Annotated in this window: 221 protein-coding genes and 3 pseudogenes (2 of these 224 running past the window's edge); 100 read left to right on the plus strand and 124 right to left on the minus strand. The window is 67.6% G+C overall.

What is annotated here, in order from left to right:
• On the minus strand, positions 1-186 hold the 5' portion of the coding sequence (locus ACLJOO_RS26095; protein WP_410790024.1) for a hypothetical protein. The gene continues 24 nt to the left of window position 1, outside the view; only the first 186 of its 210 coding nucleotides appear in the window; it begins with the start codon at positions 184-186; the stop codon falls past the left edge of the window.
• A gap of 189 nt (positions 187-375) precedes the next feature.
• Between ACLJOO_RS26095 and ACLJOO_RS26100 the strand changes: the two genes are divergently transcribed.
• Positions 376-1,269: an arginase family protein gene (locus ACLJOO_RS26100; protein WP_410790025.1), complete on the plus strand. Its 894-nt coding sequence runs from the start codon at positions 376-378 to the stop codon at positions 1,267-1,269.
• Between the two features lie 165 nt (positions 1,270-1,434).
• The gene (locus ACLJOO_RS26105) at positions 1,435-1,908 is read left to right on the plus strand and encodes a pyridoxamine 5'-phosphate oxidase family protein (protein ID WP_410790026.1); all 474 of its coding nucleotides are present in this window, start codon (positions 1,435-1,437) and stop codon (positions 1,906-1,908) included.
• Between the two features lie 328 nt (positions 1,909-2,236).
• Here the strand turns inward: ACLJOO_RS26105 and ACLJOO_RS26110 are convergent, their stop codons facing one another.
• Positions 2,237-2,518 carry a TetR/AcrR family transcriptional regulator gene (locus ACLJOO_RS26110; RefSeq protein WP_410790027.1) on the minus strand — a complete coding sequence of 94 codons (282 nt, stop codon included), beginning with the start codon at positions 2,516-2,518 and terminating at the stop codon, positions 2,237-2,239.
• A gap of 200 nt (positions 2,519-2,718) precedes the next feature.
• Between ACLJOO_RS26110 and ACLJOO_RS26115 the strand changes: the two genes are divergently transcribed.
• Positions 2,719-3,120 (plus strand): lipopolysaccharide assembly LapA domain-containing protein, encoded by a 402-nt coding sequence (locus tag ACLJOO_RS26115; RefSeq protein WP_410790028.1) that lies wholly within the window; start codon positions 2,719-2,721, stop codon positions 3,118-3,120.
• 377 nt (positions 3,121-3,497) lie between these two features.
• Positions 3,498-3,953, plus strand: coding sequence for an Hsp20/alpha crystallin family protein (locus ACLJOO_RS26120; protein WP_410790029.1), 456 nt, complete (start codon positions 3,498-3,500; stop codon positions 3,951-3,953).
• Positions 3,954-4,199: 246 nt separating this feature from the next.
• Here the strand turns inward: ACLJOO_RS26120 and ACLJOO_RS26125 are convergent, their stop codons facing one another.
• From ACLJOO_RS26125 to hpnC, 13 genes are all read right to left on the minus strand, one after another.
• Positions 4,200-4,451 carry an ANTAR domain-containing protein gene (locus tag ACLJOO_RS26125; protein ID WP_410790030.1) on the minus strand — a complete coding sequence of 84 codons (252 nt, stop codon included), beginning with the start codon at positions 4,449-4,451 and terminating at the stop codon, positions 4,200-4,202.
• A gap of 137 nt (positions 4,452-4,588) precedes the next feature.
• Positions 4,589-5,632 carry a fatty acid desaturase family protein gene (locus ACLJOO_RS26130; protein ID WP_410790031.1) on the minus strand — a complete coding sequence of 348 codons (1,044 nt, stop codon included), beginning with the start codon at positions 5,630-5,632 and terminating at the stop codon, positions 4,589-4,591.
• Positions 5,633-5,800: 168 nt separating this feature from the next.
• Positions 5,801-6,475, minus strand: a complete 675-nt coding sequence (locus ACLJOO_RS26135; protein ID WP_410790032.1) for a hypothetical protein — start codon at positions 6,473-6,475, stop codon at positions 5,801-5,803.
• Positions 6,476-6,701: 226 nt separating this feature from the next.
• Complete coding sequence (locus ACLJOO_RS26140) at positions 6,702-7,634, minus strand: YihY/virulence factor BrkB family protein (protein WP_410790033.1); 933 nt, start codon at positions 7,632-7,634, stop codon at positions 6,702-6,704.
• Positions 7,635-7,792: 158 nt separating this feature from the next.
• Positions 7,793-8,041 carry a hypothetical protein gene (locus ACLJOO_RS26145; RefSeq protein WP_410790034.1) on the minus strand — a complete coding sequence of 83 codons (249 nt, stop codon included), beginning with the start codon at positions 8,039-8,041 and terminating at the stop codon, positions 7,793-7,795.
• Positions 8,042-8,075: 34 nt separating this feature from the next.
• Complete coding sequence (locus tag ACLJOO_RS26150; RefSeq protein WP_410790035.1) at positions 8,076-9,902, minus strand: 1-deoxy-D-xylulose-5-phosphate synthase; 1,827 nt, start codon at positions 9,900-9,902, stop codon at positions 8,076-8,078.
• Entirely contained in the window at positions 9,899-10,897 is a 999-nt protein-coding gene (hpnH, locus tag ACLJOO_RS26155; protein WP_410790919.1) for an adenosyl-hopene transferase HpnH, read from the minus strand. The genes ACLJOO_RS26150 and hpnH overlap by 4 nt, the downstream gene beginning before the upstream one ends.
• Before the next feature lie 8 nt (positions 10,898-10,905).
• A complete protein-coding gene (gene ispH, locus ACLJOO_RS26160; RefSeq protein ID WP_410790036.1) occupies positions 10,906-12,378 on the minus strand; it encodes a 4-hydroxy-3-methylbut-2-enyl diphosphate reductase in 1,473 nt (490 codons plus the stop codon).
• Positions 12,375-14,282, minus strand: coding sequence for a squalene--hopene cyclase (gene shc, locus ACLJOO_RS26165; RefSeq protein WP_410790037.1), 1,908 nt, complete (start codon positions 14,280-14,282; stop codon positions 12,375-12,377). Before shc ends, ispH begins: the two co-directional genes overlap by 4 nt.
• Positions 14,279-15,292 (minus strand): polyprenyl synthetase family protein, encoded by a 1,014-nt coding sequence (locus ACLJOO_RS26170; protein WP_410790038.1) that lies wholly within the window; start codon positions 15,290-15,292, stop codon positions 14,279-14,281. Before ACLJOO_RS26170 ends, shc begins: the two co-directional genes overlap by 4 nt.
• Positions 15,289-16,629 (minus strand): hydroxysqualene dehydroxylase HpnE, encoded by a 1,341-nt coding sequence (hpnE, locus tag ACLJOO_RS26175; protein WP_410790039.1) that lies wholly within the window; start codon positions 16,627-16,629, stop codon positions 15,289-15,291. Before hpnE ends, ACLJOO_RS26170 begins: the two co-directional genes overlap by 4 nt.
• Positions 16,626-17,489, minus strand: coding sequence for a presqualene diphosphate synthase HpnD (gene hpnD, locus ACLJOO_RS26180; protein ID WP_410790040.1), 864 nt, complete (start codon positions 17,487-17,489; stop codon positions 16,626-16,628). The genes hpnE and hpnD overlap by 4 nt, the downstream gene beginning before the upstream one ends.
• Positions 17,486-18,361, minus strand: a complete 876-nt coding sequence (hpnC, locus tag ACLJOO_RS26185) for a squalene synthase HpnC (protein ID WP_410790041.1) — start codon at positions 18,359-18,361, stop codon at positions 17,486-17,488. The genes hpnD and hpnC overlap by 4 nt, the downstream gene beginning before the upstream one ends.
• Positions 18,362-18,529: 168 nt before the next feature.
• On the opposite strand from hpnC, the gene ACLJOO_RS26190 reads away from it, so the two are divergent.
• Entirely contained in the window at positions 18,530-19,714 is a 1,185-nt protein-coding gene (locus ACLJOO_RS26190) for a PucR family transcriptional regulator (RefSeq protein WP_410790042.1), read from the plus strand.
• Here the strand turns inward: ACLJOO_RS26190 and ACLJOO_RS26195 are convergent.
• Entirely contained in the window at positions 19,670-20,920 is a 1,251-nt protein-coding gene (locus ACLJOO_RS26195) for a wax ester/triacylglycerol synthase domain-containing protein (protein WP_410790043.1), read from the minus strand. The genes ACLJOO_RS26190 and ACLJOO_RS26195 overlap by 45 nt on opposite strands.
• Positions 20,921-20,959: 39 nt before the next feature.
• Positions 20,960-21,712: an SDR family NAD(P)-dependent oxidoreductase gene (locus ACLJOO_RS26200; RefSeq protein WP_410790044.1), complete on the minus strand. Its 753-nt coding sequence runs from the start codon at positions 21,710-21,712 to the stop codon at positions 20,960-20,962.
• Positions 21,713-21,941: 229 nt separating this feature from the next.
• Between ACLJOO_RS26200 and ACLJOO_RS26205 the strand changes: the two genes are divergently transcribed.
• A complete protein-coding gene (locus ACLJOO_RS26205; RefSeq protein WP_410790045.1) occupies positions 21,942-22,283 on the plus strand; it encodes a hypothetical protein in 342 nt (113 codons plus the stop codon).
• Between the two features lie 71 nt (positions 22,284-22,354).
• Here ACLJOO_RS26205 and ACLJOO_RS26210 read toward each other — a convergent pair whose 3' ends face one another.
• Positions 22,355-22,630 carry a hypothetical protein gene (locus ACLJOO_RS26210; protein ID WP_410790046.1) on the minus strand — a complete coding sequence of 92 codons (276 nt, stop codon included), beginning with the start codon at positions 22,628-22,630 and terminating at the stop codon, positions 22,355-22,357.
• 276 nt (positions 22,631-22,906) lie between these two features.
• On the opposite strand from ACLJOO_RS26210, the gene ACLJOO_RS26215 reads away from it, so the two are divergent.
• From ACLJOO_RS26215 to ACLJOO_RS26230, 4 genes are all read left to right on the plus strand, one after another.
• Positions 22,907-23,248 (plus strand): VOC family protein, encoded by a 342-nt coding sequence (locus tag ACLJOO_RS26215; RefSeq protein ID WP_410790047.1) that lies wholly within the window; start codon positions 22,907-22,909, stop codon positions 23,246-23,248.
• 371 nt (positions 23,249-23,619) lie between these two features.
• Complete coding sequence (locus ACLJOO_RS26220; RefSeq protein ID WP_410790921.1) at positions 23,620-24,171, plus strand: AAA family ATPase; 552 nt, start codon at positions 23,620-23,622, stop codon at positions 24,169-24,171.
• A gap of 376 nt (positions 24,172-24,547) precedes the next feature.
• Entirely contained in the window at positions 24,548-24,973 is a 426-nt protein-coding gene (locus tag ACLJOO_RS26225; protein WP_410790048.1) for an ester cyclase, read from the plus strand.
• Positions 24,970-25,416 (plus strand): hypothetical protein, encoded by a 447-nt coding sequence (locus tag ACLJOO_RS26230; protein ID WP_410790049.1) that lies wholly within the window; start codon positions 24,970-24,972, stop codon positions 25,414-25,416. Before ACLJOO_RS26225 ends, ACLJOO_RS26230 begins: the two co-directional genes overlap by 4 nt.
• Before the next feature lie 198 nt (positions 25,417-25,614).
• Here the strand turns inward: ACLJOO_RS26230 and ACLJOO_RS26235 are convergent, their stop codons facing one another.
• From ACLJOO_RS26235 to ACLJOO_RS26260, 6 genes are read right to left on the minus strand one after another with little or no spacing between them, the layout of a single operon-like run.
• Positions 25,615-27,138 carry an ATP-binding cassette domain-containing protein gene (locus ACLJOO_RS26235; protein ID WP_410790050.1) on the minus strand — a complete coding sequence of 508 codons (1,524 nt, stop codon included), beginning with the start codon at positions 27,136-27,138 and terminating at the stop codon, positions 25,615-25,617.
• On the minus strand, positions 27,135-28,835 hold the full coding sequence (locus ACLJOO_RS26240; protein ID WP_410790051.1) for an ABC transporter ATP-binding protein/permease: 1,701 nt from the start codon (positions 28,833-28,835) through the stop codon (positions 27,135-27,137). Before ACLJOO_RS26240 ends, ACLJOO_RS26235 begins: the two co-directional genes overlap by 4 nt.
• Positions 28,825-29,058: a hypothetical protein gene (locus ACLJOO_RS26245; protein WP_410790052.1), complete on the minus strand. Its 234-nt coding sequence runs from the start codon at positions 29,056-29,058 to the stop codon at positions 28,825-28,827. Before ACLJOO_RS26245 ends, ACLJOO_RS26240 begins: the two co-directional genes overlap by 11 nt.
• On the minus strand, positions 29,055-30,065 hold the full coding sequence (locus ACLJOO_RS26250; RefSeq protein ID WP_410790053.1) for a cytochrome d ubiquinol oxidase subunit II: 1,011 nt from the start codon (positions 30,063-30,065) through the stop codon (positions 29,055-29,057). The genes ACLJOO_RS26245 and ACLJOO_RS26250 overlap by 4 nt, the downstream gene beginning before the upstream one ends.
• Positions 30,065-31,441 carry a cytochrome ubiquinol oxidase subunit I gene (locus ACLJOO_RS26255; RefSeq protein WP_410790054.1) on the minus strand — a complete coding sequence of 459 codons (1,377 nt, stop codon included), beginning with the start codon at positions 31,439-31,441 and terminating at the stop codon, positions 30,065-30,067. The genes ACLJOO_RS26250 and ACLJOO_RS26255 overlap by 1 nt, the downstream gene beginning before the upstream one ends.
• A gap of 13 nt (positions 31,442-31,454) precedes the next feature.
• Positions 31,455-32,915 (minus strand): MFS transporter, encoded by a 1,461-nt coding sequence (locus tag ACLJOO_RS26260; RefSeq protein ID WP_410790055.1) that lies wholly within the window; start codon positions 32,913-32,915, stop codon positions 31,455-31,457.
• Between the two features lie 91 nt (positions 32,916-33,006).
• On the opposite strand from ACLJOO_RS26260, the gene ACLJOO_RS26265 reads away from it, so the two are divergent.
• From ACLJOO_RS26265 to ACLJOO_RS26305, 9 genes are all read left to right on the plus strand, one after another.
• Positions 33,007-33,519 carry a MarR family winged helix-turn-helix transcriptional regulator gene (locus ACLJOO_RS26265; RefSeq protein WP_410790056.1) on the plus strand — a complete coding sequence of 171 codons (513 nt, stop codon included), beginning with the start codon at positions 33,007-33,009 and terminating at the stop codon, positions 33,517-33,519.
• 502 nt (positions 33,520-34,021) lie between these two features.
• The gene (locus ACLJOO_RS26270; protein WP_410790057.1) at positions 34,022-34,375 is read left to right on the plus strand and encodes a YciI family protein; all 354 of its coding nucleotides are present in this window, start codon (positions 34,022-34,024) and stop codon (positions 34,373-34,375) included.
• Positions 34,376-34,390: 15 nt separating this feature from the next.
• Positions 34,391-35,494, plus strand: coding sequence for an RNA polymerase sigma factor (locus tag ACLJOO_RS26275; protein ID WP_410790058.1), 1,104 nt, complete (start codon positions 34,391-34,393; stop codon positions 35,492-35,494).
• Positions 35,495-35,638: 144 nt separating this feature from the next.
• A complete protein-coding gene (locus ACLJOO_RS26280; protein WP_410790059.1) occupies positions 35,639-36,490 on the plus strand; it encodes an alkaline phosphatase family protein in 852 nt (283 codons plus the stop codon).
• A 65-nt stretch (positions 36,491-36,555) separates the two neighbouring features.
• The gene (locus tag ACLJOO_RS26285) at positions 36,556-37,842 is read left to right on the plus strand and encodes an MFS transporter (protein WP_410790060.1); all 1,287 of its coding nucleotides are present in this window, start codon (positions 36,556-36,558) and stop codon (positions 37,840-37,842) included.
• Complete coding sequence (locus ACLJOO_RS26290) at positions 37,839-38,819, plus strand: hypothetical protein (protein ID WP_410790061.1); 981 nt, start codon at positions 37,839-37,841, stop codon at positions 38,817-38,819. The genes ACLJOO_RS26285 and ACLJOO_RS26290 overlap by 4 nt, the downstream gene beginning before the upstream one ends.
• Positions 38,820-38,874: 55 nt before the next feature.
• The gene (locus ACLJOO_RS26295) at positions 38,875-39,291 is read left to right on the plus strand and encodes a nitroreductase family deazaflavin-dependent oxidoreductase (RefSeq protein WP_410790062.1); all 417 of its coding nucleotides are present in this window, start codon (positions 38,875-38,877) and stop codon (positions 39,289-39,291) included.
• Positions 39,292-39,474: 183 nt separating this feature from the next.
• The gene (locus ACLJOO_RS26300) at positions 39,475-39,855 is read left to right on the plus strand and encodes a VOC family protein (RefSeq protein ID WP_410790063.1); all 381 of its coding nucleotides are present in this window, start codon (positions 39,475-39,477) and stop codon (positions 39,853-39,855) included.
• Between the two features lie 14 nt (positions 39,856-39,869).
• Entirely contained in the window at positions 39,870-40,664 is a 795-nt protein-coding gene (locus ACLJOO_RS26305) for a phosphotransferase (protein WP_410790064.1), read from the plus strand.
• Positions 40,665-40,950: 286 nt separating this feature from the next.
• On the opposite strand, the gene ACLJOO_RS26310 is transcribed toward ACLJOO_RS26305, so the two are convergent.
• From ACLJOO_RS26310 to ACLJOO_RS26355, 10 genes are all read right to left on the minus strand, one after another.
• On the minus strand, positions 40,951-41,616 hold the full coding sequence (locus tag ACLJOO_RS26310) for an HAD family hydrolase (protein WP_410790065.1): 666 nt from the start codon (positions 41,614-41,616) through the stop codon (positions 40,951-40,953).
• Positions 41,613-42,665, minus strand: coding sequence for an ABC transporter ATP-binding protein (locus ACLJOO_RS26315; protein WP_410790066.1), 1,053 nt, complete (start codon positions 42,663-42,665; stop codon positions 41,613-41,615). Before ACLJOO_RS26315 ends, ACLJOO_RS26310 begins: the two co-directional genes overlap by 4 nt.
• Entirely contained in the window at positions 42,662-43,492 is an 831-nt protein-coding gene (locus tag ACLJOO_RS26320) for a carbohydrate ABC transporter permease (protein ID WP_410790067.1), read from the minus strand. Before ACLJOO_RS26320 ends, ACLJOO_RS26315 begins: the two co-directional genes overlap by 4 nt.
• Positions 43,485-44,360 (minus strand): carbohydrate ABC transporter permease, encoded by an 876-nt coding sequence (locus ACLJOO_RS26325; RefSeq protein ID WP_410790068.1) that lies wholly within the window; start codon positions 44,358-44,360, stop codon positions 43,485-43,487. Before ACLJOO_RS26325 ends, ACLJOO_RS26320 begins: the two co-directional genes overlap by 8 nt.
• The gene (locus ACLJOO_RS26330; RefSeq protein ID WP_410790069.1) at positions 44,357-45,667 is read right to left on the minus strand and encodes an extracellular solute-binding protein; all 1,311 of its coding nucleotides are present in this window, start codon (positions 45,665-45,667) and stop codon (positions 44,357-44,359) included. Before ACLJOO_RS26330 ends, ACLJOO_RS26325 begins: the two co-directional genes overlap by 4 nt.
• A complete protein-coding gene (locus ACLJOO_RS26335; RefSeq protein WP_410790070.1) occupies positions 45,664-46,497 on the minus strand; it encodes an MBL fold metallo-hydrolase in 834 nt (277 codons plus the stop codon). Before ACLJOO_RS26335 ends, ACLJOO_RS26330 begins: the two co-directional genes overlap by 4 nt.
• A gap of 118 nt (positions 46,498-46,615) precedes the next feature.
• On the minus strand, positions 46,616-47,515 hold the full coding sequence (locus ACLJOO_RS26340; protein WP_410790071.1) for a LysR family transcriptional regulator: 900 nt from the start codon (positions 47,513-47,515) through the stop codon (positions 46,616-46,618).
• A gap of 86 nt (positions 47,516-47,601) precedes the next feature.
• A complete protein-coding gene (locus tag ACLJOO_RS26345) occupies positions 47,602-48,249 on the minus strand; it encodes an NAD(P)-dependent oxidoreductase (protein WP_410790072.1) in 648 nt (215 codons plus the stop codon).
• A gap of 11 nt (positions 48,250-48,260) precedes the next feature.
• Entirely contained in the window at positions 48,261-48,854 is a 594-nt protein-coding gene (locus ACLJOO_RS26350; RefSeq protein ID WP_410790073.1) for a CGNR zinc finger domain-containing protein, read from the minus strand.
• Between the two features lie 37 nt (positions 48,855-48,891).
• Entirely contained in the window at positions 48,892-49,479 is a 588-nt protein-coding gene (locus ACLJOO_RS26355; protein ID WP_410790074.1) for a TetR/AcrR family transcriptional regulator, read from the minus strand.
• 75 nt (positions 49,480-49,554) lie between these two features.
• Here ACLJOO_RS26355 and ACLJOO_RS26360 point away from each other — a divergent pair, with 75 nt between their 5' ends.
• Both ACLJOO_RS26360 and ACLJOO_RS26365 read left to right on the plus strand, forming a co-directional pair.
• Positions 49,555-50,172 carry a DUF2867 domain-containing protein gene (locus ACLJOO_RS26360; RefSeq protein ID WP_410790075.1) on the plus strand — a complete coding sequence of 206 codons (618 nt, stop codon included), beginning with the start codon at positions 49,555-49,557 and terminating at the stop codon, positions 50,170-50,172.
• Positions 50,169-50,624: a DUF6463 family protein gene (locus tag ACLJOO_RS26365; RefSeq protein ID WP_410790076.1), complete on the plus strand. Its 456-nt coding sequence runs from the start codon at positions 50,169-50,171 to the stop codon at positions 50,622-50,624. The genes ACLJOO_RS26360 and ACLJOO_RS26365 overlap by 4 nt, the downstream gene beginning before the upstream one ends.
• A 141-nt stretch (positions 50,625-50,765) precedes the next feature.
• Here the strand turns inward: ACLJOO_RS26365 and ACLJOO_RS26370 are convergent, their stop codons facing one another.
• The 3 genes from ACLJOO_RS26370 to ACLJOO_RS26380 all read right to left on the minus strand — a co-directional run bounded on the left by ACLJOO_RS26370 (position 50,766) and on the right by ACLJOO_RS26380 (position 52,884).
• Positions 50,766-51,332: a hypothetical protein gene (locus tag ACLJOO_RS26370; RefSeq protein ID WP_410790077.1), complete on the minus strand. Its 567-nt coding sequence runs from the start codon at positions 51,330-51,332 to the stop codon at positions 50,766-50,768.
• A 58-nt stretch (positions 51,333-51,390) separates the two neighbouring features.
• Positions 51,391-51,861: a hypothetical protein gene (locus tag ACLJOO_RS26375; protein WP_410790078.1), complete on the minus strand. Its 471-nt coding sequence runs from the start codon at positions 51,859-51,861 to the stop codon at positions 51,391-51,393.
• A gap of 183 nt (positions 51,862-52,044) precedes the next feature.
• On the minus strand, positions 52,045-52,884 hold the full coding sequence (locus ACLJOO_RS26380; protein WP_410790079.1) for a hypothetical protein: 840 nt from the start codon (positions 52,882-52,884) through the stop codon (positions 52,045-52,047).
• A gap of 89 nt (positions 52,885-52,973) precedes the next feature.
• Here ACLJOO_RS26380 and ACLJOO_RS26385 point away from each other — a divergent pair, with 89 nt between their 5' ends.
• Positions 52,974-53,204: a hypothetical protein gene (locus ACLJOO_RS26385; RefSeq protein ID WP_410790080.1), complete on the plus strand. Its 231-nt coding sequence runs from the start codon at positions 52,974-52,976 to the stop codon at positions 53,202-53,204.
• 8 nt (positions 53,205-53,212) lie between these two features.
• On the opposite strand, the pseudogene ACLJOO_RS26390 reads toward ACLJOO_RS26385, so the two are convergent.
• The 10 genes and pseudogenes from ACLJOO_RS26390 to ACLJOO_RS26435 form a co-directional block, all read right to left on the minus strand.
• A pseudogene (locus ACLJOO_RS26390) lies at positions 53,213-53,407 on the minus strand (RHS repeat-associated core domain-containing protein); the annotation flags it as partial.
• A gap of 378 nt (positions 53,408-53,785) precedes the next feature.
• Positions 53,786-53,926 carry a hypothetical protein gene (locus tag ACLJOO_RS26395; protein WP_410790081.1) on the minus strand — a complete coding sequence of 47 codons (141 nt, stop codon included), beginning with the start codon at positions 53,924-53,926 and terminating at the stop codon, positions 53,786-53,788.
• A gap of 483 nt (positions 53,927-54,409) precedes the next feature.
• A complete protein-coding gene (locus ACLJOO_RS26400) occupies positions 54,410-54,499 on the minus strand; it encodes a hypothetical protein (RefSeq protein WP_410790082.1) in 90 nt (29 codons plus the stop codon).
• 10 nt (positions 54,500-54,509) lie between these two features.
• Positions 54,510-55,217, minus strand: a complete 708-nt coding sequence (locus tag ACLJOO_RS26405) for a Hint domain-containing protein (RefSeq protein ID WP_410790083.1) — start codon at positions 55,215-55,217, stop codon at positions 54,510-54,512.
• 461 nt (positions 55,218-55,678) lie between these two features.
• A pseudogene (locus tag ACLJOO_RS26410) lies at positions 55,679-55,780 on the minus strand (hypothetical protein); the annotation flags it as partial.
• A 387-nt stretch (positions 55,781-56,167) separates the two neighbouring features.
• Positions 56,168-56,434 carry a hypothetical protein gene (locus ACLJOO_RS26415; RefSeq protein WP_410790084.1) on the minus strand — a complete coding sequence of 89 codons (267 nt, stop codon included), beginning with the start codon at positions 56,432-56,434 and terminating at the stop codon, positions 56,168-56,170.
• Between the two features lie 174 nt (positions 56,435-56,608).
• Entirely contained in the window at positions 56,609-57,127 is a 519-nt protein-coding gene (locus tag ACLJOO_RS26420; protein WP_410790085.1) for a hypothetical protein, read from the minus strand.
• 12 nt (positions 57,128-57,139) lie between these two features.
• The gene (locus ACLJOO_RS26425) at positions 57,140-59,149 is read right to left on the minus strand and encodes an RHS repeat-associated core domain-containing protein (protein WP_410790922.1); all 2,010 of its coding nucleotides are present in this window, start codon (positions 59,147-59,149) and stop codon (positions 57,140-57,142) included.
• Positions 59,150-59,878: 729 nt separating this feature from the next.
• Positions 59,879-60,412, minus strand: a complete 534-nt coding sequence (locus tag ACLJOO_RS26430; RefSeq protein ID WP_410790086.1) for a hypothetical protein — start codon at positions 60,410-60,412, stop codon at positions 59,879-59,881.
• On the minus strand, positions 60,364-69,417 hold the full coding sequence (locus tag ACLJOO_RS26435; RefSeq protein ID WP_410790087.1) for a DNRLRE domain-containing protein: 9,054 nt from the start codon (positions 69,415-69,417) through the stop codon (positions 60,364-60,366). The genes ACLJOO_RS26430 and ACLJOO_RS26435 overlap by 49 nt, the downstream gene beginning before the upstream one ends.
• 368 nt (positions 69,418-69,785) lie before the next feature.
• Between ACLJOO_RS26435 and ACLJOO_RS26440 the strand changes: the two genes are divergently transcribed.
• Entirely contained in the window at positions 69,786-72,053 is a 2,268-nt protein-coding gene (locus ACLJOO_RS26440; protein WP_410790088.1) for a N,N-dimethylformamidase beta subunit family domain-containing protein, read from the plus strand.
• Between the two features lie 2 nt (positions 72,054-72,055).
• On the opposite strand, the gene ACLJOO_RS26445 is transcribed toward ACLJOO_RS26440, so the two are convergent.
• The 3 genes from ACLJOO_RS26445 to ACLJOO_RS26455 form a co-directional block, all read right to left on the minus strand.
• A complete protein-coding gene (locus ACLJOO_RS26445) occupies positions 72,056-72,766 on the minus strand; it encodes a DUF6069 family protein (RefSeq protein ID WP_410790089.1) in 711 nt (236 codons plus the stop codon).
• A 4-nt stretch (positions 72,767-72,770) separates the two neighbouring features.
• Positions 72,771-73,769 (minus strand): RNA polymerase subunit sigma-70, encoded by a 999-nt coding sequence (locus ACLJOO_RS26450; RefSeq protein WP_410790090.1) that lies wholly within the window; start codon positions 73,767-73,769, stop codon positions 72,771-72,773.
• Positions 73,770-73,888: 119 nt separating this feature from the next.
• On the minus strand, positions 73,889-74,221 hold the full coding sequence (locus tag ACLJOO_RS26455) for a chorismate mutase (protein WP_410790091.1): 333 nt from the start codon (positions 74,219-74,221) through the stop codon (positions 73,889-73,891).
• Positions 74,222-74,404: 183 nt separating this feature from the next.
• Between ACLJOO_RS26455 and ACLJOO_RS26460 the strand changes: the two genes are divergently transcribed.
• Positions 74,405-75,358 carry a TIGR03557 family F420-dependent LLM class oxidoreductase gene (locus ACLJOO_RS26460; RefSeq protein ID WP_410790092.1) on the plus strand — a complete coding sequence of 318 codons (954 nt, stop codon included), beginning with the start codon at positions 74,405-74,407 and terminating at the stop codon, positions 75,356-75,358.
• A gap of 14 nt (positions 75,359-75,372) precedes the next feature.
• Here ACLJOO_RS26460 and ACLJOO_RS26465 read toward each other — a convergent pair whose 3' ends face one another.
• On the minus strand, positions 75,373-75,582 hold the full coding sequence (locus ACLJOO_RS26465; protein ID WP_410790093.1) for an ANTAR domain-containing protein: 210 nt from the start codon (positions 75,580-75,582) through the stop codon (positions 75,373-75,375).
• 229 nt (positions 75,583-75,811) lie between these two features.
• Here ACLJOO_RS26465 and ACLJOO_RS26470 point away from each other — a divergent pair, with 229 nt between their 5' ends.
• From ACLJOO_RS26470 to ACLJOO_RS26480, 3 genes are all read left to right on the plus strand, one after another.
• Positions 75,812-76,567 (plus strand): GAF and ANTAR domain-containing protein, encoded by a 756-nt coding sequence (locus ACLJOO_RS26470; protein ID WP_410790094.1) that lies wholly within the window; start codon positions 75,812-75,814, stop codon positions 76,565-76,567.
• A 63-nt stretch (positions 76,568-76,630) separates the two neighbouring features.
• Positions 76,631-77,188, plus strand: a complete 558-nt coding sequence (locus ACLJOO_RS26475) for a hemerythrin domain-containing protein (protein WP_410790095.1) — start codon at positions 76,631-76,633, stop codon at positions 77,186-77,188.
• Positions 77,189-77,297: 109 nt separating this feature from the next.
• On the plus strand, positions 77,298-77,471 hold the full coding sequence (locus ACLJOO_RS26480; RefSeq protein WP_410790096.1) for a hypothetical protein: 174 nt from the start codon (positions 77,298-77,300) through the stop codon (positions 77,469-77,471).
• A 43-nt stretch (positions 77,472-77,514) separates the two neighbouring features.
• Here the strand turns inward: ACLJOO_RS26480 and ACLJOO_RS26485 are convergent, their stop codons facing one another.
• The 5 genes from ACLJOO_RS26485 to ACLJOO_RS26505 form a co-directional block, all read right to left on the minus strand.
• Complete coding sequence (locus ACLJOO_RS26485; RefSeq protein WP_410790097.1) at positions 77,515-77,688, minus strand: CsbD family protein; 174 nt, start codon at positions 77,686-77,688, stop codon at positions 77,515-77,517.
• Between the two features lie 219 nt (positions 77,689-77,907).
• Positions 77,908-78,765, minus strand: a complete 858-nt coding sequence (locus ACLJOO_RS26490; RefSeq protein ID WP_410790098.1) for a metal ABC transporter permease — start codon at positions 78,763-78,765, stop codon at positions 77,908-77,910.
• Complete coding sequence (locus tag ACLJOO_RS26495; protein ID WP_410790099.1) at positions 78,762-79,565, minus strand: metal ABC transporter ATP-binding protein; 804 nt, start codon at positions 79,563-79,565, stop codon at positions 78,762-78,764. The genes ACLJOO_RS26490 and ACLJOO_RS26495 overlap by 4 nt, the downstream gene beginning before the upstream one ends.
• The gene (locus tag ACLJOO_RS26500; protein WP_410790100.1) at positions 79,562-80,497 is read right to left on the minus strand and encodes a metal ABC transporter solute-binding protein, Zn/Mn family; all 936 of its coding nucleotides are present in this window, start codon (positions 80,495-80,497) and stop codon (positions 79,562-79,564) included. The genes ACLJOO_RS26495 and ACLJOO_RS26500 overlap by 4 nt, the downstream gene beginning before the upstream one ends.
• Before the next feature lie 77 nt (positions 80,498-80,574).
• On the minus strand, positions 80,575-81,318 hold the full coding sequence (locus ACLJOO_RS26505) for a hypothetical protein (RefSeq protein ID WP_410790101.1): 744 nt from the start codon (positions 81,316-81,318) through the stop codon (positions 80,575-80,577).
• Positions 81,319-81,404: 86 nt separating this feature from the next.
• On the opposite strand from ACLJOO_RS26505, the gene ACLJOO_RS26510 reads away from it, so the two are divergent.
• On the plus strand, positions 81,405-82,175 hold the full coding sequence (locus tag ACLJOO_RS26510; protein ID WP_410790102.1) for a maleylpyruvate isomerase family mycothiol-dependent enzyme: 771 nt from the start codon (positions 81,405-81,407) through the stop codon (positions 82,173-82,175).
• A gap of 7 nt (positions 82,176-82,182) precedes the next feature.
• On the opposite strand, the gene ACLJOO_RS26515 is transcribed toward ACLJOO_RS26510, so the two are convergent.
• A complete protein-coding gene (locus tag ACLJOO_RS26515; protein WP_410790103.1) occupies positions 82,183-83,127 on the minus strand; it encodes a quinone oxidoreductase family protein in 945 nt (314 codons plus the stop codon).
• A gap of 57 nt (positions 83,128-83,184) precedes the next feature.
• On the opposite strand from ACLJOO_RS26515, the gene ACLJOO_RS26520 reads away from it, so the two are divergent.
• The 4 genes from ACLJOO_RS26520 to ACLJOO_RS26535 all read left to right on the plus strand — a co-directional run bounded on the left by ACLJOO_RS26520 (position 83,185) and on the right by ACLJOO_RS26535 (position 86,593).
• Positions 83,185-83,790: a TetR/AcrR family transcriptional regulator C-terminal domain-containing protein gene (locus ACLJOO_RS26520; RefSeq protein ID WP_410790104.1), complete on the plus strand. Its 606-nt coding sequence runs from the start codon at positions 83,185-83,187 to the stop codon at positions 83,788-83,790.
• A gap of 213 nt (positions 83,791-84,003) precedes the next feature.
• The gene (locus ACLJOO_RS26525) at positions 84,004-84,813 is read left to right on the plus strand and encodes a hypothetical protein (protein ID WP_410790105.1); all 810 of its coding nucleotides are present in this window, start codon (positions 84,004-84,006) and stop codon (positions 84,811-84,813) included.
• Between the two features lie 8 nt (positions 84,814-84,821).
• Positions 84,822-85,652 (plus strand): hypothetical protein, encoded by an 831-nt coding sequence (locus ACLJOO_RS26530; RefSeq protein WP_410790106.1) that lies wholly within the window; start codon positions 84,822-84,824, stop codon positions 85,650-85,652.
• Between the two features lie 2 nt (positions 85,653-85,654).
• Positions 85,655-86,593: a hypothetical protein gene (locus tag ACLJOO_RS26535; RefSeq protein WP_410790107.1), complete on the plus strand. Its 939-nt coding sequence runs from the start codon at positions 85,655-85,657 to the stop codon at positions 86,591-86,593.
• Between the two features lie 7 nt (positions 86,594-86,600).
• Here ACLJOO_RS26535 and ACLJOO_RS26540 read toward each other — a convergent pair whose 3' ends face one another.
• Positions 86,601-87,242 (minus strand): DAPG hydrolase family protein, encoded by a 642-nt coding sequence (locus ACLJOO_RS26540; protein WP_410790108.1) that lies wholly within the window; start codon positions 87,240-87,242, stop codon positions 86,601-86,603.
• Between the two features lie 61 nt (positions 87,243-87,303).
• On the minus strand, positions 87,304-88,002 hold the full coding sequence (locus ACLJOO_RS26545) for a GAF and ANTAR domain-containing protein (protein WP_410790923.1): 699 nt from the start codon (positions 88,000-88,002) through the stop codon (positions 87,304-87,306).
• Positions 88,003-88,272: 270 nt separating this feature from the next.
• Here ACLJOO_RS26545 and ACLJOO_RS26550 point away from each other — a divergent pair, with 270 nt between their 5' ends.
• The gene (locus tag ACLJOO_RS26550) at positions 88,273-88,734 is read left to right on the plus strand and encodes an SRPBCC domain-containing protein (protein ID WP_410790109.1); all 462 of its coding nucleotides are present in this window, start codon (positions 88,273-88,275) and stop codon (positions 88,732-88,734) included.
• 217 nt (positions 88,735-88,951) lie between these two features.
• Here ACLJOO_RS26550 and ACLJOO_RS26555 read toward each other — a convergent pair whose 3' ends face one another.
• Entirely contained in the window at positions 88,952-89,038 is an 87-nt protein-coding gene (locus tag ACLJOO_RS26555) for a hypothetical protein (RefSeq protein ID WP_410790925.1), read from the minus strand.
• A 142-nt stretch (positions 89,039-89,180) separates the two neighbouring features.
• On the opposite strand from ACLJOO_RS26555, the gene ACLJOO_RS26560 reads away from it, so the two are divergent.
• Positions 89,181-90,167: an SDR family oxidoreductase gene (locus ACLJOO_RS26560; protein ID WP_410790110.1), complete on the plus strand. Its 987-nt coding sequence runs from the start codon at positions 89,181-89,183 to the stop codon at positions 90,165-90,167.
• A gap of 5 nt (positions 90,168-90,172) precedes the next feature.
• Here ACLJOO_RS26560 and ACLJOO_RS26565 read toward each other — a convergent pair whose 3' ends face one another.
• Positions 90,173-90,868 (minus strand): N-acetylmannosamine-6-phosphate 2-epimerase, encoded by a 696-nt coding sequence (locus tag ACLJOO_RS26565; protein ID WP_410790111.1) that lies wholly within the window; start codon positions 90,866-90,868, stop codon positions 90,173-90,175.
• 109 nt (positions 90,869-90,977) lie between these two features.
• Between ACLJOO_RS26565 and ACLJOO_RS26570 the strand changes: the two genes are divergently transcribed.
• From ACLJOO_RS26570 to ACLJOO_RS26585, 4 genes are all read left to right on the plus strand, one after another.
• The gene (locus ACLJOO_RS26570; RefSeq protein WP_410790112.1) at positions 90,978-91,736 is read left to right on the plus strand and encodes an SDR family NAD(P)-dependent oxidoreductase; all 759 of its coding nucleotides are present in this window, start codon (positions 90,978-90,980) and stop codon (positions 91,734-91,736) included.
• Positions 91,736-92,746 (plus strand): Gfo/Idh/MocA family protein, encoded by a 1,011-nt coding sequence (locus ACLJOO_RS26575; RefSeq protein ID WP_410790113.1) that lies wholly within the window; start codon positions 91,736-91,738, stop codon positions 92,744-92,746. Before ACLJOO_RS26570 ends, ACLJOO_RS26575 begins: the two co-directional genes overlap by 1 nt.
• Before the next feature lie 25 nt (positions 92,747-92,771).
• Positions 92,772-93,263 carry an AAA family ATPase gene (locus tag ACLJOO_RS26580; RefSeq protein WP_410790114.1) on the plus strand — a complete coding sequence of 164 codons (492 nt, stop codon included), beginning with the start codon at positions 92,772-92,774 and terminating at the stop codon, positions 93,261-93,263.
• Between the two features lie 89 nt (positions 93,264-93,352).
• The gene (locus ACLJOO_RS26585; protein WP_410790115.1) at positions 93,353-94,204 is read left to right on the plus strand and encodes an ABC transporter substrate-binding protein; all 852 of its coding nucleotides are present in this window, start codon (positions 93,353-93,355) and stop codon (positions 94,202-94,204) included.
• Between the two features lie 42 nt (positions 94,205-94,246).
• Here ACLJOO_RS26585 and ACLJOO_RS26590 read toward each other — a convergent pair whose 3' ends face one another.
• From ACLJOO_RS26590 to ACLJOO_RS26610, 5 genes are all read right to left on the minus strand, one after another.
• Complete coding sequence (locus ACLJOO_RS26590; RefSeq protein ID WP_410790116.1) at positions 94,247-95,692, minus strand: alpha-L-fucosidase; 1,446 nt, start codon at positions 95,690-95,692, stop codon at positions 94,247-94,249.
• A 61-nt stretch (positions 95,693-95,753) separates the two neighbouring features.
• Entirely contained in the window at positions 95,754-97,448 is a 1,695-nt protein-coding gene (locus ACLJOO_RS26595) for an ABC transporter substrate-binding protein (protein WP_410790117.1), read from the minus strand.
• Between the two features lie 45 nt (positions 97,449-97,493).
• Positions 97,494-98,444, minus strand: coding sequence for a carbohydrate ABC transporter permease (locus ACLJOO_RS26600; protein WP_410790118.1), 951 nt, complete (start codon positions 98,442-98,444; stop codon positions 97,494-97,496).
• Positions 98,441-99,433, minus strand: a complete 993-nt coding sequence (locus tag ACLJOO_RS26605) for an ABC transporter permease (RefSeq protein WP_410790119.1) — start codon at positions 99,431-99,433, stop codon at positions 98,441-98,443. Before ACLJOO_RS26605 ends, ACLJOO_RS26600 begins: the two co-directional genes overlap by 4 nt.
• Before the next feature lie 25 nt (positions 99,434-99,458).
• Positions 99,459-101,828: a glycosyl hydrolase family 95 catalytic domain-containing protein gene (locus ACLJOO_RS26610; protein WP_410790120.1), complete on the minus strand. Its 2,370-nt coding sequence runs from the start codon at positions 101,826-101,828 to the stop codon at positions 99,459-99,461.
• A gap of 138 nt (positions 101,829-101,966) precedes the next feature.
• Here ACLJOO_RS26610 and ACLJOO_RS26615 point away from each other — a divergent pair, with 138 nt between their 5' ends.
• From ACLJOO_RS26615 to ACLJOO_RS26630, 4 genes are read left to right on the plus strand one after another with little or no spacing between them, the layout of a single operon-like run.
• The gene (locus ACLJOO_RS26615) at positions 101,967-103,283 is read left to right on the plus strand and encodes an L-fuconate dehydratase (RefSeq protein WP_410790121.1); all 1,317 of its coding nucleotides are present in this window, start codon (positions 101,967-101,969) and stop codon (positions 103,281-103,283) included.
• Positions 103,280-104,020 (plus strand): FadR/GntR family transcriptional regulator, encoded by a 741-nt coding sequence (locus ACLJOO_RS26620; RefSeq protein WP_410790122.1) that lies wholly within the window; start codon positions 103,280-103,282, stop codon positions 104,018-104,020. The genes ACLJOO_RS26615 and ACLJOO_RS26620 overlap by 4 nt, the downstream gene beginning before the upstream one ends.
• 6 nt (positions 104,021-104,026) lie before the next feature.
• A complete protein-coding gene (locus ACLJOO_RS26625) occupies positions 104,027-106,051 on the plus strand; it encodes a glycoside hydrolase family 36 protein (RefSeq protein WP_410790123.1) in 2,025 nt (674 codons plus the stop codon).
• The gene (locus ACLJOO_RS26630; RefSeq protein WP_410790124.1) at positions 106,048-106,998 is read left to right on the plus strand and encodes a glycoside hydrolase family 43 protein; all 951 of its coding nucleotides are present in this window, start codon (positions 106,048-106,050) and stop codon (positions 106,996-106,998) included. The genes ACLJOO_RS26625 and ACLJOO_RS26630 overlap by 4 nt, the downstream gene beginning before the upstream one ends.
• An 11-nt stretch (positions 106,999-107,009) precedes the next feature.
• Here ACLJOO_RS26630 and ACLJOO_RS26635 read toward each other — a convergent pair whose 3' ends face one another.
• Positions 107,010-107,333, minus strand: a complete 324-nt coding sequence (locus ACLJOO_RS26635) for a plasmid stabilization protein (protein WP_410790125.1) — start codon at positions 107,331-107,333, stop codon at positions 107,010-107,012.
• Between the two features lie 186 nt (positions 107,334-107,519).
• Positions 107,520-110,909, minus strand: coding sequence for a beta-N-acetylglucosaminidase domain-containing protein (locus tag ACLJOO_RS26640; protein ID WP_410790126.1), 3,390 nt, complete (start codon positions 110,907-110,909; stop codon positions 107,520-107,522).
• Positions 110,910-111,116: 207 nt separating this feature from the next.
• On the opposite strand from ACLJOO_RS26640, the gene ACLJOO_RS26645 reads away from it, so the two are divergent.
• The 3 genes from ACLJOO_RS26645 to ACLJOO_RS26655 all read left to right on the plus strand — a co-directional run bounded on the left by ACLJOO_RS26645 (position 111,117) and on the right by ACLJOO_RS26655 (position 114,689).
• On the plus strand, positions 111,117-112,265 hold the full coding sequence (locus ACLJOO_RS26645; RefSeq protein WP_410790127.1) for an ROK family protein: 1,149 nt from the start codon (positions 111,117-111,119) through the stop codon (positions 112,263-112,265).
• A 120-nt stretch (positions 112,266-112,385) separates the two neighbouring features.
• Complete coding sequence (locus ACLJOO_RS26650; RefSeq protein ID WP_410790128.1) at positions 112,386-114,182, plus strand: bifunctional metallophosphatase/5'-nucleotidase; 1,797 nt, start codon at positions 112,386-112,388, stop codon at positions 114,180-114,182.
• Positions 114,183-114,230: 48 nt separating this feature from the next.
• Positions 114,231-114,689, plus strand: coding sequence for a MarR family winged helix-turn-helix transcriptional regulator (locus ACLJOO_RS26655; protein ID WP_410790129.1), 459 nt, complete (start codon positions 114,231-114,233; stop codon positions 114,687-114,689).
• Between the two features lie 6 nt (positions 114,690-114,695).
• Here the strand turns inward: ACLJOO_RS26655 and ACLJOO_RS26660 are convergent, their stop codons facing one another.
• Positions 114,696-115,523 (minus strand): NAD(P)H-binding protein, encoded by an 828-nt coding sequence (locus tag ACLJOO_RS26660; RefSeq protein ID WP_410790130.1) that lies wholly within the window; start codon positions 115,521-115,523, stop codon positions 114,696-114,698.
• Positions 115,524-115,759: 236 nt separating this feature from the next.
• On the opposite strand from ACLJOO_RS26660, the gene ACLJOO_RS26665 reads away from it, so the two are divergent.
• Entirely contained in the window at positions 115,760-116,722 is a 963-nt protein-coding gene (locus ACLJOO_RS26665; protein ID WP_410790131.1) for a glycoside hydrolase family 6 protein, read from the plus strand.
• Between the two features lie 15 nt (positions 116,723-116,737).
• On the opposite strand, the gene ACLJOO_RS26670 is transcribed toward ACLJOO_RS26665, so the two are convergent.
• On the minus strand, positions 116,738-117,286 hold the full coding sequence (locus ACLJOO_RS26670; protein WP_410790132.1) for a hypothetical protein: 549 nt from the start codon (positions 117,284-117,286) through the stop codon (positions 116,738-116,740).
• Positions 117,287-117,431: 145 nt separating this feature from the next.
• Between ACLJOO_RS26670 and ACLJOO_RS26675 the strand changes: the two genes are divergently transcribed.
• From ACLJOO_RS26675 to ACLJOO_RS26690, 4 genes are all read left to right on the plus strand, one after another.
• Positions 117,432-118,361, plus strand: coding sequence for a pyridoxal-phosphate dependent enzyme (locus ACLJOO_RS26675; RefSeq protein WP_410790133.1), 930 nt, complete (start codon positions 117,432-117,434; stop codon positions 118,359-118,361).
• 63 nt (positions 118,362-118,424) lie between these two features.
• On the plus strand, positions 118,425-119,774 hold the full coding sequence (gene phnA / locus ACLJOO_RS26680; protein WP_410790134.1) for a phosphonoacetate hydrolase: 1,350 nt from the start codon (positions 118,425-118,427) through the stop codon (positions 119,772-119,774).
• Positions 119,771-121,234 carry an aldehyde dehydrogenase family protein gene (locus ACLJOO_RS26685; protein ID WP_410790135.1) on the plus strand — a complete coding sequence of 488 codons (1,464 nt, stop codon included), beginning with the start codon at positions 119,771-119,773 and terminating at the stop codon, positions 121,232-121,234. Before phnA ends, ACLJOO_RS26685 begins: the two co-directional genes overlap by 4 nt.
• 36 nt (positions 121,235-121,270) lie before the next feature.
• A complete protein-coding gene (locus ACLJOO_RS26690; protein WP_410790136.1) occupies positions 121,271-122,194 on the plus strand; it encodes a LysR substrate-binding domain-containing protein in 924 nt (307 codons plus the stop codon).
• A gap of 11 nt (positions 122,195-122,205) precedes the next feature.
• Here ACLJOO_RS26690 and groL read toward each other — a convergent pair whose 3' ends face one another.
• From groL to ACLJOO_RS26735, 9 genes are all read right to left on the minus strand, one after another.
• Entirely contained in the window at positions 122,206-123,897 is a 1,692-nt protein-coding gene (groL, locus tag ACLJOO_RS26695; protein WP_410790137.1) for a chaperonin GroEL, read from the minus strand.
• A 23-nt stretch (positions 123,898-123,920) separates the two neighbouring features.
• Positions 123,921-124,946 (minus strand): NAD(P)-dependent alcohol dehydrogenase, encoded by a 1,026-nt coding sequence (locus tag ACLJOO_RS26700; protein WP_410790138.1) that lies wholly within the window; start codon positions 124,944-124,946, stop codon positions 123,921-123,923.
• On the minus strand, positions 124,943-125,644 hold the full coding sequence (locus tag ACLJOO_RS26705; RefSeq protein WP_410790139.1) for an iron-sulfur cluster assembly protein: 702 nt from the start codon (positions 125,642-125,644) through the stop codon (positions 124,943-124,945). The genes ACLJOO_RS26700 and ACLJOO_RS26705 overlap by 4 nt, the downstream gene beginning before the upstream one ends.
• Positions 125,645-125,655: 11 nt before the next feature.
• On the minus strand, positions 125,656-126,699 hold the full coding sequence (locus ACLJOO_RS26710) for an amidohydrolase family protein (RefSeq protein ID WP_410790140.1): 1,044 nt from the start codon (positions 126,697-126,699) through the stop codon (positions 125,656-125,658).
• A 12-nt stretch (positions 126,700-126,711) separates the two neighbouring features.
• Positions 126,712-127,086: a propane 2-monooxygenase effector subunit MimD gene (gene mimD, locus ACLJOO_RS26715; RefSeq protein WP_410790141.1), complete on the minus strand. Its 375-nt coding sequence runs from the start codon at positions 127,084-127,086 to the stop codon at positions 126,712-126,714.
• On the minus strand, positions 127,083-128,270 hold the full coding sequence (locus tag ACLJOO_RS26720; protein WP_410790142.1) for a hypothetical protein: 1,188 nt from the start codon (positions 128,268-128,270) through the stop codon (positions 127,083-127,085). The genes mimD and ACLJOO_RS26720 overlap by 4 nt, the downstream gene beginning before the upstream one ends.
• Positions 128,267-129,409, minus strand: coding sequence for an NADH:ubiquinone reductase (Na(+)-transporting) subunit F (locus tag ACLJOO_RS26725; RefSeq protein ID WP_410790143.1), 1,143 nt, complete (start codon positions 129,407-129,409; stop codon positions 128,267-128,269). The genes ACLJOO_RS26720 and ACLJOO_RS26725 overlap by 4 nt, the downstream gene beginning before the upstream one ends.
• Positions 129,333-130,985: a hypothetical protein gene (locus ACLJOO_RS26730; RefSeq protein WP_410790144.1), complete on the minus strand. Its 1,653-nt coding sequence runs from the start codon at positions 130,983-130,985 to the stop codon at positions 129,333-129,335. Before ACLJOO_RS26730 ends, ACLJOO_RS26725 begins: the two co-directional genes overlap by 77 nt.
• Before the next feature lie 85 nt (positions 130,986-131,070).
• Complete coding sequence (locus ACLJOO_RS26735; RefSeq protein ID WP_410790145.1) at positions 131,071-131,313, minus strand: hypothetical protein; 243 nt, start codon at positions 131,311-131,313, stop codon at positions 131,071-131,073.
• Positions 131,314-131,463: 150 nt separating this feature from the next.
• Here ACLJOO_RS26735 and ACLJOO_RS26740 point away from each other — a divergent pair, with 150 nt between their 5' ends.
• From ACLJOO_RS26740 to ACLJOO_RS26790, 11 genes are all read left to right on the plus strand, one after another.
• On the plus strand, positions 131,464-133,260 hold the full coding sequence (locus ACLJOO_RS26740) for a sigma-54-dependent Fis family transcriptional regulator (RefSeq protein WP_410790146.1): 1,797 nt from the start codon (positions 131,464-131,466) through the stop codon (positions 133,258-133,260).
• Positions 133,261-133,353: 93 nt separating this feature from the next.
• Entirely contained in the window at positions 133,354-134,562 is a 1,209-nt protein-coding gene (locus ACLJOO_RS26745; protein WP_410790147.1) for an MFS transporter, read from the plus strand.
• Positions 134,559-135,743, plus strand: coding sequence for an MFS transporter (locus ACLJOO_RS26750; RefSeq protein WP_410790148.1), 1,185 nt, complete (start codon positions 134,559-134,561; stop codon positions 135,741-135,743). The genes ACLJOO_RS26745 and ACLJOO_RS26750 overlap by 4 nt, the downstream gene beginning before the upstream one ends.
• Before the next feature lie 9 nt (positions 135,744-135,752).
• Positions 135,753-136,751, plus strand: a complete 999-nt coding sequence (locus tag ACLJOO_RS26755) for a hydroxyacid dehydrogenase (RefSeq protein WP_410790149.1) — start codon at positions 135,753-135,755, stop codon at positions 136,749-136,751.
• A 187-nt stretch (positions 136,752-136,938) separates the two neighbouring features.
• A complete protein-coding gene (locus ACLJOO_RS26760) occupies positions 136,939-138,453 on the plus strand; it encodes a molybdopterin-dependent oxidoreductase (protein ID WP_410790150.1) in 1,515 nt (504 codons plus the stop codon).
• Between the two features lie 69 nt (positions 138,454-138,522).
• Complete coding sequence (locus tag ACLJOO_RS26765) at positions 138,523-139,182, plus strand: fasciclin domain-containing protein (protein ID WP_410790151.1); 660 nt, start codon at positions 138,523-138,525, stop codon at positions 139,180-139,182.
• A 2-nt stretch (positions 139,183-139,184) separates the two neighbouring features.
• A complete protein-coding gene (gene sigK, locus ACLJOO_RS26770) occupies positions 139,185-139,796 on the plus strand; it encodes an ECF RNA polymerase sigma factor SigK (protein ID WP_410790152.1) in 612 nt (203 codons plus the stop codon).
• Positions 139,793-140,506 carry an anti-sigma factor domain-containing protein gene (locus ACLJOO_RS26775; protein WP_410790153.1) on the plus strand — a complete coding sequence of 238 codons (714 nt, stop codon included), beginning with the start codon at positions 139,793-139,795 and terminating at the stop codon, positions 140,504-140,506. Before sigK ends, ACLJOO_RS26775 begins: the two co-directional genes overlap by 4 nt.
• 162 nt (positions 140,507-140,668) lie before the next feature.
• Complete coding sequence (locus tag ACLJOO_RS26780) at positions 140,669-142,024, plus strand: DHA2 family efflux MFS transporter permease subunit (RefSeq protein WP_410790154.1); 1,356 nt, start codon at positions 140,669-140,671, stop codon at positions 142,022-142,024.
• Positions 142,021-142,971, plus strand: a complete 951-nt coding sequence (locus tag ACLJOO_RS26785) for a sigma-70 family RNA polymerase sigma factor (RefSeq protein ID WP_410790155.1) — start codon at positions 142,021-142,023, stop codon at positions 142,969-142,971. Before ACLJOO_RS26780 ends, ACLJOO_RS26785 begins: the two co-directional genes overlap by 4 nt.
• The gene (locus tag ACLJOO_RS26790) at positions 142,971-143,726 is read left to right on the plus strand and encodes an isocitrate lyase/phosphoenolpyruvate mutase family protein (RefSeq protein ID WP_410790156.1); all 756 of its coding nucleotides are present in this window, start codon (positions 142,971-142,973) and stop codon (positions 143,724-143,726) included. Before ACLJOO_RS26785 ends, ACLJOO_RS26790 begins: the two co-directional genes overlap by 1 nt.
• Before the next feature lies 1 nt (position 143,727).
• Here ACLJOO_RS26790 and ACLJOO_RS26795 read toward each other — a convergent pair whose 3' ends face one another.
• Together ACLJOO_RS26795 and ACLJOO_RS26800 are read right to left on the minus strand one after the other, a co-directional pair.
• Entirely contained in the window at positions 143,728-145,311 is a 1,584-nt protein-coding gene (locus ACLJOO_RS26795) for an amidase (RefSeq protein WP_410790157.1), read from the minus strand.
• Positions 145,311-145,589 carry a hypothetical protein gene (locus tag ACLJOO_RS26800; RefSeq protein WP_130381696.1) on the minus strand — a complete coding sequence of 93 codons (279 nt, stop codon included), beginning with the start codon at positions 145,587-145,589 and terminating at the stop codon, positions 145,311-145,313. The genes ACLJOO_RS26795 and ACLJOO_RS26800 overlap by 1 nt, the downstream gene beginning before the upstream one ends.
• 176 nt (positions 145,590-145,765) lie before the next feature.
• Between ACLJOO_RS26800 and ACLJOO_RS26805 the strand changes: the two genes are divergently transcribed.
• The gene (locus tag ACLJOO_RS26805; RefSeq protein ID WP_410790158.1) at positions 145,766-145,981 is read left to right on the plus strand and encodes an antitoxin; all 216 of its coding nucleotides are present in this window, start codon (positions 145,766-145,768) and stop codon (positions 145,979-145,981) included.
• 282 nt (positions 145,982-146,263) lie between these two features.
• Positions 146,264-147,028: an SDR family NAD(P)-dependent oxidoreductase gene (locus ACLJOO_RS26810; protein ID WP_410790159.1), complete on the plus strand. Its 765-nt coding sequence runs from the start codon at positions 146,264-146,266 to the stop codon at positions 147,026-147,028.
• Here the strand turns inward: ACLJOO_RS26810 and ACLJOO_RS26815 are convergent.
• The 3 genes from ACLJOO_RS26815 to ACLJOO_RS26825 form a co-directional block, all read right to left on the minus strand.
• Complete coding sequence (locus ACLJOO_RS26815) at positions 147,025-148,488, minus strand: FGGY-family carbohydrate kinase (RefSeq protein WP_410790160.1); 1,464 nt, start codon at positions 148,486-148,488, stop codon at positions 147,025-147,027. The genes ACLJOO_RS26810 and ACLJOO_RS26815 overlap by 4 nt on opposite strands.
• Positions 148,485-150,818: a glycosyl hydrolase family 95 catalytic domain-containing protein gene (locus tag ACLJOO_RS26820; RefSeq protein WP_410790161.1), complete on the minus strand. Its 2,334-nt coding sequence runs from the start codon at positions 150,816-150,818 to the stop codon at positions 148,485-148,487. The genes ACLJOO_RS26815 and ACLJOO_RS26820 overlap by 4 nt, the downstream gene beginning before the upstream one ends.
• A 62-nt stretch (positions 150,819-150,880) precedes the next feature.
• Positions 150,881-152,722 carry an ABC transporter ATP-binding protein gene (locus ACLJOO_RS26825; RefSeq protein ID WP_410790162.1) on the minus strand — a complete coding sequence of 614 codons (1,842 nt, stop codon included), beginning with the start codon at positions 152,720-152,722 and terminating at the stop codon, positions 150,881-150,883.
• A gap of 166 nt (positions 152,723-152,888) precedes the next feature.
• Between ACLJOO_RS26825 and ACLJOO_RS26830 the strand changes: the two genes are divergently transcribed.
• Positions 152,889-153,314: a MarR family winged helix-turn-helix transcriptional regulator gene (locus ACLJOO_RS26830; RefSeq protein ID WP_410790163.1), complete on the plus strand. Its 426-nt coding sequence runs from the start codon at positions 152,889-152,891 to the stop codon at positions 153,312-153,314.
• A gap of 120 nt (positions 153,315-153,434) precedes the next feature.
• Here ACLJOO_RS26830 and ACLJOO_RS26835 read toward each other — a convergent pair whose 3' ends face one another.
• On the minus strand, positions 153,435-154,418 hold the full coding sequence (locus ACLJOO_RS26835; RefSeq protein ID WP_410790164.1) for an alpha/beta hydrolase: 984 nt from the start codon (positions 154,416-154,418) through the stop codon (positions 153,435-153,437).
• Between the two features lie 100 nt (positions 154,419-154,518).
• On the opposite strand from ACLJOO_RS26835, the gene ACLJOO_RS26840 reads away from it, so the two are divergent.
• Positions 154,519-155,226 carry a hypothetical protein gene (locus ACLJOO_RS26840; RefSeq protein ID WP_410790165.1) on the plus strand — a complete coding sequence of 236 codons (708 nt, stop codon included), beginning with the start codon at positions 154,519-154,521 and terminating at the stop codon, positions 155,224-155,226.
• A gap of 21 nt (positions 155,227-155,247) precedes the next feature.
• Here the strand turns inward: ACLJOO_RS26840 and ACLJOO_RS26845 are convergent, their stop codons facing one another.
• A complete protein-coding gene (locus ACLJOO_RS26845) occupies positions 155,248-156,162 on the minus strand; it encodes a 2-dehydropantoate 2-reductase (RefSeq protein WP_410790166.1) in 915 nt (304 codons plus the stop codon).
• Between the two features lie 56 nt (positions 156,163-156,218).
• Here ACLJOO_RS26845 and ACLJOO_RS26850 point away from each other — a divergent pair, with 56 nt between their 5' ends.
• The 3 genes from ACLJOO_RS26850 to ACLJOO_RS26860 are packed head-to-tail and all read left to right on the plus strand — an operon-like array spanning position 156,219 to position 158,190.
• Positions 156,219-156,737: a CGNR zinc finger domain-containing protein gene (locus ACLJOO_RS26850; protein WP_410790167.1), complete on the plus strand. Its 519-nt coding sequence runs from the start codon at positions 156,219-156,221 to the stop codon at positions 156,735-156,737.
• A 53-nt stretch (positions 156,738-156,790) separates the two neighbouring features.
• Positions 156,791-157,318, plus strand: a complete 528-nt coding sequence (locus ACLJOO_RS26855; RefSeq protein WP_410790168.1) for a hypothetical protein — start codon at positions 156,791-156,793, stop codon at positions 157,316-157,318.
• Positions 157,315-158,190, plus strand: coding sequence for an alpha/beta hydrolase (locus ACLJOO_RS26860; RefSeq protein ID WP_410790169.1), 876 nt, complete (start codon positions 157,315-157,317; stop codon positions 158,188-158,190). Before ACLJOO_RS26855 ends, ACLJOO_RS26860 begins: the two co-directional genes overlap by 4 nt.
• Here the strand turns inward: ACLJOO_RS26860 and ACLJOO_RS26865 are convergent.
• Positions 158,187-158,906 (minus strand): hypothetical protein, encoded by a 720-nt coding sequence (locus tag ACLJOO_RS26865; protein ID WP_410790170.1) that lies wholly within the window; start codon positions 158,904-158,906, stop codon positions 158,187-158,189. The genes ACLJOO_RS26860 and ACLJOO_RS26865 overlap by 4 nt on opposite strands.
• Positions 158,907-159,066: 160 nt before the next feature.
• On the opposite strand from ACLJOO_RS26865, the gene ACLJOO_RS26870 reads away from it, so the two are divergent.
• From ACLJOO_RS26870 to ACLJOO_RS26895, 6 genes are read left to right on the plus strand one after another with little or no spacing between them, the layout of a single operon-like run.
• A complete protein-coding gene (locus ACLJOO_RS26870; RefSeq protein WP_410790171.1) occupies positions 159,067-160,080 on the plus strand; it encodes a LacI family DNA-binding transcriptional regulator in 1,014 nt (337 codons plus the stop codon).
• 40 nt (positions 160,081-160,120) lie between these two features.
• Complete coding sequence (locus ACLJOO_RS26875) at positions 160,121-161,083, plus strand: Gfo/Idh/MocA family protein (RefSeq protein WP_410790172.1); 963 nt, start codon at positions 160,121-160,123, stop codon at positions 161,081-161,083.
• A gap of 11 nt (positions 161,084-161,094) precedes the next feature.
• Positions 161,095-162,105, plus strand: coding sequence for a Gfo/Idh/MocA family protein (locus ACLJOO_RS26880; RefSeq protein WP_410790173.1), 1,011 nt, complete (start codon positions 161,095-161,097; stop codon positions 162,103-162,105).
• The gene (locus ACLJOO_RS26885; RefSeq protein WP_410790174.1) at positions 162,105-162,956 is read left to right on the plus strand and encodes a Gfo/Idh/MocA family protein; all 852 of its coding nucleotides are present in this window, start codon (positions 162,105-162,107) and stop codon (positions 162,954-162,956) included. The genes ACLJOO_RS26880 and ACLJOO_RS26885 overlap by 1 nt, the downstream gene beginning before the upstream one ends.
• On the plus strand, positions 162,953-163,663 hold the full coding sequence (locus tag ACLJOO_RS26890) for a 2OG-Fe(II) oxygenase (protein WP_410790175.1): 711 nt from the start codon (positions 162,953-162,955) through the stop codon (positions 163,661-163,663). The genes ACLJOO_RS26885 and ACLJOO_RS26890 overlap by 4 nt, the downstream gene beginning before the upstream one ends.
• A 42-nt stretch (positions 163,664-163,705) precedes the next feature.
• Positions 163,706-165,340, plus strand: coding sequence for a DUF222 domain-containing protein (locus ACLJOO_RS26895; RefSeq protein ID WP_410790176.1), 1,635 nt, complete (start codon positions 163,706-163,708; stop codon positions 165,338-165,340).
• 51 nt (positions 165,341-165,391) lie between these two features.
• On the opposite strand, the gene ACLJOO_RS26900 is transcribed toward ACLJOO_RS26895, so the two are convergent.
• Positions 165,392-166,030 carry an SGNH/GDSL hydrolase family protein gene (locus ACLJOO_RS26900; protein ID WP_410790177.1) on the minus strand — a complete coding sequence of 213 codons (639 nt, stop codon included), beginning with the start codon at positions 166,028-166,030 and terminating at the stop codon, positions 165,392-165,394.
• A 62-nt stretch (positions 166,031-166,092) separates the two neighbouring features.
• Here ACLJOO_RS26900 and ACLJOO_RS26905 point away from each other — a divergent pair, with 62 nt between their 5' ends.
• From ACLJOO_RS26905 to ACLJOO_RS26915, 3 genes are read left to right on the plus strand one after another with little or no spacing between them, the layout of a single operon-like run.
• A complete protein-coding gene (locus tag ACLJOO_RS26905; RefSeq protein WP_410790178.1) occupies positions 166,093-166,530 on the plus strand; it encodes a GNAT family N-acetyltransferase in 438 nt (145 codons plus the stop codon).
• A gap of 2 nt (positions 166,531-166,532) precedes the next feature.
• Entirely contained in the window at positions 166,533-167,402 is an 870-nt protein-coding gene (locus tag ACLJOO_RS26910) for an LLM class flavin-dependent oxidoreductase (RefSeq protein WP_410790179.1), read from the plus strand.
• 22 nt (positions 167,403-167,424) lie between these two features.
• Entirely contained in the window at positions 167,425-168,357 is a 933-nt protein-coding gene (locus tag ACLJOO_RS26915) for a formylglycine-generating enzyme family protein (protein WP_410790180.1), read from the plus strand.
• On the opposite strand, the gene ACLJOO_RS26920 is transcribed toward ACLJOO_RS26915, so the two are convergent.
• Genes ACLJOO_RS26920 through ACLJOO_RS26930 form a run of 3 tightly spaced genes read right to left on the minus strand, consistent with a single transcriptional unit; the run spans position 168,347 to position 171,253 of the window.
• Positions 168,347-169,573 (minus strand): MFS transporter, encoded by a 1,227-nt coding sequence (locus tag ACLJOO_RS26920; RefSeq protein ID WP_410790181.1) that lies wholly within the window; start codon positions 169,571-169,573, stop codon positions 168,347-168,349. The two genes, ACLJOO_RS26915 and ACLJOO_RS26920, sit on opposite strands and share 11 nt — an antisense overlap.
• The gene (locus ACLJOO_RS26925; RefSeq protein ID WP_410790182.1) at positions 169,570-170,037 is read right to left on the minus strand and encodes a MarR family winged helix-turn-helix transcriptional regulator; all 468 of its coding nucleotides are present in this window, start codon (positions 170,035-170,037) and stop codon (positions 169,570-169,572) included. The genes ACLJOO_RS26920 and ACLJOO_RS26925 overlap by 4 nt, the downstream gene beginning before the upstream one ends.
• Before the next feature lie 19 nt (positions 170,038-170,056).
• Positions 170,057-171,253, minus strand: coding sequence for an MFS transporter (locus tag ACLJOO_RS26930; protein ID WP_410790183.1), 1,197 nt, complete (start codon positions 171,251-171,253; stop codon positions 170,057-170,059).
• A gap of 119 nt (positions 171,254-171,372) precedes the next feature.
• Here ACLJOO_RS26930 and ACLJOO_RS26935 point away from each other — a divergent pair, with 119 nt between their 5' ends.
• Positions 171,373-171,939 (plus strand): TetR/AcrR family transcriptional regulator, encoded by a 567-nt coding sequence (locus ACLJOO_RS26935; protein WP_410790184.1) that lies wholly within the window; start codon positions 171,373-171,375, stop codon positions 171,937-171,939.
• Positions 171,936-172,445 (plus strand): SRPBCC family protein, encoded by a 510-nt coding sequence (locus ACLJOO_RS26940; RefSeq protein ID WP_410790185.1) that lies wholly within the window; start codon positions 171,936-171,938, stop codon positions 172,443-172,445. The genes ACLJOO_RS26935 and ACLJOO_RS26940 overlap by 4 nt, the downstream gene beginning before the upstream one ends.
• Here ACLJOO_RS26940 and ACLJOO_RS26945 read toward each other — a convergent pair.
• From ACLJOO_RS26945 to ACLJOO_RS26955, 3 genes are read right to left on the minus strand one after another with little or no spacing between them, the layout of a single operon-like run.
• Positions 172,434-173,414 carry a TolB family protein gene (locus tag ACLJOO_RS26945; protein ID WP_410790186.1) on the minus strand — a complete coding sequence of 327 codons (981 nt, stop codon included), beginning with the start codon at positions 173,412-173,414 and terminating at the stop codon, positions 172,434-172,436. The two genes, ACLJOO_RS26940 and ACLJOO_RS26945, sit on opposite strands and share 12 nt — an antisense overlap.
• A complete protein-coding gene (locus ACLJOO_RS26950) occupies positions 173,411-174,616 on the minus strand; it encodes an MFS transporter (protein ID WP_410790187.1) in 1,206 nt (401 codons plus the stop codon). The genes ACLJOO_RS26945 and ACLJOO_RS26950 overlap by 4 nt, the downstream gene beginning before the upstream one ends.
• Entirely contained in the window at positions 174,616-176,202 is a 1,587-nt protein-coding gene (locus ACLJOO_RS26955; RefSeq protein WP_410790188.1) for a discoidin domain-containing protein, read from the minus strand. Before ACLJOO_RS26955 ends, ACLJOO_RS26950 begins: the two co-directional genes overlap by 1 nt.
• Positions 176,203-176,388: 186 nt before the next feature.
• On the opposite strand from ACLJOO_RS26955, the gene ACLJOO_RS26960 reads away from it, so the two are divergent.
• Positions 176,389-177,336 (plus strand): aldo/keto reductase, encoded by a 948-nt coding sequence (locus ACLJOO_RS26960; protein WP_410790189.1) that lies wholly within the window; start codon positions 176,389-176,391, stop codon positions 177,334-177,336.
• An 84-nt stretch (positions 177,337-177,420) separates the two neighbouring features.
• Here the strand turns inward: ACLJOO_RS26960 and ACLJOO_RS26965 are convergent, their stop codons facing one another.
• Positions 177,421-178,443, minus strand: coding sequence for a LacI family DNA-binding transcriptional regulator (locus ACLJOO_RS26965; RefSeq protein WP_410790190.1), 1,023 nt, complete (start codon positions 178,441-178,443; stop codon positions 177,421-177,423).
• A gap of 31 nt (positions 178,444-178,474) precedes the next feature.
• Between ACLJOO_RS26965 and ACLJOO_RS26970 the strand changes: the two genes are divergently transcribed.
• The gene (locus ACLJOO_RS26970; protein ID WP_410790191.1) at positions 178,475-179,986 is read left to right on the plus strand and encodes an alpha-N-arabinofuranosidase; all 1,512 of its coding nucleotides are present in this window, start codon (positions 178,475-178,477) and stop codon (positions 179,984-179,986) included.
• Here ACLJOO_RS26970 and ACLJOO_RS26975 read toward each other — a convergent pair.
• The 5 genes from ACLJOO_RS26975 to ACLJOO_RS26995 all read right to left on the minus strand — a co-directional run bounded on the left by ACLJOO_RS26975 (position 179,970) and on the right by ACLJOO_RS26995 (position 184,164).
• Complete coding sequence (locus ACLJOO_RS26975; protein WP_410790192.1) at positions 179,970-180,785, minus strand: MerR family transcriptional regulator; 816 nt, start codon at positions 180,783-180,785, stop codon at positions 179,970-179,972. The two genes, ACLJOO_RS26970 and ACLJOO_RS26975, sit on opposite strands and share 17 nt — an antisense overlap.
• Positions 180,786-180,894: 109 nt before the next feature.
• Positions 180,895-181,158: a hypothetical protein gene (locus tag ACLJOO_RS26980; RefSeq protein WP_410790193.1), complete on the minus strand. Its 264-nt coding sequence runs from the start codon at positions 181,156-181,158 to the stop codon at positions 180,895-180,897.
• A gap of 306 nt (positions 181,159-181,464) precedes the next feature.
• Positions 181,465-182,469, minus strand: coding sequence for a zinc-dependent alcohol dehydrogenase family protein (locus tag ACLJOO_RS26985; protein WP_410790194.1), 1,005 nt, complete (start codon positions 182,467-182,469; stop codon positions 181,465-181,467).
• 7 nt (positions 182,470-182,476) lie between these two features.
• Positions 182,477-183,301, minus strand: coding sequence for an ABC transporter permease (locus tag ACLJOO_RS26990; protein ID WP_410790195.1), 825 nt, complete (start codon positions 183,299-183,301; stop codon positions 182,477-182,479).
• A 14-nt stretch (positions 183,302-183,315) separates the two neighbouring features.
• Entirely contained in the window at positions 183,316-184,164 is an 849-nt protein-coding gene (locus tag ACLJOO_RS26995; protein WP_410790196.1) for an ABC transporter ATP-binding protein, read from the minus strand.
• Between the two features lie 154 nt (positions 184,165-184,318).
• On the opposite strand from ACLJOO_RS26995, the gene ACLJOO_RS27000 reads away from it, so the two are divergent.
• Positions 184,319-185,209 (plus strand): MarR family transcriptional regulator, encoded by an 891-nt coding sequence (locus tag ACLJOO_RS27000; RefSeq protein WP_410790197.1) that lies wholly within the window; start codon positions 184,319-184,321, stop codon positions 185,207-185,209.
• Here ACLJOO_RS27000 and ACLJOO_RS27005 read toward each other — a convergent pair.
• A complete protein-coding gene (locus ACLJOO_RS27005; RefSeq protein WP_410790198.1) occupies positions 185,153-186,259 on the minus strand; it encodes an NAD(P)/FAD-dependent oxidoreductase in 1,107 nt (368 codons plus the stop codon). The genes ACLJOO_RS27000 and ACLJOO_RS27005 overlap by 57 nt on opposite strands.
• 123 nt (positions 186,260-186,382) lie before the next feature.
• On the opposite strand from ACLJOO_RS27005, the gene ACLJOO_RS27010 reads away from it, so the two are divergent.
• Positions 186,383-187,834 carry an alpha/beta hydrolase gene (locus tag ACLJOO_RS27010; protein WP_410790199.1) on the plus strand — a complete coding sequence of 484 codons (1,452 nt, stop codon included), beginning with the start codon at positions 186,383-186,385 and terminating at the stop codon, positions 187,832-187,834.
• A 101-nt stretch (positions 187,835-187,935) separates the two neighbouring features.
• On the opposite strand, the gene ACLJOO_RS27015 is transcribed toward ACLJOO_RS27010, so the two are convergent.
• Positions 187,936-188,706, minus strand: a complete 771-nt coding sequence (locus ACLJOO_RS27015) for a hypothetical protein (protein ID WP_410790200.1) — start codon at positions 188,704-188,706, stop codon at positions 187,936-187,938.
• A gap of 183 nt (positions 188,707-188,889) precedes the next feature.
• Here ACLJOO_RS27015 and ACLJOO_RS27020 point away from each other — a divergent pair, with 183 nt between their 5' ends.
• Positions 188,890-189,246 carry a DUF4440 domain-containing protein gene (locus ACLJOO_RS27020; protein ID WP_410790201.1) on the plus strand — a complete coding sequence of 119 codons (357 nt, stop codon included), beginning with the start codon at positions 188,890-188,892 and terminating at the stop codon, positions 189,244-189,246.
• Here the strand turns inward: ACLJOO_RS27020 and ACLJOO_RS27025 are convergent.
• Positions 189,243-190,064 (minus strand): SigB/SigF/SigG family RNA polymerase sigma factor, encoded by an 822-nt coding sequence (locus ACLJOO_RS27025; RefSeq protein WP_410790202.1) that lies wholly within the window; start codon positions 190,062-190,064, stop codon positions 189,243-189,245. The genes ACLJOO_RS27020 and ACLJOO_RS27025 overlap by 4 nt on opposite strands.
• A 271-nt stretch (positions 190,065-190,335) precedes the next feature.
• Between ACLJOO_RS27025 and ACLJOO_RS27030 the strand changes: the two genes are divergently transcribed.
• Positions 190,336-190,569: a DUF397 domain-containing protein gene (locus ACLJOO_RS27030; protein WP_131459723.1), complete on the plus strand. Its 234-nt coding sequence runs from the start codon at positions 190,336-190,338 to the stop codon at positions 190,567-190,569.
• Positions 190,570-190,797: 228 nt separating this feature from the next.
• On the opposite strand, the gene ACLJOO_RS27035 is transcribed toward ACLJOO_RS27030, so the two are convergent.
• Complete coding sequence (locus ACLJOO_RS27035) at positions 190,798-191,016, minus strand: hypothetical protein (RefSeq protein ID WP_238151293.1); 219 nt, start codon at positions 191,014-191,016, stop codon at positions 190,798-190,800.
• Positions 191,013-191,207 carry a hypothetical protein gene (locus ACLJOO_RS27040; RefSeq protein ID WP_130381785.1) on the minus strand — a complete coding sequence of 65 codons (195 nt, stop codon included), beginning with the start codon at positions 191,205-191,207 and terminating at the stop codon, positions 191,013-191,015. Before ACLJOO_RS27040 ends, ACLJOO_RS27035 begins: the two co-directional genes overlap by 4 nt.
• A gap of 516 nt (positions 191,208-191,723) precedes the next feature.
• Between ACLJOO_RS27040 and ACLJOO_RS27045 the strand changes: the two are divergent.
• Positions 191,724-192,071, plus strand: a pseudogene (locus ACLJOO_RS27045) (Scr1 family TA system antitoxin-like transcriptional regulator); the annotation flags it as partial.
• Positions 192,072-192,099: 28 nt separating this feature from the next.
• Positions 192,100-192,603, plus strand: a complete 504-nt coding sequence (locus ACLJOO_RS27050; protein WP_410790203.1) for a DUF5753 domain-containing protein — start codon at positions 192,100-192,102, stop codon at positions 192,601-192,603.
• Positions 192,604-192,622: 19 nt separating this feature from the next.
• Here the strand turns inward: ACLJOO_RS27050 and ACLJOO_RS27055 are convergent, their stop codons facing one another.
• Positions 192,623-193,249, minus strand: a complete 627-nt coding sequence (locus tag ACLJOO_RS27055) for a DUF2461 domain-containing protein (protein ID WP_410790204.1) — start codon at positions 193,247-193,249, stop codon at positions 192,623-192,625.
• Between the two features lie 41 nt (positions 193,250-193,290).
• Here ACLJOO_RS27055 and ACLJOO_RS27060 point away from each other — a divergent pair, with 41 nt between their 5' ends.
• Positions 193,291-194,238: a quinone oxidoreductase family protein gene (locus tag ACLJOO_RS27060; RefSeq protein WP_410790205.1), complete on the plus strand. Its 948-nt coding sequence runs from the start codon at positions 193,291-193,293 to the stop codon at positions 194,236-194,238.
• On the opposite strand, the gene ACLJOO_RS27065 is transcribed toward ACLJOO_RS27060, so the two are convergent.
• From ACLJOO_RS27065 to ACLJOO_RS27075, 3 genes are all read right to left on the minus strand, one after another.
• Positions 194,228-195,364, minus strand: a complete 1,137-nt coding sequence (locus ACLJOO_RS27065; protein WP_410790206.1) for an epoxide hydrolase family protein — start codon at positions 195,362-195,364, stop codon at positions 194,228-194,230. The two genes, ACLJOO_RS27060 and ACLJOO_RS27065, sit on opposite strands and share 11 nt — an antisense overlap.
• A gap of 28 nt (positions 195,365-195,392) precedes the next feature.
• A complete protein-coding gene (locus tag ACLJOO_RS27070) occupies positions 195,393-195,695 on the minus strand; it encodes a hypothetical protein (RefSeq protein ID WP_410790207.1) in 303 nt (100 codons plus the stop codon).
• 194 nt (positions 195,696-195,889) lie between these two features.
• Complete coding sequence (locus ACLJOO_RS27075) at positions 195,890-196,165, minus strand: DUF1905 domain-containing protein (protein ID WP_410790208.1); 276 nt, start codon at positions 196,163-196,165, stop codon at positions 195,890-195,892.
• 84 nt (positions 196,166-196,249) lie between these two features.
• Between ACLJOO_RS27075 and ACLJOO_RS27080 the strand changes: the two genes are divergently transcribed.
• Positions 196,250-196,762, plus strand: a complete 513-nt coding sequence (locus ACLJOO_RS27080) for a GNAT family N-acetyltransferase (protein ID WP_410790927.1) — start codon at positions 196,250-196,252, stop codon at positions 196,760-196,762.
• Here the strand turns inward: ACLJOO_RS27080 and ACLJOO_RS27085 are convergent.
• The 9 genes from ACLJOO_RS27085 to ACLJOO_RS27125 form a co-directional block, all read right to left on the minus strand.
• Positions 196,716-197,723 carry a cation diffusion facilitator family transporter gene (locus tag ACLJOO_RS27085; RefSeq protein ID WP_410790209.1) on the minus strand — a complete coding sequence of 336 codons (1,008 nt, stop codon included), beginning with the start codon at positions 197,721-197,723 and terminating at the stop codon, positions 196,716-196,718. The two genes, ACLJOO_RS27080 and ACLJOO_RS27085, sit on opposite strands and share 47 nt — an antisense overlap.
• The gene (locus ACLJOO_RS27090) at positions 197,720-198,121 is read right to left on the minus strand and encodes an ArsR/SmtB family transcription factor (RefSeq protein WP_410790210.1); all 402 of its coding nucleotides are present in this window, start codon (positions 198,119-198,121) and stop codon (positions 197,720-197,722) included. The genes ACLJOO_RS27085 and ACLJOO_RS27090 overlap by 4 nt, the downstream gene beginning before the upstream one ends.
• 37 nt (positions 198,122-198,158) lie before the next feature.
• Positions 198,159-199,109 (minus strand): acetylxylan esterase, encoded by a 951-nt coding sequence (locus tag ACLJOO_RS27095; protein WP_410790211.1) that lies wholly within the window; start codon positions 199,107-199,109, stop codon positions 198,159-198,161.
• 14 nt (positions 199,110-199,123) lie between these two features.
• A complete protein-coding gene (locus ACLJOO_RS27100) occupies positions 199,124-200,005 on the minus strand; it encodes an NAD-dependent epimerase/dehydratase family protein (protein ID WP_410790212.1) in 882 nt (293 codons plus the stop codon).
• A gap of 11 nt (positions 200,006-200,016) precedes the next feature.
• Complete coding sequence (locus ACLJOO_RS27105; RefSeq protein WP_410790213.1) at positions 200,017-200,895, minus strand: carbohydrate ABC transporter permease; 879 nt, start codon at positions 200,893-200,895, stop codon at positions 200,017-200,019.
• Positions 200,892-201,779, minus strand: a complete 888-nt coding sequence (locus tag ACLJOO_RS27110) for a carbohydrate ABC transporter permease (RefSeq protein ID WP_410790214.1) — start codon at positions 201,777-201,779, stop codon at positions 200,892-200,894. Before ACLJOO_RS27110 ends, ACLJOO_RS27105 begins: the two co-directional genes overlap by 4 nt.
• The gene (locus ACLJOO_RS27115; protein ID WP_410790215.1) at positions 201,776-203,149 is read right to left on the minus strand and encodes an ABC transporter substrate-binding protein; all 1,374 of its coding nucleotides are present in this window, start codon (positions 203,147-203,149) and stop codon (positions 201,776-201,778) included. Before ACLJOO_RS27115 ends, ACLJOO_RS27110 begins: the two co-directional genes overlap by 4 nt.
• Positions 203,150-203,158: 9 nt before the next feature.
• Entirely contained in the window at positions 203,159-206,314 is a 3,156-nt protein-coding gene (locus ACLJOO_RS27120) for a sugar-binding protein (RefSeq protein WP_410790216.1), read from the minus strand.
• A gap of 147 nt (positions 206,315-206,461) precedes the next feature.
• Entirely contained in the window at positions 206,462-207,253 is a 792-nt protein-coding gene (locus ACLJOO_RS27125; RefSeq protein WP_410790217.1) for an IclR family transcriptional regulator, read from the minus strand.
• Between the two features lie 92 nt (positions 207,254-207,345).
• Between ACLJOO_RS27125 and ACLJOO_RS27130 the strand changes: the two genes are divergently transcribed.
• Positions 207,346-207,876: a DinB family protein gene (locus ACLJOO_RS27130; protein ID WP_410790218.1), complete on the plus strand. Its 531-nt coding sequence runs from the start codon at positions 207,346-207,348 to the stop codon at positions 207,874-207,876.
• A 159-nt stretch (positions 207,877-208,035) separates the two neighbouring features.
• Here ACLJOO_RS27130 and ACLJOO_RS27135 read toward each other — a convergent pair whose 3' ends face one another.
• The 3 genes from ACLJOO_RS27135 to ACLJOO_RS27145 form a co-directional block, all read right to left on the minus strand.
• Complete coding sequence (locus ACLJOO_RS27135) at positions 208,036-209,646, minus strand: ABC-F family ATP-binding cassette domain-containing protein (protein WP_410790219.1); 1,611 nt, start codon at positions 209,644-209,646, stop codon at positions 208,036-208,038.
• A gap of 116 nt (positions 209,647-209,762) precedes the next feature.
• Complete coding sequence (locus ACLJOO_RS27140; RefSeq protein ID WP_410790220.1) at positions 209,763-211,172, minus strand: ATP-binding protein; 1,410 nt, start codon at positions 211,170-211,172, stop codon at positions 209,763-209,765.
• 2 nt (positions 211,173-211,174) lie between these two features.
• On the minus strand, positions 211,175-211,858 hold the full coding sequence (locus tag ACLJOO_RS27145) for a response regulator (protein ID WP_410790221.1): 684 nt from the start codon (positions 211,856-211,858) through the stop codon (positions 211,175-211,177).
• Between the two features lie 166 nt (positions 211,859-212,024).
• Here ACLJOO_RS27145 and ACLJOO_RS27150 point away from each other — a divergent pair, with 166 nt between their 5' ends.
• From ACLJOO_RS27150 to ACLJOO_RS27180, 7 genes are all read left to right on the plus strand, one after another.
• Positions 212,025-213,818 carry an ABC transporter substrate-binding protein gene (locus tag ACLJOO_RS27150; protein ID WP_410790222.1) on the plus strand — a complete coding sequence of 598 codons (1,794 nt, stop codon included), beginning with the start codon at positions 212,025-212,027 and terminating at the stop codon, positions 213,816-213,818.
• A 124-nt stretch (positions 213,819-213,942) separates the two neighbouring features.
• The gene (locus ACLJOO_RS27155; RefSeq protein ID WP_410790223.1) at positions 213,943-214,920 is read left to right on the plus strand and encodes an ABC transporter ATP-binding protein; all 978 of its coding nucleotides are present in this window, start codon (positions 213,943-213,945) and stop codon (positions 214,918-214,920) included.
• Positions 214,917-215,930, plus strand: coding sequence for an ABC transporter ATP-binding protein (locus tag ACLJOO_RS27160; RefSeq protein ID WP_410790224.1), 1,014 nt, complete (start codon positions 214,917-214,919; stop codon positions 215,928-215,930). Before ACLJOO_RS27155 ends, ACLJOO_RS27160 begins: the two co-directional genes overlap by 4 nt.
• Complete coding sequence (locus tag ACLJOO_RS27165; protein WP_410790225.1) at positions 215,927-216,853, plus strand: ABC transporter permease; 927 nt, start codon at positions 215,927-215,929, stop codon at positions 216,851-216,853. Before ACLJOO_RS27160 ends, ACLJOO_RS27165 begins: the two co-directional genes overlap by 4 nt.
• A 2-nt stretch (positions 216,854-216,855) precedes the next feature.
• Positions 216,856-217,815, plus strand: coding sequence for an ABC transporter permease (locus tag ACLJOO_RS27170; RefSeq protein ID WP_410790226.1), 960 nt, complete (start codon positions 216,856-216,858; stop codon positions 217,813-217,815).
• Positions 217,816-217,993: 178 nt separating this feature from the next.
• Positions 217,994-218,980, plus strand: a complete 987-nt coding sequence (locus ACLJOO_RS27175; RefSeq protein ID WP_410790227.1) for a 2-dehydropantoate 2-reductase — start codon at positions 217,994-217,996, stop codon at positions 218,978-218,980.
• Between the two features lie 33 nt (positions 218,981-219,013).
• A complete protein-coding gene (locus ACLJOO_RS27180; protein WP_410790228.1) occupies positions 219,014-219,883 on the plus strand; it encodes an NAD(P)/FAD-dependent oxidoreductase in 870 nt (289 codons plus the stop codon).
• On the opposite strand, the gene idi is transcribed toward ACLJOO_RS27180, so the two are convergent.
• Positions 219,854-220,417, minus strand: coding sequence for an isopentenyl-diphosphate Delta-isomerase (gene idi / locus ACLJOO_RS27185; protein ID WP_410790229.1), 564 nt, complete (start codon positions 220,415-220,417; stop codon positions 219,854-219,856). The two genes, ACLJOO_RS27180 and idi, sit on opposite strands and share 30 nt — an antisense overlap.
• A 222-nt stretch (positions 220,418-220,639) precedes the next feature.
• On the opposite strand from idi, the gene tyrS reads away from it, so the two are divergent.
• The 3 genes from tyrS to ACLJOO_RS27200 are packed head-to-tail and all read left to right on the plus strand — an operon-like array spanning position 220,640 to position 223,871.
• A complete protein-coding gene (gene tyrS / locus ACLJOO_RS27190; protein ID WP_410790230.1) occupies positions 220,640-221,824 on the plus strand; it encodes a tyrosine--tRNA ligase in 1,185 nt (394 codons plus the stop codon).
• Between the two features lie 4 nt (positions 221,825-221,828).
• Complete coding sequence (locus tag ACLJOO_RS27195; RefSeq protein ID WP_410790231.1) at positions 221,829-223,010, plus strand: aminoglycoside phosphotransferase family protein; 1,182 nt, start codon at positions 221,829-221,831, stop codon at positions 223,008-223,010.
• A gap of 39 nt (positions 223,011-223,049) precedes the next feature.
• The gene (locus ACLJOO_RS27200; RefSeq protein ID WP_410790232.1) at positions 223,050-223,871 is read left to right on the plus strand and encodes an NAD(P)H-binding protein; all 822 of its coding nucleotides are present in this window, start codon (positions 223,050-223,052) and stop codon (positions 223,869-223,871) included.
• 422 nt (positions 223,872-224,293) lie between these two features.
• Here ACLJOO_RS27200 and ACLJOO_RS27205 read toward each other — a convergent pair whose 3' ends face one another.
• Complete coding sequence (locus ACLJOO_RS27205) at positions 224,294-224,818, minus strand: isochorismatase family protein (protein ID WP_410790233.1); 525 nt, start codon at positions 224,816-224,818, stop codon at positions 224,294-224,296.
• Positions 224,815-225,315, minus strand: the 3' end of a protein-coding gene (locus ACLJOO_RS27210; protein ID WP_410790234.1) for a DUF2961 domain-containing protein. The gene runs 2,649 nt beyond the window's last position; 501 of the gene's 3,150 nt are visible here — the last part of the coding sequence; the start codon falls outside the window, past its right edge; the stop codon is at positions 224,815-224,817. Before ACLJOO_RS27210 ends, ACLJOO_RS27205 begins: the two co-directional genes overlap by 4 nt.

Here is a 225,315-nt window from a genome sequence, read left to right on the forward strand (position 1 = left end):
CTCGGCTCGGAGCATGCTGCCGTACTCGTAAGCGAGGCGGAGGCGAGCGATGGCGTCCGCCTCGAACTCCCTCAGTTCCGTACCTTCGTCGGAGTACATCTCGAATACTCGGAAGTCGAGCCTGAACACGGCATCGAGCACCGCCGTGTGGTCCTCGTCGACGGCGTAGAAGTCAAGGTTGGGCACGCGCTAACTCTGCCCACCCTGAGGTCGGTCGGCCAACCACCTCTCGTCGGCATGACAGCGCGGATCGCGGCAATTGCGCGCGGTAAGCAGTGGCTCCGGGTATGGACGGTCCGGGGAGGCGCCGACACCGGCACGTTGTCGGTGCGCCGGCGTACGCTGTCGACGGGCATCCAACCGAGGAGGAGGCGCATGGTGGCGCTATCGGTGATCGGCGCGCCGACGAGCGCCGGTGCCTTCGGCCCCGGCCAGGAGCGCGCACCCTCGGCGTTTCGCGCGCATGGTCTCCTCGACGCGCTGCGAGCCCGCGGCCTCGATGTGGTCGACCGAGGCGACGGACGTCGGGCCGAGTGGCGGACCGACCAGCGCAGTCCGGAAGCACGCAACGTCAACACCGTCGCCGCCGTGGCGAGAGAGCTCGCCGACACGGTCGCCGCTGCGTTCGCCGACGGCCACGACATCCTCGTTCTAGGTGGCGATTGCACCATCGAGCTCGGCACGGTCGCCGGCGCGATCCGAGACGGCGCACGCGTCGGCCTGGCGTATGTCGACCTCGACGCCGATCTCAACGTCCCAGGGACCGGCGAGGGTGCGCTCGACTGGATGGGCGTCGCCCACCTGCTGGATGTCGCCGGAGCAGACGAGACGCTGACATCGCTGGGCGGGCGTCGGCCGATGCTCGGTGTCGAGGCGGTGCGGCTGTTCGCCGTCCAGAACATCACGACGTTCGAGCGGTCCGTGATCGACCGCCTCCGGCTTCAGGTGGAGCCGCTGGCCGACGTCGTCAACGATCCCGGCGCCGTCGCGGAACGGACCCGCGCCTGGGCGGAGTCATACGACCGGATCCTGGTGCACGTCGACATCGACGTCCTCGACTACACGAAGTTTCCGATAGCCCACGAGATCCGTGACTCGCCCGGATTAGAGTTGCCGCAGCTCGCCCGCTTGGTCCGTGACCTTCACGGGCTGCCAAACTGGAGCACTCTGACATTGACCGAGGTCAACCCGGACCACGCCCCCGACGAGCGGAATAGCTTCGGCCAGCTGATCGAGATGCTCGGCGACGTGCTCGGCGACGCAAACTAGGACCGAGGTCGACTCGGCGGCCACCGGCCCGGGGCGCGCGGTCCAACTCCACACAGCCCTCGGCGACATCACCCTCGGCGAGACCCACGCCGGCATCCAAGGCACCCCCGCCCACCCCACCGGCAACCCCTGCGTCACCCACTGACCATCAGCTAGCTTTCCACCATGAGACCCGACGCGCTGGCCAAGCACTTGATCGACAGCAATCGATACATGGTTCTCGGGACCGTAGACCCGGACGGTCGCCCCCGGGTGTCACCGGTGTACTTCGCGCCGGACGGCTACTCGGTCGTCTACTGGGTATCGTCGCTCGAGTCACACCACTCGCGGAACATTGCCGAGCGACCCGAGGTCAGCATGGTGATATTCGACTCGGCCGCGGAGATCGGCAGTGGGCAGGCGGTCTACTTGATCGCCCGGGCAGAGGTGGTCCCGGACGACGAGTTGGAGGGATGTCTCGACACCGTGATCTGGACACGGTTCCCGGGACTCAGGCAGTTCGCCGCGGCGGAACTGCGGGATCCAGAGGTGCGGCGGCTGTATCGTGCGCGGATCAGCGAGCACTCCATCCACATCCCCGGCCGGCACCCGGAGTACGGCACGGGGACTGACCGACGGATGACGGTAGACCTCGGCTGAAGCCCGCCAGCGCACCAGCCCACACGAATCGCCGGACCGGCACGGATCAGTTCAACCCTCTTGCGGGGGCGTTCGGGAAGGTGCAGTTGAGCTCGTCGGCTCACGGCAGAACTTGTCGCGTCCGGACCGGTGATCCGCAATGCTGACATCACCGTCCGCAGCATGCCGGTGGCGAGGAACTCCCGGGTTTCGGTCGGTGATGCGCCGGTGAGTTCGCGGACCAGGCAGTAGATCCCGCCGAGGCGTTCGCGGATGGCATCACCGATGGCCGGCTCGGCGCTGGCCGAGAATCCGTGCAGGAGAACCAGAACCATCTCGCGTTCGACCATCAGCCTCTCGTACGCCGTGGCCAGGCTGCCGGCTCGACCGTGTCGCACACCGCCTCTACGGCGGCCAGGAAGAGCTGCTGCTTGGTCCCGAACAGCCTGATCACGTAGGGCTGCGAGACACCGGCCAGCCGGGCGATCTCATCCGTCTTGGTGCCCGCATACCCGGACCTGCCGAACGCCTGGATCGCCGCCCCCAGCACCTCCTCGCCCCGCTCAGCCGCAGTCAGCCGCATCTTCGTGACCCATGCTTGTTCGATCGCCCAAATCCCGACACCAGACATGTTATCAGTCGATGCATACTTTCGGACGATCGGTTTACCACGGCGAACGCCGCCCGTGACGCTTGCATTCGCGCGCCATCTGCGCCCACCCGCTCCTCGGGCGCCTTGTTCTCTGAACCAGAGTAAAATGGGGGCGTCCGGAACGACGACACTCCATTCCTGAGGTGCCAGCCACACCGGCTCCCCGCAAGGAAGACGCCATGTCCGTCTTGCATCGCACCCGGAAATCACAGAAGACCTCGGCGGATCCTGCTGACACGGCCGCCGCGGATCCGGCACTCGAGACGATTCCTGCGCCCGAAGCGTCGACCGAGCCAGTAGCGGCACCGGCGCACTCAGGGGATGCGGTGCCGCGCACCCGCGCGGGTGCCACCTGGGTCGGGGTCTGCGCAGCCGCGCTCACGCTCGTGGTGCTGATCGTGTTCATGCTGCAGAACACCCGACGCGTCGAGGTCAACTTCCTGTGGATGAACGGGTCCGTTCCGCTCGCGCTGGCCTTGCTGATCGCCGGCGTCGGTGTCGGCATCGTCGCCATGGTGATCGGCACCGCACGCGTAACTCAGCTGCGCCGGATCATCCACAGCCGCCAGCGGCGTCACTGAGCAGATTCATGATCGTTGGGCCAGCCAACGGTGCGGGCTGACCGCCAAGGCGCACGCTATTCGCGACGGCCGCCGCGGACCACAAGTCCTCATCACCTACTGCGGACGCATGGTTTGGATCACCGCCGACCGTGTCCGCAGAACGCGACACCCCTCACCACAAAACCATGACCTTCCCGATCGGCCGAAGGCCCGGGCCGGTCTCGCGTCCGGAACGGACGCCTCCGGATACCAGCCGAAGAGGTGACATCACCATGGAGCGACCACTCCACCCAATCCGACCCGACAGTGGCCAGGACAGCCAACAGGACCGGCTGGGTCCCAGGCGCTGGCGGCCGAGCGAACCGTTCGCCAACCTCGAAGCCCTCTACCGTCGGATGAACCAGCTGATGCACAACCTGGCCGACGACGTCGACCTGCGCTCGTGGCGATCCCCGGTCGACGTCGAGGAGACCGACGACGCCTACTTGGTCGAGATCGACCTACCCGGCGTGCCCCGCGACACCCTCACCCTCAAGTGGAACGACCGCCAACTCACCCTGCACGGCGAGGTCAAAGACCGGGAACGGATCGGCACCGTTCACCAGCAGGCCCGCCGTACCGGCCCGTTCGACCACACCATCACCCTGCCCGGCGCCGTCGACGGCGACGCGATCGAAGCCACATTGACCAACGGCGTCCTCACCATCCACGCGCCCAAGGCCAAAGCCGCCGAAGGCCGCCGCATCGACATCAGGGATTCGATCAGCGACACGCCACCACCACCGTCATCGACAGACACCACCAAGCCATCGGGAGGGGACCAACCCACCGACCCACCCAGCGCCGTGTGAGCGGGAGCAGCATCGATACGAGGAGCGGTAGCCATGATTGTGCTGGGCTCATCATTGTTGCCGTCGCGCTCGGGTTCGGCGTGGCAGCATCGTCCGCCGGAAGGTCCGCGAGCCGTCGTCATCATTGCCGGGCCCCAGCCGACCTGGGGACGCACCAGCGAGAAGTCCTCCCAACAGCGGCATTACGGGAGCTCGCCGGCGAACGCCGCGTCCACACCACATCGCCAACCGACGTCAACCCACCGATCAGCTGATCGCCGGAGATCCGGTGCCAGCTGGTGATCTGGTGGAAAGCCGACGGGTGCTGATCAACTCGTCGGCCACTGTCCGGAGCTTGACGTTGTTGTCGTGCGAAGAGCGACGGAGTAGTGCGAAAGCCTGGTCGGCGTCGATCGCGAAGCGTTCCGTCAACAGTCCCTGAGCCTGGCCAATGAGCGTGCGAGCCGCCATCGCCTGGGCCAGTGTCGCCAACTGCGCTAACCCGGCAGCGACCACCACCGGAGTACTTGACGTAGGGCAGTAGCCGTCGGCTGCAAGGGGCTGATGATCCGCAGCCTGTATCTGAGACCTGGGCCCGACTCCCTGCAATGGCACTCCGCCGCCAGACGTCCGGGCGTCGCGAATCCGGCCGTTCTTCATCCGCCGGCGGCCGTTCGCGCTCGGCGCAACTCGGCCCCCACATCACGCAGGTGACGCAGGACCGCGCCGTACGACGCGAACGCGGACGACTCGACGTAGGACACCTGGTGTTCCGCGCAGAAGCGCCGTACGACGGGTTGGGCCAACCGGAGGTTGGGTCGCGGCATGCTCGGGAACAGGTGGTGCTCGATCTGGTAGTTGAGGCCGCCCAGCACGAAGTCGACGACGGGACCGCCCCGGACGTTCCGGGAAGTGAGTACCTGCCGCAGTAACGGGTCGGCGGCCTGCTCGGCGGTGAGGATCGGCATCCCTTTGTGGTTCGGGGCGAACGAGCAGCCGAGATAGACACCGAGCAGTCCTTGATGAATGACGAGGAACACCGCCGCCTGGAGCCACGTCATGGTGACGATCAGCAAACCGGCGTACCCGCCGAAATGGACGCCGAGCAGCGCGAGCTCCGTGGTTCTGGCCCGGATTCCCGGCTTCAGCAGGGCGCGGATGCTGGAGACATGCAGGTTGAGGGCCTCGAGCAACAGCAGAGGAAAGAACAGCCAGGCCTGGTGACGCGTCAGCCACGCGGCCGCGCCCCTCCTCGCGGCGGCCTGTGTCGCGTCGAACACGAGGACGCCCGGCAGCACGTCCGGATCGGCCTCGAGGTCGTTCGGGTGGGCGTGGTGGGCGTTGTGCTTGTCGATCCACCAGCCGTAGCTGAGTCCGTTCAGCAGGTTGGCGTTCAGCAGGCCGAGCAGCGTGGTCGGCACGCGCTTGCGCGCGATCTGATGGTGGCCGGCGTCGTGGCCGAAGAATCCGATCTGCGCGGACACGATCGCCAGAGCGACCGCGAGAAACATCAGCCACCAGGAGTCGCGCAGGAACGCCATCGCAGTAACGACCCCACCGAGCGCGACCAGATTGACGATCTGCAGGGCGGTGTAGAACCCCGGACGGCGATGCTGCAGGCCCAGACGACGGATCTCCCGGGCCAGCTCCACGTAACCGCTGGTCGCCGGGTCATTGGTACTTCGCACGCTGACAGACATCCCCGGACTCCGTTGGTTCGTGTCCTCGCCACTGGGTCCAGAGCAGCCTTCACCTCAGCATACGCCGGATCAACGCAGGCGAAGGCTGCCACCGGGCACCCGGCCACCGCAGCTGGGTGGGATCCGATCCGGGTCCAGCACCGAGCATGACCCGGTGAGTACGCGCGCTCAGAACAGGATGTCGTGCACGTCGCCAGCGGTCAGCAGAGCGTTGATCCGTTCGACGACCCGGTCGTACGCCGCGGTCTGGTCGTCGGTCAACTCCAGGTCGACGTCGGGATTTGCTTGCCGGACGGCGAGCAGCACGGTGGTGTCGTCATCGCCGGGCCAGGCGAGAAGGGCGACAAGCCGGGCGAGCGGCTGAAGCAGTTCTTTGCGGTCGAGCGGGCGACGCGCTCCGGTCCAGAGTTCCGTGTCCGGGTCGAATTCGTCCAGGAGTTCGGCCAGTGCATCCAGCAACCGGCGTTGCGCCGGGTCGTCCACAGCTGCGCGGTCGAGCGGCGTCAGTGCAATGTTCAGGGCTCGCAGGGCTGCCGCGAGAGTCTCGGTGTCAGCCTCCGAAATCCACACCACGCGCAGCGGCATCCGCTCCCGACCCTCCGCGAACAGGCGGGGCCGGATGCTGCGACCCGGCTCGGCCGGCGGTACGCCGAACGCGTCGACGGCGTCCCGCAGTACCGCTCCTGTCCGTAGCAATGCACTCAGCGCATTGCCTTGGGTCAGTACCGCGGGCAACACCCGCTCGCCCGCGCGCTCGGCGCGCGACAGGCCCTGAAGCAGATCCTCGGCACGCCGGTACAGCACCGCGAGTGTCCCGTTGTCGGGTACCAACCGCCAGTTCATCCCCCGACCTCCAACTCGATCAGGTGCCTACGGACGACGGCCCCGGCGCCAAGCACGGTAGCGGGCGATGATCAGCATCTCGTTCATGCGTGTCTCGATCGACATGCCGTCTCGGGGCGGCACTGAGTCGGGCGGCGTCGGCGTGGTGACGGCTGGGTGCCGGTCGAGACGCCTGAAGTGTCGACGGTGCATGGCCAGTCCCTTCCTCGGGCCGAAGGGCTCAGTGTCAGTGTGCGCCGTGATCCGGTGGGACGCCACGTCCGCGACGATGCTGGGACCTGGTTTGGGCATTCGCCTCGGCACCGAGCAGGACAGCGAGCGCCGTGAGGTAGAAGAACAACAGCGCGGCGATCGGGGCGCTGATCGGACCGTAGATGTTGACGGTGTCGAAGGCGTAGCGCAGGTAGACCCGGACAGCCCGGGCGCCGGCGAGCCAGATGATCGTGGCGATGGCTGCGCCGGGCAAGTGCTCGCGCCATCTGGAGCGGAGCGGTACGGCGAAGTGGTAGAAGGTGACCAGAGCGAGCACGGACAAGAGCAGCAGGCTGGGCCAGTAAGTGAGCCGGAGAACTGTCTGAGCCAGGTCGTGTCCGGTGGGCGACATGAGCCGGAGCAGGGCTTGCGGACCCACGATCAGCAACGGCAGCAGGATCACTCCGATGAGTACGCCGGCCAAGTACATGCCGAGGGCGAGTATCCGGCTGTGCGCGGCGCCGCGGTCACTGCGCTGCCCATAGGCGATGGCGACGGCGTTCACGTAGCTCGCCGTCGCGGTCGAACCGGCCCAGAGCGCGAGGAGGAAGCCGAGCGATGCGACGTCAGCGCGGCCTTCGGTGAGGACGTCGTCGACCAGAGGCCGGACGAGACTGGTCACGGTCGTCGGGGTCAGAGCTTGGGATGCGATCTGGATGAGTCGCGGTTCGATCTCCGTACCGAGATCCGCGCCGAAAGCAGTTCCCAGGTAACCGACCAGACCTAGCATGCACAGGGCCAGCGGGGGAAGCGACAGGAGCATCCAGAACGCGATCTCCGCAGCCATCCCGAGCACCCGATGCTGCCAGGCGCTCTGTATCGTCGCAACGATCCCCCCACCGGCTCGTGCCGGGAAGTCGGTCAATCGTTTCCGCCATCGCGTGCTCTCGCGGTTGTCAGCTGCCACCGGACCGCCCTCCGAACCGCTCCGCTGCGAACGCGATCCGGGCAGGCGGCCGTGGTGCGCGCCTATGTGCTGAGCTCGTGGGATCGCGGCAGAACTCGCCGGAGCCGGCGGGCTCGCGAGCAGCGTGGCAGCGGTGGGTGTGCCCCATGGCTCCAGTATCAGATGGTGCCGCAGATAAAGGACGGTTTCGCGTGCGATGCCGCCAGCGGCAGCGCAACCAGCGCTCCGGCGATTCCCTGCAGGTGCCTACCGAGCCAGAGAGCCGTCCACACATCGTGAGCGAGTCCGGACCGGCTGTCGCTCACCTGAACGTCGGCAGCCTCGACGGCGTGTACGTCGTACTCGTCCCAAGGGATGGTGCGCTCGTCGCCGGCCAGCCGGTGTCGGTGACCGTGGCGCGCCGACAAACCATCGACACCGGCGGCGCACTGCCCGTTGCGATTACGGTGCCCGCGCTTCTTGCCGGCGCCCTGGTGATCCGGCGCGCCCGAAAGAGGCTGCTACGGCGCGGGTGATGCCTTCCGCGTCGAGGGCATGAGCGTGGAGGAGGTCGGTGCGGTTGCCGGCTGGGATGAAGTCGCCGGGGAGGCCGAGCGTGAGCAGTTCGGGGTGTGACGCCGTACGCCGGAATGCCCGGGCGAGCGCGTCGCCGAAGCCACCCGGTAGTGCGTTGTCCTCGATCGTCACCACTAATCGGTGCTCGCCGGCGAACCGAACGAGTTCAGGATCGATCGGGTTGATCCATCGCGGATCGGCGACGGTTGCCCGGATTCCCAGCTCGCGGAGGCGACCGCACGCCTCCACCGCAGCCGCAGCCAGCGGCCCGACCGACAGGAGCAGGACCTCAGACGGTCCGTCTGTCAGCAACTCCGCACTGCCGACGCTTCCGCGCGCGCGGATGGCGGCCCCGTCGCGCCCACGGGGAAAACGAAGCATGGTGGGCCCACGCTCGTGAGCGACGCATGCGCGCAACAGGACCCGGAGTTGGTGAGCATCTCGCGGCGCCGCGATCCGCAGACCCGGAACCAGCCCGAACAGAGACAGATCCCACATCCCGTGGTGGGACGGCCCGTCCGGACCGGTGATGCCGGCCCGGTCGAGGACGAAGGTGATGGGTGCTCGGTGAAGTGCGGCGTCCATCAGTACCTGGTCGAAGGCGCGGTTGAGGAACGTCGAGTAGATCGCGACGACTGGATGCAGTCCTGCCGTGGCCAGCCCGACGGCCGAGGTCACTGCGTGCTGTTCGGCGATCCCGACGTCGAATACCCGCGCGGGATACCGGCAGGCCAGGGGAAACAGCCCGGTCGGCCGCACCATCGCCGCGGTCACGGCGACCACATCCGCCCGCTCGTTCGCGATCGCCACCAATTCCTGGCCGAACACATCCGTCCAGTTGGGTCCGGGAACCTGCTGCGCTGCAACATCGGAGCGCGCCGGGTTGACGGTGTGGTGGTGGTCGGCGTCGTCGAGCTCCGAGGGAGCGTGGCCGGCGCCCTTGCGAGTGAGGCAATGCACGACCACCGGGTGCTGGAGGAGGACTGCAGTGCGCAGCGCCGCCTCCAAGGCCACGATGTCGTGACCGTCTACCGGGCCGAGGTACGCGAAACCAAGCTGCTCGAAGACGTTGCCCCGTGCCCTCCCGGTCCGCAACGCCCGCAACTGGGCGGCCAGAGATCCGACGGTCGGTTCGTAGGATCGCCCGTTGTCGTTGAGCACGACCACGACCGGCCGGTCCGGGGCCGCCGCGATGTTGTTCAGCGCCTCCCAGCACATCCCACCGGTCATCGCACCGTCCCCCACGATCGCGACGACCCGTCGCTCGAGAGAACCGGTGAGCTGAAAGCCCTTCGCCAGGCCGTCGGCGTACGACAGCGCGGTGGAGGCGTGCGAGTTCTCGACGACGTCGTGCTCGCTCTCGGACCGGCTCGGGTAGCCCGACAGCCCGCCCGCCTGTCGCAAGGTGTCAAAACGGTCGAGCCGGCCAGTGAGCATCTTGTGCACGTACGTCTGGTGCCCGGTGTCCCAGACGAACAAGTCCCGCGGCGAGGTGAAGACCCGATGGAGCGCGATCGTCAACTCGACGACACCGAGATTCGGACCGAGATGCCCGCCCGTATGGGTGACCTGGCGGACCAGTTGCGCCCGGATCTCGTCGGCAAGTCCGCGCAGTTCGGCCGCCGGGAGCCGCTGGAGATCGGCTGATGAACCCAGTGTGTCCAGGAGTCGCGTTTTCGCTGCGCGACGCTCGTCGACGTCCGACGTGCTCATGATCCGACCGCTGCACGGATGGTTTGTCGCAGCGACCCCATGGTCGCCACGACGGCTGTCGGCTCGTACCCGCAATGCGCCATGCAGTTCGCACACCGGGGATCCTTGCCCCGGCCGTACGCGGCCCAATCCGTTTCCTGGAGCAGTTCCTTGTATGTCGCGACGTACCCGTCCTCCATCAGGTAGCACGGCCGTTGCCAGCCCTTCAGCGAGTACGACGGGATCGCCCACGCCGTGCAGGAGAAGTCGACCCTGCCCTCGAGGAAGTCGAGGTACAGCGGCGAATGGTTCAGCCGCCACTTCTTCCGGCGCCCACCGGCGAACGCCTTGGCGAACAGCTGCCGGGTCTCCGCGGGACCGAGCCAGTGCTCCTGGTCCGGCGCCTTCTCGTACGCGAACCCGGGCGAGATCTGCATGTTGTCGACCCCGAGCTCGTCGTTCAAATAGTCCAGTACGTCGATGACGTCCTGCGGCGTGTCCGTGTCGAAGAAGGTCGTGTTGGTCATCACCCGGAACCCGGCCGCCTGGGCCTGCTTGATCGCGGCGACCGCCTGGTCGAACACACCGTCTTTGCAGACCGAGGCGTCGTGGCGCTCGCGTAACCCGTCGATGTGGACCATCCAGGCGAAGTTGCGGTGCGGCGTGAACTTGTGCAGGTGCTTGGGCAGCAGCAACGCGTTGGTGCACAGGAAGACGATCTTCCGCCGGGCCAGCAACTGCCGGACGATCTCGTCGACCTCCTTGTGCATCAACGGCTCGCCGCCGGCGATGGAGACCATCGGGGCACCGCTCTCCTCGATCGCGCGGACCGCCTGCTCGACCGGCATCCGCTGTTTGAGGACCGAGGCGGGATGCTGGATCTTGCCGCAACCGGCGCAGGCGAGATTGCACGCGAACAACGGCTCGAGCTCGACCAGCAGCGCGAACTTCTCCCGTCGCAGCAGCTTCTGCTTGAGCAGATAACCACCGAGGCGGATCGACTGACGCAGTGGCATCGCCACGGTCAGGTCACCTCCCTGGGCAGGGTGAATCGAATGTCCTCGTCGACCACGTTGGTCTCGGTGACCGCGACCCGGCCGAGGCCGGACAGGCAGCGGATCAGATCGTCGACGAGCTGGGGTGGTGCGGATGCTCCGGCTGTGACGCCGATACGACGTGCGCCGCGCAGCCAGCGCAGATCGACGGCGCTCGCATCGTCGACCAGATAGGCCCGGCTGCCCTCGGCCGCAGCGACCTCTACGAGCCGATGAGAGTTGGAAGAGTTCGCGGATCCCAGCACGAGGACAAGATCGGCGGTCCGCGCGACGGCACGCACGGCGAGCTGCCGGTTCGTGGTTGCGTAGCAGATGTCATCGCTCCGCGGTCCGGTCAGTGCGGGGAACCGCTCGCGGAGAATGGCCGCTGTCTGCTCAGCCTCGTCGACGGCGAGGGTAGTCTGCATGACGTACGAGACTCGCTGCGGGTCGGCGACGCTCACCTGCCCGGCCTCGTCGGGACCGGACACGACGACCACCTGACCGGGTGCCTCACCCCGGGTACCGACGACCTCTTCGTGGTCACTGTGGCCGATCAGGAGAACTGTGTTGCCGCGAGCAACAAAGCGCCGTACTTCGCTGTGTACCTTGGCGACCAGGGGGCAGGTGGCGTCAATGACCCGGAGGCTGCGTGCGGCCGCGTCGGTGCGGACCTGCGGCGCGACGCCATGGGCCGCGAGCACGGTGACGCTGCCCGCGGGGATCTCCGACACCTCCGCTACGAAGATCGCGCCGCGCCGCTCCAGGTCGCGGACGACATGGACGTTGTGCACGATCTGACGGCGTACATAGACCGGCGGCCCGTACTTCGCGAGTGCCCGTTCCACGATCTCGACAGCACGCTCGACCCCCGCGCAGAAGGACCTCGGACTCGCCAGGAGGACTTCGCGATCGCAGGTCGCGGCGACCCAGTCGTCGATGACCGGTGCGGCGCGATGCAAGGCCCACATGGCTTTCGGCCCGCGAATCAGCGTCCCCGGACGAAGGAGCCGGTGCTCCGGCGTGTCGACTACAGCGCGTATCACCGCCGCCTGTCCCGATGGTGCGGTCGCGGCCACCAAGGCCGACTCGGTGTCGACCACGAGAGCACCGGTCGCTGCGAGCGCGCGGCGGTCATCCGGTGCGTCGACGATCCGCGGGGTCGTCACGATCGGCCCGTGGTGTACCCGCAGACCGGCTCGTTGCAACGCACCAAAGAGGAACGGGGATGCGTAGCTGGGGATCGGCTCCGCATCCCCACGAATCTCGTCGGCAACGACCAAGTCGCCGGGCAGCAACTGGTTGCCGAGAGCACCGGCCAGCCCGGCGATCAGTACCGGCCGCTCGTCGGTGCGCTCGAGTCCGCCGTCCGACGAACGTCCGGTGTGGACGACGTCGGCCGCCATCCGGCCGCGGAGGGCCAGCCATTCCGACCGCAACGGCGTAGTGACGATTCCGGTCATCGGGCGCTCCGCGCGACATAGCGGCCGAGAGCCCAGATCGGGAAGACGAGCCGGTAGATCTCGTAGTTGATGTAGAAGTCGCCCGGGAAGCCGGTGCCGGTATAGAGGTCCTCGTCCCAGCCACCGTCCGCGCGCTGGGTGCTCACCAGATAGTCGATGCCACGGTCGACCGCGGCCGAGTCCTCCCTGGCGGCAAGCAGAGCGAGGAGCGCCCAGGCCGTCTGCGAGGCGGTCGAGTCTCCGTGGCCGATCCAGGCCGGATCATCGTAGGAGCGCAAGTCCTCGCCCCAGCCACCGTCGTCGTTCTGGTGATCCTCCAGCCAGCGTACGGCGGCCTGTATCGCCGGCGCATCGGACGTTGTCCCCGCCGCAAGCAGCGCCGGGACAACGGCACCGGTGCCGTAGACGTGATTGGCGCCCCAACGACCGAACCACGACCCGTCAGCCTCCTGCGCATCGAGCAGCCACCGCACGCCGCGCCGGCATGGCTCCTCGTCCGTACGACCCTCGGCAGCAAGCATCTCGACCACATGGGCGGTGACGTCTGCCGACGGTGGATCGATGACGGCACCGAAGTCGCAGAACGGCAGCGCGTTCGCCAGCGTGTGGGTGTTGTCGGCGTCGAACGCACCCCAACCTCCGTCGCGCGACTGCATCCCGGTCGTCCAGAGCACCGAACGATCGATGACCTCCTGCAACCGTCCTGGATCCGGATGATCCACGCGACGCAAGGCGAGCACGATCTCGGCCGTGTCGTCGGTGTCGGGGTAGTTGTCGTTGGCAAATTCGAAGGCCCATCCGCCCGGCGGCAGGTCAGGCCGGCGTACCTGCCAATCGCCGCCGGCCAGGATCTGCTCGTCCAGCAACCAGTCGGTCGCCTTGAGGACGGCCGGATCGTCTGCCGGAACGCCGGCGTCGAGCAATGCCGCGAGAGCCAGCCCGGTGTCCCACACCGGCGACTGGCACGCCTCCAGCCGGCGCACAGGTCCCTCGGCCGTGGAGGCATGGACAGTGAAACCGTCGAGCCCCTTGATCCCGGCCGCCATCGCAGGATGGTCGAGCGAATACCCCATCTGGTGCAGCGCGATGAGCGAATACACCCATGGCGGCTGGATGCCGCCCCATCCGCCATCGGCCTCCTGACGTGCCAGGATCCACTCGACCGCGAGGCGCATCGCCTTCTGCCGAAGGCGTTTGAGCGGCCGACGCCCGTAACCGTGCAGCACAGTGTCGAGCCGCTGGAAGAACCCAGGGATCCTGTACGCCGGTTGTCGTGGCGGCGGGGGTGCCCCGGTCTTCAGCTCGGCAACGCCGAACTCCACCGGATGCACGGGCTCGATGGCGCTGACGATGGTGAGCGGCACGATGGTCTGACGAGCCCAACAGCCCCAGTTGTAGATGTTGAGCGGCGCCCACGCCGGCAGGTACATGATCTCCGGCGGCAGCGCGGGACAGTCGTCCCAGCTCCACAGCCCGAACAGGGCAAGCCAGACATGGGTGAACACCCGAGCCCGCTCCACTCCGCCCTCGTGCTTCACGAACTCGGCGGCCTGCTGCAGGTGCCGGTCCTCGGGATGATCGCCGGCGAACCGCAACGCGACCCACGCCTCGACAGTGGTCGACAGGTCGCCGGGACCGCCGTGGAAGGTCGCCCACGAACCGTCGATCCGTTGCTGGGAACGAATCCAGCGAGCGGTCTCCTCGTTCGTCCGTGGCGTGGCGATGCCGAGGAACGTCCGGAGCATCAGGTCTTCGGCATCCATCGTCACGTTGGTGGCGAGCAGACCCTTCCACCAGCCGTCCTCGTGCTGCCGCCCACGAAGGTGATCCACGGCTGCATCGAGAGCAGTCCGTGCGTCGGCCGTCGTACCGACCACTCGACCGACGTGCTCCCCTGCTGTCATGACTGCCTCTCGATCACGAAGTGGGCGAGGTCGCCGAGCCGATTCCGGGCGAGATCGTCGAGCCCTGCCTCGTGAAGCGCCTGCTCGGCCAGGCCGACGCGGCGCCGCGCTTCCTGAGCCGCCCACTCCCTGCCACCGGCCCGCTCGATCAAGCGGGCGGCGTGCTGAAGCTCGTCCTCCGTCGGAGAGCTCTCCCGACGCAGCCAGGCGGCCAGCTCCCGTCCAGGCTTGCCACCATGATCGAGCGACCAGGTGACGGGCAACGTCTTCTTACGGGCGATCAGATCGGAGAACACCGGCTTGCCCGTGACAGCGGGCGAGCCCCAGATCCCGAGCAGGTCGTCGATGAGCTGGAACGCCATCCCCAGCTCGGCACCGAACCTGGACAGGCACGACACGACCTGCTGCGGCGCGCCCGCCAGGATCGCGCCGATCGCCGCACTGACCCCGAGGAGGGCGCCGGTCTTGCCGGCCGCCATGTCGAGACACTCGTCCAGCCCCACGTCGTTCCGTTCCTCGAAGGCGAGATCGAGCACTTGCCCGCGAATCAGCTCTCGAGTGGCGATCGCCACCGCCTGCCCGGCCGCTTGCCCGTACGGCGAATCCGCGTCGGTCAGAACCTCGTGGGCAAGGGACAGGAGTGCGTCACCGGCCAGTACGGCGGTCGCGTCGCCCCAGACAGCCCACACCGTCCGGCGGTGGCGGCGCTCGGTGTCGCGATCCATCAGATCGTCGTGCAGCAGGGAGAAGTTGTGAACAAGCTCGACCGCGACTGCGCCCGGCAGCCCCGGATCGGGTCTGCCGGTGACAGCCTCCGCCGCGAGCAGAGCAAGCGCAGGCCGCAGGGTCTTGCCCGGGTTCGCCACGGTCGGCACACCCTGCTCGTCGGACCAACCGAGGTGGTACGAGACGACCAGCCGGGTGAACGGATCGAGGCGCTCGACGGCCAGGCGCAAGGCCGGTGCGACCAGCCCTCGGCTGCGGTCGAGGGTTTCCGCGGTGATCGTCATACCACTGCCTCCCGACGTTCAGCCGGGCGCCGTCGGAGCAGCGCGGCCACCGCGGCCTCTCCGCTGCGAACGGCGCCCTCCATAGTTGCCGGCCACCCCGTATCGGTCCACGCACCGGCCAGGTAGAGCCCCGGGAGCGCCGTACGAGCCGACGGACGCAGGCCGGCCGTGCCCGGCCGCTGCCGGAAGGTGGCCTGCCGCTCCCGGGTGACGAAGAACTCCAGGAGGTGTGCGTCGGCGTTGATCCGCAGCAGCCGCTCCAGGTGCGGTAGCAAGCGGTCACGCAACTCCGGGACCGGTGTGTCGACGATGTCATCCGCCGCCGACAGCGACACCGCGATGTACTGCCCCTGCTCGAGTCCGGCCTGACGGGTGCGGTCGAACACCCACTGAAGCGGGCTGTCGACGGCCGCGAAGAACGGCTCGTCGAGCACGACCCGGTCGTAGATCGCATGGAGGTTGACGATCGGCGTGCTACCCAGTTCGTTCGCCCATCCCGGCTCCAGTCCGATCGCGCCCGCCGGTGCGAGCCGGTCGGCGGCCGTCGGCGGAACCGCCAGTACGACGTCGTCGAAGGCGGCATCGTCCACGGTCCAGCCGCCGCCGGCCGGTACGACCTCACGGACCTTGGATCGGGTTCGCACGCTCACTCCCGCCGCGGTCAATGCGCGCAGTGCCGCATCGCCGTGCAACTCCTGCAGCGGCACGAGAGACCAGCCGATGTCGGCCGCCGCGGCGTGCTCCAGGAGACCGAGCTGGAAGACCGTTGCAGCCAGCGCCAGCGACGCTCGCTCGGCCGGTGCATTCAGCGTCGCGATGCCGATCAGATCCCAGACGGTCTCGACGGCCCGCCGATCCTGACCGTGCGCGGTGAGCCAGTCGCCGAAGGACAGACGATCGACCTCGGGATCGGTGCGATCCACCCGACCGAGCGCCAACGCCGCACGCACCACCCGCGCCCGAGCAGTGGGGCTCAACCACCGATAACGCGCCAATGTTGCCCCCAGATGGAGCGGTGCCGGCAATGCCGTACGACGAAGTCGCCCGTCTCGCCTGTCCAATTCGCTGCGAACCGGTACGTCGAGCCGGTCCTGCACGGTCACCTGGTCAGCGACACCCAGACGCTCCAGGAAACCCTGGTACGCCGTGCAGCAGCGCAGGAACACGTGCTGGCCATTGTCGATCCAGAGACCATCGCGCTGGAACGAGTGCGTGAGACCACCCAGCCGGGGCCGCGCCTCGAACAACGTGACCTCAAAGCCTTCGTCGGCGCATCGTAGTGCCGCGCTGAGGCCGGCCAGGCCGCCTCCGACCACTCCGACGCGCCGGGTGGTCATCGTCGTCCTCCACCGGCCAAGGCAGTCACGGCGACGCGCGCCTTCTGCGCAACACTGAGCGACAACCGCTGGTCGTAGACGAGAACCGGATCATCGGCGATGCGCCCCAGCAGATGGTGGTAGATGCCGGCCATCGCTCGGCAGCACGCCGCGCTGCGCCGGTCCAGGTGGGGGACCAGTCGCAGCCCGAGCGAATACCAGTCGCCCGCGCGATCGGCGGCGTACCGGATGTAGGCGGCGAGCCGGCCGGTGGGGTCCTCCAGCGTGCCGAAGTCGTCGAGGCGCAGTTCCACGCCGTACCGATCGAGCTCGTCCTTCGGGAGGTAGACGCGCCCGTTGCCGAGGTCTTCGCGGATATCGCGCAAGATGTTGGTCTGCTGCAGCGCGATCCCCAGCTGGTCGGCGTACAGGGATGTCCTCGGGTCTGTGGTGTTGCTGCCGAAGATCGACAGGCACAGGCGGCCGACCGACCCGGCGACGTGACGGCAGTACGTGACGAGCTCGTCGAAGTCGGCGATCCGGACGTTCCCCAGATCCAGCTGGACACCGTCGATCAGCTCCTCGAACGCCGTCAGCGGCACCGGGAACCGGCGCGCGGCGTCATTCACCGCGGCCAGCACCGGGTCGCTGCTGTCGCCCAGCCTGCCCAGGTCCTTGCGGACCCCAGCGAGCGCCGTCTCCTTGTCCGCGGTCGCGTCGTCGCCGTCCCCGATGTCGTCGATCCGGCGCGCGAGTGCGTAGATCGCACAGAGCGCGGATCGTTTGGACGGCGGCAGCAGGCGGATGCCGTAATAGAAGTTGCCTGCCTCCGTACGGGTGATCTGCTCGCAGGCGACGTACGCCTCCTCGATCGTGCTCATCGCACCGGCCGCCGGACTGCCAGCAGGCCGAGGATCCGGAACGCAGTGGCTACTCGGGACGGCCGGGCCGACTGGCCCAGTACGTCGCCGTCGGTGTGCCTCAACGCCGACACGGTGGCCTGTCCCCCGGCGATGAAGCCGGCCACGCTGATTCGACCCCAGCCCTGCAGTTGCCGCACGATCGCCATCCCTTCACCGAGCATCCCGGCGGCCCGCTCGATCTCGAACCGCATCAAGGCACGAAGCTGCGGGCTCGCACTCCCCCGATCCAGCTCGTGCTCACCGACGCCGTACTGCCGCAGATCCTCCTGCGGCAGGTACACGCGACCGGCCCGCCGATCCTCACCGACGTCCTGCCAATGCTCGAGCAGTTGCAACGCGGTGCAGACCTGGTCGGACCGGGCGACCGTCTCCGCGGTCGCCTGTCCGAAGACCTCCAGCACCATCCGGCCGACGGGGTCGGCGGACAGGGTGCAGTACCGGCGGAGGTCCTCGAAGGTCTCGTACCGCGACACCACCTGGTCCTGCAGATTCGCCTCGATCAGGCGCTCGAACGGCTCGGCCGACATCGCCCGGTCGTGCACCGTCCGGGCCAGCCTCCGCAGCACAGCGTTCGACGGCTGATCGCCCGACCAGATCGTGCCGAGGTCCGCCGCCAGCGCGTGGAGCCGTGCTGTCCGGTCACCGCTGAACGCGTCACCGATCTCGTCGACCATCCGGGCATAGCCGTAGATGGCGTGCAGGTGGTCGCGATACCGACGCGGCAGGACCAGCAGCGCGACCGGGAAGTTCTCCGCGTTCTCACGGGTGCGGAACGCTTCCTCGCCGGTCGGCGAGGAAGGTCCGGGCGGCCGGTGCCGTGAGCTGGCCATATCAGCCATCTTCGGCCGTTCCGATCGCCAGGTCTGCCGCTGCCGGAGTGATTCCTGGACCTCAAAATTGTCACGACCGTACAATTTGGAACGCGGCGGGGCCTCCGGAGCGGTGGTAGAAGTGGCCAGGGAGCGATATCGGCGCAGGGAGCACAGCGAGATAGGACGATGACTACAGAAGGGGCGCAGGGCCGGGCGCAGCTGGAGCTTGCCCTCGACAGCCATCTGCCGGAGCTGATCGCCGAGGTACGGGATCTGCTGGCCGACGGCTGGCCGGAGTACGCCGCCTTCCTCGACCAGAATCCGGACGGGATGCAGCAAGCCGCCGAACTGTTCGTCCACCGGCTCCTCGACATGGCCGAGCACGGCCGGTCGGAGTCCCGGATCGACCGTCTCGAAGGCGCACAGACGATCCAGATCGTCTTCGAGCAGATCGGCCGCCGCCAGTGGCAGGCCGGCGCCGACCTCACCCGTCTGCTCACCGCCTACCAGCTCGGCGCGCGCACGGCCTGGCGGCACGTCTCCGCCACAGCGCTTACGCTCGAGGTCCGGCCGGATGTCCTGGCGGCCCTCGCAGAGGCCGTGTTCGACTTCATCAACCAGCTCTCCTCGGCCTCCGCGCGCGGCTACGTCCTGGAACAGAGCGAGGACGTTTCGGCCCGGGAACGCAACCGCGAGGAGCTGGCCGCCCTGCTGCTGTCCGATCGGTCGGGCATGAGCGTGATCCGCGAGGCAGCCGCCCGGGCCAACTGGCCGCTCCCCGCCACCGGGGCCGTCGTGCTCGTGGACGCGAACACCGATGTCGCCCGGCGGGTACTGTCACACGTGGACGCGGGATCCCTGCCGATACGGCACGAGCAACTGTCCGGCGCCATCGTTCCTGATCTCGGCTTGTCCGGCCGCCGAGACCAACTCCGACGCGCACTTCGGGGAGCCAACGCGGTGATCGGCCACACCGTGCCGCTCGAGCACCTGCCGCGCAGCCTCGCGATCGCGCAGATCGCCGTACGGCTGAAGCAGACGGGCATCCTCGCCGACGATCCGGTGTTCGCCGACGAGCATCTGGACACGATCATCGTCCATCGCGACGAAGGGCTGATCGGCTTCCTGCGCGACCAGATCCTCGCGCCGCTCGACGATCTCCCGGCCGGAGCCCGGGCGAGGCTGATCGAAACACTGACTGCCTGGCTGCGGCACATGGGCGACCGTACGGCGATCGCCGAGGAGCTGCACATCCACCCGCAGACCGTGCGCTACCGGGTCGCCCAGTTGCGCGAACGATTCGGCGATCAACTGGACTCGCCGCGGTCACGCGCGCGACTCTTCCTCGCTCTCGTCTGGCCCGTCCGCTGAGACGAGTTGCTCGATCCGTACTGCAAGCACGTCTGCGTCGAAGGTCGCCGGATCGGTGGCGACACCGATCCCGAGTGAGCCGGTCCAGCTCAGGGCACCAAGTGCGAGCGGGGATCCGGGCGCCAGCGGCAGGATCGGGTACACAGTCGCGATCGTGACTCCGTCCATCGACAGCGATTGCGTCGGGCCGGGCATGTTCGACACGATCGCGTGGAAGAAGCGACGCCCGTAGACGGCCCGTGCGAACCAACCGGCCGCGGGCCCCGGCAAAGCGCGCAGGCCAGTCGTCATCACGAACCGCGAGGCGACTGCCCGGCTCGGCGTCCGAAGGCGCGTGGTCCGCCGGCTGATCTCGGTGACGAGTTCGTCGAACGGGCGGCCGTCGAGTGGTACGTCGACCATCACGGCCGCGGTCGCGTTGGTCTCCGCCGCCACCGCGGTGTCGCGCAGCATCAACGGCACCGTGACCCGCATCCGGCCACGCAGCCGGGTGGCGACCTCTGGATGCGTACTGACGACCGCCTCGGCGACCAGCCCGAGCAACAGATCCGTCACCCGGACGCCCCGGCTGGAGGCGGCCCGCCGTACGGCGGCCAACTCGAGATCGGCCGTGGCGAACTCCCGCCGCGCCGACATCGGCTCGAGACGTCCACCCGCTCCGCCGTCGGTGGCCAGTTGCGCCAAGCCAGCGATGGTTGCTCCAATCAACTGTGCGCGACCGGGGGCGGTACGGCGGACGCCGGGCAGCTCGACGCGCGGCCGGAACAGATTCAGCGCCTGGATCATCGTGCCGATGCCGTCCGCAACGGCATGATGCAGGAGCAGAATCATCGCCGACACCCCGGGCTCCAGGTCGCGGACCATTACAATTCGCCACATCGGGCGATCCCGAGCCATCGGGATCGCGGCCAACTCGGCGACGATCCGGCGTACGCCTGCCCAACCGTCCGTCGAGCGGCGTTCGCTGATGTGCCACGACCAATCGATCTCGGCAACGTCGGTCCACCGCTGGCGACGCCAGCGCGAGGACGGCTCCAACCGCTGGCGGAACCGGGGCAGTCTGCCGAGCTCGCCCTTCACCAGTTCGGTCACGCGCTCGACCGACAACGCCCGGTCATCGCTCGGTTCGAACACGACCAGCCCACCGACATGCTGCGGCGCCTCGGCGGTCTCGACATGCAGGAAGAACGCGTCACTCGAAGGCATGACCACGGCCATCCACTTGTCATAGCACAAAGGGTGGATTCAGCCCGATCTGACCGACTCCCCGAAACGGCCGGCGAGCCGCCGGTAAACGCCAGGAATTACCGCCCGTACGACGCCTGCGAGCCTGATCCAGCGCGGTACCCAGGTCTCGGCCCGATCCTGCTCGATCGCTCGGACAATCGCGCGCGCGACTGTGTCCGGACCGACAGGCCGAGGCAAGCGCCGCTCGTACGCGCGACCCCGTGCGGAGAAGAAGCCGGTGTCGACCGCCGCCGGAACGACGACGCCGACCTGGACGCCCGTACCGGACAGCTCCAGCCGCAGACTCTCCGCGAACGCATCCAGGCCCGCCTTGGCCGCCGCGTACACCGCCTCCCCCGCGACGCCGGTCCGTCCCGCGACGGACGTCACGAGGATCAGACATCCCGTCCGCCGCTCGACCATGCCCGGCAGCAGCAACCGAGCCAGCCGCATCGTCGCGACGAGATCCACCGCGACCAACTCGGCGATCTCGTGGTCGCTCATCTCGACGAACGGTCCCGACCACCCCCGACCGGCGTTCGCGATCAGCACATCCACCCGACCATGCACCGCCAGCGCCTGCCCGGCCAGAGACCCCACAGCGTCGTAATCACGCAAGTCAGCCCGCACCGCAACGCCGTTGACCTGATGCGCGACGTCCTGCGTTCGCCGCGCATCGCGTCCATGCACCAAGACCACAGCCCGCGCAGCCGCGAGCTCCAGGCACACGGCACGCCCGATGCCGGCCGACCCGCCGGTCACCAACACCACCGCGCCATCCAGCTCCAAGACCGGCCCTCCAGTGCTCCCCCACCACCGTTCACCATATCCAGTGGGTATCGGTGCCGACCGCAAACAGTCACCGTTCGAGGCCGACCTGCACGATATCCGTGCATGTCTGCAGAACGTCCTGTGCGTCCGGGTCGCCGACCGCTAGCCTCCGAAGCGGAGGACCTCGCCCAATCCCCCCACAACCCCTGAACGCCGAAGGAACTGTTCGATGGCCAGCTTGGCGAGCTACACGACGCTGTACGTGACGGCGATCGGGTTGGACGGAGAACCCGACCTGAAGCACATAGTCGCCGTACGGTGGGATCCCGGCAGCCTGGATCCTGAGGAGTCGTCGATCGCCGACTTCGTTCGCTGGCTGGACCAAGGCGCGGGCCGTGCCTTCGTACGACGTACCGACGGAACACGTGGATCTCTGGTTCGCGTCAATTCAGACGGAACGCGACGATACCTCAGGAGTCACACCGACGACGTGTCGAAGCAAGACGAGCTACTCCTCCTGCCGACCTGGCAGCTCACCAGGTCGTCCAGAAGACATTCCAGATCCCACTAGCCGCCGCCCTCGCTGCTCATAACCGATGCCGACAAGACCTCGACGTGTGCTTGCGCAGCGGGTCGGACTGGTCACAATGGGTACCGAAGGTTGGTCATCTCGTTCAACTGCTCGAAGCTGTCGTCGGCCGCCTCAGCTGCAAAACCTGACATCAAGCGGTAGGTGTTCGCCCCCATCAGGGTCGTGTACTCGCGTTCCGGCGACTCGTCGATCCATGCCAGGTATCCCGGTACCTCGAAGCCCCAGAAGCCCGGCCAACCCTCGGCCGAGGCGTAGCCGTCGAGCGACGTGATGAAGTCCACCAACAGTTCTGGCATCGGCTTTCCTTTGCTCGCCTTCTTCTCCACACCGTGCCTCGTCCGCCGCTCGGTGACAACCTCAGCAGCTCGCTGGGCCCGAGGGCATCCAGGGCATTCGACCAACTTCCCCGACCCTGGAGCAGCGTGCGGCACGGGTATCTGGTGCCGGAGGCAACCAACTCGTCCAGCGGGAGCACTCGCTGACCGAAGCGAATACGGACAGGGAGGCCAAGCAGGTTCAGCAACTTTGACCTGGCGTCCGAGCGATGTCATCGCGCGCCAGCGCCGAGTATCGTCGGCATGTATCAGGAGGAGGGACACGGTATGGCGATTACGCGGGTACTCGCTCAATCCACGGTGACCGATCTGACGATGGCCGAAGACTGGTACACACGATTGTTCGGCCGGGCGCCCGATGCTCGACCAATGCCCGGGCTGCTCGAATGGCATCTGGCTGACACGTTCGGCGTCCAGGTCTGGTCCGAGCCCAACCGCGCCGGGCACTCGTCGATGGTGCTCGACGAGTCCGATCTCGACGCCCTCGCGGCGCGCCTGGAGCAGGCCGGCATCGCACACGACGGGCCACAGGACGCGACCTCGTCGCGGATCCTGTCCCTCGCCGACCCGGACGGCAACCGGGTCGTATTCGCCGGCGAGTTCTCGTGACGGCTCAAACAGCCGTCTCTGACGGTCAGTAGGGATGACGGTTCCCGTCGTCGCGTCGTCGCCGAGGACACCGTTGTTCAGGAAGACGCCGAACACCAACGCAGCAACGAGTCCCGAGCAGACCGCCCGACCACGTACCCGGTACGTCGAGGTCGACCTCTGCTCCCGGCCTCGGTGAACTCCCCGCCGACCGTGATCGTCAAGGCCGGGACGATGGCCAGAAGCCCGACGACAGATGCGATCTGCGTCGCCGGCCAGAAGAATTCATCAAGTGGTGATATTGTTGCTTGCCACGGTGCTCGCGCTTCGCACTGAGAACCGTCTGGCAAAGATGATTGCCGACCTGCGGGCACGCTGACACGATTCCGGTCATGAGCGGTGTTGGAGCGCCGGATTGTCTGCTTGTGACAGGGATGCCTGGGGCCGGAAAGTCGACCGTGACGAGGCTGGTTGCCCAGCGGCTGGCACGTTCCGCCAGGCTCGACGGCGACGAGCTGAACCGGATGATCGTCAACGGTTTCGTCTGGGCCCTGGGCGAGCCCGCCGACGAAGCAGCGCGGCAAGTGGAGCTGTTGCACCGCAATCTGTGTGCGCTGGCGAACAACTTCTCCGACGCCGGTTTCACGCCCCTGATCGACGCGATGATCCCATCCCGCGAGAAGCTGGACTTCTTCCTCGACCTCCTCACGCCTCGCCGAACCCTGTTCGTTGTCCTCGCACCGGGTATCGACGTCTGCCAATACCGCAACACCATCAGGGATCCACGTGAACGGTTCGATTTCGACGGCTACGAAGCCCTCGACGCCGACATGAAGCGCGAACTCGGCGATGTCGGCTGGTGGCTCGACACCGCGATCCTGACGCCCGACCAAACCGCCGATCGCATCATCCGTGAAGCAAGCCGCCGTGCCGTAGTGACCTGACTGCGGTTCTGCTTGCAGGCATGACAAATACCTGTCAGCCATGGCCGAGGGCGCTAGAGACTCCGGCCACGACTTCAGGTCACATCAACCTTCACTGAACACTCGATTCAGTCAATGCTCGCAACCCACGTTCGCGCCGCTGGTGATCTACGACGGCGCGGAACCCGTTGGCTGGATCTCGACCAGCGAGCACGCGAACTTCGACGTACGTGCGGAGACAAATCCCCCGAGGTCAAGCACGACCTCGAGACCCGAACGTGGCCGGCGCGCGGGGCGGCTTGGCGTTTGGGACCGGGCATCGACAGGAGGGTGACGGTCGAGGTCTGATAGGTCCGAGGTGCCTCACCGCCGGGTCCTCACAGCCAGAGGAGGTGCAATGGACGAGTTGACCCCGGAGTCTCTTGCCAAGGCCTACGTTGCCTGGACCGAGACGGGCGACAGAACCATGCTGCAGTGGTTCCCGGACACCTTCGTCGACCATGTCAGCGGTCGCAGCGGCCCCGGCATCTGGGACATCGTGGCCAGATGGGGCGAGGCGAGCTTCGCGGACCGGCGCACCGAGCTCCACGCAGTCATGAACGACGGCGATCGCGTGATGGTCTGGATCACAGTGAACGCCACCCACATCGGCAACGGCTTCCCTCGCCTGGCCGGACTGCCAGTCCACGGCAACCAGGTCACCTGGAGCCAGGTGCACATATTCCGGATCGCCGACGGCAAAGTGACCGAGCACTGGGCAGTACGCGACGACGCCGCGCTGCTGGACCAACTGTCCGTGCCGGCGCGAACCCCAGACACGTGACGGCCGAGGCCGACCTGGCCGGATTCATCGACAAGTTCGCGCCCGATGTGCAGGACCTGATCCGCGGGTGCCGAACGAAGATGCGGGCGTTGTTTCCGGATGCTGTGGAACTGGTGTACGACAACTACAACTTCCTCGTGATCGGCTACAGCCCGACTGTCCGGCCGTCGCAGTCGATCTTCTCGGTCGCCGCACACAAGCGGGGTGTCAACCTGTGCTTCCTGCAACGGGCAGCAGAGCTGCCGGATCCGACCTCGATCCTCCGCGGTGAAGGCAACACGGTGCGCAACACCCGCGTGAAAGCGGCGGAGGACCTGGACCGGCCCGACGTGCGCGACCTCATCGACGCCGCGCTGCGGCTCGCCGCCGTTCCGATGGCAGCCGCGATCGGTCCACAGCTGATCGTCAGGTCGGTATCAGCCAAGCAGCGACCGCGGCGCTGACCACCCGGCGTCTGTCCCGCGATCGGCACGCGCGTCCAGATCTCGTCGAGATCTCCGCGAGTCCACCGTCGGAGAGACCGCCGCTCCCTGGCCGACTGCACGATGCTCACCACTCTCGCCCGGACGGCCATCGAGCAATGACCGCCAGCGGGTGCGGCACGTGCCGCACCCGCTGTTCTGAAGGGATCGAACGGCCGCTCAGCCGACTGACACCGTGGTCCAGTGAGGGCCTAGAGGTTGTGTGTCTGCCGGTGGCGCGTGCATCGCCACGACCAGAACCGCCTGAGGCAGTCGCCGCCGTACGGCGTGCAGGACTTGAGTGGCAGTGTCCGGATCCAAACCGGTCGTCGGCTCGTCGATGAGCAGTACGTCGGGTTGGGTGGCGAGGGCCCGGGCGATGTGGAGTCGGCGCTGTTCGCCACCGGACAGGCTGCGTCCACCGACGCCGAGGCTGGTCAGCGGGTCGACTCCGGCGCGATCCAGCTCCATCGCGGTGAGCAGGTCCGCGACATCGGCGTCGTTCGCGGTCGGGTTGGCCAGACGGAGGTTGCCGGCGACGGTCCCGGTGAACAGATAATCGTCGGCCAGTACGGCGGTGACGACGGCCGGCCCGGGCCGTTGCCGCAGAGCGGTGGCGATCGCGGTGATGAGCGTGGTCTTTCCGCTGCCGGACGGGCCGGTGATGACGAGGGTCTGGCCGGTGGCGACAGCGAAGGCGATCTCACGCGCATCCCGTGTGGGTGTTTCGGGCAGTTGGTATCCGCAGACGGCGAGGTCGCGACCGTCGTACGTGGCCCGGAAGGTCGTGGCAACCCTGGGACGGCGGCTCTCGTCTTCCCCGACCGACGCGAGGTGAGCGTCGGCCTGTCGAGATTGGACCCACGCGCTTGCGGCGGTCACCAGACGCTCGGCGTTGGCCATGACACCCGCGGCGAGCAGACCGACGAACACCAACGTCGAGATCGTGGCGCCGGACCGTGCGGTGAGCATCACTGTCAGCAGCAGCGCGGAGGCCGTGACTGCACGCGTGTCGCCCAGAACTCGGGCGGTCGTTGCCGCGTGGCGGTTTCGCCTGTCCTCAAAGGCGTTCAGGCGTTGCAGCGTACGGTCGGCCAGGTGGTCTGTGGCGCCCAATGAGGCCATTTCGGGCCAGGCCTCGACCGCGGTCACCAGTTCGGTCCGCAGCAGCCCCCGGGTGCTGGTCGTGTCATCCATCCGGCGCGCAGAAGCCGCGGCCAGCACGGCACAGGCGATCACGGCTGCGGCCAACGTCAGCGCCGCGAGCGGATAGCCGGCCAGGACGATCGTGACGCAGCCTCCAACGGTCATCACGGCGGCGACGGCCGCGGGAGTCGTGGCTTGCAGGAGCGCCATACCGGTGGTGTCCGCGTCGGCCATGACCCGGTCCAGTGACTGGCCGGACCAAGCAGTGCCTTCGGATCCGGCGGCCTGGTCGTAGACCGCGAGCCTGGCAGCGCTGATCCGGCGTAGCGCCGCGGCGTGCAGCACAACCCGGTTGGCGTAACCGGCAGCAATCCTGCTCAGCGCGAACGCACGCACCCCGCCGCTCGGGGCCAGGTAGGAGAACGCGCTGAAGGCGCTGGCTCCGGCCACGGCTGAAGCGGCGATGAACCATCCGGACAGTCCGAGCAGCCCGACAGAGCACGCCTCTGCCAGGGCGGCCAGAAGCAGCCCGGTGGCTGCGAGCGACCTCGCGGTCATACCCGCATCGCCTCCCGCACAGTGTGGACCGTCCCGTCGGCGAGGCCGAGGAGGAGGTCGGCGGAGCGGGCGACGGCCACCGAATGCGTGGCGACGATGACCGTGCGGCCCCGAGTAGCGTTGCGTAAGGCAACGATCATCTCCGCCTCGGTGTCCGCGTCGAGGTGCGCCGTCGGCTCGTCCAGAATCCACAGACCCGCGTCACTCAGGAACGCGCGGGCGATCGCGATGCGGCGCGCTTCCCCGGTGGACAGACCCGAGCCTCCCTCCCCCAGCGGCGTGTCCAGGCCTCGTGGGAGCCGGGCGACGACCTCGGCCAGCCCGGCCGCGGCGACCGCCTGGTCGATATCCGACTGGTCGGCGTCCGGCCGCCCGATGCGGATGTTGTCGCCGATCGATCCTGGGAGCAGCACTGTCTGCTGACCGATCCAGGCACAGCCGCCGAGCCACGGTTCCGACGCACCGGTCCGCGTCAGCCACCGAACGGTTCCCTGACTCGGCGGGCGGACCCCGGCGATCAGCGACAGCAACGTGGTCTTGCCGGCGCCCGACGGTCCGGCCACGGCGGTCCACCAGCCCGCATGAACGGTCAGGTTCAGTCCGTCCAGTGTCGGTTCTCCGGCCGCCGGAAAGCGGAACGAGACGTTGTCCAGGACAACAGTCACGCGTTCGCCACAGGGCGGTACACGTTCGGCAGTCGACGAAGACTCGACCAGCAACCCGCTGATCGCCGGTACCGCCGCCAGTGCCCGTTCCCTGCTGTGGAAGGCGGCAGCGACGGCCCGCATCGGCTGGAAGTACATCGGGCAGATCAGCAGAGCGAGCAGGCCACGGAACAGCGTCATACCGGGTGCAGCGCCGATCCGCACGTAGCCGAGCAGGGACAAGCCGACGTACGTCGCGTTGGCCGCGATCGAGAACGTGATGACGACGTCCATCACCGCTCCGGACAGCGTTGCCCGCCGTACGACCGCCATCGTGGTGGCGTTCAGGTCCCCGGCGGCATCCGCAAGCTCGGTACGGCGTCGTCCCAGCGCGCCGATGTTCCGCAGCGTCGGCAGGCCGCGGAAGCTGTCGAGGACGACGGCGGCGAGCCTTGTGGTGGCCGCCGCGTGGGCGTCGGCGCCCTCCTTGGCGAACAGGCCTGCGAGCCGCATGTTCAGCGGTATGAGCAAGGTCGCCAGCAAGAGGATCACGGCGGCCGGCCACTGCAGCATCGTGGTGACGCCGAGGACCAGCGCCATCGACACCGGGGCGGACAGGCGCTGGGGAAGGCTCTGCTCGTGGAAGTCGGCGATATCGTCGGTCAACTCCACGGTTGCGAGTGCGGCCGTCGCGGGGTCTGGCTCTGTGTGTCTCTGCTGCCCGGCCGGTAGCAACCCGGCCACCAGGCGCCGCCGAATGGCCTGAGCGATTCGCTGGCGACCGATGGCCTGGAACCGCGCCGTACGCCAGGCGGCTCCCGCCGCCAGGAGGCCACCGCCGAACAGGATGCCCACACCCTGCCAACTCGGCCGTGCGCCATCCAGCACCTCACGCGCGACCCAGGCCAGACCCGCCCACTGGGCGATGGTGAACGTCGTCTCCAGCGTCTGGCAGCCGGCGGCCAGCCGCAGCCACCGCCGGCCCGGCGCCGCGGCTGCGGCGAGCCACTCGCCCGCCTCAACAGTTGCCGTCCCGGCCGGGTCAGTCGTCATCGTGCATCCGGCGTTCATCGATGATCCAGGCGACCCCGCCGGTCAGCACGATGAGGATCATGCCGACGATGCTGAGCAGATGGCCGTGGTACTTGGGGTAGCCGGAGAACATTCCCTGGCACACGCAGTACAGCAACCAGGCGACGACCACACCGACTGTGGTCAGCACAGTACGAGCGAGCAGTCGACGCACCCTGTGTACGACGTGGGATCCCGTGCTCATCGAGTGCCTCCTGGAGTTCCGTTGGAGAGGTGGCCGGCGGGGAGCTTGCCTCGAAAGGCATGGTGGGCGAACCAGTTGTAGAACAGGATCAGCGGCACGTTGAGCCCGATCCCCACCGCGAGAAACGCGAGCGTGCCGGACGGAGCCGCGGTGTTCCTGAGCGTCAGATCTGGCGACGCCAGCACCGGATAGCGGGCCACCACCACGGCGATGACCAGCGCCAGCACAGCGGTGACCAGGCCCGCGAGGGGGATGCCGTCGTACGGCGAAGAAGGCCGCAACGTCAGCACGCTCATCACCACGCCGGCCACGGCGAACAGCAGGAGTCCGGCAAAGGCGGTGATTCGCGCGGAGCTGTGCAGGCTCAGCGGAGTTGCTGTACTGCCAACCTCCAGGAGACAACCAATCGCCAGGAGCGATGCCAGCCCTGCGCTGACCGTGCCACGACGTCCCGCTCGGGCACGGAGTTCCCCGGTCGACTTCCACTTCGTGTAGGCGTATCCGAGCGCCAGATAGCCACAGACGACTGTCACCGCGGACAGCGCCGAGAACCAACTGATCGCGCCGAACGTCGAACCGGTGAACGCCCCCGCCACCACGGTCAGGTGGGCAGTCAAGGTCGCAACGGCGACGCCTTGCGCAAGCGCCGCGATCAGCGAGGCAATGCCGAAAGCTCTCTCCCACCGGGGCGCGGGATGAGTCTGGGAGGCCATCTCCACACTGACCCCGCGGACGATCAGCCCGAACAGCATGGCGACCACCGGCAGATAGGCCTGCGGCAGCATCGCGCCGAACGCTGCCGGGAAGCCGGCCCACAGGCTGACCCAGAGCAGGACCAGCCAGGTCTCGTTGCCGTCCCAGGCCTGGGCGACCTGTTCGACCATCTCGTGCCGATGGGCCGCATCCGGTTCGAGGAGGGAAGCGATACCGATCCCAAGGTCGTAGCCGTCAAGTACGACGTACATCAGCAGGCATAGCAGGATGAGCAGGAACCAGACGGTGGCCATCAGTTCGCCCTCCCGCTTGCCAGGCTCGCCGTCGGTACTGTGTCGAGAACCGGATGCAGTTCATCGGGCGCCACGTGGTCCGGGCCGATCCGCGCGGTGTGCACGATGTAGACGACGTACGCGACCAGCATCACGACGTACACCAGCGAGAAGCCGACCACGGAGAACACGACCTCGCCGGGCGCCAGGTGCGAGACGGCATCGGCGGTGCGGAGCCGGCCGAACACCACCCACGGCTGACGACCCGTCTCAGCGGTGGCCCATCCGCCGAGGATTGCGAGAATGCCCACGGGCGTCGTCCAGAGCAGGAACCGGTGGAAGCGTCTGGAGGTCCACAGCTTCCGGCGGAAGCGCAGGATCGTCGCGTAGAACACGGTCCCGAACATCAGCAGCGCAGCCAGGAACATCACGCGGAACCCCCAGAAGACCGCGGCCATGTCCGGCCGGTCCGCCTTCGGCGTCAGATCAAGCCCGGGGATCGCCGTCTTGCAACTGAGGTCCCTGTTGATTGCGCTGCCCAGACAGGGAATGTTCAGCTCGACCAGGTTGCGCTGGGCCTGCTGGTCGGGGATGGCAAAGAGGATGAAGCCGGTGTTGCCGTTCTTCCAGTTGCCCTCCAAGGCCTCGAGCTTCGACAGCTGGTACGGCAGCACCGCACCGGCGGTGTGGTCGCCGACGAAGACCTGCAGCGGCACCAGCATCGCCGCCACACCGAGCGCGATCGACACCGACCTGCGGGCAAACGCCAAGGCTCGACCTTTCACGAGGTAGTACGCGCCGATGCCGGCCACGAAGAAGGCGGCGGAGATCAGCACGGCCAGCACCATGTGCGGCCACCGCCATACGAACGACCGGTTGAAGATCGCGTCCAGCCAGTCGGTCGGCTCGAAACGACCGTTCCGTACGACGAACCCGGCCGGCGTCTGCATCCACGAGTTGGCGGCGATGATCCAGGTCGACGACAGCAGCGTGCCGAGCGACACCATCACCGTGGCGGCGAACATCGTCGCCTGCCGGACCCGGCCGTCGCCGTACAGCAGGACCCCGATGAACCCGGCCTCGACGAAGAACGCTGTCACGACTTCCATCCCGATGATCGGACCGATGATCGGACCGGTCTTCGCCGCATAGGCACCCCAGTTCAGGCCCATCTCGAAGGTGATCACGATGCCGGCCACCACACCGATCGCGAATCCGACCGCGAAGACCCGCCGCCAGAACCGGAACATCTGCAGATAGACCGCCTTGCGGGTCCGCCAGTACATCCCGTACAAGATGCTGAGCAGGATCGACAGCCCGACTGTGATGGCCGGGAACGTCATGTGGAACATCACGGTGATGACGAACTGCCACCGCGACAGATCGAGCAGACTCATGACGACTCTCCGATCAGGCTTCGATCACAGGTGCGTCGGCGGCCGCCTTGGTGAAGCGCGGCAGGGCGGCAGCACCAACGGCTAGCAGGGCGACGAGGAGCATCTGCACGGATTCGACGGTGGCGAAGGCGTGTGGGGTGTTGTGTTCGGCGTGCACGAGGTAGAGGGTGCCGAGGGTGGCCACGCCGAGGGCCAGGCCGCTTTGCTGCAAGGTGATCAGTACGCCGCTGCCCACACCGCCGAGGTGAGTCGGTACGTCGGCGAGCACGCTGCGGAACAGACCGGCGAACAGCATCGACCCACCGGCACCGGACAGCGCCAGCGGGACTGCCATATCCCAGAGGTGCACGTGCGGCCAGCGGTCGACGACGACGGCGACCAGTGAGGCGAGGCCGGCGAGCTGGATGACCGCACCCGCCGACAGCGCTGCCCGGCCGAAGCGGCCGATCAGCCGCGGCGCGAACACCGAGCCGAGGAAGAACATCAACGCCATCGGCAGGATCGCAAGGCCGCCATGGAGTGCGTCCTCATGCAGCCCGTCCTGGACGGTCAGGGCGAAGACGAACATGAACGCGCCGAACCCGATGCTGAACGCGAACAGCATCACCAGGCCGCGCGACATCGACGGCAGCCGGAGCAGCGACGGCGGCAGCAGCGGGATCCGGCCACTCCGCTCCGCGCGCCGCTCGACCACGGCAGTGATCACACCGAGGACAACGGCGAGGGCGATCATCGCCCAGGTCCACCACGGCCACCCCAGCGAATGGCCTTCAGTGAGTGGAATCAGTACGGCGGTGAGTGTGGCGGCGAACAGGATCGTGCCGGGAAGGTCGATGCCCACCGGATGGTCCGAGCGAGTGTCGGGCACGATCCGGACAGCTACCAGGAACACGACCACGCCGATCGGAACGTTGACCAGGAAGATCGGCCGCCACGAGGCGCCCGCGATATCGGCGCTGACCAGCAGTCCACCGACCAACTGCCCGACCACAGCTGCGATACCGGACGTAGCGCCGTACAGGGCAAGCGCGCGGGCCTTGCGTTCGTGCTCGAGGGTGTGATGGAAGGTCGCGAGCACCTGCGGGACCAGCAGCGCAGCGGTCGCGCCCTGCACGATGCGGGCGCCGATCAGCACACCGACGGTCGGCGCGAAACCGCAGGCCGCCGAGGCCAGGACGAAACCGGCGAGGGCGCCGAGGAACACGCGGTGGCGGCCGAAGCGGTCACCCAGCCGGCCGCCCAGGACCAGCAGCGCCGCGTACGCGACGCCGTACCCCGCGATGACCAACTCGAGCTCGGACGCCGAGGCGTGCAGCGAGGCGTCGATGCTCGGCAGCGCGACGTTGGTGATGAAGAAGTCCATGATCGGCAGGAATGCGCCGGCGAGCAGGAAGAACACACCGGCCGGGTGCAGCCCACCGGACAGTGCGACCGCACGCGGCGAGGCCGGCTGCGCGGAGAGAGTGATGGCCATGACTGCTCCAACTAGCTATGAAGAGATAACTATCTGAACAGAATTAGTGTGGCACCATAACTATGGACGGACAATCACCTATGCTGGCGATGTGACGAAGAACCCAACGCCGCGGCGCAGCACCCGGCGGACCCGCAGATCGCCCGCCGAGGAGGGCTGGGCCGACCTGGCCGACCTGGCGCTGATCATCGGCCGGGAGATCCAGTACCGCGGCTACACCGACCCCGACGCTGTCGGGCTGACCCAGTCCGAAGGAATGGTGATGCGCCACCTCGTCAACGGCGAACCCGCCGCCCCCAGCCAGATCGCCGCCGCAACCGGACTCCAGCGCACCAACCTCTCAACCACCCTGCGCGGCCTCGAACACAAAGGCCTCATCCAACGCCAAGCCAACCCCTCCGACGGCCGCGGAGTCACCGTCACCCGGACCGAACGCGGCCGCGCCAACCACCTCGCAGTACGACGCGAGTGGGCGCGAGCCGTCAGCGACGCAGCCGACCACGACGACACCAACCTCCAGGCAGCCCTGACCCTCCTCACCACAATCAAGGACGGCCTGGTCAACAACCGCCCCCAGTCCCCCTCCCACCACCCACCGACCTAGACACCGCGACCGCCTTGCATTGATCGTGGAGACCTCTGTGGGCCGGCTTCCGACACCATCCTGGGGGGATGTCTGGTGAGACGCCTCAAGCTGCTGTCCACGTTGTCTCTTCTGTTTCTGGTTGATCAGGGCTTCGACCTGATCTTCCTGCGTGACGTTGCACTGGATGCCAAGAACCTGACGACCGGCGGGCGCGCAACTTGTCGACCGCGTTGTCGAGGGCAATCCGGTCGAGGTCGGCTACCCGACCGAGATCTTCGAAGTCACTCCACAGCTGGCCGAACACGCAGACCGCTTCGCCCGACTGATCAGCCACCGCATCCCCTTCACCAACGCCGCACACGCCTTCGACCTGGCCCTGACCCCAGGAGCAGCCGAAAAAGTCATCGTGACCCTCGGCGCCGCCGACTGATGCGGCAGAGTGTCGATTTGAGCGACTGAGACAGCGTCGTACGAGTAGATGGGCCGGATGGAGGCCTCAGGACGCGATGGAGCTTGGATCATGAAATACATGCTGTTGATCTTCGGTGACGAAGCCGAGTGGATGGCGATGAGCGCCGAGGAGCAGGAGAAGATCGACTCTGCGCACCGGGAGTTCACCGCGCGGGCCGGTGCCGCGGTGCTGGCGTCCGGTCAGCTGGAGGCATCGACCACGGCGACCACCTTGCGGTCCGGAGATGCGGGTCAGGTGTCGATCACGGACGGGCCGTTCCTCGAGGCCAAGGAGGGAATCGGCGGGTTCTACGTGCTGGAGGCCGAGAACCTGGACCAGGTGATCAAGCTCGCCTCGGGTCTGCGCGAAGTGCACGCCGGGCACAGCGGCGTCGAGATCCGACCGCTCGTCAACCACGGCTAGCGCACGGTGACCCCCGTGGTTTCGCCGGCACTCGTGGCCGATGCGCTCGCAGCGGCGCACCGGCAGGAGTGGGCGCAGGTGCTGGCGGCCACGGCCCGGGTGACGCGGGACCTGGACCTGGCCGAGGAATTCACGCAGGACGCTTTCGCGCAGGCGCTCCGCTCCTGGCCGGAGTCCGGGATTCCCGACCGGCCCGGTGCATGGCTGACGACAGTTGCTCGCAACCGGGCGCTGAGCTTCCTCCGGCAGGAGAAGCGGGCGCGGCGCTCCCTGCCGTTGCTCGTACCGGAGGATGCGGTGCCCGGTCCGGAGCAGATCCTCGAGGACAACCGCCTCCGGCTGGTCTTCACCTGCTGTCATCCGGCGCTGGCCCGCGATGCGCAGGTCGCTCTGACGTTGCGGCTCGTGTGCGGGTTGTCGACGGCGGACGTCGCGCGCGCCTTCTTGGTCCAGGACACGACGATGGCCGCGCGGATCACGCGGGCGAAGAAGAAGATCGCCGCCGCCGGAATCCCTTACCAGGTGCCGCCACCGGACCAGCTGGCGGATCGCCTGGCCGCCGTGCTCGAGGTTACCCACCTGATCTTCACCACCGGTCATGCGGCGCCGTCCGGATCGCTGCTCGTGCGCCCGGACCTCGTCGGCAGCGCGATCGGGCTCGCGCGGATGTTGCGGCTGCTGATGCCGGGCAATGCCGAGGTGAGTGCGCTGCTGGCGTTGTTTCTGCTGATCGAGGCGCGGTCCGCGGCCCGCGTGGGCGACGACGGCCGGCTGCTGCTCCTGTCCGAGCAGGACCGTGCCCGTTGGGATCGCGGCATGATCGACGAAGGCGTGGCCATCCTGACCGATGCGTTGAGCCGCGCGGCGCCGTCGCGGTACGCCGTCGAGGCCGCGCTGGCCGCCGTACACGCCGAGGCCGCGTCGTGGGCGGAGACCGACTGGGCCGGGATCATCGCGCTGTACGACGTGATGCGGGCGTCGTGGCCGTCGCCGGTGGTGGATCTCAACCGGGCGATCGCCATCGGCATGCGCGCTCACTCTGGCAGGCAACGAAGTCGAACGATCCTTCCTCCGCACCCGCCTGAAGACCTTGCGCGACTAGACCGGATATGTAACTGAGTCGTTTCTGAGAGTCACGGTGTTGTGTTAACCCCGCGCACATCTGGGGTGTCAGCAGTGTTGGGTCCAGCGCGGTCGTCGGCTCACAGGATTGGTTCGGCCCTGAGGGTGCAGGCAGGGTCAACCATCCTGTGAGGAGGAATCGTGATACGCAAGCGCATCGCGGCCATGGTCGTGGCCGCGGCGGCCGTCGTCGCCTCGGCGACGGCAGTCGGCGTCCACTCGTCCACCGCGCAAGCTGCGACCAGCGTGCCGGCGTTCGACCACATCGTGCTGGTGATGTTCGAGAACCACGCGTACTCGCAGATCAACGGCAGCTCCAGCGCCCCGACCTTCAACAGCCTGGCGAACCAGGGCGCGAAGTTCACGCAGGCGTACGGCGTGACGCACCCGAGCGAGCCCAACTACCTGGCGATCTTCTCGGGGAAGACCCAGGGCATCACCGACGACAGCTGCCCGCACACGTTCAGCGGGAACAACCTCGGCAATCAGCTGATCGGCGCCGGCAAGACCTTCAAGGGTTACTCGGAGAGCATGCCGTCCGACGGCTACACCGGCTGCTCGAGCGGTACGTACCGGCGCAAGCACAACGGCTGGGTCAACTTCAGCAACGTGCCTTCGTCGAGCAATCTCAGGTGGAGCGTCTTCCCGAGCTCGGCCAACTACGCCAGCCTCCCGACCGTGTCGTTCGTGAGCCCGAACATGTGCAACGACATGCACGACTGCTCGGTCGGTACCGGTGACACCTGGCTGAAGAACAACCTGAACGCGTACGCGACGTGGGCGAAGACCCACAACAGCCTGCTCGTCATCACCTTCGACGAGGACAACGGCGGTTCGTCGAACCACATCTTCACAGCGTTCGTCGGCGCGCACACGCAGGTCGGCAGCTTCTCCAACCAGATCAACCACTACAACGTCCTGAGCACCATCGAGAGCGCCTACGGCCTGACCCACCTCAACTCGGCCGCCGAGATCACCAACGTCTGGAACTGAACCGTCACCCCGCTCGTGGGCATGCCCGGCATGTCCGCGAGCGGGCTCCCACGGAGGTGACGCTCGTGTACCTGTTCTCGATCGCCCGTCCGCACACAGCGGACGACACAGCGGACGGCGCCGCGAAGCCGCCCCGCAGGCGCGCGCTGTTCCTGCTGAGCGGCAACGTGTTCGCGCTCGGCACCGTCAGCCTGATCACCGACATCTCCTCGGAGATGGTGACCGCGGTGCTCCCCGTGTACCTGATGATCGGGCTGCATCTGAGCCCCACCGTGTACGGCGTGGTCGACGGCACCTACACCGGCGCGACCGCGCTGCTACGACTGGTCGGAGGGTACGTCGCCGACCGGGCCCGCCGACGCAAGTTCGTCGCCGGCCTCGGCTACGGACTGTCGGCACTGGCCAAACTCGGACTACTTGCTGTGGGCAACAGTGTTGGTGCGATCGGCGCGGTGATCGCGATCGACCGCACCGGCAAGGGCCTGCGCACCGCACCGCGCGACGCATTGATCACACTGTCCACCGCGCCGCAGTACTACGGCCGCGCATTCGGCGTACACCGAATGATGGACACCGTCGGCGCTTTCGCCGGGCCGCTCGTCGCGCTCGGCATCCTGGCAGCCACCGGGCAGGCGTACGACGCGGTGTTCGTGGCGAGCTTCTGTATCGCGGCATTCGGCGTACTCGTGCTGATGCTGTTCGTGCGGGACCGCCGCGGCGAACAGCCGCCGAAGGGCACCGTCACGCCCTCGGCGGTGGGCCGACTGGTGCGGCTCGCGCCGGTACGACGGCTCGTGCTGGCCGCCTGCCTGGCCGGGATGGTGACCATCGGCGACGGCTTCGTCTACCTGTTGCTGCAGCGGCGGGAGGAGTTGAACGTCGGCTGGTTCCCGTTGCTGGCTGTCGGTACCAACCTCTCGTACCTGCTGCTCGCCACGCCGCTGGGCGTGCTCGCAGACAAGATCGGGCGGCAGAAGGTGGTACTCGGCGGGTACATCGCGCTGATGCTGGTCTATCTGCTGTTGTTCGGGCCCGTCCGCGGTTGGCCGCTGCTGGTCCTCGTGTTGGCGCTGTACGGCCTCTTCTACGCAGCCACGGACGGCGTGCTGATCGCGCTGGCCGGACCCGTGCTGCCCAGCGGCGTACGGACGACGGGAATCGCACTGATCCAGACCGGACAAGCAATGTCGTACCTGGTGTCCTCAGTGCTGTTCGGCCTGGCGTGGACGATGTGGGGACCCACGAACGCGATCCGGATCGCCGCTGCCCTGGTCGCCATCGCCGTACTCGTGGTCGCTCTGCTCCTGAGCGGAATCCCGGCCACCGACACCGGCAAGGAGCAGCCGGCATGACGCGGCGGATCGTGCTCGCCCTGGCCGGGGCGGTCGTGCTGGCCATGGTCGCGGTCGGGTACGGCGTGTTCACGACGGCCCGCGAGCACACGCCGGTGGCCGCGGCGAACGCGCTGAGCCTTGCACCCGGCCCGCGGATCATGTTCCGCAGTACCGCCCCGGACAGCAAAGGCCACCTCGCGCTGGTGGCCGCTGATGAACCAGGCGGACCGCGGTCGGTGTCCGCGCTGACCTGCCTGCGGGTCTACGCGGCCGGCGGCACCGGTACCTGCCTGCGACAGGACGGCGCACTGACCACGTTCCAGATCGCCGTCCTGGACAAGAATCTCAACGTCGTGAAGGCGATTCCGCTGGTCGGCGTACCCAACCGAACCCGGGTCTCCAGCGACGGGAGGCTCGTGGCCTGGACGGTGTTCGTCGCGGGCGACTCCTACAACCACGGCCGGTTCTCCACCCGCGCCGGGCTGATCGACCTGAAGACCGAGGACATGGTCGACTCGCTGGAGTTCCTCTCGGTGACGCTGGACGGCCACCCTTACACCGCGCCCGACCTCAACTTCTGGGGCATCACCTTCACCGCCGACGACAACCGCTTCTACGCGACGATGTCCACCGCCGGCCGGCGGTACCTGGTGGAAGGCGACATCGCGGCGAAGGCCGTGCACACCATCGCGAAGAACGTGGAATGCCCGTCGCTGTCGCCGGACGGCAAGCGCATCGCGTTCAAGTCGGCGATCGACGGCAACCCGTCGAAGGGCTGGCGGCTGACCGTACTCGACCTCGCAACCGGAACCAGGACGCCGCTGGCCGAAACCCGCTCCGTCGACGACCAACCAGCCTGGCTGACTCCGGACACGATCGGCTACGCCCTCCCCCACGGCACCGCCGACGCCGACATCTGGACCGTCCCCGCCAACGGCACCGGCACGCCGCGCCTGCTCATCCCCCACGCCGAATCCCCAGCCGCCCTCAACTGAGGGCATATCGCGGACGCCGCGCGCGTTGTTCGTGGCGTGACGACAGGAGCAGGAAATGAGTGACTGGAACACCCAGACCATCAACGAATTCCGTGCCAACGAAGGCAAGGTCGGCGGGCCGTTCGAGGGCGCCCCGATGGTTCTGCTGCATCACCGCGGCCGCAAGAGCGGGCGCGAATATGTCGCACCGACGATGTACCTCGCACACGAAACCGACCCGGACATCATCTACGTGTTCGCATCCAAGGGCGGTGCGCCCACCAATCCGGACTGGTACGTGAACCTGACCGCCGCCGGAAAGGCGACGATCGAGCGGGGCACCGAGACCTACGAGGCGGCCGTCCACGAGATCACCGGCCCCGAACGCGACCGCATCTACGCCGTGCAAGCCGACCGCTACCCCGGCTTCGCCGACTACGAACGCAAAACCGAGGGCATCCGCACCATCCCCGTACTCGAACTCAAATGCTGACGACCTCCGAGTCGGCCTCACCGAATCGCCGGCAGCACGTCACCCGCCGAGGGCTGCTCCTAGGGCTCGTCGGACCAGTGTTACCAGGTTTCCTGGAGGCGCGCGTTAGGGCGTGGCCGCCTGGCGTCTGGACGGATGACGGTGGCGCGGAGCAGAGTCGGGAGTGGTGGAAGGAGTCATGCCATGAGGATTCACACCACTTATCTGGACCACGTCGTCCTGAATGTCTCCGACGTAGAGGCGAGCAGGAGGTGGTGGGCGGCGCTGACCGGCGCGCGAGCGACCCGGAACCATGAAGGCGAGGTGTCGTTCCTCATCGGCGGACAGGCGATCCGCCTCCGTCAGGGGCCTCCGGCACCAGGCGGATCGGTGAGCATCTGCCTGATCGCAGAGGCCTCGATCGACGACCTGTACGAACGCGCCGAGCAACTGCACGCCGTACACGGCTCTCCCCATCCCCGCACCACCGCCACCGCACCGGCCCAAGCGCTCACCCTGGAAGACCCCGACGGTTATCAGGTCGAGCTCGCCACCTACACCCCGGAAGGCGCACCAGTCCGATAGCAGGGCGGGCTGTCGTGAGTTACCTGGCCGGTTCGGCGGGCAGGATGTGCGGCATGGATGAGCGGCTGGAGGGTGGGTTCGACGGCGGGGCCTCATTGGTTGGTGGCGTCGTACGGCGCGCCGCCGGATCATGGACGTCATCGGTCCACGCGCTTCTGGCCCATCTGGAGGCTGCTGGGTTCTCCGGAGCGCCCCGGCCGTTGGGAGTGGACGCCGACGGGCGGGAGATGGTCAGCTTTCTGCCTGGTCAGACAGTGGGAAATGCGCGGCCCTGGCCGTCGTGGACGCACAGCTCATCGGGCTTGACGGACGTTGCGCACTGGCTGCGGCGCTACCACGCGGCCGTTGCCGACTTCGTTCCGCCGGAAGATGCAACTTGGCGCGAAGGCGAAGCGTGGCGGCCGGGCATGATCGTCGCGCACAACGACGCGGCGCCGTACAACGCAGTGTGGAACGCCAACGGTCTGGTCGGCTTCGTCGACTGGGACATGGCCGGGCCGGTTCGCCTGGAGCTGGACGTCGCCTGGGTCGCCTTTTCCTGGACGCCGCTGCACGCTCCACACGTTGTGGAGGCCGAAGGCTTCACCGACCTGGACTCGCGCCTGCCCCGGCTGTCGCTCTTTCTCCGCGAATACCGCTGGCAAGGCACCACCGGCGACATCCTCGACCTCGTCGCCGAGCGCCTGACCCTGCAGCTGAACCTGATGGCCCAAGCCGCGTCCAGCGACCCCACCTACCAGCGGATGCTGGACGTCGGCCGCGATCACGACCTGACAGTAGCCCTCAGCCAACTGGCCACCCTGCGCTGACCTCGCGCCGAAATTCGGCGAAGTGAAACGTTGACGGCTCGGAACGCGATAGGCCTGTGGGAGGGATGTCGTGCGATGCCGGTACTGCCGTCGAGGCGGCGAGCAAGCGTGGATCGAGGCAGACGTGGTCACGGTGCGTCTGCTGGCGCTCCTGCGCGTCATGCAGGGCTCGCACGCCTGCAGCCCGAGCGTTCTCGAAGATGATCAGTTGCTCGACCGGATCGGTTCGATGGAGCGCGCCTCCCGAGGTCTTCGTCTCTCCTGATCACAGATGTGAGAGCGAGGCCTACGGCCAGTAGGAGGTGTCGGTTGCCGTGAATCGCATTCGTCTGAGTAGGGCGACGGTGTCGGGAGGCGAGAGGTGATGGATGGTCAGCCAGCCGTGGTGTTCGGCAGCCAGACAGTTGGCGAGGTCGTCGTCGATGAGGACTGCGTGCTGTCCTGCCGGTGGCGGCAGGACGGTGTCGGCGTACCGGAAGATCGCGGGGTCCGGTTTGGCGAGCCGGATCTGGTGGGATTTCACCGTCGCGGTGAAGATGTCCTGGCCGGCCAGCATGCGGGTGCGATGGGGTTCCCATTCGGCGACGCTGTTGGTGAGGAGACCGATCGGTACGCCGTGAGCGGCGATCCGATGCAGTTCGTCGAGGAGAGCCTGGTTGACCGGCCGATCGGCGTACCAGAACTCGTCCCAGCGCCGTAGGTCGACGCGCGGCCTCGTCGTCAGGCACGCGGTGAGTCGATCGGCCCACTCGCGCTGGGACAGAATTCCCAGTTCGAGCGGGCCTAGTCCGTGCAGGCCGAGCCGGTCCGCGACCTGCTCGGCGGCCGCGGCCAGTTCGGGCCATGGGACACCGCTCGCGGCGGCGACTTGTTCGGCGGCCTCCCGCACTGGAGGCGTCAGTACACCGCCGAAGTCGGACCACACGACGCCCACAGTCCTTCGGTCGGTCATGGCAGCCGCATCCCATCGGGGCCGAAGCGGTGCAGGCGTTCGGTGGGAACCGCGACGTGCGCGCTGTCTCCGGGCACGAGCCACTGTTCGCCGTCGCGCTGCACGAGCATGAATCCGCCGTCCGGTCCGGCACAGCGCACGTGTTGCCCGTCGCCGGTGTACTCGCAGGACTCGACGACGCCCTCGATCAGCAACGCGTCGGCCGGCATGGATGCCAACTGCCCGTCGGTGGGCCGCCAGCCGATCCGCTGACCGTTCCGGTCGTGCAGGTTCATCGGCGGGGAGCCGAGGAACGCGGCGACGAACTCGCTCGCCGGACGCCGGTAGAGCTCGTCCGGGCTCCCGCTCTGGGCCACGACGCCGCGTTCCATCACGACGAGGTGGGTCGCCGTCGAGAGTGCTTCCTGCTGGTCGTGCGTGACGAGTACGAGTGTGGTGCCCAGCTCCCTGTGCAGGCGGGTGATCTCGGCGCGGGCCGACGCGCGCAGTTGCGGATCGAGTGCGGACAACGGCTCGTCGAGCAGCAGGAGCGAGGGCCGGCGCACGATGGCCCGGGCGAGCGCCACCCGCTGGCGCTGACCACCGCTGAGTTGGGCCGGACGCCGTCCCAGCAGGTCTTCGAGCCCGAGCAGTGCGGCGACTTCGCCGACCCGGGTACGGATCTGCTGACGCGTCGGCCCAGACCGCCGGTCGTGCCGGGCCTGGAGGCGGAGCCCGAACGAGATGTTCCCCTCGACGGTCATGTGCGGAAACAGGGCGTAGTCCTGGAACACCATCGCCACGTCACGCTCGCCGGGCGAGCGCGTAGTCACGTCGTCGGCTCCGATGCGCAGTACGCCGCCGTCGGGAGTGTCCAGACCCGCGATCGTGCGCAGGATGGTCGACTTGCCGCATCCGGACGGGCCGACGATCACGGTCAGGGAGCCGGCCGGGATGGTGAGGTCGACGCCGGCCAGTGCGACGACAGCACCGAAGAACCGGGTCACACCGGCAAGTTCGACGCGCGCCGGGGCGTGCGTGGGCCGGGGCGGGGACGTGAGAGTGGTCATCGCAGTCCTGAGGTGAGGAAGGCGTCGGTGATCCGGCGCGAGGCGGCGAGGTAGACGACGACGATGGGCAGGCTCGTCAGGGTGGCGGCGGCGAGCAGGCCGCCGTAGTTGATGCCCTCGGCCGTCTCGAACTGGGCGAGCCCGACCTGCACGGTGGTGTGCAGCGCGTCGGGTGTGATGAGCAGTGGCCACAGGTACTCGTTCCAGGTGGTGATGAACACGAGTACGCCGAGCGCCGCGATCGCCGGCCGCAGGCCGGGTAGGACCACATGCCACAGCACCTCGTGCAAGCGGGCGCCCTCGAGCCGCGCGGCAGCGGTCAGTGACGGCGGCAGCGCTTCCACATGCTGTAGCAGCACCAGTACGGCGAGCGCCGATGAACCGAGCTGCGGAACGATGAGTCCTGCCTCGGTGTTCAGCCAGCCGAGCCGCGCCGCGAGCAGGAACTGCGGAACGATCAGCGCCTGCGGCGGGATCGCGAGCGAGAGCGCCGTGAGCAGGAGTACGACCGAGCGCGCCCGCCGCCGGGCGTGGGCGAGAGCGAAGGCCGCGAGTACGGCGATCACCAGTTGCCCGGCGGCGACGCCGGTCGCCATCACCGCGGTGCGTCCGATCAGCTCGCCGGCCGGCCAGCGGGTCAGGACGTCGGCGTAGTTGGCGATCGTCGGATGGGCACTGACCGGAGCGAGGTCGAACACCTCGTTCGCCGGCTTGAACGACGTCAGGATCGCCCACAGCAAGGGGAACACGGTCACCAGGGACAACGCGACGAGTACGAGGTGCCAGCCGGCCGCTTGAAGCAGGGCGGTTCGGCGCCGGTCACTCATACCGGCTTCCTCGCTGGACCAGCAGCACGGCCGCGCCGACGGCGGCGAGCGCGACCAGTACGAGCATCGCGGCCGCCGAGGCCTGGCCGATCTGGAAGAAGCCGAAGCCGAGTGTGTAGATGCGGTAGTACACGGAGTCCGTGGTGTGGTCGGGGCCGCCCTGGGTGAGCACCGCGACGTTCGTGAAGGTCCATTGGCCGGCCAAGACCAGGCTGAGCAGAGCGAGTACGACGGTCGGCCGGACCAGCTGGGGCAGGACCACGAAGCGCATGGTCTCCCACGTGCTCGCGCGTTCGAGCCGGGCCGCTTCCAGCAGCCGCCGGTCGAGGCCAGACAGCGCAGCGCCGTACAGGAGCATGTTGAACGCCGTCACGCGGGCGGCCGTGATCACGACGATCGTGAGCAGTGCGGTCGACGGTGAGCCCAGGAGGTCGACCGGCGGGAGACCCGTCGCCTCCAGCACCCGGGTCAGCAGCCCTTGCAAGGGGTTGAGCAGGAAGCGCCACGCCACGGCTCCGGAGACAGGGGCGATCATGACAGGAAGGAAGAGCAGCGATCGGTAGACCAGCGCGGAGCGCCCGGGACGCATCCACAGCATGGTCGCGATGCCGAGCGGCACGACTGTCGCGAACGGCAGCAACCCGAGCGCGTAGAGCACGGTCTGCACCGCGGAGCGGACGAAGTCGCCGTCGCCGAGCAGGGCCCGGAGGTTGTCGAGTCCCGACCAGGTGGGGTCGTCGGTGAGGCGCCAGTCGGCGAAGCTCAGGGCGAGGGTGACCAGCGCGGGCCCGTAGATCCACACCCCGAGCGCCACGAGCAGCGGGAGGAGATAGCCCCATCCGTTGCGCGTCGTCGTACGAGCGCTCACTGACCGACCAAGTCGCGGATCCGGCCGGCCGTCGTACTGAGGGTGGATCGCACGTCCGCCCGGCGCAACACGATCGGCTCGATCGCGTCGTCCTGCAGCATCACGATCGCCTGATTGGCCTTCGGTCCGGAGAACGACTGGTACGGCCTGACCGTGCCGAGCTGTTTCAGCGGCGGAAGCAGCAACTGGTGGCCCTTGAAGTAGGTGCCCAGGTACTGCGGATCGGCCACGATGTCGGCGCGCAGCGGCAGGTAGCCGAGATCCTTGGTGATCATCGTGTATCCCTCCTTGCTGGTGAGGAACTTGACGAACTGCCACGCCGCCTTCTGCTTCGCGGAGTCCTTGCTCAGCACCATCAGGCCGGCACCAGAGAAGGTCGGGCGCGGTGCCGAAGCGCCGAACGTCGGGAATCCGGCGCTGCGCAGCTCGAACTTGCCCTTGGCCTTGGCCTCGAGCTGACCGGAGACCGCCGTACTGGCGACGAACATGGCGAGGTTGCCCTTCGCGAAGTCGCTCAGCGCGTCCTCCACGCCTACGGCGGGCTGGAGGCCTGAGGTGGTCAGGCCTTGCAGGGCTTGGAGTCCCGCGACGGCCTGGTCGGAATCGATCGTGGCCGAACCGTCGTCGCCGATCAGCGAGCCGCCGGCCGAGTTGACGACCGACTGGGTGAGGTAGTCCGACTTGCTCGGGTCGGCGATCCCGAAGTACACACCGTGATGACCGGCGGCGACGATCGCCTTGGCGCTGGTGCGGATCTCGTCGATCGTGGCCGGGGGGTCCTTCGGATCCAGGCCCGCCTTCTTGAACAGATCGGCGTTGTAGAACAGGGTCGGCACCGAGACGGTGTACGGCAGTGCGTGGACCTCGCCGTCGGAGGTTCCGGTGGTGAGGAAGACCGGCGCGATGCCGTTGACCGAGGAGTCCCAGTCGTTGCCGGCCAGGGACTTCAGCGACTGCGTGGGCAAGGTCTCGAAGGCTTCGGCGAGCTTGCTGTAACCGATCTGCACCACGTCCGGTGCCGCCCCGGCCGCGACAGCGGCCTTCGTCTTGGTGAGGACATCGGCGGTCGCCACGCCCTGCGGCTTCACCGTGATCTCGGGATGAAGCTGCGCGAAGCGGTCGAGCAGTGCCTGCGTGCCGGTGCCGGCCTTGCCCTGGGTGCCGTAGTTGTACGACGTGAAGGTGATGGTCGTGTGACCCGTCCCGCCATCGGCCGATCCGGACTGCCCGGCCGGCGAGCAGGCGGCCAGACCGAGCAGCGAACCGGCCGCGAGTACTGCGGCACAGACGGTGTGAAGGCGCTTCATGCGGAGACCTTTCGAGTCGGTACGACGGGGATGCGGTGGCCGGGATCGGCGATCCGGACCGGTCCGCCGAACTCGCCGGCGGCACGTTCGCGGTGCCACTCGAGGTCAAGTGGATCGGTCGAGGAGAAGTGGGTGAGCACGAGTTCCGCCGCCCCGGCGTCAGCCGCGGCGCGGCCCGCATCGCGCGAGCAGAGGTGCCCGTGGCCGCTGCGGTCGGTTTCCCGCAGTGTGCTCTCGCTCAGCAACAGTCCGGTGCCTGCGGCAAGGACCGGGAGGGCGTCGGTGACTCCGGTGTCGCCGGTATAGACCAGGTTGGCCGGACCGGACTCGACCCGTATGCCGCAGTTCGGGGCGGCGTGGCGGAGCAGCTCGAACCGGACCGAGAGGTGGCCGACGGCAACTGTCTCGCCCGGCTCGTACTCATGGACCGCGAAGGCGACGTCGAAGGCACGATCGAGCAACGGATGGGTGGTCACCGGGAAGAGCCCGGCCAGCGACTCGAGCACGCTGGTGGCTCCGCAGGGAACGAACAGCGGCGTCCGCGGCACCGACTCGTCGAGTTCGAGGTCCGCGCTCTCGTCGGTACGGCGGATCCGGCGGCCCAGCAGCAGCTTGCCCAGCGGCAGCAGGTCGTAGACGTGGTCGGAGTGCAGGTGGGTGATGGCGACGGCGTCGGGCAGGTCCGCCCCGATCACGGTTCCGAGGCGTAGCGCCGTACCGGGGCCGGCGTCGAGTTGCAGGGTGATGCCGCCGTCACGTACGAGGTAGCCGCTGCTCGCGTGACCGCCGGCGGGCATGCCGGCCATGATGCCGAGGGGATGAAGGTCCATGAACCGCTCTCGCTCACCGACGCCCGGGGCGGCGTCGCTCGGGCCCATGCTCGGCCGGATCGCGAACCACCATCAACGACCGATTCGCGATCGGTCGATCGGTCCGCACGATCGGTGCTCAGGCTCTACGCACGGTCTCCGCCAGGCGGACGAGTTGGGCGACAGTGCTGTTCACCAGAGGTTCATCGGCGGACTCGCTCCAGGCCACGTGGATCTCCAGGCTCGGCTCGGCCGGGTCGAGCCGGAGCACGTGCAAACCGTTCGCCCGGTACTGCTCCCCGCGCGGCAGCGAGCAGAATCCGACCGCGTCGCTGGTCTCCAGCTCGAGCAGGTAGCCCGACGGGTCGGTGGTGCTCGGCGTCCGTGGCAAGCGGGTCCCGTACCGGGCCGCGGTGGCCACGAGAACCTCCTCGATCACCGTGCCACCGCCGTGGTACCCGGTCATCGTGGGAAACTCGAGCACCTCGTCGTACCGCAGCCGCTCGCGCCCGGCCAGCGGGTGTCCTGGCCGGACGATCGCGACGACCGGGACGTCGAGCAGGTGTGCGCTGGTGACCCCGGGAACGTCGACCGGCCCGTAGACGAGCGCGAGGTCGAGGTCGCCGCGGCGCAGCGCACGGAGCTGGTCCGGGGTACCCAGCTCGCGCAGCATCGTCGCCAGGCCTGGGTTCTGAGCGCGCAGGTCCTCGAGCAACGGGAGCAGCAGCAGGCGGCTGGCCGGGTAGTTGGTGGCGATCCGCAGGGCGCCGTACCGGCCGGCCGCCGCTTCACGCGCCCGACGTACGGCGTGGTCCGCCGCCGACAGCACCCGCTCGGCTTCGGCGAGAAACACCTTGCCCGCCGGCGTCAGCCGCACGGTCCGCGAGCTGCGGTCCACGAGCCGTACGCCGACGTCACTCTCCAACCGCTGCAGCTGCTGACTCACCGACGCCTGCGCCAGGAACAGCCGCTCCGCCGCCCGGCCGAAGTGCAGCTCCTCGGCGATCGCCCGAAAGACCTCCAGTTGCCGCAACTCCATAACCCCACGCAAACCGAGCCACGTGAACAACAGTCAAAGTGCCCACGCGGCCGACTGCGACGGTGAGGCCGAAGGACAGGGCTGGTTCAGTAGGCGACGGTGAAGCGGGTGCGGTGGTGTTTGGGGGTTTCGAGTTCGTCGGTGAAGGCGATCGCGTAGTCCGGGCCGGAGATCTGGGAGACGCCGTTCTCATCGCGCAGCAGGACATCGTCACCGATCCGGAACGTGCCGGTGCGAGTGCCTGGATTGAACGATCCATACAGCATCGGCGGGCTCAGATAGAACCAGTCGGCGTCCACGGTGGTGTTCCGCAGTACGTCGAGTGCACGCGCGTGGGCTTGTGCTTCAGGGAGGTACTCGGCCGGCCACTCCGGCAGGTCCAGCACCAGCGGACCGCCCGGCGAGGACGCGAGGCTGCCGGTTCCACCGACCACACCGAGGCGCGCGCCGGTTTCGGCTGCGGCCCGGAGCATCGTCGGTACGACGTCCTTCAACTCCGGGGAACCCGGCGGGATCGAGGGAATCGCGAGCACGATGATGTCGGCGCCCTTGCTCACATCCCGGACGAACGCATCGTCGTACGCCGATCCAGCGGTCGCCGTGAGCTGTGGATGTTCGGGTAGTTTGCTGATGTCACGGGCTACGCCGATCACGCTGTGGCCGCGATTCAGCAGCTCCTCGGTGATCTGGCCGCCGGCGTAACCGGTCGCGCCGAAGACGACGACTGTGGACATAGGGATTCTCCTCATTGTTGGTTCTTGCGCCGGGCACGGGACGCCCGGAGGTTCGGGGCGTTGCCGCACACCTTGGAGTCGTGCCAGACGCGGGCCTGATTGCGTGACTCGTCGTAGAAGCTGACGCCGCAACGCGTTCCCGCGCACGACTTCAGCCGCGACAAGGTGCCGTTGCTATGGGCAAGCAACAACTCCAGGGCCACCAAGGCGGCCACACCCTCCCAGCCACGCTCCACTGGCCTGTAGTCGACACCCCCGTCCGAGTCGAACTGCAGCCGGATGTCGACCGGAAGCAACTCCGCAGGCGCCGCAGCTGATGGCTGAAGGTGCTCTGCCTGTGCTCGCGTCGCCTGTCGCAGTTGCTCACGCAGACGCCGAAGCGGCGGCAGGTCCTCCGCGCTCAGCCGCAGGTCCGGCGCCGATTTGCCCGTGGCATCCGCCCAACGAGCCAGCGCATCCCGCAACCAGCCGTTCGCGGCTGCCGGATCGGCAAGCTGATCCTCGGTTCCCTGCAGCTCATCGAGCGCCGTGTTCACCAACTCCTGCGCCAGCCGCAACCCACCAGGCGCCAACACGAGCCCGAACCGCCCCGTACTCGATGACATAACCAAAACCTATACGCTTACGTCATCCCATACAAGGTCAGATCCCGGTTGCTGACACGATCCCAGCGATCAATGCGCGCAATGCGGCCAAGGACTGCCTGATGTCGACCCGGTCGGGTGCCACCAGCCACTGCTGGTGGATGCCGATCGCGGCCCCGACGATCGCGACCGCCAGCGCCTCGGTAGACACGCCGGCCGGCGCGGACCGGTCCAGCCAGCGCCGACAGTGACCACGCAGGGTCTCGTGGATCGCGACGTAGCGGTCATGAATGGGCGAGTCCGGCTCCAGGGCCTCGACCAGCAGCGTGACGAACAGTTTGGTCGTGGGCCGCGCGAACAGGTCTTCGAGACTCTTGACCAGGTGATCCAGCTCCGCCTCCCCACCCTGGTCGGGCAGGTTGTCGAGGCTCGCGTCGACGAGTTGCACCGACCGTTCGAGGACCGCCAGCAGCAGCCCTTCCTTGCTGCCGAAGTGCCACGGAATGGATCCCCGGCTGATCTTGGACCGCTCGGCCACATCGGCGAACGTCGTCTGGCGGTAGCCCTTGTTCGCGAACAGTTCCGCCGCCGCGGCGAGGATCAGCTCACGGCTCTCCCCGCTGGTCTGCTCCCGTCGTGTTGTCACGTCACCTCTCTATGTTGATAAAAACAGGCTATGCTGGTCAGCATAGACAATCGCTCCGGCGAGGAGGGCCCATCCGTGAGACTTCCGAACACCGCGCACACCAGCATGCCGTGGCGCGTCCATGAGCTCACCTCCGACTTCACGGTCGAGGACGTGTGGGCGTTCCGCACCCCGGGAGCCGGCCCTGACGACTTCCCGACGATGCTGGCAGCGATGCGGGCGGCCGGTGGGTTCGCGCGACAGACCTGGCCGGTGCGGTTCTTGTTCGCCTTTCGGTGGAAACTCGGCGCACTCTTCGGCTGGGACGACCCGAAAGCGGCTGTCGGTGCGCGGGTTGCCTCGCTCCACGATCGTCTGCCGCGCGACCTTCGCGATGCTCCTCGTGGTGGAGACAGCGACGACATGCCCTTGAAGGCGGTTTACGAGCTCGATACGGAGGCCGCTCGCGAACTGGCGAACCGGACCGTGCACACCGTGATGCACCTCGGGTGGGCGCAGGCCGCCAACGGTGACCACGAGCTGCGAATGGCCGTCCTCGTCAAACCCAACGGATGGTTCGGGCGGATCTACCTGGCGGCCATCGCGCCCTTTCGGTACGTCGTCGTCTACCCGGCCTTGACCCGGCAATGGGAACGAGCCTGGCGCGACCGCAACGAACTTGCATTGCACCGCGGTAAACGAGGCCGGCGATGAACGCCAGTGGGCGCATGCTGCGCTGGGCCGGAGGCATCATGCTCGCGCTGGGGACGGGTCATCTGCTGCTGTCGGCTGTCTTCGCCCGGGAACAGATCACCGGCTGGGTAGATCGAGGCGTATGGGCCGCCGTTCCGCTCGCGCTGACGGCCATCGGCACCGATCAGACGGCGGAGTCCCTTCAGAACCAGGCCACCTTCTGGGCCGCTCCGGGAAGCTTCGCCGTACCCCTGATCCTCCTCGGCGGCCTGACCTGGCATCTCGCCGGCCGCGGAGTGGCCCTACCGCCCTGGATCGGCTGGGCACTAGCGGTCTGGTGCCTGCTGGCCGGCATCCTCCTCGTGCCGTCCCCCTACTTCGCCGGAATCATCTCCGGCGCCCTCATCATCACCGCCAACCGAAAACAAGCCCCGCCGCAGACAGCCCACGACCGCCAGAACAACCCGGCCTGACTCCCGCCCACAGCTTCAGCGACCCTCGCCGGACCCAGACCGAAAATCCGCTTTCACACGCGTCGTCGCACCCGTGACCGTCCTGATCAGCCGGTTGCGGTTATAGGTCGTCGTCTTCGGCTCGGCACGCGCTGTCATCGCTCACGCCTTGTCGATTGCGGCAGCTACCCAAGTCACAAATGCGTCAGTCTCGACCGACTCATCAGCGACGATCTGATGCCCGTACGTCGCGAGGAGGCGATCGACGTCGACGTTGTACTTCGGGTTGGCCACGCCCGTGAACCCCATGATCACGTGCCGCTGAAACGCGGCGTCACGAGCTCCTTTGTCGAACATGACCCACTGCAAGTTCGGGCTACGCTCGATCATCACGTCGCCGAGGAACAACGCGAGATCGTTGACCACGGCATACCACAGGTTCCGGAGCCGGCCAGTCCCCGAAACGCCCTCCACCTCGCAGCGGAACCAGTCATTGACGACCTGCAAGCCTGCATCGTCGGGCGTCAACACCACACCGTTACCCTCCAGCAACCGACGCAGCTCGGACGCTCGCTCCTGCCTCGCGTCCATCAACCGCACAAACGCCGCACGCGCCTCACGCCTCGTCACCTCATGTAGCGGCCGGGTGACACCTGGATCGAATGGCGAGTAATCGCACCAATTCACGCCCGTCGCGCCACCGTAAACGGTGTCCCGTTCACTCAACATCTCTCGGCATCCGAATAATTCGCATCATGGCACCCATCAAGTCGGCCGACCAACGCGATCACTCACCTGGTGCCAGCCATGACGCAAGCAGCTCCCGTTCCTCGAGACCGTCTTCGTTCGCAGGACACAGGCGTTGCAATTCATTGAAGAAGTTAAGACCTTCGCGTGCGACAACCTGATAAAGCTCGTCCACCGGTGCAACGGCGCTGCGATTGATGCCCTCACCGTCTGACACCGTCACCAGGACGTTGCCGGCCCAGACGAGTTCCGCCTTGAAGGAGATTGGCTGGTCGGGAAACCCTCGTCTACCAAGTCCGGTACGACGGCATTCATCAAGCGCTTGGACCACCAACGGCCACAACCAGTTCACATCGTCCCAAAGATCGGTACCCAACACCTCGGATTCGTCGATAATGAGACTGACTGCGCCGGCCACGTAGTAGCAGTCCCCCTCGTAGCGCAGCGCCTCGCCCACAGGCAAGAATTCCTCGCCGGACCGCACAAACGTCCGCACCTGCACTCTGCTCATGGCAGTGTCCCAGAGTAGAACTTCCCAATCCTGCCCGTGGACGCGCCCAACGTGGTCCGTACCGTTCACAGTGCCTGGATGACCTCGATCGAGAGACCGTCGAGATCGGAGGGCCGGAGAAGCTTCGGCTGAGCGATCATTACGGCCCACCTATCGGAGGCACGGTCGTCAGGCCTGAGGCGCTCACAGCACGAGCCTCCCAGCATCCAGCGCGTCGGCCGACCACAGCACACCATCCCCGTCCAGCACCCAGATCCGGTCATCTCGCTCTGAAGCGATCGCACGAGCCCAACGGACGAACAGTGCCTCAGAGCGACACTCGACCCAGCACGCCGTCGCACTGCCTTGATCCAAGCCGCTCACGTCACCACGCACATCGGTCGGAGAAGCTCGCAGATCAGCGTCAAACTCAGGTCCAATAGTCCCGAAGACGGTGAACAGGAATCCTGATCTGTCTTCGATCTGGACTGTTTGATCGGCCGCCGTCCGTCCGCCGGCCAGGACCAGGACATCCTCGATCTGCCTGTACAGCCCAGGATCATTCGCGAGAACAAATGCCCCTTTCATCCTAGCTCCCTGATAATCGCCAGCAGTTCGTCTTGGGATCGCGCCCATCGGAATTCCCTGGCGGGCCGCAGCCTCCCATGCCCCATTTGGAATGTCAGGAGCATAACCGATCGCTGTTCTCCCCGTCGTGATGCCCGTACGGACAAGGTGCCCGGGCACACCTCGCGCGCTGCCACTCTTAACCTGGACAACCAGGTTGCCGAGATCGATGTCGATCTCCCGCTTCAGTCCGTTGGACATCGCGATCTGCGAGTTGACTCCGACGACATGGCCCGGCATCGCGGCCTCGATCGCATTCGCCGCATTAGCTACATGAGGATCAGCAGACGTGAACGCTCTTGCGGCAAGGAAGCGCGCCGTCGCGGTCTCGGCTCTGGCGGCGGCGAGTCCTTCTGCGGTTCTGACGCCGATTCCGAGGGCCTTGCCTCCGTCGGTGAAGCCGAGCCCTGTCAGCACTGCTCCCTGTCTTGCAGGTCTGCCAGTTGGCCTGGTAGTTCCGCATTTGAACGGCGGCCTTGCAAGCCTCGTAGGTCTCCTGCACCGGTTTGACGACGACTTCATCGGTCACGTTCTTGCCGAACTGGGCGGGAGCGAACCAGCGCGAGACCTTCCCAACGGTCGACGGCTCGGTCGGCCTCGACTCGGTGACGGGGGTACGACGGGCGGAGTTGTGGGGCGTGGGGGTCATGCCGCCGTTGCCGTCGTCGTCGGTGATCGCATTCATGTGGCCGTCGAGTTCGACGCGGCCGCTCGGATTGCCGCCGCCGAACATGTAGCGGTTGGCATTCCACGGGTCCGTGCCGAGTCCGAGGTCCTGCGGCGCGCCGTCGAACATGTCGCGGGACAGGAACCGATTCAGGCCGGGGTTGTACTCACGGAACCCCATCTCATACGTGCCTGTGGCACCGTCGTAGCGGCTGGAGTTGAAGCGGTAGGGGTTGACGATGTCGGCGTTCTTGGCTGGGTTGTTATCGATGATCGCGTCGTCGCCTGTTGTGCCGGTCTTGCCGGGTTGGCCGTAGGCCCTAACGGCTTACGGCCACGGCGCCAACGCCCGCGACACCACACCCGATCCCGCCACATCAACCCGAACAGACGGGTAGAACCCGATTGCCTTCACCTCGAAGGTGCTCCTCGATCCCGCACGACATCGTCCTAGACAATCCACATCGTCGCTGGTCAGGAGCACCTTTCAGTTCAACGACACATCCTCAAAGCCAACCGGCATGAATGCCCAGGGCTAGTCCACCCGACGACGTCGCGGCCGGACCGAGGCGGCCGATCCAGTGCGCCAGGGGGCGCGCCTCGACCGTTCAAGCGCGCGGCGACCTTTGAGACCCCGTCGACAGGCCTGCCATCAAACCATCTCGACGATCTTGAAGTCCTTTGGGCTCGCGTCAGCGAGCAACTGCGCCAAATCCCGCCGAAAGAGAAGCCAGTTGGCGAGGTAGTCCTGCCCCTGAATGGCGGCCTTGCAGGCTTCATAGGCCTCCTGCACGCGCCCCAGGACTCGTCACCTCATGCAGCGGCCGGGTGACACCTGGATCGAATGGCGAGTAATCGCCCAGCGCACTCGAATCGCACCACCTAAACAGGATCCGTTCCTACGGAGCTCAGCCGGCCAGCGAGATACCTCCCGGGATCATTCGGGCCCAGCCGGCCCGGCCGCTTGAGCGATCATTCTCGCGGCTGATATGCGTCATGTCTTGCGTAAAATTCCACGGCGGAGCATGCCTGCTCTCTGGTCGGCTCTTGGCCACCCCGCCATTCCTTCCACACGCGAAGCACATCCCTTACCAGGCTGATCTCCAGCAAATATGTCATTCCTTCTGGGGGACTAGCAGCTTCCTCGTCTACCAGGGTGGCCGGTATCGATACGGCTATCGGTTGTCCCGAGGCAACATAGATTGTGAGATCATCATCAAATCGTTCAGCATTGTGGAGCAGATCCCCCAAGGTACTCCGAGCGAACTCATCGCCCTCATATCGCGAACCCACCGACACCTCCTGGATGGAATAGGTCCTGCAAGTCTCCGGCCGCTTCATGCTGGATACGCGGAACGAGTCGCATCACTCCTTCCTCAGTTGCATGATGCCAAGTCCAAAGGGCCGAAGGTGACTGCCGAGAGATACCTCCTCGTGGACCTGCGAGGTTTGTCACGAACTCCAGGAATGAGGTTGTTCATCAGCGTCGCGAATTGGGAGTCGCTGTCGATGGCCGCAAGAAGATCTCGATTCGCCGCCTGGAAGTGTGCTCCTCGCGACCGTCCAGGAAACATGATGCTCGACAGCACTGTCTCATAAGCAACAGAATATGCCTTTCCTGAGCCTAGCGCCGAGCCGCAGGTGTTGTGGACGAGTACCGGTGTTGCGCCGGCGATGACGTAGTACGTGTGGATGCCGTCGACGGTGAGGTTGTACGCCGTTGTGACATGTTGAGAACCTGCTCTGATGCCGATGACCCGGACCAATGCGCCGGTCGGGCTGAGGAGCTCGTCGCCCGGATCGAGCTGGTCCGCGCGCTGGTACTCGCGGTCGGTGACGTTCCAGAACGGGTGGTCTTCGGTGGTTGTGAGGACGCCGCGTTCGACCAGCAGATCGAGCAAGGTGTCGGAGTGGACCCACAGGTGCGTGACCTTACGGGCCCCGCGCTCGCCAGTCTGAGGATCAGTTGCGAGGACCTCGTCGCCGACCTTGACGTCGGCGATGTCCTTGCGCGAGCCATCACCCATCTCCACCAAGGTGTCGCCACTGAAGCTGCAGGCCGACCCAAGCAGTTTGCCAGCCACACGGGACGCCACCGTACTAGCGCCAGCTTCTGCGGCTCTGGCGCCGCCACGGCCGGCACCGCCCCCCGGGATGGGGATGCCAACCACCTTGCCGGCTTTATATGCGAACGAGTCAGTCTCGGCCCCCTGGCCCCAACCACTTGGTCGAACGTGTTGCTGGCACTGTTCCCCGTCAGCGCCAGCAGCGGGGCGGCTGGACCGGCCGCGGCGTTCTGGAGCATGTCGATGCCGCCGCTCGCCATGCCGACCAGGAAGTTGTCGATCGCGGTGTTCATGGAGTCAGGCTTTGCGCCGACAACGTTCACACCGCTCGACGTCGCCTCCACATGGCAGTCAGGACCACAGATCTCCAATGCCGCACCGATGACACCTCCGCCACCCTCGGATCCGGTGTCATTCAGGTGACCGCCGTTCTCGACGCGACTGATGGGGTTGCCGCCACCGAACATGTAGCGGTTCGCATTCCACGGATCCGTGCCCAGGCCGAGGTCCTGCAGCGCGCCGTCGAACATGTCGCGGGACAGGAACCGGTTCAGGCCGGGGTTGTACTCGCGGAACCCCATGTCATACGTGCCGGTCGCGCCGTCGAAACGGCTCCCGTTGAAGCGGTCCCTATTGGTGCAGACCGCGGGACTTGGCGAGTCTGCGAAGTACCGACGTAAGTCGCCTATGCCGGTGGGCTAGCACTGGTTGACCACTCGGCTGAACGGACGAGACGACAAGCTCTCCCGTTGAGCCTCCGAAGCAATGAAGCCGAGCAAATCTGACATCGACCGAGAGATCACGACCTATTGGTCCTCATCACGCTCACCATCCTCGTCGCGGCGGCTTCAACGTGATCGTCTTCGCGACACCGTTGAGGAACGAATAGTTGCCGAGCTTGCTCCAGTGGACAGGCCTCGGCCGAGCCGTAAGGATCGCCATGGAGGTGCCAGCAGCACCGCTAGGGCTCATGATGACGGCCTTGGCCGGCGTGGATTCTCGATCTCCTCGATCCCGGGCTCCAACGCGAGCGTGACTTCGCCCGAACGCTTGTCCACCACGGCGCTCATTGCATGAACCAGCGTCTCTATCGCTGGCTTTGAAAGGCCCGTACGGATGAAGTATTCGGCTCGAGATATGCCCACATATCCCTCTTGGACTGCGAAGCAGAGCCGTTGCGCCTCGTCGGGCGTCATGGCCACTTCGACGATTTCGCCTTCCACACGAACATCCATCGCTGCTTACCTCAACCTTCCAAGGAAGTCTGTGCAACGGGCCGAGCACCCTCTCATTGAGTACTCGCCCTTCTGGACGAAGATCACTCCACCGTCCGCGTCCTACCGTCCTGTGGATTCGTCTTTGAGTGCCTGCCCACCGCTTCAGCACGTGACCGATGCGCCACACTGATTCTACGTAGACACAGATGAATTCACGATATCGGACTGGAGAGCCGCCGAAATCTCAACCAGTCTGCCATCAGTAGAAATTGCGACAATGACGTCTCGACAGCAAACGTAGCGCACAGGTTCTTGATCCGAGAACACAAGACCGACCCGATCACCTGCCCGCACAAGACGCAGGCTTTCAACGATCGCGACAACCGAGCGATCGGGCGCTATGCCTTCCTGGCCCTCCTCCCATCCCCAAAGGGATCGATCGACAACCGGCACCGACGTTTCGACCAGGACGCTAGGAGGCACACGAATTCCTTCTCCGAGCACAGGAGGAGCCTCAAGAACGATCACCTGCACCAGCATTCCGGTCAGCGGATCGATCTTTATCTCAACCTCTCCGCCATAAGAACCAGAGATCCTAAGATACAGCGGCCTCCCCGTCGGTCGTGGCTCCCAGGTGATTTTCAAGGGTATCCATGAATCACTCTCCACAACAACGGCTTCGCAACTCATTGAATCAACTACGAAAATCACACGGCGCCCCAATCATCCCTTGTACAACGCATGATACAAGACAGGAAGCTGTCCCGAGCCTTGCGCGGCGCCGAACTTCAACTCCCAACCGCCAACCGTAACTATCTTGCCGACTGGAAGCCCGCCGACTCCCGCCTCACCTACAGCCGCCTGCAAGCTCCCCAGTTGCACTTGAGTGGCCAAGTCGACCTGCGCACGAGTCGCACCACGTTGAGCCATTCCAGAGAGATATTCAGCAATATGTTCTGTCGCATTTCCATGCACCCAAACCTTCGTATCTCCCGCCACAAGTTCAAATGATCGCGGAAGCTGACTTCCGACATAATTGGGCTGCGTGGCCTTAACGCCATCCCATACCGTTCCGCGACCGGCAAGAAGAATCCGCATCGATGCGCTCTCGGCCTCTGCGGCTGCGAGGCCTTCTGCGGTTCGGACGCCGATTCCGAGGGCCTTGCCTCCGCCTGTGAAGCCCAGGCCTGTCAGTGCGATCCCCGTCTGGCACGCTCGCCAGTTGGTCTGGTAGTCCTGCATTTGAATGGCGGCCTTGCAGGCCTCGTAGGTTTCCTGGACCGGCTCGACGACGAGGTCGTCGGTCACGTTCTTGCCGAACTGGCCTGGAGCGAAATAGCTTGAAACCTTCTGGACGGTCGACGGCTCGGTCGGCTTCGTCTCCGTAACCGGCGGCGGCGTTGATCCGCTTCCGAGGATGCGCGTCACCGGCCTGCCGCAAGCTGACTCGGTTTCGGGGTCGAAGGCGCAATGGCCATCGCTCTCCACACCGGTCACCGGGTTTCCGCCAGCGAACATGTACCGGTTCGCATTCCACGGATCCGCACCGAGGGCCATGTCCTCGAGCGCGCCGTCGTACATGTCACGCGTCAGGAACCGGTTCAGGCCGGGGTTGTATTCGCGGAACCCCATGTCGTAGGTGCCGGTCGCGCCGTCGAAACGTTTGCTGTTGAAGCGGTAGGGGTTGACGATGTCGGCGTTCTTGGCTGGGTCGTTGTCGATGATCGCGTCGTCGCCTGTTGTGCCGGTCTTGTCGGCTTGGCCGTAGGCGGTGTAGCGGTACGTCGACGTCGTGGTGCCTGTTGATGCGTCGGTGAGGGTTTCTACGTCGCCGTGGGGGTTGGTGCCGTAGAACGACTTCTTCGATGTGCTGCCGTTGACCGGAGAGTCGACCAGGGAAAGGTTCTCGCCGGACGCGCCGTAGGCGTAGGACTTCGAGACCTTCCAGGTGCCCGCGGTGTCTTTCTGCTCCTCGATCGCTACCTGATTGGCCAGGCCGACGAACGTGTAGCGGGTGGAGATCGACGCCGCGGCGCCGACCTTCTCGGACTGGTTCACCACCCGGTCGAAGGGGTCGTAGGTCTGGTTGCGGGTGAACGTCGGAGTACCGGCGGTGTCGAACTTTTGCTGGCGGACCAAGCGGTCGTAGCCGTCGTAGGCGTTCTGCTCCACCACCTGCGTGCCGACATCCGACGACGTCGCACGGCCGAACGGGTCGTAGCGCTGGTTCAGGGTCGTGCCACCGGTGACCGTTTTGGTCAAGCGGTTGCGGTCGTAGGTCATCGTCGACGTCGTCGCACCGATCGTCTGCTTGGTGGCGTTGCCGGCCGCGTCGTACTCGTAGGACTCGTTGTCGCCCTTCTCCACACCGGACTTCACCACCGCCTCGAGCTGACGAGCCGGGGTGTAGGTGTAGGTCGACGCCTGGTCCAGATAGTCCGACGAGTTCGCCTTCAGAAGCTTCTCGACATCCTGCGAACGGTCACCATCAGGGGTGTAGCGCAGCGAATGCGACGAGACCAGCTTTCCGCCACTGGTCTTCTCTGTCTGGATCCTCGACAGACCATCCTCGTGATACGTGAACGTCGCCAGGTTCCCGTTCGGCTTCGTGATCGTCGAACGCAGGCCACGCCCGTCATAGGTATAGCTCCACGTGTCCAGCGCGCCTGTTGGAGTGGCGCCGGCCTTGACGGTCGACCCAGCGGTGCGCGGCGCCGCGCGGCACCGGATCATCACCGCCGCCGCAAACGGCGACGACGGTGCTGGCCTCGACCCCGATCAAGCGCACCTGGTCCGGGTGATCGAGTACGACGTCCCTGACCGCGACGGGAACGGCACCGGTGAACTCGTGCTGCTCGCCCTCACCGCTGGGCCGAGGTCCCTCCCACCGTCCTGGCCGACATCACCCGCAACTCAACCCCGCACGGCGCCACCGCGCCGTCAAACGCGCCCGCCACAACAACTACCGCGTCGAGACAGCCAGCGAGCCTGCCAGCCACCATCAGACTCCACATCCCGCGAGCTGCCTGACAACTCAACTTCAAGCTACGTGGCATTGAGTCAAGATGTCGTCAGCATGTCTCGGCCGAGCTTATTCCACGCCACCGGATTCTGCTTCCCCGAAGGGATGGGCCACTGTCCGGTGTCGTATTGCGCCCTGCATGCTTTGCAAGTGCATTGCCGGCCAACCCAAACGCACGGCCTTTATCCTTGGGGTCCAACATCCGACCCGACCGAGAAGCAAAATCCAAGTCCAGAGTGGGGCAGGTCGAATTGTGACCGAGGACTGGAGTTTCGCCCCGCGAGCACGTAGTACGTGTGGAGGTCGTTGACGGCGAGGTTGTCGGCCGTGAGGTCTTCGGCACCTCGCCCACTGCGCATCGGTCGAGACCGCAAAACGCGACATTACGTCAACAACCCCCGCCCATCCCGCCGATCTTTAGGAGGCACGCCCAAGCCGCATCACAGATAGGTATTGAGCCGTTCCCAGATGTACAAAGCCTGCCTGTTCCTCTTTGCAGCCGGGTACTCGTCGCCGATCCATGCCACGCTTCGGCGAATGAAGTCTGTCGCGGCCTGCAGAAAGGCCCCGACGCCAATCCGCGCCACGTCGCTCGACTGCGTCCAGGAGAAGACCAAATCCGTCCGGTCACGGCGGATCCGGATGTATTCATTGGAGTCCGGCTCTGATATGCGATGCTCAACCTCGCCGGCAGTGATACTGCGAACCGCGGCGTCTAGCGTCAGGCACCATTCGACCAGCCCTCGCCAGCCGCTGTCTCGCTCGATGGTTGAGAAATCACCGCCCGGAAGGCGGAAGATTACATCACCCATAAAGGCGCCTTGCAAGATATCAGAGCTCCAAGCCTGCTCCAGGTCGATCCGATCCTCTTTCTTGTACCCAAGGAACGGGTGATTCGTGATGCGAAACCCGACCTCAATGTCGCTTATTTTATCGGCCACATTCCCCCCAATTCTCCCGATGGGGTCATCCACACCTCGACCCGTCCCTCGCCGGCTGAGCCCGCCCCCGGCCAGTTGATGATGTGTTGATGGTTACCCGTCTCGTTCACGAGTCCGGTTTGGTTGGACTGGTGAAGACGTTCCAGGAGACCAGCGAAAAGATCATCCTCAGTCAAATTGTCCGCGAACTTCGTCCCTGTAGTCGACGTTCCAGCACCATGCAGCGGGAGCACGTGGGTGGCGATCCGATTCTGGACCTGACCAAAGCTCACGTCCAGGCCCGAACAATTATGCACCAAGACCGGCGTTTCTCCCGCGAGCACATAGTAACTGTGGATGCCATCGACTGTGAGGTTGAAGGCAGTCAGGTCGGCTGTGCTGGTCGCGACGGATGAGACCGTCATGATGCCGCCGTCGGCGGTGCGCAGGGTATCGCCGGGCCGTAGGTCGATCGCGTAGCTCCACACCGCCTGGCTCACGACCCAGAACGGGTGATGGTTTGTCGCATTGATCGTGGTGCCGTCGGACAGTCGTACCGCCACCATGGTGTGGGGTCCGGAGTGCCGGATCAGGTCGGTGACCTTCTTTGCCTCGGTCGCACCACTGATCGGGTCCGTGGCCAAGACCTCGTCACCCAGTACGACATCCTTGATCGGTTTGCTCGTCCCGTCGGCCAGCAGGACCCGGGTGTCGCCGGTGAAGCTGTTCGCCCTGCAGGCATCGGCGGCGGCCTTCTCACCTGCCACAGCTTCGTCGGTGAGTTTGGCGCCCTTGCCGAACCACTTGCCGACCGTGGATAGCGTGCCGGCGATTGGGATCATCGCGGCGCAGCTGGCGATCGCGTTGCCGGTCTCACCGTCGTGGGCGTACCAGGCGCAGTTGGCGCCGTCCGCCGCCTCACCGACGACAGGGACCGATCCAGCTGCGTCAAGAGTCAGGTGCAGCAAAGGCTTCGCGGTATCGACGATGTCTCCGCTCGCGTCCCCCTCGAATGTCCAAGCGCCATTACCGAGAATCTTCAACTGACAGTCCGGGCACCGTTCCAGCACAGGCCCGACAATCGTCCCGCCGCCGCCCTCGGACCCGGTGTCGTTGAGGTGACCGCCGTACTCGACGCGGGTGATGGGGTTGCCGCCGCCGAACATGTACCGGTTCGCGTTCCACGGATCGGTGCCGAGTCCGAGGTCGGTGAGGGCGCCGTCGAACATGTCGCGCGTGAGGAACCGGTTGAGGCCGGGGTTGTACTCGCGGAACCCCATGTCGTAGGTGCCGGTCGCACCGTCGAAGCGACCCGAGTTGAACCGGTAGGGGTTGACGATGTCGGCGTCCAGGGCCGCGTCGTCTTTGATCTCGTCGTCGCCTGTCGTGCCCTTCTTGTCGGGCTGGCCGTAGGCGGTGTAGCGGTACGTCGACGTTGTCTGGCCGGTGGTCGCGTCAGTCAGCGTTTCGGTGTCGCCATGCGGGTTCGTGCCATAGAACGACTTCTTCGATGTCGTGGTGTTGACCGGGGTGTCGACCAGGGAAAGGTTCTCGCCGGACGCGCCGTAGGCGTAGGACTTCGAGACCTTCCAGGTGCCCGCGGTGTCTTTCTCCTCCTCGGCCGCAACCTGGTTCGCGAGACCGACGAACGTGTAGCGGGTGGAGATCGACGCCGCGGCGCCGACCTTCTCGGACTGGTTCACCACCCGGTCGAAGGGGTCGTAGGTCTGGTTGCGGGTGAACGTCGGAGTACCGGCGGTGTCGAACTTTTGCTGGCGGACCAAGCGGTCGTAGCCGTCGTAGGCGTTCTGCTCCACCACCTGCGTGCCGACATCCGACGACGTCGCACGGCCGAACGGGTCGTAGCGCTGGTTCAGGGTCGTGCCACCGGTGACCGTTTTGGTCAAGCGGTTGCGGTCATACGTCATCGTCGACGTCGTCGCACCGATCGTCTGCTTGGTGGCGTTGCCGGCCGCGTCGTACTCGTAAGACTCGTTGTCGCCCTTCTCCACACCGGACTTCACCACCGCCTCCAGCTGACGAGCCGGCGTGTAGGCGTAGGTCGACGCCTGATCCAGATAATCCGACGAGTTCGCCTTCAGAAGCTTCTCGACATCCTGCGAACGGTCACCATCAGGGGTGTAGCGCAGCGAATGCGACGAGACCAGCTTTCCGCCACTGGTCTTCTCTGTCTGGATCCTCGACAGACCATCCTCGTGATACGTGAACGTCGCCAGGTTGCCGTTCGGCTTCGCGATCGTCGAACGCAGGCCGCGCCCGTCATAGGTATAGCTCCAGGTGTCCAACGTCCCCGTGGGAGTGGCGCCGGCTTTGACGGTGTCGACCAGGTTGCGGACATCCCACGTGTACCCGGTGTACCGCGTCACACCCACCGTGTTCGCGTCCGCCCCACGCTGGGCATTCGTCGACAAGACGTTGGAGTCGAGGTCGTAGGTGTAGTCGGTCTTCGCCTTTTCCGCACCGGCCTTCAACTCCTGGACCTGGATAGTGCGGGCGAGGCCGTCGGTGGTGATCTTGAAGGTGTCGGTTGCCGCGTTGGGGTTGTTGTCCTTGACCTCGGTCTGCTGGCCGTTCAGGTCGTAGGTGTAGGTGAACGAGCGGGACTCGACGGGGCTGGTCGAGACCAGTTTGATCGCGTCCGCGACCACCACACCTGTAGCGGACGGCTTCAGCGTGATCGTCTTCGCGACACCGTTCGGGAACGAGTAGTTGCCGAGGTTCACCCACGGCGTCGCCGCCGTACACGCCTTCTGATCAACCGTCTTCGTGGCAGCACCAGTCGAATGGTTGATCGTGTACGTCGCCGCGGTGGTAGCGCCTGCATTGACCGGACAGGAGGCGTAGACGTCGAACGAACCCGCAACGTCGGGCAGCACCCGCCAGTTGAAGGTGTCGCTGGCCTCCGGCGTACCAACAGCCGCAGCCGCGTGCGTGCGGTAGTTGGCACCCTGGGTGTTGGTGCCGCCGGCAACCGTCGCCCAGGTACCCGTCGAGGTGGTCTGCCAGGTGTCGGCGTTGTCGACGATGTCGACCGGCTGCTGCGCAGCCGTGTCGGAGCGGGACTGCAACGCACCGTCGGGGTAGTAACCCCAGGCCTGCGTCCGCTTCGCATCGTCACCCGGCACCGTCAGCGTCCGGTCAGTCTGCTGACCGAGCTGGTTGTAGCCGTACGTCGCGGTGATCTGCCACGGATCCGTCGACGTCTTGATGTCACCGGAGCCGAAGTAGGTGAAGTTGGTCCACTGCGACCCAGAACTGCCGAACGTGGGCTCAGATTGGGCCTTGATCTCGCCGGTCGGGAAGTACTGGATGAACGTGCTCGACGGCGTCTTGTACAAGGTGGTCGCCGTGTCGAACGCGGACTTGTTCTGCACCGGCCGGTTGTTCTTGTCGTACACCGTCTCGGAGTACCGGCCGCTGGGCCGGGTCTGACGAGTCACGTTGCCGGCCTGGTCGTAGGCCAGCGTCGTGACCCGGTCCTCCTGATGGGCACCGATCGGGGTGTGCGGGACATGGATCGCGATCGGCTGACCGGCCTCGTCGTACTCGGTCCTCTTCGTGTTGCCGGTCTGATTGATCTCAGAGGTGACTAGGCCGTCGGCGTCGTAGACCGTCTTGCTGGTGTAGCCGGCCGCGTCGGTGACGGCGGTGGGCCGGTGGTTCAGGTCGTAGACCGTCTTCGATGTGTAGTCCGTCGCGGGAGAAGCGTTCCGCAGCGGATCCATCACCGTCACCTGATTTCCGACCAGGTCGTACTCGTACGTCGTCGTCGGCGTCTTCGTCGTCCCGCCGTCAACGAACGGGGTCTCGACCGTCAACACCTGACCGATCCGGTCATAGCTGTACTTCGTGACGAAATCGTTCGCGTCCGCCGTGGTCGCAACGCCCTTCGGCGCGGTCTCGGTGATCTTGCGACCCAGCACGTCGTAGGTGTAGGCGAGCTGCCGGCCGGTCGTGTTGTTGTCCGGCAGCGTCTTGGTCAACAAGTTGTCCGCGGCATCGAACGTCGACACCGACTGCGCACCGTTCGGCGCGGTCTCCTTCGTCACGTTGTCGTTGAGGTCGTAGTCGGTCACCGTGGTTCGCACCACCGCCCCGTCGTACGGCTTGGTGATCTTCGTCGGACGACCGAACGCGTCGTACTCCGCCGTCGTCAACCGCAGCAACGCATCCTTGACCTGCAGCACATTGCCGCGGTCGTCGTACGTGAAGTCGGTCTTCGCCAGCTCCGGATCAGTGATCGACAACGGGTAGCCGCTGGCGTGATAGTTCGAGTCGGCGCCGTACTGCGTCGCGTTGCCGCGCGCGTCGGTGACCGTCGCCAGCGTCCCGTTCGAGTTATAGCTGTACGTTGGCCCGAAGCCGAGGCCGTTCTTGACTGTCTTGATGTTGCCGTTCGCGTCATACGTGAACGTGTCGGTCCGGCCCGCGGCGCTCTTCTTCGACAACAGCACCGTCGGCTTCGCGCCGGTGGTCAGCGTCTGGTAGGTCAGCAGCACACCCGGCAGACCGTTCTTGACCGCCATCGCATCCTTCACGACAAGCGGGTAGCCGGTCTTCGGGTCGTACTCCCACGTCGACACCGCGTCATTGGGTTCCTGCAACCGGATCACGTTGTGGTCGCTGTCCCAGCCCAGCAAGGTTGTCTTGGTGCCTCCCGTGGCGTTCTGGTTCGCGTCGAGGATGCTGGTGGTGCGGCCGTAGCCATCCATCTGGTACGTCGTGACCGACGGCGTGGAACCGTTGACGTCGGTGACCGTGGCCACCTTGACCTTCGCGGACGGATCCGGGTCCGCGTACGAGAACGTCGTGTTGTTGTTCCGGCGATCGGTGTAGCTCTTCGCCCACAACGCGTACGACGAGGTCTCCGTCGACGTGTAGTACTGGACCTTGGTCTCGGCGTTGCGCGGATCCTTGATCGAGATCAGCTTCGTGTTGCCGTTGTTCGACGTGTCGGTGTAGGCGAACTGGAACGCTTTCACCGGCGCACCTGCCCCGAACGTCGCCGTACCTGGGTCGAACGCACCGCCGTCCTCGAGCTTGGTCAACTGATGCGAGCTGTTGTAGTTGAACTTCAACGCCCGACCAGACAGGTCCCGAATCCACACCAGGCCCGCAGCGGCATAACCAAGAGTCAGAACCTGCCGGTTACGAGCATCGGTGACCGTCGTCAAACGCCCGCTGCCGTCGTAGCTGAACGACATCGTGTTGCCGTTGCGATCCACCACCGACGTCTGCCGGCCGGAGTCCTTGTTGAAGTAGAACCGGGTCCCATCCGGACGGGAGAAGACCCACTGATGATCCGCATCCGCGGTCAGATCACGGGTGAGATCAAGGCCCACACCAGCAGGGCGGGTGTAGGTCAACAGGTTCGCCGTCTCGGTGGCGAGTTTGTACGTGTGCGTCGTGCCGTCACCGTCGATGAACGTCATCAGGTTGTTGACACTGTTGCCACTCGGAACCGACAGTCGACTGCCCAGCCTGGTCAATGTCGCCGGCTGCACCGAGAACCCGAATCCGGCGCCCGGGTCAGGCACGCTTTCCATGCTGTTGTACGCCAGCCTGACAAACGCCGACGGCCCGATCGACGGGTTCGACAACGCGTCGTACGACCACACGACGTTCCCGTTGTACAGGTTCGTCAGCAACTGCGATCCGCCACCGGTCTCCTCACCGGTGTAGGACAAGAACTTCTCCAGACCCAACTCGTCCGACGTCGGGTCCTCGACATAGCGATCCACACACAGATACCCAGTCGTGACGACCACACAGCCCTGGGATGGATGCGTCGTGTTCGACGACGGCGGGACAGTCTTGGAGTACCAGTCCGTTCCCGTCCACAAATCCAGGTAGAGGTCGTAGGCCAGCCGCTTCGTGCCGGTGTCGGAATTGATCGGTGTCCTGATCGGCAGATTCAGTCGTACCGACTCACCGGGGGCCAGCACCTTGCCGAGCGGCACGAAGTTGCGGTCACCCGACACGGTGATGTCGGTGCTGCTGCCCGGCTCCGTCCAGCGGTACGACAATTGCAACCCGCTCTGCCAGGTGCCGTTCGTCGTGTTCGTCACCGTGACCGGCGTCGTGATCGTCGTACCCGGAACGAACCGCTCCGGCATCTCGTCGGCCTGGTAGGTCTCCGCGTCGTTCTTGGCCAGGTGTTCGATCCACAGGCGGGGACGGAACAAGGTGTCCGGGGACTCGCCGTTCGTGATGCTGAACAGCTGCTGTTGCACGGTCTCGTCGTGCGTCTTCAGGAGCAAGCCGTGGTTGTTGCCCGGATTGTCCACCCACGACTGGATCTTCGGCAGCAGCACGCTGCCTTGCGCCGACGACGTGAACGTCAACCGCTTCGGGTTGTTGTCCGACGTCAGACTGGTCAGCACCGTCGGGTCGTAGTCACCACCCGCGCCGGTCCAGTTGATCGTCGACGCCGCCTGGTTCCACGTCGCCTCGGTCTCGACGAAGTCCCGCGTCAAACCGTGCAGGTCAAGCGTTGCGCTGCCGGTCCCGGAGCCGTAGTTCGCGAACAGTTCCACCCGCGCGTCAGTGACCTTCGTGCCCTGCTTGATCGCCGCGGTGTCGAACTTGAACACCCCGCGCTCGACGCCGTACGTCGGGTGGTTGTTGCCGACCTGCACCCAGTACCGCGTATTCCCGGTGCCGCCATCCGGACGCGACACGTTCTCTGTCGCCTTCGTCTTGCTCAACGTGGTGTCGGAGATGTCGCCGCCGAACGACTGCAAGATGCGGCCCTCGCGCGGCATCGTCACCGTCTGCACGTTCGACGCGGCCTTGCCGTTCGACGTACCGTCGCCCACCATCCGCGCGACAACCCAATAGCTGTACGTCGCAGGGTCCGGAAGGGCCCCGTCCAGCGTGGACGGCTTCGCGGTCGCGTCGGTGAACGACGTCACGTCCGGTGCGACGGTCCCGACCAGCTCGAGCGCGCCCGGGGCTGTGGTCGAGAAGTAGTCGCCCACCGGCGTGGTGCAGCCGTCCGCCGGCAGCGCGCGGCAGCCGCGGAAGATCTGGTACTCGACCAGGTCGTCATCGTCGGCCGGCGTCGGGTCGATGTACTTGTTCCAGGACAGCTCCGCACCCGATGCGTTGATCGTCGACGGCGGGTTGAGCGTGACGCCGGGTTCGTCGTACGTGATGACCAGATTCGGCCGGGCAGCCGTCTCGCCGCCGTACGTCCCCTCGCTCGCGCTGTAGTACAGACCACCGGCCGGCGCCGTCGCCGGCACCTCGTCGACAGCCTTCAGCATCACCCCGAAGTTCGACGCCGGGCTGTTCACCCACGACTGCACATAGCTGCCCAGCCCGTACGAGTGCCAGCCGTCGCGGTCACCGGCCTGCTTCGTCGCCGTCGAGTACTTCGTCCACGACATCGCGTCCGCGACCGGGATGGTGGCCACCCCGGACTGGTCGCGAGTGGCCTTGACCTGCGTCGTGTTGCCTGGACGCGAATGAATGGTGCCCAGGGTGTACCACTGCGCACCCCCCGCGACACCGGCCGTCTGATCCCAGGTCGTGGACTGCGTCGTCACCTGGCCGTCGGGCGTGGCTCCGACAAGTGTTGTCGGCAACTTTCCGCGAACCGACGACTGGAAGTAAAACCCTCGTACCTGATAATCGCCCTCGCTCGGTACCCGGGCATTCCACGTGAAGGTGTCCGGCGCAGTACCCGTCAGCCCGTACGAGAACGAACCGTTCACCGCACTTGCGTTGCTCTGGTACTTCCACGGCCCTTCGTACGTCGTCGACAACGTGTCCTGGTCGTCGACCGTCACCGTGTTCGTCGCGTACGTCCCGTTCCACGCCGCATTCATCGACGCCCACGTCGCCGTCGCCTCCGACCAGGCCGAGGTGACCTTCACCGCCGCGAACGGCAGCTTCACGTCCGCACCGAACCCCGCACCGTAATGCAGGTTCAGATCAGCCGACCGGATCGTCGTCGTGGTCGGGATCATCGAGGTGTCGAACTTCAGCAGACCACGCCACGTGTTGTGGCTCGCGTCGTCGCCGACCAGCATCGTCGGGTTCGTGCCGTAGTTGGTGCCCGCGTTCGCCTCGGAGATGGACGTGTCCTGTGCGGCGTCCGGGTCCGGTACGACGACGATCGTCGGGTCGATGACGATCGGGAACACGCGCTCCTTCGCCGCCAGCCACGCGTGATCCGGCTTCAGCGTCAGCAGCGTCTTGCCGCCCTGCTGAGTGACCGTCTGGGTGATCTTGTCCGAGTACCCCGGCTGACCCAGCTGGTTCGCCGTCGAGGAGTCGTACATGTTCGGCGCCGGGATCACGTACTTCGGCCGCTCGCCATCGTTCTTCTTGAAGAACCCGATCGACCCATCCGGTTGCGCTTTCGCGGTCAACCCGCTGGTGTGCAGCTCGAACGCGTACTCACCCGCCACATCCGCCGCCGCCGTCAGTACGACGGTCTCCTTCACGCCGGTGCGCGACACGTAGTACCGCACGTCCGCCGTACCAAACACGTCCGGGAACGCGACCGACGAGTCCTTCACCACCGGCGTCAACGCGCGCTTGTCACCCGCCGCACCAAGACCGATCGACTCCCCATCAGCCTCGAACGTCAGCAAACGATCGCTCGATTTACCGAACCGCGTCCGGAAGGAGTTCTTCGCGTTCTCGAACGAGTCCTCGCCGGTGCCGGCCGTGACCTTGGTGTCGACGTTCTGCCACTTGCCGTTGGAGTCCTTGTAATGCACCGGTTCCGTCGACAACTCGACCTGCGTTGTTCCGTCGCTCATGCGATACGAAGTCGACGACGCCGTACGCCGCTCCTCGAGCTCCCGCACCCGCGTCGGCCTCCCGGTCGAAGCCGCCACCGTCGACGCGTTCTTCACCCGCGCGGGCAACGGCGGCGCCAACGGACCGGCAGCCGCACGAGCCGCCTGCGGTACGGCGACCTGCGCAACCTGGTGCGGATGCGCGAGGGCGGTCGCGGGTACTCCCAGAGACGCCGGAAGAGACAGAACGAGGGCATACGTCAGCAACCTGCGGGTGCGGCGCATCGACACTCCAAGATCGGGGCGGAATCCGGCGCACCCCGAGTGACACCGGCGAAAGTCAGGAAAGTTTTATCCTTCCAACACGCACCGGCGCAACCCCGTTGCAGCTTGTTGCAAACTTAGGAAACCCTTAGCAACAAGGGCAAACGGCAACTCGTTGGCAAGGCCTACATGACCGACGAGTAGCGTGTAGGGTCCCGGCTTGTGGAACCGCCCTTCACCCCCTGTGATCAGCTCACAGCGACCGGACGGGCACCCACCGTTGTGATCTAGGCCAATTCAGTCACTGATCGGCAACATTTTCACTGCAACGGCGTTTGATCTCGTACTCTCCCTCCGGGGATTCATTGAAACGACCTGGGGGGGAACCCATGTTTCGGAGGCTTCTTGCCTCGGCTGCCGCATTGGTTGTCGCGGCCGCGGCGATCGTGTTCATCGACCGGGCGGCCGACGCGGCCGCGGCCAGTGTCAGCATTACGGCGACGCAGGCGTCGAACGGTACGACCACGCTGACGTACCGCGCGACCGTGCTCAAAGCCGGCGCGATCCGCGAGGTCACCATGGCGATCCCCGCCGGGACCACCGGCCGGGTCACGTCGATCAACGGCACCGTCAGCTCGGTCACGAGCACCGTGCTGCGCTGGCGACCCACCCGGGTCACGAACGTTGCCGTCGGCGCACGACTCGCGATCCCGCTGTACGGCCTGAAGCTGCCCGCGGGCGGCCCGTGGACGCTGGGATTCAAGTCGATCGGTACGGCGGGCCAGGTGATCACGTCCGGCGCCGGCGTACTGCAGCCGTTGAAGACCTACACCGCCGCCGTCGCGGTCAAGGCGACGAACCCGATTCCCGCCCAGACAACGAATCTGACCTACCAGGCCACGATCACCAGCGCGGGCACCCTAGGCGCCGTACGCATGCAGTTGCCGACCGGCGCCACCGGCACATACAGCACCATCAACGGCACGCTCGCCGTCAGCGGCGGCTACGCAACCTGGAAACCGAAGTCACCGCTCAATGTCGCAATCGGCGCACGCCTGGCCATCCCGGTCAACGGCGTCCAGCTCTCCCGGTACGGCGGAACGATGAGCCTCACCGTCTCCGCGACCACGCCAACCGGCACCGTCCTGAGCAGCGGCGCCGGAAGCATCGCGTTCATCGCACCGCCCGCCGAGATGCCCGCCGTCGCGGCCGCGGGCTTCGCCTCGCCGCCGGCCGGATGCCCCGAGACGTGGCCGACAACAACCGCCGAGAACGCCAAGCCGGGCACCGGCGACTGGGTCATCCCAACCACCATGAACGGCACTCTCGCCGCCTACCTGACGCAGGTCTCCGCCAGCTGCGGCGACTCCGTCGACCTCAAGGTCACCTCAGGCAATCCGGTCAGCGTCGTCGCCTACCGGATGGGGTACTACGCCGGACTCGGCGCGCGAGAGATCTGGCGGCAGGACGACGTACCGACTGTGCTCCAGGACCAGCCGACCACCGGCGGTGTCTCGGCCGACGGCAAACCGCTGCGGATGACGTCGGCGGCAGCCTGGTCCAAGACGCTCAGCATCGCCGTGGACAAGGACTGGACGCCGGGAACGTACCTGATCAAGATCAGTGACGGCACATCCGCGACGTACGCGCCGCTGACGGTTCGCGACGACACCGGCACCAAGCACGACCTCATGATCCAGCAGGCGACCGCGACCTGGCAGGCGTACAACAGCTACGGCGGATCGGGCTTCTACACCGGCGGAGTCGACGGCGGCTCCGGCCGGCTGACGTTCGACCGGCCGTACAACGAAGGCCAGGGCTCCGGGCAGTACCTCACACTCGAACAGGGACTGGTGTTCTGGGCCGAGTCGAAGGGACTCGACGTCACGTACTGGACCAACAACGACCTCGACCAGTACGGCGGTCAACTCTCGACCCGAGCCGCGACGATCTTCCTGCCCGGACACGACGAGTACTACTCGCTGCGGATGAGGGCCGCGCTCAGCCAGGCGATCGCCCGCGGTGTCAACGTCGCCAACCTCGGCGCGAACACGGCGTACCGGTTGATCACCTTCACCGACGACACGCGGCGGGCCTGGGACATCGACCGCTACACCGACGGCTACAACTCGACGACGTGGCGCTACCAAGGTGACGCCTACGCGTCGCAGCCGCTGCTCGGCGCGGACTACATCTGCCCGGTGATGGGCAACACGCTGACGACCGGCAGCGGATGGATCTTCGATGGTGTCCCCAACGGTACGGCGCTGCCAGGATTCATCGCCGGCGAGGTCGACTACGTCTGGCCCGATCTCTACAAGCAACCGGGCCTGACAACGCTCGCCGCCGGTACCGGAGCGTGCCGCTCGAACGGCCGCGCCGCCCCCATGCACGTCACCGCGTACACCGCCCCGTCGGGCGCCCGCGTCCTGAACGGCTCCACCTTCGCCTACGGCTGCTTCCTCGTCGGACGGTGCCCCTCGAACTGGACAGTCCCCGCCCCCGACGCGGCCTCACAGAAAACAGTCGCCACGATCGTCGGCAACATCACCGAGTGGGTCTCCCGCGGCACCATCGCCGTACCAGCCGAAACCACAGCCGCGAAGATCCGCGTCGCCGTACCGAAGCACCCACTGCAAACCAACACCCAACCCTGAGCTCACGTAGGACCCACCCTGGCGCGGAGGCCCCGCGTCAGGGTGGGGACCATCACCGTCGCAGCGATGAGGTGTAGTGCGAGGAGGGCGGTGGTGGTAGCGGTGTTTGCCCCGGAGAGGAGGGGCGGGACGAACGAGATCGCGGTCAGCGACACTGCCGTCCGCACGAATTGCTTGGCGGGGTGAGCGCTCCACCGAAGAAGAGCGACGGCGATGACGCAGCCCACGGCCGAGAAGAAGCCGGTCACCACCGCGATCCCCGACAGCGGGATCGCCTCGCCGCTATCGGAGACCTCGAAATCGACCCCAGCGGCCCGGGCCAGCGCAGCGGTCAGCGTGGTGGCCGCCATCGCCGCGAGTGTGGCGATCAAGCCGGTGCCGAGGAACCCGCGGAGTCGGTGCGTGCGACTGCTCCGGCTCGATGGCGGGCCCGCGACGGCACCGGTGTCATTCATGCTGTTCATGTCGTTCCTCCATGCTTCGGTATCTGGCGTGACGATGCAGACCCTCGCCGTACGACGGCCGGGGTTGCGCAGGGCGCGGACGCCGGTGCCGCGGAGCCAGAACCCGGCGTCGCGTCCGAGGACCGGCCCGGGCTCGCCGTCGCGCAGCTCCAGCTCCACGCGCCCGCGGGTGACGACGCCGAACGCGTCGTACCACTCCGCTCCGACGACCGCGACACGCTCGCCGCCGCGCAGCGCGAGCGTCCGCACCGGACTAGTCGGTGCTGTCGGCCGGCAGGCGCTCCGGTAGCCCGAACCGCGGGAACTGGTCGTCGTGGAACGTGGTGATCTCGGTGACCGCCCCGCCGGTGATGCGCAGGACGTCGATCGTCAGCGGCAGGTACGCGTCCTCCTGCTGCCGCCAGTGGTAGTAGGCGATGGCGGGCTGCCGGTTCGCGGAGGTGGGTACGGCGCGCAGGCCCGTCATGCCCTCGAACCCGCTCTCGATCCAGTACTTCACCACCGTGTCGCGGCCGACGTACAGGCCCGGCGTGGGCGGCATCGAGGTCCGGACATCTTCCCGCACCATCGAGGTGAGCGCCGGGATATTCGCGGCCACGCTGGCGTCGGTGTAGCGGCGTACCAGCTCGCGCGTTCCGGCGTCCTCCTCGCCGCCGGTCCAGTCCTGCCGCTCGGCGGGCAGGTGTTCCCGCAGGCCGGCGCGGGCCCGCTGCAGCGCGCTGTTCACGGAGTTGACGGAGTCCCCGAGGAGCTCCGCGACGTCCTTCGCCGGCCAGCCGAGCACGTCTCGCAGGATCAGCACAGCCCGCGGGCGCGGCGCGAGGTGCTGGACCGCGACCAGGTATGCGAGCTCGATCGTCTCCCGTGCGACCGCGAGGGTCTCCGGCTCGTCCGCGTGACCCGCGGGCAGCTCGTCGAGCAGCCGGTCCGGGTAGGGCTGCAGCCACAGCACCTCACCGCCCGTCGCGGGCTCCGGGCGGACCTTTTCGAGCAGGTCCAGGCAGGCGTTGGTGGCGATCCGGTACAGCCACGCCCGGAACGTCGACCGCCCCTGAAAGGTCTCGCGGCGCCGCCAGGCACGCAGGAACGTCTCCTGCACGGTGTCCTCCGCGTCCTCGAACGACCCGAGCATCCGGTAGCAGTGCACGTGCAACTCCCGCCGGTGCCGCTCCGCCAGCCCTGTGAACGCCGGCTCGTCAACCTCGCCCAAACCGCTCACGCCCAACTCCTCCAGCCGTGTATCCGCACTCATCACGTCATCCTTCCGTCTCGTCCTGTCCCCGTCGCATATATGACGGGTGCAGGCGCGACAACTCATCACTAGAGCCGGATTGCTCAGGCGTCCGGGATGAGCGCGGTCGTCAGGGTGACTCAGCTTCGCGTGTCTTCGGCGATCTGCTCGTGGTGGCGGATGACCTCGCTGATGATGAAGCCGAGGAACTTCTCGGCGAAGGCCGGGTCGAGCTTGGCGGTCTCGGCAAGTCCGCGCAGCCGGGCGATCTGGCGGGCCTCGCGAGCCGGGTCGCCCGGCGGCAGAGCGTGCACAGCCTTGAGTTGCCCGACCTGCTGCGTGTACTTGAAGCGCTCGGCCAGGATGTGAACGAGAGCTGCGTCGATGTTGTCGATGCTGTCGCGAAGACGGTCCAACTCGGCGCGGACCACCGGGTCGATCTCCTGCTGCCGTGCGGCGTTGCTCGTCGTCATGCCGTTCAGCATAGGCGGGCCATGCTGAGGGCGATCATGCTGTCTGTGAGGTCGGATCCGGGTATCGCAGACGGCCGGAACAGACCGATTCACCGGGTTTTGGACGAAGCGCGCAGTACGTCGACGATTGCAGGCCACCGCAGCGGGCACCCGAAGGAGTGCTGGCCTGATCGGAGGGAACACATGAAGATCGGATACTTCCTGTCCAGCGAGGAGTACACGCCCGCAGAGCTGATCGAGCAGGCCCGGATGGCCGAGGAGGCCGGGTTCGACGGGCTCTGGATCAGCGACCACTTCCATCCCTGGAACGACGAGCAGGGTGAAAGTGCGTTCGTCTGGTCGACGATCGGCGCGATCTCCCAGGTGTGCGAGCTGCCGGTGACGACCGCGGTCACCTGTCCGACCGTACGGACCCATCCAGCCGTGATCGCGCAGGCGGCCGCGACGAGCGCCGTACTGCTGAACGGGCGGTTCACGCTCGGTGTCGGGACCGGTGAGGCGTTGAACGAGCACATTCTCGGTACGGTCTGGCCGACGGTCGAGGTACGGCTGGAGATGCTCGAGGAAGCGGTCGAGATCATGCGGCGGCTGTGGACCGAGGACGGGTTCGTCAGCCACCACGGCAAGCACTACACCGTCGACACCGCGCGGATCTACACCCGGCCGCAGGAACCGTTGCCGATCTACATGTCCGGATTCGGGCCGGAGGCAACCGATGTCGCGGCGCGGATCGCCGACGGCTACATCACCACCTCACCTGACCACGAACTACTGCAGCGTTTCCGGGACAACGGTGGCGGGTCGAAACCGGCGCAGGCCGGATTCAAGGTCAGCTACGCGCCCACCGAGGCGGAAGGTGTCGAGCAGGCACACCGGATCTGGGCCAACTCGGGTCTGCCCGGCGAGCTCGCCCAGGTGCTCCCCTCACCGCGGCACTTCGAGCAGGCCAGTCAACTGGTGACCAAGGAGTCCACGGCGCAGTCCGTCGCGTGCGGCTCGAAGGCGGAGGTTCACGTCGACGCGTTCACGCCGTACGCCGAGGCCGGATTCGACGAGGTGTACGTCGCGAACATCGGCCCGCACAGCGTGGACATGATGAACCTCTACCGCACCGAGGTACTCCCCGCACTCCGCTAGGCTCGCCGTCCTCCTCAGAGGAGACGCCGAGTGGCGATCAGCCAGTGCGCGATCTCGACCATGGGCAGCCGACGGTCGTTCGCGTGCCGGAGCAAGATCTCGAAGGCAGCCCGCGAGCCGACCTCGTAGCGCTCCATCAGGATTCCTTGGGCGATGTCGACGGAAGAGATGTCGCCGACCGTCCCGCGAATGACGAGGGTTCGAGCTGGATCCGGCACTGGCATCAGTCATCCCACCTCGGAAGACGGGTAGTGCCACCTTGCTGGTGGTACCTCCACGAACAACCGGTGCCCTGTACGCCGCACCGCATGCACCCGGTGACCTGATGCGTCCGTACTCCGTGCACATCACCAGCCCACCCGGCCTCAGTTCTTGCGACGTACGAGCATGCGTCCGTCGCCCTGAGGAGGTAATTTCGAAAGGCGGCTGGTTTGCGCTGAGAGGAGAGCGAGGATGGACGGTGTGGATCGGGCCGGCGACGTCGTGCCGAGTGGGGATGCGCCAGAGCCGGAGGCGCCAACCGCCGGTGTCGCGGGCGGTGAGGTCGCCCGGCGTTTCGCCGAGCTGTCTGTCGAGTTGCACGAGTCGGGCGGTGTGGACGAGACCGTCCAGGCGGTCGTCGAGTTCGCTCTGCAGGCGCTGAGTTGCTCCCACGCGGGAATCGCCCTGTCGGTCCGCGGTCGCGGTTTCGAGGTTCCGGCGGCGACCGATCCGGTGGTAGCAGCGATTTACGACTTCCAGATGACCGGTGGAAAAGGCCCGCTGGTGGAGTCGATGCGGCAGCATGCCACGGTGCTGGTCCGCGACACCGCCACCGATCAGCGCTGGACCGAATGGGCCGGCCGCGTCCTCGAACTGGGCGTGCGGAGTGTCCTCGACGTACCGCTGACCACCGGCGAAGGCATGGTCGGCGTACTCGGCCTCTACAGCGTCGAGGTCGATGCCTTCGGGCCCGACGACGAGGCCGTGGCGCACATCCTGGCCCGGCACGCCTCCGTCGCCATCGGGAGCGCTCGCCACGTCGAGAACCTGGCTGCCGCAGTGGACGCCCGCAAACTCGTCGGTCAGGCGATGGGGATCCTGATGGAGCGCTACGACCTGGACGGCGACCGCGCCTTCGAGGTACTGAAGCGCTACTCCCAGGACAACAACCGCAAACTCCGCGACGTGGCCCAGGACCTGATCAGCACCCGCAAACTCCCCTTCTGATCTGCTGCGCATGTCCGCGGGTACTGGCGCGATGACGACAGGCGAGCGGAAGGAATGAAGGACATGCCCGGTGACGTAGTGGATCTGATCATGCAGGACCATCGCGAGGTCGAGCGCCTCTTCGACGAGCTCAAGAGCAGTCCGGAGAAGCGACCGAATCTCCTGCCGGTGCTGACCACGCTGCTGACCGCGCACAGCCGCGCCGAAGAGGCGGAGGTCTACCCGGTCGCGGCATCCGAAGCCGGCGAGAAGGAGGAGGTCTCGCACAGCCAGCAAGAACACATCGAGGCCGATCAGTTGCTGGCCAAGCTCGCGGAGACCGATCCGGCCGCACCCGACTTCGAAAGAGTCCTGCAGAATCTCGTCGACGCGGTCTCGCATCACGTCGAGGAGGAGGAAACCAAGGTCCTGCCCGGTATGCGATCCAACCTGTCGGAGGAACGCCGTACCGAGCTCGGCGAGGCGTTCGCCGCCAGCCGCAAGCAGCACCTCGGTGAACAGCCCGGCGACATGACTCGCGATCAGCTCGCCCAGCAGGCCACGAACGCGGACGTCTCCGGCACCTCAGGTCTGTCCAAGGACGAACTTCAGCAGAAGCTCCAGGACGAGGCCGAGCGCTGACCCGGAGCCCGACGGCGATCGCGAAACAACTTGTCGATTCGGGTGCCGCATGGACGGCGGATCGGTGGGCACCGGTAGGACGTCGATTCGTCTCGCAAAGGAGCCAGACATGAGTACGAATCCCGTGCCTCCAGGAACTGTGCCGCCGATTCCCGGTCCTGCGGACCCGGACCGCGAGACGCCGGGCGGTACACAGCCGGACGATCCGGATCTGACGCCATACCCGGACCCGGAGCCCGAGCCGGACGAAGACCCGGACGAGCAACTGCCACGCAACACCTGATGACGACGAGCCCCGCGTGTGCGGGGCTCGTCTTCGGCCGAGGTCAGTCCTTGAAGGCGTCCTTGGCCTTTTCGCCGGCCTGCTTCAGGTCGGCTTTCGTCTCCTCGACGCGGCCCTCGGCTTCCAGGTCGCGATCGTCCGTCGCTCGCCCGGTCACCTTCTTGACCTTGCCCTTTGCCGCCTCGGCGGCATGCTTCGCCTTCCGTCCGACACCCATCGCTCTCTCCTCCTCGGGTCCGGCATCTCCAACCCCGTCCGAGTGCCCGCAAGCAGCCGATCCATGCCAGCCCAGGACCCGCAGGATCTGGAGGGGCGCCCACGGCACACGTTCAGAAGCGGCCGGGTGTGCGGCCCAGGGTGGCGTTGGGGTCGCCGGAGTCGGCGCCCTTGACCGGGCCCTGACCGCACTCGCAGACGGCCTCGGCCGAGTCCGCGATCAGATCCTCGACCGGCCTGCTGAAAGCAGTCGGCAGGTCAGGTAGATGGCGAACGAGATGCTCGTGATGTACGGGCTGATCGGGACCGAACTGCCGGCGGCCAGCAGGATTCCTCCGACCGACGAGACCACGGCGAAGGCGGTGCTGAGCAGTGGAACCCAGACCGGTGACGAGGAGACTCGCAGCGCCGCGGCGGCGGGTGTCACCAGGAGCGAGAGCACGAGGAGAGCGCCGACGATCTGCACCGAGACCGCGACGGCGAGACCCAGCAGGATCATGAAGGCGATCGACAGGACGCCGACCGGGACACCGCGGGCGGCGGCGACGTCCGCGTCCGTACTCGCGAACAGCAACGGCCGCCAGATCACCACCAGTCCGACGGCCACGACGGCCGAGATGACGATCAGCGACTTGATCTGCGGATCGTCGATCGCCACGATCTGCCCGGTGAGCAGGCCGAACTTGTTCGCCGCCCGCCCGTGATAGAGACCTAGGCACAAGATCCCGAGTCCGAGGCCGAACGGCATCAGTACGGCGGTCACCGAGTTGCGATCTCGGGCACGCGCACCGAGTACGCCGATCAGTAGCGCGGCCGTCAGCGATCCGAGCAGTGCCCCGGTGACGACACTGGCGCCGAACAACAGGCTGGCCGCCGCACCGGCGAAGGACAGCTCACTGACGCCGTGCACCGCGAACGCCATGTCGCGCATCATCACGAACACGCCGATCAGGCCGCCGACGATGCCGAGCACGACGCACGCGATGATCGAGTTCTTCAACAGGGGCAGGAGTTGTCCGTAGTCGGCGAAGTTGAAGATCTCCGACCAGACCGTGCCGAGACTGTCCAGGCCGATCATCGCGCCACGGCCTGTTCCGGGTGGTGGTACGGGTCGTGGTCCGGCACACCCGCGACCAGGATCCGCCCGTTGTGCCGGATGACTTCGACCGGCGCGTCGAACAGGTCACTCAGTACGTCGGTGGTCATGACCTCGTCCGGCGTACCGATCCGGAACCGGTGGTTGGCGATGTAGAGCACCCGATCGACCTTGTCGAGGATCGGGTTGATGTCGTGGGTGACGAACAGGACGCCGAGGTCGAGCCGCCGGCGGGCGTCATCAACCAGATCGCTGACCAGTCGCTGGTGCGGCAGATCCAGCGACAGCAACGGCTCGTCGCACAGCAGCAGCCGTGGATCGGCCGCGAGCGCCTGCGCGATCCGCAGCCGTTGCTGCTCGCCGCCCGACAGCGACGACAGCGGAGTGGACGCATACGCCTCGGCTCCGACCGACGACAACAACTGGTTCACCCGCCGCCGACGCCCGCGCGACGGCAGCGGAACGCCCCACCGGTGCCCGTCCACACCGAGCGCCACGAGATCCCGCCCACGCAGCGGTACGCCGTCCTCGGCCAGCCGCTGTTGCGGTACGTATCCGATCCGCCGGTCACCCCGGCGTACCGGCGTACCGAGGAACGTCGCGGATCCGGACCACAGCCGGGCCTGGCCGAGGACGACCTTCAGCAGACTCGACTTGCCCGACCCGTTGGCGCCCAGTACGGCGATCAGCTCGCCGCTGTGGACCTCGAGATCGAGACCTTCCCAGAGGGCGCGGGACCCGAAGCCGAGCGCTGCCTGCTCCAGGCGCAGTACGACGCTCACTGTCCGAGCGCCGCGCCGACCGCGGTGAGGTTCGCCGACATCCAGCCGACGTAGTCCTTGCCGCTCGGGAGGGTCTCGGTGACCGGCACCACCGGGATGTTGTTCTGTTTGGCGGCGTTCAGCACCTTCTCGGTCTCCGGACCGGTGGTCTGCGCGTTGTACGCGAGCAGCTTCACCTCGTGCTTGCTGTACAGCTGCAAGGTCTCGTCCAGCACCTTCGCGGGTACGTCGGTGTCCTCCTCGATGGCCTCGCTGAACTCGTCCGGGGTCTTGTTCTGCAGTCCGACCGCATCGAGCAGGTAGAGCGGCACCGGCTCGGTGATGGCGACCGGCTGACCGTCGTACTTCGCCTTGAGCGTCGCCTCCTGCTGCGTCAGCCCGTCGATCTTCTGCTTGAGAGCGGCGGCGTTCTGCTGGAACGTCGACGCGTCGCCGGGTGCGGCCTTGGCGTAGGCCTGCTGGACCTGATCGATGACCTTGGCAACCGTCGGGAAGTCGTACCAGACGTGCTCGTTGAGCTCCTCGCCGCCCGCTGCCTTCTTGCCGGAGATGGTCACCGCATTCAGCACGGTTGCCGAGGTGTTCTTCGCACTCTTCAGCATCCGGTCCATGAAGTCGTCGTACCCACCGCCGTTCTCCAGCACCACCGCGGCATCGGCCAGCGCCAACTGGTTGCGGGTGTTCGCCTCGTACTCGTGCGGATCGGCATCCGGGCTGGTGATGATCGAGGTGACCTCCACCTTGTCGCCGCCGATGCTTGCGGCCAGATTGCCCCAGACATCGGTCGAGGCGACCACCTTGATCTTCGCGCCACCGGACACAGCGGACGACGACGGGGACCCGGCGGCAGCGTCACCGCCCGACGAACAGCCGCTCAGCCCCAGAGCGACGACGGTGACGACAGCGGGCACAGCGAACAGTCTGCGAGTCATGCGAGGACCAACCTTCGAGCGGAATGAAATGACAACCGTTATCATTATCGCATATGGTCCCGCAGCGCCAGCCGGCCCTAGCTGAGTTCCGAGCGGGCCAGGCGGAGGAAGGCCTTGAGGCCGGCGATGACTTCCTGGTTGTCGGTGAGGCGGGTCAGCGAGTGTTCGAACTGGCGGGCGTGGGCGTCCACCTTGGCGTGAAGCGCTCTGTCCCCGGCGGTGGCGTTGGCTTCGGCGGCGGCCAGACTTTGCGTGAGATGAGCGAGGCGGACGTTCTGATCGTCTGATTCGTGGCGCAAGGACTCGAGGTCGGCCTTCATCGTGTCCAGGCGGCGGAGGGTTTCGATCAGGTCGTCGCGGGGGTGCTTGACGTCTTGCAGCATGGTGGTCATCCGGTCACGCAGGTAGCTGAAGTACGCACCGGCCGGCCGGAAGAACGTGCTGATCAGGTAGAGGCCGGCCAGGTAGTAACCGATCGCGCCGTCGGACAGATAGGTGATCAGGGCAACGAGTGCCGCCGACGCCAGGTGGGACCCGACCGCGAACCAGCGCATCCGGGACGCGATCCGTCGTGCCTCCGGGTCCCGCTCGGCCGGTACGTCGATGCCGCGGTCACGACTCGTCCGGATCTCGTGAATCAGCGCATGCGCCTGGAAGTAGAGGTTCCACGGCACAGTCAGCAGCAGAATCAACCAGAGCAGACACAGCACGCCGAGGAACAACGACAGGATCTCCTCGAGCGGTACGTCGGCGATCGCGACCAGCACGATGGCGACGATCGTCACGACCACGGCCCCGCAGAACACCCAGATCTTCGACATACCCAGCAGACTGCCCGCCTTCACGGCCCCCGGAATCGGTACAACTACTCAGGAAGAAAGCCGTGGACTGCGAGGTTGAGGTTCGTATGACCACACTCGTCGACCGCGCCATCGCGGCACTGCGTGCAAACCACGACGCCCTCGCTGCACTGGTGCCGACCTTGTCCGATCAACAGCTGAGGGACCGCAGCGGGGCGGCGGAGTGGACCGTCGCACAGGCGTTGTCGCACCTCGGAAGCGGTGCCGAGATCTCCCGCAAGCCGATCGCGATCGCCGCGGGCGAGCACGTCGAGGCTGAGGACAACCAGGCGATCTGGGCTCGCTGGAACGCCTCGTCCCCGTCCGACCAGGCGGCCGGGTTCGTCAAACACAACGCGGCGTACCTAGACACCGTCGCCGGGCTCAGCGTCGAGCAGCGCGATCTCCCCATCAACCTGGGCTTCCTGCCCGAGCCGGTGCCGCTGGTGGTCGCGCTCGGCCTGCGGCTCAACGAGGTCGCCAACCACGCCTGGGACGTCCGCGTCGGAGTCGACCCGTCGGCGACCGTGGAACCGGATTCGGCCGAGCTGCTCATCGAGCTGTTCGGTGGGCCGCTGGCTTTCCTTCTGGGTTTCTCCAGCAAGCCCGACCAGCTCGAGCAGGAGGTCCGCCTGGCGATCCCAGGCGGCGGCATCACGATCACCGACGCGATCACCGTCGCCGGCACGGTCGATGACCCGACGGCCACGTTCGAGGGTCCGGCAGAGGCCGTGGTGCGACTGCTGACCGGACGGCTCGGCGCCGAGCACGCCGCGGGCGTGAGCGTGACCGGCAACGTCACGCTGGACGAACTCCGGAAGGTCTTCCCCGGCTACTAGACAGGGCCTAGGGGTGGACGACCACCCGGCGGCCGCGTGAGCTCGTGCGTTGCCAGGCGGATCCGATCTCGCTCAACGGCACCCGGTCGATCTGGAAGGTGAGGTCGCCGGCGCGGGTCCACTCGACGACCTGTTGGTACGACTCGCCCATCGACTCCGGTGTCAGGTTGCGGGCGGCGCCGTAGATCTCGACGCCCGACGTGCGCAGCGCCGACGCGGGTACGACGAGATCGGCGCCGGCCGCCTCGCCGGTCTGGATGATGCGGGTCGGCGTGCCGAACGCGAACTCGTCCGGGGTGAGGGCGCGGAGCAGGATCTCGGTCGGACGTCCCCACAAGAAGTCGAGCACCACGTCGTACCGACCGGCGTCGGCGTACGCCTGCTGCAGCTCCTCGTCGGAGACGGCGGTGTTGATGACCGCGTCGGCCTCGAGCTCGCCGAGCTGGCTGTCGTCACGGCCCGTGGCGACGATCCGGCCGGCGCCGAGCAGCCGCGCGACCTGGAGCGCCAGCCGGCCGGCCACGCCGGTCGCGCCCTGCACCAGGACCGTCTCCCCCGGCTGCAGACCGGCCGCGGTCTTCATCGTGAGTGCGGTGATCGCGGACGCCATGACCGCGGCGACTGCCGGATCGACGCCTTCGGGGATCGGCGCGTACGACCCCTCGGGTACGACGGTCCGCTCGGCGAGGGCGCCGTACGGCAGTCGCGGGTTGCCGAAGCCAACCACAGTCCCGTCCGGCAGCGCGCCGATGCCGTCGAACACCGGGATCATCGGCAGCACCGCCAAGTACTTCGCACTTGCGTAATGCGTCCCGGCAGCAAACGCCTTGTCGACGTTCTCGACCGCGGCGGCGAGCACCTCGATCACCACTTCCCCGTCGGCCGGCACCGGGTCGGGGAACTCCTCGTACCGCGGTACGCCGCCCACTTCGTGCAGCACAGCAGCCTTCATGACTCCACCTCTCTCTAACACCGTTAGATTCACTCTAACACTGTTAGAATCCGGAGCGTGAGCCTGGACCGGACCCGGATCGTCGACGAAGCGGTCGCGCTGCTCGACACCGCCGGACTCGACGGCGTGACCTTGCGCAAGCTGGCCGCCCGCCTGGGCGTCCAGGCGCCGACGCTGTACTGGCACCTGCCCAACAAGGCGGCCCTGGTGACGGCGATCGCCGACGCGATCGTTCCGGACCCCACGCCGCCGGCACCGGACCAGCCGTGGCAGGACTGGCTCAGAGACTTCGCCCTCGGGCTGCGGGCCGCGCTCGTCGCCCACCCGGACGGCGCGCGGGTCGTCTCGATCGCCCAGCTGTCCAGGCAGACGGGAGCCTGGTCCGAGCTCGCGATGAGCACGCTTGCGGACCGCGGCATCCCCCTCCGGGACGCCCGCATCATCGTGCTGACCGTGGAGCGCTTCACGATCGGTCACGTGCTCGAGGAGCAGTCACCGCCGCCGGACACGGCCGACTTCGACCTCGAGCAGTACGCCGCCACGCACCCGGTCTCGGTCCGCGCGATCAAGGAGTACTTCGCCCCTGGCCGGAACGTCGACGACTTGTTCCGCGACTGCCTCGAAGTGGTCCTCGCCGGAGCCGCCGCGATCGCCCGGCCATAAGCGCAACTTTCCGGCTCTGCCGCGTATCGAGTAAGCAGAAGCGTTACTACGTACTGTGACCCCGAGGGGCTGGCAATGTCCGGTCGATTGAGCAAGGCGGCGGTTGCCGCGTTCCTGGTAATGGGAGTCACCCCTGGGGTCGCGCAAGCGGTGGGTGCGGAAAGGTCTGCGACTGCGCAGGCGTCAGCTGGTTGTTATGTCCATGTCGGCTCCGTGACCGCCAGTGGTGATCACGCGGGCAAGCTGGTCACCGTCGGCGCCGCGTCCACCGACGCGCCGGACACCGGTGTCTACCCGGCCGGCGCGGTCCGGGCCAGTGGATCGATGGAAGCCGATCCGGACGTCACCGGGTACGGCGGGTGGATCGGCGGATACACCGTGCTGGGCTCGTCCATGTACTCGACCTCCTACTACCTCACCCTGGACGGAGACGTCGACCGGACCAGGCCGACCACCTACTTCGTCGGTGGCGGTTGGGGTAACACGACGTACTTCGAGACCAGCCGCTTCTGGGACTACCCCAAGCTGCCGAATCTCACCACGCAGTATCAATTGCGCGCCGACGGGACGCTGACGCGCTGGGAGATGTACTACAACAACGGCAACAATCCGCGACTGTGGGCGAACAAGCAGTCCGCGACCGGGTTCTCGTCCGTCAAGACGATGGCGCTGATCAGCCAGACGCTGACCTACGACACGTTCCTGGCCAACACCCGCGGCGGTGCGCTCTACACGATCCGCGTCCCGCGCACGTCACCGATGAAGCCGATCGTGAAGAAGGTTCGCACCTCGACCTGGCAGGCGTTCGACGCGCTGGTGGCCGAGAAGTGCGGTCAGTACGGGACGATGCTGGTCGGCATCGACAAGGACACCCAGTCCGCCTACGCGTACGCCGTCGGGCACGCGAACGGCACGACCACCGTGATCCAGGGGCTCGGCAAGGTGCCGGCCACGTTCGCAGATCCGGTGTACTTCCGGCGCCAGCTCCGTCAGGGCGACGCCCGAATGCTGTTCGGGGAATGAGGACCATCATGTCCGTTCGACTGAGTACTGCCTTCACTGCAGCCGGTGGCGACCACACGGCCACGATCGTGACGGCCACTTCGCCGCCGACGGTGCAGCAGAACGGTAGGTTCACCGACATCTACCCCGACGGTCAGGTCCGGCTGAGCGGGACCGTCTCGAGCGATCCGGACGTCACCGGTACCGGCGGGCGGATCTGGGGTTACGTGGTGATGGGCTCGACGCTGTACGGCAGCGGCTATCTCCTCACGGAGGACGGCGAGGTCGACCGGCCGACGGTCGGCCTCAGCCGGGTGGGCGGCGGCTGGGGTGACGCGACCTTCTTCGACTCGACCACGTACTGGAATTATCCGAGTCTCCCGGTGATCACCACGCAGTACTCGCTGCGCAGCAACGGCACGATCACTCGCTGGGACGACCGGTCCGGGTCGGCCTGGGGCAACAAGCAGACCGCGATCGGTTTCGCCGCGGTCAAGACGATGGCGCTGATCAGCCAGACCCTGACGTACGACACCTTCCTGGCGAACACCCGGGGCGGCGCGCTGTACACGATCCGGATCCCCCGGACGTCGCCGATGAAGCCGATCGTGAAGCTGGTCCGGTCCTCGACCTGGCAGGGCTTCGAGTCGCTGACGATCGCGAAGTGCGGCATCTACGGAACGCTGCTGCTCGGCATCGACAAGGACACGCGGTCCGGTTACCTTTACGCCGTTGGTCACGCCAACGGCACCGCCACCGTCATCAAAGGCCTCGGCAAGGTGCCGGCGACGTTCGCCGATCCCGTCTACTTCCGCCACGTCATCCGCCCGGGCGACAATCCGATGCTCTTCGGGGAGTGATCATGTCGAAGCGACGCAGTACGGCGGGGCGGGTGGCTGCTGCCGCCGTGCTGGTGACCGGGGTGCTGGCCGTGGCTCCGGGCGAGGCGGTGGCGGCTGACACATCCGCCACCGCGGCGTGCACGATGGAGATCGGGTCGGTGACCGCCGGTCGCGATCACACGGACCGGGTGATCACCGCCGGCTCACCGGCAACCGTGCAGGAGAAGGCGAGCTATCCCGACCTCTATCCCGAGGGCCTGCCCAGGTTGAGCAGTCTGTTCTTCAACGACCCCGTCGTCCAGGGTTTCGGCGGCGCGTACGCCGGCCACGTGGTGATCGGCTCGGGCCTGTACAGCAGCACCTACTTCCTCACCGAATCCGGCGAGGTCGACCGAACGCAGTCGCACAACTTCCGGATCGGTGGCGGCTGGGGTGACGCCACCTTCCTCGAGACGAGCTACCCGAACGATCCGGATCCCTGGGCCCTGGTCAATCACTACTCGCTGCGCAGCAACGGCACGATCACCCGGTGGGACGACAAGGGCGGGTTCGGCTGGACCAACGCACAGTCCGCGGGTGGGTTCTCGGCGGTGAAGACGATGGTGCTGATCAGCCAGACCGCGACGTACGACACCTTCCTGGCCACCACCCGGGGCGGCGCGCTCTACACGATCCGGCTCCCACTGACCTCGCCGATGAAGCCGGTCGTGAAGAGGGTCCGCAGCTCGACCTGGCAGGGCTTCGAGACGCTGATCGCCGAGAAATGCGGCCAGTACGGCACCCTGCTGCTCGGCATCGACAAGGACACTGGTGCGGGCTACTTGTACGCCGTTGGTCACGCCAACGGCACCGCGACGGTCATCAAGGGACTCGGCAAGGTACCGGCGACGTTCGCGGACCCCGTCTACTTCCGCCGCGTCCTGCAACCCGGCGACCAGCCATTGTTGTTCGGGGAGTAGGTCTCGATCAGGGCTCGTGGTCGGCGTGGTAGCGGACGAGGTCGGGGAGGAAGTTCTCCAGGTTGCCGATCTCCTCGATGTGGTGGCGGATCCACGGGCCGAGTTTGCGCTCCGGGAAGGCCTTCGTCCGGGCGATCTTGTTGAGCAGGAGCCGGCCGGGGACGGTGTCGTCGCCGAGGACCAGGCGGGTGACGCAGCGGGTGTCGCCGCCGATCGCGTCGTACTCGTTCTCGAGGCGGACAAGACTCGATCCGAGGACTCGTCTGGCGATCGTGGCCGAGCGGTCGTCGATCTCGTCGACAGCGACGTGGAGGTCGATGAGCGTGTCGGGGTTCCGCCCGAGTGCCTCGGTGATGTGCAGCCGGGCCCCCGCGCTGACGCTGCCGTCGACACCCGGCGACTCGATCTCGTAGGAGATGTGATCGAGCGGATGCCAGACGAGGTAGCGCGGCTGCCGGGTTCCGGCGTACATCATGGTGCCGGGCACGTGCCGGTACCACCAGGCCAGCATCTCCGGCGTGACGCCGGCGAGCGGGGCGTGCTCGATGGTCACGCACACCTGGCCGTGTGCGGTCGTCTTCGAGACGCGGGCCGACTCCTGCGGCCGAAGCGGCCACAGGACAGGTCGCGGTGCGGGAAGCTCAGGCATACGGGCCCTTGTGCCCGCTGCGCTCCACTTCATTCGGGCGCACTCGAGAGCTCGACGAGCTTCAGGTGCGGGGCAGCTTGCGGGTGTCGACGAGTTGCTGGGCGACGTCGCGCAGTTTGGTGTTGGTGTCCTGGGAGTAGCGCTTGAGGACGGCGAACGCACGGTCGTCGTCGAGGCCGTAGCGTTCCATCAGGATCCCCATCGCCTGGCCGACCAGTTTCCGCGCGTCGACCGCCCGGGCCAGCGTCTGCTCGTGCCGGGCCGTGGCGACCGCGACCGATGCGTGCCTCGCGAGGATGTGGGCGATCGCCTCGTCGTCCGGACCGAAGGCGTTCGGCTCCGGGGCGTACAGCCCGAGTACGCCGAACGAGCGCGAGCCGGCGGCGCCGACGGCCAAGGGCACATCCAGCACACTGCGGACCCCGAGACGAGTCACCTCCGCAGCCCACCTCGGCCAACGGACATCCGTGGCGGTGTCGCGGACCAGCACCACCGTCTGGTGCTGCGCCGACTCGATCAGCGGTCCGGCCCCGTCGGCGATCTGCAGGGTGTAGATCTCGGCGACGACCGGATCCGTGACGGCCGGGATCTCCGGCCGCCCGCCTCGGTTGTAGAGCGCCACCCCGGCATAGCTGCAGCCCAACGCCTGCAGGGCGAACTGGACCACCGCATCGACGGTTTCCTCGACGCCGCCGGCGCTGTGCAACTCGACCGCCAGCCGCGCGAAGACGTCGGCCGTCTCGTCGACGCTCTCGACCATCCGCAGCCGGGTCTCGGACGGCATCTCGTGAGCGGCCATCTCGTGTGCGGCCAGCTCGAGGGCGTCATCCTCGAGCTCGCTCATGCTGTGTCAACGACGCTGACGGCCATGGTTCCTCCCAGGCAGCCCAAACTTGCGTGACCGGCTGCTGACTGCCCAACAGTCGCCAATACTGAGCTTGCCATCATCCCGAACTCCGCACCAGCCCCGAGGCCGCCGGTGACCACCGGCAAGCGATTGCGGCAGCTGATCAGGGGGCACTGGGGGGGTATGGCTCGTACAACGGAAACGCGCGCGACGCGCACCGATCGGGCGCCGCAGTTGAGATACGTACGGACGTTCAGTTGCGATGCGGGCTCCTTGTGGAGGCTCATCACCAGGCCGGAGCAGCTCAGTAGCTGGCTCGGGCCGACCGTTCTGAGTGACACGCAGTACGGCGGGTTCAGGGTCGTGACTCGCTCCCGGGCCGAACAGACCGGGATCGTGACGGCCTGCGAGCCCCCGCACTACTTCCGGGCTGCCTTCGACGACCCGCCGAACCCCGCCAGCACGGTCTTGGTGGACGTGGTCCCAGGGCAGGACGAGACGCATCTGATCTTGACCCACGGCGGCATCCGCCACAGCCTGCTGGCGCCGTACGACAAGCTCTGGACGGGCGCCCTCGACCGTCTGAGGAAGGTGGTGGAGGGGACCACCGCTGCCCTCAGGGGGCGGGGTGAACCACGCGGGTAAAGGTGGTTTTGGCGGTGGGAGCGGCGCTCGAGAGCGTCGTACGTCCGGACACCAAGCTGATCGCGATCACCAACCCGAACAATCCGTCCGAACTCGAGGCCGTCGTCGCGGTGGCTGAGCGGGTCGGCGCCTGGATCCTGGCCGACGAGGTCTACCGCGGAACCGAGCGGCTCACGGACGAGATCACGCCGAGTCTGTGGGGCGGTTACCGCAAGTCTCAGTCCTCGTTGATGACGCGGGCGGCAACGGCGTACGCCGAGTTGGCGGCAGGGACTCCGCAGTAGATCGCACACTGCAGGATCACCTCGCTGATCTCGGCCGGTGCTGAAGGATCGATCAAACATCGAACAAGATGGTCTCACTGTTGCCTGTAGGCCTGCGAGCTCGGCCTACTCTGGGCGTCGGGCTTGCTCATGTCATGATCGCGACCTCGAGGAGTTGTCTGAATGCCTGGCTTGCGTGTGCTCTTTCTCGGTGGGACGGGAATCATCAGTTCGGCCTGCTCGTGGCGAGCAGTGGAGGCGGGGCTCGACCTGACGGTCGTCAACCGCGGCAAGACCTCGACTCGCCCGCTGCCTCCGGAAGCGCGAGTGATCACCGCGGACATCGAGGACGCATCGGCGTTCGCCGCAGTAGCCGGCGAGGATTTCGATGTCGTGGTCGACTGGCTGGCGTTCACACCTGATCAGGTGCGCGCTCGCACCGACGCGCTGCGCGGACGGGTCGGCCAGTACGTGTTCATCAGCTCCGCATCGGCGTACCAGACGCCACCGGCCCGGCTGCCGATCACCGAGTCGACGCCCTTGCGCAATCCGTTCTGGCAGTACTCACGCAACAAGATCGCCTGCGAAGATCTCCTCACCGGTCTGTACCGCGACGAGGGTTATCCGGTCACGATCGTGCGGCCGTCGCACACGTACGACCGCACCCTCGTCCCGTTCGACGGCGGTTGGACGATCGTCGAACGCATGCGCCGCGGTCAGCCCGTTGTGGTCCACGGCGACGGCACCTCCCTGTGGACCCTGACCCACCACCGCGACTTCGCCCGCGGCCTGGTTCCCTTGCTCGGCCACCCCCGCACGCTCGGCGAGGCCTTCCAGATCACCTCCGACGACGTCCTCACCTGGGACCAGATCGCTCATACGCTGGCCAGTGCGGCCGGCACGTCAGCACAGATCGTCCACGTCCCGTCGGACGCCATTGCCGCAGTCCATCCGGCGTGGGGTGCCGGTCTCCTCGGCGACAAGACCCACTCAGCCGTCTTCGACACCACCAAACTCCGCCGAGTCGTGCCAGATTTCGTCGCCACGATCCCGTTCGAAACCGGTGCGCGCGAAATCATCAGCTGGTACGACGAAGACCCGGCACGCCGCCGTACCGACGCCGGCATCGACGAAGCTATGAACACCCTGATAGCCCGCTACACAAGCTGACTGGCCTACTGGTCGCGGTCCGGAGCACGGTGCGTCAGGTGTTCCGCGAAGCTTCGGGTGATGCGGGTGGGGTGGGTGATTGCGGTCCCGACGACGACGGCGTACGCGCCGGCCTCGAGGCAGGCCAGGGCGTCGTCGGGGTTGCGGACGCGTCCTTCGGCGATGACCGGGACGGTCAGCTGCGCTACGAGTTCGGTCAGCAGGTCGAGGTCGGGGCCGCGGGTGACGGGACGCTCGCCGGTGTAGCCGGCCAGCGTGGTTCCGACGCAGTCGGCGCCTGCTGCGACGCTGTAGAGGGCGTCGTCGAGACTGCCGCAGTCGGCCATCACCAGGGCGCCTGCTGCATGGACGGCGGCTACGGTCGCGGCCAGGGGCTGTCCGTCGGGGCGATCGCGGCGCGTGCCGTCCACGGCGACGATGTCCGCGCCGGCGGCGACACAGTCCAGGGCGTCCGCGACCGTGGGCGTGATGAAGACACCGTCGGCTCCGCGTTTGACCAATCCGATCAGGCAGACCTCGACAAGTGGGCGAATGGCCTCGATGTCTTCGATGCCCTGAGCCCGGACCCCTTTCGCGCCACCAGCGACAACTGCTTGCGCGACGGCAGCCATGATGGCCGGCGACCGCATCGGCTCACCGGGATAGGCCTGACACGACACGACCAACTGCCCCTTGATCGAGGCGAGCCGCGAGTCGCTCATGCGCTCATCCTCCTCATCACATAGTTTCTGCATACTTTCATGCGCCGTGGGCGACTGGTGGAAACTCGTCAGTGACGCACAACCCCATCGAAAGGACGCCATGAACGCGATGCAGAAGTTTTCTCTCGAGGGCAAGGTTGCTTTGGTCACCGGTGGTAGCCGGGGGCTTGGGCGGGCGATGGCCGAGGCGCTCGGCGACGCGGGGGCGGCGGTGGCGGTGACGGCGCGCACGCTCGCAGCGGCCGAGGCCGCCGCGGACGAACTGCGCGAGCTCGGCATTCGCGCGTACGGCGTACAACTCGAGGTGTCCGATGTCGAGGACGTCGAACGTGCGGTCGAGCAGGTCAGTACCGAGTTCGGCGAGATCGACGTGTTGCTCAACAACGCCGGCATCGGCGTCGCCGGCCGGGCCTTCGAGACGCCCGACGAGGCGTGGCACGACGTGTTCTCCGTCAACGTCGACGGCGTCTGGTACTGCAGTCGCGCGGTCGGACGCCGGATGGCGCAGCGGGGCGGAGGCACCATCGTCAACGTCGGTTCTATGTCGGCCGAGATCGTCAACCAGCCGCGCTGGCAGGCGTCGTACCTGTCGTCCAAGGCCGCGGTCCATCAATTGACCAAGGCGCTGGCGGCCGAGTGGGCGCCGCACGGGATCCGCGTGAACGCGATGGCGCCGGGGTACTTCCTCACGGAGATGTCGCCGGTCGACCAGCCGGAGTTCAAGCAGTGGTGTGTCGATCCCGCGGCCATGAAGCGCTACGGGTTGCCGCCGGAGCTGGGGCCGGTGGCGATCTTCCTGGCGAGCGAGGCGTCCAGTTTCATGACCGGCTCTGTCGTCAAGGTCGACGGCGGCTTCACACTGTTCTGATGGTCACCATAGGTATTGTCGGCGCCGGTTTGCGCGGGAGGCTGTTCGCCGAGGCTCTCCAGGGACAGCCGGACGTCACCGTCGTCGGACTCGCCGAGCCCTCGGTCAAGGTGGCCGACGAGGCTCGTGCCGCCACCGGCCTGCCCGTCGTCGCGTCGCACGTCGAGTTGCTCGAGAGCTTCGATCCGTACGCCGTGATTGTGGCGACCCCGGACTTCGCGCATCGCGAGGTCGCGGTCGATGTGGCCGACGCGGGCAAGCATCTGCTGATCGAGAAACCGGTCGCCACCACCCTGGACGACGCCCGCGCCATTGCCGCCGCGGTGCACCGGTCGGGCGTTCGATGCCTCGTCGGCTTCGAGAACCGCTGGAACCCGCACGTGGTGCAGGCCAAGGCAGCGATGACGAGCGTTGGGGAACCGATCACGGCGTCGGCCACCCTGAGCAACTCCTTCTTCGTGCCGACCACGATGCTGTCGTGGGCGGCGCAGTCGTCGCCGGCCTGGTTCCTCATGCCGCACACGCTCGACCTCGTCCTGTGGCTCACCGGCAGGAGGCCCGTTTCGGTGAGCGCGGTGGGGTCGCGTGGCGTCCTCGCCAGGCGAGGCATCGACACCTGGGACGTCGTACACGCGCTGGTCACCTTCGACGACGGATCGACGGCGACGCTCTCCTCGGCCTGGACGCTCCCGGATGCCGGTGACGGCATCGTCGACTTCCGGTTCCAGGTGATCGGTACCGAGGGGTCGGTGACCGCGGATCTGTCGCATCAGGGCCTCACCGTGGTGAGCGACAAGTACCGGTCTGCGTGGCCGGTCTCCGGCCGGATCGGGCGATCACAGGTCGGCCCGGCCGTGTGGATGGTGCAGGACTTCGCAGCGGGACTCGTCGACGGCGGCGACCTCGGACCGGATATCAACCACGGCGTACTCGTCACTCAGATCATCTGCGCGATCGAAGACTCGATCAGCACCGGCCAGACGGTGCAGCTGACCGCCCCAACTGGCTAGGGCACCGTGGATAGACTTGATTTATATGATCTTCTGGATGGGTGGACCGGCCGGAGCGGGTAAGACGACGATCAGTCGGTTGCTGGCGGCAAAGTACGGTTTTCATTGGTACAGCGTGGACGCTCATACCTCCGATCATGAGCAGCGCGCGGCTGCGGCGGGGCTTCATGTGTTGGGGAGCGGGCCGGGAGATTTCGACCGTCGGCCGATGATCATCGAGGACATCCAGGCGCTGCCTGGGGAGACATCGGTAGTTGTCGAAGGCGCCTTCGTCACTCCGACGATGGCTGGGGTCGCCGAGAACGCCGTGTGGCTGATGCCGTCCAAGGACGAACAGCTCGCACGGCTGGAAGGCAGGAATCCAGGCGGCGAGCACGGCGGTCTGGTCTGGGGTTGGGAGCTGATCCAAAGTCAGCTCGAGGGGACCGACGCACGCGTCATCGTGGTCGATGGGCAGACGGTCGAGCAGACACTCAAGGCAGTCGAGCAGCAGTTCGGCGCTCTGCTGGCCCCATAAGCCCCCTGACACGCTGTACCGCTGCGGCCGGCGGTGAGACGACTGATGATGGTCTCTGTGTGTCAACTCGACGGGAGGACTGTGCCGGCATGGAATCCAGTGGTTGGTCGTTCGACGATGATCGGCAGCAGCACCTCGCGCTGACCGGTCGCCCGGCGCGGGTGCTTGCGTACGCGCAGGCTGCACAAACGTTGGAGCAGCTCGGCGTACCGGTAGTGGGGTACTTCGGCTCCCAGCACCACGCCGAGAGCGGAGCTGTTCCCACGGCGGCCGGGCTGGACGTGCCCTGCGTCGGCTCCGGTGACGGCATCGACCTCGACCTGGTCAAGTCCTTGCGCCCCGACCTCGTGGTGGGCGTCACCTACGCGGGTGAGGTGTACGGCGTCACGCCGTCCGTCGCCGAGGAACTCGAAGGCCTCGCGCCGAGTCTGCTGATCGGCATCGCCGGCGACCGGACTCTCCAATCCGTCATCGGCCGCTTCCACGAACTGGCACAAGCACTGACCCCGGACAGCCTCCCGGACTCCGAAGCCGACCTCACGACGGCAATCGCCGCGCTGAGCAAGAAGCTCGCTCAAGATGCGCCGGTGCAGGTGGTCGCCCTGTCGGGCGGCACAGACACCGACGCCTACGTCGCGAATCCGGCCTACTGGCCAAGCCTCCACCTCCTCGCCGACGCAGGCGTGCACTTCACACCGACCACCACGGCAGGCGGGTGGGAGGTGGTGAAGTGGACCGACCTCGCCAGCAAACATCCCGCCGACCTCGTGCTGTACGACCAACGCCCGAACTCACTGGGCTCCGATCGCCTGGCCGACATCCCCGGCTGGTCCGAGGTCCCCGGCGTCCGCACCGGCAACGTGCTCGGCTGGAACCCCGAACCACCGCTGACGTTCACAACCGCCGCCGCGTTCGTCACCACCGTCGCCGACTACCACTAGCCAGACACCAGTTGGTTGCCGAGGGCACCGGTAGTGCGAGGTTTACTCGGCGCGCAGATCGATGGCGAGACAATGCGCGACGTCGACCGGACGTGTCTCCGGAAGGCGGACCACCAGGATGCCGTGGGCCTGCTCGAAGGGGATAGCTCCGTGGCCGAGCAGCCGCACGCCGGCGACGGACTCATGCCCCGCAAAGCTGCGGATCACCGCGCGTCCGTCGGTCGGCCAAGCCAGCTGGAACGCGTAGACGGTGTTGTCACGGCGGGTGAACCGGAAATCGGAGCTCGTCCAGTTCACGCGGTCTTCGGTGAACCCGTCGATGACCACGCTCGCCGGCCCTTCACCGAACACCCGGAACGGCCTGGTGCCGTAGATGCCTTCGCCGCAGGTCTGCGTCCAGGCGCCGAGGTCGTCGAGCAGTTGCGAACACTCGAGGTCGATGGAGCCGTCGGGCAGTTGCGGCACGTTCAGCAGGAGGTTCCCGTTCTTCGAGACGATGTCGACCAGCATCTCGATCACGTGCCCGGCGGTCTTGTAGACGTCGCGGACGTTGTAGAACCAGTCACCGACCGAGGTGTCGGTCTGCCACGGCAACGGATGGATGGCCGCGGTCTGGCTGCGCTCGATGTCCATCACGCCGACAGCACTCACCTCCGGCCGGCGATCCTTCTGCTGGTAGACGGCACGGTTCGTCCCGTGGGCGCGCACGCTCGTGTTGTACAACCGGGCCACGGCCTCGAGACCGGGCGTGTAGTCGGCCTCGCCGAACGGCAGCGGCCCGTCGGAGTACAGCAGGTCGGGCTGGTACCGGTCGATCATCTCGGTCACCGCCTCCAGCCAGTGCGCGTGCCAGCCAGGATCGTCCAGGTACCACGGGTCGTGGACGTCGATGTCCTCGGCCGGCAAGTAGCGCGCGTTGTCGAGGTAGAAGTCGCGGTAGCGCGGATCCGTTCCGTCGTACGGCGTCCCCGCGAACGGGCCGTCCTTGTCGCTGCCCTTGCTGACCGCCAGCCACCCGAGCGCGGCGCCCAGGTGCTCGGTGATGCCGAACGGCAGCCCGCGTCCGTCGGCAGCCGCCTTCCACAGGCCGACGATGTCCTTGCCTGGACCGACCTTCACCGAATTCCAGGCGTGCACGGCCGAGTCGTAGTTGAAGAAGTTGTCGTGGTGGACCGCCTGCGCCACGAAGTACCGCGCGCCCGCGGCGACGAACCGGTCCATCAGGGCCTCCGGATCGAAGCGCTCCGCCTTCCACTGCGGTACGACGTCCTTCCAGCCCACCTCGGAGGGGTGCCCGTAGGTGCGGAGGTGGTAGCGGTACTGATCCGTGCCCTGGCGGTACATGTTCCGCGCGTACCAGTCGCCGTACCGCGGCACCGACTGCGGCCCCCAGTGTGACCAGATGCCGAACTTCGCGTCCCGGAACCAGTCCGGGCACTCGAACGTGGTCAGGGACTCGAACGACGGCTCGAAGGGGCCGACAGCCACGGTTTGACTCCTCATCACTGCTGGGGACCGGCCGGCCTTCCGGCCGGTCCCGATGGGTGGGCTACTTGTTGGGGACCTTGTCGTACGCCGTTTGCTGGATCTCCAGGTACCGCTTCAGGCCGAGGCCGTCGAGACCCTTGACGTAGCTGTCCCAGTCGGTGTCGATGTTCTTCGAACCGGTCACGAACTGGAGCGCGTTCTGTTGAATGTAGTTCTCGATGTTGGTCTGCAGCGTCGCGACCTCGTTGGCCAGCGTCGGGTCGATCCACACCTTCCAGAACGGGTAGATCTGGGCCTTGTCTTCGTGGCCGGCGTACAGCTTGGTGGCCTCGAACAGCTTGCGTTCGTACCCCGCCTGCGAGTGGGTGTCGGTGTCGATGACCTCGGAGTTGCGGTACTTCGCGGTGTTGTTGTACTGCGCCAGCGGGCCCCAGCCGCTGTTCCGCGGTTTCGACCCGGGCTTCAGGGGAATCTGCTTGAAGCTCGGCTTCAGCGACTTGTCGAGCGCCACATCGCCGGGACCGGGCTTGGTCCAGGCCTTGCCCTCCATGCCGAACTGTCCGTTGTTCTGTCCCTCATCGGTGAAGATGTAGTCGAGCATCTTGATCGCCTGGATCTGCTTCTCCGGTGTGGCCTTCGACGTCAGGACGAACGTTGCGCCGGGAATGCTCGGGAAGACGTAGCTGGCGTAGTTCGCGCCACTCGGACCGGTCAGCGGCGGTACCGCGTCGTACTGCTGGTCCCGCCCGTCCGCCGAACCGACGGTGACGAAGATGCCCGAGTGCATGACGGTGCCCGCGCCGAGGATGACCGAGCCGCCGTGGTTGCCCTGCTGCTGCATCGCGTCCGGGTTCTGCGTGAAGGCGCCTTTGTCGATCAGGCCTTCCTTGTAGAGCGAGTTGATGTACCGCAGGCCTTCGCGCCAGCCGTCCTTGTTCGCCTGGACGTCGACCTTGCCGTTGTTGAGAACCAGTGTGGAGTTGTTGCCGCCGCTGTTGTTCTGCCCTTGCGGGTCGTAGATGAAGGCGTTCATGAAGTACGGGATGAGGTTGTCGCGGACGTTCGCGCTGAGCGCGATCTCGTCGGCCTTGCCGTTACCGTTCGGGTCCTGGGTCTTGAACGCCTGGAGCACCTTCCGCAGGTCCTCGGTGGTCTTCGGCTGCTCGAGGCCCAGCTTCTTCAGCCACGCCGAGTTCATCCACAGCTTGTCCGGGTACGAACAGTGGAAGCAGTCGACCCACTGCGGCATCCCGTAGATCTTGCCGTCCGGCGCGGTCGCCATCGCCTTCCACTCGGGCGTGGAGTCCAGCGCCTTCTTGATGTTCGGCGCGTACTGGTCGATCAGCTGGTTCAGCGGTACGACGACACCCTGGTTGCCGAGCTTGAGCAGCTCCGCCGGGGTGAACTGGTCGACCCAGGGGATCAGCAGGTACAGATCGGGGTAGTCGCCGCTGGCCAGCGAGATCTGCCGCTTCTCCTTCGACGGACCGCCGTCGAACGTCGTGGTCTGCCACTTGACGGTGATGTTGAACTTCTCCTTCACCAGCTTGGTGAAGTCGTTCGTGGCGAGGTTCGTGTCGGCCGACTGCGGCGCGAAGACGTTCAGCGTGACATCGGGATTTCCGGTGATCGTCGGCAACGGCTTGTTCGCCGAGTCGTTGTCCGATTTGCTGCCGGAGCAGGCCACGAGGGCGAGTGCCAGGAGGCTGGTGCCGACGATCGCGGCACGCCTCCGCGTACTGAGTTTTACAGACATTACGTCCCTCACAGGGGTTGAGGTGATACGGAGGTGGTACCGGGATCAGCCCTTGACGGCGCCGATCAGGATTCCCTTGGTGAAATAGCGGGCGACGAACGGGTAGATGAGCAGCACCGGCACGCTGGCGACCACGATCAGCGAGTACTTGAGCAGATCGGCGAGTTCCTGGCGCTGGATCACGATGGAGGCGTCGACCGCCCCACCTCCGGTTGTGTTCAGGATCAGGATGTTGCGCAGCACGAGTTGCAGCGGGAACAGGTCCGGGTTCTTCAGGTAGATCAGGGCGTCGAAGTACGAGTTCCACTGCATGATCGCGTACATCAGCGCGACCACCGCGATCATTGGTTTCGCCAACGGGATGACCACCGACCACAGGAACCTGAGGTCACCGCAGCCGTCCAGCTGGGAGGCCTCGACCAGTTCGTCGGGGATCGCCGTACGGAAATAGGTGCGGGCGATGATGACCTGCCAGACGCCGATCGCCTGCGGGATGATCAGCGCCCACCGGGTGTCCAGCAAGCCGGCCGACTGCACCACCAGGTACGTCGGGATGAGCCCGCCGGTGAACAGCATCGTGAACAGGATCAGCGTCATCACGACGTTGCGGCCGACGAGCGTACGGCGCGACAGCGGGTACGCGATCGCGATCGTCATGGTGACGCTGACGATCGTGCCGACCACCGTGTAGAACAACGAGTTCACGTACCCCTGGACGATCTGCGGGTTCTCGAACACCGCGTGGTACCCGCGCAGCGAGAACTCCACCGGCCAGAACAGCACTCGCCCCGACGACACGGCCGCGGGACTGCTGAACGAACTGGCCACGATGTAGAGCAGCGGCAGCAGCACCACCAGGAAGAACACCACGAGCAGCAGGTACACGCAGAACAAGAAGAGGCGGTCCGTGCGCGGCTCGCGGATCCGGCGTGCGCGTGCCGCCCGACGCTCGACTCTCTTGCTCGGCAACGTTCTGGCTTCAGTCTCGACGCTCATGACCACAATCCGTTCCCGGTGACCCGTTTGGCGATCGTGTTGACCATCAGCAGCAGGACCAGGTTGATCACCGAGTTGAACAGCCCCACCGCGGTCGCCCCGCTGAAGTCGGCGTTCAGCAGACCGGTCTTGTAGACGTAGGTCGCGATGATCTCCGACTGGCTCAGGTTGAGCGGGTTCTGCAGCAGGAACGCCTTCTCGAAGCCGATCGCCATGATGTTGCCGACGGCAAGGACGAGGATGATCACCGCGGTCGGCATGATGCCCGGCAGGTCCACGTGCCGGATCCGCTGCAATCGGGTGGCGCCGTCGATCTTGGCCGACTCGTGCAGCGCCGGATCGACCCCGGCCAGCGCCGCGAGGTAGATCACCGCGGAGTACCCGGTGGTCTGCCAGACGTCGGACCAGACGTAGATGTGCCGGAAGTAGTCCGGGTTGCCGAGGAAGTCGACCGCCGATACGCCGAAGAACCCGAGCCCCTCGTTGACGAGGCCTAGCCGCGGCGACAGCATCAGGATCGTCATCGACACGACCACCACGGTCGAGATGAAGTACGGCGCGTAGGTGACCAGCTGGACCGTCTTCTTGAACAGACCCACGCGGATCTCGTTCAGGGCCAGGGCGAGGATGATCGCGATCGGGAAGCTGGCCGCGACGGTGTAGACCGAGAGCAGGAAGGTGTTCTTCACCAGGGTCCAGAACACCGGGTTGTGGAAGAACAGCTCGAAGTTCTGCCAACCCACCCAGGGGCTTCCCCAGATGCCCTTGGTCACGTTGAAACTCTTGAACGCCAGGACCGCGTTCGACATCGGGATGTACTTGAAGACCGCGAACCAGACCAGCGGCACGACCATCAACAGGTACATCGTCCAGTGCCGCCGAAGGCTGCGCCGGAATCCCTTGAATCCGGGGCGCTCCCGTCGGCGTCGTCGCTTCGGCCGGTTCGGCAGCTCGCCCGCGGGCGGCCGGACAGTTGTCAGCGTTGCCATGGAACCTCCTCGTCCAGGCCGGGGATCATGTCGAGCTCACCCGGTGACCGATTCCGGCGGTCAGTCGGACCGGCACCAGTACGCCGCCCTGGCGGACGACCCGCTCCTGATCCCGGTCGGCGGTCAGGACTGTCTCGACGCGCTGCGGTGTCCACGCGATGTCGACGACGACTCCGCCGCGGGCTCTGAGGCCCGTCACCCGGCCGCTGGTCCACTCCGCCGGAAGGGCCGGCAACACCTCGATCTCGCCGGTGTGGCTCTGCAGCAGCATCTCCGCGATCCCCGCGGTCGCACCGAAGTTGCCGTCGATCTGGAACGGCGGGTGCGCACAGAACAGGTTCGGATAGACCCCCGCACCGCTTCCGGGACGCCCCTTGGCGGCGTCGTCCGCCGGCCGGAGGAACGCCTGAACCAGGCGGTGCGCAGCCGCCGCGTCCCGGAGACGCGCACGCAGACAGATCTTCCAGGCGAGCGACCAACCGGTCGCCTCGTCGCCACGCAGGTCCAGTGTGCGCGTGGCCGCCGCGGCGAGGACCGGCGTACCGCCGGGCGTGATCGCGTCACCCGGATACAGGCCGACCAGATGGGACATGTGCCGGTGGTGCGGATCTTCCTCCGGCAGGTCGGCTGCCCATTCCTGCAACTGTCCTTGCGCGCCGATTGACGGTTCGGGCAGGCGCTTGCGGGCGGTCGACAGCTCGCCGACGATCGGGTCCACGACGTCCAGCAGCTGCGCCGCCCGCTCGACCCGGTCGAACAGGTCCGAGATCAGGGCCAGGTCCATCGTCGACGACACGGTGACCGACGCCGGTTGCCCGTCGGCCGCGATGTAGTCGTTCTCCGGTGAGGTCGACGGCGCCGTACCGAGGCTGCCGTCGGGCATCTCGACGAGCCAGTCGAGGCAGAACTCCGCCGCTCCGCGCAGCGCCTGCCAGGACTGTCCGAGGAACTCCAGATCGCCCGTGAACTCGTAGTGGTCCCACAGGTGGCGGACCAGCCAGGCACCTGCCATCGGCCAGTTCGACCACCGCGGATCGCCCTCGACCGGGAACGTCCAGCCCCACGCGTCCGTGTTGTGGTGCGCGGTCCAGCCTCCACACCCGTAGCGCTCGCGGGCGGTACTGCGTCCAGCCAGCGCGAGGCTATCGATAAACCTGAGCAGCGGCTCGTGGCACTCGGACAGGTTTGTGGTCTCCGCCGGCCAATAGTTCATCTCGGTGTTGATGTTCACCGTGAAGTTCGAGCTCCACGGCGGGCGCAGGATTTCGTTCCAGATCCCCTGCAGGTTCGTCGGCAGCCCGCCCGGCCGCGAGCTCGCGATCATCAGGTAGCGGCCGTAATTGAAGAGCAGCGCGGCCAGCGCGGGATCATCGGCGGCGCGCGCCACCCGTTGATCGGTCGGCAGCCGGGACTCCTCTGTCGGCCCGGTCAGTTCCAGCGACGAACGACGGAACAGGTCCCGGTGATCTCGCTGGTGATCGTCCAGCAGTACGGCGTAGTCGCGGTCGAGGGCCGCGAGCACGGTCTCGTCGGCGGCGGCCCAGCACTCGTCACCCGTCCGGGTCGGAGTCGTCGACGGTCCGTCGTACCCCGTCGCAGTGGAGAGGACGAGGATGATCTCGGTCGCATCGTCGACGACGAGTTCCGACGCGGTCGCCTGGATCTCGCCGTCACTCGTTGCCCGGAGCGCGATCGCGGCGGCCATCCCGCGATCCGCGCCGTCGGAGTACCGGATCGGCTGCGGCACGTCTCGATGCGGTGGCGCGACATCGGCCGGCGCCTGCAGGAACAGGCCTAGCCCGCCCTGGACCGCCTGCGCTCGCGACTGCAGCTTCGACGTCAACCGGCACGTGAGCGCCAACTGCGGCTCAGAAGCCGTCAACCGTACGACGAGTACGCCGTCGGGCGCGCTGACGAAGGCCTCCTGCCGAACGCTCACCCCGCCGACGTCGTACTGCGTGATGGCCACCGCGGCGTCGAGATCAAGTGTTCGGCTGTACTGCGTGACCTGGTCCGCGACCGGTGTGGATCCGCCGACGCGGACATCGAGCAGGAGATCACCGAGCGGCAGGTACGCCTGCGAGTAGCCGGAGTGAAATCCGCCGGCCAACTCGTGGGCGCGACGGATGTCGCCCGCCCGCAACGCCTCGCGGACCGCGTCGACCGCGTCCGCTCCGGTCGCTCCGAGCGGAGTGGACAGCAGCCGCGCGGTCTCCGGGCCGCCCGACCACAGCGTCTCGTCGTTCAGCCCGATGCGATCGCTTCCGGCACCTCCGAAACACATCGCGCCGATGCGGCCGTTGCCGAGCGGCAACGCCTCCAGCCAGGTCGCCGCCGGCCGGTCGTAGAACAGCGTGTGGATGCCGGACCGGTCTGAGCTCACCAGGTCGCTCATCGAGGAGCCTTCCATCGAGAAACAAGGATTGATCCCATGAATTTCCCGGATCGTAGCGCCGACGCTCCGCGTGGTCCATACTGAACGCCATCAAAGTTGGAGAAAAGTCCTATCTATCTCGGACCAGTGAGGGTCGCCATGCCACGCATCACCTCGGTGGAGGTCGTCGATGTCCGCTTCCCGACGTCGCTCACCCGCGACGGCTCGGACGCGATGAACAAGGACGGTGACTATTCGGCGGCGTACGTCGTCCTGCACACCGACGACCCGTCCTTGTCCGGGTACGGCTTCACGTTCACGATCGGGCGCGGCAACGATCTCTGCGTGTCCGCGGCGGAGCAGCGCGCCGAGCCGCTGGTGGGTCGTGACGTCGACGTACTCTGCGACGACCTCGGCGCGGTCTACCGGGAGCTCCAGTCGGACTCCCAGCTGCGATGGCTGGGACCGGACAAGGGTGTGATCCACCTTGCGCTGGCCGCGGTGATGAACGCTCTGTGGGACCTGGCCGCCCGCCGGGCCGGCGTACCGCTGTGGCGGCTCCTGTCCGAGATGTCACCCGAAGAGCTCGTCCGGGCGGCCGACCTGCGGTACCTGAGCGACGTCCTCACCCCGGACCAGGCGGTGACGATGCTCGCGTCCCGCGAAAGTGGCCGTAAGCAACGGATCGAGGAGCTCGCGGCGTCCGGCTATCCCTGCTACACCACGTCGGCCGGCTGGCTCGGGTACTCCGATGCCAAGCTGCGCAGGCTCTGTGAGGAAGCCGTTGCCGCCGGCTACAAACACGTCAAGCTCAAGGTCGGCGCCGACGTGGACGACGACATCCGGCGCTGCCGCATCGCCCGCGAGGTACTCGGTCCGGGCGGAAATCTGATGATCGACGCGAACCAGGTCTGGGACGTGCCCGAGGCGATCGAGTGGGTGAAGGCGCTGGCCGAGTTCGAGCCGCTCTGGATCGAGGAGCCGACCAGCCCGGACGACATCCTCGGCCACGCGGCGATCCGCAAAGCGGTCGCTCCGATCGGGGTCGCCTCCGGGGAGCACGGCATGAACCGGGTGCTGTTCAAGCAGATGTTCCAGGCCGGTGCGCTCGACTACTGCCAGCTCGACGCGGCTCGCCTCGGCAGCGTCAACGAAGTACTCGCGGTCTACCTGCTCGCTGCCTGGTTCGACGTGCCGGTCTGCCCGCACGCGGGTGGCGTGGGCCTGTGCGAGCTCGTCCAGCACCTCGCGATCTTCGACTATGTCGCCGTCTCCGGCAGTCTCGACCGCCGCGTCACCGAGTACGTCGACCACCTGCACGAACACTTCGTGGATCCGTGCATCGTCCGCGAGGGGGCGTACGCGCTGCCGGACGCGCCCGGTTACAGTGCCGAGATGTACAGGGAGTCGCTCGAGACCTACAGCTTCCCGGATGGCAAATACTGGGCGGCACGCGCCTCTGGGGAGCAGCCATGAGCCAGGAAAGGTCCACTCTGCATCCCCGGGTCGCGGGTTCGTCACAGACCGACGTGGTCGTCCAGAGCATCCGGCAGATGATCATCGACGGCCGGCTCCGGCCGGGTGATCGGCTGCCGATCGAGAGAGACCTCGCCGCGGCGCTCGGCGTCTCCAGGAATCCGCTGCGCGAAGGCGTTCGGGCGCTGTCGATCATGGGCGTCCTCGAGACCCGGCAGGGCGACGGCACCTACGTCACCAAGCTCGATCCGTCCATGCTGCTCGCCCCGATGGGCTTCGTCGTCGACCTGCAGGACGGCAACGGGACTCATCATCTGCATGTCGTACGGCGGATCCTGGAGACGGAGGTCGCGGCGCTGGCGGCCCGCGACATCGCCGTCGACAAACTGGCCGCCGCGGAAGACCTGCTGCGGCGCAACGAGGCCGAGCTCGCGCTCCCGGAGCCCGATCACGAGGCCGTCATCGAGAACGACATCGCCTTCCATCGCATCATCGCCGAGGCGGCCGGCAATCCGGTGCTGACCGCTCTCATCGATGCTCTCGGCGGCCGCACGATGCGGGACCGGCTGCGCCGATCCATCTCGGAGCCCGGCGCCGACGAGACCGCGCACCGCGAACACCTCTCGATCCTCGCCGCCCTCAGCAGCCACGACCCCGATCGCGCCCGGAACCGGATGGCCGCGCACCTGTTCACCGTCGAGGACTACCTGCTCGCACACCGCCCGCCGACGAACTGAGGCCTTGTGAACAACCTGCTGCACTGGAGTACGCCGGAACTCGCACTGACGTTCGCCCTCGACGAAGGTCCCGTCCGGCTGGTCGCTGTCCGCGAGGCCTCGCAGCCGACGGGTGACGAGCCCGATCCGAGTCAGCCCTTGGTGGAGGTCTCCGCCGTGGGGCACGGTCATTCCAGCAACCGTCAGGCAGGCACCGTCCTCGGGCGGCAGTTGCGGTACGTACGGCACGACGAGACTCCGACCATGCTGCGCATCGTCCAGGAGGAGCCGGCCACGGGCCTCCGCGTCACCAGCGTCTTCGAAGCGCGAGCCGGCGTACGCACCTGGACCGAGGCCTCGATCAGCGGACCGGGCTCTCTGGAGCTCACGTTCCTGTCGTCTCTCACGGTCGGCCTCGAGTCGATCGACGCCGAGCTGTACTCGGCCGCGAACAGCTGGATGGCCGAGAACCGGTGGTCGAAGCGCGCGGTCCGCGAGGTGCTTGCCGACATCGTCCGCGACCCGCATCACCACGTCGCCAAGAGCCGGCACGCGGTGACCAGCACGAACTCGTGGTCCTCGGGAGAGACTCTGCCCATCGGCGTTCTGGTCGACCGAAGTACGCCGTACGCCCTCGGTTGGCAGATCGAGCACAACGGTCCATGGCACTACGAGCTCGGCGAGACCGAACGCGGTGGCTACCTGCTGCTGAGCGGACCGACCGATCATGAACACCAGTGGACCGTCGAGGTCACCGCCGGCACGCCGTTCACGACGGTGCCGGTTTCACTCGTTGCCGGGACCGACGCAGGCAGTGTGTTCGCGGCGCTCACGCGGCAGCGTCGTACGATCCGGAACCGGCGCCCGATCGACGACCGGATGCCGGTCATCTTCAACGACTACATGAACACGTTGCTGGGCGACCCGACGACCGAGAAACTGCTGCCGCTGATCGACGCCGCGGCCGAGGTCGGGGCGGACTACTTCTGTATCGACGCCGGCTGGTACGCCGAAGGCGACTGGTGGAACACCGTCGGCGCCTGGCAACCGTCGACGACGCGGTTCCCGAACGGCCTCGCCGAGGTGATCGACCGGATCCGCCACCACGCGATGGTGCCCGGCCTCTGGCTCGAGCCCGAGGTCATCGGCGTGCACTCACCGATCGCCGGCGAACTCCCCGACGACGCGTTCCTCACCCGCCACGGCAGGCGAATCGCCGAGAACGGCCGCTACCTGCTCGACCTGCGCAGTCCCGCCGCCCGCAAGCACCTCGACGCCACTGTCGACCGCCTCGTCGACGAGTTCGGCATCGGCTTCTTCAAGTTCGACAACAACACCATGACCGGGCCCGGAACCGACAAGGACGGGACGTCTCTGGGGCAAGGCCTGCTGGAACACAACCGGGCACTGCTGAGCTGGCTGGACGCGGTCCAGGAACGCCATCCGGAGCTGCTGATCGAGAACTGCGGCTCCGGTGCGATGCGGATGGACTACGCGATGCTGTCCCGCCTGCATCTGCAGTCGACCTCGGACCAGGAACATCCGTTGCTCTACGCACCGATCTCCGCGGCCGCGCCCGCCGCCGTACTCCCGGAGCAGGCCGGCAACTGGGCCTACCCGATCACCGGCACGACCCCCGAGGAGTTCACCCTCGCACTCGTCAACGGCATCCTCGGCCGGCTCTACCTCTCGGGTCACCTCAACCGGATGACGCCGGCCGAGCTGGACCTCGTCCGGTCGGCGCTGACCGCCCATCGCGCCGTACTCGATGATCTGCACACACTCGTCCCCGCCTGGCCGCTCGGCCTACCGCTGTGGACCGACGACTGGATCGCTCTCGCACTCAATGGTCCCGACGTCTCCTACCTCAGTGTCTGGCACCGCGTCCCCGGCCCGTCCACGATCAGCATCCCGATCCCGCGCTCGAAGCTCGCACCGCACTTCCCCACCGACCTCGGCGACTGGACCTACTCCTGGACCGACGACGCGCTGGTCATCACCGCCAACTCCCCCGAGCCTGCGGCCCGGGTCCTCCGCCTGGATCACTCATGACATCCGGACACCCCTACGCGGGCTACCTGTACGCACATTTCAAGCGCGAGTCCGTCGACGGTGAGCAGATCTACTTCGCCTTGAGCGACGGCAACGACCCGCTGCACTTCAACGACCTCAACGGCGGCGAACCGGTCCTGCGCTCCACCCTGGGCGAGTGCGGCGTCCGCGATCCGCACATCGTCCGTTCCCCGGAAGGCGACCGGTTCTACCTGGTCGCCACCGACCTGCGTCTCTTCAGCAGCCGCGACTGGGACCGTCACCAGCGCCGAGGCAGCCGCTCGATCATGGTCTGGGAGTCAGCGGATCTCGTGAACTGGGGACCCGGCCGGCTCGTCGAGGTCGCACCGCCCGAGGCCGGCAACACCTGGGCCCCGGAGGCGATCTGGGACCCAGAACAGGAGGCGTACGTCGTGCACTGGTCCTCCACGCTCTACGACAACGCCGACCACGAGGGTGTCAGCTACAACCGCATCATGTACGCGACCACCCGCGACTTCCGCGACTTCTCCGAGCCCCGGGTCTGGATCGACCGGGGCTGGCACACGATCGACACCACCGTGATCGACCACGACGGCGTGTACTACCGCTTCCTGAAGGACGAACGCAGCCGCACCGGCGGCGCACCGCTCGGCAAGTCGATCTTCTCCGAAACCTCGACGTCGCTGACCGCCGCCGAGTGGAAGCCGCTGGCCGAAGGCATCGGCCTGGGCACGATCAGCCAGGGCGAGGGCCCGCTGGTGTACAAGTCGAACACCGAGAACAAGTGGTATCTCTGGATCGACGAATTCACCGCGGAGCACCGGTACGTCCCCTTCGAGACGACCGACCTCGCCGGCGGCCGATGGACCCCTTCTGCGGACCACCGCCTGCCGAAGGACCCCTGCCACGGCGTCGTCCTCCCGGTGACCGCCGAAGAGTACGACCGCCTCCGAGCGACCCGGTAGGTGGGTACTGGCTAACGACCGACGGCCTTGGCGAGCTGAGCCTTTGTCATCGTGGAGCGGCCCTTGATGTTCTTCTGCTTGGCCTCGTTGTAGAGCTGTTCCTTGGTGCGGCCCTTCGAACCGCTGTGCGAGCGCAGGCCGCCGCGGCGTCCGGACGAGATGTCGTGTGTGGAGGAGCGGCTCGACTCCTTCGACTCGCCGCTGCGAGCGCGTTCCTTGTTCACGGTCCGCGCCGCGATCTCCTCGGCGACGTCCTCGCTCCGGCCCCGGTCCTTCAGGCCCGCCTTGATGTGCTCGTACTGCCGTTCCCGCTTCCGATTCGATCCAGCCGGCATGTCCGTCACTCCTTCCATCGCCCCTCCCGGTACCCGGACCTCCCAGCAGCAATCAAGCGACGGACAGTTCGGTTCGACAGGTAGTGCACCGGCGAGACACCGTACGCGAGAACGAGTTCGCGCTCAGGTGCACTACCCCAACGCCTGACACCTCCTGTCCAAATGCACACCGGCCGGGCCTCTGGGTCAGCTGGTCTTGGCGAAGGCTTCGAGTTCGTAGAGGGAGTAGCCGTACTGGGTGGCTCGGTGGATGCCCTGGAGGCGGAGGTAGCGGGCGGTGGTGTCGAGCCAGAGGGTGTCGGTGCCTCCGTTGCCGTCGGTGACCTCGGCTGCGGTTGTCCAGGTGCTCCCGTCTTCCGAGACCTGGACCTGGTACGCCGTGCCGTACGCCGCCTCCCAGCGCAGCACGAGCTTGCCGAGCGGCGTCGACGTACCGAGGTCGATCTGGAGCCACGAGGCGTCGTCGTAGCCGGAGGCCCAGCGCGTGGCGGTGTCTCCGTCTACTGCGAGATCGGCGGTGAACGACGTACCGGGTTCGATGCTTGAGGCAACGGCCGGGCGGTCGAGCGCCACGTTGGCGGTACCGGTTCGGGGGCGTACGGCGACCCGCAGTACGGCGTCGAAGGTGTTTGCGCCGGAGGTGAAGGTCACCGGGATGTCCACGTCGGCCAGCGCGGCGTCGGCGGGAGGTGTCAGCTTCACGGTGACGGACTGGGTGAAGCCGCGCTTTACGGTGACCGACGTACTGGCCGGATCGACGGTCCACCCGGCCGGCGGGGCGACGCGCAGGGTGCCGGTCACGTCGGCGCCGCGTTCGGCGGAGATGTCGACCACGAAGCTCGACGCCGTGCCGCGGACTACGTCGGCGCGGTCCGCGTCGACGTGCAGGCCGGCGAGCGGCGTGTCACTCCACAGCGGCACAATCTCGGCGACGGCCGGTGTCCCGCTCCTCCACACCAGCCGCACGGCTTCGGCGCGAAGATCGTTCGCAGGCACCTCGGCGTACGCCGTTGACACGGACCCGACGCGCTGCCAGGCTCCCCCGACCTGCACCTCCACGTCCGCGGACCCCACGTTCGCCGACTGCTGGAGAATCGTGAGACCCGCCAACTCCCTCGGCGCCGACAACCCGACGGTCAACGCATCGCCGACCCCAGGCGCTGCGACCGGCACGTAGGCGGTCTCCAAGTTCCCGTCCACCGCACGCTGGTACGACGATCCCGGCGCGGGCGCCGGCGTACCACTGGCTGTCAGCGTCGTCTTCCGCCCGCCGATCGTCTCCACCGAGAACTCTCGTACCACCACCCAGAAGTCGGTCGCGGACAACGACCGGTACCGCACATAACGCGCGGTCGTGCCGGCCGGCGCCGTGGTCCGCACCTCTGCCGTGGTCGCGCGGGTCAGCTCGGTCCATCGCGTACCGTCGAGCGAGTACTCCAACGCGCCCGACTGGATGTAGTCGTTCGGGCTGGAGGTCTTGCCCATCAGCAGTTCGATCGCGCCGATCGTCGCGGGTTCGCCGAGATCGACCCGGATCTCGGAGCCCTGATCGGGGGCGCCGTTGCTCCAGAAGAACGTGTTCGGGTCGCCGTCGACCATCCGCGCCGGCACATTGTCCTGGTAAGTCCCCAGGTTCGTCGTCGCGGTGCGACCCGGCTGTACGCCGAGCCACCGGTCGTGGACGCGGCCGGTCTCGGCGATCAGTTCGTCGACGACCCGTTCACCGATCCGCGGATAGGTACCGCTGTGCGGCAGCCGGCCGTCCCGGATCGCCTTGGCCTCGGTGACGAGCGCGCTCATCTGCTGCCGGGCGGTCCAGGCCGCCGCTCCGTCGCCGGCGTCCAGCGCCGCGAGCAGATCGAGGGCGCGCCCCATCGCCTGTCCCCACAACTCAGTTGCCTTGAGCCACGATTCCGCCTCGGCGGCGAACGCGGGATCGACAACGCCCGACCGGATCGTCCCAGGTGCGGCGGTGATCGCCTTCACCCGCGGCCGCAGTCCGGCGATCGCCTGGGCGCGTTGCCCGGATCGCCACAGCTGCCAGAACTGCTCGACCGCCGTACCGAACACCGGCGCGCTCTCCGGATGCAGCGTGCCGTCGTACGTGTTCAGATCCGCGAACACCTGCAAGGCCGCGGCCGTCGCCGGGTCGCCGCCTGCCCGCTCCGCCAGCGCGCGACGCCAGGAGGCGTCGGCGTCGTACTTCGCGGGGTTCCAGCCGAGCTCCGCGAACGAGTACAGCGCGATCTTGCTGACCGCGGCCTGGTTCATCGGGTTCGAGATGACGCCGGCGACGTGATCGGCGATCGCAGGCTCACGGCCGCCGTACGGCGCGAGCAGCAACCGGCCGGCCGCGTAGTCGTTGACCGGGTAGTTGTCCCAGATCAGGATGTCGTGACCGAACACGGCCTTCGCCTGGGCCGCCTGCGCCGCCGTGATCGTCCGCGGCACCACCCCGATCCCGGTCCAGTGCACCACCACGTCGGTGTCGAGCTGCTCCCGCAAAGCCTTCTTGTACGGCGTTTCGCTGACGTTGTAGTACTCCGTCGGCACCATCTGCAGCGGCGCGACGTCCGTCTTGGTCTCCACCCATTCGCGTTGCACCCGGTTGAGCAGATCGCTCTGCGCCCGGCCCGCGGCGCCTCCGCCCGTGCCGTACTTCGCCTTGTCCGCGTCGCAGTGCCAGGAGTTGTAGTCGATGTCGTCGAGCGGCACGTTGAACGATCGGGCGCCCACGTCGTACAGCGCCTGGAATTTCGCGATCAGGGCCTGGAAGTCGGCGTCCGAGGTGTAGCAGATCGACAGGCCCGGCGAGAGCGCGAAGGTGAAGTCGACCTTGTTCTGGCGCGCGCGGGTGACCAGCTCGGCGAGTTGGGCGAGCTTGTCGGCCGGGTACGGGTCGCGCCACTGCTCGCGGTGGTACGGGTCGTCCTTGGGCGCGTACTCGTACGTGTTCATGCGATGGTCGCCGAGGTAGCTGAGCTCGTCCAGGCGGTCCGCGTGTGACCACGGCGTGCCGTAGAAGCCCTCGATCGCGCCGCGGTAGCGCATCGTCGGCCAGTCCCGGATCGCGACGCCGGGCATCCAGTCGCGGCCCGGGCGGGCCTGGATCAGCTGCGCGAGCGACTGCGCCGCGTAGTACGTGCCGTCGGAATCGACGCCGTCGAGCACCACATGACCGCGATCGTGCTGGTCGCGGCCCGCGGCGAGGACGTATCCCTCGACGGGCAGGCCGGTGCTGTCCGGAACACGGAGAGCGCGGAGCACCGACGCGTCACGGCCCAGCCAGATGGTCGTCGGCGTACCGGGGTCGCTGCCGTTCGTGGTCCGGATGCTCGTCACGCCGACGCGGTTCAGTGCCTGGCGTACGACGCGCTCGGCATCCGCATCGGTGCGCGCGGTGCGGACCAGGCCGACAACCGGGGCGATCGGGAAGCCGTCGGCACGTTGCACGAGTTGCTGCGGCTGGGGTGAAACCGCGGGAACGACGGGACCGATCGCACCGGCGTACTGCGGGAGAAGTGCGAGCGGGGCAACCAGGGCGAACACGCAGACAGCAGACCGGAGCAGGCGCATCGAGTCTCCTCGGGCATGGGCGGGTGAAGCCAGTTAGCCAGTGCGCGTAACTGCACGTCAAGTGCTCGAGCTAGGCAGTTTCAGACAACCAGCCGAAACTGCGCACAGCTCCCGGTGACTGGGAACAGGCAATTGCTTGTTCCCAGTCACCGGGGCTTGGCCCCAGTTCGACGGCGTACGTCGTAGGTCGGTTTAGGGTGGGCGATCATGGTGTCGGACGGTGGGGATCACTCGCGGTTGCGGCAGCTCAATGAGCGGGCGGTGCTCGGGGTAGTGCGGTCCGCCGGGGAGGCGCGGGTCGCGGAGATCGTGGAGCAGAGCGGTCTCGGGCGTACTGCAGTTGAAGAGGTGCTCGCCAGCTTGGTGGAGCGGCGCTGGCTGGTTGAGGAGAGTCCGGCGATCCGTGGGCGCGGGCGACCGGCGCGCAGCTACCGGTTCCGCGCGGAGGCGGGGTACGTCGCCGGGCTGGACATCGGCGCGTTCTCGGTGCGTGGAGTGCTCACCGATCTCGACGGGCGGATGCTCGCCAACGCCCACCGCTCCGTGACGCCGGAGACACCGCGGAGGCAGCGGCTGGCGACAGCTGACCGAGTGATTGCCGACTGCGCGCGGGAGGCCGGCGTGCCGGTGGCGCAGGTGTGGGCCGTCGGTGCAGGTACGACGGGGCTGGTTGACGCTGCGGGCACCGTCGTCCGGGCCAATGCGATCCCGGACTGGGGCGGTACCGATCTGGCCGGGCACTTCAAGGCGCAACTCGTTGTCGTCGACAACGACAGTCAGCTCGCGGCTCTGGCCGAGCTACGACGCGGGGGCGCGGATCACTCGGCAGACATGGTGTTTCTGCATGCGGGGCGGCGTACGGGGTTGGCGTTGGTGCTTGACGGGCAGTTGCGGCGGGGGGCATTCGGGGCGGCGGCTGACATGTCTGCGCTGCGGGGTGTGGCATGGGAGGCGGCGCTCGAGTATCTGCACGCCGTCGTACCGGCGGAGATTCCCACGGTGGACAAGGCCGAACGCGCCTTCGCGGCCGCTCGGGACGGGGACCGGGCGGCGCGGGCCGCCGTACGGAAGTACGCCCGCGGCATGGCAGTGGCCGCGGCGACAGCGATCGCGATCGTCGACCCGCGGCTGCTCGTCCTCGGCGGAGCGTTCTCCCAGGCTGCCGACGTACTGCTCGAACCACTGGCGGACGAGCTCGAGCGCCTCTGCCCGCGCGTCCCCGAACTCCACGCATCTGCCCTCGGCTCGCTGTGCGTAGCCCTCGGCGCTGCCAGCCTCGCGCAGGACGCCGTCGACACGCGTCTGCTCGCGGCGAGCCGCGGCTCACTCCCCCGGCTGTCGGCCCGGAGCCTCTGACCTCAGGTTGGCCGATTGTTCACCGGGCCGTTGACGCATGTCCGGTCCGGCAGCTAATAATGTCGGAAAGAGGCAATAATGCGCACTAACGCGCACCCCTCCGCCAGGAAGCAGGTTGCCGTGAACAGTCGGATCCGCCGCCGCACGTTCCTCACCACCACCGGCGCGATCGCCACCGCGACCGCGGTCGGCGACGTCGCGTACGCCACGCCGCACGCGCTCGACGACGCCTCGGGGTACGTCGACGTACAGCTGCTGAACATCACCGACTTCCACGGATACCTGCAGCCGACGACGCCCAGCCAGGGCAGCGTGATCACCGGCGCGGGCGGTGTCCAGGTGACCGTCGGCGGCGCCGGGTACCTGGCCACGCACCTGAAGCGGCTGCGCGAGGGGCAGCGGAACTCGATCTTCTTCTCGTCCGGTGACAACTTCAACGGCTGGCCGTTCGAGGTCGACGCGCACGCCAACGAGCCGACGATCGAGGCTCTGAACGCGCTGGGCCTGCAGTTCAGCACCGTCGGCAACCACGAGCTCGACCACTCGGTGGAGTTCCTCGTCGACCATATGGAGAAAGGCAAGCCGTACCCGGTTAGCGGACGGGACGACAACTTCGTCGACTCGACCGGACACCGCTTCCAGGGCGCGAACTTCCGCTTCTACACCGCGAACATCGTGCACGCGGACACCGGTCGGCCGATCGTTCCGCCGTACAACATCGAATGGGTCGACGCCGGCCGCGGCCGGAAACTGCCGATCGCGTTCATCCACCTGACGCTGGTCGGTTCGGAAACCGGATCGACGTCGTACCAGCCCGGGCTGAAGTCGCTGTCGGACCTGGAGCAGGCGAACAAGCTCGCCGCGCAGCTCAAGAAGCGCGGCGTCAACGCGATCGTCATCAACATCCACGACGGCGGCGTGGCCGGGAATGACTACAACGCGGGGACGAACCCGTCGGGCCCGGTGTTCCAGCTGGCCGCGAACGCCTCCCCGGACATCGCCGCGATCGTGACCGGGCACTGGCACTGCCGGTTCAACATGATGGTTCCGGACCCGAACGGCGTACCGCGGCCGGTCGTCGAGGCCGGTAACCACGGGTCGCTCATCAACGAGATCAACCTCAAGCTGGACCCGCGCACCGGCGAGGTCATCCGCGAGCTCACCCGGTCGACCAACCACGCCAACACCCGCGACGTACCGCTCGACGAAGAACTCCAGTACATCGCCGACTACTGGACGGCGCAGGGCAAGAAGCGCTACGCCACGCCGCTCGCGCGAGTCACCGCCGACTTCACCCGTACGCCGAACGCGTCCGGCGAGAGCACGATGGGCAACCTGGCCGCGGACTTCGCCTACTGGGACGCGAACCAGCACCGCGATGGTCGCGCCGACCTGGCCCTGATCTCGGTCAAGCCGGTGTCAGGGTCGAACGCCGTCACCGGCGACCTGTTGTTTGCCAAGGGCACCAATGCGTCGGACGTGGACGGAACGGTGCTGTTCGGCGAGGCGTGGGGCGCGTTCGGGTACGGCAACCCGATCCTGACGGTGACGCTGCCGGGCACCCAGCTGCACGCCGCCTTCGAGGCGCAGTGGGTGCCACAGGCCAACGGTACCGAGAAGTTCGCTCCGTTCGCGGTCTCGCAGAACGTCAGCTACACCTACGACACGACGAAGCCGATCGGTCAGCGCGTCGACCCCGCGACCGTGCAGATCAACGGGAAACCGCTCGACCTGAACCGGAACTACCGCGTCGCCGCGCTCGCCTACACGCTGATCGGCGGCGACGGTACGACGGTCTTCGCCGGGTTCACCGATCCGGTCCGCAACGACCGCGACCACGAGGGATTCATCGCCTACCTGCGGGCACACCCGGTGCTCACGCCCGCACCGCTCGGCCGCGCGCGTCCAGTAAGTTAGGCTGCCGTTCGAGATGATCTGAATCCCGGATGATACGAGAGCGGAAGTATGCCGAAGGCGCCGTCGCGCACCGCCGCGATCAGGACCGCGTTGCGGGACCTGCGGGTCCAGCTCGCCCTGCTGAATCATCAGGTCGGGTCCCAGCTGTCCCTCAAGGACGCCGAGCTGGACTGCCTGGACGTGCTCGCCAGGGACGGGGCGCTCACACCGAGCGCCCTGGCCCGGCGAGCCGGCATCCATCCGGCCACGATGACCGGGATCCTCGACCGGCTCGAGCGCGGCGGCTGGGTCGTCCGTGACCGCGACCAGGCCGACCGCCGGCGGGTGACCGTCAGCGTCGTCAAGGAGCGGACGGCGGCGGTGTACCAGGCGTATCGCGGCATGAACGGCGCGGTCGACAAGATCTGCGCCGGCTACTCCGAGGACGAGCTCGACCTGATCGCCGGCTTCCTGAACCGCTGCGCCGAGGCCGGCCACGCCTCCACCGAGAAGCTCGCCGCGAACTGAGCGTCGTCAGACCCGGAACACCGCAGCGTGGTCGGCGACCCAATCCGCGAGGGTTCGCGCCGGCCGACCGAGGATGCCTTCCACCTCGTCGGTGACCTCCGCGGGCTGCCCGGCGCCGCGCTCGTACCGCGCCATCAGCGCGGTGACGAACTCCTCGCGCAAACCGTGCGCGACCAGGCCCTTGGCCGCCAGCTGCGGCGGAACCTCCTGGAACGTCAGCGGCCGGCCGAGCACCTCACCGATCACCGCGACCTGCTGCTCATGGGTCAGCGACTGCGGACCGGTCACCCGAAGCCTGCGCCCATCGAACTCCTCGTTCAGCAGTGCTTCGGCGATCACCGCAGCCAGGTCGGCCTCGTGGATCGGCGCTTCCGCGAAGTCGCCGTACGGCGCCCGCACGACGTCACCGCCACGGATCTGCGCGCCGAACATGCCGATCACGTTGGCCGCGAACGTACTGGAGCGCACAGCGACCCACGGCAGTCCGCCGACGACGACCGCCTCCTCGACCTCCTTGTTGCGGTCCCCGTTCAACCGCGACGGCTGGTGCGCCGGGTCGTCGTCGACGTTGATCGCCGACAGCACGACAACCCGCCGTACCCCGAACTCATTGGCCAGCGCGAGCACCTTGCCTGCACTGGCACCCACTGCGCGCGGATGCACGAACAGGGCGTCCGCACCTTCCAGCGCAGGCGCGAGTGCCTCCGGCTCGGCAAGGTCCACAGCGATCCCCGACGACCGCGCGACTGCACGAACCTCGACGCCGCGGTCGTCCAGCAACTGCACCAACGGCCGCCCCACCAGACCGGTAGCCCCGGTCACCACGATCCTCATGCGGCACTCCTCGTCTCGATCATTTGTGTTTCATATTATCTGATCCTCAAATTACTAGCCCTAGACGGGGTTCGTCTGGGAGCGCTCTCGGGAGCAGGAGCTGAGGCGCCTTGCAGTCTTGAACAGCTGGAGCACAGATGGTTGACGGCAGGGCGGCTGATCCGACACGATCGGTGCGGTAATAACTGGAAGCGCTCCCGGAGTGTCCGCCCCCAAGCTCGAGACAGGAGCAGCACATGCGATGGATCCTCAGAGTCCTGGTCGCGGCCGGCCTGACGCTAGGCGTTGTCCTCCCCGCACACCAGGGCGCCGGCGCCGCCACGACCGGCAACCCGGTGCAACTGACCAGCGGCTTCTACGTCGACCCGAACTCGAACCCGGCCGTCTGGGTGAAGAACAATCCCAACGACGGCCGCCGGACAGCTATCCAGAACTCGATCGCGTCGAAGCCGATGGCCCGCTGGTTCGGCAACTGGAGCAACCCGATCGGCACCTCGGTCGGAAGCTTCGTCGGCGCCGCCGACGCCGCGGACAAGCTGCCCGTGCTGGTCGCGTACAACATCCCCGGCCGGGACGCCTGCGGCGGCCACTCCGGCGGCGGCGCGGGCACCCCCGCCGCGTACCGGACCTGGATCCACGACTTCGCCGTTGCCATCGGCAACCGCCCGGCGGTGGTCGTGATCGAGCCCGACTCACTCGGTGACTTCAACTGCATGAACGCGGACCAGATCGCCGAGCGCAACGGGATGCTGACCTACGCCGTACAGCAGTTCAAGGATCTGGCGCCGAACGCGTGGGCGTACCTCGACGGCGGCAACGCCGGCTGGGTCGCCGCCGATGTGATGGCGCAGCGACTCACCGGCGCCGGTCTCGCGAACGCCCACGGCTTCGCGCTCAACGTCTCGAACTACTACACCACCGCGCAGACCGTGAGCTACGGCAACGCGGTCAACAGCCATCTGTCCGCGTCGAAGCCGTTCGTCGTCGACACCAGCCGGAACGGCAACGGTACGGGCAACGACTGGTGCAACCCGCCCGGCCGCAAGCTCGGCGTCACGGCTCAGACCGGCGGCGGCGCGGAGATGCTGCTGTGGATCAAGGTCCCCGGCGACTCCGACGGCGACTGCGGAATCGGCGCCGGCATCCCGGCCGGCACCTTCAGCCCCGACCTCGCCATCCACCTGATCAACGGCAACTGATTCTGAATCAGGGGGTCACGCCTCCATCGCCGCGGGCAGGCGGGTGGCCAGCACGGCCATGACTTCGTGCCGGTACACCGGCCTGGCCGCGTCACAGGTGTGCGTGAGCTGACCGGTACGGAGCATCCGCTGGACCTCGTCGACATCCGCCCCGAGCGCGGTCGCGGCACTTGACAAGGTCAACCACCCCTCGCGCAGGCGTGCGAGGACGTCCACGTCGGCGCGTCGCAGTGGCAGTTCCTTGCCGTGCGCCGTCAGCAGTCCGGCCGTGATCAGCCGCCGTACGCCGGTCTGTCCGAGGCCTAGTACGACGCCGGCCTCCGCGACCGACATCCACTGGTCGAGGCCCGACCGTACGACGTCGGACAGCAGCAGACGGCGATGCGCACGAGATCGCGCCGGCAGATGCCCCGCCCGGATCAGCCCGGCGACGCGCTGCGGCGGAACTTCCAGCAGCAGCGCGGCCTGCGCCGTGGTCACCAGTGGATCCTCGACCATCAACGGCTCTCCGAGCAGCTCGGTCAGCCGGCTCCGGAACTCCCTGACCACATCCACATCGCCCATTGCGCCCTCCCCAGGTCCGCGCCCTCAGATGTGAGCGAACGACACGGGTCCAGGGCCACCTGCTCTGTTGCATTGTGACACGCTCTGCGATGAATTGATGCAGGTCAGGACAAAGGAATCCCAGCGCTGCGGAGGAAACTCGAGGATGACGAAGAAGCGCCCGTGGGCGACGAATCCCGGCGCCGGGTCCTGGATCGCGCCAGGATCACGGGAGTCCGCGCTGGAGTTCCATCGGAGCATGCCCGGGTACGCCGCGACGCCGTTGATCGAGGTGCCCGCGCTCGCGAAGCTGCTCGGGCACGGGAGCGTGTGGGTGAAGGACGAGTCGAACCGGTTCGAGCTGCCGGCGTTCAAGGTGCTCGGCGCGTCCTGGGCGGTCAACCGTGCGCTCGGGCCGGCGCGGACATTCGCCGAGCTGGCCGCGCTGGTTTCCGGTCGCCAACTCACGCTGGTGACCGCTACGGACGGTAACCACGGCCGGGCCCTCGCGTACCTCGCGCGGGCGCTCGGGCTCCGGTCGCGCGTCTACGTCCCGGCCGGTCTGCCGGAGGCCCCGGTGCAGGCGATCCGCGACGAAGGTGCGTCCGTCATCGACACCGGGCTCCCGTACGACGACGCAGTACAGGCCGCTGCGGTCAGTGTGCGCGATGGTGACGTGCTGATCCAGGACACCGCCTGGCCCGGGTACGAGGAGGTGCCGCGGTGGATCGTCGCCGGGTATTCGACCCTGTTCGCGGAGATCGACGTACAGCATCCGGCCGCGATCGGACTCGTCGTGGTCCCAACCGGTGTGGGGTCGCTGCTGCAGTCCGCGATCGAGCACTACCGCGCGCCAGGCCGCCGTACGTCGGTCCTCGCCGTGGAACCGGTCACCGCCTGGCCCGCGATCCACAGCGGTCTGGACGCCGCGATCGCCGTCACGGATGACGAGACCCGCGCCGCCCAGTCCCTGCTCCACACCCACAACATCCCCGCCGGCCCCTGCGGCGCCGCCACCTTGGCCGCCCTCCAAGCCACCGACTCTCGCCCGTCCCCAGACGCCGTCGTCCTCATCAACACCGAGGGCGTCATCTAGCTATACGGTCCATAGCCCAATTCAAGGTACCCGGTGCGCCCTGCTGGGCTGGACAGTGGCTCCGTGACCACCACCTTTAGCGTCAACGACCGGACCTACACCACGCACGGTGCGCCGGTGGTTGTGATCTGCATCGACGGCAGCGAGCCGGACTATCACCTCGAGGCTGTCAAAGCAGGCCGGATGCCGTGGCTGGCCGGAGTACTCGACAGCGGGCGGGGAACGTCGTGGGAGGCGCATTGCGCGATGCCCGCGCTGACCAACCCCAACAACATGTCGATCGCGACCGGGCAACCGCCGTCGGTACACGGCATCAGTGGCAACTACCTCTTCGACACCTCAACGGGTGCTGAAGTGCTGATGAACGACAAGTCGTTCCTGCGGGCACCGACCTTGTTCGCGGCCGCCAATGAGGCAGGCCTCGACGTGGTCGTCGTCACTGCCAAGGACAAGCTGCGGCGGCTGCTCGGCGCGGGCGTGGTGGAGGTGGGTCCCAGCCTCGACGGCTCCGGTGAGTTCGTCGAACCGAGCCGGCGCGGGATCTGCTTCTCCGCCGAGAAGGCCGACCAGGCCACTCTCGAGGAGAACGGCATCGACGACGTGCTCGCGCTCGTCGGCAGACCGCTGCCCAGCGTGTACTCGGCGGACCTGTCCATCTTCGCGCTGGCCGCCGGCGTCGAGATCATGAAGACCCGCGGCGCCGACCTGATGTACCTGTCGCTCACCGACTACATCCAGCACAAGCACGCCCCCGGCACCGAGGCGGCCAACGACCTGTACGCCGAGATCGACCGGCACGCCGCACAACTCGAAGCACTCGGCGCGATCGTGGTCCTCACCGCCGACCACGGCATGAGCGCGAAGACCGACAGCACCGGCGCGCCGAACGTCGTCTTCGTCGAGGACGAGGTACGCCGGATCCTCGGCTCTACCGGCGCCGAGCCGGGGTCGGACGAGCTGCGCGTTATCCTGCCGATCACGGACCCGTACACCGTCCATCACGGTGCGCTGGGCTCGTTCGCCAGCGTCTATTTGCCCGCGGGCGCGGAACTCGACTCGACCATCGAGGCGCTCCGGACGATCGACGGCGTACAGACCGTGTGCAACCGCGAAGAGGCCGCTGACACCTTCGCACTGCCGGCGGACCGGATCGGCGACATCGTGGTCCTCGCCGAGAAGGGCACGGCCCTGTGCCGGTACGCCGAATGGCACGACCTGACCGGCCTCGACGCACCGCTGCGGTCGCACGGCGCACTGGGCGAGCTGCAGATCCCGTTCCTGATCAACCGGGTACTACCCCGGCCGGAGGAGCTCGACGAGCCCTGGGGCCGGCCGGCGTACATCCACAACTACGACGCGTTCTGGGTCGCCACTACCCTCGTATCGAAACCCAGCAAGGAGATCTCCCAGTGAGCCTCGACTTCAAGGTTCAGGTGGACCACCTGCTCAACTACGTCGACGGCACGTGGACAGCGAGCAGCGGCGGGCGGACCCGGCCGAACCTCAACCCCGCCGACACCGGCGACGTGATCGGAGAGTTCGGCGAGTCCGTCGCGGCCGATGTCACCGCGGCGGTCGACGCCGCCGCGGCCGCCCAGCAGGACTGGGATGCGATCGGCCCGATCGAGCGGGCCAAGGTGCTGACCAAGGCGGCCCGGCTGATCGAGGACCGGATCGAGGACTTCGCCGCGACGATCACCCGTGAGCAGGGCAAACGTCTCGGCGAGGCGCGCGGCGAGGTGACCCGCGGGCTGGCGATTCTCGAGTTCCACATCGGTGAGGCGCGCCGGATGAACGGCGAGACGACCGCCGCCGAGGAGCCGCGCACCGTCGTACTGACGTTCCGGCGCCCGATCGGCGTCGTCGGCCTGATCACCCCGTGGAACTTCCCTCTCACCATCCCCATCTGGAAGGTCGCTCCAGCACTGCTGTCAGGCTGTACGGCGGTCCTCAAACCGTCCCCGCTGACTCCGCTGACGGCGGCTCTGCTCGTCCAGGCGTTCCACGACGCGGGCGTGCCGGCCGGCGTACTCAATCTCGTTCAGGGCGACCGCGAGGCCGGCGAGGCGCTCGTCGACGACGAGCGGGTGGCCGGGATCTCCTTCACCGGGTCGCTGCCCATTGGCCAGGCCATCAATCGGGCCGGCGCCGGCCGCCTGATGCGGACCCAGCTCGAGCTCGGCGGCAAGAACGCGCTGATCGTGCTGGCCGACGCCGACCTCGACGCTGCCTGCGACGCCATCGTCCACGGCGCGTACGGGCAGTCAGGTCAACGGTGTTCGGCCACCAGCCGGATCATCGTCGACCGCGCCGTACACGACGAACTCATGGCCCTCCTGGCGCCACGCGTCCGTGCCATGAAGATCGGTCCGGGCGACCAGCCGGATGCCGACATCGGCCCGGTCGTGAACGACGAGCGTCACCAGGCCTGTCTCCGGGCGATCGAGCAGGCCGTTGCCGACGGCGCCCAACTGCTGGCCGGCGGCGAGGCCGCCGAGCTCGACACGCCTGGGTACTTCGTCAAGCCCACCCTGCTCGACGACGTCGCCTGGGACTCCGAACTCGCCCAGGAGGAGGTCTTCGGTCCGGTCCTGTCCGTCATCACCTGCGACGGGTACGACGACGCGATGCGGATCAGCAACTCGGTGAAGTACGGGATGTCCGGCACGATCTTCACCCAGAACCCGGCGCTGATGTTCCAGGCGCTGCAGGACTTCCAGGCGGGCATGTTGCACGTGAACCGCCCCGGTGTGGGCGCCTACTCGCACCTGCCGCATATGGGCGCGAAGGCCTCCCAGCTCGGCGCGCCGGAATGCTCTCCGGACGTCTGGAACTTCTACACCGACCTCCGGTCGGCCTGCATCAGGTATTGACGGGGACGCACGGCGTCTTCACCTCTTCGTGCGACGATGGCCGCGTTCCCGCAGGAAGGGCGGCCGATGTTCAGTCTCACGCAGCTGGAGATCCTGGTTCGCGTCGTCGACGACGGCAGCTTCTCCGCGGCGGCGAAGTCCCTCTACATGAGCCAGCCGGCCGTCTCCAACCACATCCGGCAGCTGGAGCGGAGCCTCGGCGTGAGCCTGGTCCAGCGGGGGCCGCACGGCGCACAGCCGACTCCTGCCGGTGCGGTCGTCGTGGAGCATGCGCGGGAGGTTCTGGCCCTGCTGGACCGGCTCGAGCACGCGACCGCCGGGTACCGCGGGCTCGACACCGGCCAGCTCGTGGTGGCCGGTACGACGACCTTGGGTACCTATCTCCTGCCGCGCCTGATCAGCGAGTTCACGATCCGCGCGCCCAAGGTCTCTTGCCAGATCCGGGTCGGGAACGAGGACACGGTCGAGTCGTGGCTGCTGGCGGGCGAGGTCGGCCTCGGCCTGTGCGCTGCGACCCCGACGGCCGAGGCGCTCCGCAGCGAGCCAGTGCTGACCGAGGACATGGTCCTAGTGGCGCCGGCCGGCTTCCCGCTGAAGGATCGCCCGATCACCGCCGCCGACATCGCGACAAGCCGCTTCCTGCTGCGCGAGCCGGGGTCGGGGACTCGCCGGCAACAGCAGCAGGCGCTGCGCGCCTGGGGTCTGGATCAGGTCGACACCTGGGACCTGTGGGGCTCGGACACGGTGAAGGAGGCGGTGCAGCAGGACCTCGGCCTGGCGGTCCTGTCCGAACACGTCGTACGCCGTGAAGTCGAGGTCGGCTTCCTGGTGTGTCTCGACATCAGCCCGGCTCCCCCGCAGCGCGAGGTCTCGCTCGTCCGCCGGGCCGACCGGATCCTGACTCCTCCCGAAGAGGCGTTCACCGCCCTGGTCCGGGCCACCGCGGAGTGGCCCGGCTGACATCCCAGGCGCTAGCCGACTGACGGGCCGAGGCCCAGGGATTGTGGTGTGCTGGAGTCCGGGGACGGCTGGTGCAGGCCCTCGTCCAGGGCGCCGTACTCGGTCATCAGGGCCGCACTGCCGCCCCACGGGGTTTGTTCCTCGGCGATGAGGGTGTTGGTGGTGAGCAGCAGGCCGGCGACCGAGGCCCCGTTCTGCAAGGCCGAGCGGGCGACCCGGAGCGGGTCGATGATGCCCATCTCGAGCATGTTGCCGTAGCGGCCTTCGAGTGCGTCGAACCCGTCGTCGACACCCATCTGGCCGGTTCGCTCGAGCACCTCCGCACCGTTGTAGCCGGCGTTCGCCGCGATCAGGTACGCCGGCTCACGCAACGCCCGCCGTACGATCTCGACACCGGTCGCGTAGTCGCCCTTCACCTCCAAGGCGTCGAGCGCCGGTGCGGCATGCAGCAGTGCCATCCCACCGCCGGCGACGATGCCCTCGGCCATCGCGGCGCGGGTGGCCGACAACGCGTCCTCGACCCGGTGCTGGAGCTCCTTCAGCTCGGCCGGGGTCGGTGCGCCGACCCGGATCACCGCGACCTTGCCGGACAGCGAACCGATCCGTTCGGTGAGCACGTCCTCGTCGACGCCGAACGTCGCGCGCTCCAGCTCGGCACGCAACTGCGCGATCCGGAACGCGACCTCCTGCTCGCGCCCGGAAGACGCGACAATCGCCGTCCGGTCCGCATTCACCCGGACCTGATCCGCGCGGCCCAGTTGGGCGACGGTCATCGTCTCGAGGCTGAAGCCCGAGTGCCGGCTGTAGACCGCGCCGCCGGTGATCGCCGCGATGTCCTCCAGCTTGTGCAGCCGCCGGTCACCGAACCCCGGCGCCTTCACGGCCACGCACTGGAACAGCCCGTTGACGTGGTTGTGCACGAGCATGCTGAGCGCCGTGCCTTCGAGGCTCTCGGCGATGATCACCAGCGGCCGCGGCTCGCGCATGATCTTGTCCAGCAGCGGCATGATCTCCTGCACCTTGGTGATCTTCTCGCTGCACAACAGGATGTACGGGTCGTCGAGGTTGGCCTGCAGGCTGCCCGGGTCCGTCACCATGTACGGCGACAGGTAGCCGTTGTCGAACTCGAATCCCTCGACGAAGTCGACCCCCATGCCGTGGACGGCGGACTCCTCGACCGTGACGATCCCGCCGTCACCGATCGTGAACAGCGCCTTCGCGATCGCGGCGCCGACCAGGTCGTCGTCATTGGCCGAGATCGCCGCCACCCGGGCGAAGTCCAGCTCGGTGGCGACCGGATGGGCGACCTCACGCAACCGCTCCACCAGCTTGCCGACCGCCAGGTCGATACCCCGTTTCACCAGAACGGGATTCCCACCGGTGCCGATCGCGGCCATGCCCTCGCGGATGATCGCCTGCGCGATCACGGTCGCGGTCGTGGTGCCGTCGCCGACGATGTCGTTGGTCTTGATCGCGGCCTCCTTCACCAGTTGCGCGCCCATGTTCTCGAACTGGTTCTTGAGGAAGATCTCGCGGGCGATCGTCACGCCGTCGTTGGTGACGACCGGCGACCCGGTGATCTTCTCCAGGATCACGTTGCGGCCCTTGGGGCCGAGCGTCGACTTGACCGCGTCGGCCAGCTGGTCGACGCCGGACAGCAACAGGTCGCGCGCCTGCTCTCCGAACCTGAGTTCCTTAGCCATCAGTTCCCTCCGGAAATGGTCTTTTACGGAACGAGGATCGCGCGGCCGCGGACACGGCCGGCGTCGAGATCGGCGACCGCGTCGGCGGCCGCGTCGAGGGGGTACGTCCGGGTGTGCAGCGTGACCTTCCCGGCCTGGGCGAGCGCCATCAGTTCGGCCAGCTCGTTGAACGTGCCGACGATGTTGCCGACGATGTTGCGTTCGGTGGAGATGATGTCCAGGGTCGGGATCTGCACCTGACCGCCGTACCCGATCACGAAGTACGAACCGCCGCGGCCGGTCATCGCGAAGCCGTCCTGCTCCGCACCTTGCTCGGCGACGAAGTCCAGTACGACGTGCGCACCGGCGCCGTCGGTGAGCTCCAGGACCGTGTCCACCTGTTTGCCGTCGGCAACGACCGTCTGGTCGGCGCCGAGCTGCTCGGCCAGCTTCAGCGCGTCCGGGTTGCGGTCGACGACGATGATCCGGGCCGCGGTCAGCGCCGCGAGGCACTGCACGCCGATGTGCCCGAGACCGCCCGCGCCGATCACCACGGCCGTCGTACCCGGCGGCAGCAGCGGAAGGGCCTTACGGACCGCGTGGTACGCCGTGATGCCGGCATCGGCCAGCGCCGCGACGTCCTGCGGCCGGGTGCTCGGGTCAAGCTTCACGCAGGCGCGGGCGGAGGTGAGGAGGTATTCCGCCATCCCCCCGTCGCTGTCGAGCCCCGGGAACGTGCTGTTCGCGCAGTGCATGTCGTCCCCGGCACGGCAGGCGCGGCAGAGCCCGCAGGTCGGGGTCGGGTGCAGGATGACGGTGTCGCCGACCTGCACGTTGGTGACGGCCGAGCCGACCTCGTGGACCCAGCCGGCGTTCTCGTGGCCGATCGTGTAGGGCAACGACGGGTGCATCGCCGCGTCCCACTGGCCTTCGATGATGTGCAGGTCGGTACGGCACACTCCGGCGCCGCCGATCTTGACGACGACGTCCAATGGGCCTTTGACGACCGGTTCCGGTACGTCGTCGACCACTGGTTGCTGGTGGTACCCGTGCAGTCGAACGGCCTTCATCCCTGTTCCTCCTCGCCCGCACCGGACTCGGCGTACCGGTGCTTCAGCATTCCCCTGCAGATCCCGGTGTTGGCCTCGATGCCGGTCCGGGTCAACCGGGCCAGCCCGAGGTGCCGTGCCGCCGCGGCACCGGCGATCGCCGCCCCCGTGCCGACGTCGACGAGGAGCGGCGCGTCCGGACCCACCGGCAGCCCGAGCTCGGCCCGGCGCCGGAGCAGCCGGTCGAGCTCGGGTGACGGCGGCACGTCGGCGATCGTCAGCCGGGCGACGCCGACCGGATCGATGCCTGACGCAACGAGCGGCCGGCAGACCTGATCGGTCCCGGCCAGCACCGCCTTGGCGACGAAGGTACGGCGCAACTCGTCCAGCTCGGCCGTCGCCTCACCGTCGAACGACGCCACGAACCCGGCCCGCAACGCCACGCCGGCGTTGATCTGCGCGGCCGCGAAATGGTCCTCCAGCGCGACGTCGGCCGAGCGTACGGCGGGCAGCGCGGAGACCACGTCGTACGCGTCGGCGACCATCAGGAAGGCGAAGTTCGGCGCACAGAAGTACGTGGGCAGCCGCAGCCGGACGACCACGTCGCCGGCCGCCGACACGACGCAGGTGGACACGAAACCCAGCGTCGTGATCGGCTCGTCCAGCTCCGGGTCCCGGACCGCACCCAGTGCGTCCAGGACCCGGTCCCGCTCGGTCATGACCGCCGTCATTACGACGCAACCAGCTTGGAGTCGTCCTGCGCGGCCGGTGTCTCCTCCTTCAGTTGCAGCTCGTCCGGCACCTTGAGGTCGTACAGCTTGGCGGCGTTCAGCCCGAGGATCTTCTTCTTCCCTTCCACCCCGAGCCGCGGGTAGTCAGAGAACTCCGGCTGGTCCGGGAACTCCCAGTCCACGAAGCCCTCGATCTGCCACTTCGGCTCCCAGATGCCGTAGTCGCTGCCGAACGTCATCTTGTCCTCGCCGACCCAGAACAGCAGCTCGCCCATCACCTTCGCGAAGAACTGCGGCCGGGCGTGCATCAGACCGCCGATGACGACCGACAAGCCGGCGTACACGTTGGGCTCCTGGGTCGCCATGAAGCAGAAGTCCTCGATCCGCGGCAGCCCGACGTGCTCGACGATGAAGTTGAGCTCCGGGAAGTCGGTCGCGGCGTGGTCCACGTCGGCGACGTCGAACGCGTCCTTGTCCAGCGGCCAGATCGTGGGGCCCTTGTGAACGTGGATGTTCTTGATCCCGAGCTCCTGGGCCTTCGCCAGGTAGGTGTACGCCGCGGGGTCGGTGAGCTTGTAGCCGCGCGAGCCGGCGTTCCACTCCGCGGTGTACAGCTTCACACCGCGCGAGCCGTACCGGTCGACGTTGCGCTTCAGCTCCTCCAGCCCGGCGTCCCCGTCCCGCGGGTCGAACCGGGTGTTGTGGACGAACATGCCCGGGTGCTTCTCACCCAGCGCCGCGTTCCGCTCGGTGGTGTTGAACCCGTCCTTGTACCACTCCTTCAGGTACGTCGGCTGGAACACCGCGACGTCCACGTAGCCGTCCTCGAAGACGTCCTTCATCAGGTCGTCCTCGGAGTACTTCATGAACTTCTCGATGGTCCAGTGGGTCTCCTTCGGCGCGAGGCTCTGGTAGGCGTGGAAACACTCGATCCAGCCTTTGGCGTACTGTTCCGCGCCGGGCACCCAGTTGTCCGGCGACGCGTCCCAGAAGTGCATGTGGCTGTCGACCACGAAGTACTTCTCACCGTTCTTCTCGTACACGTTCGACCTCCCTTACTTGGAGGCGATCAGGTCGAAGCCGAGGTACTCGGCCGCGTCCTCGGGATTGGCGACCAGGATGGTCCGGTCGTCGGTGTGGATCATGCGCCCGTAGTGGGTCGACATGTTCTCCTCGAACTCGGCCTGGTCGAAGTAGCCGGGCTCCTCACCGAGGGCCTCGGAGATCTCGTCGTACACGACGTCCATCCGGCCGACCGCGTCGACCCGGATCATCGACGGCAGCGGCGTCACTGTGACGTTGTCCAAGTGGCTCATCACCTCGGCGACGACCGCGCCGACCTGGTTGTTCATCAGCGTGAAGCCGGCCCGGTTGGACGCGGTGCTGTCCGACTTGAAGGGGCTCTCGACGGTTGCCTTGAGCGTGGTCACTGTGCCAACTCCTTCGGTGCCTCGAGGCCCAGCGAGCCGAGGATGCCGCTGAACCGGTTCTTCGCGCGGTCGAGACCGTCCTCGAACCGTGGTGGTTTGGCGTCCGGCTGCGACCACAGCGGCTGCAGCGTCCGGGCCGCGGCCAGGGACTTCGCCGTCCAGGACCCCAACCAGTCCGTCAGGATCGCCTTGTTGTGGTCCGCGAACTCCTTGTCTCCTGTGAGCAGCTCGAACATCGCCGTGGTGTAGCGCAGGTCGCGTTCGGCGAAGTCGTATTCTGCGGCGCCGATCACCGTCGGTGTGACGAAGTCGCCGTTGCGCGGCGCGGCCTGCTGGACCAGCTGGCTGCGGAACAGCTCGCCGACGAGTGGCTCGAAGACGACGTTCGCGGCGAAGATCGCCTCGCACCAGTCGTCGATCGCCGTCAGCTGCTCGGCGACGTCACGGACCCCCTGCCAGGCCGGGTCGGAGTTCCAGGTCGCCAGGTGCGCGCTGCCGTCGAAACCGTCGATCTCCTCGGACAGCGTCAGGTTGTACAGCGCGAGGTCCTGCGCGGCACGGATCCGGTGCATGCTGTTCACCGAGATCGCGTTGTTGTGCATGTTCGTCGGCGCGCGCCGGTTCGCGTTCGCGTACAGGTACAGGCCGAGACCGTGGTCGACGTGCATCCAGGCGCCGATGTGCTGCTCGACGAAGCGGACCCAGTTCGGGTTCCACTGCTCGAACGCCTTCGACTGCTTGGCCGCCTCGATGTTCTGGGTGACCTGGCGGACGACGCTCGAGTTGTACCGGTAGAGCGTCATCTCCCATTCTTCGTTCGGGTCGCGGAACTCGTGCCAGCCGGTCGCCGGCCAGTCCTTGACGAGCAGGCCGCCGGTGCCCGGTCCGCGCTGCGGTGACGGTTTGTCGGAGCCCCAGGCCTTCAGCACGGTCCAGTCGAGCGGATACCCGCCGCGCCCGTCGGCGAACCCGTACAGCCAACCCTGGGTGAGGTAGTGCCGCGGATCCGGCTGGACCTCCACGGTGACGTCCTCGTAGTGGCTCTGCTTGCGCTTCTGCGGCTTGTAGTAGTTGTAGTGCCGGAGTGTCGAGTCCGGGAACTCGCGGGCGCCGGCCTCGGCGTCGGTGAAGACCGGCTTGGGAACACTGCGTTCGAACTTAGGTGTGTCCTGTGTGGTGGTCATCGGCTTCCTGCCTCCAGCACCTTCGCGTCACCGGCGTCGCCGGTCGTGGTGAACTTGTCGTAGTAGATGTGCTTCGTCGTGACACCGAGCCGTTCGAGCAGCGGGATCGCCGCCTCGACCATCGGCGGCGGACCGCACACGTACGCATCCGCGCCGGTGAGATCCGGCTCGAGCCGGCGGACCACGTCGGTGATCAGTCCGCTCTCGCCGTCCCACTCGTCTTCCGACAGGGCCGGTACGAACCGGAACTGCGGTAACCGTTCCTCCAGCTCGCGGAGCTCGTCTTCGAAACACAGGTCGGCACGAGTCCGGGCGCCGTAGTAGAAGACCGCCGGCCGGTCGATGCTGCGGTCGGCCATCGACCGCAGCAACGACAGGATCGGCGCCAGTCCGGCGCCGCCACCGACGAAGACCAGCCGGGCGCCCGGGTTGTCCCGGAGGGTGAACACCCCGAAGGGCCCGCTCAGCTCCAGTCGGTGGCCGACCTGCAGTTCGGTGTCGAGAAACTCCGAGAACAGGCCGCCCGGGTAGACCTTGATGACGAACTCGAGTTGCCCGCTCTCGCGACTCGAGGTGTTGGCCATCGAGAACGAGCGGCTGGCATCCCAGCCCGGCACCTGGAGGTCGACGTACTGCCCGGGAAAGAACTTCAGCTCGCCGGGGCCGGAGAGCTTCAGCACCAGGTGCCGCAGGTCGTGGGTCACCGGGGTGATGGCCACGACCTCGGCGGTGCGCTCCTGGATCGGCAACCCGGAGCGGATCATCTCCTCGTCGTAGTTGAGCAGCTCGATCGTGAGGTCCTCGAACGCGTGCGCCCGGCAGAGCAAGGTGTAGCCCTCGTCCAGCTCGTACTCCGGCAGCGCGAAGGTGGAGTACCGGTCCAGGTCGATGTCCTCACCGTCGAGGACGAACGACTTGCAGGACGCGCACTGTCCCTCCTTGCAGCCGTGCATGAGCATCACGCCCTGCTCGGCCGCGGCACGCAGGATCGTCTGTTCCTCGTCGACCTCGATCTCGATGCCGACGGGCTCGAACCGCACGACGTGCTTGCCGCCCATCGGATCAGGCGTCGGCAGGTGCGGGGCGGCCGGCGGGGCCTCCCTTGACGTAGCGGGCGGCGAACGCGGTGCGCTCGTCATCGGTCATCTCGTTGAGCAGCACGTTCGGGCTCGCCAGCGGCGGGCACTTGCGCAGGTGGTCGAGCGTCCACATCTTGTCCGGGTTCAGGTCCAGGTGCGGCTGCGCGACCATCGTCTTGCCGTCGTCGCGGACGAAGCCCATGTCCGACACCACGTCGGCCCAGTTCCAGCCGTGGTACAGCGTCTCCCACTCGCGGTGGCCGATCAGCTGGCCCATGTTCGGCGTCTGCCGGCCCTGGTACGTCGGCCGGAACGCGGTCTCGTCGGTCCACTTGCACATCTCGTGGCAGTACGTCCGCCACTGGCCGTCGACCTTCGCCATCACCATGTCCTCACGGACCAGGCACGGCACCATGCACGTCCAGCAGCGGTGCGGGTACTCGTAGTCCACGTCCTCGAACACGATCGGCTTGTGCCCGTTCGGGCGCGACAGCCGGTTGTAGTTCTCCCACCAGGCGCCGTACTTGTCGTACCAGCCCGGGTACTTGTACTCGAACCACTCGAAGTCCTTGTCCGTCATCGGGTCGATCCGCCAGTAGTTGGCGAGCCAGCCGGTGGCGAAGAACTGCGCGACCTCGTGCACGTAGCCCTTGTTCCAGATCTGGTTCCAGGACTCCTCGATCAGGTCGTGTGGGATCTCCAGCCCGTACTTCTCCAGCGGTACGAGGTAGCTGCGGTAGTAGTCGTCGTAGATCCAGCGGCGCCACATCTCGGCGTACGACTCGCGGTCCTTACGGCGGTCCTTGGTGCCGTACTCGATGAACGTGCCGATGGCCGCGTCGACGACGCGGTGGTTGTTCCACCACGCGTACCGCAGGTCGCGGGCCAGCAACTGATGGTTGTCCTCGTCGGCGAGCGCCATCAGCAAGGTGGCGTACCCGTTGCTGATGTGCCGGGACTCGTCCGACTGCACCGAGTGGAAGACCGTCGGCAGCAGGTAGTCGCCGTTGGCCGCGGCCTCGGCCGGCATCGCGACGAACAGGGTGTTGGTGAACGCGGTCTCCGCCACGATGGTCAGGTAGATGCTGGCCGCCGTGATCGCGTCACCGGTGATGAACCCCTCGGCGAACTGGCGGCCGATGGTGCCGCAGTAGTCGCTCTGGAAGTTCCGCAGGCTCGAGTTGAAGCCCGCCGGGTCGATGTAGTTGTTCATGTAGAGGCGTTTGAGGTTCTGCTGGATCGTCGAGTGCCTGACCTCGTCGATCATCTGGATGGCCTGTCCGTTGTGCAGTTCGGGGTTCGGGACGGTCCGGAACAGCAGCGGCATCGCCCGCGCGGCGGAGATCTCCGGCAGCGGGATGATGCTCAGGAACAACTTCTGCCACTCCAGCCAGCGCTCCTGCACCTGGCGGAACATGTTGCCGCGGATCGCGCCGTCGGAGGCGCCGTACACCCGGTGGTCCTTCTCTTCCTGCATCGGGAAGTACGACCGCAGGACCTGCTTCAGCGGGTCCTTCTTCTGCGCCTTGCGGAACGTGTAGTCGGTGCCGTACTGGGAGACCGGCTCGTGGTACGCCGGTTCCCAGGACAACTCCTGGATCTTCTGGTGGGCCTTCGCCACACTCTGGCGACTCATGGCACTCCTCCCGCTCATGTGACCGGCTTTCATCTGCAGTACACGTGGGTGGGCGTGTGCTGAAGGTCTCAAATTGAGAAGGGCGTCACGGCGCTCCGAGCATCCGTTCCCGCAGCTCCGCCAGCTCTTCCGCGGTCTGTTGCGCGATTCGTTGGTCGCCCTGCGGATCCGGCCGAATGCCGAGGCAGCGCAACAGTTCGGCGGCCGGCTCGCCGGGGTGCCCGGTCGCGCCGAGGACCGGGTGCAGGCCGGCGTCCGCGAGGTGCTCGAAGACCAGGTGGACCACGGTCCACGGGTTGTACGACTCCTCGTTCTCGATGTTTTCCACGCGGCTCCCTCCTCTTCGCATCACAAACCCTGGGCGAGCGTCCGGTTGTCTCAATCTGAGACAGCAGTTGCGGCTGAGTGCATTAGGCTCGAAGAGGACCGGGTGGGGCCCGCGGATCCGCGCTGTTCCACCTGGTGTCAGGAGGCCCCGGTGGACGAGATCGCACCCTCGATGGAGGACAACCGGCGGGCCGCGACGGCCCGGCTGAACTTTCTCACCCTGGATCCGGTTGCGCCGCAGGACGTCCGGCCGCCGATCCTCGCGTCCTGGGTCCGCTCGCGGCATTGGAACCTGCCCGCGGACCGGATCACCTTGCCGTACGTCGCGGACCCGGACAAGGACCTCCCGCTCACCCGTAGCGCGGGTCCGGTACTGCGGAAACTTCACGAGAACCTCGACGGACAGCCGATCAGCGTCATCCTCACCGACCGCTCGGGCCTGGTGCTGCAACGCCTGACCGCGGACACCGAACTGGCGCGGCATCTCGACAAGGTCTACCTGGCGCCGGGCTTCAGCTACGCCGAGGAGTTCGCCGGTACGAACGGGATCGGGACCGCGCTGGACGTCGGCGGACCGATGCACGTGTTCGGCCACGAGCACTACGCCGAGGACCTGGAGGACCTCGCGTGCGCCGGCGTACCGATCAAGCATCCGTTGAACGGCAAGACGATCGGCGCGATCGACCTCACCTGCTGGCGCAAGGACGCCGGGTCGCTGCTGATGGCGCTCGCCAAGAGCACGGCCGAGAGCATCCGGGCCGCGCTGCTCCGCGACAGCTCGACGCGGGAGCTCTCGCTGCTGGAGGCGTACCTGCAGACGTCCCGCCGGCTCGGTGACATGGTCATCGCGATCGACGACGACCTGCTGCTGATGAATGCCAAGGCCCGGCAGTCGCTCGATGCCAGTGACCAGCGCGCGGTCCTCGGGCACGCGGCCGAGATCCTTGGCCACGGGGGCACCGAGACGATCCTCGCCGAGTTGCCGACCGGGGCCTGGGTCCGGATCACCGGCCGCCCGATGGGTGGGCGCGCCGGGGCCGGAGTCCTGCACATCAGCCCGCATTCCTCCGGTGTGGACCTGCGGTCGCCGGCGTCAGGTCATCGACCGCCGCCGCGTCCGGTGCTGCCGGGACTGGTGGGCCGGAGCGCGCCGTGGCTCGGCAGCAGCCGCGAGGTCGACAATGCCTGCCGGGCCGGCCAGTGGGTCGTGCTCAGCGGGGAACGCGGCGTCGGCAAGGTCGCGCTGGCACGTGCCGCGCACCATCAGAACAACCCGGCCGGCCCCTTCCACATCGTGGACGCCGCCCGGACGGGTGACGGTTTCGCCGCCGAGCTCGATGCCGAGCTGGCCGACGACTCCGTGCAGGCCCTGGTGATCCGGCACGCCGAGTGCCTCGACGCGGACGGACTCGACGGCCTCGTCGAGGCGCTGTACGGCGTACTCGAGCGCCGACCCTCCGCACCGCCCTGGATCGCGCTCACGCTCACGTGCGAGAACGGCGACACCCCGGACCTCGGCGAGCTGCTGACGCTGTTCCCGTTGACCGTGGAGGTGCCGCCGCTGCGGCACCACATCGAGGACGTGCGCGACCTGGTACCGCATTTCCTCAACCAGCTGAGCCACGGTGACCTCAAGTGCGCACCGGACACCATGCAGCAGCTGCTGCGCTCGTCGTGGCCCGGGAACACGGCCGAGTTGTGCCAGGTCCTCAAGCAGGTCGTCGTACGGCGTCGCCGGGCCGGTGTGATCACGCCGGCGGACCTGCCCGCCGGCACCCGGGCCGTCAGCCGTCGCAGCCTCAGCCAGCTGGAGGCCCTGGAACGCGACGCCATCGTCCACAGCCTGCTCGCCAACGGCGGGCACAAGGGCCGCGCCGCCAAGTCGCTCGGCATGTCGCGCGCGACCATCTACCGGAAGATCCACGACTATGGAATTCAGTCTCCGTAAATGTGATCGGAGCTGCACCTGAAATCGTCACTTCTGGCACAAGTGATCAATTTGCCCTTGCCGTGAGGCCTGCGCTCGCGGTGAGATAGCTCTGTGACGGAAACGCGACCCGCCGACGCGGCGGAGGGGCGGAGCTTCTCGTACCGCCCGTTCATCTGGCTCGCGGTCGCGACGTTCTCGATGGGCATCGACGGCTACGTGCTGGCCGGCCTGCTGCCGCAGATCGCCGGCGACCTGTCGGTCACCCCGGCGGCCGCTGGCCAACTGATGTCGGTGTTCGCGTTCACCGCCGCGCTGGCCGGTCCGGTGCTCGGCACGCTGACGTCACGGTGGGAACGCCGTACGACGATCGTGCTGTCACTGGGTGTGTTCGTGCTCGGCAACGTGGTCGTCGCGATCGCGACCACCTATCCGGTCGCGATCAGCGGCCGCGTGATCGCGGCGCTCGGCGGCAGTCTGCTGAACGCCGCCGTCACCGGGTACGTGATCGCGCTGACGCCGTCCGAGCACCACGGCAAGGCGTTGTCGTTCGTGCTCGGCGGGTGGATGACCGCGACCGCGCTCGGCGTACCGGTCGGTCTGCTGCTCGGGCAGTCTTCCTGGCGCTTCCCGATGATCCTGGTCGCGGTGGTCGGCACGATCGCACTGATCGGCATCCTGCTCCGGCTTCCGCAGTTGCATCTGCCCGGCGGCACCCTCGTCGAACGCCTCCGCCCGCTCGGCCAGCCACGGCTGGTCGCGGGACTGCTCGTCACCACGGGCATCCTGTGCAGCAGCTACGCCTGCTTCACCTACGCGACGCTGATCCTCGGACCGCATTTCCACGCCGAGTGGGCGATGATCCTGATCATGTTCGGGTACGGCGTCTCGAGCATGGCCGGCAATGCGGTGACGGGACGCCTGGTCGACAAGTTCACCGCGCTCCGGGTGCTGACCGTTGTGCTGGTCGGGCTGCTGCTGAACGCCGTACTCGGCATGATCGCGCTGATGTTCGCCCCGGCCGTGGTGGCGGCCGTCTGGGGTCTGGTCTGGTTCTTCTCGGCCGGCGTCGGCAACGGCGGCGGAGCCGTTCCGCAGCAGGCGCGACTGGCGTCGATGGCACCGGCCTCGGCGGCGATCGTGATGGCGCTGAACGGCAGCGCGATCTCGCTCGGTTCGGCCCTCGGCAGCGGCCTGGGCGGTGTCGCACTGACCGCGGGCTCCTCAGCGAACGGACTGCTCGGCGTCTCGGCTGTCGTCCTGACGATCACCGTCAGTCTGCATCTACTTGTCGCGCGTGCTTCAAAAGCCGCCGTCGGGTGACGGACACCTGCACCGCCGAGACGGTTGAGGAGTTCTCATACCGGCCGCTTGTCTGGCTGGCCGTGGCCACGTTCTCGATGGGAATCGACGGGTACGTCCTGACCGGGTTGCTGCCCGCCATCGCCGCGGACCTGCACGTCAGCGTGGCGGCCGCGGGCCAGTTGATGTCCGCGTTCGCGCTGACGGCGGCCTTCGCCGGGCCGGTTCTCGGAACGGTGACCTCGCGGTGGGAGCGCCGTACGACGATCGCCGCGGCGCTGGCCGTCTTCGTGCTCGGCAACCTGGTGGTCGGGCTCGCCACGACGTACCCGATCGCGTTCGCCGGCCGGGTGCTGGCGGCGCTCGGCGGCTGCCTGCTGAACGCGGCCGTCAGCGGTTACGTGATCGCGGTGACGCCGGTCCGGCACCGCGGGAAGGCGTTGTCGTTCGTGCTCGGCGGGTTGCTGACCGCGACGGCGCTCGGCGTGCCGGTGGGCCTGGTGATCGGGCAGTCCAGCTGGCGCTACCCGATGATCCTGGTCGCCGTGATGGGCACGATCGCCCTCGCCGGCATCCTGCGCGGCCTTCCTCGCCGGCAGCTTCCGCACGGCCGGCTCACCGACCAGCTTCGCCCGCTCGGCCGGCCCCGGCTACTCGGCTCCCTGCTCGTCACGAGTGGCATCCTCGCCGGCAGCTTCACCTGTTTCACGTACGCCGTCCTGATCCTCGGCCCGTCCTTTCCAGCAGGCTGGATGATCGTCGCGATCATGTTCGGGTACGGCGTCGCCAGTGCGCTGGGCAACGCGATCACGGGCCGGCTGGCGGACCGCTTCCCGGCACCGCGCGTACTCACCGTCGTCCTGATCGTCCTGCTGCTGAACTCGGTACTCGGCCTGGCAGGCCTGATGCTCACCTCGGCCACCGCGCTCGCGGTGGTCGGCGTCAGTTGGTTCTTCCTTCAGGGCGCCGGCAACGGCGGCGCGGCGGTGCCGCAGCAGGTCCGGCTCGGCGGCCTCGCCCCGGAATCCGCCGCGATCGTGATGGCCCTCAACGGCAGCGCGATCTCGCTCGGTGCCGCGCTCGGCAGCGCCGTCGGCGGCCTCGCCCTGACCGCCGGCACCGCACCGTCCGGGCTCCTCGGCCTCGCCGCCGTCATCCTCGCGGCGACCGTGGTGCTGCATCTCGTCGTCTCCAGACCCTAGAATTCGGTCATGGCCGAAAAGCTGCGGGTGGTGCTGGCGGCGACGCCGGCGTACCGGGAGATGGTGTTCGCGCCGGACAGTACGGCGCGGCTGGAGGCGCTCGGGGACATCGTCGTACTGGATGATCCGGGAGATGCTCAGGCGTTGACGGCGGCGTTGCCCGGGACCGACGTACTGATCACGTCGTGGGGTGCGACGCCGTTGACCGCGGAAGTGCTGGATCACGCGGACCGGTTGCGGTTGGTTGCGCACAGCGCGTCGTCGGTGAAGCACTTCGTCACAGACGAGGTATTCCGGCGCGGGCTGCGGATCACGCAGGCGGGGCAGGCGATGGCGGAGCCGGTGGCCGAGGTGTCGCTCGCGTTCACGTTGAGCCTGCTGCATCGCATTCAGCGGTTCGATCACGCGATGCGCGACGGGGCGTGGCGGGACGCCGTACCTCCGCAGCACGGGCTCACGGCGTCGCGGATCGGTGTCGTGGGCGCGTCGCGGACCGGCGTCGAATACATCCGGATGCTCGTCGCGCTCCGGGCCGCCGAGGTCGTCGTGTACGACCCGTACCTCACGGACGAGCGCGCGGTGGAGCTCGGCGTACGTCGTACCTCGCTCGACGAACTGCTCCGCACCAGCCGGGTCGTCGCCCTGCACGCGCCGACGCTCCCCGAGACCCACCATCTGATCGGCGCCCGCGAACTCGCGCTGATGCCCGACGGCGCGTCCCTCGTCAACACTGCCCGCTCGTGGCTGGTCGACACCGCCGCGTTGCTGGAGGAACTCCGCACAGGCCGGATCGACGCCGCCCTGGACGTGTTCGACGAGGAACCGCTCCCGCCCGACAACCCGTTCCGCACCCTCCCGAACGTCCTCCTGACCCCCCACCAGGCCGCCGCCACCGTCGAGTGCTACTTCGGGATGGGCAAAATCACCGCTGCCGAGATCGAACGCTACGCAACCGGCCGCCCCCTCCAGTACGAACTCACCGAGGCAGCCCTCGCGCGCATGGGGTGATGTGCGGCTGGACAGGTGGTGTCGGGCGCCGGGGTAGTGCACCTGAGCGTGGTGACGCTGGATGTGTACGGCGTCTCGCGGTGCTCTACCTGTCGAGAGTGCACACCGCCGGCGCCTGATCGCCAGGCTAGGTTCACGTTCACACCTCTCGAACCATCCGGAGCCGCGCCGGCGCCGAAGAGCTGTCATGCACAAGACACTCGGGGCATTCGGTGGCGTGGTTGCAGCTGGTACGGCGCTCGCGGCCGGATATCTCGTCGCGGATCTGACCGGCGGGCCGTGGCCGGTCGACGCGGTCGGCGTACAGGTCATCGACTGGTCCCCCGGTCCGGTCAAGGACTGGGCCGTCCGGACTCTCGGTACCGCCGACCGTCCGCTGCTCCGGGTCGGAATCTGCGCGACGCTCGCGATCGTCGCCGCGGTCGCCGGATGGATCGGCGCGCGCGGGCACCGACGTACGGCGGTCGCGATCGCGGGCGGGCTGGGGTTGGTGGGGTTGGTGTTCGCGATCGTCAGCCGGTCCTCCGCCGGGAGCACGATCGATCGGTTGCTACCGGCAACAGTCACCTTGGTGGTCGCGGTGCTGGTGATGGCGCTGGTCACGCGAAGTCCGACTCGGAAGCAGGCTGAGGCCGAGCAGCCGGAAGGGTTTGATCGGCGGAGGTTTCTGCTCACTGTCTCGGCGGTGGCTGTGGTGGGGGTTGGGGCTGGTGGTGCTGCTCGGTTTGCCGGTGGGGCGGGGCAGGAGTTGCGGGCGCGGGTTCGGGTGCCTCGGCCGACCGACGCCGCGGGGCCGTTGCAGGCGAGCCTCGACGTACCCGGGATCAGCCCGTTCACGACGCCGAACGCCAGGTTCTACCGCGTGGACACGCTGCTCCAGGTGCCGCGGATCGACCCGCGGGACTGGGAGTTGCGGATCCACGGACTTGTCGACAAAGAGCTCCGGCTCTCGTTCGACCAGCTGCTCGAACGACGCCTGATCGAGCGCGACATCACCCTGACCTGCGTGTCCAACGAGGTCGGCGGTCCGTACGCCGGTAACGCCCGCTGGATCGGCGTACCGATCGCGGAGCTCCTGCGCGAGGCCGGCGTACGGCAAGAGGCCGACGCGGTGAAGTCGACCAGCGCCGACGGGCTCACCATCGGCACGCCGCTCGCCGCGCTCACCGACGGACGGGACGCGATGCTCGCGGTCGCGATGAACGGCGAACCGCTGCCGTTCGAGCACGGCTTCCCGGTGCGGATGGTCGTGCCCGGTCTGTACGGGTACGTGTCCGCGACCAAGTGGATCGTCGACTTCGAGGTTACCAGGTTCAGCGACTTCAGCGCGTACTGGACGGATCGCGGCTGGTCCGTCGAGGCGCCGATCAAGACGTCCGCGCGGATCGACGTACCGAAGGGCTTCGCGACCGTGAAGGCCGGACCCGCGGTCGCCGCCGGGGTCGCCTGGGCGCAGCGCCGCGGCATCAGCAAGGTCGAGGTCCAGGTCGACAACGGCCCGTGGCAACCGGCCCGACTGGCGCCCGTCGACGGCCCGGACACCTGGCTGCAGTGGACCTTCCGCTGGAACGCCACGCCCGGCACCCACAAACTCACCGTCCGCGCCACCGACGCGACCGGCGAGCTGCAAACCGATCGCCAGGCACCGCCGCGGCCGAACGGCTCGAGCGGGCTGCACAACACGGTCGTGATGGTCGAGTGACCCATCCGGCCCGCGACCAGTTCCGAAGTACTCCCATCAGCAACCCCTCCTCAGGAAAGAGCTCAAGTCATGTCCAAGCACCTAACCCGCGCCGGAATCGCTCTCAGCGCGCTGGCCCTCGCAATGACCGCATCCGCTTGTGGGGGTGGCGACGACAACAACAGCTCCTCCAGCAGTACGACGAGTAGCAGCGCATCGGCCACCAGCACCACGCCGTCGACGAGCGACATGGCCAGCGGACTGGTCGGACCGGGCTGCGCCGACTACGCGAAAGCCAACCCCTCGGGCGCCGGCTCCATCGACGGTATGGCGGCCGCACCGCTCGCCACCGCCGCCTCGGGCAACCCGCTGCTGAAGACCCTGGTCGCAGCTGTCTCCGGCAAGCTCAACCCGAAGGTCGATCTGGTCTCCACGCTCAACGGCGGCGAGTTCACCGTCTTCGCGCCGGTCGACACCGCATTCGCGAAGATCCCCGCCGCGACCGTGAACACGCTCAAGACGAACGACGCGCTGCTCACCAAGATCCTCACCTACCACGTCGTACCCGGCCAGCTCGACCCGTCGTCGGTGGTCGGCAAGCAAACGACCGTTGAGAAGCAGGCGGTCACTGTCACCGGCTCCGGCGACAGCCTGAAGGTGAACAACGCCAACGTGATCTGCGGCGGTGTGAAGACTGCGAACGCTACGGTGTACCTCATCGATTCCGTTCTGATGCCCCCGGCAAGCTGACCGTGAACGAACCAACCGCGCTGCCTTGGCCCGCCGGATCGCACCCGCGATCCGGTGCGGTCGCGGACGGCGATCTCCTGCTGCTGACCGCGACCGGCGACACAGCCGCGTTCAGCGCGCTCTACGACCGGGTCGCGCCGTGGGTGTTCGGGCTGGTACGCCGGATCCTCCGCAACCCGGCCCAGTCCGAAGAGGTGACCCAGGAGGTCATGCTCGACGTCTGGCGCACCGCGACCCGGTACGACGCCGACCGCGGCTCCGCGCACTCCTGGATCCTCACGATCGCGCACCGCCGCGCAGTCGACCGGGTGCGCTCCGAACAGGCCGCCGCCGACCGCACCGAGCAGGTCGGCGCGCGGTCCGCCGACGTCGCCTTCGACCAGGTGGCCGACACCGTCACCACCCGGCTCGAAGCAGAGCAGGTACGGCGATGCCTCGGCTCGCTGACCGACCTGCAACGCGAATCCATCGAGCTCGCGTACTACAACGGCTACACGTACCCCGAGGTCGCTCAGCAGCTCGGGGCCAAGCTTCCGACCATCAAGGCGAGAATGCGCGACGGCCTGATCCGCCTCCGCGACTGCCTGGGAACCACGAAGGGGCAACGGCCATGACGGAACCCGACGTGCACACCCTCACCGGCCCGTACGTGCTGGACGCGCTTCCCGACGACGAACGGATCCGCTTCGAGGCCCATCTCGCCGAATGCACCTTCTGCACCACCGAGGTCGACGAACTGCGCGCCGCCGCGGTCAAGCTGGCCACCCAGGTCTCGACCCCGCCGCCGCCCGCGCTCAAGGCGAACGTGATGTCCGCGATCGAGAACGTCCGCCAGCTCGCTCCGGTCGTCCATGGTCAGCCCGCCGTACGTCGGCGCTTCAGCCGTCGATCAGTCCTCGCGCTCGCCGCCGCGGCAGCTGTGGTCGCCGTCAGTGGCGGGATCGCGATCGACCAGTACCGGGACCGAACCGCCGCGGAGCAGGCCAACCGGCAGATCGCCGCCGTACTCTCGCAACCCGACGCGCGGACCGTTCACGGGGCGGTCCAGGGCGGCGGGCAGGCAACGGTCGTCGTGTCCGCGAAGGCCGACAAGTCGGTCGTCGTACTGCGGGATCTGCCAAATCTCCCCACAAACCGAACCTGGCAACTATGGATGATCGACCCCGAGAAAACCGCCCACTCGATCGGCCTCGCCACCGGCGACCTCACCCGGGTAATCAACGGCTCGACCACCGGAATGACAACCTTCGGCCTCACCCTCGAACCCAACGGCGGCTCCCCCAAGCCGACGCTCCCGGCGGCGGCGCTGATTCCGTTGACCTAGTAGCCGCCCGGGCGCGCTGAAACGCTGCCATGGTGGGGAAAGAAATCGTCGCGATGTGCAAACTTGTTTCCCCGCTGAAAGTCGTGGTCATCGGAGCGATGAGTTCGGGATGTTGCGCTGGTCTGTACAAGTGTGCGGACTACTAGTGAACAACGATGGGTTTTGGGGTTGGCCTCGCTCGGGTCGGTCATGGTGGCGCTGGACACTCTCGTGGTGGCGGCGGCGCTGACGACGATCCGCAGTGATCTCGGCGCGACTGCCGAGCAGCTGGAATGGACCGTCAACGCCTATGGACTGAGTTTTGCGATGCTTCTGATGACGGCCGCCGCGATCGGCGACCGTCTGGGCCGGCGCCGTACCTATGCCGCCGGCTTGGCGCTCTTCACCGCCGCGTCGGTGGCGTGCGCGTTGGCGACGACGCTGCCGTTCCTGATCGCGGCCCGGGCGGTGCAGGGCGTCGGCGCGGCGATGGTGATGCCGTTGGCGATGAGCCTGCTCGGGGCGGCGTTCCCGCCGGAACGGCGTGGACAGGCGATCGGTGTGTTCAGCGGCGTGACCGGGATCGCCGTGCTCGGTGGGCCGCTCATCGGCGGCGCGGTCACCGAGGGACTGTCGTGGCAGTGGATTTTCTGGATCAACGTGCCGATCGGCGCGGTCGCGATCGCGTTGGTGCTGACGAAGATCCCGGAGAGCACCGGCCCGGCGCGACGGCTCGACCTGGTCGGCGCGGTGCTGATCAGCGTCGCCGTACTGGGCCTGGTCTGGGGCACGGTGCGCGGCGAGTCGGCCGGCTGGACGAGTACCGAAGTACTGGGCGCTTTCGCGATCGGTGTCGTGATGCTGGCGGCGTTCGCGGGCTGGGAGCGGCGGACGGACCACGCGATGGTGCCGCTGGCGTTCTTCCGGAACCGGACGTTCACCGCGGCCAACTCGGCCGGGTTCTTCCTCAGCGCGGCGTTGTTCAGCGCTGTCTTCTTCCTGTCGCAGTACATGCAGGCCGTGCTCGGATCGGCGCCGTTCAAGGCCGGTCTGCAGCTGCTGCCGTGGACCGCGACACTGTTCATCGTCGGCCCGATCGCCGGCCGGCTGGTCGACCGCGTCGGTGAGCGCCCGCTGGTCGTGATCGGTATGGCGTTGCAGACCGCCGGCATGTTCTGGGTCAGCCGTGGCGCGGACCACTACTGGGAACTGATCGTGCCGCTGGTCGTCACCGGATGCGGGATCTCGCTCGCGATGCCAGCGGCGCAGAGCGCGGCGATGGCGGCGCTGCCCCGGGACGCCGTCGGGATCGCGTCCGGGATCTACAGCATGAACCGTCAGATCGGCGGCGCGGCCGGGGTCGCTGTCCTCGGCTCGGTGTTCACGGCGGCCGGCGGTTACACCGGCCACGGCTTCGGCCGGGCCCTCGCGGGCTGCGGCGTACTGTCGTTGCTCGGGGCCCTCTCGGGGCTGGCGATCGCGGCCCGCCGCCGTACCGACAACCCCGTGGTGGCGAAGGTGGTGGAAGGAGTCAAGTGAACCTCGAGGAGGAGTTCGCGCAACATCGGGGCGAGTTGGTCGCGCATTGCTACCGGATGCTCGGCTCGTTGCACGATGCCGAGGACGCGGTCCAGGAAACGTACCTGCGCGCCTGGCGTGGTCACGCGGACTTCGAGCACCGTTCGTCGGTCCGGACCTGGCTGTACCGGATCGCCACGAACGTGTGCCTGAACCTCCTGCAGCACAGCAGCCGACGGGTCGTCCCGTCGGCGCTGGGTGCCCCGGGCAACGATCCGGACGAGCTACACGCCCAGGCCCTGGAGGTGCCGTGGCTGGAGCCGTTCCCGGATCAGCTGCTCGGGGCCGACCCGGCCACGGTGGTCGGCGATCGCGCGAGCCTGCGACTGGCGATGGTCGCCGCGATGCAGCACCTTCCGCCGCGGCAACGCGCCGTACTGATCCTGCGCGAGGTACTCACCTGGCCAGCCGCGGACGTCGCCTCGTTGCTCGACACCACAACTGCCGCGGTGAACAGTTCGCTGCAGCGCGCACGAGCCGAGCTCGCACGGTTGCGGCCGCGTGAGGACGAGTTGAGCGAGCCGCACGAACCGTTGCAGCGGGCCATGCTCGATCAGTTCCAGGCCGCGATGGAGAGCAAGGATCTCGTCGTACTGGAAGGGCTTTTCAGCGAGGACGCGCGGTGGGAGATGCCGCCGATCTCGACGTGGTTCAGCGGACGTTCCGACGTACTGCGGTTGCTCGACGCGAAGCTCCGTCCGGGCCCGGGCCGACGGGTGCTGGTCGAGACGTCGGCGAACGGTCAGCCGGCCTTCGCGCTCTACATCCGCGGCGCGGACGACCTGTTCCACGCGCACTCGATCAAGGTGCTGACGTGCACCAAGGACGCGATCTCGGCTGTGCTCGCGTTCCACCAACCTGCTTTGTTCCCAGCCTTCGGGCTGCCCCTGATCCATGGGAGATCTTGATGTCATTGGCAACCGTTCTACGAGAACTGCATGTCCCCGGCACGCCGCTCGTCATCCCGAACGCGTGGGACGCTGCCTCGGCCCGCATGGTCGAGCAGGCCGGCTTCGGCGCGGTCGCGACCAGCAGCAACGCGACGGCGGCGGTCCTCGGGTACGACGACGGCGAGCACGCGCCTGTCGACGACGTACTGGCCGGTGCGGCGCGGATCGCGCAGTCGGTGTCCGTCCCGGTCACGGTCGACTTCGAACGCGGGTACCGGCTGGCTCCGGACGAACTCGTGGAACGCTTCGTCGCGACCGGCGCCGTCGGACTCAACCTGGAGGACTCCGACCCGGCGACCGGATCGATGATCGACGCCGGTGAGCAGGCGGACTTCCTGGCCGCGGTCCGCGCCGCGGCCGGCAACGCGTTGGTGATCAACGCCCGCATCGACGCGTTCATCCGCCAGGCCGGTACGGCGGACGAACAGCTCGAGACCGCCCTCGATCGCGGAGCTCGCTACCTGGCCGCGGGCGCGGACTGCGTCTACCCGATCGGCGTCGGCGACCTCGACCTGATCGCAACACTGGCGACGCAGATCGACGGCCCGGTGAACGCCGGCTACGGGCAGGGCGCGAACTCGATCGCGGACTACGCCGCACGCGGTGTCGCCCGGATCACCTTCGGCCCAATGTTCCAGCGCCACCTGTACGCGAAGTTCGCGAGCACGCTCCTGCCCGCGATCGCCGCGGACCGCAATCCGTTCGCGCTCTAACTCACTGCATCAGGTCGGGGACTTCCTCGGCGTGGATTCGGCCGCGGTCCTGCTTTTCCGCGGAGCGTAGGGCGGCGGGGGCTGCGGTCGGATCCGCGGGGCGGCGGTGGTGCCAGTCGGTGACGGCCTGGTAGGCGGCGGCGACGGAGAGCAGGCGGTCCTCGCCGAACGGTTTGCCGCCGAGGATGGTGCCGATCGGTACGCCGTTCGCAGTGAAGCCGATCGGCAGCGCCAGCTCCGGAAGTCCGAGCGCGTCGAACGGTGTCGGGGACGTCTGCACCACGACGTCACACTGCTCGAACAGGTCCTCGAGGACCCGCTCCAGCAGCACCACCTTGGCGCGCTGGCCGATCAGGAACTCGTTGGCCCCGAGCAGCGCGCCCTGCAACCAGCCCACCACGGACACGCCGAAGCCGCGGAGGTCCCACCGCAGCATCGGGAGGAACGGCTCGCTCCGCTCAGGCAGGCGGACGTTGTTGAAGGCCGCGTTCGTGAGCAGGTCCCACTCGTCCGGCATGGTCACGTCGACGACCGACAGTCCCTCGATCCCCGCGAGCACGTCGAGTGCCTTCGTACGGGCGACCGCGGTTTCCGACGTACCGCTGGTGAATCCGGGGATCACGCCGATCCGGGTCCGCCAGCGGGCCTGTCCCGGTCGCACCGGTGTCGCGGCCCTCACGAGGTCGGGTACTGGCGGAAGCCCTTGTGTTCTTGGGTCTTCCGGGTCTTCGCCCGCCATGGCGGTGAGCATGATCGCGGCGTCCATCGCGTCGCGCGCCAGCGGGCCCGGGTGGTCGCGGGTGTAGCTCAGCGGCACGATGCCGTGCAGCGACACGCGGCCCATGGTGGGCTTCAGGCCGGTCAGGTTCTGCGCGTTCGACGGTGCGGTGATCGAGCCGCCGGTCTGCGTCCCGACAGCCGACGTCGCGAGCCTGGCCGCGACCGCGGTCGCCGATCCGGACGACGATCCGCCTGGGTCCGTGGTGGGATCGTTTGGCGTCCACGCGTTCACGGTGGTGATCCGGCCATCCGGCGTGGTCGCCCGAGTGGTTGCCAGCGGCCCCATTTGGGTCTTGCCGACAACGATCCCGCCGGCCGCGGTCAGCCGACGTACGGCGGTTGCGTCGAAGGGAGGCACGAAGTCGGCGAACAGGTACGAGTTCGCGGTCGTGGTCACACCGCGCGTGTAGTAGTTGTCCTTGATCGCCAGCGGGATGCCGTGCAGCGCGCCGCCGCGGGTCCGGCCGAGCGCCCGGGCGCGGGCAAGTGCCTCGTCGGCGAGCACCAGGTTGAACGCCTGGTACGCCGAGTCGAATTCGGTGATTCGCGCGAGATGAGCTTCCACCAACTGTTCGGGCTTCAGCTTGCCCTTGCGGATCAACGTGGCGGCCTCGGCGATGGTCAGCTCGCTGACGTCCACCGATCTCGCTGGTACGTCGACCAACGACGCCGTACCGGTGGACGCGGGGGCTGCATGCGCGACGGCGGGCAGCGCGACCGAGCCGACCGCGGTGGCTGCGGCCAGTGCGCTCGCACGATGGAGGAACGATCGCCGATCGACCTGGTTGTCCTGCGGGGCGCTCATCATGCCTCCCGGGCGACGTCGATGGACGGGTACAGCTTCGGCGGCGCGGCCTGCTGAGCGAGCCGGGCGTCCGCGGCGAACGTGTACGAGCTCAACGGCAGCACCGTCGTACGCATGAAACCGCGCAGACTCGCGAGCACCGAGTCGCGGCCCGGGCTCCCGGTGTCCGGATCCGGTGCGCTGCCGGCCGGCAACTGTTCGAGATCGATTCCGATGGAAGCCAGACGCGCCCTGATCATCACGTCCAGCTCGGCGTCGGTGGGCTGACTGAGACTCACGAGTCCCCTCCCGGTCGTGGCGGCAACCTGTCAGCCAGTTATGTCATCTTCAATTACTCCGCAGGTTTCGTGGGGATCACCACCAGGTTGCGGCGCCCGGGTGTGTGGGATCGGCCGGATCGGGTACTGACGGCTCGGTAGCGGAACGCAACCATCGAGAGAACGGGGAAACCACGATGGGTATGTTCGACAGCATGAAGGACAAGGCCGGCGACCTGGTCGACGAGCACGGCGACAAGGTCAGCGAGGGCCTGGACAAGGCCGGCGAGTTCGCCGACGAGAAGACGGGCGGCAAGTTCGGCGACCAGATCGGCCAGGGCACGGATATGGCCAAGGACCAACTGGACAACCTCGACGGCCAGAACGACGACATCCCGGACGACCAGTCCTGACCCGGCCCTGAGCCAAGCGCACCGCAGGCGGCCGCGGAACGCACCGCGGCCGCCCGGCGCCCGTCTGCTCGCGAATGCTTCACCATCTGGTTGATGCTGCGGGCAACAAGTTCCCTGTGCGCCCGCTGAGTGCCGACTGAGAGTTCAGATGCATGCTGGCGGCTACCACGCGGTCGCTCGTGGTCAGAGTTGCCGACGGGGGTTCGCCTGACGGGCTGCACGACGTAGTCTCTGCTCCAAGGGGTGTTGGGCTGCAGGGGGGAAGTGCATGATGCTGGGTTTTTGCCTGCGCTCGGGGACGGGCAGCCGATGACGCCGTTGCGGCGGATTCTGGTCTGGATCTCTGGTGCGTCGGCGGGGCTGGGGGCTGCGCTGGCGGCGACGATCCCGTTCGAGAGCGCGGAACTGATCGACCTCTCACGGCGCGGCGGTACGCCGGGCGCGCACCACGTCGCCGTGGATCTCGCCGACCCGGAGTCGTGGCCGGTGGTGGAAAAGGACTTCCGGCAACGGATCGAGGCCGGCGACCCGCACCTGGTGGTGTTCATCCACAACGCCGGGACGCTGACGCCGCTCGGTTCGGCGGATCACGTCGACACCGAGCAGTACACGCGCAACGTGCTGCTGAACTCCGCGGCCGCGCAGGTGCTCGGACAGTCGTTCCTCAGCGCGGTGTCCGGACGGGACTGCGAGCAGCACCTGATCATGGTGTCGTCCGGCGCGGCGAGCCGACCGCACGAAGGCGAATCCAGCTACTGCGCGGGCAAGGCAGCGATCGACCAGTGGGTGCGTACGGTCGGGCTGGAGCAGCAGCGCCGAAGTCCCGGCTGCCGGGTGATCTCCGTGTCGCCCGGCTCGGTCGACACCGACATGCAGGCCGAACTGCGAGCGGCCAGTCCCGACGAAGTGCCGGTGTCGGGCCGCTTCCGCGAGATGCAGGCCCTCGGCAAACTCGCGAAACCGGACACCGTGGCGCGGACGATCTGGTCACTGCTCGACCGCGATCTCCCCAGCGGAACCGTGCTGCACGTCCGCGACGTGACCTAGAGGTTTGCCTGCGCCAGGCGGTGGATCTGCTCACGCGTCGCGGGGTACAGCTCCGTGAACGTCTGCAGCAAGCTCGAGTACGTCGCCGCTGTTGCCGGATCGGGGACGACGACGTGATCCGGTCTGGTCCAATCGGTGTCCGGTGGGACTGCCCCCACCCCGATCGCGGCCAGCAGCGCATCGCCGTACGACGCTCCGATCGTCTGCTGGGGAACGGTTTGCCGGACGCCCGCGACGTCGCTGACGATCTGGGTCCACAACCCGCCCTGCGTGCCGCCGCCGACGGCAACGATCCGTTCTGCGCCGCCTTCACTGCCGAAGAGGTCGAGGATCTGGCGGACGCCGCAGGCGATTCCTTCGTACGCCGCGCGGAGCAGGTGACCGCGGCCGTGCCGGAGCGTGAGGCCGGCGATCACGCCACGGGCCAGCGGGTCGTAGATCGGCGTACGTTCACCGCTGAAGTACGGCAGCAGGACGAGCCCCTCACTGCCCGCGGGGACGGCAGCGGCTTCCGCAAGCAGGGTCTCGAAGGGCGCACCGCCGGTGAGGTTCTGTAGCCAGGTCGTCACGGTTCCGGAGGTCGCCATACCGGCTGCCAGCGTGTGCGATCCGCGCTCGACGCCGGACGTCGTCCACAGGCCGCGCACGCTCGTCGGGGCGGACAGTACCTGGACGAAGAACATCGTCGAGCCGTACATCAGCATCAGATCGCCAGGACGCCGTACGCCGACACTGAACGCCTCGGCCCACGCGTCGACGGTGCCCGCGACAACCGGCGTACCTTCGGCCAGACCGGTCTGTGCTGCGGCGTCCCGACGTACGACTCCCACCTGTTCGGACGGCCATACCAGGCGCGGCAGGGCGAGACCTGGCAGGACGGCTTCCACCCAGTCGGTCGCCCAGTCCTGGTGGTGGATGTCGTAGAACGGGTCGCACTGGCTGGCGGTGTGGTGGTCGAGAACCCATTCACCGGTGAGCCGCGCGACGACGTACGTGTTCGCGCTGAACCAGCGGTCCTGCGGCCGCCACGCGTCGCCGGCCTCGCGCCGCAGCCAGGCCAGCTTCGGCCCGATCGCCTGGCTGGACAGGTCCTTCCCGCAGCGTTCGAGGATCGCGTCCGCGCTGAGTTGCGCGGTGATCTCGGCGATCTCGCGGGTCGGTCGGGTGTCGACGCCGTACAGGATCGCCGGGCGTCGTGGGCGCAGGTCTTCGTCGGTCTGGACGACGCACGGTCCGAGGCCGGACACGCAGACAGCGGCGACGTCCGTGGAGTCCAGTTCGGCGAGGACCTCGAGGACGTCGTTCCACCAGTCGCGTTCGGGATCCATCTCGACCCAGCCCGGCTGCGGCAGACTCGGGGCGTGGTCGCGGCGGGCGACCGTCACGACCTCACCGTCGAGCGTGCACTGGACAGCTTTCGTACTGCCGGTACCGATGTCGACGCCGATGACGAAGCTCATCCAGCAATTGTCCAGGTGTGTGGAACCCCGGCGGCGAGGGACACCTCCTCGCGCTGCTCCCGGTGCCGGAGTACGACGGTGGTGTCCCGGTCGGCCGTGAGTACGGCGGTGGCCTGGTTTGGGGACCAGGTGAGGTCGACACGGACGCCGCCGCGGGCCCGGAGGCCGGTGATCGAGCCCTCCGGCCATGCGTCCGGGAGGGCGGGGAAGATCTCGAGTTCGCCGGTGTGGCTCTGCAGCAGCATCTCCGCGATCCCGGCGGTCGCGCCGAAGTTGCCGTCGATCTGGAACGGCGGGTGCGCGCAGAACAGGTTCGGGTACAGGCCGGAGCCGTCACCCACGTAGTCGGTGCCGGAATCTGCGGCCGGGGTGAGCAGTTCACGGACCAGGCGATGGGCGGCGGCGCCGTCGCGGAGCCTTGCCCACAACGAGATCCGCCAGGCCAGCGACCAGCCGGTGCTCTTGTCGCCACGCAACTCCAGGGTGCGGGCGGCGGCCGCAGCGAGTTCCGGCGTACCGTCCGGGGTGATCTGATCGCCGGGGTGCAGTCCGATCAGGTGGGAGGTGTGGCGGTGCTGCGGCTCGGCCTCGGGGAGGTCGGCCAGCCACTCCTGTAGTTGCCCTTGGCTACCGATCTTGGGGTCGGGGATCCGTTTGCGGGCCGCGGTCAGGTCGTCGATCAGCGGGTCGGTGAGGTTGAGCTCGGCGGCGGCCTGCGCGCAGCGGTCGAACAGGTCCGCGATCAGCGACAGGTCCATCGTCGACGAGGTCGTCACCGAGGCTGGTTTGCCGTCTTCGGCGACGTACTCGTTCTCCGGTGAGGTGGAGGGTGCCGTGCCGAGGGTGCCGTCCGGGAGTTCGATGAGCCAGTCGCGGGCGAATTCGGCGGCGCCTCGGAGGGTCGGCCAGACGCCTTGCAGGTACTCGCGGTCACCGGTGAACGCGTAGTGGTCCCACAGGTGACGGCACAGCCAGACGCCGGCCATCGGCCAGTTCGCCCACTTCGGATTGCCGTCGACGGGCGCGGTCCAGCACCAGGCGTCGGCGTTGTGGTGCGCCGTCCAGCCCTTGGCGCCGTACAGGTGTTCTGCCGTACGGCGGCCTGCTACGGCGAGCTGTTTGACGTAGTCGAGGAGGGGTTGGTGGCACTCGGAGAGCGATGTGGTCTCGGCAGGCCAGTAGTTCATCTCGGTGTTGATATTGACGGTGTAGTTACTGCTCCACGGCGGCTGCAGGTGCTCGTTCCAGATCCCTTGCAGGTTGGTCGGCAGGCCACCTGGTCGAGAGCTGGAGATCATCAGATACCGCCCGAAGTTGTAGATCAGCGCAGCCAGCCCCGGATCATTCCCGGCCTCCACCAGCCGCCGATCAGTCGTCAGCTCTTTTGTTGAGGGAAGCACAAGCACCGACCGCCGAAACAGCCGCTGGTAGTCGCGAACATGCTCGTCCCGTAGAACCGTGGCAGCCTGAGCAAGGGCGGTGCTGACGGTGGTGTCAGCTGCTTGCTGGCACTCGTCCGCGGTTCGGGTCGGGGCGGTGTGTGGGTCTTCGTAGCCGGTGGCTGTGGAGAGGACTACCAGGAGTTCTGTGGTGTTGCTGACGGTCAGCCGGTTGTCCGTGGGTGTCAGGGTGCCGTCGGTGTGGGCACGCAGTACGACGGCTGCGGTCATGCCGCGATCGTCGCCGTCGGAGTACTGGATCGCCTCGGCGTCCTTCCTGCGGTGCGGCGCGACCGACGACGGGCAGGTGGCTAGCAGTGCTAGCCCGTCGCCGAGAGACTGCGTGGTCGCGCGGAGCTGCGAGGTGAGGCTGAGCGTCACCGTCAGCGGCTGCGAGGCGCCCAGACGTAGGACCAATGCCTGCGCCGGGGCACTGACGAACACCTCCTGCCAGACCGCGACGCCACCCACCTCGTACTCGGCGCGAGCGACCGCGGTGTCCAGGTCGAGCCGGCGCCGGTAGTTCGTGACCGCACCCGCGGACTCGAAGTCCAGCAGCAGGTCGCCGAGCGGGAGATACGCCTGCGAGTGACCACTGTGAAACCCACGCGCAAGCTCCTCAGCCGCACGCACATCACCCACCGCCAGCGCCGCCCGCACCCGCCCAACCGCCTCCGCCCCAACCTCACCCGTTGGAGTGGCGAGGCGGCGAGTTGTCTCGGGGCTGCCGGACCAGCAGGTTTCGTCGTTGAGGGCGATCCGGTCCTGCGTGGTGCCGCCGAACCACATCGCGCCGATCCGGCCGTTGCCCAGCGGGAGCGCCGCCAGCCAGTCCGCCGCGGGAGCGTCGTACGTCAGCTCGGTGGCGGCCGCAGTCATCCGATCTCTCATGCCGCGATCCTCCCCCGCCCACAGACCGCCGCGCGACCTCGGGTCCGGCTGGTGGTCGGAGTTCAGGCGGCTTCGGCGAACTGGGTTGCGTAGAGGTCGGCGTACAGGCCGCCCTGGGCGAGGAGTTCGTCGTGGGTGCCGCGTTGCTGGATGCGGCCCTCGTCGAGGACGAGGATGACGTCGGCGTTGCGGATCGTGGAGAGGCGGTGGGCGATGACGAGCGACGTACGGCCGACGAGCGCGTTAGCGAGGGCGGTCTGGACGGCGGCCTCGGACTCGGAGTCGAGGTGCGCGGTCGCCTCGTCGAGGATCACGATCGACGGGGACTTGAGCAGCAGCCGGGCGATTGCGAGCCGCTGACGTTCGCCACCCGACAACCGGTACCCGCGATCCCCGACCACAGTGTCGAGACCGTCCGGCAGGCTGTCGACCAGCGTCGCGATCTGCGCCGCCTCGAGTGTCTGGTGCAGTTCGTCGTCGGTCGCGTCCGGGCGGGCCAGCTGCAGGTTGGCGCGGATCGTGTCGTGGTACATGTGCGAGTCCTGCGTCACCACGCCGATCGCCGCACGGAGCGACGCCTGCGTGACTTCACGTACGTCGTGCCCGCCGACCAGGACCGCGCCGCCAGTAGCGTCGTACATCCGGGAGACGAGCGACGAGAGCGTGGACTTCCCGGCACCGGACGGGCCGACGACAGCGACCATCTGCCCGGGCTCGACGGTGAACGCGACGTCCTTGAGGACCTCTTCCCCGGTCTCGGCCGAGAGTGTCGCGACCGACTCGAGCGAGGCGAGCGATACCTCCTTGGCGGACGGGTAGTGGAACGACACGTGGTCGAACTCGATCGACGGTTCCGCGGACGGCGGGAGCGTCTTCGCATCCTTGCGGTCGGCAACCATCGGCGGTAGGTCGAGCACCTCGAGCACGCGCTCGAAGCTGACCAGCGTGGTCATGATGTCGACTTGCATGTTCGAGAGCGCGGTGAGCGGTCCGTAGAGACGGTTCAGATACGCCGTCAGCGCGACGACCGTACCGATCCCGAGCGCCCCTTCCACGGCGAAGACTCCGCCGACGCCGTACACGAGAGCGACCGCGAGCGCCGCTACCAGTGTGAGCGAGACGCGGAAGACACCGGCGTACATCGAGGTGGTGACGCCGATGTCGCGGACCCGGGCGGCCTTGCCGGCGAAGTCGCGCGAGGCGTCCTCGGTACGGCCGAAGACCTTGGCGAGCACCGCGCCGGCGACGTTGAAGCGCTCGGTCATGGTCTGCGCCATGGTGGCGTTCAGCTTGTACGTCTCCGCTGTTGCCGTGCGCAACTTTCCGGCGAGTAGGCGGGCGGGGATGACGAAGAGCGGGAGGACGACGAGCGCGAGCAGGGTGATCTGCCACGACATCACGAACATCGCGGCGAGTACGAGCGTGACGCTGAGCAGGTTGCTGACCACGTTCGAGAGCGTGGAGGTGAACGCCTGCTGGGCGCCGAGTACGTCGCCGTTGAGGCGCTGGATGAGCGCGCCGGTCTGCGTCCGGCTGAAGAACGCGACGGGGAGCTGCTGCACGTGGTCGAACACCGCGGTGCGGAGGTCGTAGACGAGACCTTCGCCGATCCGCGACGAGAACCAGCGTTCGACGAGGGTGATCGCACCGTTCACGATCGCTAGCAGTGCTACGACGAGCGCGAGCCAGACGACCACTTGGGCGTGACCCGGCACGATGCCGCGGTCGATGATCGCCTTGAACAGCAGCGGGGTAACCGCGCCGGTGCCGGCGTCGAGCGCGACGAGGACGAGGAAGGCGGCCAGATGGCCGCGGTACGGACGGGCGAACCCGAGGATCCGGCGGAGCGTGCCCGCCGACAACTTGTGATGCCGGACGGAGGAGTCCTTCAACAGCGAACGCATCGCACGCCCACCGCCCCCTCCCCCACCCGGAAGCCCGGAAATCTGCGACATGCAGTTCCTTCCAGTTCAGGGACCAAAACATACTGAGGTTAACTCACTATGAGCTAACCTCACAAGATGATGCTTTGTTCCCCGCGTGCGCGGGCGGTCCCATTAGGCTCTGGGCATGCGTGATCCCGATGATGCTGCGGAGCAGATTGCCGGACTCCTGGACAGCATCGTTCGTCGGCAGCGGCGGGCTTCGCGGGAGGGGTTCGGGGACAGCGTCACGCATGGGCAGTTCCGGGTGCTGCGGACGCTTGATCGCGCGGACCGGCTACTGCGGCTGAGCGAACTGGCGGCGCAACTGGGCATCGTGCCGCGATCGGCGACGTCGGTCGTGGACGATCTGGAGGCGGCCGGGCTGGTCGCGCGGCATCCGGACCCACACGACCGCCGCGCCACCCTCGTCTATCTCACCCCCGACGGCCTCAAGGTCCTGGCCACCCTTCGCGAGAAGCGCCGCGACGTGATGGCCGACCAGCTCGCCCGCCTGACGGCGGACGAGCAGCAAACCCTCGCCCAACTCCTCCAACGCCTCGCCGAGGAATAACCCGCCCCCGCCTCTCGTGGGTTGGCGTCCGAGATGCAGGGTTTGCGCACGGGATCTCGGACGCAAACCCTGCATCTGATGGGTCAACCCACCAACGGCGGGGGATCGGGGTGGGGTGGGTCAGGCCTTCTTGAGGTGGGCGATGATGCCGTCTAGGTCTTCGATCATGCGGTTGGGGCGGACCAGGTGGCCGCCTGGTTCTTCGTAGGCGGTGAAGGGGATGTTGGCCTTGTCGAGGGCGGCGCGGAACTCGCGGTGGCCAGCCAGGACCTGGGTTTCGTTGGCGTAGTCGAACGGGTCGGGGCTCGGGCTGGTGCCGGCGACCAGGAAGATGCGCTTGCCGCGGTAGCGCTCGAGGTTCTCCATCGGGTTGTCGGCGGTGACGCGTGCCTCGTCCCACGCCGGGGCGCCGTAGATCGTGCCGCCGGCCAGGTCGACGGCCGCGGAGGACACGTTGGCCCAGTGCACGACCAGGCCCGCGTCGCGGCGGACGCTCGCCGGACCGGAGTGCGAGCTGACGGAGGCGAAGTGGCCGTAGTACTTCGCTGCGTACTTGAGCGCGCCGAAGCCGCCCATCGAGAAGCCGGCGACGGCACGGCCGGCGAACTCGGCGTACGTGCGGAAGTTGGCGTCGATCCACGGCACCAACTGGTTGAGGTGGAAGCTCTCCCAGTTGCGCGGGCCGCTGTTGGAGCTGACCGGGTTGGAGTACCAGCCGGCCTTGCCGCCGTCCGGCATCACGACGATCAACGGCTTGCCCGCGGTCCAGTCGCGGATGCCGAGGCGGTCGAACGCGATGAAGTCCTGGTTGCCGCCGTGCAGCAGGTACAGCACCGGGTAGGTGCGCCCGCTGGTGTGATAGTCACTCGGCAGCAGGACGTTGACGGCCGGGGCCCAGCCGATCGCGTCGGTCTGGAAGCGGTAGTACCGCATCCGCGGATCGTCTTCGTTCCGCTCGGTGATGTGCAGGCCGAATCCGTCATCGGCCGCACTGGCGGCGAGGGAGGTGGCCAGAATGGTGCCGGCGCCGAGGCCGGCGGCGACGGTCAGCCCGCCGGCGGCCTTCAGCATCGTGCGCCGGGTGGGGCGAGGTGCGCTCACCATGATCTCCTGAAGAGTGTGGGACAGGGCAGATCACCGTCGGTGACGGTGTCGGTCTAAGTTAGTAGCATAACTTTGGGGTCAGGCCCCATGGAGGAGGGTTGTGACAGCGAATCCGCCCCGCCGGAAGACCGGTGGTCGCCAGGCGCAGATCAGCATCGCGGACATCGAGCGGGAGGGCCTGCGGCTCGGCCTGACCAACCTGACCGTGAACGGGGTCGCGACCGCGCTCGGCGTCACCCCGACCGCGCTGTACCGGCACGTCGACGGCAAGCTCGGGCTCGAGGCGCTGGTCGGCGAGGCGGTACTGCGGGAGCTGCACATCGTCGACGACCCGGACGACGGCATCAAAGCGCACCTACTGTCGTTCGCGCAGCAGATCCACGACTTCGTCCTCGGCCATCCCGGGCTGGCCGCGTATATGCAGGGCCTGTTCCCCCGTGGTACGGCCGGCGTCAGGCTCCAGCGGGAGGCCGTCGAAGCGCTCGGGCGGCGCGGGTACGGCCCGGGCGCAGCGATCATGCTGTCCGGTACGGTCGCGTCGCTCGCGATCAACCTGAGCGCGGCCGAGGAACGGCACCGTCCGTACTTCGAAGGCTCACACCGTCGCGAGCTCGAGAAGGTCTGCGCACTGCTTGCCGCCGACGAGGTGCTCGCCGCCGCGCAGGCCGAGCTCCCACAGATCGGCGGCGAGGCCTACTTCCGGATGGTCATGACCGGCTGCATCCACGGCCTGGTCGCCGCAGCCGCACCCGGGCGACCGGTCGCCGACATCCTCGACGAACTCGGTTTCGAGGAGTCGCACCACTGAGATGCACGAGTACGGCGGCGGTCAGTTGCCGGCGGCAAGCGCTCGGGCGCCGGCCAGCTCGAACAGGAACGAGTTGACCGGCGTCGGGACGCCCGATTCGGCGCCGAGTCGTACGACGGCGCCGGTCCAGGCGTCGAGCTCCGACGGGCGGCCGGCGATCAGGTCGCGCTGCAGCGACGTGGTCCCGTCGGGCGGGAGCTGATCGATCCAGGCGAGCGTCCGCGGTACGACGTCCTCGGCAACCCCAATGCCTCGCGCCAGGGCGACGTCGCGGATCTCCGTGATGGCCTCGGTGAGCAGGCGGCGCGTGGCGGGATGGGTGCGGAGCACGCCGTACCCGGCGCCGGTCGCCGTACCGAGGCCGCCACCCGGGACGACCGAGAGGAACTTCGTCCACATCGCCGCCCAGATGTCGTCCGGAACGGTCGCCTGGAGTCCTGCTGCGATGAACGCGTCGCGAAGCAGACCGGTTCGCGGCGTGGCCGCGTTGTCCCATTCGCCGAAGTTGAGCTTTCCGTTGCCGAGATGCCGGATCACGCCGGGACTCTCGACGTACGCGATCACCTCCGCAGCCCCGGGCAGTACGGCGTCCCGCCCGTAGACCTCGGCGACCTGGTCGGGCGCCTCGACCCCGTTCTGCACCGTGATGATCGCGGTGTCCGGACCCACGAGCGGGCGGATCGTGTCAATCGCCTCGGGCAGCTGCCACGTCTTCACGCAGATCAGCACGTAGTCCACCGGGCCGATCTCGGCCGGCACGCTGGTCGCCTGCACCGGCAACTGCAAGTCACCTGCAGGGCTACGCACCACAAGCCCGTCGGCCTTCAGCGCCTCCAGGTGCTTGCCCCGCGCCACGAACGCCACGTCCTGCCCGGCGGCCAGCCGCGCGCCGAAGTACCCGCCCACACCACCCGCGCCGACGATCCCGATCCTCACAAGCCGCTCCTTCGTGTTACCGGTTCAACTGGTAACAGCGATGATAGACTACGCAGATGTTCACTTGGGTCGGAGGCCGACCGTCGGTCGACTTCACCGCGACGCTCGGCAAGCGGCAGCAGGCGCCGTTCGAGCGGATCCCGGAGCCGGCCGATCTCGGCCGATGGTTCCGGGAAGCCGGCCTCACCCGGGACGAGCCGGTCGTCCAGGCACGTGCGTATCGGCAGGCCGTCGAGTTGCGCGAGGCGCTGTATCGACTCTTCACCGGGACGACGCACGCGGCCGACCTCGAGGTGGTCAATCGATGGAGCAGCCGTCCGTTGGCCGGGCCTCGGCTGACCTCGGAGCTTCGTGCCGAGAGCGCGACGGTCGATGTGCCCGGTCTGTTCAGTGGTTTGGCTCGGGACGCGGTTGACTTGCTTACCGGTCCGTTCGGCGATCGGATCCGGACGTGCGCGGCGGACGAGTGTTCGCTGCTGTTCGTCGACGCAAGTCGGGCCGGGCGGCGGCGGTGGTGCTCGATGAACACGTGCGGGGCCCGCGCAAAGATGGCGACGTATCGGGCGGTGGATTGAGAGGTTCGCGCAATCGGCCGGGGCCGCGGCGGCCGGGCTGGTTGATTGTCGGTATGCGTACACCGACTACAACACCGGCGCAGGCGGCCGGGATGATCCGGCGGGACCAGGACCTGTTGCTGAGCCGGATCGAGGGATTGAGCGAGGACGAACTGCGGGCGCCGTACGACGTGACCGCCGGGCCGCTCGGGGACTTCTGCGACTCGTTGCACGACCTGGTCGCGCACGTGCTGATGTGGGACGAGATCACGCTCGCCGTAGTGCGGGACGCCCGGGCGGGACGCCTGCACTGGAGTCTCGATCCGCGGTGGGAGACCGCCGACATCGGGCGCGCGCTCAACCTCGGCGGCGTCGAGGCGGGCCGGCGGATCCCGTCCGAACTCGTGCTGCACAGGTTCCGCACCGTCGGCGACGCGCTCGTCGACGAGATCTCGCGGTACGACGAGGAGACCTGGACGGACCCGTCGACGGGTGCCGGGTTCGACGGCGGGATCGGGGCGCTGGCGGAGTACGTCTCGACGACGCCCGACGGGATTCTGTTCGCGCACGCGGCGCGCCACCTGCAGCCGGTGAGCGCATGACGCCCGAGCTTGTCGACAGCCCGGACTACGGGCCCGAGACCGACGCGCTGCTGAAGGTGCTCGCCGATCAGCCCGGTTACCCCGAGCTCGATCCGTATCAGGCGTTGCTGCTGGACCGGGAGGATCTGCCGGATCCGGCGCTGGCGGGTGAGCGTGATCCGCGGCCGGAGATCGAGGACGTCGTGATCGAGCTGCCGGGGCGGTCCCTCGACGCACGGATCTACCGCATGTCGCCGGAGCCTCGACCCGTTCTGCTCTGGCTGCACGGTGGTTCTTTCATCGGCGGACATCTGCGCGACATCGAGTACGCGACCTCCGGGATCGCTGCCGACGGCAACGTTACTGTTGTCTCCCTCAACTATCGGCTCGCGCCGGAGAACCCTTGTCCAGCAGGGCTTCTGGACGTTCGCGACACCCTGCAATGGGTCCGCAAGAATCTCGGTGCCGCGATCGCCGTAGGTGGACAGAGTGCGGGCGCGGCACTGGCTGCCGGGGCGTGCCTGCTCGCTCGCGACGAAGGTGGTCCGCTCCCCGACCGTCAGATCCTGTGCTACCCGACGTTGGACCTGCACCCGGACGCCGAGTGGCACGAGTGGTACTTCCCCGCGGACGACGTACCGAAGGCGGCCGTACCGCTCCGCGCCGACTCTCTCGCGGGGCTCCCGCCGACACTGATGCTGGCGGCCGGGCGGGACTCGTTGCGCGACGACGCGCTGGCGTATGCGGGTCGCCTGGAGCAGGACGGCGTACCGACGCGGCTGGTCGAGTACGCGGACACGATGCACGCGTTCCTGAACTTTCCGGGCGCACTGTCCGCCGGCCGTCACGCGGTCGAACTCATCGCAGCTGATCTAAATGCAGCGTTTTCCTAGTGGTCGGCGCGGTGGGTGAAGAAGCGGGCCGGGTTGCCGGCGGCGCGCGGGTTCGACGCCAGCCAGTCGGCGAACGAGTCGGGGTGGCGGCGTTCGAGTTCGTCGAGGTACGCACGGCGTACGTCGGCCATCGCCTGTCTGCGGTCAGGCCCCATCGCGCGCTGGAGCTGGTTGAAGCTTCGTCGCCAGGCGAGGCACAGCTCCTCGTCGCTCAGCTCGCCGAGGCTCCGCACCACGGCGACCAGGTACTTCGGCATCGGCCAGTCCGCGGCCGGGTCGTCGTCGGCCTGCACAGCGTTCAGCTGACGGTTCGATGCCTTGGGCAATCTGATCGGCCGGCGGGGCAGTGCCCGCGCCGGCCGGTCGGCCCGGCCTGAGCGCAACCAGCCGACGATCGGCGGAGACACACCGACCATCAGCAGGAGCAGCGTCATGGTGCGGGCTCCGATCGCGGCGGCGTACCCGCAGATCGCGAGGACGCACAGTCCGCCGAACACCGCACCGCGGGGAACCATGTAGAGCAGGTCCGACGTCGGCAGGTCGCGGCCGAGCCCGACGCTGAGACAGATGGCTCCGGCGGTAAAGGCGGCGACCATGAAGACCGCCAGGTTCGACGCCGGTGACACGAACACCAGCGCAGTGACCACACCGAGAGCGGCCAGCAGTCCCACGGCTGCCCGCCAGATCCGCAGATACCGCAGCTCGACGTCCACCATGCTCACCTTGTGCCCATCGCCCGGTTGTCCAACCGGAGTCGACTGGCTCCCCTGAACACCAGTGTCACTCGCTCTGCCGTCACAAAGAAGACAGTGTGACGACCTGGACATTGCCTGCCACACCTGTGCAACCGGTTGCACTGAGCCCTATGGTTGGGGCATGGCATCACGTGCCGGCCGGGCGCCGGGGGTCACCATCGGCGACGTCGCGTCCGCCGCCCAGGTTTCGCGGTCGACGGTGTCGCGGGCCTTCACCCGGCCGCAGTTGCTCAGCCAGGAGACCGTCGAACACGTCCGCGCGGTCGCGGTCCGGCTCGGGTACGTCGGCAACCAGGCAGCGCGGGCTTTGTCGACGGGACGGTTCGGGAACATCGCGGTCGTCGTACCGGATATCGCGAACCCGTTTTTCCCGCCGCTGGTACGGAGCCTGCAACTGGCTGCGGAGACCGCTGACCTCGCGGTGTTCCTCGGCGACTCCGACGAGTCCGCCGAGCGGGAGGCCAAGCTGATCGCCCGGCTGGCGCCGCAGGTCGAGGGGTTCGTGCTCGCCTCGCCGCGGCTGTCCGAGGCGTTGATCCGCGAACTGGCGGCGACGCGTCCCGTCGTACTGGTCAACCGTGACCTGGAGGGGATCCCGCGAGTGCTGATCGACTCGTCGGGCGGGATGACCGAGGCCGTGCTGCTGTTGAAGAAGCTCGGCCACAAGCGGCTCGCCTACCTGGCCGGGCCGCGCGACTCGTGGTCGGACCAGCAACGGCGGGAGGCGCTGACGCAAACGTCCGCCAAGGCGGGGCTGACGGTGGAGATCGTCGAGGTCGGGCGACCGACCTACGCGGCCGGGCGGGACTCGGTGTCGGCGGTCGTCCGATCGGGAGCGACCGCGGCGATCGCGTTCGACGACGTGGTGTCGCAAGGCGTGCTGGCCGGGCTCGAGGTGCGCGGCATCTCGGTGCCGGCGGACTTCAGCCTGGTCGGCTGTGACGACACCCTCGCTGCCCTGACCACGCCGGCGCTGACCAGCGTCTCGGCCGGTGCCGCAACGGCCGGTACGGCGGCCGCGAAACTGCTCGTCGACCTGATGGAGGGCACCGAGCCGAGCACCGAGTGCGTCACGATCGCGACCCACCTGGTGACCCGCGCGACGACCGCGGCGGCACCGAAGTCGACGCCCTGATGCGTTGACCTGCAACCGGTTGCATGCTGGAATCACGATCATGACGCGTATCGCCATCGCCGGCGCCGCCCATCCGCACGTGGCCTATGCGACCGCGGAGGTCGATCAGGTCGCGGAGTACGACCTGGTCGCGGTGGCGGATCCGTCCCGCGAGACCGCCGAGCGGTGGGCCGCGCCGTACGACGCCAAGGTGTTCACCGATCACCAGCAGATGCTGCGCGAGGTCGAGCCCGAGGTCGTCATGGTCGCCGGGATCTACGGCGACCGCGGCCAGGTTGTGGTCGACGCGCTGAACGCCGGCTGCCACGTGATCGCCGACAAGCCACTGTGCACGACACTCGAGGATCTCGACGCGATCGCCGAGGCCGCGGATCGCACCGGCCGCCACGTGACTCTCCTGCTGGAGAAGCGGTACTACCCCGTCACCCTCGCTGCCCTGGGCATCGCGGACCGACTCGGCACGATCCACGGCGTGACGTCGTCCGGCCCGCACAAACTCAACCGCCCGACCCGGCCGGCGTGGTTCTTCGAGCGCGCGCGGTACGGCGGACTCCTCAACGACCTCGCCGTCCACGACATCGACGCCGCACTGCTCTTCACCGGCCTGACCAGCGGGATCGTGAGTGGCTCGATCGTGGACAGCTCGTACGGCGTCGCGACGCTGAGCGGACCCGGTGCGGTGATCACCGCGGGCGTGGACTGGATGAACCCGGCCGGCTCACCCGTCCACGGCGACTACCGGATGAAGCTCGTCGGCACCGAAGGCACCGCCGAGCTGCTCTGGGCCCGCAACCGCCTCGTTCTCACCACGACCGACCTGGCGCCGCACGACGTACCGCTGCCCGCTGGCCATCGCCCGGCCGAGCTCGTGCTGAAGGCGCTTGCTGCGGGCAACGAACCGGACATCACCACCGAGCGCGGCCTGCTGGCCACGCGGCTCGCACTCCTCGCGCAACGGTCCGCCGAGAACGGCGGCGTACCCATCTCCTGGACGACCGACTGAAGAGAGGTTCTATGCGTTTCGCCCTCATCGGTGCCGGCGCGATCGGCGCCGTGCACGCTCGTCTGATCGAAGCCCTTGGTGACGAGGCGGTGCTGGCCGCCGTCGTCGACCAGAACCTCGAACGCGCCGGCAAACTCGTCGAGCAGTACGGCGGTCAGGTCTATGCGACACCGGCCGTGGCGTACGCCGCGGAGGAGGTCGACGCCGTCGGGATCTGCCTGCCGAGCGCCTTGCACGCGGACGTCGCCATCGAAGCGCTGCGGGCCGGCAAGCACGTGATCGTCGAGAAGCCGGTGGACATCACGCTGGCCGCCGCCGACCGGTTGATCGCCGCGCAGCGAGAGACCGGGCTGACCGTGTCGGTGATCAGCCAGCGCCGCTTCCAGCCGCCCGTCGCGCAGATCCGGGCCGCGATCGACAGCGGCGCCCTCGGGCGCGTGACGTCCGGGATCGCCGAGTCGGCGTTCTTCCGGCCGCAGTCGTACTACGACGGTGACGACTGGCGCGGCACACTCGCGATCGACGGCGGCGGCGCCCTGATGAACCAGGGCATCCACGCGCTGGATCTGCTGGTCTGGATGCTCGGTCGCCCGGTCCAGGTGAGCGCGCAGACCGGTCGGCTCGCGCACGAAGGCATCGAGGTCGAGGACCTGGCCGGTGCGTCGATCGTCTTCGAGAGCGGGGCGATCGGGCTGATGCTCGCCAGTACGGCGGCCTACCCGGGCCGCCCGGTGCGGCTGACGATCCACGGCGATCAAGGGACGGCGGTCCTCGACGACGATCAGCTCGCGTACTTCGCCGCGGCAGAAGCTGAAGAACCCGAGGCGCCTGTGCTGGCGGGGCCAGACGAGTGGGGCCCTGTCGAGCTCGCACATCTCGCGCAGTACCGCGACTTCATCGCCGCTGTCCGCGAAGGCCGCCCGCCGGCGGTGACGCTGGAGGCCGGGCGGCGGTCGTTGGCGACTGTGCTTGCAGTGTACGAATCCGCCCGCACCGGGCGCCCTGTCGAGTTGGAGGCCTGATGCGTATCGCCCTGGTCGGCACCGAGAACAGCCACGCCGACCACATCGTCGAGCACCTGAACGTCGATCCCGTCGCCGACACCGCCCGTATCGTCGCGCTCGTCGGCGCCGACGACGAACGCAACCGGAGGCTCGCCGCGACCGGTGGCATCACCCGGATCGTGCCGACGTCGGCCGAGTTGCTCGGCAGCGTGGACGCGCTCATCGCCACCAACCGGGACGGCGCGTTGCACCGCGAGCACGCCGTACCGTTTCTGGAGGCAGGCGTCCCCGTGTGGGTGGACAAGCCGTTGGCTGCGAGTACGCCGGATGCGCGGGCGATCCTGGACGCGTCACGGCGCGGTGGTGCGCCGGTGACGTCGTACTCCGCTGTGCGTTGGGTCACGGACGCGGATGCACTCGCCGCGGCCTCGGTCGGTGAGCTGCAGGCGGTGACCGTGACCGGGCCTGCTGATCCGGACAGCGAGTACAGCGGGATCTTCTTCTACGGGATCCATGCGGCTGATCTGGCGCAGCGGTTGGCTCCCGGCGAGCCTGGTCCGGTGACGGTCGAGCGCGTCGGGTCCACTGTCGTCGTGCGCTACCTGTGCGGCGGGGTGCTCGTGACGTTGCAGTTGGTGAAGCCGACGGACGACGGGCGGGTGCCGTTCCATGCCGAGCTCGTCGGGCGGACGGGGCTCGTGAGTCGCGACGTACGGCTCGACTCGGAGTACGTCGTCCCTGGGCTGAAGGTCTTCCTCGGGATGCTCGAGACCGGTGAGCGGCCCCTCGACGACGCCACGATGCTCGCCCCGATCACCGTGTTGGAGCAGACTCACACAATCCTGCGCCAGACCGTTCAGGAGGTATGAACAAGTACGAACGACGCGTGGCCGGAGCCGACTGGGACGCTGTGGCCGCATCGGTTGACGACCTCGGTTGTGCGCTGCTGCCGCAGCTGCTGACGCCGGCCGAGGCGGCGCGGATCGCTGGGATGTACGACGACGTACAGCGGTTCCGGGCGACGATCGACATGGCGCGGCATCGGTTCGGCGAGGGGCAGTACCGGTACTTCGATCGGCCGTTCCCGGACGCGGTGGAGGCGTTGCGGCAGGCGCTGTATCCGCGGCTGCTGCCGATCGCGCGGGAGTGGTACTCCAGGCTTGGGCGGGAGGCGGAGTGGCCGGACACGCTCGACGAATGGCTGGACGTGTGTCATCGGGCGGGGCAGGCGCGGCCGACGCCGATCCTGCTGCGGTACGGCGCGGGCGACTGGAATGCCTTGCACCGTGATCTCTATGGCGACAAGGTGTTCCCGCTCCAGGTCGTGATCAACTTGAACGACCCTGGCGTCGATCACACCGGCGGTGAGTTCCTGCTGGTCGAGCAGCGACCGCGGGCGCAGTCGCGGGGTACGTCGACGTTGATCCCGCAGGGGCACGGTTTGGTCTTCACGACGCGCGATCGCCCGGTGAAATCGGCACGCGGCTGGTCGGCGGCACCGGTCCGGCACGGCGTGTCCGCGATCCGCTCAGGACCGCGCCATACTCTCGGGCTCGTCTTCCACGACGCGAAATGACCAATTTGGTTTCGCGCTGTATTCGAACGTATGATCGGGTGCATGAGTGAGTGTCCGGTCGACGAGCCCTCGGGTGAGGTGTCTGCTGGGCGTGCTCGGCTGTCGGTGGTTCCCGAGCAGTTACCGGTCCGATCGCCTGAGGAGAGCAGGGCGCATCTCGCCTCCCTGCGGGATCGGTTGCGGCGGGACGCGCAGGTTGCTGGGCGGTTCGGGTTGCTCGGGCGGTACGACGTACCGGATGACCCTGACTGTGGCGCCGGGTTGTTCGAGGCGGTGGCGTTCCAGAACACGTCGGGGCTGAACGATTCGGGCTGGCAGGATCGGTTGGAGGCGATCGGCCGGCTGGAGGCGCGGCTTGCCGCGATGAAGGCCGAGGCGGTCACAGGGTACGAGAGCTCGTTGCATGGCGTGTCAGCCGATCTCGGGCACCGTCATCCCGAGCCTGGGGACCGGGCCGCCGACCCGGGCGAGCGTCGATGGGTGGCTGGGGATCTGCGGTCGACTGCCGATGAGCTCGCGTTGGTGTGGCAGATGCACAAGGGTGCTGCGATGGCGCGGATTCACACGTCGTGCGATTTGGTGCACAACTTTCCGGCCACGTTGCGGGCGCTGGAGGAGGGGCAGCTGACCGAGCGGGCCGCGTTCACGATCGTACGGGAGTTGTCGGTCCTGCAGGATCCCGACGCGCTGCGTGCGGCCGAAACAGCGGTGCTGGAGTGGGCCGAGAAGCATCCTTTGCAGAAGGTGAAGCAGGAAGCGCAGCAGGAGGCGGCTCGGCGTTCGCCGGATGCGCGGAGCAAAGCACATGCCCGGGCGATGGATGAGCGGTCGGTGCGGATCTTCCCGACCAGTGACGGCACGGCTGAACTGATCCACACACAGGACGCTTTGGACGCGGGCGCGGTGATGAACAGTCTTACGCGCGCGGCAGCGTACCGGCGTCGTCAGGGCGACCCCCGCTCGATGGACCAGTTGCGCGCTGACATCGCCCTAGCTCGGCTTCTGCCGCGAACTGACACTCGCAGGCCGGGGAAATCGGTCGACAACGCAGACACTGAGCTGCACGACGACTCGACCGTTGGGGCAGACGCGACCGTGGTCATCCACGCGACCGGCGCCGAGATCCGCGCGCTGGTCGAAGGCGAGAACGGCACCGGCGGGACAGCCGATCATTACGGGCCTATTCCTCAGGAGTCCTTGCGTAAGCACCTCACTCGCGCCCTGACTCGGAGTCTCCTCGGGGGCGCGGGCCGGTCCCGGCTCGGCCTTCGGCTCAGCGATCAGCCACCGGCCGGGACACCGGACAAGTACACACCGGATGCTGCTACGGATCGCTTCGTGCGCCAGCGCGATCGAACCTGTCAGTTCCCCGGGTGCAACCAGCCGGCCGAGTTCGCGGACGTCGACCACCGCGTTGCCTTCGCGGAGGGCGGCCGCACCACCACGGACAATCTCCATTGCCTGTGCCGGCACCATCACCGCCTCAAACACGAAGGTGGATGGGTCGTTACCCCAAATCCCGATGGCACGACGACTTGGGCCAGCCCTACGGGACGGCGCTACCACACGCCTCCGCCTGATCGGGGCGGCTCTGGTCCACCCGGCTCTGGTCCACCCGGCTCTGGTCCACCCGGCTCTGGTCCGGCCGACGTGCGTCGTCGTACGGCGCCGGACTGAGTCGATCTGGGGAGGGCGTGATCGGGTGACCCGCCACGGGGTCGTGGTGGGTTACTCGGCTGCGGCCAGGTTCGAGCAGATGTCCCAGGCTGCCTGGCGGAGCTGGGCGGCCGTGTCTGCTGTGAGGCCCTTCACCGGTACGGCGGTTCCGACCGGATCCTCGTTCAGCAGGGCGATGAGGAACACGCAGGCCGCGAGGTAACTGCCTGCGAGCGCCGGGTGGCTGTTGTCCGCGTCGTGCAGCGCGGGCTCGTCGTACTGGCTGAGGAAGCGCTCCCAGACCATCCCGACTGGTACGAGCGTCGCACCGAGTTCCGCCGCCGCGCCGCCGTACGCCTTGGTCAGGGCCTGCTGGGTCTCAGGCGCGTTCCGTCGGGCCCAGGTCAGGTAGAACGCGGTACGTGCACCGGCTGCTTTGATCGCCTCGTCGAAGTCGCGGGCGCTCTCCCGGAAGCGGTCCGGACTCTTGATCGGCAGCGTGCTCTGCTCCTGCAGTACGACGGTGTCGAAACCACCGCTCGCGATCTCGTCGAGCGCCTTACCCGCGTTGAGGTGCTGCCGCAGCGATGCGCCGCCGGCCGAGATCAGCTTGTGCTCGATCTCGATACCGCGCGCCCCGGCCAGACCCTTGATCAGTCCGGGCAGGTTGTTCCGCGAGGTGAAGCTGTTACCCACGAAGAGAATCCGCACGACACGGACGCTACCGCGTGCACAGTTTGACCGGCACGGCCGGCGGGTTGTTGGGTGGCGGGATGAGTGAGCTTCGGATCGTGCCGGTGACGGACGACCAGACGCTGCTGGACTGGCAGCGGGTGCACAACGAGATCATTCCGACGGCGCCCCTGTCGGTCGAGGAGATCCGCGAGCGGGTGACGCGGAACGTGCTCGAGGTGGCGTACGACGGTGACGTGCTCGTCGGGTGCTCCACGGTCCGTCCGCCGTCCGAGGAGACCTCGGCGGCGGTGGTGATCGCTCGCGTGCTCCCGGCGTACCGGCGTCGTGGTTTCGGTACGGCGATCTACGAGCACTGTGTGCGGCGCGGGCGGGAGCTGGGCGACGGCATCGAGACGCACATCCTCAGCAGCAACGAGGACGGCGTACGGTTCGCGAAGGCGCACGGGTTCGTCGAGGTGGAGACCTACCTGCTGCCGGGCGACACGATTCCGTTCATCGAACTGAGGGCCGAGTGACGATGCGTTTTTCGATCAACATCCCGAACTTCGGCGACTTCGCCGACGCCCGCACGGTCGTGCGGGTGGCGAAGGCTGCCGAGGAGGCCGGCTGGGACGGGCTGTTCCTCTGGGACCACGTGGTGCACAACAAGGAGCGGCGGCGCGGCCAGCCGTTCGGTGACCCGTGGATGCTGATGACGGCCGCCGCGCTGGCAACCTCGCGGATCAAGCTGGGTCCGCTGGTCACGCCGATCGCCCGGCGGCGGCCCGAGCAGCTCGCGCGGCAGGTCGCCACCCTCGACGGACTGAGCGACGGCCGGGTGATCTTCGGCGCCGGGCTCGGCGGGCCGATCGACGACGAGTTCGGCAGCTTCGGCGACGAGACCGACCCGAAGGTGCTGGCCTCACGGCTGGACGAGGGCCTCGACCTGCTGGCGGCGTACTGGTCCGGTGAGCGGGTGAACCACGCCGGCGAGCACTACCGCGCCGATGACGTCGAGTTGCTGCCGGCAACGGTCCAGCAACCGCGGCCGCCGGTCTGGATCGCCGGCTACTGGCCGACGAAGGCCCCGATGCGCCGGGCCGCGCGCTGGGACGGCGCCGTACCGCTGTTCAAGACCGCCAACCACGGCGAAGCCCCACCGGTCGACGAGCTCCGCGACCTGGTCATGTTCATCAACGCGCAGCGCGAGGACCCAAGCACGCCGTACGACGTGATTGTCGGCGGCATCAGCCCGGCCGACCCCGCCCGCTCCCGCGCCCTCGTCGAACCACTCGCCGAAGCGGGCGCCACCTGGTGGGACGAACGCCAACTCATCACCGGCACCGACTTCTACCGCCTGGACCCGGTCCTGCGCCGCATCGAACAAGGCCCGCCGAGCCTCGGCTGACCTCGCGCCTAAGCTTGCACGCATGACCGATCACCATCCGTCCTGTTGTGCGCCGTCGCGTGGTGAGGCGGCGGCACCTCCGCAGGCGCCGACCACGCGCGGAGAGCACGGGGTCGAGCAGGTGGTGCTCAGTGGTGGATCGTTCGCGATGGGTAACAATAACGGCGACGAGAACGCCGCCGACGGTGAGACACCGGTACATCAGGTCGAGTTGGCGCCGTTCAGCATCGACGCGACCAGCGTGACCAACGCCGACTTCGCGCACTTCGCCGACGCGACCGGTTACCGGACCGAGGCCGAGACCTTCGGGTACTCCGCCGTGTTCCATCTCGCCCTCGCCGCGGAACAGGACGAGGTGATGGGACCCGCATCCGGGACCCCGTGGTGGGTCGGCGTCCGCGGTGCCGACTGGCGGCACCCGGGCGGCTCGCGGTCCGATCTCGACGGGCTCGACGACCACCCCGTCGTCCACGTCAGCTGGAACGACGCGGTCGCGTACAGCGAGTGGGCGGGGCGACGGCTGCCGACCGAGGCCGAGTGGGAGTACGCCGCCCGCGGGGGTCTCGAGGGCGCGCGGTACCCGTGGGGCGACGAACTGATCGACGACGAGTGGCGTTGCAACATCTGGCAGGGCGAGTTCCCGCGGACGAACAGCGAGGAGGACGGGTACTTGACCACTGCCCCGGTCCGCACCTTCCAGCCGAACGGCTACGGGCTGTGGCAGATGGTCGGCAACGTCTGGGAGTGGTGCGCGGACTGGTTCGGCCCGCGCTACTACAAGTTCTCCCCCGCCGAGAACCCGCCCGGGCCGTCGCTCGGCGCGGCCCGGGCGATCCGCGGCGGCTCGTACCTCTGCCACGACTCGTACTGCAACCGCTACCGCAACGCCGCCCGCTCGTCGAACACACCGGAGTCCTCGATGGGCAACGCCGGCTTCCGCACCGTCAGTCTGTGACCGGGATCTTCTCGGCCGCCCTCAAGCCTGGCGTTGTGCCTGCGACTGCAGCGACGGCGGCAACACACAGCAGGGCGCCCGAGGCGAGGGACGCGACCGGTGACGTCAGCTGTGCGACCACGCCGCCGCGGAGGTTGCCGAGGTCGGGACCGGCCTGACCAACGATCTGCTCGGCGGCACTGACCCGGCCGAGCAGCTCGGAAGGCGTGTGCAGCTGGACGATCGTGCTGCGGGACACGACCGCGACGGTATCCGCAGCACCGGCAAACGCGAGGCACACCAACGCCAGCCACGCAGCCGGCGAGAACGCGAACAGCAGCAACGCGATCCCCCACCCGGTCGAACCGCACAGCATCACCAGCCCGTGCCGCGGCGACCGGGTGAACGACCCGGAGAACAACGACGCGGCGACTCCGCCGACCGCGATCGCGGTCAGGAACAACCCGAGCGTCCGCGGGTTGTTGCCGAACCGCTCCGCATTGATCACCGGGAACAAGCTGATCGGCATCGACAGCACGGTCGCGGCCAGGTCGGTGATCAACGCACCCCGGATCACCGGTGTCGCGACGACGAACGCCAGTCCGTCCCAGACCCCGCGCAGCCCCGGTTTCGCGGCGGCCTCGATCTTCATCCGCGGCAGCCCGAGTACGCCGTACAGCGCGGCGAGGAAACTCAGTGCGTCGACGAGGTAGCAGACGCCGACGCCCCAGGCACCGACGATGACGCCGCCGAGCGCCGGGCCGAGCAGCATCGCGCCCTGGAACCCGATCCGGTTGAGCGCGATCCCGGCAGCCAACTGGTCCCGTGACAGCAGCTGCGGCAGCACCGTCCGCGCCACCGGCCCGGCGGACGCGCCGAAGGCCGACTGTACGGCGACCAGCGCGAGGAGCGCCCCCACCGGGACCCGGCCGATCACCAACTGGCTGGCCATGACGGTTGCGGTGAGCAACTGCCCGATCGTGGTGATCAGGTAGATCTTGCGCCGTTCGAGCCGGTCGACGAGCGTGCCCGCGAACAGCCCGAGCACGATCAGCGGCAATGCCTGCGCCAGCCCGACCGCACCGGTCCAGGCCGGGCTCGAAGTCTGGTCCCAGACCTGGAACATCACCGCGACGAAGGTCAGCTGACCGCCGAACCCCGACAGCACCTGCCCGATCCACAACCGCCGGTACGTCAGGACCTTCAGCGGCCCGAGGTCGATGAACGCGCGCTTCACCGCAGCTTCTCCGCGATCCGGTCGTGGAAGCTCTTCCGGGCCAGTGCTTCCTCGACGTCGCGGACGACCTGAGTCATCGGGTACGGCAGCTCGGCCTCGAGTTCGGCGATCGCGGCCTCGGTCGCCCGCCACTCGGCGGCGAGCAGCTCGACGAGCTTCTTGGACTTGGCCGTCAGCGTGACCTGCTTGCTCCGCGCATCCGCACCCGGCACGGTCCGGACCAGGCCGGCGGTGCGCATCGCGGCCACCTTCTGGCTGAGCGCCGAGTGCGTCCGCCCGATCGCGTCGGCCAGCTCGGTGATCGTCATCGGCCCTTTGAGGTGCAGCTGGAGCAGCTCCCGCACGTACGTCGGCTTCAGGCCTTTGATGTCCCGATCGGTGTAGATCTGCCCGATCTCGGCATCCAGCCGCGCCAGCAACTCGTGCAACGGCCGCCACAAACTCTGCTCAGTGGGATCCTCCATGCGCCGATCATAACAGCACTTATATAAGTGCTGTTACATCTGGCCGGTGGTTGGATGCGGTGCGGCGCGAAATGGTTGAGATCCGGGCCGCGGCGAGGCCGGCGGACAGCAGGCTGATCACGGCGACGGTTGCGAAGCCGTAGCGGGTGTCGGTGTGGCCGGTGACGACCGAGGCGATCAGCATGACGACGACGGTCGCGGCGAGACCGTACCCGTTGGCCAGACCGAACGCCTGCCCGACTCGCGACGCGTCCACCGACGTCATCAGCAACGACCGCGTCGCGATCCGCGCCTGCCCGAACAGGAACGCGCCTAGCAGTACCAGCACCATCAGCGCGGGTAGACCGAACAGCGGTTGCAGCGCGAACAACGTCGTACAGACGAAGAATCCGCCGACTGCGAGCTTCAGGTCGCCGAGGCGACCCGCGGATCGACGGTAGACGGCCGCGGCGAGCAGGAAGCCGGCTCCGCCCAGCGCGTCGACAACACCGAGGACAGCCGGACCGCGATGCCACTCTCCGATCAGCAGCACCGGAAGCAAGGCATTGAAGACCGTCACGACCACGAGCCCCTGCCCGAAGAGCAACGCCAGCGGCATAACTCGTGCGGCGGTGGGCCGTGCCGTACGGGTTGTTTCATGCGGCAACTCGATGGCGCGGCCGCCTGTTCCGACGGCGAACACCAGTACGGCGGAGAGCGCGAAGGTCAGGGCATTGAAGGTGAAGAGCGGCTTCGGACCGAAGTACTGAAGTGCGATGCCACCGACGGCGGCGGACAGGAGCATGCCGCACTGGAGCGCGATCTCGTAGTGCGCGTTGAAGCGGCGCAGCTGCGCGGTGGGGACTCGTTCGCGGATCAGCGCGGCACTTGCCGGCGTGAACTGGGCGGCGATGACGGCCAGGGCGAAGTTGGTCGCGTAGACGAGCGGTTGCTGGGACACCCCGAGCGCCAGACCGACCGGCAGGGCGAGCGCCACCGCCGCACTGATCAGATCGCAGATGATCCACAGACGGCGCCGGTCGAAGCGGTCCGCGAGGCGACCGAAGTACGGCGAAAGGACGGCCTGCGGTACGGCGACAGCGATGAAGAGCCAGCCGACGTCGAGCATCGAGCCCTGCGCGCGAACCAGCAGCAGCGCGGCGCCGAGGAGCTGGATGTTGTTACCGAGGGATGTAATGAAGGCCGCTGGCAGCAGCAGCTTGGGTCGTGAGGTCACTCGGTCAACAGTGACACCAAACCCTGACAATCCATGGCAGCGTTTCTTTTCCGCTACTCCAGTTGCGTAAATCCTGCTACGATTCTTTCCGATACCGCAGTAGCGAAAAGAGGACGGCGATGGTAGGACGGGGGCGGCCGCGCGATGCCGGCGTCGAGGGACGGGTGCTGAACGCCGCGATGGCCGAGATGCGCGCCCGGGGGTACGACGGGATGTCGGTCGACCGGGTCGCCGAGCGGGCCGGGGTCGCGAAGACCACGATCTACCGCCGCTGGCCGAGCAAGGCCGAGCTGGTGATCGCGATGATCACCGGGCTGCGCAGCGGCGTACCGTTCGATCCCGGCGACGACCCGCGGCGCGATCTCACCGAACTCGTCACCGGGATCGCCGCCACCCTGGAGGCGGTCCCGACGACGCTGATCGCCGACCTCACCGCGGCGGCCGCCCGCGAGCCGCGCGTCGGCGAGAGCGTCCGCGCACTCTGGGCCGAACGGCACGCTGCCGTCACTGCGGTTATCGCACAAGCACAGACCGACGGGCTCCTGCCCGGTCACGCCGATCCGCGGGTCGTCGTCGACCAGCTCGTCGGTCCCCTGTACTACCGGCTCCTGGTCACCGGTGAGCCGATCGATCCCGCCTACGTGAGGGCGCTGGTACACAGCACCCTCGGACCGGAGCAGTCATGAAGAAGTTCCTCGTTGGCCTCGGCACCGTTCTCGTCCTGGTCGCCGGCTGGACCGTCTACACGGTCGCCCGCCCGTTCGTCCTGCACACCGAGCTCGACATCGACGCCTCGCCCGAGCAGGTGTGGAAGGTCCTGACGGACCGCCAGGCCTACCCGGACTGGAACCCGTTCATCATCTCGTCGACCGGCGAACTGAAGGTCGGCGACACCATCACCAACGTGCTGCGCGACACCAAGGGCAGCGAAACGAAGTTCACCCCGAAGTTGCTCGCCGTCACGCCGAACCAGGAACTCCGCTGGATCGGCAAGGTCCCGCCCGGCGCCCTCTTCGACGGCGAACACTCCTTCCGCCTGACCGCCCTGCCGGACGGCCGTACCCGCCTCGTCCAGGAGGAGAAGTTCAGCGGCGCCGCCGTACCCTTCACCCGCTCCATGCTCAACAAAACCATCAAGCCTCAATTCGAAGCCATGAACCAAGCCCTCGCCACCCGCGCCTCAACTGAGTGACGGAGAGCCTGCCTGCCGGATGAGGAGCCTGGCCGGACTGGTCAGGCCTACGGACCAGAGGTCGAAGGTGTTGTTGGGGTTGCGGAGGGGGTAGAGGAGGGTGTTGTTGTCCTGCCAGACGGGTTGGTCGTCGACGGGGCGGGAGTCGGGTGGGTGGGTGATGTGGCGGGTGGCCAGGTCCAGGACGGCGAGGCGCCAGACACCGTTGGAAACCTTTTGTTTGTAGGCGATGCGGCGGCCGTCGGGTGACAGGGACGGGCATTCGACATTCTCGGCGATCGCGGTCCCGCGGTACGCGCGGTAGTCGGCCTCGATCAGGTACGTCGTTCCCTTGCTCGCCATCGTCACGTAGAAACGGTTGCCGTCGGCAGCGAACGTGATACCCCAGTAGTTCACGTCCGAGGCGAAGTACCGCTTCCCGTCGACGAACACCGCGAGCTCCTCGATCGTCTTCACCAGCCGGCCGGTGTCCAACTCGTACAGCCCGGTGCGGGTCGAGAAGCCGGTGGCGGCGTACGAGTCACCGGTGACGAACAGCGTCCAGTTCACGAACCGCCCGTCCGGCGACACCCTCGCCCGGCTCGGCGTGCCGGGGAGCGTCTCGCGGTGCTGTTCGCGGAGGTCCGCGTCCAGGATGATCAGGTCGGTCATCGCGGGGAGCGAGCCGGCCTTCAGTCGCAGGCAGATCGCCGTACCGCGCGCCGCGGCGAACCGGTCGCAGTGCAACTCCCCTACGCGCCGGGCCGCATCTGGATCGGCCACGGGTACGGCGGCCAACTTGCCGGAGTCCGGTCCGTCCGCGAGGTTGCGGAAGAACAGTGTCTTGCCGTCGAGCCGCATCGGCTGCCCCGTGACAACCGGTACGGCATTCTCGGCCGCGCCACCGTCGCGTGCGTGCGCGACGTACGTGATCGCGCCACCGAGGAGTGCGAGGACACCGATCGCGGAGCAGAAGAGCTTGGGCGTCATCGGCGTACCTCCAAGGGTTTGAAGATCGCGGCGGCGATCGTGACTGTGAGCAGGGCGAGGGTGAATGCCAGGAGCGCTGGGCGGAGGTCCCACAGGGTCCAGAGCAGGCCGACGGTGACGGCTGCGGCCATGCGGGCGAGCGCCTGACCGGCTTGCAGTACGGCGAGACCGGTGGCGCGGAGGTTTTCGGGTAGGAGCGGGCCGACAGCCGCGGGTAGTACGCCGTCGGTGGCGGCGTAGAAGACACCGTGGAGGGCGAGAACCAGCCACCACGCGCCCACCGGGCCGCAGACGACCAGGAGCGCCACCACCAAAGCGAGGTGTCCGCCGAGGAAGACCTTCCAGCGGCCGATCCGGTCGCCGAGCCGGCCGAGCGGGATGGCGAGCAGGAGGAACGTACCCGCGGTCCCCAACGGGAGCAGCGGGAACAGGCTGGTGCTGATGTCCCAGCGGCGCTGTACGGCGAGGTAGACGAAGGAGTCCGTGATGGTGAACAGCCCCAAGCCAGCTGCCCAAACACAGCACCTCCGGAAACTCGCATCCTTCAACAACCCCACCACACCCACCCGCGGGCCGTGGGCGGTGGTTAGTGGTGGGGTGTGGTTTTGGACGAAGGTGGTGAGGAGGATTACCGCGATCGTGGCCAAGCAGAAGCTGGTGACGAAGACGGAGTTGTAGTCGTTGAGGCTGGCCCAGAGGACGAGGGTTGCCACGAGGGGACCTAGAAAGGCGCCGATGGTGTCCAGGGCTCGGTGGACGCCGAAGGAGCGGCCCATGGTGGCGGGGTTGCTGCTCAGCGAGATGAGGGCGTCGCGGGGTGCGGTCCGGATGCCCTTGCCGGCGCGGTCGATCGCGAGGACCGCACCGATCGCCGGCACGGTGGAACCGGCGGCCAGGAAGCCGAGCTTCGAGATCGCCGAGAGCGCGTAGCCGACGCCGGCGACGGTCTTCAACCGTCGCCAGCGGTCGGCCACGTGTCCGCCGACCAACCGCAGTACGGCGGTCGCTCCGGCGTACAGGCCGTCGAGGAGGCCGAACTGCAGAGGGTCCAGCCCGAGCCCGAAGACCAAGTACAACGGCAGGATCGCGGTCACCATCTCGGCCGAGACGTCGGTCACCAGGCTGACGATGCCTAGAGCAACGACATTCCCAGGAACACGACGCAGTGGTGTCCGGAGCGGGCCGACGGATGCGAGGTACATCAGTGGCAGCTGTACGTCGGGCTGCTGTCCAGGACCTTGCCGTCGAGCCCGATCAGCTGCGTGGCGAACGTGTTGTCGGTCATCGACAGCTTCAGTACGCCGAAGTCCGAGATGATCTTCGCCGTCGCCGGATGCGCGGCATGCACCGGGTACAGCGGCGCCCCGCCCATCCCGCCGATGATCTGGACCGGACCGTTCGCGTCCTTGGCACCGTCGACGTTCTGCGGCAGGAACCGCTCGTAGTGGTGGTCGTGCCCGTTCAGCACCAGGTCCGCCTTCGCGCCCACCAGCGTCTGCCACAGCAGGGCGGCACCTTCTTGATCACCATGGTCGCCGGAACTGAACCGCGGATGGTGGTAGTACGCCGCGATACAGCCCTTGGTGTTGTTCGCGAGGTCCTGCTTCAGCCAGGTGAGCTGCGCCGGCTCGCGGAGCCCTTCGTCCTTCACGAAGTCGTTCGAGTCGAGCGCGATGAAGTGCCAGTTGCCCTGGTTCCAGCTGTAGTAGTTCTTGCCCTGCGGCGTCGCGATCGAGCCGAAGTAGTCGTGGTACCCCTTGAACGGTGTGTCGTCGTACGTCTCGTGGTTGCCCGGGATCGGGTGCGTGATGCTCTTGAACTTCCCCCACGTCTTCGCGTAGTAGTTCTGGAAGTCCGACAGGTGCGCGTCGTCGTACTGGTTGTCGCCCATCGTGATCACCGCGGCGGGATTCATCGCCTGGACCAGCTTGGCGGTCTTCGGATGGATGCAGTCCGAGTCCGACGCCGTACAGCGGTCCGCGATGTCACCGGCCGCCGCGAGCACGAACGCACCGGTCCCACCGGTCGACGTCGTCACGGTAATCGGCGCGCTGGCGGCCGACACGTTCCCGGCCAAGTCGCGGGCGCGCACCGAATACTCGTACGCCGTGTTCGCGGTCAGGCCGGTGTCGTTGTACTGCGTGCTCGCCGTCGTCGCGACCGCCGTGCCGTCCCGCAGTACGTCGTACCCGCTGACGCCGATGTTGTCGGTCGAGGCGGTCCAGCTGAGGGCGACTGAGGTGGCCATGGCACCGGTGCTCTTCAGACCGGCCGGGACCGTCGGCGCCTGAGTGTCGCCGCTCGAGTCGGTCGTGCCGTAGACCTCGAGCTCCCACAGCGAGTAGCCGTACGACGTGCCGCGCTGCGTGCCGACGACCCGAACGTACCGCCCGTGGCCCTGCAGGCCGGTGAGATCGTCGATCGCACCGTTGCCGTCCGCAACCGCCTTCACCGTGCTGAACGTGGTGCCGTCGTCGGAGACCTCGATCCGGTACGCCTTCGCGTAGGCGGCCTCCCAGTTCAGTTTGACCCGGCCGACGGCGGCCGCCTGGCCGAGGTCGACGCGGATCCACTGCGGATCGGAACCTTCGGCGCTGGCCCAGCGGGTCGACGTACTGCCGTCGACCGCCTTGCCTGCGGTCAGGGTGTCGTCCTCGATGCTCGAGGCAATCACCGGTTTGCCCTGCGACAGCAGGGTGTCGGCAAACATCTCGGCATCGGCGGCCGAACCGCCGAGCGCGGCGATCAGGCCGACGGGTAGCACCAGCGCGAACAGGCGCAGTCTCATGAGATACCTCCGGGGGCGCGGAGCAGAATTGTTAGGAAGGTTACCTAACGATTAATGGTAGGTAAAGGCCTCAATTTCGTTACATGCACGGTGTGCATCAACTCTGCGCAGAAGATGCATTGGACGGATCCGTGGCGGACTGGTTGGCTCGGTGGCATGGATATGCGCAGGTTGGGACGAGCAGGTATGGAGGTCAGCCCGGTCGGATTCGGGTGCTGGGCGATCGGGGGCCCGTTCAGCAACCCGGCCGGCGAACCGCTCGGCTGGGGTGTGGTCGACGACGAGGAATCGGTGCGGGCGATCCGCCGGGCGGTCGAGCTCGGCGTGACGTTCTTCGACACCGCGGACGTGTACGGCGCCGGCCACAGCGAACGCGTACTGGGTCAGGCGCTCGCCGGGATCCGCGACCAGGTGGTGATCGCCACCAAGTGGGGCAACACCTTCGACGAGTCGACCCGGGTCATGCACCACCAGGAGACGACGCCGGAGTACGTCCACAAGGCCGTACGGGCGTCACTCGAGCGGCTCGGGACCGACTACCTGGATCTCTATCAGCTGCACTTCGACACCACGGACGAGATCGCATTGCCGCTGCGTGAGGCCTGCGAAGAACTGGTCCGCGAGGGACTGATCCGCAGCTACGCGTGGAGCACCGACACGGTGCACAGCGCCGAACTCTTCGCGCAGGGCGAGCACTGCGCGGCGGTTCAGCACGAGGCGAGCGTGCTGCACGACGCGCCGGAGTTCTTCGCGCTGTGCGAGCGCGAGGACCTGGCGAGCATCAACCGAACCCCGCTCGGCATGGGCATCCTCGGCCGCCGGGACGCGACCAAGCCGGCGACCGGCGCGGACATCCGCACCCTGCCTCCGGCCTGGCTGCGGTACTTCGACGAGGGCGGCGTACCGGCACCGGAGTGGTGGGAGAAGGTGTCCGCGATCCGCGACGTACTGCAAAGCGACGGGCGGACGCTCGCGCAGGGCGCCCTCGCCTGGCTGTGGGCGCGAAGCCCGCGAACGCTCCCGATCCCCGGATTCCGGACGGTCACACAGGCCGAGGAAAACGCCCGCGCGATGGAGCTCGGACCCTTGACCGACGACCAGATGAAGCGGGTTGCGACGCTACTGGCCGCGTGAATCACGAGCCGGGCGGGGCCTCAGGCCTTGCCCGGCTCGTTGTTTATCGATATACCTTCTGCCGTGAACAGGCGGCGAGCGACATCAGGCGACGGGTTTCGTCGTGCCGCGGCGGATCAGGTGCGCGGGGACGACGAGTTCCTTCGGGTCGCCGCCTGGGCTGCCGAGCTGGGCGGTCAGCAAGGCGGTGATCGCGTCGGCCATTTCCTCGTGCCCCGGGTTGACCGTCGACAGGGACGGCACCAGGTACGCCGCCTCGTCGATGTCGTCGAAACCGACCACCTGGACGTCGTCCGGTACCCGGAGTCCGGCGTCGGCGAGCGCGCGCAACGCGCCCATGGCCAGTACGTCGGTCAGCGCGAACACGGCGTCGAAATCGAGCCCGCGCTCGCGCAGGGACCGGATCCCGTCGTACCCGTCCTGCAGACCGAACGAGCAGCGCACGTTCAGCTGCGGGTCGACCGGTACGCCGGCCTCGGAGTGCGCGAGCGCGTAGCCCTCCGCCCGGAGCGCGGGCATGGTCGCGGAGCCGGTCGGGTCGCCGCCGATCATCGCGATCCGGTGTGCACCGGTGGCCAGCAGATGCGCGGTGGCCTGGCGGGCGCCGTCGACGTTGTCCATCATCACGTGGTCGAATCGCGACGGGCGCGCCCGCTCCCCGATGATCACCACCGGCGCGTCGGTGCGGAGCTGGCTCAACTCGGCCGGGTCGGTGTCGACCACGCTGAGGATCAACCCGTCGTACATCCGCAGCCGCGAGAACGCGACCGCGTCCATCTCGCCCTCGTGGCTGGCGCCGGTGCGTTCGGTGACGATCCGCAGGCCGTGCGCCTCGAACCGGTCGGCGAGGCGGCCGGCCAGCTGGGCGAAGTACGGGCGCTCGAGCTCGGGTACGGCGAGACCGACCACGCCGGTGCGGCCCGCGCGCAGATGCCGGGCGGCCAGATTCACCTGGTACCCGAGCTCACCGATCGCCGCCAGCACCCGGTCACGGGTCTCCGCACCGACCCGCGGCCGGCCGTTGATCACGTTCGACACCGTCATCGTCGACACCCCGGCGAACCGGGCGACGTCGGCCATCGTCACGACATTCGATGGCTTCCCCATGCGGACCACTGTAAGGAACGAGGAGGGCTCCATGCCTGAAGCACGCGTCGCGATCGATCTCGACGTACCCGGACCGACGATCAGCCGGCACCTGTACGGCCACTTCGCCGAGCACCTCGGGCGGTGCATCTACGGCGGGTTCTACGTCGGCGAGGACTCGCCGATCCCGAACGAGGGCGGGATCCGGCTGGACGTGGTCGAGGCGCTGCGGGCGCTGGACATCCCGAACCTGCGCTGGCCGGGCGGCTGTTTCGCGGACGAGTACCACTGGAAGGACGGCATCGGCCCGAAGGCGGACCGGCCGTCGATGGTGAACACGCACTGGGGCAACGTCGAGGAGAACAACCACTTCGGCACCCACGAGTTCATGGCGTTGTGCGAGCTGCTGGGCGCCGCGCCGTACGTGAACGGGAACGTGGGCAGCGGGACCGTGCGGGAGATGAGCGAGTGGGTCGAGTACCTGACCCGCGACGGCGACAGCCCGATGGTGCGGCAGCGCAAGGCCAACGGGCGCGAGGAGCCGTGGAAGATCCCGTTCTGGGGTATCGGCAACGAGGCCTGGGGCTGCGGCGGGAACCTGCGGGCCGAGGCGTACGCCGACCTGGCGCGGCAGTACGCCACGTTCCTCAAGGACCACGGCGACAACAAGCTGTACCGGATCGCGGCCGGCGCCTCGGACGACGACCTGAACTGGACCGAGGCGTTGCTGAAGTCGATCAGCTGCCTGGGCTGCGGGCGCGACCCGAAGAACATCTACCAGGCGATCTCGTTCCACTACTACACGGTCGCGGGAACCTGGGAGCACAAGGGCAGCGCGACCGACTTCGACCTCGACGCCTACTACCGGACGATGTCGAAGGCGCAAGACATCGAGCGGGTCATCCGTGCGCACTCATCGCTGATGGACGCGTACGACCCCGAGCGCAAGATCGGCCTCGTGCTGGACGAGTGGGGCACGTGGTGGGACGTGGAGCCGGGCACGAATCCCGGGTTCCTGTACCAGCAGAACGCGATGCGGGACGCGCTCGTCGCGAGCCTGCACTTCGACGTGTTCCACCGCCACGCCGAGCGGCTCGTGATGGCGAACATCGCGCAGACCGTCAACGTCCTGCAGGCGATGCTGCTCACCGACGACGACGGCGGGCTGGTCCGTACGCCGACGTACCACGTCTTCGAGATGAACAAGGGGCATCAGGACGCGCAGGCGTTGCCGGTGCACGTGATCGAGGGAACGACCTACGATCTCGACGGCAAGGCGATGGACCTGCTGTCGGCGTCCGCCTCGGTGAAGGACGGGCGGGCGCTGGTGTCCGTCAGCAACCTCGATCCGTCCGCGGCGCTGGACGTCGTACTGGATCTTCGGGGTGCGCCGTCCTGGGAGTCGTCGGGAAGGTTGCTGACGGCATCGAAACCGCAGGCGTACAACACCGTGGCGGATCCGGACGCGGTGGCTCCGGTTCCGTTGACGCTGGAACCGGAGCCGCGCGGACTGCGGATGACGCTTCCGCCGCACTCCTTCGCGACGGTCAGTCTGGTTTTGTGACCGCGATCTGGAACTCGTGCACCCAGTTCGCGGGGTTCTCCATGTCGAACTGGAGCGTGACCTCCCGGGCGTAGCCCCGGCTGCGGTAGCCGTTGTCTTCGATCCAGCGGGCCAGCGTCTGCATGCTGCGGTCCGCCTCCATCATGTCGCCCTGGTGGACGATGGTGGCGGCGTTGAGCTCGGGGAGTTCGGTGATGTCGACGTCGGCCGCCGTACCTGTTTCGACGGGTACGGCGGCGTGGACGCGGACCGTCTCGTTCTCGGCGTCCTCGTAGTACGCGACCGGCGAACCGCACGGGTTCACACCGGCCGCGCCGAGGCGTTCGAAGAGCTGACCGAACAAGGGCTGCAGGACCGGGCCGATGTCCGCACCGTCGTAGCTCGGTGAGATCGCGGACAGTTCGGCGACCCGGGTCGGGGCAATGCGTTTCAGGACGACGTCGTCGGTAGGCATGTGACCTTCCCTCTCGATGAGTCGGAGCCTCGCCTCGACGCTCGTCAGCCGGTCCGCGCTGCGGGCCAGCTCGTCCTCGAGCTGGGCCTGCCGCAGTCGCAGCATGCCGCGCAGTTCCTCGGCGGACAGCTTGGCGTCGACGATCTCGCCGACCTGCTGCAGGCTGAACCCGAGGTCCTTGAGCGCGATGATCCGGTTCAGCCGGCTGAACTGGTCGGCCGAGTAGAACCGGTAGCCGGTCGCTGCGTCGACCACGGCCGGGCGAAGCAGCCCGAGCGCGTCGTAGTGCCGCAGCATCCGCGCCGACACCTGCCCGAACGCCGCGAAGTCTCCGATGGTGAACATGCAGCCACCTTCCGGCTTGACACAGTGTCAAGGTCAAGCCAGAACACTACTTTGAGCCCCCACCAACCATTTCGGGCCGCGTGAAACGGTTGGTGCGTGCCCAAGGTTGTCAGGAGGAGACGCGGGTGCGGCGGTCGCGGATCGCGGCCAGCGCGAGGGCGCTGACGCCCAGGGCGACCCCGCCGCCGGCGAAGCCGGTGACCAGGGTGCCGCGGCTGCTCAGCCGGGCGTCGCACTGCATCGGCGTGATGCCCTTGTCGGGCTGGAAGACCGAGCCGCAGGCGTCCCCGCCGGCGTGAACCGGCCGGACGGCGAGCACCACCCCGACGATCAGCAGGACTGCACCCACCGCGCCGAGGACCTTGCTCAGCACCGGCCGTCCTCTCGGGTTCGGGGGCATGCGTCAGTCAGGACCGACCACGATTGGCGGGTCAGATCCGACATACGCACCCTCAGCTCCCTGGCAACTCGGTAAGATTTGATCAAATCTAACGCAGCTAGCGGTCAGCCTAGAAGTTGGGCAGGGCCCACTGGTGGATTCTTCACTCAGTTCTAACGCTCCCCCTGCGCCGACCGGTTCAACCCGGTCAACGGCCCCGGGTCGCGCCGGTTCACCCGTTCTAACGCTGCCCGGGCCGGATCGGTTCAGCCGGTTCTGCCGCTGTTCGGCGCGGATCGGTCAGCTGTCGAGGGCGGCGACCAGGGAGCCGCTCGCGCGGCCGTGCGCGACGTCGGCGAGGGCGCGGTCGACCGCGTCGAACGGTACGACCGTCGTGTGCGCGGCGACCGGAAGCCGAGCGACCAGACGGAACAGCTCCTCGCCGTCGCGCCGGGTGTTGGAGGTGACGCTGCGGAGATCACGCTCGTGGAAGAGGTGTCGCTCGTAGTTCAGCACCGGTACGTCGGACAGGTAGATGCCGGCCACCGCCACAGTTCCACCGGACTTGAGCGCTTCGAGCGCGGCCGGCACCACCTCGCCGGCCGGGGCGAACACGATCGCCGAGTCCAGCGGCACCGGCGGCCGATCCCCGACGAACGCAGCACCCAACTCACGCGCGAGGGCTTGGTTCCGCTCGCCACGGGTCACCACGAACAACTCGGCACCCTGCGCCAGGGCGAGCTGCGCGGTGAGGTGGGCGCTCGACCCGAAGCCGTAGATACCGAGCCGGCCGCCGGGCGGCAGGTTCGCGCGGAGCAGGGAGCGATATCCGATGATCCCGGCACACAGCCACGGCGCGAGCTCCGCCGCAGGACGATCCGCCGGCAACGCGTAGGCGTAGTCCTCCGGCACCACGGCATACTCCGCGAAGCCGCCGTCGGCGTCCCATCCGGTGTACGTCGACCGCGGGCAGAGGTTCTCGGATCCTTGCCGGCAGAACTCGCACACGCCACAGGTGCCGCGCAGCCAGGCGATCCCGACACGGTCCCCGATCGCGAACCGCGCGGCCGCCGTACCGCGATCGACCACCTCCCCGACGGCCTGGTGGCCCGGGACGACGCCCGGGCGCTTCGGTTCCAGGTCGCCCTCGGTCAGATGCAGGTCGGTCCGGCAGATCCCGCAGGCCTCGACCTTGACGAGTACTTCGCCGGCGCCGGGTTCCGGGACGGTACGGCGTACGCGCTGCAGCGCACCGTCGTCGACGGGTCCCGGATGATCCACTGCCCACGCCTGCATCTGATCCATATCTCCATCATGCGACGCGTTGGAGAGCGCGTTCGCGACGCTCGGCGACCTTGGAGCCGGACTCTCGGCGCGCCATCCGCCGCAGTACGACGGGCGCGAGCAGCAGTCCGGCGACGGCCCAGACCCCGAGACCTGCTGCCGTCTCCAGATGGCGCCAGGACTCGCCGACCTCGACCACGACCGCTTCGCCGGGGAGGAGCGCGGACCGCATGCCGAGGCCCATCCAGTAGACCGGCGTGAGCTGGCCGATCCACTCGAGCCACCCGGGCAGCGCGGTGATCGGGTAGAAGATGCCGGAGACCGCGATCAGACCGAGCATCGGCAACTGGATCAGGCCTTGGGAACGCGCGGAGGTGAAGACCGAGCCGAGGATCGCGCCGATCGGCAACGTCGCGACCAGGCCGAGCAGCAGCACCCAGACCAGGGTGAACCAGTGGGCCGAACCGAGCGCGAGGCCTTTGACGAGGAACAGGCCTGGGATCAGGAGGATCGCGAGATCCACCAGCAGGCCGCCTGCGACCGACACGACCTTGCCGATGAGGTAGCCGACCATGCCGTTCGGGATGGCCTTTGCCCGCAGCAACGTTCCGTCCTCGCGGTCGGCGGTGAGCTGCTGACTCATGCTGACCATGCCCATCGCAGCGTTCATTCCGAGAATGCTCGGCAGGGCGAGCGCGCCGAGCAGGAAACCGGTGGAGCCGAAGTCGCGATGCCTGAGGAAGAAGAGCGCGGCCAGCATCAGCACCGGCCAGAGGAAGTGGCTGAACAGTTCAGGACCGTTGGTGAAGGACTGCCGCAACTCGATCAGTCCGCGCTGCCAACCCGTCCTCATACTTGCTCTCGCTTTCATGCTTGCTCCCGGACCAGCGTGAGGTAGGTGTCTTCGAGCGAGGCCCGGCGTACTTCGAGTTCGCTGACCGCGTCGCCGTACGTCGCGAAGAGTTCGCGGACGAACGCGGTCGAGTCGGCGGTCGACTTCCGGAAGGGTTGCCCGTCGACGGACCAGCGGACCTCGTCCTCCCCCGCGATCAGTTCGGTGAGCTGCGCGGTGGTGCCGGCGGCGATGATGCGGCCCGCGGCGAGCACGAGGATGCGATGCGCGAGTTTGCTCGCCTCGTCGAGGTCGTGGGTGGTGAGCAGGATCGTCGTACCCCGGTCTGCCGCGAGCCCGCGCACCAGCTCGTGGAACTCCGACCGCGCCTCGGGATCGAACCCGGTGGTGGGCTCGTCCAGGAACAGTACGTCGGGGCGGCCAACGATCCCGATCGCGACGTCGAGCCGCCGGCGCTGACCGCCGGAGAGGGTCTTGATCTTCTGCCCGGCGAAGGCGCTGAGGCCGACAGCGTCGAGCAGCTCGGCGGCCGGCCAGGCGCGTCGGTACGGCGTGTAGTACGAGCCGAGGTGGTGGAGGAGCTCGCCGACGCGCCAGTTGCCGTGGTCGCGCCACGACTGCAGCACGATGCCGATCCGCGACCGCCAGCGCTCGTCTCCCGCGGCCGGGTCGACGCCGAGCACCTCGACCCGGCCCGCCGACCGGAGCCGGAAGCCTTCGAGGATCTCGATCGTCGTACTCTTCCCGGCGCCGTTCGGACCTAGCAGTGCTAGCACTTCGCCCGGGCGCGCGTCGAACGTCACGTCATGCAGGACCTCGCGGTCGCCGTACCGCATCCGCAGGCCGTCCACTGTCAGAACCATGCCGCGGAAACTACGTTGCGTTCAGTGGATCGGCAATCGTCGATCTGGGTGGTTGGGTCGTGAAACCTCATAAAACATGGCATTCTGTGCAATGGGATTGCGAGAGAATGCAATTCGTTGCAATGAGCTGACGGTGAATGCGCGGAGGTTACCGATGCCTGGAGGCAGGCTGAGTCATCAGGACCGGCTGGACATCGCGGCCGGCCTGGCGGACGGGCTCGGGTACGCCGAGATTGCGCGGCAACTCGAGCGGCCGACGTCGACGATCAGCCGAGAGGTCGCCCGCAACGGCGGCCCGGCCGGGTACCGCGCCGACCACGCCCACTACGCCACCGCCTCCCGCGCCCGCCGCCGACACAGCGCGGTCGCGGACGCGCGTGGGGACGGGTGGGCGGATGGGTGGGCGGGCGCGCCGGGGGAGGCGCGGGATGCGCGGGCGGTTGGGGCGCGGCGGGCGTATGTGGAGCGGTTCGCGACGATGATGGTGGATGGCGGGTTGCCGCGGATGGCCTCGCGGGTGCTCGCGCTGCTCTACACGTCCGACTCGCGCACGCTGACGGCGGCAGATCTTGTCCGTGCGCTGAGGGTCAGCCCGGCGTCGATCTCGAAGGCGATCGGCTATCTCGAGCGGGTCGGGATGGTGTACCGCGAGCCCGACCCGGTACGCCGGCTGCAGCACCACGTGATCGCCGAGGACGTGTGGCTGAAAGCGTGGGAGGTGAGCGCACGCACCAACCACAACTGGGCGGAGACCGCGGCCGAGGGCGTCGAGCTCGTCGGGCGGGATACCCCGGCAGGCGAGCGGCTCGCACAGATGGCGGAGTTCTTCGAGCGGCTCAGCGAAGACATGTCCGGCGGCGCGGGCTTCCAGGACTGTCTAGCAGTGCTAGCAGTTCTGTGGGAAACAGATCGCGCCGCGGAGCTCGCCGCCCGGCTCGGTTGGCCGGTCGAACGCGTCACCGACGCCGTCGACTACGCGATCAAGGCTTCAGCGCAAGAGAGTACGGAGGAGGCGACGCGTCAGACCGCCCTCCGCGAGGCCTAACTCGACGAGGTCGTCGAACACCTGCTGATCGGCCGCAGCCGCGCGAATACCGCCGTCGAGGATCCGGTCCGACCGGCTCAACTGGGCCACCAGCGCGGTGTCGCGGAGATGCCTGGCAAGCAGACGAGTTGTGCGCCGACGGTACGGCGTACCGGCATCTGAGGTCCCCGCTCGAAGCGCGTCAGCGATCGCACGGCCGGCGAGCAGCCCGGTCGCGACCGCGTAATAGATGCCTTCACCGGTCATCGGATTGATCAGCCCGGCCGCGTCACCAGCGAGCAGAACCGGCCCGCGGCGCGGCCGCCACGACCAGCCGGCGAGCGGCAGATGATGCCCCCACCACGACTCCCCGCCTTCGGTTGCCCCCGGGAGCAGCGTCTCAAGATGGTTCAGCAGCTCTGTCCGCGTCGGACGCGTGCCGGCCAGCAGTTCGCCGTACCCGACGTTCGACCATCCGTCGCCACGGTCGAAGGACCACGCGTATGACGGTTGCCGACCGGGCCCGTACGCGATCACCTGACTCGCCGCGCGTGCGGCCGGAGTCGGCGCGTAGCCACGGATCGCCAGGGCGACCGGCCCGGGTTTCAGTCCGAGTTCCCGCCGTACGACGGAATGCGCACCGTCGGCGCCGACCAGGAAGCGCGCGTCCAGGTCCTCGTCCACCGTGATGGATCGGCTCTGGATCGCGAGGCCGCGAATCCGACGGCGGACGAACTGCGCGCCGGCCGCTCGCGCCGCCTCGACCAGGCGCTCGTCGAAGACCGTCCGCGGGACCACCCAGGTCGGCCGGGACATCTGCCGGTCCACGCCGACGTCGCCGCGGTTGAGCACGAACCGCCGTACCGGGGTCCAGTCGTCGAGGATCCCGGTGACGCCGACGCCGGCGAGCAGGTCGAGTACGTGCGGAGCGATCCCGTCACCACAGGCTTTGTCCCGCGGGAACTCGTGCCGGTCGAGCAGCAACACCGACAGGCTCGGGTCCGCTGCCAACGCACCGATCGCAGCCGACGCTCCCGCCGGCCCAGCTCCGACAACAATCACATCCCACACAGGACCTCCCCGGCCACAGTCTTACAGCTCCGGGTAGCGCCCGCGCGACCCACGGCCGGTCCCCGAGTGCACTGTGCGGCGGCGCCGCGTTCCCTAGCGTCGGGAGTGACTTCAGGAGGATCGATGAAACTGCTTCTGGTACTGGCGCTCGTGGGCGCGCCTGTTTCCACGCCGGCTGAGCATTCGCAGATCAAGTGGCATCACTGTCAGCTGAACGCAGCCGACGCCGAAGGGGCCGCGCTCGACGAGGCCGGTGCCGAGTGCGGTGAGCTGAAGGTGCCGCTCGACTACGGGCGGCCCGACGGCCCGCAGATCACGCTCGCGCTGTCGCGGTTGAAGGCGACCGGCGACCGGATCGGCACGATGGTGCTGAACGACGGCGGTCCGGGCGGTCCCGGTCTGAGCATGCCGTTGCGGCTGCGGGCGGCGATGAAGAACGCGGGGACGCGGTACGACTTGATCGGGCTGGATCCGCGGTTCGTGGGTCGCAGTACGCCGATCGACTGCAAGCTCCCGTTCGCGGGCTGGCCGTGGGCGGGCGGTGCCGATCGTTCGTCGTTCCAGCGGGTCGATCGGCAGGTGGCGGACATCGCGGCGCGCTGCGGCGCTAACGCGGGGACCTATCTGCAGTACGTGAACACGCGGAACACCGCGCGGGACATCGACCGGGTCCGGATCGCGTTGGGCGAGGAGAAGATCTCGTACCTGGGGTACTCGTACGGGACGTATCTCGGATCGGTCTACCTGCAGATGTTCCCGGGGCGGACGGATCGAGTGGTCCTCGACGGTCCGTTGGATCCCGATCTCTACAGCGCGCGACTGCTGCGGACGGTCGGGCCGGCGAACGAGGCCGCGCTGCGCGCTTGGACGTCGTGGGCGGCCGCGCGCGATGCGACGTACCACTTGGGGGCGACGCCCTCGCGGGTGATGGCGTCGGTGGACCGGATCCTGCGGGTGGCCTCGAAGGAGGGCTTGCGGGTCGGGACGTATCGGCTCGACGGAGGGTCGGTGCCGGTGGTGTTGTTCGGGCCACTCGCCGATGATCGGGACGCGGCGCGGGCGACGTACGCCGGGATTGTGCGGACACTGCTCGACGCGACGTACGGGCCGGTGGAGCCGGGGCCAGAGCTCGGAGCGTTTCTGGAGGGGTTGCTGACGCCGGCGTCGTCGCAGCCGGCGAGTGCGCAGATCGCGATCATCTGCGGCGACCGTGCGGTGCCGCGCGATCCGCAGGTGTATTGGCGGGACATCCAGGCGCATCGACGTACCGAACCGCACTTCGCGTCACTGACCCGGATGACCTCGCCGTGCGCGTACTGGCCCGTGCAACCGCAGGAGCCGCCGACACGGATCGCCAGCTCGGAGCAGGCCCTGATCGTGGCGGCGGACGGCGACCCGCGGACGATCTACTCGTATGCGACGGCACTCCAGAAGCACCTGCCCAACGCGCGGCTGCTGACACTGAAGGGCGCCCGCAAACACGGCATCTTCGGCGAGTACGGCAACACCTGCGTCGACAATACAGTCATCACCTACCTACTAGCTGGCCGACTGCCGCCCGACCAAACCTGCTAACGCGAACGGATATCCCATCGTCGTGTGCCTTCTCCCTTGGTATGCGAGGGGAGAAGGCACAACGCGAACGGATATCCCGTTGGGGTGCGATGCCGGCGGGGTTAGGTGCCGGGGCGGCGGCCGGGTTTGTTGGGGCGGCGGGTGCTCGTGCGGCGGGGGCGTGGGGTGTGGGGGGTGACGGGGCCCGAGGGGGTGACCGGGCGGGCCTCGTCGAGGTCGACGACCTTCGGGGGTGGTGGGACGAAGACCGGGATGGTCTCCTCCTCGTCGACGAGCGGCTGGGCAGGTGGCGGCGGCGCGGCGGGTGGGGCTGGTTTGGCGCGGGCGGCCGACTCCTTGCTGACCCGCGGCTGGGGGGCCGCCACCGCGAGCGCGGCGAGTGGGTCGCGTGCGGGGCGGCGGCGGTGTGGGAGGCGGGTGCTCAGCTCGATGCCGAGCGCATCGATCAGTTTGCGGCAGGCAACGATCGCGACGGCGACCGCGAGCACCGTGCAGCCGGCGAACAGCACCGACTGGCCGCCGGACGACCAGTTCGACGGGTCGGTGCGGACCATCGCGGCGATCATCGCGACCGCGATCGCGTTGGTGATGCCGAGGGCAACGGCCAGACCGACCGTCCGGAGCAGTACGCCCCGCTCGAGCCCGACGTCATCAGCCGCCGCGACCAGCCCGGCGATCAAGCCGGCGAGCACGGGCACTGTATATACAAGCGCGAGCGTGAGTCCCGGGCTCGCGACGAGATAGAAGATGTCGAACACCAGCGCTGTGCCGGTCAGCGCGGCGGCGAAGCACACCACCATCGGCGGATACGCGCGCAGTACCGCGACCGCGTCCGCGGGCACGGTCTTGAACATCCGCAAGGCCAACAGCAACGACTCATCCCCTCGTCCTCCCCCCATTGTGCCGCCCCGCCACCACCCTGAGTGAGATGCCCCGGCCAGCGAGTCGCGGATCCCCAGGCCATCACAATCGAGCCACCACCGACGCACCCCCGCTCAGAGCTGCGTCGAGGGACCAATTGTGATGGGCCTGGGATCGCTCACTAGGGTCGAGGCGTGGATGACGAGGTGCGGGCTGCGGTCGAAGCGGAGTTGCGGTTGTTGCTTCCGGAGGTACGGGGGTCGGCAGAGGTCGACGTACTGCTCGATCCGGAGTTCGTCGAGGTCGGCGCTTCGGGACGGCTCTGGGACCGGGCGGCGATCGTTGCCGCGTTGGCGTCCGGGGAGATCACCGACGCGGACCCGATCGAGGCGACCGAGGTCGCCGGCGTCCGGCTGGCCGACGACCTCGTACACGTCACCTATGTGTCCCGGCGTACAGGCGGTACGTCGGTCCGCCGCAGTTCGATCTGGCGGCGGACCGACGGCGCCTGGCGTCTCTACTACCACCAGGGCACTCCGGCAGCGGACTAAGCCGCCGTCTGCTCCGGGGCCAGTTTTTCGCGGAGATCGATGAGGATCCGCCGCAGCACCCGGGAGACCTGCATCTGGCTGACGCCGATGTCGTCGCCGATCTCGGACTGGGTCCAGCCCTCGACGAAGCGCAGTTGCAGGATGCGGCGGTCCCGGTCGCCGAGGTCGGCGAGCACCGGCTCCAGCATCTCGACCGTCTCCAGCTGATCGATGCTCGCATCGTCGTCATCGGCAACGACATCCGCGAGCGTGAGCTCCGCGTCGGCCTCGGCGGGCCGATCCAGCGAGAGCACGTTGAAGCAGCCGCGCGCCGCGAGCGCCTGCTCGACCTCGGTCACCTCGACCTCGAGATACGCGGCCAGTTCGGCCGGCGTCGGTTCGCGGTTCAGCTGCTGCTCCAGTTCCGGCAGCTTCGTCGCGATCGTGCCCTGCATCTCCTGGAGCCGGCGCGGGATCCGGACCGTCCAGGCGCAGTCGCGGAAGTACCGCTTCACCTCGCCGCGGATGGTCGGGATCGCGAACCCGATGAACGGGGTGTCCGCCTCCAGCCGGTAGTGATGGGCCGCCTTCACCAGCCCCAGGTAGGCGACTTGCTCCAGGTCGTCGGCCTCGGCGCCCCGGCCGCGGAAGCGGCGCGCGATGCCCTTGGCCATTTCGAGGTTGAGTTCGACGACCTGTTCGAGAAGTTCCTGCCGCTCGTCTGCGGCGCTGCTACCGGCCCGGCGTTCCATCAGTTTCCGGGTGGCTGCTTCACGGGCGGCCCGATCGGTCGGGGCGCCGCTGCGGGTGGAATCCCGCTCGATGATGCTCGTAACCATTGGTATGACCTCGCGACTGTCTAGTCACGGCGTGGCACTTCGCTGAACCACGGTCATGCCTGCATGAGAAGTCGTACCCACCTCCCCGCAACTCATGCACTGAGCCGAAAACGGTCACCGATCGCGACCGAAATCGATGAGCCAACGCTCGTTTGACCCCGCAAAGATCACAGGACGTAAGGGAGCGGACACACGAGCCAAAAGTGTGTACGATGCAGATGCAAGGCCAAATGCACGTGCATATGCCAAGGACGTACGGAAGGTGCAGCTGATGACTGCGATCTACAACGGCATGCCCGGCGACTCGAACAGCGAGCTGATCTGGCGCAAGAGCCAGCGCAGCGGCCCGAACGGCAACTGCGTCGAGGTAGCGAAGCTGCCGGACGGCGGTGTGGCGGTACGCAACTCGCGCTTCACCGAGGGACCGGCGCTGGTGTTCACAAAGGCAGAGATCGAGGCGTTCCTCGGCGGCGTTCAGGACGGCGAGTTCGGCTACCTGATCTGAGCAAGAACCAGCACTACAGGGCAACTCAGAAGCAAGGGCCCCTTCGCCAGGCGAGTGACGAAGGGGCCCTTTCTTGTGCCCTGAAGACCTCGGTACGACGACCCGGCGGAGCACCTCGAACGATCGCCGGCCGAGGTGCCATGGCGCAGATGTTCGGCGTACGCAAAACGCCAGGACCGACCCTCCGGAGAGAGTCGGTCCTGGCGTTGCCCGAGGGGCGGGTACGGACTACTGGACGGTGAGCGGCCAGAGCTGCTCGCTCGGCAGCTCGGAAGCCTTCCCGGTCGCCGCATTGTCAACGGTGATTCGCAATCCGGTGAACTTCGGCGTCATCACCCGCTGGTACCGCGACGCGCGGTCGGGCTCGGCGACGTACTCGGCGATCAGGTGGTCGCCCAGCCAGATCCGCACCATCTTCCGTCCTCCTGTTGCTCTGTCGGTGGTCATGGGGCCAGGCTCACGATCGGGTCGCCGTCGAGTTGGCGGACGCCGCGCAACCAGCCCTCGAAGGCCCAGCGCTGTTGCTCGGGGCAACGCGCGACCAGGTCCTGGATCTCCCGCTCCGTCAGCTCCTCGGGCGCGCGGCCGCCCGCCATCGCGGCGGTCTGCTCCACAACCTCACTGTCGTCGTCGTTCATCGACTCGGGTTCCCCAACCAGTCATGCCAACGGGGGGGCCGTCGGCGCTCTGTAGGACCGGCCTGCCGGATCACGCGATGTCACTTTTCGCGAGATCCAGCTCACCTTCTGTGCATGAATCAATCATGGCGTCGGCACGCGACGAATGCAAGCGCCCGATGCACGTGCATCCGCACGTTTTCCATTTCGAGACCAGATCGGGCTACTTTCCGCCTGATTGAGCCTGGATCGACCGCCGGCGAACGGTGTTCGCTCCCGCCGGGCAGGCTAGTATGTGCTGACAAATCCGCTCGACCCCGCATCAACTAGGCTTACGCTCCGTGATCGCCGGTGCGGATTCGACGCTCTTTTGTAAGAACTCCGGCAGATCTGCGCTCGGGCATGCGATGATGTGCACCTGCGGATGAGGTTGCCGATGAAGACCGCTGGGGCCGCTGGGAGGTGGGTGTGACCGAGTCGGGCGCGCAGAGCGGGCCGACCGCGCTGCGCATCATTCTCGGCGGGCACCTTCGCCGGATGCGGGTGGCAGCAGGGATCAGCAGATCCGACGCGGGGTGGGAGATCCGGTCGTCGGAGTCCAAGGTCAGCCGGATGGAACTCGGCCGCGTCGGCCTGAAGGAGCGCGACGTCCGTGACCTTCTTACTCTGTACGGCGTCGACGACGCGGAAGAGCGCGAACGCCTCCTCGCCCTGACCCGCGAGGCGAACAACCCGGGATGGTGGCACCGGTACGGCGACGTACTCCCGAGCTGGTTCCACTCTTATCTGGACCTCGAGGCCGCGGCGCAGCTGATCCGCGTCTACGAACTGCAGTTCGTGCCCGGTCTGCTGCAGACTCCCGACTACACTCGAGGCCGCGGCGCAGCTGATCCGCGTCTACGAACTGCAGTTCGTGCCCGGTCTGCTGCAGACTCCCGACTACATCCGCGCGGTGATCCAACTGGGCCGCGGGCTGATCCCGGCCGAAGAGGTCGAGCGCCGAGTCGCGCTGCGCACGAGCCGGCAGAGCGTCCTGACCCGTCCGGAGCCGGTCCGCATCTGGGCCGTCGTCGACGAGGCGGTGCTCCGCCGGCCGATCGGTGGCGTGAAGGCGATGATCTATCAGCTCGAGCACCTGATCGACACGTCGCAGCTCCCGAACGTCACGCTGCAGGTGATGCCGTTCAACGTCGGCGGCCACGCAGCCACCGGCGGCGCCTACAGCATCCTCCGTTTCCCGGAGCAGGACCTCCCGGACATGGTCTACATCGAGCACCTCAGCAGCGCCCTCTACCTGGACAAACTCGAGGACCTCGACCAGTACACGGCGACCATGGAAGCCCTCTGCGTCGCAGCCCCACCCCCGAACAAAACCCGCGACATCCTCGCCACCATCAAAAAGGACTTCGAGCGCTGACAACAGCCGGCAGCACCTGTTAGCTGTTGTCCGTTAGCCAGGTGATGAGGGGGTGGGTGGCTCGCCAGTCTGTTCGGATCTGGGTGAGCAGGTCCGCGGTGTGGATGACGGGTTCGAAGCCGTAGTTTTTGCTGACTGTCAGGGACTTGTGGCGGAGTAGGTCTATGCGGGGGTGGTCGGGGTCGTAGCCTCGGGGGCTGGTTTTGAGTTTGTCGCCGCCGACGGTCCAGCCGGCCTTCGTCAGTTTGGCGAGGAGCTTTTGCAGTTGTTTGCCGCGACGGTCGTCGTCGATGGCGGTGCGGACGCGGGCGAGTCGCTCAGACGACGCCTCGTAGAAGCCGGCGGCGACGCGTACGCCGGGTGCGGAGACCTGCACGTACCACCCGGTGGCGGGGGCGACGTCGATGAAGGCGCCCTGGTGGGTCTTGTACGGCGTCTTGTCCTTGGCGAAGCGCACGTCGCGGTACGGGCGGAACAGTTTCGCCGTACCGAACTCCTCCTCGAGCTCCGCGAGCAGCGCGGCCATCGGCGCCCGGACCGACTCCTCGTAGACGTGCTTGTGCTCCGTCCAGAAGGTCTTGGTGTTGTCCATTTCGAGATCGTCGTAGAAGTCCAGCGCCGCAGCCGGAAAACCGGTAAAACTCATGCGGTAACGATAGTTCGCCCGGCAGATCGGACAGACACCCCATGCGCGCGATCCAGGTCACCCGGTTCGGCGGCCCCGAGGTCCTCGTACCGACCGAGCTCGACCCGCCGACCGCCGGCCCCGGCCAAATCCGAGTCGAAGTCAGCGCGGCCGGCGTGAACTTCGCCGACACCCATCGCACCGACGGCTCGTACCGCGGCGGCGTCACGCTCCCGTTCGTGCCCGGTGTCGAGATCGTCGGTCGTACCGAGACCGGCCGCCGCATCCTCTCCCCCATCCTCGAGACCGGCGGAGGGTACGCCGAGTACGCCGTGGCGCCGGCGGACCGCGCGGTCGACGTACCGGAGGAAGTCAGCGACGGGCAGGCGCTCGCACTGCTCATCCAAGGACTGACGGCCTGGCATGTCTTGAGGAACAGTGCGCGCCTGAGCGCGGGCGAGTCCGTGCTGGTGAACGCGGCGGCCGGCGGCGTCGGATCGATCGCGGTGCAGCTCGCCAAACAGTTCGGGGCCGGCCTGGTCATCGCGACGGCCTCGACCGCGGCGAAGCGGGAGCTGGCGCTGGAGCTCGGCGCGGATGTTGCTGTGGACAACAACCCGGACGGCTACGCGGACCGCATCCGGGGGGTGACCGACGGCGTGGACGTCGTACTGGATTCAACGGGCGGCGCGACCATGCTGGCTGGGCTGGAGACACTCAGCGGATTCGGCCGCCTGGTCAACTTCGGCAACGCCGGTCGCGAGGGACGGCCCAGCATCGACCCGAGTGCGCTTGCCCAACGCAACCTTTCGGTGGCCGGTTTCTGGCTGGTCCCCGCGATGGACCTGCCGGGCGGGTACGTCGAGCCGTTGACTGAGCTATTGGCCCTCACCGCCACGGGAAAACTACGCCCGCTCGTCGGCGGCGAGTATCCGCTGGAGGACGCCCGCCGTTCACACGAGGATCTGCTCGCCCGCCGGACCACCGGCAAGCTGATACTCAAGCCGTGAATGACGTGAGAGCCGTAAAGAACGCACGGATGTCCGCCGCCAGCACCTCAGGCTGTTCGAGCGCGGCGAAGTGACCGCCGTGCGGATGGCTCGTCCAGCGGACGATGTTGTCGGTGTGGGCGACCTTGTGCCGTAGTGGGATGAAGTTCTCGTGCGCGAGGTCGAGGAGCGCGGTCGGTGTCCGCGACGGCTCAGCCGGCTGGCCCCAGTACGACGCGTGCGCGCGCTCGTAGTAGATCGCGCCGGACGACCCCGCGGTCCTCGTCAGCCAGTAGAGCATGACGTTCGTGAGCAGCACACCACGGTCGATCACAGACGCCGGATCGGACCAGGTCGCGAACTTCTCCGCGATCCACGCCAGCTGTCCCACTGCGGAGTCGGTCAACGCGTAGGCCAGCGTCTGCGGGCGGGTCGACTGCAGGTCGGCGTACCCCTGCTGCTCCGACGCGAACGCCTGCTGCCGGTGCCACGACGCCCAGGTCCGCTCCCGCTCGGCCGCGTCGAGGGGCGCGAGTTCATCGAAGGTCGGTTCGGAGGTCGCGCCCGCGCCGGGGATGAGGTTGAGATGTACGCCGATCACGCGCTCCGGATCGATCCGCCCGACCTCGCGGGAGATCGCCGAACCCCAGTCGCCGCCCTGTACGCCGTACCGCTCGTACCCGAGCCGCGTGATCAGCTCGGTCCACGCCCGAGCGACGCGCTTGAACTCCCACCCGGGCTCGCTGGTCGGGCCGGACAGAGTGAAGCCCGGGATGGTCGGGAGGATCAGGTGGAAGTCACTCAGCAACTCGGCGACGAAGGTGAACTCGACGATCGAGCCCGGCCAGCCGTGCGTGAGCACGAGCGGGATCGCATCCGGCGACGGCGAGCGGAGGTGGGCGAAGTGGACGACCGCCCCGTCGATGACCGTTCTGTACTGCGGCCATGCGTTCAGCCGTGCCTCGGCGGCCCGCCAGTCGTAACCGTCCCGCCAATAGCCGACCAGGTCCCGCAGATAGTCCAGCGGTACGCCGCGAGACCAGCCGGCACCCGGTAGCTCCGAGGGCCAACGCGCCAGGTCCAGCCGCCGACGCAGGTCATCCAGCTCGCTCTCCGGCACGTCCAGCCGGAACGGTTCGATCGTCACCGCCGCACTCTGACACAGAACAAGCCGGTCAGGCGGTGACTTTCTCCTGGGTGCGGGCGCGGATGACCTTGACCGCGACGGCGGCGATCAGGCAGAGCACGCCGGCGCTCATCACGACCGTGGTCAGGGTGCTGGCGCCGTTCAGGGCGTTGTCGCAGGCCATCGGTGTGATCCCGGCGGCCGGCTGGAACGCGGAACCGCAGTCGGTCCCACTCGCCGAGACCGACCGGAACCCGAGCAGCGCGCCGCCGGCCAGCAGCACCAGCCCGGCCGCGCCGAGAATCTTGTTCAGCGAGATCACGGTCAGACCGAATCCGCCGATGGTGGGCATGCCGATCGCACGCCCCGTGAGCCCCGTAGCACCTCGATCACTCCTGACTTCGTCGGACCACCCAGTCATCGACGGTACGGTCCGGCCCGCGATGATCCCCACCCGAGCAGCCGGTCAGCATCGATTCTTCACAGAGACCTTACTCAGAACATGACCGGCTGTGACGGTGATCTCAGATCAAACGGAAGTGACTCTCAACCGAGACGCTCCTCCAGATACACGGTGATCTCGTCGCCCGGCTGCTTGCCGAGCAGGGTCCGCAGCTCGCCCTTGACGGGCAGTTTGTGGGTCCCGTCACCGAGCGCCATGAACGAACTCTCGAACGGGTGGCCGTCCATCGTGCCGCGCACCTTGACCAGTCCGCGCGTCCCGAAGTACGCCGCCGAATCCGGCATCTGCACGTAGGTCCAGCCGCCCTTGGCGTCGCTCTTCTGCAGCGGCGCGGTGAATGTCTTGTCCAGCTTGCTCATCGTGAGCTCCTCTCTACACCCCTAGGTAGAGACTGCGAACGGCGTTTCGACATCTCCCGCCAACCTATTCTGGGAAATGTGCAGATGACGATCCGCCGGGCCGGGCGGGACGACGTACCGGCGGTGCTGGCGCTCCTCGACGGGGCGACCGAGTGGTTGGTCGCGCGTGGGCGGACCGACCAGTGGGGTACGGCGGCCCACTCGACGAGCCCGCGGCGGGTCGAGCAGATCACCGGCTTCGCCGAGGACGGCGGACTGTGGGTGGGCGAGGCGGACGGCCGAGTGGTCGGGGCGCTCGCGGTCGGCGCCGCCCTCGACTACGTGCCGCCGGCAACCGAGCCGGAGCTGTACGTGCGACTGCTCGTGACCGACCGCCTGTCCGCGGGGCAGAACCTCGGCGGCGTGCTGCTCGACCATGCCCGCAGCCTTGCCCGCGAGGACGGCGTACGGCTGCTGCGGGTGGACTGCTTCGCGGGCGGTGGCGGCGCACTCGTCCGGTACTACGAGAAGCAGGGGTTCACGCGCGACGCCGAGTTCGCCGTACCGCGGGTCAATGATGTGGACTGGCTGGGTCAGGTGCTCGTCCAGCACCTGTGATCGCGCGGTGGACCACGCCGTGCGAGTCGCTGCAGTGCTCCGACGCCTGACTTTCGGTGGCGTGATCAACCTGGAGCGTCGAGTGCGTCAGGTGGTGGCGCTCGGCAAGCACCTCCTCGATCCGGACCCGGATCTGGTGACAGTCGAGCCCCTCCGCGACCAGGATGTGCGCGGACGCGGCCGGCTCGCCCGAGGTGATCTCCCAGACATGCAGGTCGTGCACCTCGACCACACCTTCGACCGCGCACAGCTCGGCGCCCAGCGCCTGCGGGTCGATCGCGATCGGCGCGGCCTCGAGGAAGATCCGCCCCGAGTCCCGGACCAGGGAGACGCCGGCCTTCAGCATCAGTACGGCGACCACGAAGGCCGCGATCGCGTCCGCGCGGGCGAACCCGGTCAGCAGGACGACGAGACCGGCGATCGCGGTCGCGATGAACGCGAACAGGTCGTTCAGGATGTGCTGGAACGCGCCCTCGACGTTGAGGCTGGAGCGGTTCGCCTTGCTGATCAGCCAGGTGGCGAACAGGTTCACCACGATGCCGACGACGCCTGTGATCAGCACCAGCGCGCCCTTGACCTCGGGCGGATGGATCAGCCGGCTGACGGCCTCGTACACGAAGTACACCGCGAGCAGCAGCAGCGTGATGCCGTTGGCCTGCGCGGAGAGGATCTCGACGCGTTTGAAGCCGTACGTGAACCCACCGGCCGGCGGCTTGGCGGCGAGCCGGATCGCTAGCAGTGCTAGCGCGATGGCGATCGCGTCGGTGAGCATGTGCGCCGCGTCGGTGACCAGGGCCAGCGAACCAGCCGCGAACCCGACGATCACCTCGGCGATCATGAAGCCGACGATCAGCGCGAGAGCACCGCTGAGCAGTTTGCGGTCGGCGTTCACGCTCACACCGTGACCGTGACCGTGCCCGTGTCCGGCGGTCGCCGCGCCGTGATCGTGACCGGCGCTCATGCCTCCGACCTCTCCGGGTGGATCGCATCAGTGTGCTCGGTATGCGCGACCGCGAGATCGAGCAGCATCCGCACGTGCGCGTCGTCGAGCCGGTAGAACGCGTTCCGCCCGTCCCGCCGTACGGCGACCACGCGGTGAGCACGCAGCAACCTGAGCGCATGGGACGTCGCGGACTCGCTCAAGCCGGTGATCGCGGCGAGATCGCAGACGCACAGCTCCCCGTCGAGGAGCGCGACGAGCAGCTTCAGCCGTCGGGGATCGCCGAGCAGACCGAACACGTCGGCCGTGTCGGCGATGTCCTCCTCGCCCGGCATCCTGGCATTGACGCTCGCCACCCGCTCCGGGTCGACCAGCCGCACATTGCACTCGTCGAGCTGCACATCTGCAGAACTCTTCATATATCGAGACTAGGGCAGCAGTCTGACCTGCCGCAAGCTACAACGTGTCGGCGAGCCACCGCAGGTGACGCATCCGCTGCAGCTGCGCGCCGCCCTCGTGTCCGTTGAACGGCCAGACGTCGATCTCTGCCGGACCGCGGTAGTGGTTGTACGCCGCGAAGACCGTCGACGGCGGGCAGACCGCGTCCATCAACGCGACCGAGTACCGAGCCGGGGCCGTCGCCCGGGCCGCGAAGTTCACACCGTCGAAGTAGTCGAGCACACCGAACACCTCCTCGGGCTCCACCCGCCGACGGGCGAGGTAGTCGGCGATCTCGCCGTACCCGGTCTTCTCGATCATCTCGGTCGCTCGCCGGAAGTGCGTCAGGAACGGTACGTCGATCAACGCGGCCGCGACGTCCGTCCGCAACCCGGCGACCGCCTGCGTAATGCCTCCGCCCTGGCTGCCGCCGGCGACCACGATCCGGTCCGGGTCGGCGATCGGGTGGCTCCGCGCCGCGTCCACCGCCCGGACCGCGTCGGTGAACACCCGCCGGTAGTAATAGCTGTCCCGATCGACCAGTCCACGCGTGAGGAAGCCGGGGACCTGTGGATTCGCGCCCGGATCGGGATCGGCCGTCTCGGTCCCCTGCCCGCGCGTGTCCATGACGAGCACGGCGTACCCGGCGGCGGGGTACACGAGCCAGTCGATCGGCCAGTTCCGCCCGCCTTGATACCCGAGGAACTGCACGACGGTCGGCAACGGCCCGGCCGGGTCGCGCGGCGCCAGGAACCATCCCGCGATCCGGTGCCCGCCGAATCCGGTGAACCGCACGTCCCAGACGTCGACCGTCGACAGCCCGGAGTCATACGGGACGAAGGAAGGGTCGAGTGGATCCGTAGCGGCCTTGGCCAGCGTCTCCTGCCAGAAGCGATCGAAGTCGGCCGGCTCGTGCCGCTCCGGACGGTACTCGCGGAGGTCGGGCAACGGCTTGTCGAACAAGGGCATGGTGAGTCCTCTCCTTACCCGGCGGCGCGGGTGAGATCAGCGGGAAGCGGCCGGACGTCCAACGAGGCCTGATGCTCGGCGGTGAACCCGAGCAACTCCTCGACCTTCGACAGATCCATCGGTACGGCGCGACCCGGCAGCGCCCGCCGCACCGGAACCGACGGGTGATACCGCGCCAGCAGGTCCTCGGTCGCGTACGGCGCCAGCGTCTCCGGGGCCGCGACCAGTACGGCGTGGAACCCGGACGCCGGGGCGACGAGCGCCAGCCGGAGTGCCCGCGCGGCGTCGCGAAGGTCGACGTACGCCCACATCTCGGCGGATCCGATCAGCGGGTCGGCCGTGGTTGCCGCCAGCCGATCGCGCCGGCGTTTCTCGTTGGCGACGAACGGCAACCGCAAGGCGATCACCGTCAGGTCGTAGCGTCGCGCCATCATCTGGGCGGTCGTTTCGTCGACCTGCTTGGACAACCCGTACGGATCCTCGATCTGCGGCGGCAGCCCCTCGTCGATCGGCACGTAGGCGGGATGTAGCGGCTGGGCCGCCCAGGGCAACCCGGTGATCGAGTAGCTGCTGCTCATCGCGACCCGGCTGATCCCCCGCTGTCCGGCCGCCTCGAGGACGACGAAGGTCGCACGGGTGTTGTTGCCGAAGACCTCGAGCGGCGTACCCAGGACGGGCGCCGGCACAGCGGCCAGATGGATCACGGCGTCCACATCGGCCAGTGCCTCGTCGACCGCCTCCGGATCGCCAGCGTCCCCGACGACGATCCGGTCCGCCGCCAACCCGTCCGGCTCAACCCGCTCCAGCGCGGTCACGGCGATGCCCTGGGCAACCAAGTCGTCCACCACGGCACGTCCGATCATGCCGCCCGCCCCCGTGACGAGAACCCGATTCACTCGCACTCCTTTCATCCTTTGATCCCCCCGGCCAGTCCCGCGCCGCGGATGAAGTAGCGCTGGAAGAGCAGGAAGATGACGATCGGCAGCACCACCGAGATCAGCAGTCCGGCCATGAACAGGTTGACCTGCACGTTGTCGCGGATCGACGGCAACATCACCGACAGCGGCTGTTTGGTCCGGTCCGGCAGCACCAGCTTCGGCCAGAGGAACTCGCGCCAGGCCGCGATGATCGACAGCAGAGACACGACGCCGATGATCGGGCCGGACAACGGCAGCACCAAGGACGTGAACATCCGGAAGTTGCCGACGCCGTCGATCTTCGCGGCCTCGAACAGCTCGGCCGGCAGTTGCGCGAAGAACCGTCCGGTGATGATCACGTTGAAGGCACTCGCCCCGGCGGGCAGCCAGATCGCCCAGTAGGTGTTGATCAACGACCCGCCGATGATCGGTACGTCGATCACCGTCAGATAGAGCGGTACGAGCGAGATCACGCCGGGGATGAAGAGCGTCGCCAGCAACGCGCCGTTGACGAACTTCGCGTACCGCGGCCGCAGGATCGCCAGCGCATAGCCGCCGGTCGTTGCCACCAGCACCGATACGGCCCAGTTGCCGAGCGCGATCCAGACGGTGTTGATCAGCGCAGGTCCGACCCGCAGCTGCGACCAGGCGGTCCCGATGTTCTCCCACTGCGGCTGCCCGGACCACAGGCCGAGCGGGTTCGACGCGATGTCGTTGGGTTGGGAGATCGCCGCCTTGGCCAGCCACAGGATCGGGCCGAGCCCGGCTAGTGCGAGCAAGACCAGGATCAGGACCTGACCGCCGCCGAGGGTCCAGCGCACGAGCGGACGGCTCCGGTCGGCCGGCGAGATGATGCCGCGATCGCTCACGTCGTACTCCAGCGCCGGGTCAGCCGGAAGTACAGCAACGACAGCAGACCGAGGAAGATCGCCAGCAGGACGGACAGCGCGGTCGCGCCGCCGTAGTCGCCGTTGATGAACGCGTAGTTGTAGAGCAGCATCAGGATCGTCGTGGTTGCGTTCGCCGGGCCGCCGCCGGTGAACAGGAACGGCTCGGTGAACACCTGGAACGTCCCGATGATCTGCAGCAGCAACGTGATCAGCAGGATCGTCCGCAGCTGCGGCAACGTCACGTGCACCACCCGCCGCCAGATCGAGGCCCCGTCGATCTCGGCCGCCTCATAGAGATCCGTGCGTACGCCGGACAACGCGGCCAGGTAGATGATCATCGTCGCGCCCGCGTTGGCCCAGGTCGCCTCCAGCACGATGCTGGGCATCGCCGAATGCGCGTCCTGCAGCCACTGGAACGGGCCCAGGCCGATGCCCCGGGCAAGGGTGTTGAACAGGCCGTCGTCACTCGCGTCGTAGAACACCCGCCAGAGCAGGATCGCCACCACGGGCGGCAGCACCACCGGTAGGTAGGCGAGCACCGAGAACAACGCTCGGCCGCGGCGCAGCTCGCGGACGAAGACGGCCAGCGCGAGCGGCGCCGGGTAGCCGAACAGCAACGCCAGCAGGGCGAACCAGGCAGTGTTGCGGACGGCCGTCAGCAGCAGCGGGTCGGCGAGCACCTTGCGGAAGTTCCCGAACCCGACCCACTGCGCCGGCTCGACCAGGTTGGTCTGCTGGAAGGCGAGCACCAGACCGCGCGCGATCGGCCACCAGGAGAACAACCCGAACACCAGCAACGTCGGGATCAGGAACACCAGGGTGCTGATCCCGCCGTTGCGGATCCATCGGGCGGTACGGGTCACGGGTTCGCCAGCAGGCCGTCGACGGCCTTCGACGAGTCAGTGAGTAGCTTGCCGATATCGGTGTCCTTCTTGGTCAGCACGGTCTGCACCACGGTGTCGAGGTTCGCGTACACCTTCTGACCGGCCACCGGCGGCTCGATCATCAGCTTCAGCGACGCCGCCTTACTCGTGTACGGCGTGAAGTTCGCCTGCACCGTGTTCACGTACGGCTTGATCCAGGCGTTGTACTGCTGCTGCGACGCCGCGTCGAACAACCACAGCATCGGCAGGCCGACGGAATGCACCTTGTCCGCGTTCGCGGCCTTGGCGTCGGTGACGGCGTGGTCCTGGTCGGTGAACTTCTCCAGCCAGAAGAACTCCGCCCACTTCACCGCCGCCTCGACCTGCTCCTTCGAGGCCTTCGGGTTGAACATCTGTACGGCGCCACCGGTCAGCGTGCCGCCGTCCGGGGAGTTGAGCGGCAGCGGCGCGACCCCGATGTCCTCGCCCTTGGCGCCCATCGTGGTGACCTCGTCGCGGTAGTCGCCCGGCGTACCGATGTACATCCCGATCTTGCCGCCGGCGAACTCCTGCTGCAGCTGCTTCTGGTTGAACAGGAAGTTGCTGCCCATCGCGTTGTCGGTCCACCGCATGTCGTGCAAGGCGGTCAGCGCGTTCTTCATCGGCGCGTCGTTGAACGCGGCCGAGGCCTTGCCGCCGTCGACGTTCTCGATCTTCCCGCCGTACGTGTACGTCATCGTGGTCAGGATCCAGCCACCGGTGTTGTTGGTGGTCATCATCGCGTAGCCGGCCTTGCCGGTCTTGTCCGCGATCGCCTTCGCGTCCGTCCGCACTTCTTCCCACGTCGTCGGCGGCTTGTCCGGGTCGAGCCCGGCCTGCTTGAACAGGGCGCGGTTGTAGTTGAGGCTCATCGTGTACGCCTGCACCGGCAGGCCGAAGATCTTCCCGCTGGAGTCCTGGACGGTCTTCAGCACCTCGGGGTTGATCTTGCTGCCGATCGGCGACGCCTTCACCACGTCGGTGATGTCGGCGAGCTGCTTGCGCTCGATCAGGCCCTGGACGTCGGTGTACGGGATCGCGACCACGGTCGGCAGCGTCCCGGCGGCCAGGTCGGCCTGGAACGTCTGTACGTCGTACCCGTACTCCGAACCCTCGATCTTGATCTTCGGGTTCGCCTTCTCGAACTCGGCGACCCGGTCGGTCCAGGTCTTCAGCGCGGCCGCCTGGTCGGGCGTCGGCTTCTGCCCGACCTTGATCGTCACCGTGCCGTCGGCCTTCGTGCCCTCGGCACCATTTTCTGACGAGCAGGCAGTGGCGCCGAGGATCACCAGTGCGGCGACTACCCCCGTCATCCGTCGTGTGGTCAGCACGTGTATCTCCTAACTGATGAACGTTCCGGGCAGGAACAAGGTCGTGGTCTTTCCGGTGACGATTCCGCTCGCCCACTGCAGCGCACCGGCACGCCCGGCGCCGTCGTTCTCGTTCAGGGCAAGGGAGATCGCGACCGGTCCGGTCGGTTGGCTCTGGAACCCGAGTGCCGTCCACGGGATCTTCACCTGGTACGACGTGACGCCGTCGGCGCGCGTGATCGCGGCCGTCGCGCCCGGCGTCGTACCGGTCGGGCTGCCGTCCGAGGTGCCGAAGGTGTAGACGGCCGGGCCGGTTGGCAACAACGCGGCGCCGATCTCGGTCGCGGTCGCGTTCTCGCCGGGCAGGCCGTTGCTGATCGCGAACTGGAGGCTGTCGCCCCGCCACAGGTTCGGCGCGGTCTCGGTCTGCGCGAACACGTCATCGGTGACCGCCGCGTTGACGATCAGGCCGGCGGCGTCGTACTGGAAGTTTGCCGTGCCGGAAAGGTCGGCGGCGCCACCCCAGGGGCGGGTGAAGGTGAGCCAACTGGCGTCGGTGGCCAGGTTGATCGAGCTCGTCGGGGTCGTGGCCGCGGGAACGATCGGGTCGAAGGCGGTCGTGCCCTTGACGGAGATCTTGTTGCCGTCGGAGGTGGTCAGATCGACGGTGTACGCATAGGCCTTCCATGGCGCGAGACCGGTGACCGGGATGGCGATCGTTGCCTTCTGCCCCGGTGCAATCGACTGGCCCGCCCCCGCCGTCCCGTGCTGGCCGGCGATGGTCCAGGTCAGGTCCTGGACCGTCGCGGCCGTCGTCGCCCTCGTGTTGGTGAGCTCGACGCCGAGAGCGGTTTGCAGGTCAGCGGTGAGCTGTGGAAGGACTCGGATCTTGGTCGCCGGTTCGACGCTGGTCCAGGCGACCAGGCGCGCGGTGGGTTTGCCGTCGCGCGCGACCGTCGCCACCACGTGCCGCAGGCCGAGGGTGTCACTCGCTGGGACCTGGATCGTGACCGTGGTGTTCTTGCCCGGAGTCACCAGGACGCGCTTGGTCTGACCCGCGACCGTCACCTCGCGCGGCCCGAGGTTGCTTACGGCACCTTTCAGGGTGACCGTGACTGCCGTGGGCTCCTGCGAGTTCGACGGGTCCGCGGCCGCGATCGTCAGCTGCGGTGTGGCCTGCTGGGTGACCGACGTGGCCGGTCCCTTGACGAAGACCGGGTCCTGGTCGACGGTCAGGTTCACCGCGCCGGCCGTCGGGGTCAGGGTGGTCTTGTGGCCGTACATGTCGGTCACTTCGAGCGGGTTCGTCGTGTTGAGTTTCACCGAGGACGTGCCGGCGGCGGTCGACCACAGCACGCGGGTGATCGACGTACCGGAACCGAAGCGGTACGAGTAGAGCGATGACGGCAGGGTGTCGCGGCCGCTGTACGCGAGACCGGTCAGCGCCCGGATCGTGGTTGCCTTCGCGACCAGGCCAGGCTTCGGCGCCATCCCGGCGATCGGTCCGGCAGGTGCCTGCAGGAGGCCGAAGGTGCTTTCCTTGTCGTCCAGGTTCGTGCCGTCGTTGAGGGCGTCGTACCAGTAGAACTGGCTGACGTTGTTGGCGATCATGATCGTGTCGTTGCGGATCGACTTGCGGGCCTGGTCGATCATCGATCCGCCGAAGCTCGGCGCGGTCGGGTAGCCCTCCTCGCTGATCCAGATCGGCTTGCCGGCGCCGCCGTTCGCGTTGGCCGCGGTACGCAGGCTCTGGATCTGGGTGTCGAGGTCACCCTCAGGGCCGGCGAACGTGTAAATGTGCGCGTTGATCGAGTCCAGGTAGGCCAGGCCGCCGTTGGACAGCACCTGGTCGCGGAACGAGGTGTCGCCCTTGTTCGGGCCGATGTCGGCGATGACGTTCGCGCTCGGGTTGTCCGCGTGAGTCTGTTCGTACGCCGCCTTCATCAGCTGCACGAAGCACGCGCCGGTGACGCCGCAGGCACTGTCGTTGAAGCCGGGCTGGTAGTACTCGTTGTAGGTCTCGATGTCGTTGGTGGTGCCCGCGAAGTGCTTCAGCCAGAAGCTCTGGTACCTACCGAACGCCGCCAGTCCTGCAGGAGTGCTCGGGGTCTTGCCGCCGTCGTACAGGGCGTTGCGGTAGCCGGTCACGAGCAGCGGGCGGATGCCGTTCGCTTTGGCGTCCGCGATCATCGCGTCGTACTGCGGTTCGACCGTGTAGTTGCCTGGCGTGCCGGATTCGACGTGTCCCCACTCGAGGCTGTCGCGGATGTGCGAGAAGCCGGCCAGTGCAAGGGTGCGGATGAGCGCGCCGCTGAGGCTGTAGTAGTGGTTCATGTGGGTGTTCACACCCCACTTGCCCGTGGGGGACTGGATTCCCGCGGTGAGCGGTGGGATGACAGCGAGCGTCGTACCGACGACCGTCTCGCCGGCGGTGAGGCGGAGGTTGTAGAAGCCGGGGCCGAGGGCCGCCGTACTGATCGAGCCGTTCGTCGTGTTGCCTGAGGCAACGGGCAGGTACTGGTCGTCGGTGATGCTCCAGGCGACCGAGGGTGCCGTCGAGGTGAGGGTGACGCTGCCCGACCCCTGGGTGAACACGAGGCTCTGGTTCGTGACCGTGATGCCGGTGGTGTCCGCGAACGAGATGCTGACCGACGAGATGCAGACCGAGCTGATGACTCCACCAGGAGCATTGGCCATCAGCCGGATGTCGGCGCCGTTCGCGCGGTTCTGGAAGTTGACGTTGGACATCCGGAACTGGGTGGAGGCCCAGGCGCCCGTGCCGGGGAAGACGAACCACGGCAGCGGGGTGAAGGCCGCGCTGACGCTGTCGTACTGCGCGGTGAGCTGCTGGCCCGGGGTGTCGAAGTAGCTGACCGTGAGGACCGCGTCGGTGGCGCCGGCCGGGATCCGGGTCGCGTCGATGTTCAGGTAGATGTACTGGTTCTTCAGGTCGTTGCTGGTCTGCCAGCAGGGCACCCCGAGGCGGCTCGACGCCGCGTGCTCCGGGGTCTTGTCCGGGTCTCCCGGCCAGGCGGCCATCCCGTCCGCGGCGACCGGGTTGGTGAAGACGATGCCGGGGTTGGTCGCGGCCTCCGCGGGTGCGCCCGACTGCACGGCGACCAACACTCCGGCTGCCAAAGATCCGCCGGCCAGCACCGCGAGCACTCTCCGAACCGGACCGAGCATGGGCGGTTCCTCTCGTCGTGTTCACATATATGAACGCTGTCTGTGATGCTGAACGACGAAAAGGTAGGGCGAGGCACACGAACGTGTCAACGGTTCAACCGGCCGGGTCAGTCCGGGTCGGCTCGGTTCGGGCTGCTTCGGGCTGGGTCAGGCGCCGGGGAAGCGGCGGAGGGTGCCGCCGATCTCGTCGGCGTGCTCGTGCAGCGCCTGGACCACGTCACGCTGATGCGCGTCGGTGAAGCGGGTCAGCGGAATCGAGCAGCTCAGCCCGTATGTCGCCGGCCGCCCGTACGGAATGGCGACCGCGATACTGCCGAGCCCGAGCGAGTCCTGCTCCCGCTCCGCGGCCCAGCCGCGAACCCGGATGTCCTGCAGTTCGAGCGCCAGCGACTTGTGATCGGAGATCGTGTGCTGAGTCTCCGTCGCGAGCTCGGCCGGGATCCGCTCCCCGACCTCCTCAGGCGAGAGCTGAGCGAGCAGCACCTGCCCAAGAGCAGTCGAGTGCGCCGGCATCCGTCGCCCGACACGCGATCCGCTGCGCAGGATGTGCATCGACTCCCGACTGGCCAGGTACACCACATCGGCACCGTCGAGCCGCGCCAGATGAACCGTCTCGTTGAGATGCGCGCGCAACGCGGCGAGATGCGGCGTCGCGACCTGGTTGACCACATCCCGGTCAAGGAAGGCCGTCCCCACCAGAAGGGCGCGGACCCCGATCCCGTACGCCGTACCGCGGTCGTCGGACTCGACCCACCCGGCGCCGACCAGCGTCCGCAACAACATGTGGATGCTGGACTTCGGATAGCCCAACTGACTCGCCAACTCAGTCAGCGTCAGCCGCCGCGGAGCCTGCGCCAGTGCCTCCAACAGCTCCACCGTCCGAGCCGCCGACTTCACCCCACCAGGCACCTCGGCCCGCTTCGCCGCTCCGTCGCCCATCTCCCCCGCCTCCTCCCGAAACACCTAAGTTCGGTATATCAGATCACGTCCACATACCTGAACAGCAGGAAGCGACCGCCACACTGTAGAACGTGACCAACTACCCGAACGTGGCCGCCGACGAACGACGGTCTCTCGAGCAGTTCCTCGACTTCCACCGCGCCGGCGTACTGCAGACGCTCGACGAGGTCAGCGACGCCGAAGCCGCGGCCCGGCTGCTCCCGGCGACAGAACTGACTGTAGGCGGAATCGTCAAGCATCTCGCCGCCGTCGAGGACCTGTGGTTCAGCCACAAGTTCCTCGACGTTCCGTCGGCCGAGCCGTGGCGGTCGGCGCCGTTCGACCAGGACCCCGACTGGGAGTTCCATTCGGCAGCCGCCAACACGGTCGCGGAGCTACGCGACCTGTACGAGAACGCCTGCGCGGCCAGCCGGAAGATCGCGGCGCAGGTCGAGTCGCTCGACGAACGCGCCGTACGGGCGTCGTTCGGCGAGCAACTCGTGAGCCTGCGCTGGATCTACCTCCACATGCTCGAGGAGACCGCCCAGCACCGCGGCCACCTTGACCTGCTGATGGACGCGGTCCGTCAGACCAGGCAGCGTGGTGCCCAGGTGGACAGGTAGTGTCGGGCGGCAAGGTAGTGCACCTGAGCGCGCTAATGCTCGGTGTGTACGGCGTCTCGGGGTGCTCTACCTGTCGAGAGTGCACATTGTCGGCGCCTGATCGGACACCACGACCACTTGTGCGGCGCTCCTCAGCCCGGCCCGTTCGCCGGTTCAGGCTCAGGCCAGCGAGACGAGCTCGAGGTAGTCGTCCGACCACAGGTCCTCGGTGGCGTCCGGCAGGATCAGCACACGGCCCGGACGGAGCGCCTCGATCGCGCCCTCGTCGTGGGTGACCATCACGATCGCGCCCGGGTAGCTGCCGACCGCGCCGAGCACCTCGTCCCGGGACGCCGGGTCGAGGTTGTTGGTCGGCTCGTCGAGCAGCAGCACGTTCGCGCTGGAGTGGACCAGGCCCGCAAGTGCCAGCCGGGTCTTCTCGCCGCCGGACAGGACCCCGGCCGGTTTGTCGACGTCGTCACCGCTGAACAGGAACGAGCCCAGCACGTTCCGGACCTCGCCGTCGGTCAGCCCAGGCGCGACCGACGCGAGGTTCTGCCGGACGGTACCGGCCAAGTCCAGCGTGTCGTGCTCCTGCGCGAAGTACCCGAGCCGCAAGCCATGGCCAGGTACGACGCGACCGGCGTCCGGCTGTTCACGGCCCGCGAGCAGCCGGAGCAGCGTGGTCTTGCCCGCACCGTTCAGCCCGAGGATGACGACCCGGCTCCCCCGGTCCACGGCCAGATCGACACCGTCCAGCACCTGCAAGGCGCCGTACGACTTCTTCAGGCCGACCGCGGACAGCGGGGTCCGGCCGGACGGCGCCGGGGCCGGGAGGCGGATCTTGGCGACCCGCGCGGCCCGGCGTACCGGCTCCAGCCCGGCAAGGAGCTTGTCGGCGCGACGGGCCATGTTCTTGGCCGCCATCGCCGTACTCGCACCGGCCTGCATCTTCGCCGACTGGGCATGCAGGACCGCGGCCTTGCGCTCGGCGACCGCACGCTCGCGCTTCCGGCGCCGCTCGTCCACCTCCAGCTGCTCGAGATACTTCGTCCAGCCGGTGTTGTGGAGGTCGATCGTCAGCCGCTGCGGGTCCAGATGGAAGACCCGGTTAACCGTTGCCTTGAGCAACTCGCGGTCGTGGCTGATGACGATCAGGCCGCCGGGGTACGCCAGCAGGAACTGCCGCAGCCACAGCACCGAGTCGGCGTCGAGGTGGTTGGTCGGCTCGTCGAGCAGCAGTACGTCGTGCTGCGCGAACAGGATCCGGGCCAGCTCGACGCGCCGTCGCTGACCGCCCGACAGCTCGCCGATCGGCTGCTCGAGGGCACGGTTCGGCAGACCGACACCGGCCGCGAGCCGCGCCGCTTCCGCCTCCGCCGCATAACCGCCGCCGGCCTGGAACGCGGCTTCGGCACGCGCGTACGATGCCATCGCCTTCTGCTGAGCCTTCTCTTGGGCCTCACCGGTGGCCGAACTCATCGCGGCCTCGGCCGCGCGGAGCTCCCGTACGGCGACGTCCAGGCCGCGTGCGGACAGAATGCGCGCGGTGACGGTGATCGCGGGATCGGCCGCGCGTGGGTCCTGCGGCAGGTAGCCGATCGACCCGGTCACGGTGACCTGTCCCGTCGCCGGACGGACCTCACCGGCCAGGGTCTTCAGCAGCGTGGTCTTGCCGGCACCGTTACGACCGATGAGCCCGACGCGGTCACCCGCGCCGACACTGAACGAAACGTCGGCCAGCAGCAACTGCGCACCGACCCGAATATCTACACCGCGAACGGCGATCATGATGGTTACTCTCCGTGGTAGCTAGTGGACACACCTCACCTGCAGAAGCGGGTGCGCCAGCTAGACACAGAGGCAAGTAGCCATGCGCCCACGGTAACCGGGGCGGGCAAGATCCGTCAGCTGATTTTCGCGGGAAGCTCGACGACGAAGCGGGCGCCGCCGCCCGGGCGGTCCGTGACCTGGATCGTGCCGTGGTGCCACTGGACGTGGCGCGCGACGATCGCGAGGCCCAGACCTACGCCGCGGCCACGGCCCGAGGTCTCGCCGCGACCGAAGCGTTCGAAGACCCGCGACCGGTCCTCGGCGGCGATACCCGGCCCGGCGTCGTCGACAGTGATGATCACGCCGAGCCCGCCGGCCTCCACGCCCACGCCCTTGCAGCCGCCCGCGTGGTCCTCGGCGTTCTCGACCAGGTTCGCGATCACACGCTCGAGCCGGCGCTTGTCCGCCTGCAACGTGAGCGCCTCGGCCTCCGGCGCAACAACCGTCACCTCCCGACCGGCCGTTGCGTCGGCGGCGGCCCGGACCAGGTCGGCGATCCGCACGATCTCCCGGCTTCCCCGGTCGCCGCCGTCGTCGCGGGAGATCTCCAGCAGGTCGATCACCAGCCGACGGAACCGGTCCAGATCGTCACCGAGCAGTTCGACCGGCTCCCGTACGGCGGCGGGCAGTTCGGCGCGGTGGTTCTGGATCAGCTGCATCGAGTTCAGCATCGTCATCAACGGCGTACGCAGCTCATGACTCACGTCGCCCGCGAACCGGGCGTCCGCTGCCACGCGTCTCTCCAGGTCGGCCGCGGTCTGGTTGAACGACCGCGCCAGCCCGCCGAGGTCCTTGTCGTTCTCCGCCGGCAACCGGGCGTCGAGCTTCCCGCGCGCCACCGCGTCCGCGACCCGGGTGAGCTCCGCGAGCGGACGCAGCGCGACCGTACTCGCCAGCCGCCCGACGGCGAGCCCAACCAGCGCGGTCGCCATCGCCGCCGCGATCAGTGTGATCTTCATCCGCCGCAGCGTGTCGTCCAGGCTGCTCAGCGGATGCCACTCGAAGAACGCGTCCCCCTGACGCCCGATCGGTACGCCGACCGCGAGCACCGGCTGCCCGCCCACCTCGATCCGCCGCTGCACCATGTTGCCGCCGATCGCGGCCTGGATCAGGTCCGGCGGCAGATCGGACGGCTGCCCGGTCATCGCGTACCAATGGTCTTGGAGGTACAGCATCGTCGCTGCCGCGTCAGTGGACGGCAGGCTGTTCATCACGTCCAGCACGGACACCCCGCTCAGCAGCGTAGGTGCCTCGCACTCGACCCGCTCGTGGATTGGCCGGCACGGCTTCGGCGGACCGAACAGCCCGTACCGCAACGCCGCCCCGTTGTCCGCCGTGATGGTCTCCGCCGCCGCCTCACGCTGCTGGACCAGATAGTCCGAGACCACGGTCCACGTCACGATCGCCAGCACGGTCGACAACCCGAGCGCCAGCAGGCCGTACGCCAGCATCACGCGGCCCCGCAGGGTGACCCGTCCCAGCAAGGTCAGCTCACCAGTCGGTAGCCCAGGCCGCGGGCCGTGACGAGATGCTTCGGGCTCGCCGGGTCGCGCTCGACCTTCAGCCGCAGCCTCCGGATGTGGACGTCGACGATCCGGCTGTCACCGAAGTACCCGTAGCCCCAGACCTTCGACAGCAACTGCTCGCGGCTCAGCACCTTGCCCTCGGCATTGGCCAGCTCGGCGAGCAACTTGAACTCGGTCCGGGTCAGCGGCAGTACGTCGCCGTCCCGCGTCACCTCGGCCCCCGCTACGTCGATCCGCAGGTCACCGACCTCCAGCAGGTCGGCCTGCCGCGCGCTGGCCGGCTCCACCCGGCGCAGCAGCGCCCGGATCCGGGCCGACAACTCCTTCGCGACGAGCGGTTTCGTCACGTAGTCGTCGGCGCCCGCCTCCAGGCCCGCGACCACGTCGTGGCTGTCGGTCCGCGCGGTCACCATGATCACCGGTACGTCGCTCGCGCGGCGGATCTCCCGGCAGACCGCGAAACCGTCCCGGTCCGGCAGCATCAGGTCCAGCAGCACCACGTCCGGTGGTTCCCGGCGCAGCGCGGCGAGAGCGTCGTACCCGTTGGCCGCCTCGGCGACCTGGTACCCCTCGTCCTCCAGGGCAAGTCGCAGTACCCGCCGGATGCGCGGCTCGTCATCGACCAGCAGCAAGCTGTGTGCCACCAGGACAGTGTCGCTCACCAATGGCGTGGCTGTCGGTTACGGGTGTCATGAATCCGTCATGTTCGGGCGGGGGCCGATTGACATCTGCTTGACGGTTCGGTGACCCCGGTTCTCCGCCCGCCCGGGAGTCCTAACTTCGGCGCTATCGAGTCCCGGAGGAGGACCAATGGCCAGGAAACGGCTGGCGGCAGTAACCCTTGCCGCCGTTGCGAGCATCACGCTCGCCGCTTGCAGCAGTGGCGGCACGACACCGTCCGGATCCGGAGGCAGTGCCGGCACACCGGTCAGCGGCGGCACCCTGAACATGCTCGGGGCGGGCGACGTCGACTACATGGATCCCAACATCAGCTACTACTCCGTCGGGTACCTGAACCTGCGGATGTGGAGCCGGCAACTGTTCACCTATCCGGCCGAGCCCGGCGGCAAGAACACCACGCCGGTCGCCGATCTCGCGACCGAGATCCCGACCGCGGCGAACGGCGGGATCAGCGCGGACGGCAAGACGTACACGATCAAGATCCGGCCGAACGCGAAGTGGAGCACCAGCCCGGCCCGCCAGGTGACCGCCGCCGACCTTGTTCGCGGCGTCAAGCGGACCGCGAACCCGGTGCAGCCGTTCGGCGGCATCCCGGACTTCGCGAACCTGATCGTCGGCTACAAGGCGTTCGCCGACGGTTTCGCCAAGGCGCCGAAGTCGGTGGCCGGGATCCAGGAGTACATCGACAAGACCCCGCTGCCGGGCGTGGTGGCCAAGGACGACACGACGGTCGTCTTCCACCTCACCCAGCAGGCGTCGTACTTCGTCGACATGCTGACGCTGCCGGCCTTCTCCGCCGCCCCGGTCGAGTCGCTCAAGTACCTGCCGGCCAGCACCGACCTGGGCAACCACTTCCCGTCCGACGGCCCGTACAAGGTCGACTCCTGGGTGCCGACCAAGTCGATCACGTACTCCCGCAACCCCAACTGGGACCCGGCGTCCGACCCGGTCCGGAAGGCGTACGTCGACAAGATCGTGGTCAACGAGACCGTCACGCAGGACTCGATCCAGCAGCAACTGCAGACCGGTACGCCGTCGGCCGACATGGAGTTCGACGTCGCGCCGCCGCCGTCCCAGCTGCCCGCCCTGCAGGCCAAGAAGGATCCGAAGCTGACCATCGGCGACACCGCCAGCTCGAACCCGTACGTCGTCTACAACACCGTCTCGCCGAACAACGACAAGGCGATGCAGAACCCGAAGGTGCGGCAGGCGATCAGCTACGCGATCAACCGCGACCACATCCTGCAGGTGCTCGGCGGCAAGACGCTGAACCCGCCGCTGACGCACGTACTGCCGGACGTGATCACCGGCTCCAAGCAGATCGATCCGTACCCGTACAACCCGGACAAGGCCAAGCAACTGCTGGCCGAGGCAGGGTTCCCGCACCTGACGCTGAAGTTCCTCTACCGGAACGCGACCGAGGGCAGCAGCAAGTCCTTCCAGACGATCCAGCAGGACCTGTCCAAGGTCGGCATCACGGTCGTCGGCGTACCGTCGCCGAACGCGGACTTCTACGTGAAGTACCTGCAGGTGCCGAGCGTCGCGAAGCGCGGTGTCTGGGACGTCTCGCTGGCCGGTTGGGGCGCGGACTGGTACGGCAACGCGGCACTGTCGTTCTTCAACCCGCTGTTCTCGGGTGAGCCGTCGTTCCCGCCGGTCGGCAGCAACTTCGGGCTCTACAACGACCCGGAGACCAACACTCTGATCCAGCAGGCGATCGCCGCACCGACCGTCGACGCGGCCGGCGACCTGTGGGCCAAGGCCGACGCCCGGGTGATGGACCAGGCGGCGTTCTACCCGCTGACCAGCAACAAGCAGGCGAACTACCACGCCGAGCAGGTGAACAACGCGGTCTACGTGCCGTCGATGCAGAACTACGACCCGACCAACGTTTGGCTGTCCAAAGACAAGCAGGGCGGCTAAGACCTCATGGCTGTATTGAATGCCGCGCTCCGCGCGGCGTGGCATGGGGCTGTGACTCCCGGTCTTCCCTCGTCGCTCCGGTCGCTTCGCTCCCTCCGCTCCTCAGTCCAGACCGGGAGGCCCCATGCCACTGCTTGAAGTAAGGGACCTCAAGGTCTCCTTCGACACCCCGGACGGTACCGTCCGTGCCGTCCGGGGGCTGTCGTTCGACGTGGAGGCCGGGCAGACGCTCGCGGTGGTGGGCGAGTCCGGCTCCGGCAAGAGCGTCGCGACCCAGACCATCACCGGCCTCACCCGCGGCGCGAAAGTCTCCGGTACGGCGTACTTCGACGGCACCGACCTGATCACCGCGGACCAGGCGACGCTTCGACGATTGCGGGGCGCCCAGATCGGGATGATCTTCCAGGATCCGCTGTCCAGCCTGCACCCGCAGTACCGGATCGGCTGGCAGATCGTGGAGATGATCCGGGCGCACGACCTGACCATCGGCAAGCAGGCGGCCCGGAAACGGGCCGCCGAACTGCTGACCCTGGTCGGCATCCCACGGGCCGCGGAGCGGATCGACGACTATCCGCACCAGTTCTCCGGCGGGATGCGGCAACGGGTGATGATCGCGATGGCGATGGCCCTCGACCCGGCGCTGCTGATCGCGGACGAGCCGACCACCGCGCTCGACGTGACGGTCCAGGCCCAGGTGCTGAACGTGATGCGCCGACTGCAGGAGCAGTTCGGTACGGCGATCATCCTGATCACCCACGATCTCGGCGTGGTGGCCGAGATGGCCGACGAGGTCGTGGTCATGTACGCCGGCGCGGTGATGGAACGCGCGCCGCGCCGGGACATCTTCTACCGCAACCACCACCCGTACACGCAGGGTCTGCTCGCCTCCCTACCGGCCCGCAGCGAGGACCGGCTGACCCCGATCCCGGGCACCCCGCCCAGCCTGATCAGCCTGCCGAAGGGCTGCCCGTTCGCGGCCCGGTGCTCGCACGTGTTCGACAAATGCTCGGAGCCACCACCGTTGACCGACGTGGGCGGCGACCCGCGTCATCAGTCCGCGTGCTGGCTCCCCCACGACGTGAACGAGGCGGTGGCGTCATGAACGACGTACTCCTGAAAGTCGACGACGTCCGGAAAGAGTTTCCGACGCACTCCAAGGAGGTGGTGCAGGCCGTCGCCGGGGTCTCGTTGGAGGTGCACAAGGGCGAAACGCTCGGACTGGTCGGCGAAACCGGGTGCGGGAAGTCCACCCTGGCCCGCTGTATGGCGCACCTGTACGACGTGACGTCGGGCTCGGTGTGGTTCGAGGGCCAGGAGATCAGCAAGCTGTCCCGCAAGGCGATGCGGCCGCTGCGCCGCGACGTACAGGTGATCTTCCAGGACCCATACGGCTCGCTGAACCCGCGCCGCCGGGTCGGGTCGATCATCGGCGACCCGTTCGCCATCCACAACATTGCTTCCGGCAACGAGCGGAAGAAGAAGGTTCAGGAGCTGATGGAGCTGGTCGGGTTGAATCCCGAGCACTACAACAGGTTCCCGGCCGAGTTCTCCGGTGGCCAACGGCAACGGATCGGGGTCGCGCGGGCGCTCGCGCTGCGGCCGAAGCTGGTGATCTGCGACGAACCGGTGTCGGCGCTGGACGTGTCGATCCAGGCGCAGATCATCAACCTGCTGTCGGATCTGCAGCGGGAGTTCGACCTCACCTACGTGTTCATCTCGCACGACCTGTCCGTGGTCCGGCACGTGAGCGACCGGATCGCGGTGATGTACCTGGGCAAGATCGTCGAACTGGCGCCGACCAGCGAACTGTTCGGGCAGACCCGGCATCCGTACACGAGGGCCCTGCTGTCGGCGTTGCCGGTGGCGGACCCGGACACCGCCGACAGCCGCCAGCAGATCATCCTCGGCGGCGACATCCCGGCCGCGACGAATCCGCCGACAGGGTGCCGGTTCCACACCCGGTGCCCGAAGGCACGGCTCGACTGCGCAGCCGAGGAACCGGTTCTGGAGCCGGTCCTGGACGACAAACCCGACCATCGCACCGCATGCCTCTACCCGTTGACGGTGGGCGAAGACCTCTCCACCGCCGTACCGGACCTGAAGGCATCATGACCGCCGCCATCGAGATGGTCGATGTCCTCGACGAGCCGAAGGCGATCGAGGGACGGAGTCCGTTCTCGCTCGCGGTACGCCGGTTGCGCAAGGACAAGGTGGCGATGATCTCGCTCGCCGTGATCGTGCTGATCGTGCTGATGGCGATCCTCGCGCCGGTGTTCGCGGCCGTGACGGGACATCCGCCGAACGAGCAGTATCGCGACATCGGACTGACGCCGGACGGCCTGCCGCGCGGACCGAACGGCACGTTCTGGCTGGGGACCGACGACCTCGGCCGCGACATCCTGGTGCGGATCGCGTACGGCGCCCGCATCTCCCTGCTCGTCGGCGTGATCGCGACCGCGATCACGGTCGTCATCGGCGTCGTACTGGGGCTTGCGGCGGGGTTCCTCGGCGGGATCACCGACACCGTCCTGGCACGACTGATCGACGTGGTGCTGTCCGTGCCGTTCCTGCTGGTCGCGATCGCGCTGGTGTCCGTGACCGGGCCGAGCCTGACCGTCACGGTGCTGGTGATCGGCTGCTTCAGCTGGGCGTCGGTGGCCCGGATCGTCCGCGGTCAGGTGCTGTCGCTGCGGGAGCGGGAGTTCGTCGAGGCGGCCCGTTCGCTCGGGGCCGGCGACCGGCGGATCATGTTCGTCGACGTACTGCCGAACGTGATCGCGCCGGTGATCGTCTACACCACGCTGCTGATTCCCGTAGTGATCGTGACCCAGGCGACGTTGTCGTTCCTGGGGCTCGGGCTGCCGCCGCCAACGCCCGACTGGGGCGGGATGATCAGCGAGTCGCAGAACTACTACACGACCGCGTGGTGGTTCATCCTGTTCCCCGGTCTGGCGCTGCTGGTGACCACGCTCGCCTTCAACCTCTTCGGCGACGGGGTCCGGGACGCCTTCGACCCCCGCGCAGATCGGACCTGACCATGGCCATGTTCCTGATCCGCCGGATCGGTCACGGGATCCTGGTCCTGTGGCTGATCAGCGTGGCGGTGTTCGCGCTGTTCTTCGTTGCTCCGAGCAACGTCGCACAGACGCTCGCCGGCCGGCAGGGTACGCCGGAGACGATCGCGCTGATCAAGCACCGGCTCGGTCTCGACCTGCCGGTCTGGCAGCAGTACCTGCACTTCCTCGGCAACGCGGTGAAGGGGAACCTCGGGTACGACTACTACCACCAGGTGCCGGTGACGCACATCATCGGGCAGGCGCTGCCGATCACGGTGTCGCTGGCACTCGGGGCGGCTGTGCTGTGGCTGGCGCTGGGCGTGTTCAACGGCGTCATCTCGGCGACGCACCCGCGATCGCTGGCGGACCGCGGGCTGACGTTGTTCTCGTTGTTCTTCTACTCGTTCCCGTCGTTCCTGCTCGGCCTGCTACTGCTGTATTTCCTGTATTTCCGGCTCACGCTGTCCGGCTTCGGCTGGTTCCCCGCGGGCGGCTACGCGCCGCTCGCCGGCGGGGTCGGGCCCTGGTTCCAGCACCTGCTGCTGCCCTGGGTCGCGCTCGCCTTGTTGCTGGCGGCAACGTATACCCGGTTGACCCGCGGCTCGATGCTGGACGTTCTCGGTGAGGACTACATCCGGACCGCGCGGTCGAAGGGGATCCGGGAGAGCCGGGTCGTCGTCGTCCACGGCCTGCGCAGTGCGCTGACGCCGGTGGTCACGCAGTTCGGCATCGACCTCGGGCAGCTGATCGGCGGCGTGGTCGTCACCGAGACCGTGTTCAGCCTGCCGGGTCTCGGGCAGACCGCCGTGGTCGCGATCAACCAGCAGGACCTGCCGGTCATCATCGGCATCGTCTTGTTCGCCTCGGCGGCGGTCGTGGTGGCGAACATCCTGGTGGACATCGGGTACGCCGTACTCGACCCGCGAGTCCGCCTGCACTAGGCCCTGTCTGGTGGTCCAGCGCCGTCGCGAGGAGGTGCTCGGTGCGGTGGCTCGGCGTGCGGGGGCGAAGGTCTCGATGCGGAGCATCGTGGCCTTTGCACCCGTGCGGCGAGGTGCCGTGCCGAGTGCCCCGCAGTAGGCGATGGATCACCAGACAGGGCCTAGGTACCGTTTGCTCGTGATCGCTGTCTATGGCGCAGGTGGGATCGGGTGTTATGTGGGTGGCCGGCTGGCCGCGACCGGTACGCCGGTGACGTTCGTCGGCCGCCCACGGATGGCCGCCGAACTGGCGACGCACGGTCTGCACCTGACGGACTATCTGGGGGCCGACCTCCGGGTCGCTGACGTGCCGTTCGAGACAGCACCGGCGGGCGCGGCCGAGGCGGACCTGGTACTGGTGACGGTGAAGTCCGCGGCGACGGAGGGCGCTGCGGAGGAACTGGCCGACGTGCTGTCGCCGGGGACCGTGGTGGTGAGTTTCCAGAACGGCGTGCGGAACGGCGAGGTGCTGCGGTCGCGGTTGACCGAGCAGGTCGTGGTGACCGGGATGGTCCCGTTCAACGTGCTGAATCGGGGCGCCGGGGTGTTCCATCAGGGCACCGAAGGCGCGCTCGACGTACAGCGGGATGCCGCGTTGGCGCCGTACCTGAAGGCTTTTGAACAGGCCGGGTTGCCGCTCGCACAGCACGACGACATCCTTCCGGTGCAGTGGGCGAAACTCCTGCTGAACTTGAACAACCCGATCAACGCGCTGTCCAACCTTCCGCTGCGCGACGAGCTCTCGCAGCGCGCGTACCGTCGCTGCCTGGCCGCGGCCCAGGCCGAGACCCTCGGGCTCCTCGACGCGGCCGGGATCCGGCCGGCCCAGCTACTGGCCGTCCCGATGCACCGCTTCCCTGCAGTCCTTCGGTTGCCGGACTTCCTGTTCCGGCGGCTCGCGAGCAAGGTGCTGGCCGTCGACCCGCTCGCGCGGACGTCGATGTGGGAGGACCTCGAGGCCGGCCGGGCGACCGAGATCGACTATCTGAACGGCGAGGTCGTCCGGCTGGCCGAGTCCCTCGGCCGGACCGCGCCGGTCAACGCGCGGCTGGTGGAGCTGATCCGCGCGGCCGAGACCGACCGCCGCTCCTGGTCCGGTGCTGATCTCCTCCGTGAGTTGTCTTGAAATATGAGATGATATCTCTCGTATTATGAACGCATGGATGTTGCGGTGGTGGGTGGGAGTGTGGCCGGGCTGCAGGCGGCGCTGACGTTGGGGCGGGCGCGGCGGCGGGTGGTGCTGTTCGACGACGGGCAGGCGCGCAACAGGGCGGCGTCGCACGTGCACAACTTCCTCGGCGCGGAGGATCTCGCGCCGGGCGAGCTGCTGGCGGTGGGGCGGCGGCAGGTGGCGACGTACGGCGTCGAGGTGCGCGACACGCGGGTCGACGACGTCGACGTGGACGGTGACGAGTTCGTCGTCGGTGGGGACCGGGTGCGGGTCGTCGTACTGGCGACTGGGTTGTGGGATGAGTTGCCCGACGTACCAGGAGTGGCTGACGGGTGGGGTCAGTCGGTGGTGGCTTGTCCGCACTGTCATGGGTGGGAGGTGCGGGATCAGCCGCTGGTGCAGCTCGGGATGCGCGGGGCGCCGGAGCGGTCGGTGGCGCGGGCGGTGCTGCTGAGCCGGTGGAGCGACGACGTGACGCTGTGCACGGACGGGGACGAGCTGACGGCGGTACAGGTGGATCAGTTGGCTCGAGCCGGGGTGGCGGTTCGGACCGAGCCCGTCAAAGAGGTGCGAGAAGGTTCCGTGCTTCTAGATGGGGTGGAACTGGACGCGCGACGGGTGTTTGTGGTGGTGCGGCAGCATCAGCAGAGTGATCTGGCCGAGCGGCTCGGGTGCCAGGTCGCGGACGGGGCGGTGGTCACGGACGAGGGCGGGCGGACGACCATGCCTGGGGTCTACGCGGTCGGTACGACGACCAGTCCGGCGCTGCTCGCGATCGGTGCAGCAGGTCATGCGAGTACGGCGGCGGTCGCCGTACACGGGGATCTCCTAGAGCTGGAGCTGAGCGGCGGGCGGTAGCCGCGTCGGGTCGGCGATCGGCCAGTCCACCGGCGGTTCCGGGAGCTCGTCCAGTTGCAGCAGGCACCAGGGCGAGAGGTCGGGAAGCTGCTGTACGTCGTCCCACTCGGCCCACCGGTAGTCCGCGACCTCGGCCGGGTTCGGCGTCGGGTCACCGGTCCACCACGCTCGGTACACCGGGCAGATCTCGTTCTCGACCATGCCGGTCGGCATCTCGGCGCGGTACCGGAACTCCGGCAGCACCAGCTCGACGGTGTCCGTGACGATCCCGAGCTCATCCGCGAGCCGACGCCGTACCGCCTGCTCCAGCGGCTCGTTCGGGAGTGGGTGCCCGCAGCAACTGTTGGTCCAGATGCCCGGCCAGGTGGGCTTGTCGAGCGCCCGCCGGGTCAGCAGCACCCGCCCGGCCGCGTCGACCACATAGCAGGAAAACGCGAGATGCAGCGGCGTCGCCGCGTGGTGGACCGCCGCCTTCGCCTCGGTCCCGACCGCACGCCCGCCCTCGTCCACCAGCACAACCCGCTCGTCGATCACGTCCTGAGCCTAATCGGATTCCTGTGGGTGGCCAGCGGCTGCTAGCCTCGGAGTGTGACCAAGCACTGCGTGATCTATCGACCGGCTCTGGGAGGAGTCGGCATTCGGTAGTCCCCGTAGTCGCTGCACCCAGAGCCTCCGAGGCAGGAACCGTCCGGTTCCTGCCTCTTTCCGTTTGCCGGAGGCACTGGTTCAGAGGTGCCTCGTCCCGAGAGGAACCTCATGAACGCTGTCATCGACCGGTTACGCCGTACCACCGACCTGATCGTCGGCGAGGTCGACCTGCGCGAGCGCCTGGAGTCCGGGCGGCCGCTACGGATCAAGTACGGCGTCGACTGCACCGCCCCCGACCTGCACCTCGGTCACGCGGTCAACCTGTGGATGATGCGCCAGCTGCAGGACCTCGGGCACCGGGTCGTGTTCCTGCTCGGCGACCTCACCACCCGCGTCGGCGACCCGACCGGGCGCTCCGAGACCCGGCCGGTCCTCACGCCGGAGCAGATCGACGCGAACGCCGCGTCGTTCCTCGAACAGGTGTCGCTCGTCCTGCGGACCGATCCCGACGTCTTCGAAGTACGCAGGAATTCCGAGTGGTACGACGCGATGCCGGTGGCGGAGCTGTTGAGTCTGTTCGCCGAGGTCACGCAGGCGCAGCTGATGAGCCGGGACATGTTCCGCGAACGGGTCGCGGCCGGGCGGGAGATCGCCGTCCACGAGCTGGTGTACCCGGTGCTGCAGGGGTACGACAGCTTCGCGATGCAGAGCGACCTGACGATCGTGGGATCGGATCAGCTGTTCAACGAGCAGCTCGGGCGGCACTTCCAGCAACGGCTGGGCGCGCCGCCGCAGGTTGTGATCACGACGACGATCACGCCCGGGATCGACGGCCGGGCCAAGCAGTCGAAGTCGCTCGACAACTACATCGGGCTGACGGACAGTCCGCGGGACAAGTTCGGAAAGTTGATGAGCATTCCGGACTCGCTGGTCGAGGCGTACGGGCGGGTCTACACCGAGCTCCCCCTCGAGACGGTCGCCGCGCTCGCGGATGCGACCGGGCCGGCAGCGCGGGACGCCAAACTCCGACTGGCGGCTGCGGTGGTGACTCGGTACCACGGCGCCGGGGTCGCCAAGTCTGAGCTGGACGCCTTTCGTCACACGTTTTCCGAGCGTTCCGAACCGGACGAGATGCCTGAGGTCGTCGTCACCGGCGAGGTCACGACTGCCTTCGACCTGCTGCGCGCCGTCCGTCCGAACGACAGCAACTCGGCGCTGCGTCGCCTGCTCCAGCAGGGCGCGGTGACGATCAACGGCGTACGGACGGACGATCCGGCCGCGGCCGTCGAGCTCGGCGCGGGCGTCGTACTGAAGTCGGGCGCTCGCACTTGGCACCGGATCACGCCACAGTAGGCGGGTGAAGATCAGGACAGTAGAGGCCTTGGTCAGTGTCGGGGACCGATACGTCGGGAGAGCGCCGGCGTTCGATGTCGAGACGCCGTGGTGGAACGATGTCGAACCGATCACCGGCCATCTCGACGAGCTGCTCGGGGTTCGGACAGTGGTACTGCGACTCGTCCACGCCGACGAGGCCGTGGTCGGGCGCGGCGGACGGGTCGTCTACCACGTCCAGGCGCTCGGCGAACCGCGGTACGACGTACTCGACGAGACTCCGCATACTGAATGGGGCTCGATCATCGCGCCCGACCCGCTGCGCTCGACGTGGGCGGAGATCGACGGACCGAGCCGGTTGATCGAGTGGGCGCAGGACCTCGTCGGACCGCACGACGCCGTACAGGTGAAGACGTGGAACCTGTCGTGCCTGATCCGCTTCCCCGGCGCGTGGGCCAAGGCCACCAGCCGGTTCGGCAGCATCGACGCGGACATCATCCAGCACGTCCACCGGTACGACGCGACGCTGGCGCCCGCCGTACTCGGTCAGTCGACGGACGACCGGTGGTCGCTCCTGGCCCATGCCCCGGGCATCGACTGCTGGGAGCCGGACCAGGCGACCGTCGACAACGTGGTGAGCCGTTGGGTCGCCGCTCAGGCCGCCCTGGCGTCCGAGGCCGACACACTCGCGGCCCCTCGGCTGCTGCCGGAAGATTTGGTCGGAGAGGTCACTCGACTGCTGCCTCGCGTCGCACTCTCCTCTGACGAATTGGCGAGCCTGGATCAGCTGGTCGCGAAGCTTCCCGACATCGTCGACGAACTCGACGCGGCCGGGCTGCCGATCACGGTCGTGCACGGCGACTTCCATCCGGGCAACTGGCGGTCGGATGGCACCAACCGGGTCATCGTCGACTGGGCGGACGCCTTCATCGGCCACCCCGCGCTCGACGTCCAACGCCTGCACGAATTCCTGCCGTCCGAGAAACATCCGCACGTCACGGACGTCTGGTGTGCGGCCTGGAAGAAGCACGCACCGGGCAGCGACCCGTTGCGAGCGATCCGGCCGATGAAGGTACTCGGGTTCCTCACCTACGCCCTCATGTACCAACGCTTCCTCGACAACATCGAACCCGACGAACGCGTCTACCACCAGGACGACCCGGCCACCTGCCTCCGCTCGGCCGCCAACGCGTTCCGGGACTGGTGACGCTGTTCGCGCGGGATGGAATGTGACAGGGTTGCGCGGGTGACGATCCTGATTACGGGTGCCACCGGAAACGCGGGCGGCGCAGTCGTGCAATCGCTGGCGGAACAAGGGATCCCGGGGCGGGCGCTGGTCCGTTCCGCGACAGACCTGCCGGCCGGCATCGAGCCGGTGTACGGCGATCTCAACCGGCCGGAGACGTTCGTGGACGCGTTGCCCGGGGTGACCGGGATTTTCCTGATGAGCGGTTACGACCGGCTCGAGGAATTGCTGACGAATGCGGCGCGGGCCGAGGTGCGGAAAGTCGTCGTACTGTCCAGCAGTTCGCTCGACGGCGAGCTGACGAACGCTGTTGCCGCGTACCACCACGCCACCGAGGAAGCAGTCCGCGCGTCCGGGCTGGAGTGGACCTTCCTGCGGCCGAACTCGTTCATGTCGAACACCCTGCGCTGGCGCGACCAACTGGCGGCCGGCGACGAGGTGCGGGTGCAGTTCCCCGACGTACCAGTGTCGACGATCCATCCACGCGACATCGGCGACGTCGCGGTCCGCGCACTACAGGGCTCCCACGACGGCGAAGTACTGCGCCTCACCGGCCCGGTCGCCCTCACCCCGGTCGAACAGGTCGCCATCCTCGCCGAGGCCCTCGGCCGCCCGCTAACGGCGTACCCGATGACCCGCACCGAAACCCACGACGCCCTCCACGCCTCGATGCCGGCCCCCTACGCCGAGGCCATCGAATCCTTCTTCGCCGACCACACCATCGACGAAACCACCGTCAACACCACCGTCCCGGACGTGACCGCCCACCCCGCCCGAACCCTCCAAACCTGGACGCAGGAAAACGCCAACCTCTTCACCTGACGGCGGGTTCTCCCCTCGCGTGCAGGGTTCTCCCCTCGCGTATCAGTAGAGAACCCACCATTCGAGGGGATAACCGTTCTTTGCCCGGTCGGTGGTCATTGCTGCCCCGTCGAGTCGTGAGTTGTGGCGGTCATCTGCAGCCTCGATCCACGACTCGCGGGTTCGAGGGGCAACCAAACGCCCCGACTCGGCGTGAGCTGTCGGGGTGGTGGGCCGACAGTCCCTGTCCGCAGCGCCTAGAGGGTGTCACCTATCACGGCAATCGACCGACGGCGCCCACGTGTACACGCAGTCCACCGAGATCTGCAGCTCGACAGTACCTATACGTCTACTACCCGCCACCGCGCACCGGGCGGCAGCCCGGATCGCCGGCCAGTGGAGGTATACGTACTGTCGACCTGCAGCACAGCCGGGTGAGCCGGTTACTTGTTCAGTGCCTTCAGGTACTCCTCGGTTGTGCAGATCGTGCCCAGGCGGGGGAAGGTGTAGGAGATGGCGAAGTTGTGGGCGTGGGCGTCGAGGCCGGTCATGGCGTCGGTGAGGAAGAAGGTTTCGTAGCCGAGGTCCGCGGCGGCGCGGCCGGTGGATTCGACGCCGAAGTTGGTGGCGACGCCGGCGAGTACGACGTTCGCGATGCCGCGGGACTGGAGTTCGCTGTCGAGGGGCGTGCGTCCGAACGCGCCCACCGTCTGTTTGACGATCACGAGGTCATCGGGCTGCGGCGTGGCTTCGGGTGCGAACTCACTGCCCTCCGGCTGCACCTCCACCCCGGGCCGGTCGACCCGCACGTTCACCACCAGACCGCCGGCGGACCGCGTCGCCGCAGCCAGCGCAACGGATCGCTCGAGCACGACCGATCCGCTCAGCGGCGCGGTCTCGAGCGCGATGATCCGCGGCATCAGGTCGATCAGGACGAGCGCGGTACGACGGGACTCCAAAGGGTTCACGGGGTGAGCCTAAGATCCAGCAGATCCACTCCGACCAGGTAGCCGGTTGCTGCCTCGTTCTTGCCGGTAACGGTCACCACAAACTGATGATCGCCCGCCGTCAGTGCGACGGTGCCCAACGCGACAGTCTGCGTGCCGACGCCGGACGCCTGGTAGCCGTCGAAGCTGACCGCGGCGTTCCCGTCGATCTGTACGTCGACGGTTCCGTAGTCAGCCGCCTTCGTCAGCACCGTCGACAACTGGTACGCACCGGTGGTCGGGACGTTGAACCCGAACACCGTCTTGTCACCCGCCTTGGTCCCGTGGATCCACGCCTGCGCACCACCTGACCAACTGACCCCGCAACAGTTCCCCTGCGGATCCACCGCGACGGTCGACGACACCGGCGGCAACATCGCCTCCCCCTCGACCCGCAACGTGCTGCCACTCGTGGCCTGCACAGCGCTCGACTTCGGACCGGTATGACCGGCGAGATCGACTGCCGCGATCCGGTACGT

Source organism: Kribbella sp. C-35 (assembly GCF_046549195.1).
Lineage (GTDB): Bacteria > Actinomycetota > Actinomycetes > Propionibacteriales > Kribbellaceae > Kribbella.

What these genes read in the sequence shown, in the direction of transcription:
- ACLJOO_RS26120 (WP_410790029.1), top strand. Translation starts at nt 3,498, where the DNA reads ATGAACCAGCTGATGCACAACCTGGCCGACGACGTCGACCTGCGCTCG.
- ACLJOO_RS26885 (WP_410790174.1), top strand. Translation starts at nt 162,105, where the DNA reads ATGCGTATCGCCCTGGTCGGCACCGAGAACAGCCACGCCGACCACATC.
- ACLJOO_RS26730 (WP_410790144.1), bottom strand. Translation starts at nt 130,985, where the DNA reads ATGAGTCGCCAGAGTGTGGCGAAGGCCCACCAGAAGATCCAGGAGTTG.
- ACLJOO_RS26620 (WP_410790122.1), top strand. Translation starts at nt 103,280, where the DNA reads ATGAGCCAGGAAAGGTCCACTCTGCATCCCCGGGTCGCGGGTTCGTCA.
- ACLJOO_RS27000 (WP_410790197.1), top strand. Translation starts at nt 184,319, where the DNA reads ATGCCTGGAGGCAGGCTGAGTCATCAGGACCGGCTGGACATCGCGGCC.
- ACLJOO_RS27155 (WP_410790223.1), top strand. Translation starts at nt 213,943, where the DNA reads ATGCCACTGCTTGAAGTAAGGGACCTCAAGGTCTCCTTCGACACCCCG.
- ACLJOO_RS26320 (WP_410790067.1), bottom strand. Translation starts at nt 43,492, where the DNA reads ATGAGTGACCGGCGCCGAACCGCCCTGCTTCAAGCGGCCGGCTGGCAC.
- ACLJOO_RS26335 (WP_410790070.1), bottom strand. Translation starts at nt 46,497, where the DNA reads ATGGACCTTCATCCCCTCGGCATCATGGCCGGCATGCCCGCCGGCGGT.
- ACLJOO_RS26295 (WP_410790062.1), top strand. Translation starts at nt 38,875, where the DNA reads ATGAGTGACTGGAACACCCAGACCATCAACGAATTCCGTGCCAACGAA.
- ACLJOO_RS26240 (WP_410790051.1), bottom strand. Translation starts at nt 28,835, where the DNA reads ATGACGACTGACCCGGCCGGGACGGCAACTGTTGAGGCGGGCGAGTGG.
- ACLJOO_RS26330 (WP_410790069.1), bottom strand. Translation starts at nt 45,667, where the DNA reads ATGAAGCGCCTTCACACCGTCTGTGCCGCAGTACTCGCGGCCGGTTCG.
- ACLJOO_RS26460 (WP_410790092.1), top strand. Translation starts at nt 74,405, where the DNA reads ATGAAGATCGGATACTTCCTGTCCAGCGAGGAGTACACGCCCGCAGAG.
- hpnD (WP_410790040.1), bottom strand. Translation starts at nt 17,489, where the DNA reads ATGAGCACGATCGAGGAGGCGTACGTCGCCTGCGAGCAGATCACCCGT.
- ACLJOO_RS26950 (WP_410790187.1), bottom strand. Translation starts at nt 174,616, where the DNA reads ATGTACCTCGCATCCGTCGGCCCGCTCCGGACACCACTGCGTCGTGTT.
- ACLJOO_RS27060 (WP_410790205.1), top strand. Translation starts at nt 193,291, where the DNA reads ATGCGCGCGATCCAGGTCACCCGGTTCGGCGGCCCCGAGGTCCTCGTA.
- ACLJOO_RS26105 (WP_410790026.1), top strand. Translation starts at nt 1,435, where the DNA reads ATGAGACCCGACGCGCTGGCCAAGCACTTGATCGACAGCAATCGATAC.
- ACLJOO_RS26250 (WP_410790053.1), bottom strand. Translation starts at nt 30,065, where the DNA reads ATGGCCACCGTCTGGTTCCTGCTCATCCTGCTATGCCTGCTGATGTAC.
- ACLJOO_RS26595 (WP_410790117.1), bottom strand. Translation starts at nt 97,448, where the DNA reads ATGTCTGTAAAACTCAGTACGCGGAGGCGTGCCGCGATCGTCGGCACC.
- ACLJOO_RS26910 (WP_410790179.1), top strand. Translation starts at nt 166,533, where the DNA reads ATGCGTTTTTCGATCAACATCCCGAACTTCGGCGACTTCGCCGACGCC.
- ACLJOO_RS26530 (WP_410790106.1), top strand. Translation starts at nt 84,822, where the DNA reads ATGTCCGTTCGACTGAGTACTGCCTTCACTGCAGCCGGTGGCGACCAC.
- ACLJOO_RS26790 (WP_410790156.1), top strand. Translation starts at nt 142,971, where the DNA reads ATGTCATTGGCAACCGTTCTACGAGAACTGCATGTCCCCGGCACGCCG.
- ACLJOO_RS27080 (WP_410790927.1), top strand. Translation starts at nt 196,250, where the DNA reads ATGACGATCCGCCGGGCCGGGCGGGACGACGTACCGGCGGTGCTGGCG.
- ACLJOO_RS26835 (WP_410790164.1), bottom strand. Translation starts at nt 154,418, where the DNA reads ATGGTGAGCGCACCTCGCCCCACCCGGCGCACGATGCTGAAGGCCGCC.
- ACLJOO_RS27010 (WP_410790199.1), top strand. Translation starts at nt 186,383, where the DNA reads ATGAAACTGCTTCTGGTACTGGCGCTCGTGGGCGCGCCTGTTTCCACG.
- ACLJOO_RS26505 (WP_410790101.1), bottom strand. Translation starts at nt 81,318, where the DNA reads ATGTCGAAGATCTGGGTGTTCTGCGGGGCCGTGGTCGTGACGATCGTC.
- ispH (WP_410790036.1), bottom strand. Translation starts at nt 12,378, where the DNA reads ATGACCGGAATCGTCACTACGCCGTTGCGGTCGGAATGGCTGGCCCTC.
- ACLJOO_RS26340 (WP_410790071.1), bottom strand. Translation starts at nt 47,515, where the DNA reads ATGGAGTTGCGGCAACTGGAGGTCTTTCGGGCGATCGCCGAGGAGCTG.
- ACLJOO_RS26610 (WP_410790120.1), bottom strand. Translation starts at nt 101,828, where the DNA reads ATGAGCGACCTGGTGAGCTCAGACCGGTCCGGCATCCACACGCTGTTC.
- ACLJOO_RS26825 (WP_410790162.1), bottom strand. Translation starts at nt 152,722, where the DNA reads ATGCGTTCGCTGTTGAAGGACTCCTCCGTCCGGCATCACAAGTTGTCG.
- hpnE (WP_410790039.1), bottom strand. Translation starts at nt 16,629, where the DNA reads ATGACCACCCGGCGCGTCGGAGTGGTCGGAGGCGGCCTGGCCGGCCTC.
- ACLJOO_RS26630 (WP_410790124.1), top strand. Translation starts at nt 106,048, where the DNA reads ATGACATCCGGACACCCCTACGCGGGCTACCTGTACGCACATTTCAAG.
- tyrS (WP_410790230.1), top strand. Translation starts at nt 220,640, where the DNA reads ATGAACGCTGTCATCGACCGGTTACGCCGTACCACCGACCTGATCGTC.
- ACLJOO_RS26805 (WP_410790158.1), top strand. Translation starts at nt 145,766, where the DNA reads ATGGGTATGTTCGACAGCATGAAGGACAAGGCCGGCGACCTGGTCGAC.
- ACLJOO_RS26350 (WP_410790073.1), bottom strand. Translation starts at nt 48,854, where the DNA reads ATGTCATCGAGTACGGGGCGGTTCGGGCTCGTGTTGGCGCCTGGTGGG.
- ACLJOO_RS26925 (WP_410790182.1), bottom strand. Translation starts at nt 170,037, where the DNA reads ATGGAGGATCCCACTGAGCAGAGTTTGTGGCGGCCGTTGCACGAGTTG.
- ACLJOO_RS26635 (WP_410790125.1), bottom strand. Translation starts at nt 107,333, where the DNA reads ATGCCGGCTGGATCGAATCGGAAGCGGGAACGGCAGTACGAGCACATC.
- ACLJOO_RS26365 (WP_410790076.1), top strand. Translation starts at nt 50,169, where the DNA reads ATGAACGCCAGTGGGCGCATGCTGCGCTGGGCCGGAGGCATCATGCTC.
- ACLJOO_RS27070 (WP_410790207.1), bottom strand. Translation starts at nt 195,695, where the DNA reads ATGCCCACCATCGGCGGATTCGGTCTGACCGTGATCTCGCTGAACAAG.
- ACLJOO_RS26760 (WP_410790150.1), top strand. Translation starts at nt 136,939, where the DNA reads ATGCACAAGACACTCGGGGCATTCGGTGGCGTGGTTGCAGCTGGTACG.
- ACLJOO_RS26915 (WP_410790180.1), top strand. Translation starts at nt 167,425, where the DNA reads ATGACCGATCACCATCCGTCCTGTTGTGCGCCGTCGCGTGGTGAGGCG.
- ACLJOO_RS27135 (WP_410790219.1), bottom strand. Translation starts at nt 209,646, where the DNA reads ATGATCGCCGTTCGCGGTGTAGATATTCGGGTCGGTGCGCAGTTGCTG.
- ACLJOO_RS26850 (WP_410790167.1), top strand. Translation starts at nt 156,219, where the DNA reads ATGTTCACTTGGGTCGGAGGCCGACCGTCGGTCGACTTCACCGCGACG.
- ACLJOO_RS26655 (WP_410790129.1), top strand. Translation starts at nt 114,231, where the DNA reads ATGCCGAAGGCGCCGTCGCGCACCGCCGCGATCAGGACCGCGTTGCGG.
- ACLJOO_RS26455 (WP_410790091.1), bottom strand. Translation starts at nt 74,221, where the DNA reads ATGACGACGAGCAACGCCGCACGGCAGCAGGAGATCGACCCGGTGGTC.
- ACLJOO_RS27170 (WP_410790226.1), top strand. Translation starts at nt 216,856, where the DNA reads ATGGCCATGTTCCTGATCCGCCGGATCGGTCACGGGATCCTGGTCCTG.
- ACLJOO_RS26440 (WP_410790088.1), top strand. Translation starts at nt 69,786, where the DNA reads ATGTTTCGGAGGCTTCTTGCCTCGGCTGCCGCATTGGTTGTCGCGGCC.
- ACLJOO_RS26205 (WP_410790045.1), top strand. Translation starts at nt 21,942, where the DNA reads ATGGCCAGCTTGGCGAGCTACACGACGCTGTACGTGACGGCGATCGGG.
- ACLJOO_RS26995 (WP_410790196.1), bottom strand. Translation starts at nt 184,164, where the DNA reads ATGGTTCTGACAGTGGACGGCCTGCGGATGCGGTACGGCGACCGCGAG.
- ACLJOO_RS26375 (WP_410790078.1), bottom strand. Translation starts at nt 51,861, where the DNA reads ATGAGCAGAGTGCAGGTGCGGACGTTTGTGCGGTCCGGCGAGGAATTC.
- ACLJOO_RS27025 (WP_410790202.1), bottom strand. Translation starts at nt 190,064, where the DNA reads ATGGTTACGAGCATCATCGAGCGGGATTCCACCCGCAGCGGCGCCCCG.
- ACLJOO_RS26870 (WP_410790171.1), top strand. Translation starts at nt 159,067, where the DNA reads ATGGCATCACGTGCCGGCCGGGCGCCGGGGGTCACCATCGGCGACGTC.
- ACLJOO_RS27165 (WP_410790225.1), top strand. Translation starts at nt 215,927, where the DNA reads ATGACCGCCGCCATCGAGATGGTCGATGTCCTCGACGAGCCGAAGGCG.
- ACLJOO_RS26560 (WP_410790110.1), top strand. Translation starts at nt 89,181, where the DNA reads ATGCCTGGCTTGCGTGTGCTCTTTCTCGGTGGGACGGGAATCATCAGT.
- ACLJOO_RS26545 (WP_410790923.1), bottom strand. Translation starts at nt 88,002, where the DNA reads ATGGTCGAGAGCGTCGACGAGACGGCCGACGTCTTCGCGCGGCTGGCG.
- ACLJOO_RS26960 (WP_410790189.1), top strand. Translation starts at nt 176,389, where the DNA reads ATGGAGGTCAGCCCGGTCGGATTCGGGTGCTGGGCGATCGGGGGCCCG.
- hpnH (WP_410790919.1), bottom strand. Translation starts at nt 10,897, where the DNA reads ATGCCACTGCGTCAGTCGATCCGCCTCGGTGGTTATCTGCTCAAGCAG.
- ACLJOO_RS26470 (WP_410790094.1), top strand. Translation starts at nt 75,812, where the DNA reads ATGGACGGTGTGGATCGGGCCGGCGACGTCGTGCCGAGTGGGGATGCG.
- ACLJOO_RS26640 (WP_410790126.1), bottom strand. Translation starts at nt 110,909, where the DNA reads ATGCGCCTGCTCCGGTCTGCTGTCTGCGTGTTCGCCCTGGTTGCCCCG.
- ACLJOO_RS27125 (WP_410790217.1), bottom strand. Translation starts at nt 207,253, where the DNA reads ATGGGCGACGGAGCGGCGAAGCGGGCCGAGGTGCCTGGTGGGGTGAAG.
- ACLJOO_RS26755 (WP_410790149.1), top strand. Translation starts at nt 135,753, where the DNA reads ATGGCCGAAAAGCTGCGGGTGGTGCTGGCGGCGACGCCGGCGTACCGG.
- ACLJOO_RS26190 (WP_410790042.1), top strand. Translation starts at nt 18,530, where the DNA reads ATGACTACAGAAGGGGCGCAGGGCCGGGCGCAGCTGGAGCTTGCCCTC.
- ACLJOO_RS26535 (WP_410790107.1), top strand. Translation starts at nt 85,655, where the DNA reads ATGTCGAAGCGACGCAGTACGGCGGGGCGGGTGGCTGCTGCCGCCGTG.
- ACLJOO_RS26435 (WP_410790087.1), bottom strand. Translation starts at nt 69,417, where the DNA reads ATGCGCCGCACCCGCAGGTTGCTGACGTATGCCCTCGTTCTGTCTCTT.
- shc (WP_410790037.1), bottom strand. Translation starts at nt 14,282, where the DNA reads ATGACAGCAGGGGAGCACGTCGGTCGAGTGGTCGGTACGACGGCCGAC.
- ACLJOO_RS26965 (WP_410790190.1), bottom strand. Translation starts at nt 178,443, where the DNA reads ATGGGGAAGCCATCGAATGTCGTGACGATGGCCGACGTCGCCCGGTTC.
- ACLJOO_RS26290 (WP_410790061.1), top strand. Translation starts at nt 37,839, where the DNA reads ATGACGCGGCGGATCGTGCTCGCCCTGGCCGGGGCGGTCGTGCTGGCC.
- ACLJOO_RS26765 (WP_410790151.1), top strand. Translation starts at nt 138,523, where the DNA reads ATGTCCAAGCACCTAACCCGCGCCGGAATCGCTCTCAGCGCGCTGGCC.
- groL (WP_410790137.1), bottom strand. Translation starts at nt 123,897, where the DNA reads ATGGCTAAGGAACTCAGGTTCGGAGAGCAGGCGCGCGACCTGTTGCTG.
- hpnC (WP_410790041.1), bottom strand. Translation starts at nt 18,361, where the DNA reads ATGGCCAGCTCACGGCACCGGCCGCCCGGACCTTCCTCGCCGACCGGC.
- ACLJOO_RS26665 (WP_410790131.1), top strand. Translation starts at nt 115,760, where the DNA reads ATGCGATGGATCCTCAGAGTCCTGGTCGCGGCCGGCCTGACGCTAGGC.
- ACLJOO_RS26895 (WP_410790176.1), top strand. Translation starts at nt 163,706, where the DNA reads ATGAGTGAGTGTCCGGTCGACGAGCCCTCGGGTGAGGTGTCTGCTGGG.
- ACLJOO_RS26795 (WP_410790157.1), bottom strand. Translation starts at nt 145,311, where the DNA reads ATGAGCGCCCCGCAGGACAACCAGGTCGATCGGCGATCGTTCCTCCAT.
- ACLJOO_RS26170 (WP_410790038.1), bottom strand. Translation starts at nt 15,292, where the DNA reads ATGACGATCACCGCGGAAACCCTCGACCGCAGCCGAGGGCTGGTCGCA.
- ACLJOO_RS26450 (WP_410790090.1), bottom strand. Translation starts at nt 73,769, where the DNA reads ATGAGTGCGGATACACGGCTGGAGGAGTTGGGCGTGAGCGGTTTGGGC.
- ACLJOO_RS26720 (WP_410790142.1), bottom strand. Translation starts at nt 128,270, where the DNA reads ATGACCACCACACAGGACACACCTAAGTTCGAACGCAGTGTTCCCAAG.
- ACLJOO_RS27030 (WP_131459723.1), top strand. Translation starts at nt 190,336, where the DNA reads ATGACTGCGATCTACAACGGCATGCCCGGCGACTCGAACAGCGAGCTG.
- ACLJOO_RS26570 (WP_410790112.1), top strand. Translation starts at nt 90,978, where the DNA reads ATGCAGAAGTTTTCTCTCGAGGGCAAGGTTGCTTTGGTCACCGGTGGT.
- ACLJOO_RS26100 (WP_410790025.1), top strand. Translation starts at nt 376, where the DNA reads ATGGTGGCGCTATCGGTGATCGGCGCGCCGACGAGCGCCGGTGCCTTC.
- ACLJOO_RS26585 (WP_410790115.1), top strand. Translation starts at nt 93,353, where the DNA reads ATGGAATCCAGTGGTTGGTCGTTCGACGATGATCGGCAGCAGCACCTC.
- ACLJOO_RS26130 (WP_410790031.1), bottom strand. Translation starts at nt 5,632, where the DNA reads ATGTCTGTCAGCGTGCGAAGTACCAATGACCCGGCGACCAGCGGTTAC.
- ACLJOO_RS27120 (WP_410790216.1), bottom strand. Translation starts at nt 206,314, where the DNA reads ATGCTCGGTCCGGTTCGGAGAGTGCTCGCGGTGCTGGCCGGCGGATCT.
- ACLJOO_RS26935 (WP_410790184.1), top strand. Translation starts at nt 171,373, where the DNA reads ATGGTAGGACGGGGGCGGCCGCGCGATGCCGGCGTCGAGGGACGGGTG.
- ACLJOO_RS26345 (WP_410790072.1), bottom strand. Translation starts at nt 48,249, where the DNA reads ATGTCCACAGTCGTCGTCTTCGGCGCGACCGGTTACGCCGGCGGCCAG.
- ACLJOO_RS26400 (WP_410790082.1), bottom strand. Translation starts at nt 54,499, where the DNA reads ATGCGACTCGTTCCGCGTATCCAGCATGAAGCGGCCGGAGACTTGCAG.
- ACLJOO_RS27040 (WP_130381785.1), bottom strand. Translation starts at nt 191,207, where the DNA reads ATGAACGACGACGACAGTGAGGTTGTGGAGCAGACCGCCGCGATGGCG.
- ACLJOO_RS26830 (WP_410790163.1), top strand. Translation starts at nt 152,889, where the DNA reads ATGCGTGATCCCGATGATGCTGCGGAGCAGATTGCCGGACTCCTGGAC.
- ACLJOO_RS26990 (WP_410790195.1), bottom strand. Translation starts at nt 183,301, where the DNA reads ATGAGGACGGGTTGGCAGCGCGGACTGATCGAGTTGCGGCAGTCCTTC.
- ACLJOO_RS26985 (WP_410790194.1), bottom strand. Translation starts at nt 182,469, where the DNA reads ATGGATCAGATGCAGGCGTGGGCAGTGGATCATCCGGGACCCGTCGAC.
- ACLJOO_RS26820 (WP_410790161.1), bottom strand. Translation starts at nt 150,818, where the DNA reads ATGAGAGATCGGATGACTGCGGCCGCCACCGAGCTGACGTACGACGCT.
- ACLJOO_RS26580 (WP_410790114.1), top strand. Translation starts at nt 92,772, where the DNA reads ATGATCTTCTGGATGGGTGGACCGGCCGGAGCGGGTAAGACGACGATC.
- ACLJOO_RS26565 (WP_410790111.1), bottom strand. Translation starts at nt 90,868, where the DNA reads ATGAGCGACTCGCGGCTCGCCTCGATCAAGGGGCAGTTGGTCGTGTCG.
- ACLJOO_RS27095 (WP_410790211.1), bottom strand. Translation starts at nt 199,109, where the DNA reads ATGCCCTTGTTCGACAAGCCGTTGCCCGACCTCCGCGAGTACCGTCCG.
- ACLJOO_RS26135 (WP_410790032.1), bottom strand. Translation starts at nt 6,475, where the DNA reads ATGAACTGGCGGTTGGTACCCGACAACGGGACACTCGCGGTGCTGTAC.
- ACLJOO_RS26415 (WP_410790084.1), bottom strand. Translation starts at nt 56,434, where the DNA reads ATGGATGTTCGTGTGGAAGGCGAAATCGTCGAAGTGGCCATGACGCCC.
- ACLJOO_RS26575 (WP_410790113.1), top strand. Translation starts at nt 91,736, where the DNA reads ATGGTCACCATAGGTATTGTCGGCGCCGGTTTGCGCGGGAGGCTGTTC.
- ACLJOO_RS26540 (WP_410790108.1), bottom strand. Translation starts at nt 87,242, where the DNA reads ATGCCTGAGCTTCCCGCACCGCGACCTGTCCTGTGGCCGCTTCGGCCG.
- ACLJOO_RS26260 (WP_410790055.1), bottom strand. Translation starts at nt 32,915, where the DNA reads ATGGCCATCACTCTCTCCGCGCAGCCGGCCTCGCCGCGTGCGGTCGCA.
- ACLJOO_RS26945 (WP_410790186.1), bottom strand. Translation starts at nt 173,414, where the DNA reads ATGACGCCCAAGCTCTTCTGCTCCGCGATCGGTGTCCTCGCACTCCTC.
- ACLJOO_RS27035 (WP_238151293.1), bottom strand. Translation starts at nt 191,016, where the DNA reads ATGACCACCGACAGAGCAACAGGAGGACGGAAGATGGTGCGGATCTGG.
- ACLJOO_RS26645 (WP_410790127.1), top strand. Translation starts at nt 111,117, where the DNA reads ATGGTGTCGGACGGTGGGGATCACTCGCGGTTGCGGCAGCTCAATGAG.
- ACLJOO_RS26975 (WP_410790192.1), bottom strand. Translation starts at nt 180,785, where the DNA reads ATGTTCACCATCGGAGACTTCGCGGCGTTCGGGCAGGTGTCGGCGCGG.
- ACLJOO_RS26515 (WP_410790103.1), bottom strand. Translation starts at nt 83,127, where the DNA reads ATGAAGGCTGCTGTGCTGCACGAAGTGGGCGGCGTACCGCGGTACGAG.
- ACLJOO_RS26425 (WP_410790922.1), bottom strand. Translation starts at nt 59,149, where the DNA reads ATGATCCGGTGCCGCGCGGCGCCGCGCACCGCTGGGTCGACCGTCAAG.
- ACLJOO_RS26860 (WP_410790169.1), top strand. Translation starts at nt 157,315, where the DNA reads ATGACGCCCGAGCTTGTCGACAGCCCGGACTACGGGCCCGAGACCGAC.
- ACLJOO_RS26905 (WP_410790178.1), top strand. Translation starts at nt 166,093, where the DNA reads ATGAGTGAGCTTCGGATCGTGCCGGTGACGGACGACCAGACGCTGCTG.
- ACLJOO_RS26195 (WP_410790043.1), bottom strand. Translation starts at nt 20,920, where the DNA reads ATGCCTTCGAGTGACGCGTTCTTCCTGCATGTCGAGACCGCCGAGGCG.
- ACLJOO_RS26955 (WP_410790188.1), bottom strand. Translation starts at nt 176,202, where the DNA reads ATGAGACTGCGCCTGTTCGCGCTGGTGCTACCCGTCGGCCTGATCGCC.
- ACLJOO_RS27160 (WP_410790224.1), top strand. Translation starts at nt 214,917, where the DNA reads ATGAACGACGTACTCCTGAAAGTCGACGACGTCCGGAAAGAGTTTCCG.
- ACLJOO_RS26270 (WP_410790057.1), top strand. Translation starts at nt 34,022, where the DNA reads ATGAAATACATGCTGTTGATCTTCGGTGACGAAGCCGAGTGGATGGCG.
- ACLJOO_RS27150 (WP_410790222.1), top strand. Translation starts at nt 212,025, where the DNA reads ATGGCCAGGAAACGGCTGGCGGCAGTAACCCTTGCCGCCGTTGCGAGC.
- ACLJOO_RS26875 (WP_410790172.1), top strand. Translation starts at nt 160,121, where the DNA reads ATGACGCGTATCGCCATCGCCGGCGCCGCCCATCCGCACGTGGCCTAT.
- ACLJOO_RS26310 (WP_410790065.1), bottom strand. Translation starts at nt 41,616, where the DNA reads ATGACCGACCGAAGGACTGTGGGCGTCGTGTGGTCCGACTTCGGCGGT.
- ACLJOO_RS26970 (WP_410790191.1), top strand. Translation starts at nt 178,475, where the DNA reads ATGCCTGAAGCACGCGTCGCGATCGATCTCGACGTACCCGGACCGACG.
- ACLJOO_RS26235 (WP_410790050.1), bottom strand. Translation starts at nt 27,138, where the DNA reads ATGACCGCGAGGTCGCTCGCAGCCACCGGGCTGCTTCTGGCCGCCCTG.
- ACLJOO_RS26815 (WP_410790160.1), bottom strand. Translation starts at nt 148,488, where the DNA reads ATGAGCTTCGTCATCGGCGTCGACATCGGTACCGGCAGTACGAAAGCT.
- ACLJOO_RS26940 (WP_410790185.1), top strand. Translation starts at nt 171,936, where the DNA reads ATGAAGAAGTTCCTCGTTGGCCTCGGCACCGTTCTCGTCCTGGTCGCC.
- ACLJOO_RS26880 (WP_410790173.1), top strand. Translation starts at nt 161,095, where the DNA reads ATGCGTTTCGCCCTCATCGGTGCCGGCGCGATCGGCGCCGTGCACGCT.
- ACLJOO_RS26480 (WP_410790096.1), top strand. Translation starts at nt 77,298, where the DNA reads ATGAGTACGAATCCCGTGCCTCCAGGAACTGTGCCGCCGATTCCCGGT.
- ACLJOO_RS26315 (WP_410790066.1), bottom strand. Translation starts at nt 42,665, where the DNA reads ATGACCACTCTCACGTCCCCGCCCCGGCCCACGCACGCCCCGGCGCGC.
- ACLJOO_RS27055 (WP_410790204.1), bottom strand. Translation starts at nt 193,249, where the DNA reads ATGAGTTTTACCGGTTTTCCGGCTGCGGCGCTGGACTTCTACGACGAT.
- ACLJOO_RS26500 (WP_410790100.1), bottom strand. Translation starts at nt 80,497, where the DNA reads ATGACTCGCAGACTGTTCGCTGTGCCCGCTGTCGTCACCGTCGTCGCT.
- ACLJOO_RS26255 (WP_410790054.1), bottom strand. Translation starts at nt 31,441, where the DNA reads ATGAGTCTGCTCGATCTGTCGCGGTGGCAGTTCGTCATCACCGTGATG.
- ACLJOO_RS26370 (WP_410790077.1), bottom strand. Translation starts at nt 51,332, where the DNA reads ATGTTGAGTGAACGGGACACCGTTTACGGTGGCGCGACGGGCGTGAAT.
- ACLJOO_RS26615 (WP_410790121.1), top strand. Translation starts at nt 101,967, where the DNA reads ATGCCACGCATCACCTCGGTGGAGGTCGTCGATGTCCGCTTCCCGACG.
- ACLJOO_RS26115 (WP_410790028.1), top strand. Translation starts at nt 2,719, where the DNA reads ATGTCCGTCTTGCATCGCACCCGGAAATCACAGAAGACCTCGGCGGAT.
- ACLJOO_RS26220 (WP_410790921.1), top strand. Translation starts at nt 23,620, where the DNA reads ATGAGCGGTGTTGGAGCGCCGGATTGTCTGCTTGTGACAGGGATGCCT.
- ACLJOO_RS26865 (WP_410790170.1), bottom strand. Translation starts at nt 158,906, where the DNA reads ATGGTGGACGTCGAGCTGCGGTATCTGCGGATCTGGCGGGCAGCCGTG.
- ACLJOO_RS26215 (WP_410790047.1), top strand. Translation starts at nt 22,907, where the DNA reads ATGGCGATTACGCGGGTACTCGCTCAATCCACGGTGACCGATCTGACG.
- ACLJOO_RS26150 (WP_410790035.1), bottom strand. Translation starts at nt 9,902, where the DNA reads ATGAGCACGTCGGACGTCGACGAGCGTCGCGCAGCGAAAACGCGACTC.
- ACLJOO_RS27090 (WP_410790210.1), bottom strand. Translation starts at nt 198,121, where the DNA reads ATGAAGAGTTCTGCAGATGTGCAGCTCGACGAGTGCAATGTGCGGCTG.
- ACLJOO_RS26725 (WP_410790143.1), bottom strand. Translation starts at nt 129,409, where the DNA reads ATGACGAGCGCACCGCGTTCGCCGCCCGCTACGTCAAGGGAGGCCCCG.
- ACLJOO_RS26225 (WP_410790048.1), top strand. Translation starts at nt 24,548, where the DNA reads ATGGACGAGTTGACCCCGGAGTCTCTTGCCAAGGCCTACGTTGCCTGG.
- ACLJOO_RS26690 (WP_410790136.1), top strand. Translation starts at nt 121,271, where the DNA reads ATGGCCGCGTTCCCGCAGGAAGGGCGGCCGATGTTCAGTCTCACGCAG.
- ACLJOO_RS26550 (WP_410790109.1), top strand. Translation starts at nt 88,273, where the DNA reads ATGGCTCGTACAACGGAAACGCGCGCGACGCGCACCGATCGGGCGCCG.
- ACLJOO_RS26670 (WP_410790132.1), bottom strand. Translation starts at nt 117,286, where the DNA reads ATGGGCGATGTGGATGTGGTCAGGGAGTTCCGGAGCCGGCTGACCGAG.
- ACLJOO_RS26855 (WP_410790168.1), top strand. Translation starts at nt 156,791, where the DNA reads ATGCGTACACCGACTACAACACCGGCGCAGGCGGCCGGGATGATCCGG.
- ACLJOO_RS26465 (WP_410790093.1), bottom strand. Translation starts at nt 75,582, where the DNA reads ATGCCAGTGCCGGATCCAGCTCGAACCCTCGTCATTCGCGGGACGGTC.
- ACLJOO_RS26600 (WP_410790118.1), bottom strand. Translation starts at nt 98,444, where the DNA reads ATGAGCGTCGAGACTGAAGCCAGAACGTTGCCGAGCAAGAGAGTCGAG.
- ACLJOO_RS26485 (WP_410790097.1), bottom strand. Translation starts at nt 77,688, where the DNA reads ATGGGTGTCGGACGGAAGGCGAAGCATGCCGCCGAGGCGGCAAAGGGC.
- ACLJOO_RS26475 (WP_410790095.1), top strand. Translation starts at nt 76,631, where the DNA reads ATGCCCGGTGACGTAGTGGATCTGATCATGCAGGACCATCGCGAGGTC.
- ACLJOO_RS26110 (WP_410790027.1), bottom strand. Translation starts at nt 2,518, where the DNA reads ATGTCTGGTGTCGGGATTTGGGCGATCGAACAAGCATGGGTCACGAAG.
- ACLJOO_RS26490 (WP_410790098.1), bottom strand. Translation starts at nt 78,765, where the DNA reads ATGATCGGCCTGGACAGTCTCGGCACGGTCTGGTCGGAGATCTTCAAC.
- ACLJOO_RS26700 (WP_410790138.1), bottom strand. Translation starts at nt 124,946, where the DNA reads ATGAAGGCCGTTCGACTGCACGGGTACCACCAGCAACCAGTGGTCGAC.
- ACLJOO_RS26890 (WP_410790175.1), top strand. Translation starts at nt 162,953, where the DNA reads ATGAACAAGTACGAACGACGCGTGGCCGGAGCCGACTGGGACGCTGTG.
- ACLJOO_RS27085 (WP_410790209.1), bottom strand. Translation starts at nt 197,723, where the DNA reads ATGAGCGCCGGTCACGATCACGGCGCGGCGACCGCCGGACACGGGCAC.
- ACLJOO_RS26660 (WP_410790130.1), bottom strand. Translation starts at nt 115,523, where the DNA reads ATGAGGATCGTGGTGACCGGGGCTACCGGTCTGGTGGGGCGGCCGTTG.
- ACLJOO_RS27180 (WP_410790228.1), top strand. Translation starts at nt 219,014, where the DNA reads ATGGATGTTGCGGTGGTGGGTGGGAGTGTGGCCGGGCTGCAGGCGGCG.
- ACLJOO_RS26675 (WP_410790133.1), top strand. Translation starts at nt 117,432, where the DNA reads ATGACGAAGAAGCGCCCGTGGGCGACGAATCCCGGCGCCGGGTCCTGG.
- ACLJOO_RS26245 (WP_410790052.1), bottom strand. Translation starts at nt 29,058, where the DNA reads ATGAGCACGGGATCCCACGTCGTACACAGGGTGCGTCGACTGCTCGCT.
- ACLJOO_RS26300 (WP_410790063.1), top strand. Translation starts at nt 39,475, where the DNA reads ATGAGGATTCACACCACTTATCTGGACCACGTCGTCCTGAATGTCTCC.
- ACLJOO_RS26605 (WP_410790119.1), bottom strand. Translation starts at nt 99,433, where the DNA reads ATGGCAACGCTGACAACTGTCCGGCCGCCCGCGGGCGAGCTGCCGAAC.
- ACLJOO_RS27075 (WP_410790208.1), bottom strand. Translation starts at nt 196,165, where the DNA reads ATGAGCAAGCTGGACAAGACATTCACCGCGCCGCTGCAGAAGAGCGAC.
- ACLJOO_RS26775 (WP_410790153.1), top strand. Translation starts at nt 139,793, where the DNA reads ATGACGGAACCCGACGTGCACACCCTCACCGGCCCGTACGTGCTGGAC.
- ACLJOO_RS26705 (WP_410790139.1), bottom strand. Translation starts at nt 125,644, where the DNA reads ATGACCGAGCGGGACCGGGTCCTGGACGCACTGGGTGCGGTCCGGGAC.
- ACLJOO_RS26510 (WP_410790102.1), top strand. Translation starts at nt 81,405, where the DNA reads ATGACCACACTCGTCGACCGCGCCATCGCGGCACTGCGTGCAAACCAC.